The following is a 228,417-nucleotide window of genomic DNA, read 5'->3' as shown; positions in this document are numbered from 1 at the left end:
GAGCACGCGCCGGGGCTGTAGAAAAGCTTCACTGATATCTCCTTGTTGCTGCTGCTGGGTCTGCGATGGGTTTCGGACGTGCCGACCGTTCGGTGCGTCCGGCCGGGGCCGCTCGGCCTTTGCCCGGCGGCAACAGCATAGGGGAGATTGGCGCGGCGTGCAGGCCCGGTGCAACCGGGCCTGCACCGCACGACGGGTTCAGGGCTGGCGGAGGCGCTGCAGGTCTTCTGCGGCCGTTGCGGGCGATTCGATCCGGTCCGCAGGGCTGGACGTGGCCGAGGCCGGTGCACGGGCCTTGTTGAGGCTGACGATGAGGATGCCGCCCACGATGCACAGCCCGCCGGCGACCAGCGAAACACTCAAGGTCTCGCCCAGAAAGGCCGTGGCTGCCAGCAGCCCGATCAGCGGCACGCCCAGCATCGCCGTGGACATGCGGGTGGCCGACAGCGCCATGCTGGCCGCGTTGACGGCACAGAAACAGAAGGCCGTCGCCAGCGGGCCGACGAAGAGCACGGTTTCCCACAGGGCCATGCTGCCGTCGCCGGTGTAGGGGCCTTCGACCATGCGGGCAAGCAGCAGCAGGGGCAGGGTGGCGACCAGCATCTGCCAGGGTGCGAGTTGGTAGGCCGTCGAGTCGCCCCGGTGGTAGCGCAGATGCAGGATCGTCATGCCCCACAGGAACGAGGCGGCCATCAGCATGAGATTGGCCTGGACCAGCGCGCTGTCCTGCCAGTCGATGGCCAGCGGATTGAAGAGCACCGCGAGTCCCGCCACGCCGAGCAGCAGGCCGGCCCCTTGCCAGCGCGAAATGCGCTCGCCGAACAGGAACACGGCGATGGGGGCCACCCACAGCGGCGTGGTGTACGCCAGCACGGCCGAACGGCCCGCCGGGATCTGGGTCATGGCGATCGCGCCCAGCGCGGTGAACGCCATCATCTGCAACAGCCCCACGCTGGCCAGCAGGGGCAGATCGCGCCGGGTGGGCAGGCGCAGGGTGCCGGTGAGCAACTGGATGGCGAACAGGCACAGACCGCCGGTGGCAAAACGCAGGGCCGAGAACCAGATGGGGCTGACATGTTGCAGCCCGGTCTTCATCACCGGCCAGTTGCAGCCCCAGATCACGATGGCCAGCAGCAGCAGCGCCATGCCGCGGGTGCGGGCCGAGAGCGGCCAGCCCCGTAGGCGCAGGCCCGTCGGCAGGGAGAGGGAAGGCGTGGAATGCGGCGCGTGACTGGACATCGTGCAGGTCCGTAGAAGGGCGGGGAAAACCCTTGATGCTAGAGAGACGTGCCGAGTTTTTGCTTCTGTTATTCTGCTTTTAGTGGTGCATACAAGATAAAAAATCTCTTATATATCGATTTGAAGGATTTTCTTTCCATGAAGAAACTGGATCGCATCGACATCGGCATCCTGAACCGCTTGCAGGAGGATGCAACGGTCACGAATGCAGAGCTGGCGCGCGCGGTGCACCTGTCGCCCACGCCGTGTTTCAACCGGGTCAAGGCGATGGAAGAACTGGGCTTGATCCGCCAGCAGGTGACGCTGCTCGATTCGGACATGCTGGGCCTGCATGTCAACGTCTTCATCCACGTCAGTCTGGAGAAACAGGTCGAAGGCGTGCTGCAGCATTTCGAGGCCACCATCGCCGAGCGGCCCGAGGTCATGGAGTGTTACCTGATGACGGGCGACGCGGATTACCTGCTGCGGGTGCTGGTCCCGGACATCAAGGCGCTGGAAGGTTTCATCCTGAACCACCTGACCAAGACGCCGGGTGTCTCGCGCATCCGGTCGAGTTTTGCACTCAAGCAGGTGCGCTACAAGACCGCGCTGCCCTTGCCCGAAGGGGGATTGACGCTGCGCAGGGATTGAGCCGATACCGATCCGGGTGTGGTTTTGCCGCGGTGCCCGGCCGGGGACCAAGGCGGGGGCCGAATAAAAGCGAGCTTAAAAATAAGGCAGGCGGTAAAATAGAGGGTTTTCCACCGGGTCGTCGGCTGGCCTGTGGTGCGCCGTTCGGATCGGACGATTTCCAGTGAGCGTTCGTTCGTTCGTTGGTTCGACGCGCGAGGTGCGAGGTGCGAGGTGCGAGGTGCGTGAGGCTCGTTTGGATCGTCGATGTGGATCGACGAGGCAAGTGGGTCGATGAGCGTTTGTGGTTGTGGTTGTGGTTGTGGTTGTGGTCGCGGTCGCCGGTGGATGGCACGGTGGTGGCGCAGAGTGGCGCACGGGTGTCGCGGTCGGCAGAGCCGTTGGCACCAGCGCCTGGCTGCGGCCGGCTTCGGATGGATGAGTCCCGATGCTGCAGCACACGGCGTTCGTGCCTGTCTGTGGATCGGCTTTCGCGTTTCGGTGCGGCTTGGCCCGACGGAAGAGGCGGTTCACGGTGTCTGTCTGCGACCGGTTTGAAATGGCCGGAATGGCCGTGACCGGTCGATGGTTTGTATGTTGGTTCGGGTCCCGACGATTTGATCCGTGGCATGAGAGGTGCCCCTATGCTTTATCCCCAGATTTTTGATGTGATCGTGGTCGGTGGCGGCCACGCCGGTACCGAGGCTGCGCTGGCGGCCGCCCGCATGGGCAGCAAGACCTTGCTGTTGACGCACAACATCGAGACCTTGGGTCAGATGAGTTGCAACCCGTCGATCGGCGGCATTGGCAAAGGCCATCTGGTCAAGGAAGTCGATGCCCTGGGAGGCGCCATGGCGCTGGCCACCGATGAAGGTGGCATCCAGTTTCGTATCCTCAACGGCTCGAAGGGGCCTGCCGTGCGTGCCACCCGGGCGCAGGCCGATCGGGTGCTCTACAAGGCTGCGATTCGCCGCATGCTCGAGAACCAGCCCAATCTGTGGCTGTTCCAGCAGGCCGTGGACGATCTGATGGTCGAAGGCGATCGGGTCGTGGGCGCGGTCACGCAGGTCGGCATCCGGTTCCGCAGCCGCACGGTGGTGCTCACTGCGGGCACCTTCCTCGACGGCAAGATCCATGTCGGCCTGAACAACTACTCGGGTGGCCGGGCCGGCGATCCGCCCGCCGTGACGCTGTCGTCCCGGCTCAAGGAACTCAAGCTGCCCCAGGGCCGCCTGAAGACCGGCACGCCGCCGCGCATCGACGGCCGGAGCATCGACTTCTCGAAGTGTGCCGAGCAGCCGGGCGACGGCATGCCGGGCGGGGCCACCGAGACCCTGCCGGTGTTCAGCTTCATGGGCCGCGCCGACATGCATCCGCGCCAGATGCCCTGCTGGGTCACGCAGACCAATGCGCGGACACACGAGATCATTCGTTCGGGCTTCGACCGCAGCCCGATGTTCACCGGCAAGATCGACGGGATCGGGCCGCGTTACTGCCCCAGCGTGGAAGACAAGATCAACCGGTTTGCCGACAAGGAGAGTCACCAGATCTTCCTGGAACCGGAAGGCCTGACCACCCACGAGTTCTATCCCAACGGCATCTCGACCAGCCTGCCTTTCGATGTGCAGTACGAGCTGGTGCGTTCGATGGCCGGACTCGAGAACGCCCACATCCTGCGGCCAGGCTACGCCATCGAATACGATTATTTCGATCCCCGGGCACTCAAGAGCAGCTTCGAGACGCGGGCGATCGGCGGCCTGTTCTTTGCCGGCCAGATCAATGGAACGACGGGTTACGAAGAGGCCGCCGCCCAGGGGCTCTTTGCAGGCATCAACGCCGCCTTGCAGTGCCGGGACGAAGCGGCCTGGCTGCCGGGCCGGGACGAGGCTTATCTGGGGGTGCTGGTGGACGACCTGATCACCAAGGGCGTGACCGAGCCGTACCGCATGTTCACCAGCCGCGCCGAATTCCGGCTGCAGCTGCGCGAGGACAACGCCGACATGCGCCTGACCGAGGCCGGTCGTCGCATGGGGCTGGTCGACGACGCCCGCTGGGATGCCTTCAACCGCAAACGCGATGCTGTTTCACGTGAAACAGAACGCCTGAAGTCGACATGGGTGAACCCGCGCAGCCTGCCGGAAGACGAGTCGATCCGGGTCCTGGGCAAGGCCATCGAACGCGAGTACAACCTCGGCGATCTGCTGCGGCGGCCCGATGTGAGTTATGCCGCCCTCATGTCGCTCGATGGCGGCAAGTACCGCAGTGCCGACGTGACCGAGGCCTTGCTGGGCGACTTGCGCGATGTGGTGGTGGAACAGATCGAGATCGCGGCCAAGTATTCGGGCTACATCGATCGGCAAAAGGACGAGGTGCAGCGGGCTGCGCATTTCGAGAACCTGCCCTTGCCGGACGAGCTGGACTACAGCAAGGTGACGGCGCTGTCGTTCGAGGTGCGGCAGAAACTGCTCAAGCATCGCCCGCAGACGCTGGGTCAGGCCTCCCGCATTTCCGGTGTGACCCCGGCGGCGATTTCATTGCTCCTCATTCATCTGAAGCGAGGCGGCTTCAAGGCGTTTGCGCAGGAAGCGAAGACCGTCGCCGCAACCGCGACCGAGGGTGGCGTGGAAGGGCAGGCGGCATGATGGCGGTTGTACAAGGAGATCGTTCGACGCTCGAATCGGGTCTGCGCAACGGATTGAGGCAACTGTCGCTGTCGCTCGACGACGTGAAGGTGAATGCCTTGCTGGATTACCTGGCGCTGGTCGGCAAATGGACACAGGTCTACAACCTCACGGCCGTCCGCGATCCGCAGGACATGTTGACGCACCACCTGCTGGATTGCCTTGCCTTGGTGCCTGCGCTGCAGCGGCATCTCGACACGGCCGATGCACAGCAGCAGGGGCTGGACGTGCTGGACGTGGGAGCGGGAGCCGGTCTGCCGGGGGTGGTGATTGCGATCTGCTTTCCGCAACTGCGCGTGTCCTGCGTGGACACCGTCGCCAAAAAAGCCGCGTTTGTCCAGCAAGTCGCCGTGACGCTGCGGTTGCCCAACCTCAAGGGCGTGCACGCCCGGGTCGAGAAGCTGACGCAACGCTACGACCTCGTCACGTCGCGTGCCTTCGCCTCGCTGGCGGATTTCACCCAATGGTCGCGGGGCTGTCTGGCCGAAACCGGTGTCTGGCTGGCCATGAAGGGCAAACACCCCGATCAGGAACTGGCCCAATTGGCCTCGGACATCGATGTGTTTCACGTGGAACAGATCGACGTCCCCGGCCTGGACGCCGATCGCTGCCTGTTGTGGATGCGTCTTCGGAGCTGATCGCCACGCGCCGGTATCCTGTCGAAAAAGAGCCTTGAGGGGCTCTTTTTTTGGTCGATACACCACAGCGTGAGGATCTTGTTTGGGCTTGAGGTCATCGTCGCGGCATGCTGCTGGCGTAAACTCCATGCTTTCATTCCCGTCCCTGCAAGGCTCGACAAGCATGTTTGGCATCGCCGACTACGGCGCCTATGTGGTGGCCGTGATTGCATTTCTGCTGATTCCCGGACCGGGTAATCTGGCCATCATCACGTCGACCGGCAAAGGCGGCATCGCGGGCGGCCTGGCCGCCACGGTCGGAATCGTCGCCGGCGATCAGGTGTTGATCTGGCTGGCGGTGGCGGGCGTCGCAGCCTTGCTTCAGGCGAATCCGGCTGCTTTTGCCGCCACGCAGTGGCTGGGCGCGGCTTACCTGGCTTGGTTGGGTGTGCGCATGCTGCGGGCCCGGCCCGGTGCGGTCGCGCTCATCGATATCCCGACGGGGCAGTATTTCCGGCAATCCCTGCTGATCACGGTGCTCAATCCCAAGTCCATCGTGTTCTACATGGCGTTCTTTCCGCTGTTCGTGGACCCCGCGCGCCATCAGGGCTGGAAGACGTTTGCTGCGCTGGCCGGAACGGCGGCGGCTTTGGCCTTGGCCTACGGCGTGGTGGCCACGCTGCTGGCCCATGTGCTGGCATCGCGGCTCAAGGCCAATCCGCGCATAGGCCAGTGGCTTCAACGCGTGGCCGGGGGTCTGCTGCTGGCGTTCGGCATCAAGCTGGCGCTGGGCAAGTGAGGCGGGCTTTTGCAGTAACGGATGCTTTTCAGCCGGGGTGCGCCGCAGGCGGCGGCCGGGAATGACGACAGTGACGACGATAGGTTATCGGTAGGAATACGAACACAATGGCCAAGATTTTTTGTATCGCCAATCAAAAGGGCGGCGTGGGCAAGACCACGACTGCGGTCAACCTGGCTGCCGGCCTGGCCAAGCTGGGCCAGCGCGTGCTGCTGGTCGACCTCGATCCGCAGGGCAATGCGACCATGGGCTCGGGTGTGGACAAGCGCACGCTGGCGCACACGGTCTACGACGTGCTGCTGCTCACGGTCGGCATCGCCGAAGCCCGGGTGACCAGCGAACGCTGCGGGTACGACGTACTGGGGGCCAATCGGGAATTGTCGGGCGCCGAAGTCGAACTAGTGGCTCTCGAGGAACGCGAGACCCGCTTGAAGCAGGCGCTGGCCGATGTCGATGGCGACTACGACTTTGTGCTCATCGATTGCCCGCCCTCGTTGTCGATGCTGACCCTGAACGGACTGTGCAGTGCCCACGGCGTGGTCGTGCCCATGCAGTGCGAGTACTTCGCGCTCGAGGGACTGTCCGACCTCGTCAACACCATCAAACAGGTCCATGCCAATCTGAACCGGCAACTGCAGGTGATCGGTTTGCTGCGCATCATGTTCGATCCGCGCATCACGCTGCAGAACCAGGTGAGCGATCAGCTGCAGGCGCACTTCGGCGACAAGGTTTTCAATACCGTGATTCCACGCAACGTGCGCTTGGCCGAAGCGCCCAGCTACGGCTTGCCGGGCGTGATCTTCGACCCGTCGTCCCGCGGTGCCAAGGCCTTCGTGGCGTTCGCGCAGGAAATGATCGCCCGGATCCAGAAGTTCTGAGGCCGGCATGGCAACCCCCTGCAGCCGGGCCGGCACGGGTCCGGTTGCCGATCGAGGCCGCTGGCCGAGACGATTTCCCCAGACCCCAGCCCATGAATGGATACGCGCATGCAGGCCCATAACGTCTTGATCGTGCCCGGTTGGTACAACAGCGGTCCCGACCACTGGCAGAGCCTGTGGCAGGCCGAATCGGGATACACCCGCGTGGAGCAGCACGACTGGGAACGCCCATTGCGCGGCGACTGGATGTCGCAACTCGAGGAAGCGGTGCTGGCCACTACCGAGCCGGCGGTGCTGGTGGCGCACAGCCTGGGTTGCCTGCTGGTGGCGGCGTGGGCCGCCCACAGCCAGAACGTCCATCGGGTCAAGGCGGTGCTGCTGGTCGCGCCCGGCGACGCCGAACGCGACGAACTGCAGGGCGTGCTGCGCAGCTGGTCTCCGATCGAGCGGCGGGCGCTGCCGTTCGGGCCTGAGCGGGCCCTGCTGATCGGCAGCAGCGACGATCCGTACTGCTCGCTCGAACGGGCGCAGCAGATGGCCGCCGACTGGCAGGCCAGGTGGGTACTGGCCGGGGCGCTGGGCCACATCAACGCCGAAAGCGGTGTGGGCGCTTGGCCGCAAGGCCGCGAATGGCTGGCGCGACTGATGAACGATTGACGACGACCCCACGCCGCGCCAGGCGGTCCGCGGTAACCCTGCTCCCTCTGCAGGGTCTGCCGGCAGCCCCGGGAAGGGGCCTGGACGGGTTTCAGGCGCATTTTTTCGGGATTGTGACACCCTGGGGTGGGTCGGTGGTAAAAACGCCGTGTAGCCGTTCAGGCATGGCGGTGTTTCACGTGAAACGCAAGGACAGGATTTTCGACATGGCAACGACCAAAAAACCAAAAGGCCTGGGCCGCGGGCTGGAAGCCCTGCTGGGCCCCAAGATCACCGACATGGAGTCCGACCGCAAGCCGGGGCCTGTCGAGGGGGCCCCCAGCGTGTTGCCGCTGGAACAGATGGTCCCGGGGGTCTACCAGCCTCGCACCCGCATGGACGAGGGCGCGCTGTACGAGCTCGCCGAGAGCATCAAGGCCCAGGGCATCATGCAACCGATCCTGGTGCGCAAGCTGACCCAGGGCGACAACGCCGGCCGCTACGAGATCATCGCGGGTGAACGGCGTTTCCGCGCGGCACGCCTGGCGGGGCTGAAGGACGTCCCGGTCTTGGTTCGCGAAGTGGCCGACGAGGCTGCGGCGGCCATGGCGCTGATCGAGAACATTCAGCGCGAGGATCTGAATCCGCTGGAAGAGGCTCAGGGCATCCACCGCCTGGTCAAGGAATTCGGTCTCACGCACGAACAGGCGGCGCAGGCCGTCGGCCGCTCGCGCAGCGCAGCCTCCAACCTGCTGCGGCTGCTGAACCTGGCCGAACCGGTGCAGACCATGCTGATGGCCGGCGATATCGACATGGGCCATGCACGGGCCCTGTTGGCACTCACACGGGCCCAGCAGATCACGGCCGGCAATCAGATCATCGGTAAAAAACTGTCGGTGCGCGAAACCGAGAATCTGGTGAAGCGCATCGGCCAGGAAGACGGCGGCAAGTCCACGCCCAAGGCCAAGGCCGGCAAGACACGCGACGTGCTGCGGGTGGAAGAAGAACTCGCCGATCTGCTGACGGCCGAAGTCGACATCCGGGTGAAGAAGCGGGTCAAGCGCCACGGGCAGATGATGGATATCGGCGAAATCGCCATCGCCTTCAGCTCGATGGAAGAGTTGAATGCACTGATCGAAAGACTGCGCGGCGAGGAATGAGCATGGCGAGGGTTCGAGTCCTCCCCAAGGTGCAGGGGACTCGGGCTGTGCGCCGGCCAGCCGTTTCACGTGAAACACCAGGAGAGTGGCCTTGACCATCGAACTGTCCAAGTCGGCGCGGCAACAGGCCGTCGCCTCGATCGAACGTTATGTCGAGGAGAACTTCGACGAGCGCATGGGCAACATCGCCGCCAGCGCATTGCTGGGGTTTTTCCTCGAAGAGATCGGTCCGAGCATCTACAACCAGGCGGTGGCCGATGCCCAGGAGCGGTTGCTGGCCCGGGTGCAGGAACTCGATATCGAGTTGCACGAGGACGAGTTCGACTACTGGCGCAAGCAAGGCGGGGCAGCGAAGAAGCGCTGAAACCCGGGGGGCGCGGGCCCCCAAGAGACCGTCGCACCCGTGCACGAGGGCGTCGCCGTTGCAGGAGGGAATGCGCGAGCTGCCGGTTTTTTGCCGCAGGGCACCAGACAGGAATCTCCTGGTCGTTGTGCTGGAAGGCGGGGTAACGACAGGCCCTCAGAGGCTTTCCATCGAATTCGACAAGGTGTCTGAAAACGAGGGATAAGGATATTTATGCTTTAGCCCAATCTTTGATTTCGCGATTGAAATTGCCATGAACAACGCGAAGACAACGGACCGCAAGCCAGTCGCGAAAGCCTCGTCCGTGCTGCCCGCGACCGCGTGATGTGGAGCCTCCGCGGCACCGCTCGACGCTCTGTCGAGGCATGAGGCGGGTCTGCGTGGACCGGCCGCAAGCGGCTGGGGCCGGCGAGGACATGCAACCGTTCGACTGCGGTCGGCTATGGGTTTTGTGCGCACGAGACGGTGACGGGGTCTTCCGCCACGGCCCGCCGGTAAAAGCCGAGCGATTTGCTGGGGTCGCGGCTCTGTCATGGTTTCGTCACGATGCGCCGCGAGCATTCGCCATCGGTTGCAACACGACCGTGGCCTCGCAAAACCAAAGACAACACATGGGGCATGAATTTCATACCGATTCCTCGAAGGATGCCCCACATGAACCCGAAAAACCTGTCGCAGGCCGAACAAGACCTGGACGATATTCCTGCCAATCGTTCGCAGGCCCTGCATTTCAACGGCGTCGTCGCCAAGGCCCTGTCCCGCCGCGGTTTCCTGCGCGCAGGCGTGGGTGCCGGTGCCGTCGGTTTCCTGGGCGCCGGGCTGAGCGCCTGCGGCGGCAGCGACAACCATGACGACAACCCCGGCTCCGGTGGCGACAACGGCGGCGGCACGACGCCGCCGGTCGAACCGACACCCGTCACGCTGAGCTTCGAAGCGGTCGGCATCAGCACCGCCGACACCATCGTGGTTCCGGCCGGCTACACCTATGCCGTCATCAACCGCTGGGGCGACAAGCTGCATGCCAACGCACCCGCCTGGAAGGGCGATGCCTCGGACAATGCCGCCGCTCAGCTGCAGCAGACGGGCTACAACCACGACGGCATGCATTTTTTCCCCATCGACGGCGTGCACACCCAGGGCAGCAACAGCGTCGAAGGCCTGCTGGTCTGCAACCACGAATACATCACCTCGGAGTACTTCTTTCCCCAGGGCGTCGTGCCTGCCAACCCGCAGTGGAACCTGGACTGGGTGCGCAAGTCGCAGTATGCGCAGGGCGCTTCGGTCAAGCACATCCGCCTGGCCAACGGCGTCTGGGAAACCGTGCTGGATTCGCGTTACAACCGCAGCGTCAACGGCACCACGGCCATGCAACTGGTCGGCCCGGCCGCCGGCACGCGCCTGGTCCGCACGTCCGCCGATCCCTACGGCCAGACGGCCTTCGGCACGTTCGGCAACTGCGGCAACGGCCACACGCTGTGGAACACCTACCTGACGTGTGAAGAGAACTTCACCGACTACTTCGGCATCGGCAGCCAGACCGCGGCCAACGTGCCGTATCCTTCGGCCGAATACCAGGCGCACATGGAGCGCTACAAGGGTTCGGGCAAGACGGCGAGCGGCAGCTACCGCTGGGACACGCACGACACCCGTTTCGACTGGTCGCAGGAGCCCAACGAGTACAACCGTTTCGGCTGGATCGTGGAAATCGACCCGTTCGCACCGAACACGCCGCCCAAGAAGCTGACGGCACTGGGCCGTTTCAAGCACGAGAACGCCGCGCAGACGCTGGCGGCCGACAACCGCGTGGTCGTCTACATGGGCGACGACCAGGTCAGCGAGTACATCTACAAGTTCGTTTCCGACGGCGTGTACGATGCCGCGCAGCCCCAGCGCAACCGTGAACTGCTGCACACCGGAACCCTGTACGTGGCACGTTTCGATGCCGGCGAGACGACCGGCGACAACATGGGCACCGGTGTCTGGATCCCGCTGAAGCTCGACACCTTTACCCTGGACGGCCGCCGTCTGGGCGATCTGTTCAACAACGACCTGGGCGAGCTGCTGGTCAAGACCCGCCAGGCCGCCGACGCGGTGGGCGCCACGCCGATGGACCGCCCCGAGTGGGTCGCGGTGCACCCGACCACCCGCGAAGCCTACGTGACACTGACCAACAACAGCTCGCGCGGCAGCGGCTCGGCCCGTTATCCCGGCGGTCCGGCCCATCCCGGCGCCGACGAAGCCAACCCGCGCACCGCCAACCGCTATGGCCAGATCGTGCGTTGGCGCGATGGCCTGGCCAACGGCGTGAGCGACCCGGGCTCGCTGACGTTCGAGTGGGACATCTTTGTGCTGGCCGGCAATCCCAACGTCTACCCCGACCGCAGCGATCTGCGCAGCGGTTCGGCCAACATCACGGCCGAAAACACCTTCAACAGCCCCGACGGCCTGGCTTTCGATCCGCGCGGACTGCTGTGGATCCAGACCGACGGCAGCTACGCGAACACCGGCGATTACGAAGGACAGGGCAACAACCAGATGCTGCTGGCCGATCCGGTCACGCAGGAGATCCGCCGTTTCATGGTGGGTCCGGTGGGCTGTGAAGTCACCGGCATCACCTGGACCCCGGACCAGAAGTATGTGTTCATCAACATCCAGCATCCGGGCGAAGGTCCTTCGGTGACCGAGGCTCAGGCCGATCCGACCCGCGCCTCGCGCTGGCCCGACATGGAGACCGCCACGCGTCCCCGTCCGGCCACCGTGGTGATCTGGCGTGAAGACGGCGGTGTGGTCGGGACCTGATCGTTCCGATCGGTGCGGGGGGCCGGCGGTCCCCTGCACACCGACCTTGCCAAGGCGCGCAGGCATCACGCAGGCGCGCTTTTTCTTTGGACACGCCGCGGCGTGTGAGGCGGCTCAGGAGCCTGCGCTGGCGCCGATGGGGATGAACTGCAGGAAAGGTCCCGCAACCAAACCCTGCAGGTAGTCGAGCAGGCTGCGCCTGACCTTTTCGTCGTTGACTGCGGCCAGTGTGTCGAGGCGGCCGATGATCTTGCCGAACTCGCGCGCAAAGGAGAGGTTGCGTTCCTCGGGCGTGATGTCGTCGGCCAGCAGCAGCAGACGGCCCTGCTCGTCGCGGCGGCTGGCCAGCAGCCAGGCCGCCACGGTGACGTTGTGGGCGGCATTGGCGATCTTCTGGGCGTTGAGGCCGTTGAACAGCGTGAGGTGAAGCCGGCCGTCGTAGGCCTCCACCAGCATCGTGCCCAGTCCGTAGACCATCAGGCCGGCCCGGTCGCCGCTGTACACCGGCGCAAAGGCGACGCGGATGGCATCGACGCCGCGCTGGGGCACCTGCCCGCCCGGCCAGGCGCCGCCGCTGCGGATGGCGAACATGACGGCTTCGCGCGCGGCATCCCGGCTGGCCAGGCCCGAGGCACGCCACATGGCTGGATTGCGCTGGTAGAGCTTGTCGAGCAGCACCTCCAGGCTGTCGAGGTTGTCGCGCATGGTGAGGTTGGCAAACCGGTTCATGCCGCTTTGGAGGGCCTGCGATTCGTTGAAAGGGTCGCCCCTGACGTTGCGTTGCGGCGAGACACTGCCTGCGCAGCCTGTCAACAGGACACAGGCGGCGAGGCCGGCCGCGAGGCCCGAGAGGACACGGGCCCGGGGCATGCACGGGCGGGGCAGGGCCGGCGGCGAGGGGACTTGGAGCGGGGCGGCGAGCATGCGCCATCATGCCAAATCGCGGCAGGCGATCCGTGGAGCCGGCGACGGCGGTCCGGCCGGGCGGTTCGAAGACGTGCGCCGGCGGCGTGCACGGCGTGCATGGCGTGAACGGCGGTTACTTTGTTTGCGCATAAAAAACCGCAGATTTATTCGTGGCCGCAAGGCCGGCACTGTCCGACAGTCGGAGTCCGATCTCTGCCGAGAAAGACCGTTGCCGTGCCATCCCGTTCCTCGTCGCCTGCCCACGAAACGCCAGACGTGCCCGAACCGCCCGAGCTTTACGCGCCCGAGCCGGGTGACGTCCATGCCCGGCGTGCGGCCGCTCTGCGTGAAGTGCTGCATGCCGATGCCGTCGCGCGCGACGAAGCCGGCGGCCAGCCGCTCGATGCCGTGCGGGCCCTGAAGGCCAGCGGGCTCAACGCGGCGTGGATCGGGCGCGCCTACGGCGGCGAGGGGGCCTCGTGGACCAGCATCCTGCGGGTCGTGCGCGAGTTCGCGCGCACCGACGGTTCGATCGCCCACCTGTACGGCTATCAGCATCTGCCGCTGCACATCACCGCAGCCCGTGCGACGCCGGCCCAGCTGGCGAACTGGTTTCCCGCTTCGGTGCGCGAGAACTGGCTGTGGAGCAACTCCGGCAATGTGATGTCCAGGACCTCGACCGCACGGCGCGTGGGCACCCATTGGGTGCTCGATGGCCATCGGCCGTTTTCTTCCGGCACGCATGTGGCCGATGTGATCCAGGTCTCGTGGGACGGCGACGGCGGACGCTACACCGCCGTGATTCCGGCCGACCGCGACGGCGTGGGCATCGCCCATGACTGGGACGGCATCGGCCAGCGCCAGACCGGCAGCGGCACGGTCCTTTTCCAGGGCGTCCGGATCGCCGACGAAGAGCTGCTGGGCCGTCCGGGCGACGAGGTCACGCCCTTCGTGTCGCTGAACTCGCTGCTGCAGCAACTGGTCCTGGCCCAGGTGTTCATCGGCAGTGCGCAGGGCGCGCTGGCAGAAGGGCGCGACTACACCGTGCGCGAATCGCGGCCCTGGATCCATTCGGGCGTGGAGCGGCACACCGACGATCCCTGGGTGCAACGCCGCTATGGCGGCCTGCACATCCGGGTGCAGGCTGCGCAGGCGCTGGCCGAGCAGGCCGCTGCACAGCTCGACGAGCTCTACCCCCAAGGCCATGGCTTGACGGCTCATGCACGCGGCTCGCTGGCCATCAGCGCCGCGGCGGCCAATGTGGTGGCGGGCGAAGTGGGCCTGGCCGTGGCGGAGGAGGTGTTCGAGGTCATGGGTGCACGCTCGGCCACGCGGGCGCGGGGCTACGACCGTTTCTGGCGCAATGTGCGCACCCACACCCTGCACAACCCGGCCGAATACAAAAAACGCACGCTGGGTCAATGGCTGCTCGACGGCAGCCATCCCCAGCCTGCACCTTATCGCTGAGCGGGCCGTCCGGCACCGCCTTTCAATCAAAACCGACAGGACCACCATTCATGAGCAAGGACACCTTACTGCTGCTCGAGCCCGGTTTCACCGATCCCGCCTATCCCGGCGAACGTTTCATCTGCCCCGATTGCAATCCCATCGAAGGGCTGCTGGCGGCCGACCCGTCCCGGGCCGAACGGCTGGAGATCAAGCGGCTGCCTTTCCCGCGGCCGCGGCAGGCGGTCATCGATGCACTCGACGACCAGCATCAGGGCCTGCCCGTGCTGATCTTCGGCGACGAACAGGCCGTGCCGGAAGATGCGCAGACCACCTCGGGTCGCCACTTCGTGAGCGACAGCCGCCGGATCCTGGAGCTGCTGGCCCAACGCCACGGCTTTCCGCGCCTGCATTGAACGATCCCGTCACCGTCCTCCGGAGGCCTCGCGCATGAGCAGCCATCTTCTGATCGACCCGCCGAGCCTGGCGGTCACGCCGTCCGCGATCCCGGTCCCGGCGCCTGCGTCCCGCGAGCCGGCGAGCGGGAAACCGCAGGCGGACTCGCTCGACGAGCGTTTTGCCATCGACACCGGTACATCCCACGGCGCCCGTGCCGCGGCACTGCGCGAAAGGCTGGCCGTCGATGCGGTGGCCCGCGACCAGGCCGGCGGGCGGCCGAGCCAGCAGATCCAGTGGCTCAAGGACAGCGGCCTGCTGGCCTTGCTCATTCCCACGGCACTGGGCGGGGAAGGGCAGCCGTGGTCGAGCGCCTTGCGGGTGGTGCGTGCGTTTGCACAGGTCGACGGCTCGCTCGCGCACATCTATGGCTACCACTGCGCCACGCTGCTGGGCCTGCGTTTTCGGGACGAGGCCGTCAAGACCGACGAACTCTGGCGCCAAACCGCCGACAAACGATGGTTCTGGGGCAATACCGGCAACAGCTTCTCGAAAAGCCTGTTCGGACGGCGTGAAGGCGAGTACTTCGTGCTCGACGGATTCCGGCCCTTCACCTCGGGGTCACACGTCGCCGACATGCTGTCGGTGGCCTGGGAAGACGAAGAAGGTCTGGAAAGGCGGTTTGCAGCGATTCCAGCCGATCGGTCAGGAATCGTCATCGAGGACGACTGGGATGGAATAGGACAGCGCCAGACCGGCAGCGGCCGTGTTTCCTACCACCGGGTCAGGGTGCACGAGAGCGAGGTTCTGGGTGCGGCCGCGCGTTTCGATCCCACCGCCGCAGCCCCGGTGCCGTCGCGGTCTCTGACGGCCTTGCAACAGCAGAGCGTGCTGCTCAACGTGTTCATCGGCAGCGCCCAGGGCGCCTTGCTGGCTGCGCGCGACTACACGCTCGAGCAGTCGCGACCCTGGCTGTATTCGGGCGTCGACCGGCATCAGGACGATCCATGGATCCAGCGCCAGTACGGCGATCTGCTGGCCCGGACGCTGGCGGCCACGGCCCTGGCCGACCGGGCGCTCGAGGCCCTGGACGATGCCTGGGCGCAGGGCGATGCGCTCGGTGCCGGACAGCGTGGCGAGGCCGCGCTGGCCATCGCCTCGGCCAATGTGCTGGCCGGCGAGACCGCCTTGCGCGTGACCCGCGAGATCTTCGAAGTCATGGGGGCCCGCTCCGCGACGCGGGCCTACGGCTTCGATCGTTTCTGGCGCAACGTGCGCATCCACACCTTGCACAACCCGGCCGAGTACAAGGCACGCAACGTCGGCCGCTGGGTACTGGGCGACGGCTATCCCGTGCCGGGGACTTTCCAATGACCGCTGTCCTGACCGGCGCCGCGCCCGCGCGGCAACTGCACCTCAACATCAACATCCTGCATTCGGGTTTTGTGCCCTCGGCCTGGCGCCTGCCCGAGGCCGATCCCTATGCCTTTGCCGACGTTCGCCACTATGTGCGTGTGGCCCGGATCGCCGAGGCCGCCAAGCTCGATGCGGTGTTCCTGGCCGACAACGCCTCGATTGCCGACCAGATCGATTTCCGGCCCATCACGGCACTGGAGCCGACCGTGCTGCTGGCCAGCATCGCGGCGGCCACCACACACATCGGAGTGATCGGCACGGCGTCGACCAGCTACAACGAGCCCTACAACATCGCGCGCCGTTTTGCCACGCTCGACCACGTCAGTGCAGGCCGTGCCGGCTGGAACATCGTGACCACGGCCGATGCTGGCTCGGCCCAGAACTTCGGCCTCGACGCGGTGCCCGACCATGGCCGGCGTTATGCCCGCGCCAGCGAGTTCGCCGATGTCGTGAAAGCGCTGTGGGACAGCTGGGCCGACGATGCGTTTGTGGGCGACAAGGCGAGCGGCGTGTTTGCCGATGTCTCGCGGATCCAGCCCATTGCGCATCGCGGCGAGTTCTTCCAGGTCCAGGGGCCCCTGAATCTGCCGCGCACGCCGCAGGGGCGGCCGGTGCTGATCCAGGCCGGCGCTTCGGCCGATGGCCGCGAGCTGGCGGCACGCCATGCGGAAGCGGTCTTCTCGGCGTCGCAGAGCTTCGAGGAGTCGCTGGCCTACGGGCGCGAGCTCAAGAGCCGTGCAGCGGCGCTGGGGCGCGGGCCCGACGCGGTCAAGGTCCTGGCAGGACTGACCACGGTGATTGCAGGCACCGAAGCCGAGGCGCTGCGCCGGCGAGACGAACTGGTGGCGCTGATTCCCTGGCGCTACAGCCTCAAGCGCCTGGCGGGCACGCTGGGCATCTCGGCCGACCGGCTGCAGCTCGATCGGCGGCTGCCCGACGATCTGCCGTTGCCGGCGCAAGGCCAAGGCAACCACACCTTTTTCCTGGCGACGCTGGCGCATGCCCGCCGGCATGGCTCGACGGTGCGGCAGCTGATCCACGAACTCGCCGGAGGCGGTGGCCATCGCGTGATCGTGGGCACGCCCGAACAGGTCGCCGACGATATCGAGCGCTGGTTTCGCGGCGGCGCCGCCGATGGCTTCAACCTGATGCCGGATGCGTTGCCGGACGGCCTGGAAGCCTTCACCGAAGGGGTGGTGCCGATTCTCCAGCGGCGAGGCCTGTTTCGCACCGAGTACCAGGGCACGACCCTGCGCGACCACCTGGGGCTGGCCCGGCCGGCGGCGGCCGCGGGGCTGAAAGCGGCTTGAACCGGGCGGCTTCGCGGACTTCCCGGCAACGTCCCGATGCCCTCGACAGGCCGTCATCCGCCATGGAATCGAAGGCAGAACCCCGTCTGATCAGACGCTCAACCTTGAACACGGAGCCAATACAATGGCCAGAAGAAAAGGACAGCTCAAGCTGGGTGCTTTTTTATACCCGACGGGCCACCACGTGGCGGCCTGGCGGCATCCCGAGGCACAGGCCGATGCAGGGGCCAATTTCAGCCATTACGTGCAACTGGCGCAGGCGGCCGAGGCGGCCAAGTTCGACCTGATCTTCATGGCCGACGGCGTGGGAACACGCAGCGACAACCATCGCTACCTGAGCCGGACGGCACACAGCTATGTGGCGCAGTTCGAACCGATCACACTGCTGTCGGCCCTGGCGGCGGTGACGCAGCGCATCGGTTTCGTGGCGACGGCCTCGACCAGTTTCAACGAGCCTTTTCACATCGCGCGCAAGTTTGCCTCGCTCGACAACATCAGCGGCGGACGGGCAGGATGGAATCTGGTGACGTCGTCGAGCGAGCACGAAGCGCTCAACTTCAACCGCGAGCGGCACTTCGATCACGCCGAGCGCTACCAGCGGGCCGCCGAGTTCGCGCAGGTGGTGACCGGCCTGTGGGACAGCTGGGAGGATGGCGCGCTGCAGCGCGACAAGGCCAGCGGGCTGTACTTCGATCCGGCCCGGCGCCATGTGCTCAACCACAAGGGGCGTTTTTTTCAGGTCAAGGGCCCGCTCAATGTGCCGCGTTCGCCGCAAGGCCATCCGGTGATCGTGCAGGCCGGTTCGTCCCCGGCCGGCAAGGCGCTGGCAGCCGAGACTGCCGAAGTCATCTTCACGGCCCAGCAGACGCTCGACGATGCCGTGGCGTTCTACGCCGACGTGAAAGGCCGGCTCGCACAGCATGGACGGCAGCCGGATGATCTCAAGATCATGCCCGGAGTGTTTCCGGTGGTGGGGCGTAGTGAAAGCGAGGCGCAGGAGAAGTTCGAACAGTTGCAGTCGCTGATCCATCCGGAGGTGGGCCTGGCGCTGATCTCCGGGTTGACGGGCGGGGTGGATCTGTCGGCCTATCCGCTCGACGGTCCGATCCCCGAATTGCCCGAGACCAACGCCAGCAAGAGCCGTCAGCAACTGACGCTGGAGCTGGCGCGCCGTGAAAAGCTCAGCCTACGCGAGCTCTACCTGCGCGTGGCCGGCGCCCGCGGGCACTGGCAACTGGTCGGCACGGCCAGCCAGATTGCCGACCAGCTCGAAGAGCGCTTCGTGAACCATGGGGCCGACGGTTACAACATCATGCCGCCGGTGCTGCCCACGGGTCTGACGGATTTCATCGAGTTGGTGTTGCCGGAACTGCGCCGCCGGGGCCTGTTCCGCACCGAGTACGAAGGCCGCACGCTGCGCGAGAACCTGGGGCTGCACCGCCCGCGCAACCGGTATCAGTCGCCCGAGACGGCGGCACTGGCCACGCTGGCCGCCTGATCGGGGGCGTCAGGGGCGTCAGGGGCGGCGGAGGCCGAGCTGCAGGGCGATGCGATAGCCGACGCCGTAGTTGGCACGTTGCACGCCACGGACCACGGCGCTGACCGTGTCGTAGGCATAGCCGTTGCTGGCGGCCCACTGCTTGAGGGTGAGGCCGCGCTGGCGCAGCAGGGCCTTGGCCTCGCTGCCGCTGAGGGGCCGCGAAGCCGCCTGCAGCCAGAGGCCGGCGCCCAGGCCGGGGGACGACGGTTCAGCCTGCTGCTTCGTCCTTTGCGTGGAGTCGATGGGGGGCGGGTTTCGGTGCATGGCGTCTTTCTCTCGAAGCAGTTTCGGGCGAATCACCGCATCATTTGCCCATGCGCCCCGTCGATGGCGCGCGCCGGTAAACTCGCTGTCAATGGTTCACACTTATGACGACGTGAACGACCGGGCCGGCAGCGACTGCACGGAGGTGTTCAGCACGCTCCGCCGCTTCGTGTGGCAGGCCCCATGCCTGCGTGAAACATGAAAACATTCCCTCGCCTTTTTGTCTTTGCCGATCGTTCCGGCGGGCCGCGCCGCTGCTTCGAGGCCTGTGCGCAGAGGCCGCCGTGTGACTTTCGCTGCGGGATTGCGGCATGACCCGGCTGGCCGTCGTCAGCGCCATGCATCAGGAACTGTCGGCCGTGCTCGAGACGGTCGATGCCGGTTGGCGTCCGGTCGAGCGGGCGGGCCGCACGTTCTGGCTGGGCCTCTATCAGGGGCACGAGGTGGTGGCGGTGCTCTCGCGCATCGGCAAGGTGGCGGCTGCCGCCACGGCCGTCACGCTGATCGAGCATTTCCAGGCCGGGCGCATCGTCTTCACCGGTGTGGCGGGCGGTCTGGGCGATGGCGTGCAGGTCGGCGACATGGTGGTGGCCGATGCCTTTGTGCAGCACGACATGGATGCCTCGCCGCTGTTCCCGCGCCATGAGGTGCCGCTGTATGGCCGCAGCCGGTTCGAGACCGACGAGGCATTGCGGGCCGAGGTGCTGGCTGCGGCCATGGCGATCGCCGACAGGCCGCAGGCGGCGATCGATGTCGGCGCCCTGTCCGCGCTGGGGGTGCATGCGCCGCGCGTGCACAGCGGTCTGGTCGCCAGCGGGGACCGGTTCGTCAGCACCGCAGCCGAAAGCGGGTTGCTGCGGCAGACCCTGCCGACGGCCCTGGCCGTCGAGATGGAGGGGGCGGCTTTTGCGCAGGTCTGCAGCGATTACGGTGTGCCGTTTGCCGCCATGCGCACGATTTCCGACCGTGCCGACGATTCGGCGCATGTCGATTTCATGCGTTTCATCGAGTCGGTGGCCAGCCACTACTCGGCGGCGCTGGTCGTTCACCTGCTGCGGGCCTTGCCGCCCACCTGACCGGGCGGCGGTCCGCGCAGGCCGCCGGGCCCGGGGCCTGCGTGCCGCGTGTCAGCCGAAGACGCAGCGCCACAGCGCCAGGATGGCATCGCGCTCGTGCGCGACCAGCGCGGGGTCGAGCTGGGTCGGCGCTTCGTCGAGCCGGGCCTTGTGCTGCAGGCGGCGCAGGGTGCGGTAGGCCGAGGCGGCGTGGTGACCCACGCCTTCGGGCAGCAGGCCGGCCGCTTCGGCGCGCTGGAGCAGGGCGATGTTGCCGAGGTTGGGCACCAGGCCGGGATGCTCGGCGGCGTCGGCCAGCACCAGGAACTGCACCACGAACTCGGCGTCGATCATGCCGCCGGGGCTGTGCTTGAGGTCGAACTTGCCGCCGCGCACGGGGATCGCCGCACGAAGCTTCTCGCGCATGGCCAGGATCTCGCCGCGCAGCGATTCGCGGTCGCGCGCGGCGGTGATCACGGCTTCGCGCACGGCATCGAAGCGCGGCCGCAGCGTGGTGTGGTCGTCGAGGATCATGCGCGCACGGGTGATGGCCTGGTGTTCCCAGGTCCAGGCGGTGTTGCTGCCGCGGCGCTGCTGGTAGTTGGCATAGGCCTCGAAGCTGGTCGCCAGCAGGCCCGAGTTGCCGTTGGGGCGCAGGGCCGTGTCGATCTCGAAGAGGTCGCCTTCGGCGGTCTTGACGGTGAGCCAGTTGATGAGCTTGCGCACGAAGTTGGCGTAGACCTCGGGTGCGTCCTCGTGGTCGTCCTCGTAGACAAAGACGATGTCGAGGTCGCTGCCGTAGCCCAGTTCCTTGCCGCCGAGCTTGCCGTAGGCGATGACGGCGAAGTGCGGTTCCTGGCGGTGGCGCCGGCGCAGGAAGGTCCAGGACCAGCGCAGCGTGACGTCGAGTACGGTCTCCGCCAGTGCGCTGAGGTCGTCCGAGACCTGTTCGGTGGTCAGGCGGCCCTCGACGTCGCGGGCCAGCGTGCGGAAGGTCTCGGCATGGTGGGCGCGGCGCAGCAGGTTGAGCAGGGTTTCCTCGTCGTCCTCGCCGGTGGAGCGCAGCGCGGCGCGGCGGGTCTCGAGCTCGCGGTCGAAGGCGGCGCGGTCGAAACGTTCGTCGAGCACCGATTCGCTGGCCAGTTCGTCGATCACGCCGGGATGCTGCATGAGGTAGCGCGCCGGCCACTTGGCTGCGCCCAGGATGCGCAGCAATCGTTCGTGCACGGTGGGGCGTTCGAGCAGCAGGGCCAGGTAGCTGTCGCGCCGCAGCAGGGTCTCGAGCCAGTTGCCGAAGCGCAGGGCCGCGTCCTCGGTGACATCGCCCTGCTTGAGCCACAGCGCCGTGCGCTGGATCAGACGGCGCAGCCGCAGGCGGACCTCGTCGCGCAGCGACTGGATGCGGGGATCGGCACGCCAGGCCTCGAGCTGGGTGCGGAAGCGCTCGGGCAATTGGGGCAGCAGGTCGTCGAGCTCGGGGCCTTCGGGCTTGCCCTTCTTGCAGGCGCCGCCTTTGCACAGCCCGTTGGCCTTGGGGCCGCCGAGCAGCTTGTCGAATTCCTCGGCCACCTGTTCGCGGTAGGCGAAGAACTGGTCCAGCATCTCGCTGGTGCTGGCGTGGCCGAGCGTGCGCGCGATCCAGGCCAGGTCGTCGTCGCTGGTGGGCAGGGTGTGGGTCTGCTGGTCGTCGAGGTACTGGATGCGGTGTTCGAGCTGGCGCAGGAAGACATAGGCCTGCGCCAGGGTCTGGGCGCTCTCGAGCGGCATGAGGCCGGCCTGCGCCAGCCGGGGCAGGGCGTCGAGGGTGGAGCGGGTCCGCAGTTCGGGGAACTGGCCGCCGCGCACCACCTGCAGCAGTTGCACGGTGAATTCGATCTCGCGGATGCCGCCGCGCGAGAGCTTGACGTCGTTGGCGCGTTCGGGGTGGCCGGCGCAGCGGCGCAGGGCCTGCTCGCGGATCTGGCGGTGCAGGTCGCGCAACGCGTCGAAGACACGGTAGTCGAGGTAGCGCCGGAAGACGAAAGGCAGCACCACGCCGCGCAGCGCCAGAACCGAGCCGTCGACCTTGTTGCACTGCGGGGCGACGACGCGGCTCTTGAGCCAGGCGAAACGCTCCCACTCGCGTCCCTGCACGAGGAAGTACTCCTCGAGTGCATCGAGCGACACGGCGGGCGGGCCCGAATTGCCGTTGGGGCGCAGCGCCAGATCGACGCGGAAGACAAAACCGTGTTCGGTGACGTCGCCGATGAGGCTGTAGATGGCCTTGACGGCCTTGCCGAACAGTTCGTGGTTGCTGATGCGCTGGGCGCCGCGTGCGTCGCCGCGGGTCTCGCCGTCCTGGTCGTAGATGTAGATCAGGTCGATGTCGCTGGAGACGTTGAGCTCGCGTGCGCCGAGCTTGCCCATGCCGACGATCCACAGGCGGGCGGCCTGGCCGTCGGCGCCCAGGGGCTCGCCGTGGCGGGCCGACAGTTCCTGCATGACATGGTCGTGGGCGATGTCGAGCGCGACTTCGGCCAGCTCGGTCATGGCGTCGGTGACGGTCTCGAGCGGGGCTTGGCGTTCGCAGTCGAGCACGACCAGCCGTTCGATGACGAGCTGGCGCACGATGCGCAAGGCACTGCCGCAGTCGTGTCCCGCCTCGCGCAGCGCCGCATAGGTCTGGCGCATGGCGGTCCGGGACGGAGCCCCTGGCGGCAGCAGGGGCAACTCGGCGGCATAGCGGCGGCGCAGGCGCTGCACGAGGCGCGAATGGGCCGCCTCCTGGGCGCCCGGCGGGCCCGAAGCGAGGCTTTCATCGCCCGCAGCCTGCGGAGCGACGGCCTGCTGTCGGTCAACAAAATCGTCTCTGGTCATGTTCTGATGGTGTCGATGGCATCGGTAGCCGACTCTGGGCCGCCTGCCGATGTCCGCCCGGCGCCTGTCGATCTGTTCCGAATCGGGGAGATCAGGGCGATGGCGCCGTTGCGATGTTTTACATTAACTCACGCTTGTGGACTGCTTCATGCCTGTACGGTTCGCTCTTGTACGCTATGTTTTTGGGAATTTCTGGTGTTGGCACTTTTGAGGTGCACGCCAGTCATAATCCCTCTGAACGTTCATGTCCGTCAGTCCTTCCCAGCCCACCAGGCGCCTGCGCGGCGCCTCTTTTCTGGCCAGCACCGCCTGGTGGCTGGCCGTGGCGGCATGGCTGTTCCTGGTCGTGACCTGGGTGGCTTTGCATGGGGTGATTGTGCCCCGTATCGAAAAACTGCGCCCGTGGGTGGAAGAGCAGGCCAGCGAGCGGTTGGGACTGCCGGTGCGCATCGGCCAACTGTCAGCCCGCGCCGACAGCTGGCGTCACCTGCCGACCATCGAGATGGGCGACATCCGCATCCGAGATGCCGAGGGCCGAGAGACCCTGAGCGTGTCGCGGGTGCAGGCGACGCTGTCGCCGCGTTCCTTGTGGCGGCTGGGCTTCGAGCAACTCGTCGTCGACCGGCTTCGGCTCGACGCGGTGCGGCGTGCAGACGGGCGCTTCGAGATCGCGGGCGTCCTGCTCGACCGCTCGGACGATGGCGGCAGCCTGGGCCGCGACTGGTTTTTCTCGCAGCGCGACGTGATCGTGCGCGACGGCGCCGTGAACTGGCGCGACGAGCGGCCGCCGGCCACCGGCGGGCAGCCGCGCGCGCCGGCCACCGTCGAGGGGATCGCGCTGGTGGTGCGCAACCATGGCTTGCGGCACGACGTCCGGCTCGATGCGCGCCTGCCCGAAGGCTGGGGCGGCCGACTGCATGCCGCCGCACAGATGCGCCAGCCGCTGCTGAGCCTGCATCGCGGACGCTGGGAGGACTGGCAGGGCGAGCTGTTTGCGGAGGTCGACCGGGTCGACTTCGGCCAGTTGGCGCCTTATCTGGCCGATTGGCCGGGTCCGATGCGGCTCGACGCCGGCACGGGTCGCGTGCGGATGTGGTCCCGGCTGGACCATGCGGCGCTCGACAACGCCACGCTGGATGTGGATTTGCGCGATGTGGTGGCGCGGCGAGTGCCGGGCGGCGCGGTCGTCGCTTCCGCGCCCGAGGCGGCCGCGCTGCCGCTGGCATTGGCCGAACTGAGCGGACGGCTGTCGTGGCGTGACCTGCCGCGCGGTTTTGCCGTGGAAACGCAGGATCTGGCTTTCCGGCTGGCCGACGGCCCGCGCTGGCCGGGTGGCAATGCCAGCGTGCGCTACCAGGCGGCCGGAAGCCTGGCACCCGAACAAGGCCGTGTCACGGGCCGGCAACTGGATCTGGCTGCGCTGGCACAGGTGGCCGAGCGCCTGCCGCTGGACGAGGCCGTGCGCCAGCGCATCGCCGCGCTGGCGCCGCAAGGGCTGGTGCGGGAACTCGAGGCGCAATGGAGCGGCAGGCTGGGGCCGTCTTCGCGGGATGGGTCGCAGGAGCAGGTTCTTCGGCGCAACGCTGCGCCCGCGGCGACCGGCGAATCCCCATGGGAGCAGATGAATTGGCAACTGCATGCGGCGGTCGAGGGTCTGGCCCTGGCTCCCGGGCAACCGCGGCCGCGCAGCCAGGCCCCGGTGCGGACCGGAGGGACCGGCGCCGGTTCGGTCGATTCGTCGGGCAAGCGGGCGATCGAGCGGCCCCTGCCGGGCCGTCCCGGGATCCGGGGCGCGGATGCGGTGCTGGATCTGAACCAGGACGGCGGCACGGCCCGTGTGGCCGTGCGCCAGGGGGAACTGGTGTTCCCCGGGGTCTTCGAGCAGCCGGCGATGCCGATGGACACATTGGACGCACAGGTGCGTTGGCGGCGGGTCGGTGCGGAGCACAGCGTGGAGGTGTCGGACCTGCAGTTTGCGAATGCCGATGCGGCGGGTTTTGCCACGGGAACCTGGCGAACCGGAGGGACGGCCGACGACCGGCTGCCCGGCCACCTGACGCTCAAGGGTGAACTGATGCGGGCCAACGGCACGCGGGTGCACCGCTATCTGCCGGTGGCCATCCCCGAGCTGACGCGGCACTATGTGCGGGATGCCGTGCGGGGCGGCCGTGCGACCCGGACCACGTTTGCCGTGGACAGCGGGCTGGATCATTTCCCGCCGCGCAATGCGCAGGAGGGGGTGTTTCGCATCGTGGCCGATCTGGACGACGTCGATTTCGACTATGTCCCCGAGTCGGTGGCCGAGCGGACCCACCAGCCGGTGCGCTGGCCGGCGTTGGCCGGTCTCGATGCCCAGCTCGTCTTCGACCGCATCGACATGGACGTGCGCGGCGCCCGCGGCCGCTTTGCCGACTTCCCGCAACTGAAGGTCGCCGAGACCTCGGCCCGCATCGCCGGCCTGGGGCAGGCCGAGCCGGTGCTCGAGATCAACGGACGGGTCGGCGGACCGATGGCCCAGGCGCTGGGCTATGTGCAGCATTCCCCGCTGGATGCGCTGGCGGGTGGTGCCTTTGCCCGCAGCCAGGCCACCGGCGATGCAGCGATCCAGCTGGCGCTGCGCATTCCGCTGCACGACGCGAGCGCGACCACGGTGGTGGGCACGACACAGATACAGCAGGCCGATCTGCGGCTGACGCCGGAAGCCCCGGTGCTGGCTCAGACGCAGGCCCGCGTGGACTTCACCGAGCATGGATTCAAGGTCAGCAATGCCCGTACACGCCTGCTGGGCGGCGAACTGCAGTTCAGTGGACAGGGCGAGCAGGAGGGGCGGCCCGAGGCCGGTGCGGGTGCCGGTGACATCGCCGCCGGGCGTGCGCCGGGGCAGGCGGCCGATCCCGCGCCGTCGGCACCGCGCCGGCGTCTGGCCGTGCAGTTCGAAGGCCAGGGCACGGTGACCGCCGACGGCCTGGTGCATGCACACGAGCTGCCCTTGCTGGCCCAGATCGGCAGCCAGCTCGAAGGCCAGACGCGCTACAGCGCACGGTTGACTTCTGCAGGCGGGCAGTTGCAGGCACGGTTCGATTCGGACCTGCAGGGCCTGGCGTCGAGCTTGCCGGCGCCGTTTGCCAAGACGGCCGAAACGGCCCTGCCGGTGCGTTTCGAAGCGAGCCCGACCGGGACGCAGCAAGATCGCGTGGCGTTCCAGCTCGGCGAGCGGATCAAGGCCGTTTTCGAACGGGATCTGTCGGCCAGCTATCCGAGGGTGCGGCGGGGCGCGATCCAGATCGACGAGCATCAGGCCCCCGAGGCCGTGCTGCCGGTCTCGGGCGTCGATCTGGGGCTCAAGCTCGACACGGTGGATGTCAGCGCCTGGCAGGCCCTGCTGACGGCGCCCGGAGCGGACGACGATGCGTCGCCCGGCGCCTTGCCCAGCACGGCGGCCGGCATGGCGAGTGCCGCTCTGCGTGCCCATGCGGCGGCCGGGCCTGCCGACGGTGAGGGTCGTGGGCGGTCCGAGGCTCAGGACGGCAACCCGCAGTCTGCCCATGCCGCGGCGCTGGCCAGTTTCCTGCCGACGCGGATCGACGTGCAGGCACGCGAACTGCGATTTGCGAACCGCTCGATTCACAACCTGCGTGCGAGCGGCACGCACCGGCAGGGCACGTGGTCGGCGGATGTGTCGGCCGACGAGGTCCAAGGACAGTTGCGCTACAGCCAGGGTGCCGGCGACCAGCCGGGCCAGTTGTTCGCTCGGCTGGACCGGCTGGTGCTCGACCGTGCGGCCCGTCCGCCGGCGCGGGGGACGGGCCGTTCGGCCGATGCGCTCGACGAGCTGCTGGACCGCGAGACCCGCGTGTTGCCCGGACTCGACATCGAGGTGGGTGCGCTGCGCCTGTCCGGCCTGGATCTGGGCCGTCTGCGGGTGCGGGCGAGCAACCTCGACCCCGGCGAGGCCGCCGGCACCGGCAGCCGGACGCGGGTCTGGCGGCTCGATACGCTGACGCTGTCGGTGCCCGAGGCCACGCTCAGCGCCACCGGCCAGTGGCGATTGACGGATGGTCGCGAGGCCGCCGGCGACGCTGCGGGCGAGGACGCGGTGCGGCAGACACGCCTCGATTTCCACCTCGAAACGCACGATGCCGGCCAGCTGCTGGGCCGCTTCGGTTATGCCGACCTGTTCCGGCATGGCGAAGGCAGCCTCAGGGGACATGTCGACTGGAAGGGGTCGCCGCTGGCGCTCGACCTGGCCAGCCTCGATGGCGCACTGGCGCTGGACATGCGCCGCGGCCAGTTTCTCAAGGCCGATCCGGGACCCGCCCGCCTGCTGGGCGTGCTGAGCCTGCAGGCGCTGCCGCGGCGGCTGGTGCTGGATTTCCGGGATGCGTTCTCGGAGGGTTTTGCATTCGATTTTCTGCGGGGCGACGTGCGCATCGACCAGGGCAAGGCCGTGACCAACAACCTGCAGATGAAGGGGGTCAGCGCCGCCGTGCTGATGGAGGGACAGGCCGACCTGGTGCGTGAGACTCAGGATCTGAGGGTGGTGGTGGTGCCGGAGCTCAATACGACCTCGATGGCATTGATCGCCACGGCCATCAATCCGGTCGTCGGGCTGGGCACCTTCATTGCGCAACTGGTGCTCAGGCGTCCGCTGCTGCAGTCGGTGACGCGCACCTTCCACATCCATGGCAGCTGGACCGATCCGCAGATCGAGGCGGTGCAAAATGCACCCGGTACGCCTTCTGCCGAACCGCGTTCCCAGCCGGCCCCGCCGGCGGACGATGCGACCCGGTTTCCCGAACCCGAGATTCAACGATGAAATGCGCAGCCATCCAGATGGTGAGCAGCCCGGATGTGGCTGAGAACGTGCAGACTGCGGCCCGGCTGGTGCGGGACGCCGCCGCCCAGGGCGTGGAGCTGGCGGTGCTGCCCGAGTACTTCTGCCTGCTGGGGCGCAAGGACACCGACAAGCTGGACATCCAGGAAAACCCGGGCCATGGGCCCATCCAGGAGGCGCTGGCCGCCATGGCCCGCGACAACGGACTGTGGCTGGTCGGCGGCACGCTGCCCCTGTCCACGGGCGTGGATGACCGGGTCTACAACAGCACGCTGGTGTTCGATCCGCAGGGCCGCTGCACGGCCCGCTACGACAAGATGCATCTGTTCCGTTTTGCCCGCGGCGACGAGAGCTACGACGAGAGCCGGGTCTTGCGGCGCGGCGAGCAGCCGGTGGTGGCCCCGGTCACCGACCGGACGGGCCGTGTCTGGCGGCTGGGGCTGAGCATCTGTTACGACGTTCGTTTCCCCGAGCTGTACCGCTCGGCCGAGGCCGACATCTGGGTGGTGCCCAGCGCCTTCACGGTCACCACCGGCCAGGCGCATTGGGCGTTGCTGCTGCGTGCGCGCGCGGTCGAGAACCTGGCCTGGGTGATTGCAGCCGCGCAAGGCGGCCTGCATGGCAATGGCCGCCAGACCTGGGGCCACAGCATGGTGGTCGATCCGTGGGGTGCCATCGTGGCCGAACGGGACAGCGGCGAGGCCGTGGTGGCGGCCGAGCTGGATGCCGAGCGGCAGGCGCAACTGCGGCTGCAGCTGCCGGCGCTGACCCACCGGGTGCTGCGGCCGTGAAACCGGATGCGGTGGCCGCGGTGGCGCGCGGGGCAGCGGGTTTCCTGACCACCGATGTGCGCAAGTGGCTGTGGCCCATCCTGCTGTGTCTGGTGGGCGCGGTGCTGGGCACGCTGATCTGGCTGGCCAGCATCTACGAGACCTCGCAGGTGCAGGATCAGGTCGAACGCAACACGGCCGTGGCGGGGCTGGACATCCGGCAGGGGCTCAATCGCAACGTGCAGAGCCTGCAGGCGCTGCAGGCCGGGCCCATGGACGAGTCGACCTGGTCCTTTCTGGCGGCGACCCTGCTCTACGAGCGCCGCGAGCTGCTGCGGGTGCGCTGGCTCGATGCCGATTTCCGGCTGCATGCCCAGGCCCTGTCGCCGTACGAGGCCGTGCCGGGCGATCCGATGGCCGTCCCGGGGCGTGACCTGCAGATCAGGCTGGCCTGCTCGCTGGCCGCCCAGACCGGGGTGGCGACCTACTCGGGCAGTTATTTCCAGACCGGTACCACCGGCTCGGGCATCGGGCAGGAACTGGTGGACGTCTGTCAGGCCGTGCGGCATGGCGCGCAGCTGGCGGGTTTCCAGGTCGGAACCTACAGCCTCAAGGGCCTGCTGGCCGAGCTCGTGGCCAAGCCGGTGCAGCGCACGCACGAGCTCTCGTTCACCGATGCCGACGGCGCGCGGCTGGCCGTGCTCAATGCGCCGCTGAGGCGCAGCAGCCGGGCGTTCTCGTCCATGCAGGTGATCGATCTGCCGGGCACCAGCCTGACGCTCAAGCTGATGTTCTGGCATGCCGCACCCGGCGTGTTTCCCAATGTGCTGACGGCGCTGGTGACCTTCATGACGATCGCCCTCGTGACCGTCATGATCCTGCTGGCCAAGGACATGCGGCGGCGCCAGCGCGCGGAGCAGGAAGTGGCCGATGCGCTGGCGTTCCGCAATGCGATGGAGAGTTCGCTGGTGACCGGGCTGCGCGCCCGTGATCTGGGTGGGCGCATCTCGTATGTCAACCCGGCCTTCTGCGAGATGGTGGATTTTTCTGCCGAGGAACTGCTGGGCACCTCGATGCCCGCGCCGTACTGGCCGCCCGAAAGCATCGAACAGTACCTGCAGCGGCAGGCCTTGCTGCACGGCGCCGACCGGCTGCCGCCGCGCACGGGTTACGAGTCGGTCTTCATGCGGCGCGACGGCACGCGCTTTCCCGTGCTGATTTTCGAAGCCCCGCTGGTCGACGCCGTGGGCAAGCAGACCGGCTGGATGAGCGCGGTCATCGACGTCAGCGAACAGCGGCGCGTGGAGGAAATGTCGCGCGCCAGCCTCGAACGGCTGCAGGCCAGCGCGCGGCTGGCGACGGTGGGCGAGATGGCATCGCTGATCAGCCACGAGGTCAACCAGCCGCTGGCGGCGATCGCCAGCTATGCATCGGGCTCGCTCAATCTGCTGGCCCAGGAAGACGGGGCACGGACGAACGCCTCGCCCGCCACGGTCCTGCTGCGCAGTGCCGTGCAGCAGATCGCCGCGCAGGCCGAACGGGCGGGCAAGGTGATCACCTCGGTCCGCGACTTCGTGCAGCGCCGCCACCAGGCGCACGAGTGGGTGCCGCCTCAGCAGTTCCAGCCGGCGATCGAGCCGCTGCTGTCGCTGCAGGCGCGCAAGGTGGGGGTCTCGCTGGTCTGGCAGATCGAGCCCGGGCTGCCGCCGGTGCTGTGCGATCGCATCATGATCGAGCAGGTGCTGCTCAACCTGGCACGCAACGGCATCCAGTCGATGGAGCATTCGCCGCGGCACGATCGGCGGCTGGTGATCCGCGTGGCGCGCCAGTCGCCGGCCGGCGCGGCAACGGCCCACGGCGAGGGTGCACCGGCCGTTCTGCGGTCGGCGCCCGCCAAGGCGCACGGCATCGGGGGCGGGCAGAGCCGTGCTCCGTCGGCTCCGCGTGCGAACCGGCTGGTGTTCTCGGTGATCGATCGCGGCAGCGGTATCCCGGCCGAGCTGCACGATCGCCTGTTCACGCATTTCTTCTCGACCAAACGCGAAGGCATGGGCCTGGGTCTGAGTCTGTGCCGTACCGTGGTCGAGCAGCACGGAGGAGAATTGAGCTTCGAGCCCAACGGCCCATGCGGTACCATTTTCCGCTTCACGCTGCCGCTGGTGCCGCAGGCCGTGCCTCCGGCCGAAACGCCGCGAGACGACGCCACCGCCCCGGCCCGTGCCCAGCCTATCGAATCGAGTTCCGTGCCATGAGTTTCTCCCGAATTGCAGCCGTCCATATCGTCGACGACGACGCCAGCGTGCGCGACGCGCTGGGCTGGCTGCTGAACACCCGCCACCTGCTGGCCGAAGGTTATGCCTGTGCCGAAGACTTCCTGCGGGTGGTCGACGGCGAGCCCGCCGACTTCCTGCCGGCCGTGCCCTGCTGCCTGCTGCTGGATGTGCGCATGCCGCCGGGCATGAGCGGCCTGGCCCTGTTCGAGATCCTGCGCGAGCGTTCGCTGCTGCAGGTCATGCCGGTGATTTTCCTGAGCGGGCATGCCGATGTGTCGATGGCGGTCGATGCCGTCAAGCGCGGCGCCTTCGATTTCTGCGAAAAGCCGTTTTCCGACAACGCACTGGTCGATCGCATCGAGCTCGCGCTGCGGCAAAGCGAGCTGGCGCTGCAGCAGCTGCGCCAGGCACAGGACATCCGCACGCTGATCAACAACGAACTGACGGAGCGCGAGCGCAGCGTCATGCACCTGGTGGTGCAGGGCCTGTCGAACAAACAGGTCGCCGATCAGCTCGACATCAGCGTGCGCACGGTGGAAGTGCATCGCTCGCGGGTGTTCGAGAAGATGAGCGTGAAGTCGGCGGTGGAGCTCGCCAACCTGCTGCACCAGCACAGCCCGCAGCCGGCCGCCTGAAGGCGGGCCGGGCTGCGTCCCCCGGATCAGGCCGCGGGAGCGGTCGCCGGAAAGGCCGCGATCACCTGCGCCACGGCTGCCGTCAGCTTCTTGGCGTAGGGCACGTGCAGGAACTCGTTGGGGCCATGGGCATTGCTCTTGGGGCCGAGCACGCCGCACACCATCATCTGGGCCGTCGGGAAGCCTTGCGACAGCAGGTTCATGAGCGGAATGGTGCCGCCTTGGCCGATGTAGCCGCAGGGCGAGCCGAAATGGGCGAGCGAGGCGGTGTCGAGGGCCTGCCGGAACCAGTCGGCGGTGTCGGGCGCGTTCCAGCCGGTGGCGGCGCCGCCGGGCTGGAAGGTCACGCGGGCCTGGTAGGGGGCGTTGTCCTCGAGCAGGGTCTTGAGCTCCTGCACGGCCTGGGCCGCGTCGACCAGGGGCGGCAGGCGCAGCGAGAGCTTGAAGGCGGTGTAGGGCCGCAGAACGTTGCCGGCGTTGTTGAATTCCGGAAATCCATCGGCACCGGTCACGCTCAGGGTCGGCACCCAGGTGCGGCGCAGCAGCGCCTCGACGGGGTCGGTGGTGGTCGGCAGGGCGACGGTGGTCGAGCCGCCGCAGTCGTAGTGGGCCCAGGGGAAACGTTTGTAGAGCTCTTCGCCCAGGATGCCGGCGGTGATCTGGGCTTGCGCCAGGCGTTCGGCCGGCACTTCGCAATGGAAGTTGGGCGGCAGCAGGCGGCCGGTGGCGCTGTCTTCCAGGCGGTCGAGCACATGGCGCAGGATACGGAACGACGAGGGCACCAGGCCGGAGGCGTCGCCCGAGTGCACGCCTTCGGTCAGCACTTCGACCTTGAGCGTGCCGCTGGCCATGCCGCGCAGGCTGGTGGTCAGCCACAGCTGGTCGTAGTTGCCGGCACCCGAATCCAGACAGATCACCAGGCCGACGTCGCCCAGGCGCGTGCGCAGGGCGTCGACGTAGGGGAGCAGGTCGTAGGAGCCGCTTTCCTCGCAGGTCTCGATCAGGCCCACGATGCGCGGATGGGGCACGTTCTGGCTCTTGAGGGCCTGCACGGCGGCGATGCTGGCGTAGACGGCATAACCGTCGTCGGCGCCGCCCCGGCCGTAGAGGCGGCCGTCCTCGTATTTGGGGGTCCAGGGGCCGAGGTCGCTGCGCCAGCCGGTGAATTCGGGCTGCTTGTCGAGGTGTCCGTACATCAGCACGGTCTGGCTGCCGGCGGCGACGGACTGGGTGGCCGCCACTTCGAAGAACAGCACGGGCGTACGGCCGGGCAGGCGCACGATCTCGAACTGCAGCCCCGGCACCTTCTGGGCCGCGATCCAGTCGGCGGCGTTGCGCACCACGGTGTCGAGCAGGCCCTTGGCCTGCCAGTCGGCCTCGAAACCCGGCGACTTGGCGGGGATGGCGATGTAGTCGGTGACCTGGCGGACGATGTCGCGGTCCCATTGCGCGCTGACTTGCTGCAGCGCGAGCGTGTTGTCTAGAACGGGAGTGGGGATACGGGCATTCATGGGGGCGCTCCTGGCTGAACCCGTATTGTGCCCCTGCAGGCGGGGCCTTGCAGCGCCTCTCGCGCCCCCATGGACGGGGGCCGGCGCGGGCGGCCGGCGGTCGGTTTGGCCGGGCGATGAAAAATATTTTCCGCGGCGTGCATCCAGATGCGCCTCTGGTGGGTAGTACCTGTGCAGGACTTGTGTTTCCTGCCACCGCGAGCGTCGTCGTCTGTCCCATCCCAAGGGATGGCCGGTGCGACGCCCGATCCATCCAGCCCCTGCGTAGGAGAATGATCATGACCCGTACCCGCCTTTCCGTATCGAGCCGTCCCGCCCTGCTGGGCTCCGTCGTCCTGGGCTCGCTGGCCCTGGCTGCGTGCACCAGCACGCCCCTGGGCAGCAACCAGGGCTCGGCCGCCACCCAGAACGCCACGCCCATGGTGACGGCCGAGCAGCCGCTCAACCCGTACGCCAAGACCGTGGTCGAGAGCGAAGCCAAGGCCAGGGGCGGCCAGCCCATGGCGATGTTCTCGCAGGCCAGCCTGCCGGCCGCCATCCAGGTGCCCGCGGGCAATCGCGTGGCCTGGGAAACCGTGGGCGTCGGCGAAATCACCTACGAATGCCGCGACAAGGCCAACATGCCCGGCCAGACCGAGTGGTTCTTTGTCGGCCCCAAGGCCACGCTCAACGATCGCATGGGTAAGGCCGTGGGCCGCTACTGGGGTCCTCCCGCCACCTGGGCCGCCCTCGACGGCTCGCAGGTGACGGCCACCCAGCTCGCCACCGCACCGGCCGGCGCAGGCAACCTGCCCTATCAGCTGGTCCAGGCCAACCCGGCCATGGGCGCGGGCGCGATGACCGGCGTGACCTACATCCAGCGTGTGGCGCTCAAGGGCGGCGTGGCACCCGCCACGGCGTGTACGGCGGCCAACAAGGGCGCGCGCCAGATCGTGCCTTACCAAGCCGACTACATCTTCTGGAAGGCCGCCTGATCCAGCGCCTGGCAGGCTTCGCCGGTTCGGGCGAGGGCGGGGCCCGAACCGGGGATCCGCCTGTGCCCGAGCCTGGAAACTCTGCGGTAACATGGCCGCACTCCAGGCTGTCCCAGGCGGCCCCGGAGGACCGACGGCCCGCGTGCCGCCCTTCCACCCGAACCTCGCCGCCCATGCAGTCCTTGCCTCCCGAGCCCGCGTTCGATGCTGCCGCCGATACCGATGTACCCGACTACGAAGCCTTGCTTGCCGCCTGCGCGCGAGGCGACCATGCGGCGCTGAAACGGCTGTACGAGCTCGAGAGCCCCCGGCTGCTCGGCATGGTGCGCCGCATCGTGCGGGACAACGGCCTGGCCGAGGATCTGCTGCACGATGCGTTCGTGAAGATCTGGACGGGTGCCGCGAGCTTCGATGCCGGCCGCGGGTCGGCGCGGGGCTGGATGTACAGCCTCACCCGCCACCTGGCGCTGAATGCCGTGCGCGACCGCGATGCGCACGAGCAGCCGCTGGCCGACGAGGGCGCAGCCGAAGCCGTGGATGGCCAGGCCGCGCTCGAAGCCTGGCGCGACACGCAGGACAATTTCGCCTGGCAGGACAGTGGCGGCCGCGTCGTGCATTGCCTGGAACAACTCGAACCCGTGCGCCGCAACTGTGTGCTGCACGCCTATGTGGACGGACTCAGCCACGCGCAGATCGCCATCCGGCTGGGTGCGCCGCTGGGCACCGTCAAAGCCTGGATCAAACGCAGCCTGCTGGCCCTTCGGGAGTGCATGGCATGAACCCGACCATGAATAGCCCCCATCGCCCCGACGACGAACTGGCCCTGCTGGCCGGTGAATACGTGCTGGGCACCCTGTCGGCGGCGCAGCGCCGCGCCGTCGAGCAGCGCCTGACGCACGACACCGCCTTGAGCCAGGCCGTCGCGCAGTGGGAAGAACGCCTGTTGCCGCTGCAGGCACTGAACGCCCCCCATGCACCGCACCGGCAGGTGTGGCCACGCATCGAGGCCACGCTGGGCCTGCAGGAGGCCCCTGCTGCCGCTGCGCCGGCCGTTGCCCGTCCACGCCCAAAAGCGGTGTCGCCACGCGGCGCGTGGTGGGACAGCCTGAGGCTGTGGCGTGGCCTGTCGGCCGGCGGTTTTGCCGCGGCGGCCGTGCTGGCGGCGGTGCTGGTGACACGCCCCGTGCCGGACGCGGCCGAACCGAAATTCCTGGTGGTGCTGGTGGCGCCCCAGGACAAGGCGCCGGGCTGGGTGGTGCAGGCCTCGACGCGCGAGACCCACCGGCCGCAGCAGGTCACGCTGATTCCCCTGGCTGCCGCCGTGGTGCCGCAGGACAAGAGCCTGCAGTTCTGGACCAAGGCCGACGGCTGGAGTGCACCGGTCTCGCTGGGCCTGGTGCAGCCGGGTCAGCGCCTGCAGATCCCGCTCGAGAGCCTGCCGCCGCTGCAGCCCAACCAGTTGTTCGAACTCACGCTCGAACCGGCTGCCGGCTCGCCGACGGGCCTGCCCACCGGGCCGATCCAGGCGATCGGCCGTGCAGTCGAGGTGTTGTAGGGATCAGGCGAGGACGCCGGCAGAAGACCGGCCGCCCCGAGGGGCCGAGCCGTTCAGTCCAGTTCGGGCACTTCGTCGAGTGCCAGGGCCTGTTCCACGATGGTGCGGGTGAGCGGCGGCGCAAACGACGTGATGAAGTCGTAGACGTAGCCACGCAGGAAGGCACCCCGGCGCACGGCCAGGCGCGTCAGGTTGATGCCGAAGAGCTGGCCGGCTTCGATCGCACGCAGGTTGAGGTCGCGTTCCGCTTCGTAGGCGATCGAGGCCACGATGCCCACGCCCAGCCCCAGTTCCACATAGGTCTTGATCACGTCGGCATCCATGGCCGACAGCACGATGTTGGGCTCCAGCCCATGCTGGCGGAAGGCTTCGTCGATGTGCGAGCGGCCGGTGAAGCCGTTGTCGTAGGTGATCAGCGGATGGGCGGCCAGCGCCTCGATCGTCAGCGGCTGGGACAGCAGCGGGTGACCGGCCGGCACCACCACCGAGTGGGTCCAGCGGTAGCAGGGCAGTGCCAGCAGCTCGCTGTACTGGGCCAGGGCCTCGGTGGCGATGCCGACGTCGGCTTCGCCGTCGATCAGCATCTGCGCGATCTGTTTGGGAGAGCCCTGGTGCAGCTGCAGCGTGACCTGCGGGTACTGCAGGCGGAACTCCTGCACGGCGGTCGGCAATGCGTAGCGGGCCTGCGAGTGGGTGGCGGCGATGGACAGGCTGCCCATCTCCTGCGCCACGAACTCCTGGCCGGCCTTGCGCAGGTTGTGGCTGTCCAGCAGGATGCGTTCGATGATGGGCAGCACCTGTGTGCCGGGCGCGGTCAGCCCGGTCAGGCGTTTGCCGGCGCGCACGAAGAGCTCGATGCCGAGCTCGTCCTCGAGCTCGCGGATCTGACGGCTGACGCCGGGCTGCGACGTATGCAGCGCTTGCGCCACATCCGTGAGGTTGAAGTGGCAGCGGACGGCTTCTCGGACGGAGCGGAGTTGTTGGAAATTCATGACCAAATCCTGTGCGGGGCCGCCCGGCGACGGGCATCGCGGGCCGGGCTGGACGCAGGGTGGTGATTCTGTCCAACAATCGTTATTTCAAAAACGACTTATTATTAATTTCTATATATAGCTTAATTATAAATAAGCTCAGGCGGCCTTGGCCGGCCGGGGCGGCAGCACCGCCATGGTGATGCGAGACACACACACCAGCTCGCCGCCTTCGCCCACGATCTCGATGCTCCAGACCTGTGTGGTGCGGCCGATGTGCACCGGGCGGGTGGTGCCCGTGACCCAGCCGGTCCGGGCCGAGCGCACATGGTTGGCGTTGATGTCCAGGCCCACCACATGATGGCCGGGCGCCGCGGCACCCATGGCCCCGCACGAGCCCAGCGTCTCCGCCAGCAGCACCGAGGCGCCGCCATGCAGCAGGCCCATGGGCTGGTGGGTGCGAGCGTCCACAGGCATGCGCGCACTGATGAAGTCAGCGCCCACTTCTGTGAATTCAATGCCCAGATGGGCAATGGCAGTGTTGGCGGCCAGCGCGTTGAGCGCCTCGACCGTGACGGGTTTTTGCCAGAGGGACATGGATGGACCTGTTGTTGCGGGCTTGCGGATGACCATTATGCGAAGGCCGGCCGGACGGGCTGTCTCCGATCCGACGCAGGGGGCAGGGTACCCGCCGCGTTCGCGGCGACCGCCTGCCCGGCGGGATGCCCCGTCTCTGGCGGCGGCCTCAGCGCTTGTTGCGGCCGAGCAGCGCGTACAGGAAGATGGCGCCGAAGGTCGCGGTCCCGATGCCGCCGAGCGCGAAGTCGCCGAAGCGCAGCGTGAACTCGCCCGTGCCCAGGATCAGCGTGATGGCGGCGACCAGCAGGTTGCGGTTGTCCGAGAAGTCGACCCGGTTGTCGACCCAGATCTTGGCGCCGGCGACGGCGATCAGGCCGAACACCACGATCGAGACCCCGCCCATCACCGGCAGCGGGATGGCCTGGATGACGGCGCCGAACTTGGGCGAGAAGCCCAGCAGTACGGCGATCACCGCGGCCACCACAAAGATCGCGGTCGAGTAGATGCGGGTGGCCGCCATGACGCCGATGTTTTCGGCATAGGTGGTCACGCCCGTGCCGCCGGCGCTGCCGCTGACCACGGTGGCGATGCCGTCGCCGATGAAGGCGCGGCCCATGTACTGGTCGAGGTTGCGGCCGGTCATGGCGGTCACGGCCTTGATGTGGCCCAGGTTCTCGGCCACCAGGATGATGACCACCGGCACGATGAGCAGCGCCGCATGGGCGGTGAAGACCGGCGTCTGGAAGGTCGGCAGGCCCAGCCAGGGCGCGGCCAGGATGCCGCTGGCATCGATGGGTTTGCCCAGTCCCAGGCCGTTGGTCAGCACGGCGTAGATCAGGCTGGCTGCGATCAGGCCGATCAGGATCAGCAGACGCTGCAGCATGCCGCGCGTGAACACCGCCACCATGGCCACGCTGACGAAGGTGACGACCTGCATCCAGGCGTCGAAGTTGTTGGCGGCCATGTTCTTGATCGGAATGCCCGCCAGATTCAGGCCGATCACCGCGACCACCGCCCCGGTGACCACCGGCGGCATGAAGCGTTCGATCCAGCCGGTGCCCACCACCTGCACCACCAGGCCGATGGCGATGTAGGCCAGGCCGCACAGCACGATGCCGCCCAGCGCGATGGCGATGTTGGCATTGGGGCCCGGTCCGGCATAGGCGGTCGCGCCGATCACCACGCCGATGAAGGCGAAGCTGGAGCCCAGGTAGCTGGGCACCTTGCCGCCGGTGACCAGGAAAAAGATCAGCGTGCCGATGCCGCTCATCAGCACCGCGATGTTGGGATCGAAGCCCATGAGGATGGGCGCGAGGATGGTCGAGCCGAACATCGCGATCACATGTTGCACGCCCATGGCCGTGGTTTGGCCCCACGGCAGCCGCTCGTCCGGTGCAATCACCGAGCCGTCGGCGGACTTCTCCGTCCAGTTGAACATCCCCATTGTCAGCACTCCAGAAATTTAAGTGGCGCAATGCTAAGGGGTGCACCAGGGTGGGGCAAGGTTGGCGCACGGGCAGGACTGCCGGCCGGCCTGCGGGCGTTGCGCGGGCGGTACAGCAGACGAGCCACGGGCGATCGGCGATGCGGCTCGCTGGGCAGGAAAAGCCCGCACGGCCGCAGGCGCCACCCGGGCACCGTCGCGTCGGCGGCGGTGCGGCCGTGCGGCCGATCCGATCCGTCCGTCTTGAGGAAAGGGAATATCTGGGTGCGCAAGCATCGTTTGCTTCACGAGGGCCATGGGCCTAGCATGCGGACCAGACTTCGATTCTTTTTACCCGAACATCCGACGGAGACCTCTGCCATGGCACGCCAAGCCCGCTTCGACTGGGCCGATCCCTTTTTGCTGGAAAGCCAGCTCGACGCCGACGAACGCCAGATCCGCGACGCGGCCGCGGCCTATTGCCAGGACCGCCTGGCCCCTCGTGTGCTCGAGGCCTTTCGCCATGAACGCATGGACACCGGCATCTTTCGCGAGATGGGCGAGATCGGTCTGCTGGGTCCGACCATTCCGGAACAGTATGGCGGCCCCGGACTGAGCTACGTGGCCTACGGCCTGATCGCGCGCGAGATCGAACGGGTGGACTCGGGCTACCGCTCGATGGCCAGCGTGCAGAGTTCGCTGGTGATGGTGCCGATCCACGCGTTCGGCACCGAGGCGCAGAAACAGAAGTACCTGCCGCGGCTGGCCAGCGGCGAATGGATCGGTTGTTTCGGCCTGACCGAACCCGACCACGGCTCCGATCCCGGCAGCATGGCCACGCGGGCCTACAAGGTGGACGGCGGCTACCGGCTCAAGGGCAGCAAGATGTGGATCACCAACAGCCCGGTGGCCGACGTGTTCGTGGTCTGGGCCAAGGAGGTCAGCGCAGGCGGGGCGGTCGGACCGATCCGCGGCTTCGTGCTCGACAAGGGCATGAAGGGGCTGAGCGCCCCGGCCATCCACGGCAAGGTGGGACTGCGGGCATCCGTGACGGGCGAGATCGTGCTCGACGATGTGTGGGTGCCCGAGGAGCAGGCCTTTCCCGAGGTGCAGGGCCTCAAGGGACCGTTCACCTGCCTCAACAGCGCGCGCTACGGCATCGCCTGGGGAGCGCTGGGCGCGGCCGAGTTCTGCTGGCACACGGCACGCCAGTACACGCTCGACCGCCAGCAGTTCGGCCGTCCGCTGGCCGCCAACCAGCTGGTGCAGAAAAAGCTCGCCGACATGCAGACCGAGATCGCGCTGGGCCTGCAGGGCTGCCTGCGGCTGGGCCGCATGAAGGACGAGGGCACGGCGGCGGTGGAGATCACCTCGCTGCTCAAGCGCAACTCCTGCGGCAAGGCGCTCGACGTCGCGCGGCTGGCGCGCGACATGATGGGCGGCAACGGCATCAGCGACGAGTTCGGCGTGGCGCGGCATCTGGTCAACCTCGAAGTGGTCAACACCTACGAGGGCACCCACGACGTGCATGCGCTGATCCTCGGCCGTGCGCAGACCGGCATCGCGGCCTTTGCGAACTGACCGGCCGGCAGGCAAGGGCATGGACACCGCATCGTTCGGGGGGACCGCCGGCAGCGGCGGTCCGTCGTCGCCGACTGCCGCAGGCGCGCTGTCGCACATCCGGGTGCTGGACTTGTCGCGCATCCTGGCCGGCCCGTGGTGCACGCAGATCCTGGCCGATCTGGGCGCCGACGTGATCAAGGTCGAGCGGCCCGGACAGGGCGACGACACCCGGACCTGGGGCCCGCCCTTCGTGCAGGATGCGCAGGGCGCCGATTCGGCGCAATCCAGCTACTACACGGCCTGCAACCGCAACAAGCGCGCCGTGGCCATCGACATCGCACAGCCCGAGGGGCAGGCGCTGGTGCGGCAACTGGCCGCGCGCAGCGATGTGGTGGTCGAGAACTTCAAGGTCGGCGGCCTGCAGCGCTACGGACTGGACTACGACAGCCTGTCCGCGCTGAACCCGGGCCTGGTCTATTGCTCGATCACGGGTTTCGGGCAGACCGGACCCTATGCCGCACGCGCGGGCTACGACCTCATGATCCAGGCCATGAGCGGCATGATGAGCATCACCGGCCGCGCCGATCGGGAGGCGGGCGGCGGACCGCTCAAGGTGGGGGTGGCGGTGATCGATCTGTTCACGGGGACCTATGCCTCGAGTGCCATCCTGGCCGCGCTCGAGGCGCGCCGGGCGAGCGGCCGGGGCCAGCACATCGACATGGCGCTGCTCGACGTGGGCATGGCGGTGCTCGCCAACCAGGCGGCGGCTTTCCTCAACACCGGCGAGACCCCGCAGCGCATGGGCAACGTGCACCCCAGCCTGGCCCCTTACGAGGACTTTCCCACGGCCGATGGCGCCATGCTGCTGGCCATCGGCAACGACGGCCAGTTCGCCCGGTTCTGCATGGCGGCCGACCGGCCCGGACTGGCCGCCGATGCGCGTTTCCTGACCAACACGCTGCGGGTGCGCCACCGCGCGGTTCTGCTGCCGCTGCTGCAGGCCGTGACGCGCGAGCGCACCACGGCCGACTGGATCGCGCTGCTGGAGACCTGCGCCGTGCCGTGCGGCCCCATCAACGACATCGGCCAGGCCTTTGCCGATGCGCAGGTCCAGGCCCGCGAACTGGCCGTGACGCAGACCCGCGCGGACGGACTGGCCATCCGCAGCGTGGCCAGTCCGATTCGGCTGTCGGCCACGCCGCCGGTGCTGCGCCACGCCCCGCCCGCGCTGGGCGAACACACCGCGCAGGTGCTGGACGAGCTGGGTGTGGACGGTGCCGCACAGGCCGCCTGGCGGGCGCGCGGCGTGATTGCCTGAAACGGCAAGACGCACCCCGCTAACGCGTCGGTACTTGCCGGCTGATGCGCCGTGGCGACAGGCCGGCGGGCGTTGGCCGGATTCGGCATGTCGGCCGACAGGCGGCGATTTGCGGCTCGCGCACCATGGCATCGTCGGCCGTCCTCTGGGACGACAGCCCCGACCGGCGCAGAGCGGTTGCCCATGATGGCGTCTGCTGCATCGCACCATGCACAAGTTGCATGGGCCCAGCCGTGCCGATCCGGGGCTTTCGCGCACATGATGGCGACCGTCGAAAGCGACGATCCCCGTCCTTCGTTTTCCTTCGGTACACCATGCCCGCCAAGACCCCCGCCTCCAAACCCCTGTCTTTTGCCAGCACCGACGCCCACAGCGCCTGGGCCATCTACCTCGCACAGATCGACCGTGTCGTGCCCTACCTCGGCCACCTGGCCAAGTGGGTGGATTCGCTCAAGCGGCCGAAGCGTTCGCTGATCGTCGACGTGCCCGTCGAGATGGACGACGGCAGCATCCGGCATTTCGAGGGGTTCCGTGTCCAGCACAACCTCTCGCGCGGTCCGGGCAAGGGCGGCATTCGTTTCCATCCCGATGTCAGCCTCGACGAAGTCATGGCACTGTCGGCCTGGATGACCATCAAGACTGCGGCCGTGGGCCTGCCGTTCGGCGGCGCCAAAGGCGGTGTCCGGGTCGATCCGTCCGAACTGTCGACCAAGGAACTCGAGCGGCTGACGCGCCGCTACACCAGCGAGATCGGCATCATCATCGGCCCGCAGCGCGACATTCCCGCGCCCGACGTCAACACCAACGGCCAGATCATGGCCTGGATGATGGACACCTATTCGATGAACACCGGCCACACCTCCACCGGCGTGGTCACCGGCAAGCCCGTGCATCTGGGCGGCTCGCTCGGACGCGTCAAGGCCACGGGCCGCGGCGTGTACGTGACCGGCTGCGAAGCGGCCAAGCGCATCGGCCTCGAGCTCAAGGGCGCACGCGTGGCGGTTCAGGGCCTGGGCAATGTGGGCGGCACCGCCGCCGAGCTGTTCGCGAGTGCGGGCAGCCTGGTGGTGGCCGTGCAGGACCACACAGGCACCGTGGTGGCGCCCGAGGGCTTCGACATCGTCGAGGCGCTGGCCATCGTCAAGCGCGAAGGCGGCATCGCCTCATACGCCAAGAAGAAGGGCGCCCAACTGATCGACAACGAGAAGTTCTGGGACGTCGAGACCGACATCCTCATCCCGGCCGCGCTGGAAGGCCAGATCAATGCCGAGCGCGCCAAGCGCATCAAGGCCAAGCTGGTGCTCGAAGGCGCCAACGGCCCGACGCTGCCCGAGGCCGACGACGTGTTCGAGAAACGCGACATCCTGGTCGTGCCCGACGTGATCTGCAATGCCGGCGGCGTGACGGTGAGCTACTTCGAGTGGGTGCAGGATTTCAACAGCTTCTACTGGACCGAAGACGAGATCAACGTGCGGCTCGACAAGATCATGCGCGATGCGCTCGAGCACATCTGGACCACCGCCAGCCAGCACAAGATCGGCCTGCGCACGGCGACCTTCGCTGTGGCGTGCGAACGCATCCTGATGGCCCGCGCGGAACGGGGCATCTACCCCTGATCCCCTGCGGCATGCGGCTGGGCCCGGCGCGTCGGCCGGTCAGGCCGCGCCCAGCTTGCGCGAGAGTTCGGCGGCCTGCCGCTTGAGTTCACGCGCGATGCCGCCGTCCCAGCCGGCATCGAAGGTGCCGATGGGGCCGACGGCCGTGATGCCCAGCACGATGGCGCCGGTGGCATCGAACACCGGCACCGCCATGGCGTTGATGCCGCTGACCAGGCCCTCGGCCGAGCGGCTGATGCCTTGCGTACAGACTTCGTCGAGCTGCCGCTCGAAGCCGGCCCATGACGGCGCGCGCGCGCGCACCGGTGCCCCCGGCTCCTTCAATGCCGCGCGGCCACGTTCGGCGGCGCGTTCTTCCTCGAACAGTTCCTTGACCCGCTTGCGCTCGAGATAGGCCGCGAACAGCCGGCCTGTCGCCGTGGCCGTGAGCGAAAACACCGTGCCGTGCCGCATGCTGGCGAACAGCACCGCCGGCGACTCCTCCACACGCACGATGGTGGGGCCGCGGCCGCTCCAGACCGACAGCGCCGTGGTCTGCCCGAGCCGCAGCGCCAAGGGCGCCAGTGCGGGCGTGGCCACGTGCACGGGGCTGGCCTGCTGCAGGCTGATGAGCCCCATCTGCAGCGCCAGCGGCCCCAAGCGGTAGCGACCGCTGACCGCCTCCTGCTCCACCAGCCCCATGCGGCCATAGCTCACCAGATAGGGATGGGCCTTGGCAGCCGCCATGCGGGCTTCCTGCGCCAGTTCCTTGAGCGCCATCGGGCGGCCATGCTCGGCCAGCGCACGCAGCAGCTGTCCGCCGACCTCCACGCTCTGGATGCCGCGGCGCTCGTCCGTTGGCGTGCGGCCCTTGCGGGCCTGACGCGCCGCCGGCGCGTCGTCGTCGGCTCCGGTGGACCGGACCTCGTTGTCGTTCATGGTTTACCCGCGATTGCAAGGAAAAGCGGGCTGTCCCTCGTGGACAGCCGCGAATCCGAATACTAATATGCGCATCATTCGTCATTGACTAATCGATTAGTCCAAAACAAATTCCGAATCGAACAGGACCGCGCCGTGAACACCAAGACATTCGCTTCCCATGCCGATCTGGCGGACAAGAAGACCCGTTTCGAGCAACTCAGCGCCCATGCCTGGGCCTACACCGCCGAAGGCGATCCCAACACCGGTGTGTTCATCGGCGACGATGCCGTGATGGTGGTCGACACCCTGGCCACGCCCGCCATGGCGCAGGATCTGATCCGCCACATCCGCGGCGTGACCGACAAGCCCATCAAGTACGTGCTGCTGTCGCATTACCACGCCGTGCGGGTGCTGGGTGCCTCGGCCTATGTGCAGGAGGGCGCGCAGCAGATCATTGCCAGCCGCGACACCTACGACCTGATCGTCGAGCGCGGCGAGCAGGACAAGGCCAGCGAGATCGGGCGTTTTCCGCGGCTGTTCCGGGCCGTCGAGTCGGTGCCGGATGGCCTGACCTGGCCCACGCTGACTTTCGAGGGCCGCATGAGCCTGTGGCTGGGCAGTGTGGAGGTGACCGTCGCGCAGATCGGCCGTGGCCACACCAAGGGCGACACCATCGCCTACATCGAGGACGAAAAAGTCTGCTTTGCCGGCGACCTGGTCGAGTTCGAGAGCACGGCGTATGCCGGCGACTGCTATTTCCGGGATTGGCCGGCCACGCTCGACCGTCTGGCGGCCCTCGCATTTCACAAGCTCGTGCCCGGCCGCGGCGACGCCTTGCAGACGCCCGAGACGGTGTCGCAGGCGATCGCCGGCACGCGGGCCTTCGTCAGCGATGTCTACACCCTGGTCAACAACGGCGTGGCACGTGGACTGGACCTCAAGGCCATCTACCAGGAGACCTATGCCGCGCTCAAGCCGCGTTACGGCCACTGGGTGATCTTCGACCATTGCATGCCCTTCGATGTGACCCGGGCCTATGACGAGGCGACGGGACACGAGCACCCGCGCATCTGGACGGCCGAGCGCGACCGGCAGATGTGGCAGGCGCTCGAGGGCTGAAGGCCCCGTGCCGACCGCACGCGAACCGCGCACCCAACAACGACAAGACAACCGCAGGAGACTTTGCCATGCATGTGCGTGACCTGAGCGAGCTGGGCCCGGAGGCCGACTTCCAGGGCGTGACGTTCGACCCGCAGCCGGCGGCCGATCACGGCCTCGAGCCGCCCGCCTGCCACGACGTGGTGGTGGTGGGCGCGGGGCCGGTCGGACTGTCGCTGGCCATCGACCTGGCGCAGCAGGGGCTGCACGTGGTGGTGCTGGACGACGACAACCGGCTGTCGTCGGGCTCGCGTGCCATCTGTTTTGCCAAGCGCACGCTGGAGGTGTTCGACCGGCTGGGCTGCGCCGAGCCCATGGTGGCCAAGGGCGTGTCGTGGCAGACGGGCCGTGTCTTTCTGGGCGACGCGCCGCTCTACCAGTTCGACCTGCTGCCCGAATCCGGCCACGAGCGTCCGGCCTTCATCAATCTGCAGCAGTACCACGTCGAGGGGCAGCTCGCCGCGCGTGCCGGGCAGTTGCCGCAGATCGACATCCGCTGGCGCAACCGGGTGTGCGGCATCGAACAGGATGCGGACGGCGTGCTGCTCTCCATCGAGACGCCCGATGGGCCCTATCGCCTGCGTGCCGGCTACGTGGCGGCCTGCGACGGCTCGCGCTCGGCCGTGCGCGAACTGATGGGGCTGGAGAGCAAGGGGCAGGTGTTCCGCGACCGCTTCCTCATCGCCGACGTGCGCATGGAAGCGGACTTTCCCGCCGAGCGCTGGTTCTGGTTCGACCCGCCTTTCCATCCGGGGCAGAGCGTGCTGCTCCACAAGCAGGCCGACCACGTCTGGCGCATCGATTTCCAGCTGGGCTGGGATGCCGATCCCGAGCGCGAGAAACAGCCCGAGCACATCCTGCCGCGGGTTCAGGCGTTGCTGGGCCGCGATGCACGTTTTGAACTGGTCTGGGCCAGCGTCTACACCTTCGGCTGCCGCCGCATGGCGGGTTTCCGGCAGGGACGTGTGCTGTTCGCGGGAGATGCGGCGCACGGGGTGTCGCCCTTCGGTGCGCGGGGTGCGAACTCGGGCGTGCAGGACGCGGACAACCTGGGCTGGAAGCTGGCCGCCGTGCTGCGCGGCGAGGCGCCCGATGCGCTGCTCGACAGCTATGGGGAAGAGCGCGAGCGCGCGGCCGACGAGAACATCCTGCACTCGACGCGGGCCACCGATTTCATCACGCCCAAGAGCGCCGTGAGCCGCCTGTTCCGCGATGCCGTGCTGCATCTGGCACGCGACCACGGTTTTGCGCGCGAGCTGGTCAACAGCGGGCGGCTGTCGCGGCCCACCTCGCTGTCGGGCTGCGCGCTGCTGACCGAAGATGCCCCTCGGGCGGGGCAGCCCGATTTCGCCGGTGCGGCGCTGCGTCCCGGCGATCCCGCGCTGGATGCCCCATTGGCGCAGGCCCCGGGCTGGTTGCTGCGCAGCCTTTCGCGCACCGGATTCACGGCGCTGGTCTTTGCGGGCGATGCGCAGGCCGACCCGGTGGGCCACCGGGCCGTCGAGCAGGTCCTGCAGGCGGCGGGCCTGCTGCAGGCCGCAGGCGGTCTCGCGGTGGTGCGCATCGATGCCCAGGCGGCCCACGCGCTGGCCTGGCGGCGTTACGACGCGCGGCCCGGCACCGTCTACCTGCTGCGGCCCGACCAGCATGTGTGCGCCCGCTGGCGTGCCGCCACCGCGGCCGATGTGCTCGCCGCACAGGCCCGTGCCCTGGCACGCGTGCCCCACGGCCTGCATGCCGCCGGCGTCGCGCCCGATGCGGACGGCGACACCGCCGCCCCGGTCGCCGCCCGGCCCGGTGTGGCCGCAGCCGCCTAGGTGCGCGCGGGCCTTTTCCAGTTTGCCGCCCTGCGCCTTTCCCGACCTGCCGATCCGGAACCTCCATGACCCACGACTGCGCCGATCTCATCACCGAACCCCACCTCGATGCACCCGATGCCTTCTACGAGAGCCTGATCCAGGCGCATCAGGCCCTCACCGAAGTCCAGAGCCATGCCTACAACGCGCGGCTGGTGCTGCTGCTGGCCAACCATATCGGGGCACTGCCGGTGCTGCAGCAGGCCTTGCTGGCGGCCCATGCGCAGGACGCGTCGGCCGAGGCCGAAGAAGCCCGCGCCGGCCGCGATTGAACACGACACGATTTTCACAACGACGACAACGGAGACAAGACATGTTCGATTCCATTTCCCGACGCCTCGCCCTGACACGGGGGTTCTGCATTGCCGCCCTGGCTGCGGGCGGCCTGGCTGTGCAGCCGGCCCACGCACAGACCGATACCCGGCCCATCGAATGGGTGGTGGGTTACGCCGCCGGCGGCGGCTCGGATGCCGTGGCCCGCGCCACGGCCGAGACGCTGTCCAAGATCCTCGGCCAGCCCATCGTCATCAACAACAAGCCGGGCGCGGCCACCAACATCGCCGCCGAGTACGCCGCCCGCGCACGGGCCGACGGCCATGTCATGCTGACGGCGGACTTCGCCACGCTGGCGGCCAACCCCTTCCTGTTCTCGCGCCTGCCCTACGACGCCGAAAAGGACTTTGCGCCCGTCGGCATGCTGGCGCGGTTCCCCCTGGTTCTGGTGGTCGGCCCCAAGGTGCCGGCGCGCACCTGGGCCGAATTCGTCACCTGGGCGAAAGCGCAGCCGGGCGGTGTGCACTACGCCTCGGCCGGCACCGGCAGCCCCCATCACCTGGCCACCGAGCTGCTGCGCGAACGCACCGGATTGACGCTCACGCATGTGCCCTACAAGGGCGCCGCACCCGCGCTGCAGGACATCCTGGGCGGCAACGTGGCGTTCATGCTGGTCGACACGGCCAGCGGCAACCCCTTCGTCAAGAGCGGCAAGCTGCATGCGCTGGGGGTGGCCAGCGCCCAGCGGGTGCCCTCGTTGCCCGATGTGCCGACGCTGATCGAGCAGGGGGTCACCGGCTACGAGGCCTATGCCTGGCAAGGTCTGGCCGTGCCGGCCGCCACGCCGCCGCAGACCCTGGCACGCCTCAGCCAGGGTCTCACCGAGGCCCTGCAGTCCGATGCCGTCAAGGCGCGCTTCGAGGCCCTGGGCGTCGACGGCCTGTCGGGCACGCCGGACGACATGGCGCGTTACGTCAAGGCCGAACGCGAGCGCTGGGGCAAACTGATTCGCGACAACAACATCCGCATCGACTGACCGAGCGACCGGGGCGCACCGGCTTGCGGGCGGGGAAACATGCGCCAATCTAATAATGCATATCGCCTCGATTGCATTGGCGTATGGATGGGCGCGGTGAATACTCGGTCCTGAGACAACACACGAGACGCCCGGTGCTGCGCATGGCACGGCACCGGGCCGCGTGTGCCCCCGTCGCCGGCGGCTGCCGACGACCCTCCGAGCCGATTTCACATGACACACACCATCCCCCCTGCAGCCGCACCGTCTGTCGGCCAGCGTCCCACCGTCCGCGAGGCGGTTCTGCAATTGCTGCGTCACCATGGCATGACCACGCTGTTCGGCAATCCCGGTTCGACCGAGCTGCCGATGTTCCGTGATTTCCCCGAAGACTTCCGCTACATCCTGGGCCTGCAGGAGTCGGTCGTGGTGGGCATGGCCGACGGCTATGCCCAGGCCACGCGCAATGCGGCGGTGGTCAACCTGCACTCGGCGGCCGGCGTGGGCAATGCGATGGGCACGATCTTCACGGCCTTCAAGAACCAGACGCCGCTGATCCTCACGGCCGGCCAGCAGGCCCGGTCCATCCTGCCCTTCGATCCTTTCCTGTATTCGGCCCAGGCCACCGAACTGGCCAAGCCCTATGTGAAGTGGAGCTGCGAGCCCGCCCGGGCCGAAGATGTGCCGCTGGCCATGGCCCGCGCGTATCACGTGGCCATGACGCCGCCGTGCGGCCCGGTGCTGGTCTCGATCCCGGCCGACGACTGGGACCGCGAGACCGACTGGGTCGAACCGCGCGAAGTCAGCACCCGGCTGGCGCCCGAGCCCCGCCTGCTCGAGGCCGTCGGCCGCGAACTCGCGGCCAGCCGCAGTCCGGCGTTCGTCGTGGGCGGGGGCGTGGAGCGCGACGGCGCGTGGGACGCCGTGATCGCCCTGGCCGAGCAGCATCGCGCCCGTGTCTGGACGGCCCCCATGTGCCCGCGCAACGGTTTTCCCGAAGGCCACCCGCTGTTCGGCGGTTTCCTGCCGGCGATGCGCGACAAGATCGTGGCGCGGCTGACGGGCCACGACTTCGTGCTGGTGCTGGGCGCTCCGGCCTTCTCTTATCACGTCGAAGGCGAGGGCCCGCACGTGCCGCCCGGCACCCGCCTGGCCCAGATCGTCGACGACCCGCAGCAGGCGGCTTGGGCCCCCGTCGGTACGGCCGTGGTCGCCAGCGTCGATCTGGCCGCGCAGGCGCTGCTGGCCTATGCGCCGCAGTGCGCGCGTGAACATCCCGCGCCGCGCGCCGCGGTTGCGCCGGCGCAGGCCGGGGTGCCCATGAGCACGGCGTTTGCCCTGCAGACGCTCGACGCCGTGCGGGCCGCCGACACCATCGTGGTGGAAGAGGCACCCGGCGCCCGCGGCATCATGCAGCAGTACCTGCGTTTCGAGACCAGCGAGAGTTTCTACACCATGGCCAGCGGCGGCCTGGGCCACGGCATGCCGGCGGCGGTGGGCGTGGCATTGGCGCGGCCGGGGCGCCGCGTGATTTCGCTGGTGGGCGACGGCTCGGCCATGTATTCGCCGCAGGCCATCTGGACCGCGCACCACCTGCAACTGCCCATCACTTTCGTTATCCTCAACAACCGGCGCTACGCGGCGCTGCAGGATTTCGCGCCGGTCTTCGGTTTCGCACCGGGCGAGAAGCCCGCCGGCACCGATCTGCCCGATCTCGACTTCGTGGCGCTGGCACAGGGCATGGGCTGCGCGGGCGTGCGTGTGGCAGAAGCCGACGAACTGGCGGCCGCGTTGCGCCGTGCGCTCGAATCCGAGGGACCGGTGCTGATCGAGCTCATGGTGGACTGAGGCGCGCAGCCGGGCTTATTCTTTCGACAGACAAGACACAGGAGACACATCGAATGCAGACCATCCAATTGCTCATCCAGGGCCAGAACCGCAACGCGCAGGGCGACGCCTGGTTCGAGCGCAAGAATCCGCTCGACGGCGAGGTCGCCACGCGTGCACCCGCCGCCACGCCGGCCGATGCCGTGGCCGCCGTCGAGGCCGCCAGCGCGGCTTTCCCGGCCTGGTCGGCCACCGGTCCGGGCAAGCGCCGCGCGCTGCTGCTCAAGGCCGCCGATGCGCTCGAAGCCAAGCTGCCGGCATTCGTCGCCGCCATGGCCGGCGAAACGGGTGCCACGGCCATGTGGGCCGGGTTCAACGTTCACCTGGCGGCCGACGGCCTGCGCGAGGCCGCGGCGCTGACGACGCAGATCACCGGCGACGTGATCCCCTCGGACGTGCCCGGCAGCCTGGCGCTGGCGGTGCGCCAGCCGGCCGGCGTGGTGCTGGGCATCGCGCCCTGGAATGCGCCCGTCATCCTGGGCGTGCGTGCCGTGGCGGCGCCGCTGGCCTGCGGCAACACCGTGGTGCTCAAGGGCTCCGAGCAGTGCCCCAACACCCACCGCCTCATCATCGAGGCGCTGCAGGAAGCCGGACTGCCCGACGGTGTCGTCAACTACATCACCAACGCACCGCAGGACGCGGGCGCCGTGGTCGAGGCGATCGTGGCCCACCCGGCGGTGCGGCGTGTCAACTTCACCGGCTCGACCCATGTGGGCCGCATCATCGCGCGCTTGTGCGCCGAACACCTCAAGCCGGCGGTGCTCGAGCTCGGCGGCAAGGCCCCGCTGGTGGTGCTCGACGACGCCGACATCGGCGCGGCGGTCGACGGGGCCATCTTCGGCTCTTTTGCCAACTCGGGCCAGATCTGCATGTCGACCGAACGCATCATCGTGGACGAGAGCGTGGCCGATGCCTTCGTCGAGCGGCTGGCCGCGCGGGCCCGTGACCTGCCGGTGGGCGATCCCCGCCTGGGCCCGGTGGTGCTGGGTTCGGTGGTCGACCTGTCCGCGGTCGAACGCTGCAATCGCCTGATCGACGATGCCCTGGCCAAGGGCGCGGTGCTGCTGTGCGGCGGCAAGGCCGAGACCACGCTGATGCCGGCCACGCTGCTCGACCGCGTCACGCCCGACATGCTGATCTACCAGGAAGAGTCCTTCGGTCCGGTCAAGGGCATCGTGCGTGTCGGTGGCGTGGAAGAGGCGATCGCCTGTGCCAACGACAACGAATACGGCTTGTCTGCAGCGGTTTTCGGACGCGACACCGCGCGGGCCTGGCAAGTGGCCCAGCGCATCCAGTCGGGCATCTGCCACGTCAACGGACCGACCGTGCACGACGAGGCGCAGATGCCGTTCGGCGGCGTCAAGGCCAGCGGGCTGGGACGCTTCGGCGGCCAGGCGGGTGTGCACGAGTTCACCGATCTGCGCTGGATCACGCTGCAGACCACCCCCCGCCACTACCCTTTCTGATCCCGGCTCGGCCGCCAGCGGCCGGTGGGTTTCCGGTGGCCCTGCACAGGGCCGCCGGGCAGCGCCGTGCCCGTTTTCCGCAGGACATCTTTCCATGAACATCGTTTTACTGGGCGCCGGGGCCATGGGCTCGCTGTTCGGCGCCCGCCTGGCGCAGGCCGGCCATGCCGTGACGCTGGTCGACATCGCCAGGGCCCATCTCGACGCCATCGCCGCCCATGGCCTGCGCCTCGACAGCGATGCCGGTTCGGCGCAGGTGCCGGGCCTTGCCGTGTTCGAGCCCAAGGACTGGGTCGGCCGCGTGCAGGCACCGGGCGGACGGGCACCCGAGCTGCTCATCGTCTTCACCAAGACGCTGCATACCGAAGCCGCGCTGCGCGGCGTGGCCGGCGCCATCGGGCCGCAGACCCAGGTGCTCAGCCTGCAGAACGGGCTGGGCAATGTCGAGAAGCTGGCGGCGGTGGTGGACCCGGCCCGCATCCTCGTCGGCGTCACGACCTGGCCCGCCGATCTGATCGGTCCGGGCCACGTGGCTTCGCACGGCGCAGGGAGCATCCGTCTGATGCAGGCCGATGGCCGGCGCAGCGCAGCGCTCGAGCAGGCCGCATCCGCACTGCAATCGGCCGGACTGAACTGCGAGATCGACGAACGGGTCTGGCATGCCGTCTGGGAGAAGGTCGCCTTCAACGCGGCCCTCAACACGCTGTGCACGGTCACGGGCTGCACCGTCGACCAGCTCGCCTTGGCGGAGGACGGGCCCGAGCTGGCATTGGAGATCGTGCAGGAGGTGGTCGCAGTGGCCCGTGCCAGCGGTTTCGATGTCGCGCCGGGACCCGTCTGCGACAAGGTGCTGCACGCCATCGCCGCGCATGCGGGACACCATCCCTCGATGGCCCAGGACATGCAGGCCGGCCGCCCGACCGAGATCGACAGCATCAACGGCGCAGTCGTCGCCCGCGCCGAGGCCCTCGGCGTGGCGGTGCCTGCGACACGGACCCTCATGCGCCTGGTGCGGCTGATGCAGGCACGGGCCGCCCTGCCGGCGCCGGGTTGACCCCGATGCGCTTCGGGCCTGTGCAGCGCGCCCCGTGCGGGTGAGCGGTCCGGGTCCGACGGCGTTCCGCGGCTTTGCCGCATTTTTTGGCCGGCGTGCCTTCGCGTGTTCTGCGCGGGTGCCGGCCACGGAGACGAAAACCATGCATAACAACATCGAGTCCCCCAGACGAATCGCGATCAGCGGAGCAACCGGCAGGCCGGTACAAAGGCCCGCGCCGGCCTTCAGGCCCCGTGCCGACGGCATCTCGCATGCCGCCATCGCAGCCCCTGCCGCGGCCGTGCCGGCGCATCCCGGGGAGGCTGCATGAGCGCCGCCCTCTCCACCCGACCCCAGATCGACATCGGTCGCACGCTCGACGAGGGCGTCTTTTCCACGTTCCAGAAAATCATCGTGATCCTGGCGGCTCTGTCCATCGTGCTCGATGGATTCGACGGCCAGATGATCGGTTTCGCCATTCCCGTCATCATGAAGGAGTGGGGCGTCTCGCGCAGCGAGTTCGCGCCAGCGGTGGCGGCCGGCCTCATCGGCATGGGCCTGGGCAGTGCCTTTGCGGGCGTGCTGGCCGATCGCTTCGGACGCCGCTGGGCCATCATCTGCAGCGTGCTGGTCTTCGGTGTCGGCACCTGCCTCATCGGCCTGGCCGAAAGCACGTTCCAGATCGCCGCGCTGCGCTTCATCGCCGGGCTCGGTGTGGGCGGTGCGCTGCCGAGCTCGACCACGCTGACGGCCGAGTTCACGCCGGCACGCCATCGCACCATGGCGATCACCGCCACGATCGTCTGTGTGCCGCTGGGCGGCATGCTGGCGGGTTTTTTTGCCAGCCACGTGCTGCCCGCCTACGGCTGGCGCTGGCTGTTCTTTGCGGCCGGAGCCCTGCCGGTCGCCTTTGGGCTGCTGCTGATCTGGGCCCTGCCCGAGTCGCCGCGCTACCTGTCGCGGCGGCCCGAGCGCTGGGCTGAACTCAGCCGGCTGCTGGGCCGCATGTCGCGCCCCGTGGCCCTCGATGCGCAGTTCCGCGACCCGGCCGAGCAGGCCCATGAAAAGCAGGCCGGCATCAAGGCGCTGTTCAGCGCCGGCTTCGGACGCGACACCGTGGCCCTGTGGGGTGCCTTCTTCATGTGCCTGCTGGCGGTCTACAGCGCGTTCAGCTGGCTGCCGACGCTGCTGTCTTCGCAGGGCCTGAGCGTGGCCACGGCCGCTTCGGGCCTGACCGCCTACAACCTGGGTGGCGTGATCGGTGCGCTGGGCTGCGCCGTGGCGATCAGCAAGTTCGGTTCGCGCTGGCCCCTGGTGATCTGCTGCGCAGGCGGTGCGGCCAGTGCGTTCTGGCTCAAGGGCGTGGATCTGCAGAACGACACGGCGCTGCTGATCTATGGCATCGGCCTGCACGGGTTGTTCGTCAACGCCGTGCAATCGACCGTCTATGCGGTCTGTGCGTACATCTATCCCACCAACGTGCGGGCCACCGGAACCGCTTCGGCGCTGGCCTTTGGCCGGCTGGGCGCGATCCTGAGTGCCTTCGCCGGCGCGCTGGTGATCGATCTCGACGGTGCATCCTCGTACTTCACGCTGCTGGGCGGCGCCATGGTCGTGGTGCTCGTGGCCCTGGCGCTGGTGCGCAACCATATTCCGTCGGGCTGGAAACGCTGAACGGTCTTTGCCGCTTGACGGGCGGCTTGCGGTGCAGGGAGGGGCAGGGCGCGGGTTGTCTTGACAATTGGTTCATGTTTGGAAAAAATATCCAAATGACAAGAACCCGCCGCTCATCGCCGAAGCCCGCCCGCAGTGCCGAGCAACAGCTCCTGCTGACGCAGGTCAGGCACATCGCCCAGGGCCTGGGCCAGACGCTTGCGCCCTTCTGCGAGATCGTGGTCCACGATCTGCTCGACCCCGACCATGCGGTGCTCGAGATCCACAACAATCTGTCGGGCCGTGCGGCCGGGGATGCGGCCACCGAGCTGGGACTGGCGCGCCTGGCCGATCCGGACTTTGCCCCGGTGGTCGCCAACTACCCGAATCGTTTTGCCGATGGCCGGCCGGCCAAGAGCACATCCATCGGCATCCAGGACAGCAGCGGGCGCTACATCGCGGCTTTGTGCCTGAATGTCGATCTCACGCTTTTCAACGGACTGCACAGCGCCATGTCGCAGTTCATGGCGGTCCAGGACGGGGTGGTGCCGCGCGAGTCGCTCGACTCGTCCGGCGCCGACGCCATCCGTGCCCGGATCGACCGGTTCGCGGCCAGTCGCGCCTCCACCCCGCGTGCGCTCAAGGCCGGCGAGCGCCGTGCGCTGATGGCCGAGCTCAAGACCACCGGCCTGCTCGACGTGCGGCGTGCCATGGAAACGGTTGCGGCCCATCTGGGCGTTTCGCGGGCGGCGGTGTACCTCTATGCCAAGTGATGCCCGTTTGCTGGTGCTCGACGCCACCGCGGTCGCGCAGTTGCTCGATCCGGCCGCCGTACGCGATGCGGTACGCGCAGCCTTTCTGCTGCACAGCGCAGGCCAGGGCCGGTTGTTTCCGGTGGTGCGCGAAGCGCTGCCGGGCGGCGGCATCTTCGGCATCAAGTCCGGCGACGTGCCGGCCGAGAGCCTGCTGGGTTTCAAGGCTGCCGGTTTCTGGCCTGCCAATCGGGCCCGGGGGGGCGAACCCCACCAGGCGACCATCCTGCTGATCGACCCGGCCACCGGACGCCCCGAAGGCCTGATCGACGGCAACGCCATCACCACGGCGCGCACCGCCGCGGCCGGCGGCATCGGCCTGGCGGCGCTGGCCCGCACCGGCAGCCGCACCGTCTGCGTGTTCGGTACGGGCGTGCAGGCGAGGGCCCAACTCGCCGAGGCGCTGCGTGCACTGCCGTCGCTCGACGTGGTCCGGTATGTGAGCCGAAGCGGAAAAGCCGATCGGTCTTTCGAATCCAGTTTCGAGGCTTCGTGTGAAATAAGACATGCGACGAATGCCGACAGGGCCGTCGCCGAAAGCGATGTGATCATCACGGCGACGCCGGGCGGAGGACCGCTGTTCGATGCCGCGGCCGTGAGCCCCGGAACCCACATCAATTGCGTGGGAACCGACACACGCGGCAAACGCGAACTGCCGGCCGGCCTGCCCGAACGCGCGCGCTGGGTGGTCGACGACAGCGCGCAGTCGCGCAGCATCGGCGAACGGCAGTGGGCACCCGAAACGCCCAGTGTGGAAATCGGCCGCTTGCTGGCCGGCCAGTCGGCGTTCTCGCGGTCGGACACCGACATCACCGCCTTCGACCTCACCGGCCTGGCGCTGCAGGACCTCACCGTGGCACGGGCGCTGCTGGACCAGGCCCGCGAACGCGGCCTGGGCACGGCGCTGCCCTGGCCCTGGTAGCAGCCGTCCGTGCAGAATGCACCGATTCCGCAGGCCGCTCGACCCCTTCGTTTTCCTCCCGTTCCTGTTCCTTCCGAACTTGTCTTCCGAACCTTGCAGACACCCATGACCGCTACCGAACTCCCCACCTATGCCGATGTCACCGCCGCCGCGCAACGCCTGGCCGGTCATGCCCATCGCACCCCCGTCATCACATCGCGCACGGTCGACGAGGACCTGGGCGCGCAGGTCTTCTTCAAGTGCGAGAACCTGCAGCGCATGGGGGCCTTCAAGTTCCGCGGCGCTTTCAATGCGCTCTCGCGGTTCACGCCCGAGCAGCGCGCGGCCGGCGTGGTGGCGTTTTCTTCCGGCAACCATGCGCAGGCCGTGGCCCTGTCGGCGCGGCTGCTGGGCATTCCCGCCACCATCGTCATGCCCAAGGATGCGCCGGCCGCCAAGGTCGCCGCGACCCAGGGTTATGGGGGTCAGGTCGTGTTTTACGACCGCTACACCGAGGACCGCGAGCAGATCGGGCGCGATCTCGCGCAGCGCCACGGCCTGACGCTGATCCCGCCTTACGACCACCCCGACGTGATCGCCGGGCAGGGGACGGCCGTCAAGGAACTGCTGGAGGAAACCGGCCCGCTCGATGCGCTGTTTGTCCCGCTGGGCGGCGGCGGACTGCTCTCGGGGTCGGCGCTGGCGGCGCGGGCGCTGGCGCCCGACTGCAAGGTCTACGGTGTCGAGCCCGAGGCCGGCAACGACGGCCAGCAATCCCTGCGCCGTGGCGAGATCGTGCGCATCGACACACCCAAGACCATTGCCGACGGGGCGCAGACCCAGTACCTCGGCCAGCACACCTTTGCCATCATCCGGCGCGATGTCGACGACATCCTCACCGCCAGCGACGCCGAGCTCGTCGAGTGCATGGGTTTCATGGCCTCGCGCATGAAGCTGGTGGTCGAGCCCACCGGCTGCCTGGGTTACGCTGCGGCCCGTGCGCAGCGCGAGTCCCTGCGCGGTCTGCGCGTGGGCATCGTGGTGAGCGGCGGCAACGTGGATCTGCCGCGCTTCTGCGAGCTCCTGGGCGGCTGAGGCCTCCCGTGTACCCCCCGCCTCCCGGCGCAGGAGGCGGCGAGGGCTGGCATGGTTGCTGCAGGTAAGGCCAGCTCTCTTCCAGATGACCCGAGACAACATCCCCCACCATGCCCTTGCCCGTCCTCGCGCATTGCCTGCGCGCCGCGTTTCCGCACCGCTTTCGATCACTTTTTCCGCATGCCGGTGCACTGCTGGCCTGCGCGCTGCTCGGGCCGCCGGCCCAGGCCCAGGCGCCCGATACCCTGCAGCGCATTGCGCAGACCGGCGTCGTCAACATCGCGTACCGCGAGTCGTCGGTGCCTTTTTCCTACTACGACAGTCACCACCGCGTGGTGGGCTATTCCTATGAGCTCGCGCTCAAGGCCGTCGAGGAATTGCGCCGCGAGCTCAAGCTGCCGTCGCTGACCATCCGGCAGGTCCCCGTGACCTCGCAGAACCGCATCCCCATGCTGCAGAACGGCAGCGTCGACATCGAATGCGGTTCGACCACGCACAATCGCGAACGGGCCAAGCAGGCCGCCTTCTCGGTCTCGATCTTTGTCATCAGCACACGCCTGATGGTGCACAAGAACTCCGACATCCGCGATTTCGCAGACCTTGCCGGCAAACGGGTGGTCGTCACGGCCGGCACCACCTCGGAGCGCCTGCTGCGCACCTATGCCGAGGCGCAGGGCGTGCGCATGCAGATCCAGGCGGTGCGCGACCACGGCGTCTCGTTCGAACTGCTCGAGCGCGGCGAGGCCGATGCGTTCATGATGGACGACGCGCTGCTCTACGGCGAACGCGCCAAGGCCCGCCGCCCCGACGACTGGATCCTGGTGGGGCAGCCCATGTCGTCCGAGGTCTATGCCTGCATGATGCGGCGCGAGGACCATGCGCTGCGCGAGATCGTCGACCGCGCCTTGGTGCGCTACATGAAGTCCGGCGAGATCATGGCACTGTACGAACGCTGGTTCCAGCGGCCCATTCCGCCCAGCAATCTCAACCTCGATTGGCCGCCCACGCCGGCCCTGCGCGAGCTCTACCGATCCCCGCAGTCGAAGTCGCTGGATTGACAGTCCGGCATGGTTTTTGCATATATATTGGTTCATTTATATACAAAGCTTGAGCCGATATAAGCACCGCATGGCGGAGCGGCAATCGCCATGATCCGCCTGATGTTTCCCGTGGTCTCTCCCTTGTTGCGCCGCGCCGTGGTGGCCGGCCTGGCTGCGGCTGCGCTGGCGGGCAGCGCGTGGCTGAGTTTCTCGATGGCCGAGCAGCGGGCGCTGGTCGAGCTGCGCGAGGCTTCGAACCACAGGCTGGACCTGTTCGCGATGGCGGTCGAGGGCGTGATCCGGCGCCTGGAGAGCATTCCGCCCACCGTGCAGCTCAACCCCACCGTGCTGGCCCTGCTGCGTGTACCCCACGATCCGGGTGCGGCCGCGCGCACGGCCAGCCACTTCCTCGAACGCCTCAACGCCCATCTGGGCAGCATGGCCGTCTTTGTGGCCAACCCGAAAGGCGTGGTGCTGGCCTCGAGCAACAGCCGGCAGGCCGACGACAGCCGGCGCGGGGCCGACATCTCGTTTCGGCCCTACTTTCTCGAAGCCCTGGCCGGCCGTGTCGGCCGTCACTTTGCACTCGGCATCGATGGCGGCGAACCGGGCTACTTCGTGGCTTTTCCCATTCACGACGGGGCCGAGGTGGTGGGCGTGGCCACCGTCAAGATCGATCTCTCGCCCATCAACGAGGCCTGGGCGCTGCTGGGCGTGCCGGCGCTGCTGGCCGATCTCAACCAGGTCGTCATGCTGTCGTCCAACCCCGACTGGCGCTACAGCGCGCTGGTGCCCCTGACGCTCGAACGCCGGGTCGACCTGCAGCTCACCCGGCTCTACGACGAGCATCGCATCAAGCCGTTCCCGCTCGAAGTCAACCTCTCGGTCGATCAGGACAGCCAGGTCATCGAGGGCCAGTTGCCGATGGCGCAGCAGGCGGGCCTCGACAGCAACGGCGGCATGCTGGTGCTGGGCCGCACGCTCAACGGCATGGACTGGCGGCTCATCACCTTTTCGAGCCTCGACGGCGTGCGTGCGGTGGCGTTGCAGAGCGCCGCGGTGTCGACGCTGGCCTGCGCGCTGCTCGTGCTGGGCCTGCTCTATCTGGCGCAGCGCCGCCGCATCCAGCGCCAGCGCCGCGAGTCGCAGAATCTGCTCGAACAGGTCAATGCCGAGCTCGAACGCAAGGTGCAGTCGCGGACCCAGGATCTCACGCGGGCCAACCTGCAGCTCACGCACGAGATCGGCGAACGCGAGCTGGCCGAACGCGACCTGCGCGCCGCCCAGAGCGAACTGGTGCATGCGGCCAAGATGGCGCTGCTTGGGCAACTGGCCACCAGCATCACCCACGAGCTCACGCAGCCCCTGGTGGCCATGGAGACGCTGTCGAACAATTCGGTCGAGTTCCTGCGCCGCGGCGACCACCTGACGCTCGAAAGCAACCTGGGCATCCTGGCGCGCCTGGCCCAGAAGATGGGCAGCATCATCACGCCGCTCAAGAGCTTTGCGCGCAAGTCCCAGCCCCAGTGCTCGCCGGTCGATGCGGCCATGGCGTTGTCCAACAGCGTTTTCCTCTACGGCACGCGGCTGCGGCAAGAGGCCATCGAGATCCACAACAGCGTCGCGCCGGGTGCCTGCACGCTCTGGTGCGATCCCAACCGCCTCGAGCAGGTGCTGACCAACCTCATCGGCAATGCCATCGACGCCATGGCGGGCAGCCCGGTGCGGCGGCTCGAACTCAGTGCAGGCCTGGGCCACGGCCTTGACCGGGGGCCGGGGCCGGACCTGCCGGCGGCGGACCCCGAAGGCCGGGCCTGGATTGCCGTCTGCGACACCGGACCCGGCCTGGGGCCCGACCCGGGACGGGTCTTCGAGCCTTTCCACACCACCAAGCCCAGCGGCGCCGGATTGGGGCTGGGGCTCACCATTTCGCGCGACATCGTGCATGCCTTCGGCGGCGAGATCCACGCCTTCGACCGGCCTGGCGGTGGCGCCTGTTTTGTCATCGATCTGCCGGCCTTCGCGCCGGCGCGGAGTGTTTCATGAACATGCCTCATCCGCTTTTTGTCCCGCAGTCCGACGACACCGAGCGAGACGCCCCGATCAACGGCTGCGAGGGCCTGCAGGTCCTGCTGGTCGAGGACGATCCGCTGGTCCAGCTCGGCTGCCAGCAGGCGTTGCAGCTCGCCGGCATGTCGGTGCGTGCCGTCGACAGCGCCGAGGCCGCCGTGCGGCTGGTGGCTCCAGGCTTTGCCGGGGTCATCGTCACCGACATGCGGCTGCCCGGTGCCGATGGCCTGTCGCTGGTCGCCCACTGCCACCGGATCGACGCCAGCATTCCCGTCATCATGATCACCGGTCACGGCGACGTGGGCCTGGCCGTCGAGGCCATGCGCGCCGGGGCCTACGACTTCATCCCCAAGCCGTTCTCGTCCGAGCGCCTGGTCGAGGTCGTGCGCCGCGCCCTCGAAAAGCGCGCGCTGACGCTGGAGGTGGTGACGCTGCGCCGCACCCTGGGCCAGCGCGAAGGCATCGCCTCGCGGCTCATCGGCCGCTCGCCGCAGATGGAGCGCGTGCGCCAGCTCATCGCGCAGGTCTGCGAGTCGCCCGTCGATGTGCTGGTTCACGGCGAAACGGGCACCGGCAAGGAACTGGTGGCCAAGGCCCTGCACGAACTGTCCTCGCGCCGGACGGGGCCGCTGGTGGCCCTCAATTGCGGCGGCATGCCCGACAACCTGCTCGACAGCGAACTCTTCGGCCATGAGCCCGGCGCGTTCACCGGCGCACAGAAGCGCCGCATCGGCAAGATCGAGCACGCCCATGGCGGCACGCTGTTCCTCGACGAGGTCGAGACCATGCCCATGGCCATGCAGATCAAGCTGCTGCGGGTGCTGCAGGAGCGCACCATCGAGCGCATCGGCGCCAACCGCTCGGTCGATGTCGACGTGCGTGTGGTGGCCGCGACCAAGGAAGAGCTTTCGCGCCAGGGGCCGGATGCACGCCTGCCGTTTCGCTCCGACCTGTATTACCGCCTCAACGTGGTGACGATCAAGCTGCCGCCGCTGCGCGAGCGGCGCGAGGACATTCCGCTGCTGCTCGAACACTTCATGCTGCTGGCCGCCGGCCGCTACAAACGGCCGGTGCCCGAGCTGGCGCCCGAGCAGTTGCGCCAGCTCATGGTCTACGACTGGCCCGGCAATGTGCGCGAGCTGCGCAACGTCGCCGACTGCCTGGTGCTGGGCCTGTCGCAGAACCTGCCCGGCGCCCGGCCCGAGGGCTGCGAAGACGGGGAGGGCGGCGCGGCCATGCTTTCGCTGGGCGATGCCGTCGACCACTTCGAGCGCAGCCTGATCGGCGATGCCCTGCGCCGCCATGGCGGCAACATCGCCGCCACCGCGCGGGCCCTGCATGTGGCGAAGACCACGCTCAACGACAAGATCCGCAAGCACGGCCTGCACGGCAACTGACGGATGGGGGCCGGACGCCAGGGGCGGATGGACGGATTTCCGTCGCCCCAGCCGCCGGATCGTCGGTCTACCGTCTTCCTTGTCGGAGCGGTCCGACAAATTCCTTTTCGAATCAGTGACTTGCGCGGTCTGTAAAGATTCGTGCAAGTGGCATGGAAGCTGCAATTGTCAAGAGAGCAGCCGTATCTCGTCGAGTGCGGCGCGCCCCCTCCCGCAACCCTCGATAGACACAAAGGTTCATCATGAAAAAACATGTCCTGGCAATCGCCGCCGTCTTGTTGGCCACAGGTGCCGTCCACGCGCAAAGCAGCGACACACTGGCCAAGATCAAGTCTTCGGGCAGCATCACGCAAGGCGTGCGCGAGTCTTCGGGCGCGCTGGCCTACACGCTGGGCAACGGCGTGTACACCGGCTTTCACTACGATGTCTGCACCAACGTCATCCGCGACGTGCAGAAGAAGCTGGGCCTGTCGCAGCTCGAGACCAAGTACCAGCCCGTGACCTCGGGCAACCGCATTCCGCTGGTCAAGAACGGCACGGTCGACATCGAGTGCGGCTCGACCACCAACGACGAGAACCGCCAGAAGGAAGTGGCTTTCGCCACCACGCTGTACGTCGAGGAAGTGCGCATCGCCGTCAAGGCCGACTCGCCGATCAAGTCGGTGGCCGACCTCAACGACAAGACCGTCGTGACCACCACCGGCACCACCTCCGTGCAACTGCTGCGTCAGAACAAGCGCGCCCAGAACATCAACTTCCGCGAAGTCAGCGGCAAGGACCACTCCGACAGCTTCCTGCTGCTGGAATCGGGCCGTGCCGACGCGTTCGTGATGGACGGCCAGATCCTGGCCGGCAACATCGCCAAGGCCAAGTCGCCCCAGGACTTCAAGATCGTGGGCGAGCCCCTGTCGGTCGAACCCATCGCCATCATGATCCGCAAGGACGATGCCGAGTTCAAGAAGGCCGTCGACGACAGCATCGCCCGCCAGATCAAGGACGGCACGGTCGCCAAGCTGTACGACAAGTGGTTCGTGCAACCCATCCCCCCGACCAACACGGCTCTGAACATGCCCGCCTCGGCTGCCACCAAGGCCGCCTGGGCCAACCCCAACGACAAGCCCAAGGAAGCCTACAAGGTCGACTGACCCGGGCCCTGGCCTTTGTTCTCATGCAATGAATCCTGACGAAAAATCAATATGACAATCAAAAAGAAAAGCCTCTGGGTGTTGACGCCCATCATGCTGACACTGGTGCTGGCCGGATGCTTCGGCGACGGCTCCAGCAACGACGACACCACGGCCGACGGCGGCACCACCACGCCGCCCGTCACCACGCCCGGGAACGACCTGGCCGTCGACACCAATGCCAACAGCTGTTCCTTCGTCTCGAGCGATGGAACGACCCTGGTCGTCGGCTCCGGCGACAAGGGTGATCCGGCCGCACCGGAGGCAGCGTCGGGTTATCGCCTGGGCTACAAGGCCAAGTACTCGGACAAATACATGGTCGTGGCCAACACGCCGCTGGCCAGCAAGGCCGGTTGCGAAGTGCTCAAGGCCGGCGGCACCGCCATCGATGCGGCCGTGGCCGTGCAGGCCGTGCTGGGCCTGGTCGAACCGCAGTCCAGCACCATCGCCGGCAGCGCATTCCTGATGTACTACGACGCCGCCACCAAAAAAGTGACGGCTTACGACGGTCGCGAAACCGCACCGGCGGCGGCAACGAACTTTTACCTCACACGTGCCGACCAGAGTGCGGCCACATCGTCCGCCAACGCGGTCTTGCCGAACGCTCGTCGCAGCGGCCGCTCGATCGGCGTGCCCGGCGTGCTGCGCATGCTCGACATGGCGCACAAGGAACACGGCAAGCTGGGCTGGGACAAGCTGTTCGACAACGGCATCGACCTCGCCGACAACGGCTTCACCGTGCCGGCCCGTCTGGCCAGTGCGATCTCGAGCAATGCCGCCAACCTGGCGCTCGATGCCAATGCCGTGGCGACCTACTTCAATGCGGACGGCACGCCCATCGCCGTCGGCTCGACGATGTTCAACAAGCCCTATGCCAAGACGCTGCGGGCCATTGCCAGCCAGGGCGCCGAAGCGATGTACTCGGGTGAAATCGCCCGCAACATCGTCGCCAAGGCCGGTCAATCGGTGGGCGACGATGCAGCCAAGACCCCCATCACGCCCAGCCTGATGACGCTGGCCGATCTGAGCGGTTACCAGGCGAAGAAACGCGAGCCGGTCTGCACGACCTACCGCAGCGCCTACTACGTCTGCTCGATGTCGCCGCCGTCTTCGGGCGGGATCGCGATTGCCCAGGCCTTCGGCATCCTGGAAAACTTCGAGTTGAAGGATCACGGCCCGACGCAGGCCGAGAACGAAGGCGGCGTGCCCAGCGTGATGGGTGTGCACCTGGTCTCCGAAGCCGAGCGTCTGGCCTATGCCGACCGCGACAAGTACGTGGCCGACACCGACTTCGTGCCGTTGCCGGGCAAGGGCGTGTCGAGCATGCTCGACAAGAACTACCTGAAGTCGCGTGCGAATCTGATCAGCAAAGACAAGAGCATGGGCGTTGCCACCGCCGGCACGTTCGACACCGTGGCTTCGGCTCGCGGCATCGACACCACCGTCGAACATGGCACCACCCACTTCTCCATCATCGATGCCTACGGCAACGTGGTGTCCATGACCTCTACCGTAGAAGCGAGCATGGGCTCGTTCCACATGGTCGACGGCTTCCTGCTGACCAACCAGCTGACCGACTTCTCGGCGTCCCCGACGGACGCCGATGGCAACCTGGTCTCCAACCGTGTGGAAGGCAACAAGCGTCCCCGCAGCACCATGGCGCCCACGCTGGTCTTCAACGGCACCGAGCCCGGCGAGATCCTGATGGCCACCGGCTCGCCCGGCGGCGGCACCATCATCCAGTACGTGGTCAAGACCGTGGTCGGCGCCCTGGACTGGAATCTGGATGCGCAGCAGGCCACCTCGCTGGTCGACTTCGGCGCCAGCAACAGCCGGACCACCAGCGTGGACGGTTCCAACTACAAGACGACGGCCAACCCCAACGGCACACTCGACCTGTCGGGTCTGGTGACGGGCCTGCAGGCCCTGGGCCACACCGTGTCGACGGGTGCTCAGTCCAGCGGCATCTCGACCATCATGCGGGTGACCAAGGACGGCGCGACGAAGCTTGAAGGCGGCGTCGATCCCCGCCGCGAAGGCATCGTGCTGGGCGACGGCGCACTCTAAGCCGTCGAGAGACCCGGCTCACCGCCGGGCCTGAAACGACAATGCCCCGCCATCGCAAGATGGCGGGGCATTGTCTTTGGGGATGGGAGCCGGACCGGCGCGTGCCGGCCCGTTCCAGGCCTCAGCCGGCCGCGCGTTTTTCCAGGATCTCGAAAGCCGGCAGGGTCTTGCCTTCGAGCACCTCGAGGAAGGCGCCGCCGCCCGTCGAGATGTAGCTGACCTTGTCCTCGATGCCGTACTTGGCGATCGCGGCCAGCGTGTCGCCGCCGCCCGCAATCGAGAACGCCGGGCTCTCGGCAATCGCCTGGGCGATCACGCGGGTGCCGTTGGCGAAGGCATCGAACTCGAACACACCCACGGGGCCGTTCCAGACGATGGTGCCGGCGGCCTTGAGCTGCTGGGCCAGCAGTTCGGCGGTCTTGGGGCCGATGTCGAGGATGAGGTCGTCTTCGGCCACTTCGCTGGCGGCTTTCACCGTGGCAGGCGCATCGGCGGCGAAGGTCTTGGCGGTCACCACGTCGACCGGGATCGGCACGGCCGCACCGCGCTTTTCCAGTGCGGCGATCACGGCCTTGGCGGCGCCGATCAGGTCGGGTTCGGCCAGGGATTTGCCGATGGGCAGGCCAGCGGCCAGCAGGAAGGTGTTGGCGATGCCGCCGCCCACGATGAGCTGATCGACCTTGCCCGCCAGCGCTTCGAGGATGGTGAGCTTGGTGCTGACCTTGGAGCCGGCCACGATGGCCACCAGCGGGCGCTTGGGTGCGGCCAGGGCCTGGGTCAGGGCGTCGATCTCGGCGGCCAGCAGGGGTCCGGCGCAGGCGATCTTCGCGTACTGGGCGATGCCGTAGGTCGAGGCCTCGGCACGGTGCGCGGTGCCGAAGGCGTCGTGCACGAAGATGTCGGTCAGCGCGGCGAGCTTGCGGGCCAGGGTCTCGTCGTTCTTCTTTTCGCCCTTGTTCAGGCGGGCGTTTTCCAGCAGCACGACCTGGCCGGGCTGGACATCGACGCCGTCGGTCCAGTTCGAGACCAGCGGCACTTCGCGGCCGAGCAGTTCGGACAGGCGATCGGCCACCGGTTTCAGCGTATCGGCCGGCTTGAATTCGCCTTCGGTGGGACGGCCCAGATGCGAGGTGACCATCACGGCGGCGCCCGCATCGAGGGCCAGCTGGATGGCCGGCAGCGAGGCGCGGACACGGGTGTCTTCGGTGATGCGGCCCGTGCTGTCCTGCGGGACGTTGAGGTCGGCGCGGATGAAGACGCGCTGGCCCTGGACTTTGCCCTGGGCAACGAGGTCGGTGAAGCGGATGACGTTCATGGATGGGAAGCGAGGGAGTTGGGAACCGGACGGGGCCTTGCGCCCCAGTTGTCCGTCATTCTAAGGGGCGGCGGAAAGTTGGTAACCGCCTTGTAACCGCCGCCGTCCGGCAGCGGGCGTCGGCCGCATGCCCGGCCGTCACCAGCCCAGGCCGATATGCAGCGGCAGGTAGACCGCCATGCCGCAGATGATCGTCGCCAGCATGCTGCGCCGCCAGAAATAGCTGGCCACGCCGGCGATGACCGCGTAGATGCGCGCGTCGGTCAGCGGATTGACCAGGTAGCCGTGCAGCGTGAGGATTTCGGGTGCGACCACGGCGGCCAGCGCGGCGGCCGGTGCATAGGCCAGGCCGCGATGCGCCCACTGCGGCAGGTGCCAGGGCCGGTCGAACAGGAAAAAGAAGGCCCGGGTGACCACCGTCATGGCCGCCATGCCCAGGATGATGACCAGCGTCCATCCGTCGAGGTTCATGGTGCGCTCCTGTCGTCCGGGGCCGGTGTGGTGTCGAGCGGCCTGCGTTCGAGCGACAGGCAGACGATCACGGCCGCCGCGATGGCCACCAGGATGTTGAGCTTGAGCGGCAGGCCGAGCGTCAGCACCGCGGCGGCGCCGGCGATGAGGGCCGAGACCCGCTGCAGCGGGGTCTGCACCAGCGAACAGAGAATGCCCACCAGCGCCAGGATGCCGGCGAAACCCAGGCCCCATTCCACGGGCAGCACATTGGCCAGCAGCACGCCGATCAGGCTGAAGGCCATCCAGTTGACCCATCCCACCATGGCATTGCCGGCCAGATAGGCGCTGCGGGCCAGGCGTCCCTCGGCGTCGTCGCTCGGGTGCGGATGGCGCTTGATGAACATCACGTACGACATGTCGGTCGTCAGGTAGGCCGTGATCAGCCGCGGCACCTTGGGCAGATAGAGCAGGTAGAGGCGAAGATGGGCGCTGAAGACCACGAAGCGCAGGTTCACGCAGAAGGCGGTGGCCATGATCACCCACAGCGGTGCACCGGCCGCCAGCAGCGGCAGCGAAGCCAGCTGCGAGCTGCCGGCATAGACCGTCAGCGTCATGATGGCGGCTTCGAGCGGGCTCAGGCCCGACTTCACCATGGCCACGCCGCTCATCAGGCCCCAGGCACCCAGGCCGGGCGCCACGGGCAGCATGTCGCGGATGCCGGCCTTGAATTCCGGATGTCGGTTCAGTTCACGTCGCCAGAACATCATGTCTCCCGAGAAGTCGATGAACCCAGGACGCCGCCCACCGGCAGCGCGTGGCCCCGCAGGAAGTCGCCCGCCGCCAGGCGTTTGCCGCCCGCGCGCTGAAGCACCTGCAGGCGCAGCGTCTGCAGCCCCTCGGGGCCGCAGGCCACCAGGATGCCGTCGGGCGTGGCCTCCAGCACTTCGCCGGCCTGCGCGGCAGCCCGTGCCTGTGCATCGGTCGTCTCGGCCTGCCAGACCTTGATGGATTCGTCCCCGCTCTGCGTCGTCGCGCCGGGGAAAGGGTCGAATGCGCGAATGCGGCGTTCGATCTGCGCGGCCGGCAGATGCCAGTCGATGGCGGCCTCGCGCTTGTCGATCTTGTGGGCATAGGTCACCCCGGCCTCGGGCTGCGGCGTGGCGTGGAGCGGTCCCTGCGCGGCCTGGGCCAGCGCCTGCACGATCAGGCGCCCGCCCAGTGCCGCCAGGCGGTCGTGCAGCGTGGCCGTGGTGTCGTGCGCGGTGACCGGTTCGTCTTCGACCAGCAGCATGTCGCCCGTGTCCAGGCCCGCGTCCATCTGCATGATGGTGATGCCGGTCTGCGTGTCGCCGGCTTCGATCGCGCGGTGGATGGGGGCCGCGCCGCGCCAGCGCGGCAGCAGGCTGGCGTGGATGTTGAGGCAGCCCCGGCGCGGCGCGTCCAGCGTCCATTGCGGCAGGATCAGGCCGTAGGCGGCCACCACCATGACATCGGCGCCCGTGGCCGCGATGGCCTGCCGGGCCGCTTCGGCCTCGTCGGGGTACTTGCCGTCGAGCCGCAGGCTGTGGGGCTGCGCGACCGCAATGCCGTGGCGCAGCGCCACCTGCTTGACCGCCGAGGGCTGCAGCTTCATGCCGCGGCCGGCCGGGCGGTCGGGCTGCGTCAGCACCAGGGCGATGTCGTGGCCGGCGGCGATCAGCGCGTCCAGCGCCACGGCGGCGAATTCGGGGGTTCCGGCAAAGATGATGTTCATGAGGCGGTGTCGGCACGCGGCGAGCGAAGGCGGTCGGGGGCGCAAGGGACCGGGCGTGCAAGAGCGAGCGTGTCGGGGCGGGCTTGTTTGGAAATTGTGGCTCCGATGGTAACAATCCCGAACGGATGGCGCGGCTTTTATTGGTGCCCGGCTGCACCGGGGCCTGTTCCGCATTTGTGCATGGCACCCAAAGGTTACAGGGGAGAACCCGGAGAGCGGCCGCACCACCTTGGGGAGCCATTAGCAGGGCTTATGGAGGGTACGCAAAAAGCGATCCATGCCGCCGTCCGCTGCGCATAGGATGGGCTCTCCCGCCCTTGAGATTCAACCGAAACCGAATTGAGGAGAAACCCCGTGCGTGCCGATCTGAACCCCAACCTGCCTGCCGTCCCCCGCCTGCTGCCCGCCACCCGTCTGGCTGCAGCCGCCTCGCTCGCCCTCGGCGCCTTGTTCGCCGCCACGGCGCCTGCGCATGCACAAGTGGCCGGCGACACCATCGCCAAGGTCAAGCAATCCGGCACCTTCACCATCGCCTACCGCGAGTCGTCCATCCCCTTCTCCTACCTCGACGGCACGGCCAAGCCCACCGGCATGGGCTGGGAGATCTGCAACATGATTGCGGACAAGCTCAAGACCCTCACGGGCCGCAGCGACCTCAAGGTGGTCGGCCAGAGCGTCACCTCCGCCAACCGTGTGCCGCTGGTGCAGAACGGCACCGTCGATATCGAGTGCGGCTCCACCACCAACAACAGCGAACGCGGCAAGCAGGTGCAGTTCGCCACCAACTACTTCTACACCGGCACCCGTTTCCTGGTGAAGGCCGATTCGGGCATCAAGGGCCTGGCCGATCTCAAGGGCAAGAACGTCGTGATCACGGCCGGCACCACCAACATGCTGGTGATGCGCCGCGTCAACCAGGAGCAGGACCTGGGCATCAACATCACCAGCGCCAAGGACCATGCCGAAGCCGCGCTGCTGGTGCAATCGGGCCGCGCCGATGCCTTCGCCATGGACGACATCCTGCTCTACGGACTCAAGGCCTCGGCCCGCAATCCCGCCGAGCTGGCCGTGGTCGGCGATGCCATCCAGGTCGAGCCCTATGCCTTCATGCTGCGCCGCGACGACCCGGCTTTCAAGAAGCTGGTGGACGACACGCTGGCCGAACTCGCCAAGAGCGGGCAGTTCGAGAAGCTCTACACCAAGTGGTTCCTGTCGCCCATCCCGCCCAACAACATGAACCTCAACGCCCCCATGAGCGACGAGCTCAAGAAGAACCTGACCGAGCTGTCGGACAAGCCGGCCACCTGAAGGGCCGCGGCCCCGAGGTGATCCGCATGCCCCGCAGCCGCGGGGCTTTTGCATGGCGAGCAAGCGGGGCGTGCGCGCAGCTCGCCCGGCCGGCTGCCCGCCGATCCCTCGAATGACGACAACCGGAAAAAGAAGTGGTGAAAACATGAGCAGCGGCAAGCACGTCTGTGTCATCGGTGCCGGCATCGTCGGCGCTTCCTCGGCGTATGCACTGGCCCGGCAGGGCTGGCGCGTGACGCTGGTCGACGCCCATTCGGTGCCGGGCGAAGGCGTCAGCAAGGCCAACGGCGCGCAACTCAGCTACAGCTATGTCGAACCGCTGGCCACCCCCACGGCGCTGCGTTCGCTGCCGGCCTGGCTGCTGTCGGCCGACAGTCCGCTGCGCTGGCGTCCGCGGGCCGAGATCGACCATGGCCGCTGGCTCATGTCGTTTGTGCAGGCGTGCAACTGGCCGCGTGTGCAGCAGACCACGGCGGCCCTGCTGAGCCTGTCTTCCCTCAGCCGCGACACGCTGCATGGCTGGCTCGATGCGCTGCCCGCTGAGCAGCGACGGGCGCTGCACCATGAGCGGCCGGGCAAGCTGGTGGTCTACCGCAAGCCGCCGGCGCGGGAACAGGTCGCCCGGCAATTGCAGTGGCAGGCCGAACTCGGCTGCGTGCAGCGGCTGGTCGAGGCCGACGAATGCCGGACGCTCGAGCCCGCGCTCGCGGTCACGGGCGGCGGGCCGATCAGCTTCGGGGTCTGGACCGACAGCGAGGAAGTCATCGATGCCGCAGGCCTCACGCGTGCGCTGGCACAGGCCAGCGGCGCACAGATGGTGCTGGGGCGCCGGGTGGCGAGTCTCGATACACGCCCCGGGCAGGGCGTCGTCGCGGCCGTTCTGGAAGACGGCAACCGGGTCGAGGCCGATCATTTCGTCATCGCGGCGGGCCCGCAGGCGGGCGACCTGCTGCGCCCGCTGGGTGTGCGTCTGCCCATCGAGCCCATCAAAGGCTACAGCGTGACGCTGCCGGTGGTCGATGCGGCCGCGGCGCCGCGTGTGAGCATCACCGACACCGGCCGCAAGCTGGTCCATGCGCGCCTGGGTGCACAGCTGCGGGTGGCGGGATTCGCCGAGCTGTGCGGCAGCGACACCCGCATCGATCCGCGTCGCATCGAGGCTCTGTGTCGGGCCGTCGAACAGACTTTCCCGGGCGCCTGCGATCTGACCGCACCCAGCCCCTGGGCCGGTCTGCGGCCCGCCACGCCCAGCGGCAGGCCCTTGATCGGGGCCACGCCGCAGCGCAACCTGTGGCTCAACGTCGGCCACGGTGCGCTGGGCCTGACCCTGGCTGCGGGCAGCGCCATGCTGCTCGGCGAGGCCATGCAGCACGGCGCACCGTCCCTGCAGGCCCAACCTTTCTGTTATGTGTGAGACCCGGGCGGTTTATCGCGCGGTGGCCAGTGCCCACAATCCCGAGCGGGCCGGGGTACCGTCTTCGGCGAGATCGACCTGCACGGCCGTGCCGATGCGCGGGGCGGCCTGGTAGGCCCGGCGTGCGCCCGTGGCTGCCGCTTCCTGCGCCAGGCCGGCGTTGAGGGCCGAGACATCCGGGTGTGCCGCGGTGTCGGGCCGCACGAAGTGCAGCCAGCCCGACCAGGCCAGCATCTGCAGTGCCTGGTTGATGAAACCCGGTTGCCGGGCATAGGCCGGCAGCGACGCCAGCTGCGCATAACTGCAGGGCCCCGCCTGCAAGGCCTGCAGCAGGGGCACCACCGCAGCCATGGGCGTGCGCACCGGACCGATCCGGGTGTCGAACACCAGCTCGCCCGCCAGGCGGGAGCCGGCCGCGGGCGCTTCCGGCAGCAGGGCCACGCGCTGCGCCAGCAAGGCGGCCCGGTGGGCGTCGGCGTCCATCGTCGCGGGCGTGCCGTCGCCGGCTGGCCGTTGATAGATGTCGCGCCGCTGGTTCTGGTTGCGCGCGATGTCCTTGGCGGTTTCGAGCTGCGCGGCATCGGCGCCGTTCTGGCGCATCTCTGCCACGATCGCCGCCATGCCGCCGGGCAGCGACACCGCATCGATGTTGTCCAGCGGCACCGCGCTGCCCGCATAGTCGCAGCCGCAGGCCGCGAGCTCGGCCATCACGTCGGCCACGTGCATCGACTGCCACACGTCGTTGAGGAATTCGTGCGCCAGATAGTTGGCGTCGGCCTGGTCCACGCGCTGCATCTCGCGCAGCGCGGCCGGGTGTTCGACAAAGTAGCCGGCCCCCGCCTGCGCCATGCGCTGGACCAGGGCCAGGCCGGCACGGGCGCGCTCGGCGCTGCTGCCCGCCACATGGCGCGTGGCCATGCGCATCAGGCGCTGTGCCGCGCTGAACGAGACCGCGCCGGGGTGGCTCATGTAAGCCACGTAGAACAGCCCGCCCGGACGCAGGTGCCGGGCCACGAGGCCGCGCATCGCCTGCCGCGTGGTCTCGTCCACCCACGAGTACACGCCGTGGGCGACGATGAAATCGCAGGGCGGCAGAACGGCGCCGCCCGCAAGCGCCTGGGCAAAGTCCAGGCAATGGAATTCGAGATTGCGCAGGCCTGCTGCCTGCGCGCGCCGGCGGGCCAGCGCGATCTGTTCGGCATTCGCATCGATGCCGATGAAGCGGCCCAGCGGATTGCCGGCCGCGGCCAGCATCGCGTTGAAACCGCTGCCGCAGCCCAGTTCCAGCCAGGTGTAGGGCCGGGTCAGGTCGGGCCCCCGCCGGCCCAGGCCCGCCAGTACGGACACCAGCCACAGGGGCTGCGTCTCGCGTTGGAACTGATCCGGGTACATCACGTCGGTGATGTACCCGGCCACAGCCGCCTCGGGTCGTGGGGTCGCGGTCATGCCGGTCCTTAGAACGAACCCGTGAAGGTCACGTAGTACGCACGGCCCGGCTCGTTGTACGTGAGCGCACCGTCGCCGCCGGCCACGTCCGCACGGAACAGGCGTTTGTCGAACAGGTTGTTCACGCCGAAGCCGGCGCGGTAGTTCTTGTTGAATTCGTAGTTCAAGCCCACGCCGTACACCGCGTACGAACCGCGCACGTTGGTTTGCGTGCCGGTGCTCGTGGCGCCGGCGACGGTCAGCGAACGCGGTTTCTGGCGGCCGTAGAACGTCGCCGTGGCCTGGGCCGACAGCTTCTCGGTGGCGCGCCAGTCCAGCGTGCTGTTGATGGTGTAGCGCGGAATGATGGACAGCGGCTGATCGGTGGTCTTGTTCTTGTTCTCGATCATGTAGGTGAAGTTGTTGAGCAGCTTGAGCCGGCTGCCCGATTCACCCAGGATCGGAACGTTGAAGTTGCCCTCGAAACCCTGCACCACGGCCTTGGCCGCGTTCACCCAGCGGAAGACCTGCGAAGCGCCGCCCAGCGTCGGGGTGCCCTGATCGAACATGTCCGCATGGATCTTGTTCTTGTAGTCGTTGCGGAAATAGGTGATGCCCGCATCCCAGCCGCGGCTGCTGTAGGCAATGCCGATTTCCTTGTTGACGCTGGTCTCGGCCTGGAGATCGGAGTTGCCCTGGATGTAGCAGCCTGCTCCGCCAACTGGGTTCGGCGAGGTGACCGGGCAGCCGTTGCCCATGGTGTAGTACAGGTAGTTGGGGTTGGCCTGGTACAGGTTGGGCGCCTTGAAGGCCCGTGCGATGCCGCCCTTCAGCGTGATCTCGGGCGTCAGCGTGTACGAGGCGTTCAGGCTCGGGCTCCAGTTGTTGCCGAACTGGTCATGGTGATCGAAACGCACGCCCGGCGTCAGGATGAAGGGCGTGGTGATCTCGATGTTGTCTTCCAGGAAGAACGCAAAGGTCGTGGCGTCGGACTGGCCCGAGCGTGTACCGGTCCCCAGGCCGGGCACGAAGCCGCCTGTGCCGTTCGTGTTGGACGCGGCCAGCGACATGGCTCCCGGGTCGTCGAGCTTTTCGTAGCGGGCCTCGAAGCCCGAGGTCAGCACCTGATCCAGGCCGCCGAGCTTGAGCGGTGTGTTGAGCTCGCCGTTGAGGAAGTAGTTTTCCAGGTTCGACGTGATCATCGAACCCGTCTCGGTGATGCTGCCTTCCGAGCTGCCGCCGGTGCCCACCGGATAGTTGGAGCGGCGTGTCTTTTCGTACTGGAACAGCAGGCGCGAATCGCCGATGTCCCATTTGCCGCGATGGGCCAGCGAAGCCGTCTGGCGTTGCGTGATGTTGGTCTCGGCGCCCACCAGGCTGGAGATCAGGGCCGAGCCCGTGGCCGAGATCGGTCGCTCGCCCGCATAGATGTTGCCCTGGCGGCTGTGGCCCATCTCGAACTCCAGCACCTGGCGGGGCGTGAGGTCCCAGCGCAGCAGGGCGTTGACGTCGCGGTTGCGCACGCCTTCGCGGCCGGCCGGCGGCACGGTGGTGGCGGTCGAGTTCACGCCCGAAGCCGCTGCGTTCAGCGAGGCGGAATCGGCATCCGTGCGGGCCACGTTGCCGTACAGGCGGAACGAGAGCAGCTCGGAGAGGGGACCCGTGAAATTGAAGCCCAGGCGCTGCGTGTCGCCTTCTTCGCTGTGTTCGGGCAGGCCGAAGTAAGTGGTCACCGAGCCCGAGATCCTGTCGGTGGGCTTCTTGGTGATGATGTTGATCACGCCGCCGGCCGAGCCCGAGCCGTAGCGTGCGGCCGCCGGGCCGCGGATCACTTCGATGCGTTCGATGGAGTCGGCCGGCACCCAGTTGGTGTCGCCGCGCGTGTCGCGTTCGCCGTTGCGGCCCATCTTCACGGCGTTGCGCGATTGCACCGGCTTGCCGTCGACCAGGATCAGCGTGTTCTCGGGGCCCATGCCGCGCAGGTCGATCTGGCGGTTGTTGCCGAAGGCGCCCGACGAGCTGGCGCCCGTCAGGTTCACGCCGGGCTGCGTGCGGATCAGGTCGGCGATGTCGTTGGCCGGCGGGCGGCGCTGGATGTCTTCCTGCGTGATGACGGACACGCCGGGGGCCTGGCGCAGTTCCTCGACGGCGGTGCCGAGCACCCGGACTTCGGACAGCGTGGCCTCGGCGGGCGCTGCGTTCGTGGTCGTGTCCTGTGCAAATGCCGGCGTCACGACGGCCAGAGCGGCGGCAAGCGCCAAAGGCTTGAGCGCGAATGTTGTGCTTCGCATCGAAATGTATCCCTCGGTAAGTGATGAAGTACCACGGCATCAGGCCGTGTGTGCCTCGGCTTCGTCACTGTTGGAGTGGTTTTTCAACGAGCAGCATGGCGGATGAGAATCGTATCGATTTGAGGTTTCAATTCGAGAAAGAGAGGTATTTCTTAAGGTCAATCGGCGAAAGTACACATAACTTTACAAAGAAATGTTGCCCTTCGGCGACAGCTGGCCTAACGCTCGTTAGTCAGTCCGCGGTCTTCGACAAGGGCCGCGAGGCGGTGGCGGGGCCTGCGGCCGGCGATCGTCGGGCCGGCGGTTCGCCGGGCTCGCTGGCCTCGGCGTTCCCGGCCGCTCGCACATCCGGCGGTGCCTTCGGCATCGCCACCACGGCCGCATCGAACACCGCCCAGACCGCCTTGATGCGGCGCTCGTACTTGAGCGGGCCGCCGTGCACCAGTTCGCTTTGCAGGCTGTCGATGAGGCTCATGCAGGTCCGGGCCAGGACGGGGGCGCTGAGCCCGTGCCGGTTGGGCAGCAGTTCGGACTGCTCGATGGCCGTGCGCAGAATGCCTTCGAGGTCGTCCATGAACCCGTGTAGAGGCTCCAGCACCTGCTGGTAGATGTGCAGCGGTGGTCCGGCCAGCGTGCGCATCCAGAATTTCACGCGATACGACTCGTCGAAACGCAGCTTGATGCTGCGCAGGTACTGCCGGATGCGTCCCCGCACGGCGCCGCGGCCTTTCAGCAGCGAGTCGCGTGCGTAGGCCAGTTCGGCCTGGATCAGCAGCGGGATCAGGCTGAGGTACAGCGCGTCCTTGCTGCGGAAATGTGCATAGATCGACGGCGCCTTGATGCCCACGTCCGAGGCGATCTCGACCAACGACGTGCCGTCGAAACCCTGCGCGGCAAACCGGGCCATGGCGGCATCCTGGATACGGGCGGCGGTCGGGTTGGTCATGACAGCTAGAAAGGAATGTGATGGCTGGGCATTATGGCGGCAGCGTCGAAGCGGCCATGGGCCTGCCGCGATCAGGGCCTATGGTTTTGATTGTTGTCTAATTGTGTCTAGAATGATTTGCATTTATTTTATTGGACCGCAAGATGTTCGATGCTTTGCCGACACCGCGACCTGCCGACCCTGGGAAGAGCGAGCCGGGCCTGGCTGCCGCAACCGATCCAGGGACGACCCGGGCCGGTCGCACGCCGCTCGACCGCTACACGTCGGCAGACAGTCTGTTCCTGTCGCCCGCCGGCCGTCTGCTGGGGCAGGGCGTGGCGCTGGAACTGAACGCCGGCCCCCGTCCTGCCGACCGGAACACCGCGGCGCGTGCCCTGGCGGACGGCGCCCGCGCTTTGCTCGAACAAGCCGCCCGCACCCCGGCTCTGGGAGGGCGGTCCGTGCTGATGGGTGCCGTGCCCTTCGACATCCGCGAGCCCGCGCGCCTGGTGGTGCCGCAACGGGTCTGGCACGAGCCCGCCTCGTCCGAGCCGGTCCGTGGACCGGGCCGCGCCCAGGCCGCACGACGCAATGGAGACGGCATCGATGGCCCGACCGAAGGCGCACCGCGCCAGGAACCGCTGCCCGAGGTCTTCGAACAATCCGTGCGGCGCGCGCTGCAGCTCTTCGAATCCGGCGAGCTCGACAAGGTCGTGCTCTCCCGCACCCTGGCCGTGCAACTGCGCCGGCGGCCCGATCTGCCCGCCTTGCTGAGCCGTCTGGCAGACCGCAACACGCGTGGCTACACCTATGCCGTGCCGTTGGTGCAGGGCGGCGTCTTCGTGGGCGCGACGCCCGAATTGCTGGTGCGCCGGATCGGCAACCGGGTCGTCGTCAATCCGCTGGCCGGATCGGCGGCCCGCAGTGCCGACCCCGCACGCGACCGCACGATAGCCCAGACCCTCATGGCATCGGACAAGGACCGGCGTGAACACGCCGTCGTCATCGACGAGGTCGCTCGTGCGCTGCGCCCCCTCTGCCGCACGCTGGACGTGCCGCCCGCACCCGAGGTGGTCGCCACCGATGCGCTCTGGCACCTGTCGACCACGCTGGTCGGCGAACTGGCCGATGCCAGGACCACCTCGCTCGACCTGGCCCTGGCCCTGCACCCCACGCCGGCCGTCTGCGGGTATCCCACGGCACGGGCCCACGAGGCCATCGGCGAGCTCGAACCCTTTGCGCGCGGCTACTTCGCCGGCTTCGTCGGCTGGTGCAATGTGCAAGGCGACGGCGAGTGGGCCGTGGCTCTGCGCTGTGCCGAGATCCACGATACCGCGGTGCGGCTGTATGCGGGTGCGGGCGTCGTGCCCGGGTCGGTCCCGGCCAGCGAAACGGCCGAGACCGCCACCAAGTTCCGCACCATGCTCAGCGCACTGGGCCTGGGCTCCTCCGTCGACTGAAGCGCCCCCGAATCCCCGGCATCGAACGCCGGCGCGCCCGGTGCCGCCCCCGCCGACACTCCCTCCATCGTCTTGACGCGACCCCATGTCCATTCCCACCCTTGCTCCTTACGAACTGCCCGTCCTGCCCGTGGACAACCGTGTCGGCTGGCGGCCCGATCCGCGCCGAGCGGCCCTGCTGGTGCATGACATGCAGGCCTATTTCCTCAACAAGTTCGATACGGCGCAAGCTCCCGTGCCGCAGCTCATCGCCAACACCCGGCGCCTGCGCGACGTCTGCGACGCGGCCGGCGTGCCGGTCTTCTACACGGCACAACCCGTGAACCAGCCGGCGGGTGACCGGGCGCTGCTCAACGACTTCTGGGGGCCGGGCCTGACCCAGCCGCAACACCACGCCGAACAGCCCGTGATCGAACCGCTGGCGCCGCGTCCGCAGGACACCGTGCTCGTCAAATGGCGGTACAGCGCTTTCCAGCGCAGCGACCTGCGCGAGCAACTGCGCGCCCGTGGCCGCGACCAGCTCATCGTCTGCGGCATCTACGCCCACATCGGTTGCATGGCGACGGCGCTCGAGGCCTTCATGCAGGACGTGCAGCCCTTTCTGGTCCTCGATGCCGTGGCGGACTTCTCGCTGGCCGAACACCGCATGGCCGTCGATTACGTGTCGCGTCGCTGCGGCGTCAGCCTGACGCTGGCGCAGGTGGCCGAGTCGCTGGCCCGGACGGATGGAGGGCAGCCGGCATGAACGATCTGCATCCCCTCGGCGCCATGCCCTCGGCGGCGGCCGACTTTGCCGGCCAGCATGTGCTGGTCACCGGCGCGGCCAGCGGCATCGGGCAGGCGCTGGCCCTTGCGTTGCTCGCGCACGGTGCGCGCGTCACCGCGCTCGATGCCGATGCCGCCGGCCTGCAGGCGCTGCACGCCCATGCGGTCTCTGCCGACCAGCTCTGCACCCGCACCGTCGACGTCTCGGATTCCGGCGCCGTCGACGCCGCCGTCTTCGACGGCGAGGCCACGCTGGGCGCCATCGACCGGCTGGCCTGCGTGGCCGGCGTGCTGCAGATGGGGCGCATCGTCGATCTGACGGACGCCCAATGGAGCCGGACTTTCGGCGTCAACACCGCAGGCGTCTTCAACGTCTGCCGTGCGGTCGCGCGGCGCATGATCCCGCGTGCACGCGGAGCCATCGTCAACGTCAGCTCGAACGCGGCCACGACGCCGCGCGCGGGAATGGGCGCCTATGCCGCCTCCAAGGCGGCGGTCACGCAGCTCAGCCGCTGCCTGGCCCTCGAGCTGGCCGAGCACGGCATCCGCTGCAACGTGGTCTCGCCCGGTTCCACCGACACCGAGATGCAGCGTGCCATGTGGCGCCAGGGCTCCTCGCGCGAAGCGGTCATCGAGGGCCATGCGGCCAGTTTCCGTCTCGGCATCCCCTTGCGCAAGATCGCCGATCCGGCCGATATCGTCGAAGCCATCCTGTTCTTGCTCTCCGACCGAGCCGGCCACATCACGCTGCATGACCTGCGGGTGGACGGCGGCGCCACGCTCGATCAGTAAGCGCCGGACCGCAGCCGCGCGCGGCCGGGTCCCGGCCCGTTTCGCGAACATTCCCGGGCCAGGGGGGGGATCAACCCGCCACCGCCTCCCACCCGGCGCGCCGCATCAGCCAGCCGGCCGCCCAGCACAAGGCGCAGATGGCCACGACCAGCAGCGCGGCCAGGACCACCGCCGCCGCGAAGGGCAGGGCGGCAGGGGGCGTGGCCAGCACCGTCTGCTGCAGGGCCCAGACACACAGCGGATTCAGGCAGAACACCACCAGCGAATGGCGGCCCAGGCCGGCCAGGGGCTGGGCCCAGCGGGCCTGCGACCGGCCGTCCAGCGCGCGCGGATGCAGCACGAACACGGCGGCCGAGACCGCCACCACGCCCGGCAGCAGATAGGGCCCTGTGGGCCAGTCGGGATCGTAGGTGAACGACAGCCACAGCGGACACGCCAGCCAGGCGGCCAGTGCCAACCCCCGCGGCATGCGCGCCAGCAGCGCCAGCCAGCGCTCGCGGTTCTGGCGCAGATAGATGCCCAGCAAGGCGTAGGGCAGCCAGTACACCACCAGCCTGTCGCTGGCGGCGGTCAAGGCCGGGCTGGCCTGCCAGGCAGCAGGCAGCAGCGCGAGCAGCACGACCAGGCCCGCCAGGGACAGCGCCACGGCGGCCAGCGGGATGCGCCGGCCGGCCAGCCAGGGCAGCAGCACGACGAGCTGGAACAGGATGAGGAAAAAATACTGGCCGGCCCAGCCGTCTCCACGCAGGTAGCGCCACAAGGTCGCCAGCGGATCGGGTGCCCGTGCATCGCCCAGCACCACGGCATACAGCACGCTGTAGAACAGAAACGGCCACAGCAGCCGTGCATACCGTCCGGCGATGACGGCGGCCGTCTGGCCCGGCGCGGGCGGACGGGCCGCGAAGTAGGCATAGGCGCAGATGAAGACCGGCACCGCCCAGCGGAAGTAATACGCCGCGCTGAAATAAGCCTGCGCCGGCAGGATCAGTCCGCAGGCATGGATGACGACGACGCCGATGATCGCCCAGCCCCGCAGCACGTCGATGGCCGCATCGCGAGTCGGTGGGGCGGGCGTGCCGTTCTCGGCGGCGGTCGGCCGGGCCATGCGGCGGCAGGCCCTCAGGGCGCGCTGCGCGCTGCTGCCGTGGCGGCCAATGCCCAGCCTGCCATGGCCGTGGCAAAGGTGCCCCAGACCACGTCGACCAGGGCCACGCGCACGCTGAAGCCCTTGAGCACGGCCAGATTGGTGGCGTCGTAAGTGCCGTAGGCCATGAAGCCCAGCACCGCTGCCTGCAGGACGGCCTGGCCGATGCTGGCGGGTGTGCCATGCCACAGCAGCAGCAGCGTCAGGGCCGCCGGGTACAGCAGATAGAACAGGGCCGCCGGCACGATGCGCGGCGACTCGTTCATCAGCGCCCCCATCTCGGTGGCATAGAAACTCTTGGCCACCCAGCCCAGCCACAGGCCGTCGAGCACGGTCAGGGCGGCCAGCGCGGCCAGGTAGGCGAGCACGGCGGTGCCGAAGGTCACGGAGGTTTGCATAAGTGGACGGTGGGCGGTGGGCATGACCGTATCACACCCGCGCGGCAGCCCCCGGGCAAGCCGACGGCAGCCCGTGGCCGGGTAGGCGGGCGTGCCGGCTGCCGGGCAGGCCCGCCGTGGGCCGCCTGCACCCGGGCTCAGTAGCTGGTCAGCTTGTCGATGATCGATTGACGGATGTTGTCGATGTGGCGCGCGGTCTCCGCAGCCGCGGCCTGTGCGTCGCCGCGTTCGAGTGCCGCGATCATGGCCATGTGCTCGAAACACACCGGAGCCATGCGGTTGTCGAGCCGCTTGAGCGAGAACATGCGGGTCTTGCGCCGCAGCTCGGCGATCATGTCCGCCAGCAACTGGTTGTCGCAGTACTCCGAGATCACCCCGTGCAGTTCGGCATCGAGCCGCTGGTGTTCGGGATGGGCCGGATCGCCCAACGCCATCAGCGTCTCGATGCGCGTGCGCAGGGCCTGCAGGCGGTCGCCGGGCACCTTGCCGGCCGAGCGCGCCGCCGCTTCCGATTCGAGCAGCCGGCGCACATGGAGTGTCTCCATGATTTCCTGCAGCGTCACCAGACGCACGAACAGCCGGTTGTTCGACTTGCGCTCCAGGATGCGTTCGCCTTCCAGCCGGTGCATGGCCTCGCGCAGCGGCGTGCGCGAAATGCCCAGCCGGGTCGCCAGCGCACGCTCCTGGATCTGGTCGCCCTGCTTGAGCTCACGCGAAAAGATCAGGTCCAGCAAGGCCTCGTAGGCCTGGCTGCCCAGGCCTACGGCCGCGGCGGCTTCGGCCGGGTCGGTGTCGGCGCGCGGCGCCTCGAGTTCATCGTCCACGGGTACGGTGATCACAGTCATAGGATCTCTATTGTGCCTTGATACCAGCGAAATCTGGCATGAGTATTGCGTGCGTACAAGTGGTATACCAATCGTACTCTCCGTGAATTTTACTGAGATACAGGCTTGAACGGCGACTCGCCGGCAGGTCTTGGTCCATGTTCCAACCGCTACGCCCCATGTCTACAGCCTTACGCCCAAACCCGGCCGCCATGGCCTTCCCCCTCTCTGCGGAGACGGCCTCGTCGCCTGCGGTGGATACGACCCTGGCGCGGCGCCTGCAGGCCGCACGGCCCTCGGCCACCGGCGCCATGTCCCAGGCCGCGCGCCGCCTGGCTGCAGAAGGCCGCGACATCATCAGCCTCAGCGAAGGCGAGCTCGATTTCGACACGCCCGTGCACATCCAGCATGCAGCCATGCGCGGCATCATCGAAGGGCAGACGCGTTATACCGACGTGGGCGGAACGCCCCAATTGAGGGCATCCATCGTGCGCAAATTCGTGCGCGACAACAATCTGCACTACAAAGAGGCGGAAGTCATTGCCTCGACCGGTGCCAAGCAGATCCTCTTCAACGCCTTGCTGGCCACGTTGGATGCCGGCGACGAAGCCGTGGTGGTCGCACCCTACTGGGTGTCGTATTCCGAAATGATCCGGATTGCCGGCGGCGAGCCCGTGGTGGTGACGCCGCAGGCCGACAACGGCTTCAAGCTCACGCCCGAACGGCTGGCCGAGGCCCTGACGCCGCGTACCCGCTGGCTGATCCTGAACGCACCCTGCAACCCTTCGGGTGCGCTCTATACCGCGGACGAGCTGCGTGCGCTGGCCGACGTGGTGCGGGCCCATCCGCGGCTGCTCGTGATGTCCGACGACATCTACGAAGAGATCGTGTTCGAGGGCGCGTTCGTGTCCTTCGCGCAGGCCAGCCCCGACATGCAGGCGCGCACGCTCACCATCAACGGCGTGTCCAAGGCCTATGCCATGACCGGCTGGCGCCTGGGTTATGCCGGTGGACCGCGCTGGCTGATCCAGGCGCTGGAGCTGCTGCAGTCGCAGAGCACCAGCAACCCCAGCTCGGTCAGCCAGGCCGCAGCCCTGGCCGCGCTCGACGGGCCGCAGGATTTCCTCGACGGCTGGCGCAGCCGCCTGCGCGGCCGCCGCGACCTGGCCCTGTCCATCCTGTCGCAGGCCGCGCCGCTGCTGCGCATGGCCTGCCCGCCGGCGGCGTTTTACCTGTATGCCGATTGCTCGGCCGCACTGGGACGGATCACACCCGCCGGCCAGCGGCTGGAAACGGACATGGACCTCGCCCGCTACCTGCTCGAAGAGGCCGGCGTCGCGGTGGTGCCCGGAACGGCCTTCGGGCTCGCGCCCTACCTGCGGCTGGCCTACGCGCTCTCGGACGAGCGCCTGGCTCTGGCCTGCGAGCGCATCGTGTCGGCCTGCGCCCGCCTGCAGCCCCTGTCGGCGGCACCTTCCGCCTGAGGCCATGGTCGTGAAGACGCTGCGTACCCCACCTTCCCTGCTCAGCCTGGACTGGCAGATCGAGCCGGTCGGCGAACGCTGCCTGCTCATCCGCCTGGGCCAGCGCGTCGACCCCGCCACCAGCCGCGTGGTGCATGCCGTGACGGCCCACCTCATGGACCACCGGCCGCCCGGCGTGGTCGACGTGGTGCCGTCCTTCACCACGGTGGCGGTGCACTTCCATCCGGCCGCCTACGCGCGCCGGCGTGGCTTGCCCAGCATCCAGCTCACGCGGCAGATCGAGCGCATCCTCGGACGCGGCGTGCCCGCGCTGCCGGCCACGGGCCGTGTGGTCGAGATCCCGGCCTGCTACGGCGGAGAATTCGGGCCCGACCTGGACGACGTGGCCCGGCAGTGCCGGCTCGCGCCCGACGAGGTGATCGCACTGCACGTGCAGCAGCCGCTCACGCTCTATGCCTTCTTTTTCTCGCCCGGCAACCCTTTTGCCGGACCGCTGGACAACCGGTTGCACGTGCCGCGCCGCAGCACGCCGCGCACCCGCGTGGAAGCGGGCTCGGTGGCCATCGCCAACGGCATTTCCTCCATCTATCAAACCGCGTCGCCCGGGGGCTGGAACGTGATCGCGCGTACGCCGTGGAACCTCTTCGACGTGCGCCGGCAGCCGCCTACCCGCCTGCAGATGGGCGACCTCATTCAGTTCCGCGCGATTTCGGCGGAAGAGTTCCACGACACGCTGGAGGCCCGGTCATGAACGCCATGATTGTCTTGCGCCCCGGCATGCACACGCTGCTGCAGGATGGCGGCCGCACCGGCTACCAGCACTACGGCGTGCCGGTCAACGGTCCCATGGACGAATGGTCCCACCGCGTGGCCAATGCGCTGGTGGGCAACGGGGACGACGCCGCGGTCTTCGAATGCACGCTCACCGGCCCCACGGTCCAGTTCACCCAGGACACGCTGATTGCCCTGACGGGTGCCCGGATGAAGGTCACGGTCGATGGCAACACCGTGCCGTTCGGCCGCGCCGTGCTGGTGCGCCGGGGTCTCGAGATGACGTTCGGCGAACGCCTGCACGGTGCCCGTTGTTACCTGGCCGTGCGCGGCGGCTTCGCCACCGAGCCGGTGATGGGCAGCCGCAGCACCTACGTGCGGGGTGGCTTCGGCGGCGTGCAGGGGCGTGCCCTGCTGCGCGGCGATCGCGTGGCCATCGCCGGTCTGCCGCGCGAATGGCCCGCCCTGCGCCTCGAGCACCGGCTCACGCAAAGCGGACTGCCGCTGGTCAGCGGTCCGGCTGTCGACATCGCCCTGCCCGCTCCTGCTGCGGACGTGCCGCCAGGGACGCTGCGTTTCATTCCCGGCCCGCAGTGGCGGGCCTTCACCGCCGAGGCACAGAAACGCATCGCCGGCCAGCCCTACACCGTCACGCCGCAGTCCGACCGCATGGGCTACCGCCTGGCCGGTCCCGCGCTGGCCCTGCGCAAACCGCTCGAGATGATCTCCGAGGCCGTGAGCTTCGGCACGATCCAGGTGCCTCCCGACGGCCAGCCCATCGTGCTCATGGCAGACCGCCAGAGCGCCGGGGGCTATCCCAAGATCGGCTACGTCGCGACCTGCGATCTGCCCCTGCTCGCCCAGGCCATTCCGGGCGAGACCGTGCGTTTCCAGGCCATTGCGCAGGAAGACGCCGAAACCCTGCTGCAGCGCATGGACGAACACCTGCAGCGCGTGCGCGAGGCCGCCGCGCTGGCGCTGGCCTGACCCCCTAGACCCGATGAGGACCCCGATGCCAACCATCGACATCAACTGCGACATGGGCGAGAGCTTCGGCTCCTGGACCATGGGCCAGGATCTCGAGATCCTGCCGCACATCACCTCGGCCAACATCGCCTGCGGTTTCCATGCCGGCGACCCCGAGGTCATGCTCAAGACCGTGCAGGCCGCCATCGCCACCAACGTGGCCCTGGGGGCCCACCCCGGCCTGCCCGATCTGCAGGGCTTCGGCCGGCGAGCCATGGCGCTGTCGGCAGCCGAGGTCTATTCGCTCGTCGTCTACCAGGTCGGCGCGCTGCAGGCCTTCGCGCAGACGCAGGGCACGATGCTGCATCACGTCAAGACCCACGGCGCGCTCTACAACATGACGGCGCGCGACGTCGCCCTGGCCCGCGCCGTGGTGCAGGCCGTCCACGACGTCGACCGCGGCCTGCTGGTCTACGTCGCCAACGAGAACATGGCCCGTGCCGCGCAGGACATCGGCCTGTCCGTGGCCTTCGAGGTCTATGCCGACCGCACCTACCAGGACGACGGCACGCTCACGCCGCGTTCCCAGCCGCACGCCATGATCGAAGACGTCGACCAGGCCATCGCCCAGGTCAAGCGCATGGTGCGGGAGGGCGTCGTGCGTGCGCTCTCCGGCCGCGACGTGCCGATCGCAGCCGACACGCTGTGCATCCACGGCGACCAGCCGGGCGCCGTGCACTTCGCGCAGCGCATCCGCGCCGCGCTCGAGGCCGACGGCATCGCCGTGAGAGCCGTCTGACGAATCGTCCACGCCCTTGCGACTGCCGTTTCCCGCTTTTTTCCCCTCCCTTCCGACCAAGGTTGATTCCATGTTCCCCACCTCTATCGAACGCGCCGCGCCCCGTGCGGCCAAGGGCCTGGCCCTTACCCTGATGCTGGCCTTCGGCGCCCTGACGGCTGCCGGCGTTCAGGCGCAGACGCGCGGCGGCACGCTGCGCACCATCGTCCAGCCCGAACCGCCCATGCTCATGCTGGGTCTCAACCAGCAGTCGCCGACCCAGCTCGTGGCCGGCAAGATCTACGAGAGCCTGCTGACCTGGAGCCCCGACATGCAGCCCCGTCCGGGCCTGGCCAAGGCCTGGAACGTATCGGCCGACGGCAAGGTCTACACCTTCGAGCTGCAGCCGGGCGTGAAATGGCACGACGGCAAGCCCTTCGGCGCCGACGACGTCGTTTTCTCGGTCGACAAGTTCCTGCGCTCCGAGCACCCCCGTGCCCGCGTGATGATCAACCAGTTCGTCGAGTCGGTGAAGGCCCTGTCGCCCAGCAAGGTCGAGATCCGCCTGAAGGAGCCCTTTGCGCCTTTCCTCAAGGCCTTCGTCAGCGACAACATGCCCATGGTGCCCAAGCACATCTACGAGGGCACGGACTTCAAGAGCAACCCGGCCAACCAGACGCCCGTCGGCACCGGCCCCTTCAAGTTCAAGGAATGGAAGAAGGGCTCGCACATCCTGCTGACGCGCAACGCCGACTACTGGCAGGCCGGCAAGCCCTACCTCGACGAAATCGTCTTCCACGTCATTCCCGATGCCGCTTCGCGCGCCGTGGCCTTCGAGCGCGGCGACGTGCAGGTCGTCAGTGCCAACGACATCGACAGCGTCGACGTGGCACGCCTCAAGAAGGTGCCCGGCGCGCAGTTCACTACCCAGGGCTGGGAAATGTTCTCCAAGCTCGCCTACGTGCAGATGAACTACGCCCGCCCGCCCTTCGACAACGTCAAGGTGCGCCAGGCCGTCATGATGGCGATCAACCGCAAGTTCGTGGTCGACAACATCTTCTTCGGCATGGGCAAGATCGCCACCGGTCCGGTTTCCTCGACCACGCCGTTCTACGACGGCAACGTGCCGGCCTACCCCTTCGACATCAAGAAGGCCCGTGCGCTGGTCAAGGAGTCGGGCGTCGACTTGGCCAAGACCCCCGTGAAGATCCTGTCCTACCCCTACGGCTCGGCCTGGGATCGCCTGGGCGAATACACCCGCCAGAGCCTCGAACAGCTCGGATTCAAGGTGGAAATCGAATCCGCCGATGCCGGCACCTGGGCCAAGCGCGTCTCGGACTTCGATTTCGACCTGACCTTCAGCTACACCTCGCAGTACGGCGATCCGGCACTGGGCGTCTCGCGCCTCTACCTGACGCGCAACATCGTCAAGGGTTCGGCATTCGTCAACAACCAGGGCTACCGCAACGCCGAAATGGACACGCTGTGGGACCAGGCCGCCTCGTCGACCTCTGCCGAAGAGCGCCAGAAGCTCTACAGCACCATCCAGAAACAGCTGGTGCATGACGTCGCCAACGGCTACCTGTTCGAGATGGAAATCCCCACGCTCTACAACGGCAAGGTGCACAACCTGATCCAGAGCGCGATCGGCCTCAACGACACCTTCGCCGACGTCTACATCGACAAGTAACCCTCGTATCCGGCCTTTTCCCGGCCCGCCGGATGCGTCCGGCGGGTGCCGGCGGGCCGTTCTTCCTTCTTCCCTGACTTCTTTGGAATCGACTGCATGAAGACCCTGTCTTTCCTGGTCTCCCGCCTGGGCAAGGCGGTCCTCGTCGTGCTCGGCGTGGTGATCGTCAACTTCATGTTGATCCGCATGGCGCCCGGCGATCCGGCCGCCGTTCTCGCGGGCGAATCGGGTTCGTCCGATCCGGCCTACGTCGAGCAGCTGCGCCAGCAGTTCGGACTCGACCAGCCCGTCTACGTCCAGCTTGCCACCTATCTCAAGGGCATCGTGCAGCTCGACCTGGGCTACTCGTACCGCGAGCGCCTGCCCGTGCTCGACCTCATCCTCGATCGCCTGCCGGCCACGCTGCTGCTGATGGCCTGCGCCTTCGTGTTCGCGATCACGCTGGGCGTGCTGTTCGGCATCGTCGCCTCGCGCAGCCGCTACCAGGGCAAGCGGCCGTGGCTCGACAGCGTGCTCATGAGCGGCGCGCTGCTGATCTACGCCACGCCGCAGTTCTGGCTGGCGCTGCTCGCCATCATCTATTTCTCGCTCCATCTCGGCTGGCTGCCGCCCTTCGGCATGGAGACCGTGGCGGCCGGCTTCACCGGCTGGGCCCGGGTGAAGGACATCGCCGCTCACCTGGTGCTGCCGACCCTGTCGCTGGGCTGCTTCTTCATGGCCGTCTACGCCCGGCTCACCCGGGCCTCCATGCTGGAGGTGCTCGGCATGGACTTCATCAAGACCGCCCGAGCCAAGGGCGTGCCGGTGGGCGAGATCATCCGGCACCACGCGCTGCGCAACGCCCTGTTGCCGGTGGTCACCTTCGCCGGCATCCAGCTCGGCCAGATGGCCGGCGGCGCCGTGCTGACCGAAACCGTGTTCGGCTGGCCCGGCATCGGCCGGCTCATGTTCGATGCCCTGATCCAGCGCGACTACCAGCTGCTGCTCGGCGTCTTCCTGGTGACCTCGACCATGGTGGTGGTGTTCAACCTGCTCACCGATCTGGTCTACCGCTTCATCGATCCGCGTATTCAGGACGCCTGAGGAGTATTGCGATGAAAAAATTCATGCTTCGTTTTCTGGCCAACCGCGGCGCCGCTGCGGGTCTGGTGCTGCTGCTGCTGGTCATCCTGACCGGCGTGCTGGCTTCCGTCTTCTACGAGGACTCGCCCTGGATGATGGTGGCCCAGCCCCTGCTGGCCCCCTTTGCCGATCCGGCCTATCCGCTGGGCACCGACATGCTGGGCCGCGACATCGCCGCCGGCCTGGCCCACGGCGCCCGCGTGTCCCTGATGATCGGCATCATCTCCACCCTGGTGGCGGTGATCGTCGGTGTCGTGGTGGGCGCGCTGTCGGGCTACTACGGCGGCCGCGTGGACGATGTGCTGATGCGCGGCACCGAGTTCTTCCAGACCATTCCCCAGCTCGCCATGGCCATGGTGCTGGTGGCCATCTTCAAGCCCTCGCTCTACTCCATCGTCGGCGCCATTTCCATGGTCTCGTGGCCTCCGGTGGCCCGCCTGGTGCGCTCCGAGTTCATGACGCTCAAGCAGCGCGAGTTCGTGCAGGCCGCCATCGTCATCGGGCAGGCACCGGGACGCATCATCCTCACGCAGATCCTGCCCAATGCGGCGTCACCCATCATCGTCACCGCCTCGCTGATGACGGCCACGGCCATCCTCACCGAATCCGCGCTGTCCTTCCTGGGCCTGGGCGACCGCAACCTCATGAGCTGGGGTTTCATGATCGGCGCCTCCCGCACCATGCTGCGCGAGGCCCCCTGGATGAGCCTCTGGCCCGGCCTGGCCATCATGCTGACGGTCCTGGCCATCAATCTCATCGGCGAAGGTCTCAACGATGCCCTCAATCCACAGCTGCGCAAACGTGGCTCTTGAAGTGGGGAAACGCATAAAATGACACAACACACTTTTCGGGATGCGGATGGACAGGCGGAGAAGACCCCTCTGCTGTCCATCCGGAACCTCAGCATCGCCTTGCCGCGCGGCGGCGACCGGGCCTATGCCGTGCAGGATGTCTCGTACGACATCCGGGCCGGCGAGATTCTCTGCATCGTCGGCGAATCCGGATCGGGCAAGTCCATGAGCGCCAACGCCATCATGGGGCTGCTGCCCGACTACCTGCAGCCCCAGCGCGGTCGGATCATGCTCGACGGCCTCGATCTGCTGGCACAGGACGAGGCCACGCTGCGCCACATGCGCGGACGCGACATGGCCATGATCTTCCAGGAGCCGCTGTCGGCCCTGAACCCGCTGCTCACGGTGGGCGAGCAGATTTCCGAAGTCATGCGTGTCCACGATGCCTATCCCGGCGAGGCACGCGAGCGCCGCGTGCTGGAGCTGCTCGAGTTCGTGGGCCTGCCCGATCCGGCCGGCATCCGTCACGCCTGGCCGTTCCGTCTCTCGGGCGGGCAGCGCCAGCGGGTGATGATCGCCATGGCACTGGCACTCGAGCCCAAGCTGCTGATCGCCGACGAGCCGACCACCGCTCTCGACGTCACCACGCAGGCCCAGATCCTGGCGCTCATCGCACGCATCCAGCGTGAAAAAGGCATGGGCGTGATGTTCGTCACCCACGATTTCGGGGTGGTCGCGGAAATCGCCGACCGTGTCGCCGTGATGGAAAAAGGCGTGCTGGTGGAGCAGGGCACCGCCGAGCAGGTGCTCAATCGGCCGCAGCATGCCTACACCCGGCGCCTCATCGGTGCCGTGCCCCGCCACCGCGCGGCCGTCCGCGAGCCGCTGTCCGGCGCGCCGGCCCCGGTGCTGCAGGTCGACCGGCTCAACAAGATCTACGCCAGTGCCGGCGGCTGGTTCGCCAGGAAACGGGTGGTGCATGCCGTCAACGACGTCAGCTTTTCCGTCAGCCGGGGCCAGACCCTGGGCATCGTGGGCGAATCGGGATCGGGCAAGTCGACCATCGGCAAGTGCCTGCTCAAGCTCACCGACATCGACAGCGGTCGCATGCTGTTCGACGGGCACGACATCGCTCCGCTCAGCGAAGGCCAGTTCCGCCCCATGCGGCAAAGCATCCAGATGATCTTCCAGGATCCGTTCGCGTCGCTCAATCCGCGCCACACGGTAGGGCGCATCCTGTGCGACGGCCCCATGGCCAACGGCGTCTCGCGGCGCCAGGCCGAGTCGCGGGCGCGCGAGCTGCTCCAGCTCGTCGAACTCGACCCCTCGGCTTTCGACCGCTACCCCAGCGAGTTCTCGGGCGGCCAGCGCCAGCGCATCGGCATCGCCCGCGCACTGGCCATGGAGCCGCAGCTCATCGTCGCCGACGAATCGGTGTCTGCCCTCGACGTGTCGGTCCAGGCCCAGGTGCTCAAGCTGCTGCGCGACGTGCAGCAACGCCTGCAGATCGCCCTCATCTTCATCACCCACGACCTGCGCGTGGCCGCCCAGATCTGCGATCACCTGCTGGTCATGCACCGCGGCCGCGTCGTCGAGCAGGGCCCGCCGGGCCAGATCTTCGACGCTCCGCAAGACCCCTACACCCGGGCCCTCATCGCGGCGATGCCTGGCCGCGACTGGGATCCCGCAGCCGCCGTGCTGGCCTGAACGACATGCAAGCAGTGAACCCACCGACATCCCTCCCTCCCGCGAGCACATGGGCGCCCCGGCCCGACCTGGCACTGGCCGAACGTCTTTTCGAGGTTCTCCGCCAGACCGGACACGACGGCGTCGGCATCACCCGCGACACCTACGGACCGGGCGAGCAGCGGGCCCACGCGCTGGCGACCGAGACGGCCCGGGCGCTGGACCTCGAGGTCCGCACCGATGCCGCCCTCAACCTCTATCTCACGCTGCCGGGACGCAACCGGAACGCACCTGCGGTGTTCACCGGCTCCCACCTCGATTCGGTGCCGCGCGGCGGCAACTACGACGGCGCGGCCGGTGTGGTCGCCGGGCTGGCGGTGCTGGCAGGCTGGCGCCAGGCCGGCGCGATTCCGGATTGCGACGTCACCGTCATGGGGGTGCGCGCCGAAGAAAGCGCGTGGTTCCCCGTCTCCTATATCGGCAGCAAGGCGGCCTTCGGCCTGTTGCCCGCCGAGGCCCTGCAGGCCCGCCGCTTCGATACCCAGCGCACGCTGGCCGATCACATCCAGTCCTGCGGCGGCCAGCCCGATCGCATCGTCCAGGGGCCGGCCGCATTGGATGCCAGCCGTATCGCGGCTTTTTTCGAACTGCACATCGAGCAGGGCCCCGTGCTGCTCGACGGCGGTTTCGAGGTCGGTGTGGTCAGCGGCATCTGCGGCAGCCTGCGCTACCGCCAGGCCCGCGTGCTGGGCGAGTATGCCCATTCCGGCGCCACGCCTCGCAGCCACCGGCACGATGCGGTCGTCGCGGCGGCCGAGCTGGTCTGCACGCTGCAGCGCGAGTGGGCCGACATGGAGCGCCAGGGCCACGAGCTCACGTTGACGTTCGGCCAGTTCGGCACCGACGGCCAGCAGGCCGACTTCAGCAAAGTCAGCGGCCAGGTCGACTTCTGCATCGACATCCGCTCGCGCAGCCTCGACAGCCTGCACGACATGGACCTCCGTGTGCAGCGCACGGCCGAGGCCATCGGCCAGCGGCTGGGTGTTCGCTTCGATCTCGGTCCTTCCAGCGGCAGCCAGCCGGCCGCCATGGACGACACGCTGCGCGATCGCCTGCGCCACGCGGCACGCCAGAGCGGAGCCGCCGTGCGCGACATGCCCAGCGGCGCAGGCCATGATTCGGCCCTGTTCGCCAACCAGGGCGTACCCAGCGCCATGCTGTTCGTGCGCAACGCCCACGGCAGCCACAATCCGCACGAAGCCATGGCCGCAGCCGATTTCGCTGCAGCCACCCGTGTGCTGGGCCAGGCCATGGCCGAGACCGCCGGCCTGCAACGTGCGGCCGGCCTGGAGACCCAGCCATGAGCCGCCGTCCTGTCTGTGTCATCGCTCAGCCTATCCACCCCATCGGCGCCGAGCGCCTGGCGGCCGCCGGCATCGAGGTCCGCCAGGCCGCCAGCCCGGCACTCGACGACCTGCGTGCGGCCATCGGCGAGGCCGATGCCGTCATCGTGCGCGACCGCCTGCCGGCCGAGCTCATCGATCGCGCGCCGCACCTGGCCGTGATCGCCAACCATGGCACGGGCACCGACAAGATCGATGTCGCCCATGCCCACGCCCACGGCATTCCCGTGGTCTACACGCCCGATGCCAACGTCCGGGCCGTGGCCGAGCATGCGCTCATGCTGATGCTGGCCGCCGCCCATCAGGCGGTCGCTGCCGACGCCGCCACGCGTCAGGGCGACTGGGGTTTCAAGTACCGCCAGCCGATGCTGTCGCTGCACGGCAAGACACTCGGCATCGTCGGTTTCGGCCGCACCGGCCGGCTGGTCTGCGACATGGCCACGCGCGGCCTCGGCATGCAGGCGCTGGTCTGGTCGCCCAGCGCGCAGCCGGCCCAGATCGGGGCCGCAGGCGCGCGGCAGGTCGGCACGCTCGCCGAACTGCTGCAGCGCGCCGATGTCGTCTCGCTGCACCGGCCGCTGCGCAACGACACCTTCCACACGCTGGATGCGGCCTCGCTGCGGCACATGAAGCCGACCGGCATCGTCGTCAACACCTCGCGCGGCGGGCTGATCGACGAAACCGCTCTGGCCGACGCCCTGCGCGGCGGCCGCCTGTTCGCGGCCGGGCTCGACGTGTTCGAACACGAGCCCCTGCCTGCCGGCTCCGCGCTGGCGAGCCTGCCCAACGTGGTGCTCACACCGCACGTCGCCGGATCCTCGCAGGAGGCCCTGCGGGCCACCGCCAGCCAATGCGCCGGGCAGATCATCGACGTCCTGGCCGGCCGCTGCCCGGACCACCTGGTGAGCCCCCCGGTCTGGCCGAACCGCCGCCATGCCACCCCCATCCTTCAGGACAAGACGCCATGAATCCACCCGTCCATACCCTGCACCAGGGCACGCTGCCTCTGCTGATTTCCATTCCCCACGGCGGCGAGATCCTGCCCGAGGCCTACGCGCGCCGCATGACGCACGCGGCCCAGGCCGTGGCCGACACCGACTGGCACCTGCCGCGCCTGTACGCGTTTGCCCGGGCCATGGGGGTCTCCGTGCTGCAGGCCAACTACTCGCGCTACGTGATCGACCTCAACCGCCCCAGCACCGGCGAGAGCCTCTATCCGGGGCAGACCACGACGGGCCTGTGCCCGCTCGAGACCTTCCGCGGCGAGCCGCTGTACACCGACGGCCGCGGACCCGATGCGCAGGAAACCGCCGATCGCGTAGCCACCTACTGGCAGCCCTACCACCAGGCCTTGCGCCAGGAGCTCGATCGCCTGCGCGCTCGGCATGGCAAGGTGCTGCTGTGGGAGGCCCATTCCATCGCCAGCCAGCTGCCCCGCCTGTTCGACGGCGAACTGCCCGGCCTCAACCTCGGCACCTTCGACGGCGCCGCCAGCGACCCTGCGCTGGCCGCCGCGGCCGTGGCGGCCGCGCAGGCCGGTCCGCACAGCTGGGTGCTCAACGGCCGCTTCAAGGGCGGCTACATCACCCGTCACTACGGCCAGCCCGGCCAGGGCGTCCATGCCGTGCAGCTCGAGATGGCGCAATGCCTGTACATGGACGAATCCGCCCCTTACGCTTACCGCGAGGACCGGGCCGCCCAGGTTCTGCCTACACTCGAGGCCATGGTCCGCGCCACGCTGGGCGCCCTCTGAGGCATGCCGGCTTCTGCCGGCCGTCCGCCGTCCGCCCTCGCTCTTCATCCCTTGCGTTCCGATCCGCCGATCGCCTGTTCACCATGATCCAACTGCCCTCCATCTTCCACTTCGCCTTCAACGTCACCGACCTGGATGTCGCCCGCGGCTTCTACGGCCGGATCCTGGGCTGCCGGGAAGGCCGCAGCACCGACACCTGGGTGGATTTCGATTTCTTCGGCCACCAGATCTCGCTGCACCTCGGCGAGCCCTTCAAGACCGCCCGCACCGGCCACGTCGGAGACAAACTCGTGCCCATGCCTCACTTCGGCCTGATCATGGCGTTGCCCGACTGGAAAGCCCTGGCCGAGCGCCTGGCCGCGGCCGGCACGGCCTTCGTGCTCGAGCCGCAAGTGCGTTTCGAAGGCCAGCCGGGCGAGCAGTGGACCATGTTCTTCATGGATCCCTTCGGCAATCCCATCGAAGTGAAGGCCTTCAAGTCCGTCGCCGACATCTACGCGGCCTGAACGCACCGGCGGCACGGTCCCGGCCGGGTTCCGGTGGGCGGCGGCCATCGTCTATCCTTGCGGGCATGAATGCCGCCGTGCGTACCGCCGCCTTGCCCATCGAGCCTTTCCTTGTTCCGACCCCTCTGCGTGAACCCGAGATGCGGTCCCGGCCTGCCGGGCGCTGGCTCACGGCCGTCGCCCTGGCTGTGCTGCTCGCCGGTTGCGCCGGCGGGCCCAAGTCCGGTGGCGGTGGCGGCAGCGGTCGTGGCGGCGGTTTCTACCAGCAGGACGGTCCGGGCGATGCCGATCGCCTGCGCCAGGCCGACCTCGCCGATGCCGTCCCGCGCATCGAACCGCTGATGTCCGGTCCCAACCGGCCCTATACGGTGCTGGGGCGCAGCTACACGCCGGACACCCGCGAACGCCCCTTTGTGCAGGACGGTGTCGCCAGCTGGTACGGCAAACAGTTCCATGGCCGCCAGACCTCGAGCGGCGAGCGCTACGACATGTACGCCATGACCGCGGCCCACCCCACCTTGCCCATCCCCAGCTATGCGCGCGTCACCAGCCGCGCCACCGGGCAGAGCGTGGTCGTGCGGGTCAACGACCGGGGGCCCTTCCTCGCCAGCCGCGTGATCGACCTGAGTTATGCCGCCGCCTACAAACTCGGTTACCTGAACCAGGGCTCCACGGCCGTCACGGTCGAGCGCATCCTGCCGGCCGAGATCCGCGCCGGCACCTGGCAGCGCGGCACGACCCAGGTCGCGGCCGCACCGCAGCCGGCGCCCTTGCCCCCGCCGACGCCCGCGCCGCCTGTGGCCGTCGCCGTCGCCGTGCAGCCGGCCGTTGCAGACAGCTCGGCCGACCCGATTGCCGCCTTCGCCTCGTCCGGCCCGCGCGAAGTCGCCCCCGCAACCGACGCGGTCCGCGATCTGCCTCCGTTGGCGGTTGCGGCGCCTGCCGCGGCCCAGCCTTCGGCCGTCACGGCCCCGTTGCCCGGTGAATCCGGCGAGCCCTTGCCCGTGGTCAGCGCGCCCGGCGTGTATCTGCAGCTCGGTGCTTTCCGTGCCGCCGACGGTGCCGAATCTCTGGCACGTCACCTGGGCAGCGAAATCGACTGGCTCGCACGCCTGCTGGGCGTGGACAACAGCGGAGGCTGGTACCGCCTGCAGGCCGGCCCCTACGCCACCCGGGGCGAGGCCTATACCGCGGCCTACCGCGTGCGCGATGCACTGGGCATGAGCCCGGTCATCGTCGAGCGGCGCTGAGCCCCCGGCTGCCGGCCGCGCTCGTCAGACCGCATGCCGGCCCGCGCATTCAGGCCAGCGGATCGGTCACCGCAGGCGCCAGCGGCAGCTCGGTGTAGAACTGCCCGCCGTGGAACAGCAGCGGCGGGGTGTCGGGCGTGTGGCTGCAGGCCAGCACCTCGCCGATGAAGATCACATGGTCGCCCGCCTCGTGCACCGCCCGATGGGCGCATTCGAAGACCGCGGCCGAGCCCGGCAGCACCGGTGCGCCGCCCGCGCCTGCCTCGTGAGCCACACCCGCCCAGCGGTCGATGCCGCGGGTGGCGAAACGTTGGGCCAGCTGCAACTGATCGGCGGCCAGCACGTTGATCGTGTAATGGGTGGCCTGCGCAAAGGCCTCGTAGCTGGACGAGGTGCGTGCCAGGCTCCACAGGATGAGCGCAGGCGACAGCGACACCGAGTTGAACGAATTGGCCGTCAGACCGCGCAGCGTGCCGTCGCCCGAGCGTGTGGTGATGATGGTCACACCGGTCCCGAACATGCCGAGGGCAGCGCGCAGGGACTGGGGGGTGACGGCATGGCGGGGCAGCGCGGGAGCGCCGGTCGAGGTCGCGGGGAGGGGAGCAGAGGTCGGCACTGAAGAAGTCACGTCGGTCTGGTACTTGTTGTGCAGGGCCGGGCGGCATCGCGCCGGGCCCGGGGACAGCGGCGCTGCGCCCTGGATGACACATTATGGCAACGCCCGCGGCAAGGCGGGCGCGACGGGGAATCGGGCCCTTCGGGCGCCGGGCCTTACTTGTGCGCCGGCAGGAAGAAATCGGTCGAGGCCAGGTCGTTCTCGGGCTTGAGCCGTTCGAGCAGCGCATCCGCCTTTTCGCGCGAATACAGGCCTTCGGCCCGCGCCAGCACATGCCCTTCGCGGTTGATCACCACCGCATACACGTGTTTTTGCGTCGGCAAGCCCAGCGATCTGGCGAACGCGTCGCGGTCGGTGAAGAGCGGCACCACGCTGGCCCGCGCGTCCGGGGTGGTGTAGGTCGCCTGGAGCTTGCTCTCGATGTCGTCGCGATTGCGGTTCGAGGCCGTGTCGAAGACGCGCAGCCGCATCCAGGCCACCGCCGAGCTTTCCTTGAGCCCCATGCCTTCGACCCAGTGGTCGACGTCCACGTTCTGGCCGCGCATGAAGGTCACGAACACCAGGGTGCGATCGGCCGCCAGGTCTTCGGGAAAGGCCAGTTGGCGCTTGTTCAGATCCGAGGCCGCGACCCGTGGCAGGTGGCCGAGCACCGACAGACCGGTGGGCGCAAGCAGGGTCAGGCCGATGGCGGCGCCCACCGTCAGCATCCACGCAAACGAATCGGTCCAGATGGTTCTCATGACGTGTCCCTCCAGTCAGGAACAAAGAACACTACAGGAAAACGAAGCGTAGCGTATCGATGCCTGCGAAGCAAATGATGTAGGAATTATGAAGCTGCGTCCGGTCGGGTCGGACGCATGGGCTTGCCAAATGATAGCGTGAATGCCGATTTTCGTTGCGGCGCAGCATCGCTGCCGACACGCGCGTGCGGTCTTCTCCGACAAACACCGCCCCGGACGCGGGGTGGCTGTCGCGGACCGGCATCGGTCGCTGCCGTGCCCGTGCCGCTTTCAGTCGGCCACGGCTGCACTCGGCCCCGGCCGTGCCGCGGCCGCCAGCCCGGCGCGCAGATCGTTGCCGCTGGGGCTCTGGTAGAGCCGGAGGCCGAACTCCGGCAACACCGCCATCAGGTGGTCGAAGATGTCGCCCTGAATGCCTTCGTAGGGCACCCACGAGGTGGTGGCGGTGAAGCAGTAGATCTCCATCGGCACCCCTTCGGCGGTGGATTCCATGGTGCGAACCATCAGCAACATGTTCGGGTGCACGCCGGGGTGCGCGCGCAGATAGGCCTGGGTGTAGGCCCGGAAGGTGCCGATGTTGGTCAGACGGCGCAGGTTGGCCGGCACCTGGGCCGCGGTGCCGAGGGTCGACTGCATCTGTTCGTTGGTCTGCCGCACGGCCTGGTGCTTGTCGGCCATGTAGTCGTGCAGCAGCGCGATCGACGAGAGATAGCGGATCTGTTCTTCGTTGAGGAACTGCACCGACGTCGCATCGATGCGCAGCGTGCGCTTGATGCGCCGGCCACCCGATTCGGCCATGCCGCGCCAGTTGATGAAGCTCTCCGACATCAGCCGCCAGGTGGGCACGGTGGTGAAGGTGTTGTCCCAGTTCTGCACCTTGACGGTGTGCAGCGCGATGTCGGTGACGGCTCCGTTGGCGCCCACCTGCGGCATCTCGATCCAGTCGCCCACGCGCAGCATGTCGTTGGCCGACAGCTGGACCCCTGCCGTGAACGACAGGATGGTGTCCTTGAAGACCAGCATCAGCACCGCCGACATGGCCCCCAGACCCGACAGCAGGATCAACGGCGACCGGTCGATCAGCGCCGCCACCATCACCACCGTGCCCATGAGCGCCAGCAGCAGCTTGCCCAACTGCACATAGCTCTTGATGGAGCTCGACTGCGTGGCCTGCGTGTTGCCGTGGATGGTGTGGTTCTCGAGGATCGCATCGAGCAGCGCCATCAGCGCGCGCACCACGTACATCACGGTCAGCGCGACCGCGAGATTGCTCAGGATCACCGCCGTGACGGGCATCAGGTGAGGCACGGCCGGCAGGCCGATCTGGATGACCAGCGGCGGCACGATCTGCGTCACCCGCTTGAGCACCTGCGGGTGCAGCAGCACATGGGCCCAGCGGGCCTGCGGACCGATGTGCGTGCGCAGGCGTGCAAACACCCGCGACAGCAGCACCTGCACCACGGTGCGCACCAGATAGGCGGCGGCCAGCAGCACGGCCAGGCCCAGGCTGGCCTGCAGCCAGGGTTCGAGTTCTTCGACGAACGCCAGATCCACGGAAATCACTCCCTCTTGTCTACATGTCTATGTTGTTGCCGCCCCGGTGCGGCATGGTTCAGCCGGGGCATGACCCGGCCCCGCGCGCTGGAGGCGCGCGAGACGTTTTCGGGTCGGTTGCAGCGTCGGCTGCGGCCCTCAGGCCAGATCCTGGGCGGCGAAACCCGCCGCCTTGAGCGCTTCGAGCACCTGCGTCAGATGGGCCCGGCCCCGGGTCTGCAGCACCAGCTCGATCTCGACGTTCTGCGCCGCCAGCGGCGTGAAGGCCCGCTGGTGATGCACCTCGTCGATGTTCGCGCCCGCCTGCGCCACCACCTGGGTGATCTGCGCCAGCACACCCGGCACGTCGCGTGCGCTCACCCGGATGCGCGCCAGCCGGCCGGCCCTCACCATGCCGCGCTCGATGATGGCCGACAGCAGCAGCGGATCGATGTTGCCGCCGCTGAGCACCAGCCCGACCTTGCGTCCCCGGAAACGCTGAGGATACTTGAGCATCGCCGCCAGGCCGACGGCGCCCGCGCCTTCGACCAGCGTTTTTTCGATTTCCAGCAGCATCACGATGGCCTGCTCGATATCGCCCTCGTCGACCAGTGCCAGCGCATCCACGCGCTGCTGGATGATGGCCTGGGTGATCTGTCCCGGCGTGCCCACGGCGATGCCCTCGGCGATGGTGCCGCTGTGCGGTGCGCTCGGGTGCTGCGTGCCCTGAACGGCATTGACCATCATCGGAAACCGTGCACTCTGCACACCGGTGATGCGCAGGTCGGGGCGCAGGGCCTTGGCGGCCGTGGCCATGCCGGCAATCAGCCCGCCGCCGCCGATGGCCACCACCAGATCGTCGAGGTCGGGCACCTCCTGCAGCATCTCCAGGGCGATCGTGCCTTGCCCAGCGGCAATCTGCGCATCGTCGTAAGGGTGCACAAAGACCAGGCCCTGCTCCTGCGCCAGGTGGTAGGCGTGGGCGCGGGCCTCGTCCAGCGTGTGGCCGTGCAGCACCACTTCGGCGCCGAAGCCCCGGGTGCGCTCCACTTTCACGCCCGGCGTGAAGCCGGGCATGACGATGACGGCACGGATGCCCAGGCGCTGCGCGTGATAGGCCACGCCCTGTGCATGGTTGCCGGCCGACATGGCGATCACGCCCTGGGCGCGTTCCTCCGGGGTGAGCTGGGTCAGCTTGTTGAGCGCGCCGCGCTCCTTGAACGAGGCCGTGAACTGCAGATTCTCGAACTTGAGATAGACCTGGGCGCCCGTGATGCGCGACAGGGTTTGCGAGGCCACGAAGGGTGTGCGCAGCACGTGGCCTTGCAGGCGTTGTGCGGCTGATTCGATGTCTGTTAAGGCAAGCATGTGATATCGGAACTCCGTTGCGTAAGTGTTGCATACACCGCAAAAGTTGCCTCCTGTTGCCGAATGTTGCGTCTCGGGCACAGTCCATACCCTGACGGGCCATGAAGAAGACAGCCGGTTTCACCCCAACGCCCACCGGTTTGCTGTACAACACGGGCATGCCGCTCATACATGGTTTTTGGCCGCAGCGCCAGTGCTTGGCTTGCGGAACTCAGCTGGAGGCATCATGGCCAAGCGTCTGACCGAATCGCAAGTACTTGTCTCTCCGGGGCTGATCGATGCACCGGTGATGGACATGATGTGCTCGCAGTTCGTGCTCACGCTGGCCGCCCGCCAGGGCGCCAAGTTCAACGTGCGCCGCGACATCAACGGATTGCTGTCTCTCACAGGGCGCCACCTGGTGTGGCCGCTGTCGGTGATGCGCCGTCTGCGCGAGTTCCTGCAGCGCCGCTGCCAGGACAACGAGCTCTGGCGTGGCCAGGAGCAGCTCGGCGACAAGGCGTTCCTGGCCCAGTACGGTGTCTGGCGAGGACCCTACGAGGAAGGAACGCTGTTCTTCTACCTGGACGACTACGTCAAGGACGCCCCGAAGGACGTGCTCTCCGTGCTCGCCGCCACGGGCGAATGGCTGGGCCAGGCCCTGCGCAAGCAGTCCACGCTGGTCGAGAAGAACATCGACTCGCTGGCCGACCTGCTGCAGCTCAACCGGGCCGAGCGGGCCCTGCTGCTCTACGGCACGCTCGCCCGCTACCAGCGCGACCTGCGCAGCCTGCTGGTCGAGTTCAAGGTCAGCAACGCGCCCGAAGCCTATGCCGCAATCGCCGAAGTCGCCGGCGTCAAGGCCGAGGAAGTGGGCGAGGCCCTGCGTGCCGGCTCGCGTCTCGAGCGCATCGGCATGGTCGACAACCTGATCTCCGAGCACAACATCACCGATCTGGCCGATCTCATGAAGGTCAGCGAGAAGCTGCCGCCGGTGCTCATGCGCGAGTACCGCAGCCACGCCGAGCTCATGGCCGTCTTTACCCGGCCTTGCACCTCCAGCGCGCTGGGCACGGCCGACTTCGCATTCGTCGAGCAGGATGTGCAGGTGCTGGTGGCCCTGCTGCGGCGCGCGGTCGCCACGCACACCGTCGGCATCAACGTGCTGCTCTACGGCCCGCCCGGCACCGGCAAGACCGAACTGGCCCGTGTGCTGGCGCAGGCCGCGGGGCTGGACCTCTACGAAGTCGAATACGCCGACCGCGATGGCCACTCGCTGTCGGGCCGCGACCGCTATCGTTCGCTGCAGATCGCCCAGGTCTTTCTCAAGGGCAGCAGCCATGCCGCGCTGCTGTTCGACGAGGTCGAGGACGTCTTCCCGCCCATCTCGAGCGAAGCCGCGCAGCTCATGGCCCGCGCCGAACAGGTGGCGCCCCAGGGGCGGGCGGGCGTGGGCGGCAAGGCGTGGGTGAACCAGATCCTCGAATCCAACCCCGTGCCCACGCTGTGGGTCACCAATCGCATCGAGCAGATCGATCCGGCTTTCCGCCGCCGCTTCGCCTATCACCTCGAACTCAAGTCGCCACCGCCCGGTGCGCGCGAGCAACTGGTGCGCAAGACGCTGGGGCCGTCGACCGTCTCCGACGCCTTCGTGGCGCGCCTGACCGAGCGGCGGGGCCTGACGCCGGCGCAGATCGGCACCGCCGTGCGTTTTGCCGAGCTCGCCCGCGCCGACGCCACGGACAGTGCCGAGGTCGACCAGAAGGCCTTCGAGGCCCTGATCGAACGCCAGTTGCTGCATGCCGACGAAGCGCTGGGCAACCGCACGGGCGATTCGGGCATGCGCACCACCGTCACCACGTACGACCTGGGCATGCTCAACGTCGAAAGCCGCTTCGAGCTGCCGCGAATCATCGAGGCGCTCAAGGTGCGGGGCCATGGTGCCCTGTGTTTCTACGGCCCGCCGGGGACCGGCAAGACCGCACTGGCCGAACACCTGGCCCAGGCCGTCGGCCGCAGCCTGATGGTGCGCCAGGCCAGCGACCTCATGAGCAAGTACGTGGGCGAGACCGAAAGCAACATGGCGGCGATGTTCGCCGAGGCCAGCCGAGAAAAATCGGTGCTGCTGCTCGACGAGGCCGACAGTTTCCTGCAGGACAGGCGTGGTGCGCAGCGCAGCTACGAGGTCACCGAAGTCAACGAGATGCTGCAGGGCATGGAGCGTTTCGACGGCATCTTCATCTGCACCACCAATCTGCTCGACCGGATCGACCAGGCCGCGCTGCGGCGGTTCGCCTTCAAGATCCAGTTTCGTCCCCTGACCTTGCAGCAGCGCGAACACATGTTCGTCACCGAGGCCCTGGGCGGAGACGCCGGGGCCCTGACCGATGCGCTGCGGCAGCGCCTGCGGCCGCTCGATCAGCTGTGCCCGGGGGATTTTGCAGCCGTCAAGCGGCAGACGCTGATCCTGGCGGCGCAATACGGCCCCGAGGAGTTTCTCGAGCAGCTCGAGACCGAACACAAGCTCAAGCCGGAAGTCCGCGAGTCGCGGGCCGTCGGATTCCTGTAGCGGAGAGGCATCCCTCCCATCCCGGCCGGCACCGGCCGCCCCGAGCCGTTCGGGCGGCGGGCATGAAAAAAGCCACCCTGGCGCGCTGCAGGCCGTTGGCCGAAGCTCAACGGTCCACGAAGGCGCGTTCGATCACGTAGTCGCCAGCCTGGCCAATGCCGGGCGAGACCTTGAAGCCCAGCTTGTCGAGCTCGGCCGCCACGTCGCGCAGCATGTGCGGGCTGCCGCAGAGCATGGCACGGTCGGTTTCGGGGTTGATCGGGGGCAGGCCGGTCCGTGCGGCGATCTGCTGCTCCGAAATCGCCTTGGTGATGCGGCCTTCGTTGATGAAGGGCTCACGCGTGACGGTCGGGTAGTACACCAGCTTCTCGGCGATTTCCTCGCCCAGTCCTTCGATCTTCAGCAGGTCTTCGGCGATGTAATCGCGGTAGGCCAGTTCGCTGATGAAACGCACGCCGTGCACCAGGATGACCTTCTCGAAACGTTCGTAGGTTTCGGGGTCGCGGATGACGCTCATGAAGGGCGCCAGGCCCGTGCCCGAGCCGAACAGGTACAGGTTCTTGGCCGGCAGCAGATCGGAGATCACCAGCGTGCCCGTGGGCTTGCGGCCGACCAGCAGTTCGTCGCCGACCTTCAGGTTCTGCAGGCGCGAAGTGAGCGGGCCGTCGGGCACCTTGATCGAGAGGAATTCGAGATTCTCTTCCCAGGCCGGGCTGGCGATGCTGTACGCACGCAGCAGCGGCTTGCCGTTGACCTGCAGGCCGATCATCACGAAGTGGCCGCTTTCGAACCGCAGGCTCTGCCCACGCGTGGTCGTGAAGGAGAAAAGGGTGTCATTCCAGTGGTGAACACTGAGGACGCGTTCGGGTTCAAAGGCTGCCATGCTGAGACAAAGACGGTGTAGGTTGGACGGAAAGGCCGCCATCATACCCTTCGGGGGCATGAAGGATCAATTCTTCATATTCGATACGTTCTAAGAAAAGGGTCTTCTGGTGCCGACCCTGACAGAACGGTCGGTTCAAGCCGAAGCGCTCACCCGCAGCACCTCGTCGCCGTAGGCCGCGAGTTTTTTCTCGCCCATGCCGGGGATGCTGGCCAGGGCGTCGAGATCGCGCGGATCGTCCTGCGCCACTGCGGCCAGCGTGGCGTTCTGGAAGATGACGTAGGCCGGCAGGTTGTGCTCGCGTGCCACCTCGGCGCGCCAGGCCTTGAGTGCCTGATAGCGGCGCAGGCCGTCGGCATCGAGACCGGCCTCGTGGTCGGCCTTGCGGGCGGTGCCGCTGCCCGTGCCGCCCGTGCTGCGCCGCGTGCGGCCGCCGGCCGGCGCCTTCTCGCTCACGCGCATGAACAGCGTTTCCTCGCCCTTGAGGATGGCGCGCGCGGGCCCCGCCAGCCGCAGCGTGTTGAAGGCCTCGGCATCGATCTCGAGTGCGCCCAGGGCGATGAGCTGGCGCAGCACGCCGCGCCACTGGACTTCGCCGAGGTCGGCGCCGATGCCGAACGTCGACAGGTTTTCATGGCCGAACTGCGTGACCTTGTCGGTCGTCTTGCCGCGCAGGATGTCGAGGATGTGGCCGGCGCCGAAGCTGATGCCGCTGTGCTGCTGCACGCGGTAGACGCAGCTCAGCACCTTGCGCGCGGCGTCGGTGGCATCCCAGGTGGCCGGCGGCTGCAGGCAGTTGTCGCAATTGCCGCAGGGGCCGGCCTGCTCGCCGAAGTAGGCCAGCAGCCGCACCCGGCGGCAATCGGCCGCTTCGGCCAGCGTGAGCAGCGCGTCGAGCTTGCCGCGCATGACCTGCTTGTACTCGTCTGCGGCCGGACTCTCGTCGATCATGCGGCGCTGATTGACCACGTCGGACAGGCCGTAGGCCATCCAGGCGTCGGCGGCGCCGCCGTCGCGCCCGGCCCGGCCGGTCTCCTGGTAATAGCCTTCGATGTTCTTGGGCAGGTCGAGATGGGCCACGAAACGCACGTCGGGCTTGTCGATGCCCATGCCGAAGGCGATGGTGGCGGTCATGACCAGTCCTTCCTCGCGCAGGAAGCGGTCCTGGTGCTGCTGGCGCTGGGCCGCCGGCATGCCCGCGTGGTAGGGCAGGGCCGGGATGTCCTGGGCACTGAGCCATTCGGCCAGTTCCTCGACCTTCTTGCGGCTCTGGCAGTAGACGATGCCCGCCTCGCCCTCGTGCTCGTCCTGGATGAAACGCAGCAGCTGTTTCTTGGCATCGGTCTTCTCGACCAGCCGGTAGCGGATGTTGGGACGGTCGAAGCTGCTGATGAACTGGCGCGCCTCCTGCAGCTTCAGGCGCTCGATGATGTCCTCGCGCGTGAGCGCGTCGGCCGTTGCCGTCAGGGCGATGCGCGGCACATTGCCGTAGCGCTCGTGCAGCATGGCCAGGGCCCGGTACTCGGGCCGGAAATCATGGCCCCACTGGCTCACGCAGTGGGCTTCGTCGATGGCGAACAGGGCCAGCTTGCCGCGCGCGTTGAGGCGATCGAGCTGCTCGAGGAAGCGGGGCGTGTTGATGCGCTCGGGCGCTGCGTACAGGCAGGTCAGCTCGCCTCGCCAGAGCTTGTTCTCGACTTCTCGCGCTTCGTCGAGCGTCTGCGAGGAGTTGAGGAAGGCCGCCTCCACGCCCAGCTCGTGCAGGGCACCGACCTGGTCGTGCATCAGTGCGATCAGCGGCGAGACCACCAGCGTCACCCCCATGCCCCGGCGCTGGCGGGCAATGGCCGGGATCTGGTAGCACAGCGACTTGCCGCCGCCCGTGGGCATGAGCACCAGAGCGTCGCCGCCGCCGCTGACATGGTCGACGATCTCCTGCTGCAGCCCACGGAACTGGGGGTAGCCGAAGACGTCTTGCAGGATGGAGAAAGGGGAGTCGGAGGTGTCGGACAAGATGGGCGTATGCGAAAACTGAGAGCGATCTGCCTGTGTCAGGAAAGGAAACACCGCCAATTTCATGGATCAGGAGAGCGAGCCGTGTGGGCCGCGCAGCCGCCATTGTCGCCGACGGAAGGCGCCGGTCGGGGTGGCGCGGCCGCCTGGGGGCATTGTCGACGATGCGCTGCGGGGGCCTGCGGGGTTTTTACAATGGCGGCATGAACATTCCCGCCTACACCCGCGCCCAGTCCCTGCCGGGCATCCTGCAGCAGCGCATCGCCATCCTCGACGGCGCCATGGGCACGATGATCCAGCGCTTCAAGCTCACCGAGGCGCAGTACCGTGGCGAGGGCTACAGCGGACCGGGCAGCGCGGGGGATCGCTTCAAGGACTTCCACAAGGACATCAAGGGCAACAACGAACTGCTCAGCCTGACCCGGCCCGACGTGATCCAGGACATCCACGAAGCTTATCTGGCCGCCGGGGCCGATCTGATCGAGACCAACACCTTCGGGGCCACGACCATCGCGCAGGACGACTACGACATGGGCGAACTGGCGCGCGAGATGAACCGGGTGTCGGCCCGCCTGGCGCGTGCGGCCTGCGACAAGTACAGCACGCCCGACAAGCCGCGGTTCGTCGCCGGCGCCCTGGGCCCCACGCCCAAGACCGCCAGCATCAGCCCCGACGTCAACGATCCCGGCGCCCGCAACGTCAGTTTCGAGCAACTGCGCCAGGCCTACTACGAGCAGACCGAGGCACTGGTCGAAGGCGGTGCCGACGTGCTGCTGATCGAGACCATCTTCGACACGCTCAATGCAAAAGCCGCCCTGTTCGCCGTCGACGAGTTCTTCGAGAACAGCGGCGAGCGCCTGCCGCTCATCATCAGCGGCACCGTCACCGACGCCTCGGGCCGCATCCTCAGCGGCCAGACCGTGACGGCGTTCTGGTACAGCATCCGCCATGCACAGCCGCTGGCCGTGGGCCTGAACTGCGCGCTGGGTGCAGCGCTGATGCGGCCTTACATCCAGGAACTCAACCGCGTGGCGGGCGACACCTTCATCAGTTGTTATCCGAATGCCGGCTTGCCCAACCCCATGAGCGAGACCGGGTTCGACGAAAGCCCCGCCGATACCTCGCGCCTGCTGCACGAGTTCGCGGCCGAAGGGCTGGTCAACATCGTCGGCGGCTGCTGCGGCACCACGCCCGAACACATCGCCGCCATCGGGCAGGCGGTGATCCAGTTGCCGCGGCGTGCCCTCACGAGCGGGCCTTTCTACCGCGAGGCCGACGAATCGGCCGTGTAGGCGCCCCGGTCGGCGCGATGCCGGGAGCGAGCCGCAGGCAAGGCATCCGGCCGGACGACGATCTCGCGACTCGACCGTCTGTGCTTCCGTGCACAGGCATTTCCTTAAAATGGGCGCCCATATGACCTTCTTCGAACAACTGCAAGACGCCGCACAGCGCAATGCCTCCGCACTGTGCGTGGGCCTGGATCCCGAACCCGCCAAGTTTCCCGGCGCCCTGCGCGGCGACGCCGGCCGCATCTTCGACTTCTGCGCGGCCATCGTCGAGGCCACGGCCGACCAGGTCATCGCCTTCAAGCCGCAGATCGCCTACTTTGCGGCCCATCGTGCCGAAGATCAGCTCGAACGGCTGATCGCGCACATCCGGAACGTGGCGCCTCATGTGCCGGTGATCCTCGATGCCAAGCGCGGCGACATCGGCAGTACCGCCGAACAGTACGCCATCGAGGCGTTCGAGCGTTTCAAGGCCGATGCCGTCACGCTGTCGCCGTTCATGGGTTTCGACTCGGTGCAGCCCTATCTGCGTTATCCCGGCAAGGGCGCCTTCCTGCTCTGCCGGACTTCCAACCCCGGTGGCGACGACCTGCAGAACCGGCGCCTGGCCGATGTCGAAGGCCAGCCGCGCGTGTTCGAACACCTGGCCCGCCTGGCGCAGGGCCCGTGGAACCTGAATGGCCAGCTGGGTCTGGTGGTCGGCGCCACCTATCCGGCAGAGATCGAACAGGTGCGTGCACTGGCCCCCACCGTGCCCCTGCTGATTCCCGGTGTCGGCGCCCAGGGCGGCGACGCCGCAGCCACCGTCAAGGCGGGCTGGCGTGCCGATGCACCCATCGTCGTGAGTTCGTCGCGGGCCGTGCTGTATGCGTCGTCGGGCGACGACTACGCCGATGCTGCGCGCCGCGTGGCCGAGGACACCCGGCGCGCGCTCGAAGCGGCCAAGGCCTGAGTTCGAGGCCAACGTGCGCACGCGGCGCACGGAGTCCGGCCGGACGTTCCCGACGGGCTGGCCACGACGCGAGGGCGCCGCGGACGGCGGCGTGTCTTCAGCTCGGCGTCGGCGTGGGCAACTGACGCGAGGCGTCGAGCTGGGCGCGCACGCTCTTGGCCAGCGCCTGGGCTTCGGGCGTGGCCGGCGCGTAGGGCTGGATCGGCGTCGGACGGCCATGCGAGTCGACCGAGACGAACACGATCACGCACTCGGTCGTGGTCTGCAGCTTGCCGCTTTTCATGTCGCCGCTGCGCACGTCCACCACGATGTTCATGCTGGTGCCGCCCGTGTAGGCCAAGCGGGCTTCCACCTCGACCAGGTCGCCGATCATGATGGGGTGGTGGAAACGGATGCCGCCCACGTACACCGTCACGCAGTAGCGCTGGGCCCACTTCGTGGCGCAGGCGTAGCCGGCTTCGTCGATCCACTTCATGACGGTGCCGCCGTGCACTTTGCCGCCGAAATTGACGGTGCTGGGCTCAGCCAGGAAACGCAGGGTGATGGACGGATCGAGCTTGGGGTCGGACATGGTCTGGTCGTGGTGTGTTGTCTGTCTTGTTCTCCGGACGTGCCCGCCGATGGCCGATACGTCCCCAACGCCACGGCTGCCGCGGCGCGGGGATCGATTATCAGGGCAAACCCTGGGGATCCAGGGGGCCTGTTGCAGACACGCACCAGCGAGAGGATCAGGCCTGCAGGCTCTTCATCTCGGCTCCCACGCGGTCGTGACGCGCCAGCATGGCGGCCGAGGGCCGGCGGCCGGCGCGGCTGACCACCCCAATGGCCAGGGCGCCCAGGACGAAGCCGGGAACGATCTCGTACAGGCCGAGCCAGCCCGCCTGTTTCCAGAGCACGACCGTCACTGCACCGACCACGATGCCCGCCAGCGCGCCGTTGCGGGTCATGCCGCGCCAAAACAGCGACAGAATGATGACCGGGCCGAATGCCGCACCGAAGCCGGCCCAGGCGTAGCTCACCATCGACAGCACACGGCTGTCCGGATTGCGGGCGATCAGGATGGCGACGACCGCGATCGCAAACACCATGGCACGGCCGACCCAGACCAGCTCGCGCTGGCTGGCGTTCTTGCGCAGGAAAATGCGGTACACGTCTTCGGTCAGGGCGCTGGAGCAGACCAGCAACTGGCAGGACAGCGTGCTCATCACCGCCGCCAGAATGGCCGCCAGCAGCAGGCCCGCCACCCAGGGATTGAACAGCTGCTTCGCGATTTCGATGAACACCGTTTCCGCGTTGGCCTGTACGCCGGCGGCCAGACCGGGGTTGAGCATGAAGTAGGGAATGCCCACCAGGCCGACCGCCACGGCACCGCCCAGGCACAGCACCATCCACGTCATGCCGATGCGGCGCGCGCGGGGAATGCTGGCCACCGAGTCGGCCGCCATGAAACGCACCAGGATGTGCGGCTGGCCGAAATAGCCCAGACCCCAGGCCAGCAGCGAGATCACGCCGATCGTGCTGGCGTTGTGCATCCAGTCGAATTTCTCGGCACCGATCATCTCGGCGATCGATTGCGTGGGCTGCAACTGGCCCGTGACGGCGAAGTAGGCCACGGCAGGCGCCACCAGAAGTGCCGTGATCATCAGCGAAGCCTGGATCGTGTCGGTCCAGCTCACGGCCAGGAACCCGCCGATGAACACATAGGCGATGGTGCAGGCCGCTCCCACCCACAGCGCGACCGAGTACGGCATGCCGAACATGCTCTCGAACAGGCGGGCGCCCGCCACCACGCCCGAGGCGCAGTAGACGGTGAAGAACACCAGGATCACCAGGGTGGTGACGACCCGCAGCACATTGGAGGTGTCTTCGAAGCGTCCGGCCAGATAGTCCGGCAGGGTGAGCGCGTTGTCGGTGCGCTCGGTGTACAGGCGCAGCCGGCCGGCGACCAGCCGCCAGTTCAGGTAAGCCCCGATCGTCAGACCGACGGCGATCCAGGCTTCGTGCACCCCGCTCAGATAGATGGCTCCGGGCAGGCCCATCAGCAGCCAGCCGCTCATGTCCGATGCGCCGGCGGACAGCGCCGTGACGAAGCTGCCCAGGCTGCGTCCGCCGAGGATGTAGTCGGAGAGGTTGGTGGTGGCCCGGTAGCCGGCCCAGCCGATGCCCAGCATGGCGAGCAGGTAGATGCCGAAGGTGATGACGGTCGGGTCGGTCGGATTCATGTTGGATGGCGGACGACCTTGCGGCGGCCCGAATGTCTGTAGGTTGAAAGATCACCGAACCCCGCGCCTGAAACCGCAATTTCCGGCAACCGCAATTTCCGGTTTCAGGCGTCGAATTCTGAATGTGCGCGATGATTCCAAAAGTCCGACCCAATCGGGTGCGGTTATTGGGGGCTCCGCTAGAGGATTGCTCAGTTCGAGGCGCGGGTTTCCCGCCGAGTCGATGGATGGGTTCAGGGTTACTACTTATTTTGCACCAAGTGGGTGCACATCGACGGAATCGGAGGCGCCGAGACAGGCATGCGTTGTCGTACTCCGGATGGGCGCCGCCCCGGACATCGCGCGCCCCGCTCCGGCTTGGATCCGTGGCGTGACCCGCTGGTTTTGACGCATCATCACGGGTCGGATGACCTGCATCGAGTCGTCCCCCACACTGGAAAACACGATCATGCGCAAGATCCAAGTGGCCGTCATCGGCGTCGGTATGGCTGCGGCCCCTCATCTGGCGAGTCTGGAGAGCCTGTCCGATCAGGTCGAGGTGACCTGGATGGCCGCCCATACGCCGCAGCGCCTGGCACCCGCGCTGGCCCGGTTTCCGGGCGCACGCGGCACGACGCAGCTGGACGACCTGCTGGCCGATGCCGCGCTCGACGCCGCACTGGTGCTCACGCCGCCCAGCACGCACCACGACATCGGCCGTCGCCTGGCCGATGCCGGCAAACACATCCTGATGGAAAAGCCGCTGGCGCTCGATGCCGGTCTGGCGCTGGATCTGGTCAGCCACTGCGAATCGGCCGGCGTGGCCTTGGCCGTCATGCTGCAGCATCGGCTGCGGCCCGCCGCACAGGCGCTGCGCCAACTGCTGGCAGACGGCGAACTGGGCGAACTGGTGTCGGCTTCGGTCGACGTCCGCTGGTGGCGGCCCCAGTCGTACTACGACGAGCCCGGGCGCGGAACGCTCGCGCGGGACGGCGGAGGGGTGCTCATGACCCAGGCCATCCATGTGCTCGATCTCTACCTGTCCCTGGTCGGCCTGCCCGAAGAAGTCATCGGACTGGCCCGCACGTCGGTGGCCCACACGCTGGAATGCGAAGACCTGGCCTGTGGACTGCTGCGCCATGGCCCGCGCACGCTGGCGACATTGCAGGCCACGACGGCCGCTTATCCCGGCTATGCCGAATCCATCGCCCTCAACGGCACGCGCGGCTCCGCGACCCTGAGCGCCGGGCGATTGCATGCCCGTCTGGCGGATGGCCGAGAAATCGACCGGGGCGAATTGCTGGCCGTCGGTGCGGGCGCCGATCCCATGGCTTTTTCGCACGATGCGCATCTGGCGGTGATCTCGGACTTTGTCGACGCCGTCCGCCAGGGGCGGCCGCCGGCCGTCGGCGGCCGCAGCGCGCTCGCCGTGCAGCAATTGATCGAAGCGCTGCTGGCGTCTTCCTCGCGCGGCGGCCAGCCGGTCAGGCTGTAGCGCGAGCCTCGCATCCGCTCACGGTGTCCTTCGTCGCGAGCCCCGCCGGTCCGGCCACCTCCGGCGCCGCCGAAGCCGCGTTGCAAGACGCGCCGTGGCGCCCCGCTTGCCTGTCCGCGTGTCCCGTCGCTCAGCGCGACAGCAGGCGCTTGAGGTAACGGCCGGTGTGGCTGGCGGGGTTCTCCGCCAGCTCTTCGGGGGTACCGACGCCGACCACCGTGCCGCCGCCGGCGCCCCCTTCGGGGCCCATGTCGATCAGCCAGTCCGCCGTCTTGATGACGTCGAGGTTGTGTTCGATGATCACGATCGTGTTGCCGGCTTCGCGCAACTGGTCGAGCACCTTCAGCAGCAGGTCGATGTCGGCGAAATGCAGGCCCGTGGTCGGCTCGTCGAGCACGTAAAGCGTGCGTCCGGTGTCGCGTTTGCTCAGCTCGAGAGCCAGCTTCACCCGCTGCGCCTCGCCGCCCGACAGCGTGGTCGCGCTCTGGCCCAGCGTGATGTACGACAGGCCCACGTCCAGCAAGGTCTGCAGCTTGCGGGCGATTGTCGGCACCGCCGAGAAAAAGCCGTGCGCGGCCTCGACCGTCATGTCCAGCACCTGCGAGATGTTCCTGCCCTTGTAGAGCACCTCCAGCGTCTCGCGGTTGTAGCGCTGCCCGTGGCAGACGTCGCACGGCACGTACACGTCGGGCAGGAAGTGCATTTCCACCTTGACCACGCCGTCGCCCTGGCAGGCCTCGCAGCGGCCGCCCGCGACGTTGAACGAGAACCGCCCGGGGCCATACCCGCGCTCGCGTGCCGTCGGCATCTCGGCCATCAGTTCGCGGATGGGCGTGAACAGCCCTGTGTAGGTGGCCGGATTGCTGCGCGGCGTGCGGCCGATGGGCGACTGGTCGACATTGATGACCTTGTCGAACTGGTCCAGCCCCTCGATCTCGAGATAGGGTGCCGGCTCGGCCGTGGCCCGGTTGATGGCGCGTGCCGCCGCCGTGTACAGCGTGTCGTTGATCAGCGTGGACTTGCCCGAACCCGATACGCCCGTCACGCAGGTCATCAGGCCCACCGGGATATGCGCCTGCACATGCCGCAGATTGTTGCCGTGTGCGCCGATGACCGACAGCCATCCGGTGCCCGGACCCGGTTCGCGCGGCGGACGCCGGCGCTGCGAGGGCAGGGCGATGCTGCGGCGTCCGCTCATGTACTGACCGGTCAGCGAGGCCGGATGGGCCTCGATCTGCGCCGCCGTACCCTGTGCCACGACCCGGCCGCCATGCACGCCGGCGCCCGGTCCCATGTCGATGACGTAGTCGGCCACGCGGATCATGTCCTCGTCGTGCTCGACCACCAGCACGCTGTTGCCCAGATCGCGCAGGTGCTGCAGCGTGCCGATCAAGCGGTCGTTGTCGCGCTGATGCAGGCCGATGCTCGGCTCGTCGAGCACATACATCACGCCAGTCAGGCCCGAGCCGATCTGGCTGGCCAGCCGGATGCGCTGCGCCTCGCCGCCCGACAGCGTGTCGGCACTGCGGTCCAGGCTCAGGTAGTTCAGCCCGACATCGTTGAGAAACTGCAACCGGTTGCCGATCTCGCGGACCACCTTCTCGGCGATCTCGGCCTTGGCTCCCTGCAACTGCAGGCCGCGAAAGTAGGCATAGGCCTCGCGCAGCGTGGCCCGGCTGATCTCGTGGATGGTGCGGCGTTGTTCGCCCGTGCCCAGCATCACGTTGCGGGCCTCGCGCCGAAGGCGGCTGCCGCCGCAGTCCGGGCAGGGCTTGGTGCTGCGCAGAGTCGACAGCTCCTCGCGCACGGCGACCGAATCCGTCTCGCGAAAACGCCGCTGAAGATTGGGGATGATGCCTTCGAACGGGTGTTTCTTGCTCATGCGCCGGCCGGCCGAGGCCCCGCTTTCCAGCACGTAGGTGAACTTGATCTCCTCGTCGCCGGAGCCTTGCAGGATCACATGGCGTGCCTGTTCGGGCAACTGATCGAACGGGGTGTCGGTGCTGAAGCCCAGATGCTTGGCAACGGCCTCGAGCATGCCGAAATAATAGGCATTGCGCCGATCCCAGCCCTTGATGGCCCCCGAGGCCAGCGACAGCGTCGGGAAAGCCACGACACGGGCCGGGTCGAACACTTCGCTGTGGCCCAGGCCGTCGCAGGTCGGGCAGGCACCCACGGGTGAATTGAACGAGAACAGGCGCGGTTCGAGCTCGCTGATCGAATAACCGCACACCGGGCAGGCGAACTTGGCGTTGAACAGGTGTTCCTGCCCATTGTCCATCTCCAGCGCAATGGCGCGGCCGTCGGCCAGACGCAGCGCGGCTTCGAAGCTCTCGGCCAGCCGCTGCTGTGCATCGGGCTTGGCCCGGAGCCGGTCGATCACCACGTCGATGTCGTGTTTTTCCGTTTTCTTGAGCGCAGGCAGGTCGATGGCCTCGACCGTCTGGCCGTTCACGCGGAAACGCACATACCCCTGCGCCTGCAGATCCTCGAACAGCTTGCCGAACTCGCCCTTGCGTTCGCGCGCCACCGGCGCCAGCACCATCACCTTGGCGTCGTGCGGCAGCGCCAGCACGGCGTCCACCATCTGGCTGACCGTCTGGGCCTGCAGCGGCAAATGGTGGTCGGGGCAATGCGGCGTGCCCGCGCGCGCAAACAGCAGGCGCAGGTAGTCATGGATCTCGGTAACCGTGCCCACGGTCGAGCGCGGGTTGTGGCTGGTGGCCTTCTGCTCGATCGATATCGCCGGCGACAGACCTTCGATCAGGTCCATGTCGGGCTTGTCCATGAGCTGCAGGAACTGTCGGGCATAGGCCGACAGGCTTTCGACATAGCGCCGCTGCCCTTCGGCATACAGCGTATCGAAGGCCAGGGATGATTTTCCCGACCCGGACAGGCCGGTGATCACCACCAGCGCGTGCTTGGGGATGTCGAGATCGATGTTCTTGAGATTGTGCGTGCGCCCGCCCCGCAGACGGATGTAGCGTCCCTCGGAACTGGCGTCTGATGGCTTGCGGATATCGTCGTCGGTCATGGAGGCAACTGGCGGCCTGCGGGCGGATGCGCCCGCGCAAAGGCCAACTGGGCATCATACAAAGAAGATGCCTGCCGCGCAGAACCGCCCTCGGCGACAGGGCAGGTTCTTGCCCCGCCAACGAACCGGCCGAGCGCTCAGGCGGCCTGCATCTCGTCCGCGAGCGACTCGAGCCGGTAGCCCTGTCCGTAGACCGCGACCAGCCTGTAGCCGTTGCTGGGGCGCAGGTTGAGCACGCACCGGATGCGCGAGACATGGGTGTCGAGCGAGCGCGACAGCAGTTCGACCTCGGGCGGATGGGTCAGCGTCCAGACCGATTCCATGAGGTATTTGCGCGACATCAGCCGCCCCATGTTGCGGAAGAACAGCAGCGCCAGCTCGAACTCCTTCTGGGTCAGGTGCACCCGTTCGCCATTGATGCTGACGGCATGCAGCTTGGGTTTGAACACGTAGTCGCCCCAGGTATAGACCGCAGCGGGCGACATGTAGGTTCGGCGCAGCAGGGCCTGCACCCGGGCTGCGAGCTCGCCGGCGCGGACGGGCAGACGCATGAAGTCGTCCACGCCGCTGCAGGCCAGGCTGCCCAGTGCGTCCTCTTCCTCGCGCGGATGCGCCAGGAGAAGAATGGGGATGGACGGGGTCGGTCCGTTGCGGACCCACTTGATCAGGTCCTTGCCGCTGGCGGCATGCCAGTCGATGACCAGCAGATCGAATGTTTCGTACCGCAGGTCGCGGATGAAGTCCATTCCGTCCGTATAAGGGTGGCAGGTGTGTCCGCCGGCTTCCAGTGCGTTTTTGACCGTGATGAGTGTTTGATTGTCTTGGTCGATGGCCGCGATTCGCATAATGTTCCGAGCTCCGCTTGACCGAGGTAAGCGGGCTATTCTCCTTCGTCGTGATTCAAGATTCCATGTGGTTTATTTTCTCTTCTTTTTGAATTTGCATGGTGAAAAATTGTCAGGCAACCCCAGAATTCAGGGAGACGACAGGATTTGTGATTATATTGACGCTCCGATTTTTGAGTCTCACATCGCGATGAATCCTGTGGGTTCTTTGCATTTTTAATGGATCGTCAGGCCCGCTATTATGTCTGAACCAATGAAAATAAAAGCACCACTATCAAATACGATGTGAAAGTGGCTCCTGTGATGTCATGAAAATGGCTCCTGTTATGCATGAGGGTACGGAAAGTTTTGACAAAATTTCCAAAATGACACTTTGGATAAAACTAAGTCATCAAAAAGATTGATATTCACTGATACTCCATGGCGTCGGTCCAAAACCAGGTGTCCTCATTCCAAAAGGGGCAGGCGGCGGCGGCCGGCATTCGGCTGCAGCGATCCGGGCGGTCGGGTGTCTCGCCGCGGGCGACCGGCCGCCGGTGGGATCGGGTAATGTGGCGGTCTGTAGCCGGCGGTTCATGCCGGTTCGGGAGACGCCATGAACCCTATTTTCGACATCGTCCATACCACCACCTACCGCTACCGCAAGCCGGTCGCATTCGGGACCCATCGGGTGATGTTCCGGCCGCGCGCCAGCCATGACCTGCGGGTGCTGGCCACCGACCTCCAGGTCAGTGTGCCGGCCGACATCCACATGGTTCAGGACGTGTTCTCGAACTCCATGGCTCTGGTCACGCCCAGCGAAGAGGCCAGCACGCTGAGCATCACCTGCTCGTTCACCATCGAGCATGCGGGCTCGTTCAACCTCGAACTGCCGATGGACCGCTCGGCGACCGCCTACCCGTTCGCCTACCGGGTCGAGGACCGGCTCGATCTCGAGCACTACCTGCGGCCTCAGTACGCCGACCCCGACGGCGTGCTGCAGGACTGGGCGCGGCAGTTCCTGCGCGATCCACAGGTGTCGATTGCCGACGGACAGGGCGATCACCGCCTGGGCAGCCGCGAGATCCTCATCGCCATGACACACCATATCCAACGCACGCTCGAGTACGCGGCACGCGACGAGGAGGGCACGCAGTCGCCGGTCGAGACCCTGGCGCTGGGGACCGGGTCCTGCCGCGACTTCGCGCTGCTCATGATGGAGGCGGCCCGGCGCCTGGGCTATGCGTCCCGTTTCGTCTCGGGTTATCTCTACGACCCCGCGCTCGATCAGGATGCCGAATCGGGGATCACCGTCGTCGGTTCGGGCTCGACCCATGCCTGGGTCCAGGTCTTTCTGCCTGGGCCGGGCTGGGTGGCTTTCGACCCCACCAACGCCCTGTTCGGAGGCACCCATCTCATCCGGGTCGCCACGGCGCGCGATCCCAGCCAAGCCTCGCCGGTGTCGGGCATCTGGATGGGCGAGCCGGAAGACTTCATGGGCATGGAGGTCGACGTCCAGGTCACCCGGCGCTAGCGGTCGGTCCGGTGCACGGACTTGGGGCGAACGCTGAGACGTTTTAGCTTTTTTCCATCGCGATTTGATCCCTGATTTGGTGCCTCTATGGCCGAATCGGTATCATCACGCCCCATCTTGGGGACGATGGGTCCGGGCCTTGCCGTTGGCGCCGAAGCCGTCGATCGTTCAAGTCATGAGGACACAGGCCCGCCGCAACTCTGGTTTGCGGCGGGCCTGTGTTCATCCCGATGCTTCGCGCCGATTGTTCTCCGTCATGTCCAGTTCCGTTTCTGTGCAGCCTGCACGCAAGAAGGGGCCGTTTACGGCCTACATCATGATCGCCCTGGTGCTGGGTATCCTGGTTGGATACCTCTGCAACACCCAGTTGGCGGACCATGCCGCCGCCGTCACGGTGGCCGGTTATGTCTCCCTGATCGCCGACATCTTCCTGCGCCTGATCAAGATGATCATCGCGCCGCTGGTGTTCTCGACCCTGGTCGTCGGCGTGGCCCACATGGGCGACACCGGTGCGGTGGGCCGCGTGGGCGCCAAGGCGCTCGGCTGGTTCGTGATCTTTTCCGTCGTCTCGCTGTCGCTGGGACTGGTGCTGGCCAATGTGCTGCAGCCCGGTCACAACACCGGGCTGCCCTTGCCCGACGCAGCGGCCGTCTCCGGCGTGCAGACGGGCGGTCTGACCGCCAAGCAGTTCGTGCTGCACCTGGTGCCGTCCTCGGTGGTCCAGGCCATGGCCAACAACGAGATCCTGCAGATCGTGGTGTTCTCGTTGTTCCTGGGCACCGCGCTGGCCGCGCTGGGCGACCGCGCCCGTCACCTGGTCACGGTCATCGAGGAGCTCTCGCACGCCATCCTGCGTGTGACGCATGCGGTGATGAAGCTGGCGCCGCTGGCCGTTTTCGCGGCCATCACCTCCGTCATCGCCACGCAGGGCATCGGCATCCTGTGGACGTTCGCCAAGTTCATGGGCGGCTTCTACCTGGGCCTGGCCGTGCTGTGGTGCGTGCTGCTGCTGGCCGGCTGGGCGATGCTGGGCGGCCGTATCGTCACGCTGATCAAGCTGCTGCGCGAACCCTTCCTGGTGTCGTTCTCGACCGCCAGTTCCGAGGCCGCCTACCCGAAGATGCTCGACGCCCTCGATCGGTTCGGCGTGCGCCGCCGCATTTCCAGCTTCGTGCTGCCCATGGGCTACTCGTTCAACCTCGACGGCTCGATGATGTACTGCGCGTTTGCCACCCTGTTCATTGCGCAGGTGTACGACATCCAGTTGCCGGTGGCCACGCAGATCGCCATGATGGGCCTGCTCATGCTGACGTCCAAGGGCATCGCCGGCGTGCCGCGTGCCTCGCTGGTGGTGGTCGCCGCCACCCTGGGGCCGTTCGACCTGCCCGAGGCCGGCCTGCTGCTCATCATGGGCGTGGATCAGTTCCTCGACATGGGCCGCTCGGCCACCAACGCCGTCGGCAACGGCATCGCCGCCGCGGTCGTGGCCAAGTGGGAGGGCGACCTGCTGCCCGAAGGCCAGGTCGATGGCGATGCCGCCGAAGATGTCGGCGCGCGGCCGCCAGAGCCCGTGCTGCCGTCGTCCGTGGTCTGACCGGGCGGCTTCAGGGCGCCGGCGGCGGCGCCTGAGGCGGGCGAGTCGGTTCGGGCGCGGGCGGGTGGAAAGGCGCCAGCATGTGCTGGGCCAGTACCGCATACAGCGGCCGGCTGATCATGCGCGACACCAGGCTGGCCAGCATGGCGGCCGCCATCAGGCTGAGCACCATGGCGTGCCCGTCGACCATCTCCATCACGATGATGAACGAGGTCAACGGGGCCTGGGTGACCGCCGCCAGGAATCCGGCCATGCCCATGGCGATCAATGCCGGGCTGATCCCGCCGGCGCCGTTCATGCCCAGCAGTGCGGCGATATCGTGCCCGATGCCCGCGCCGATCGACAGCGAAGGCGCAAAGATGCCGCCCGGCACGCCCGTCCAGGCCGTCAGCCACGTGGCCATGAACTTGAGCATCACGTACAGCGTCGGTACGTCGGCATGGCCGGCCAGCATGTGCTGGACCGTCTCGGAGCCCGAGCCGAAGGTGGTGCCGTCGCTGACCAGCCCGATCACGGCCACGGCCAGGCCGCCCGCTGCCGCGAAGCGCACCGGAAAACGCTTGCGCCAGGCGGTGAAGCGATCGGGCGACAAGCCGGTGAGCGAGGCCGTGAGCAGGCGGGCGAACAGGCCGCCCAGCAGGCCGCTCACGAGGATGACCAGCAGCCCCGGCGCCAGCGCGCCCCAGCTCAGCGTGGGCACCCGGATGACGCCGAAGTAGCTCAGATTGCCGAAGGCCGAGACGCCCATCAACCCCGCCAGCACGATGGCCGCGATGATCAGGCCGCTGTTGCGCGATTCCAGGCGGCGCGAGAGCTCCTCGATGGCGAACACCACGCCGGCCAGCGGCGCATTGAAGGCGGCCGCGATGCCGGCGGCGCCGCCGGCGACCAGCAGCGCATGCTCGCTGATGCCGGAGTTGGGCCGCAGCCACATGCGCGCGTTCTGCATGATGCCCGCCGCGACCTGCACCGACGGGCCTTCGCGGCCGATCGACAGGCCGGCCAGCAGGCCCGCGCTCGACAGCCCGATCTTGGCCAGCGAGATGCGGATGGAGGTGAAGGCATGGCGGCGGGCCGGGGGCAATGCCGGATCGAGTGCCGCCATCACTTGCGGAATGCCCGAGCCGCCGGCCGTCGGCACCCAGCGGCGCGTGAACCACACGATGGCCGCCGTCCAGGCCGGGATCCAGATCAGCACCAGCCACTGCCGCTCTTCGTGCAGGGACTCGAACTGCGAGAAGGCCCATTCGCTGGCCACCGTGAACCCCACCACGCACAGGCCGGCCACGACGGCGTACGCCAGCACGATCCCGCGGTCCAGCCACATGCGGCCGTTCGACAGTTCCTCGTGGATGTGGGAGAAGAAATCCGGATCGCGCGGTGCATCGTGCACCGGGCCTGCGGCATCGGGCTGTGCGGGCGGGTTCTTGGGGCTTTCAGGCTGCATGGCGCTCCATTTTTGCACTGCAGGCCCGGCCTGCACAGTGTCGTTTACCGGGATGCAGGGACTCTGGTTGCCGGTCGTTCGTCAAATGGCCGGTGCGGTGACTGCATGATGCGGCAAAATGGGGGGTCGAACGCGGCATGCGCCGCCCATTCCAGAGAGAGCACAGAGAACACACATGGCATCGGTCAACAAAGTCATCATCGTCGGCAACCTGGGCCGAGATCCCGAAATGCGTTACCTGCCCAGCGGTGACGCCGTTGCCAACGTCACGATCGCCACGACCGACCGCTACCGCGACAAGCAGAGCGGCGAAAACAAGGAGATCACCGAATGGCACCGCGTGAACTTCTTCGGCAAGCTCGCCGAAATCGTGGGCCAGTACCTGCGCAAGGGCAGTCAAGTCTATATCGAGGGTAGCCTGCGTACACGCAAGTGGACGGATCAGGCGGGCGTCGAGAAGTACAGCACCGAGATCCGTGCCGACACCATGCAGATGCTGGGCAGCCGCCAAGGCGGCGGTGGCGCCGGTCCGGCCGGTGGCGGCTACGGCGGCGGCAATGACGGTTATGGCGACGACGGCTACGGCGCCCCGGCAGCCGCGCCTGCGCCGGCCGCACGCCGCCCGGCGCCTCCCGCTGCCGCACGTCCGGCCCCTGCGCCCGCACCCGCTCAGCGTCCGCAGCAGGCGGCCAGCGGCTTCGACGACATGGACGACGACATCCCGTTCTAAGCCGGGTCAAGCGCGTCGAGCAGTGAGCGTGCCCCACGGGGCACACGTCGCATGCACAACATCGTGTGCATGCTTCCCGGGCAGGGTTCAGACGGGCCGGCATGCAGCCGGCCTGTTGCGTCGTCCCTGCCTGTTGCGCGGGGCGGGCCTCAGCCCAGGCGACCGAACGAAACCGCTTCGGACATCACCGTGCCTTCGATCTGATCGATCAGCCGCATCAACGGCTTGAGTTCGATGTAGCGGTTGGTGGTGTGGCGGATGTAGGCCAGGAAACGGGGCGTGTCGGCCAGGTATCTGTCCTTGCCGTCCCGCAGTGTCAGCCGGGCAAAGATGCCGGCCACCTTGAAATGGCGCTGCAGGCCCATCCATTCCACGTTTCGATAGAACGCACCGAAATCGCTGTGCCAGTCTTGGTGATCCAGCAGCCCGGCCTTGCGCGCTTTTTCCCAGTAGCGAATCGTGATGTCGATCACCACCTCCTCGTCCCAACTGAGGAAAGCGTCGCGCATGAGGCTGGCGATGTCGTAGGTCACCGGGCCGTAGACGGCATCCTGGAAATCGAGCACGCCGACGGAGAGACCGGGGCGCGGCGGCACCATGAGGTTGCGCGGCATGAAGTCCCGGTGCACATAGACCTGCGGCGCAGCCAGGTTGTGGGCCGTGATCATCGCAAAACCCTGGTTGAGCACGGCCTGCTGGCCCGCATCGAGCGTGACGCCCCGGTGGCGCTGGATGTACCACTCGGGGAAAAGGGCCAGCTCGCGCTGCAGCAGGGCCTCGTCGTAGACCGGCAGCACGCCGGGGCGCGAGGCCAGTTGCCACGCCACCAGCGCATCCAGCGACTGCACCAGCAGGTCGTGGATCTCGGCGGTGGGCGTGCCGAGCGGCATCAGGTCGAGCGGGCGCTCCTGGCGCTGGGCGATCAGCTCCAGCAGGGTCTGGCCGCCCAGGTCCTCCAGCAGCATGAATCCGTGCGCCTGATCCCATTCCAGAATGCGGGGCACACGCAGGCCCGCTTCGGCCATGAGTTCGGCGACCTGCACAAACGGGTGGCTGTTCTCGAGCGCCGGCGGGGCGTCCATGACGATGCAACTGCCGGTGCCGTGCAAAGTTGCGGGCGATGCGGGAACTGCCGGGGCTGTGCCGGGCTCGATAGAGGCGGCATCGATACGCAGGTACCGGCGGAAGCTGGCATCTGCCGAGGCCAGCCGGACGCTGGCCGGGTTGAGTGCGTGGCGAGGCGCCACGGCACTCAGCCAGTTCTCGAAGGCATGCTGACGCGTCGCGTCGGACCAGGTCACGGGGGCAGTGTTCATGAAGAGGAGGCCCGGGTGCAGGGCCGATGAAAACAGGACAGAGGAAAGGAAATGGATCGGGATGAGAGCCGCGCAGCGTGATTATCGTGCCATGGGCACCGGCCGCCCGCGCATGGCCGGGGTTCTGCGATACGGCGGCGCGGCGGGTGTCATGGATAATCCAGCGTACGAATCGGCGGCAGGCTGCCGGCACCGGTGGCAGTGGGCCGCCGGGCCGGTCGGCGCGCCGCGAAATGTTTCATGAATTTGGTGACCCGTGTCCAGCCCTCCATGCGCCGTACCCGCTGTTTCAGCCTGAACCCCCTCCTGTTGCCGGTGTTGCTGGCCTGGACTCTGCCCGCCTGGCTGCCAGCCGCGCACGCGCAGACCTTGCTGACCCAGCCGACCGAGTCGCCCCGCCCGCTGTCTCTGCGCCCGAGCAGTGCGCTGCAAGACCGTCCGGTCGTCGACGAGTCCCTGCTGCCGCTGTTCGTGACCGGCGATCGCCTGACCGGCCAGACCGAGGGCGAGATGACCGTCGAGGGCAATGCCATGCTGCGCCGCGGCACGGGCATGATCCGGGGCGACCGGCTGAGCTACGACTCCCGTACCGAGCGCGCCCGCGCCCAGGGCAACGTGCTCATCAACCGCGACGGCAACACCTTCGAGGGCCCCGAGGTCGACGTCAACGTCAACACCTACGAGGGCTACTTCAACCAGCCGAGCTACCACCTGGCGATCAACGGCGGCAACGGCGATGCCAGCCGCGTGGATTTCATCAACCGCTCCGAGGCCGTGGCCCACGACGCCACGTTCAGCACCTGCGCCCGCGAACCGGGCCAGACCTGGTCGCCCGACTGGGTGCTGCAGGCCAGCCGGATCGACTTCGACCAGGAGAACGATGTCGGTTTTGCCCGCAACGTGGTGTTGCGTTTCAAGGATGTGCCCATCCTGGCCGCTCCGGCCATGAGCTTTCCGCTCAGCGACAAACGCAAGACCGGATTGCTGCCTCCCACCATGGGCATCGACAGCACCAGCGGCGTGGTCTACAGCCAGCCGTTCTATTGGAACATCGCGCCGCAGTACGACGCCACCATTTCGCCGACGCTGATGGCCAAGCGCGGCCTGGACATGCGCACCCAGTTCCGTTACCTGGGGGAAGACTACACCGGGCAGATCCGCTACAACTACCTGGGCAACGACCGTGTCCGCGACGAGGACCGTTGGGGCCTGCGCTGGCAGCACGACGCGCTCTACCGCACCGAACTGCCCGGTCTGTCGCGCATCGGCCTGCACCTGAACTACAACCAGGTCAGCGACAGCAACTACTGGCGCGACTTCAGCGAATTCAATCAGAACGACTGGATGCAGCGCCTGTTGCCGCGCGACTTCAAGATCGACTGGCGCGACGGCGGCTACTCGGGCCTGTTGCGCGTGACCAAGTGGCAGACCCTGCAGGATGACGACTCCATCATCCTGCCGCCCTACGACCGCACGCAACTGGCCATGGGCTACAACAAGCGCAACTGGGGCAGCAGCGGCCTGGACGTCAGTGTCGGCGGTGATGTGAGCCATTTCATGGGTGAGCGCTCGATTACAGGGCAGCCCAATGCCGACCGGGCCGTTCTCAAGGCGCAGGTCAGCTATCCCTGGCGGACGCCCGGGGCCTACGTGATCCCGAGCGTGAAGATCCAGGGCATGAGCTACGACTTCGACCAGCCGCTGGCGGCCAACGGCCGGCGCAGCGCCAGCGTGGCCGTGCCCAGCTTCAGCGTCGACAGCGGACTGGTCTTCGAGCGCGATGCATCGGTCTTCGGCCGTGCCTATACGCAGACGCTGGAGCCCCGTGCGTATTACGTCTACACGCCCTACCGCGACCAGAGTTTCCTGCCTGTCTACGACACGGCCGCCAACGACTTCAACTTCGCATCCATCTATGCGGATACGCCCTATTCGGGCAACGACCGCATCGTCGACAACAACCTGCTGACCATCGGCGCCACCTCGCGTTTCATCGACCCGGCCTCGGGCGGCGAAGTCATGCGTTTTGCCCTGGCCCAGCGCCTGCGGTTCGACACCCAGCGCGTGACCCTGCCGGGCGAGGATCCCAATTCAGACAAGCTCAGCGACCTGCTGGGCGGTGCCAACGTGACCTGGAACGCGCACTGGAGCAGCGATGCCACGGTGCAGTACAACTACGACGACAAGCGTTCGGTGCGCACGGCGCTGGGTGCCACCTATTCGCCCGGAAACTATCGGCGCGTTTCGGCGTCTTACCGCCTGCAGCGCGGATCGAGCGAACAGATCGACGTGAGCTGGCAGTGGCCGCTGGACGACCTCTGGCGTCGCGGGCAGGAGGACGCCTTCAGCATCGCCGGGGGCGGACTGGGCGGCGGGCGCATCCACACCGTCGGCCGGCTCAACTACAGCTTGCAAGACAGCCGCCTCATCAACACGCTTGTGGGCTTCGAGTACGACGGGTGCTGCTACATTGCACGCGTCGGCCTGGAGCGCCGGCAGACGGGGCAGACCACCTCGAACAAGCGCATCCTGTTCCAGCTCGAGTTCGTCGGTTTTGCCCGCGTCGGCTCGGGCGCCCTGAGTTCTTTTGTCGACAACGTTTCCGGCTACCAGACACTGCGCGACGGCAACACCGTGGCCCCCAGCCGCTACAGCAACTATGACTAAACCCTTTTCTTTTGCCACCCTGGCCGTGTGCACGGCGCTGGCCGTCTCGTTCGTGGGGTCTGCCACTGCGCAAGGCCTGCGCTCGGGGGGCTCGGGCTCCAGCAGCTTTTCCCTGCCCTCCCTGTCGGGCATGACCGCGCAGGCCAACGTCACGCGCGAGGCCGATTACATCGTGGCGCTGGTCAATTCCGAGCCGATCACACGCAACCAGCTCGAGCAGGCCGTCGCCCGGGTGCGCCAGCAGGCCGCCGGTCAGCAACTGCCGCCCGCTGCCCAGCTCTATCCCCAGGTGCTCGACCAGCTCATCAACACGCGTGTCGAGCTGCAATCGGCCAAGGAGATGGGCGTCAACATCAGCGAGCCCATGGTCGATCAGGTGGCGCTCAACATCGCCCAGCAGAACCAGATCGGCGACCTGGCCGAGCTGCGCCGTCGTGTCGAGGCCGATGGCCTGACTTGGAATGGTTTCCGCTCGAATCTGCGCGAGCAGCTCACCCTCAGCCGGGTTCGCGAGCAGGCTCAGAACAGCCGGACCCAGATCAGCGAGCGCGAGATCGACGACTACCTGCTGGAGCATGGCCAGGGCGGAGCCCAGCAGGCCGCCAGCGCCTCGGTCAACCTGGGGCACATCCTGATCGAGTTGCCCGAGAACGCCACGGCCGACGTCGTGGCCCGCCAGCAAGCCAAGGCGCAGAGCCTCGCGGATCAGGCCCGGCAGCCCAACGCCGACTTCGCCGCACTGGCCAAGGCCAATTCGAACAGCAGCGCCGAACGCGACCAGGGCGGTGCCATGGGCCTGCGACCCGCCGACCGTTATCCCGAACTGTTTATCCAGAGCACACAATCGTTGCCGGTGGGCGGCATCGCCGGGCCCATCCGCTCGGGTGCGGGTTTCCACATCCTGAAGGTGCTCGAACGCCCGTCGGCCGGCAACGGCGGCGGTGTGCAGGTGACCCAGACCCATGCACGGCATATCCTGCTGCGTCCCGACGCGCAGCTCAGCGAGGCCGCAGCGGTCGAGCGCCTGGGGCAGATGCGCCGGGACATCGTCAGTGGCAAAGCCGATTTCGCCACGCTGGCTCGCCAGCAGTCCGAGGACGGCTCTGCCGAGCAGGGCGGCGATCTGGGCTGGGCCAATCCGGGCATGTTCGTGCCCGAGTTCGAACAGGCGCTCAACCGCCTTCAGCCCGGACAGGTTTCCGAGCCGCTGGTCTCGCGTTTCGGTGTTCACCTGATCGAGGTGCTGGAGCGCCGCCAGGGAACCGTCAGCGAACGCGAACAGCGTGATTCCGTCCGCGCCATCCTGCGCGAGCAGAAGTCCGAAGAATCGTACGCCGAATGGATGCGCGAGATCCGTGCACGCGCCTTCGTCGAATACCGCAACACGCCGCAATGAGCCGGGAGCAGCAACGACGTCCCGCGCCTGCGGGGGCCCGCCAGTCCACGTCCAAGGGACATGTCGCACGCAAGCGTTTTGGCCAGCATTTCCTGTCCGATGCCGGCATCATCGATGGCATCCTGCGCGAGATCGATCCGCGTCCCGGCCAGCCCGTGGTCGAGATCGGCCCTGGCCTGGCGGCCATCACCCAGCCGCTGGTCGAGCGGCTGGGCCGTCTGACGGTCGTCGAGCTCGATCGCGACCTTGCCGCCCGCCTGCGCCAGCATCCGCAGCTCGACGTGATCGAGTCCGACGTGCTCAAGGTCGATTTCACGGAAGTGGCAGCCCGCCTGGGCGTGCCGCGGGTGCGTGTGGTGGGCAATCTGCCCTACAACATCTCGTCGCCCATCCTCTTTCACCTGCTGGCGTTCGTGGACGTCATCGAGGACCAGCATTTCATGCTGCAAAAGGAAGTGATCGACCGAATGGTGGCCCGGCCCGCCACCAGCGACTACGGCCGCCTGTCGGTCATGCTGCAGTGGCGCTACGACATGGAGAACGTGCTGTTCGTGCCGCCCGAGAGCTTCGATCCGCCGCCGCGCGTCGACAGCGCCGTGGTGCGCATGGTGCCTCTGGCGCAGCCGCCCGTGCTGAACGAGGCCGTGCTGTCCGAGCTGGTGCAGGTCGCCTTCAGCCAACGGCGCAAGATCCTGCGCCACACCTTGGGCAAGTGGCTGGAGGAACACGGCTACGGCGGCGAGTTCGACAGCCAGCGGCGCGCCGAGGAAGTCCCCGTGGCCGAGTATGTCGCGTTGGCGCAGGCCGTGAACAAACCGGTCGCGCCCCAGCGCCCGCTGGACACCGACGCGAGCTAGGTCTTTTCTCTGCCCGCAAAAAAGCCCTTGGTGCCGCAGGCACGCAAGGGCTTTCGATTTTTGCGGCAGGCGCGAGCGCCGTTCCGGTCGCCGCCGGCCGCCGATGCGATGCCGCAGGCCGTGTCCGGGTCACCGGAGCCGCGCGGCGCGTCGGTCAGGCCACGGCGCGCCAGTAGCTGGCGTTGAACGGGCTGCTCATGCACAGCGCCTGGGGCGTCACGTCGACCAGCGTTTCGGTGAACACCTTGCTGACGACGTTGGCTTTCCTGGGGACCTCGATCGCCCGTTCCGCTTGGCCTTCGTGTGCGGAACGGGCTACAGAAAAGAATAGAAACAGCGGAATGGAATCTTGCGCTCGGCCCAGTAATCGGCCGCGTCGCGGAAGATGTCGAGCAATTGCTCCCGGGCTTCGGCGTCGAACTTGCCGAACGCCGGAATCTGCTCGAGCACCACCACGAAGCCTGGCTGGGGGCCGGACTTGTGCAGGGGGTCGGTCATGCAATCGTAGAGCGCGTCGAAGTTCTTGCCGAAATGCGGCGGAAAAGTGAACTGCCGGGCGATCGCTTCGAGCACTTCGGGCTTGGACTGCGCGTGCGCCAGATTGGCATACAGGAAGTGAAAGCCGAGACGCACGGCCGTGGCCTGCAGATCCTGGGCACGGAAGGCGCGAATCGACTGAACGATGTTGGTCCGTACGCCGCGCAGCAGATGGTGGTCGGCAGCCACGGCCGAACTGGCCTCGGCAGGTTCGCTGGCCTGCGGCGCGGCAGGGTTATGGACGGTACCGGTGCTAGAGCGCAATTTTTCGATAGCTAGCATAGTGGTCACTGGTGTAGTAGCAGGCATCTGGTGTACGAGGTCGCCCCCCGCAGACAATTCTTCTGGCGCCCCGGGTGCGGACACCGGGCGTACGGACCGTGTACTCACGGTAGTACCCACGCGGATGTATCGGGAGGAGGCGTTCACGATTGCCAAACACGCTGCCGTCCTTGTCATGAGGAAACGGCCCCCCGGCCAGGATCAGCGCGAATGTGTCACGCGCCGGGCGGGGCAAATCGGCGAGCGGGGTCGCACGTTCGCTGGCCGCCGGTCGGTCGGGGAGGGGTTCTCGCGCATGCCCTGAAATGGGGCATGTCATCAGAAGCACCATCAATAAGCCAGTGAGTCCTAACTTATTGACAAACGCTTGCAGCATGGTGTCTTTCGCCTAGCACAGTCTCGGGTTAACCCGCAATTCAAGGGCGTAAGTGTGCGCGATATCTGCACAAAAAGCAAGCGACTGCTTAATGTTTAAGCAGTCGCTTGCTGAAGTGTGTCATGAAGACGCCGCATACGGGCGTTTCCCGCGGTCGAATGCACCTGGATGGTGCGCCCTCGACCGGGTCGGGCTCATTTCTGAACCGTGTTGGCCTCGGCAACGGTCAGGGCCGTCATGTTGACCAGGCGGCGCACCGTCGCGCTGGGCGTGAGGATGTGCACCGGCTTGCCGGCACCCAGCAGCACCGGGCCGATGGCGATGTTGCCGCCGGCTGCCGTCTTGAGCAGGTTGTAGGCGATGTTGGCGGCGTCGATGTTGGGCAGAACCAGCAGGTTGGCACTGCCCGTGAGCGTCGATTCGGGCATCAGGCGATTGCGCGCCGGGGCATCGAGAGCCATGTCGCCGTGCATCTCGCCGTCGACTTCCAGCCACGGGGCCTGGGCCTGCAGCAAGGCCAGGGTTTCGCGCATCTTGATGGCGCTCGGCTGGTTGCTGCTGCCGAAGTTCGAATGCGACAGCAGTGCGGCCTTGGGCTTGATGCCGAAACGCATCATTTCCTGGGCGGCCATGATGGTGATCTCGGTCAACTGCTCTGCCGTCGGGTCGTAGTTGACATGCGTGTCGACCAGGAAGATCTGGCGCTCGGGCAGCATCAGCCCGTTCATGCAGGCATAGGTCTTGGCGCCGGGCGCGTGGCCGATGACCTGATCGACGTAGGTCAGGTGCATGTTGGTCACGCCCCAGGTGCCGCAGATCATGCCGTCCACATGGCCCTTCTGCAGCAGCATCGAGGCGATCAGCGACAGGCGACGGCGCATCTCGATCTTGGCCATGGGCGCCGTGATGCCCTTGCGCATGGTCATGGCGTGGTACGAGTGCCAGAAGTCGTGATAACGCTCGTCGTAGTCGGTGTTCACGACGTCGTAGTCCTTGCCTTCCGACAGGCGCAGGCCGAACTGGGCGATGCGCTTGGCGATGATGGCGGGGCGGCCGATCAGGGTCGGGCGGGCGATGCCTTCGTCGACCACGATCTGGGCCGCGCGCAGCACACGTTCCTCTTCGCCCTCGGCATAGGCCACGCGTTTGTTGGTCGCGCTCTTGGCCGCCGTGAAGATGGGCTTCATCATCGTGCCCGAGGCGTAGACGAAGGATTCCAGCTTCTCGCGATAGGCGTCCATGTCGGTGATGGGGCGCTGGGCCACGCCGCCGTCGATGGCCGCCTGGGCCACGGCCGGTGCGATCTTCATCATCAGGCGCGGATCGAACGGCTTGGGGATGATGTATTCGGGACCGAAAACCAGCGGTTCGCCCACGTAGGCCGCCGCCACCACTTCACTCTGCTCGGCTTCGGCGAGTTCGGCGATGGCGTAGACGGTCGCGACCTCCATCTCGTCGGTGATGGTGGTCGCCCCCGAATCCAGCGCACCGCGGAAGATGTACGGGAAACACAGGACGTTGTTGACCTGGTTGGGGTAGTCCGAACGGCCGGTGGCGATCACGGCGTCGTCCCGGACGGCCTTGACGTCCTCGGGATTGATCTCGGGATAGGGGTTGGCCAGTGCCAGGATCACCGGCTTGGCGGCCATGACCTTCACCATCTCGGGCTTGAGCACGCCGCCGGCCGACAGGCCCAGGAAGACATCGGCGCCGTCGATCACCTGCGCCAGCTTGCGCAGTTCGGTGGGCTGGGCAAAACCCTGCTTGTCCGGGTCCATCAGCTCGGTGCGGCCTTCGTAGACCACGCCGGCCAGGTCGGTCACCCAGATGTTCTCGCGCGGCAGGCCGAGCTTGAGCAGCAGCTTCAGGCAGGCGAGCGCAGCGGCGCCGGCGCCCGAGGTCACGAGCTTGACCGTGCGGATGTCCTTGCCCACGACCTTGAGGCCGTTGATGATGGCTGCGCAGACGACGATGGCGGTGCCGTGCTGGTCGTCGTGGAAGACCGGAATCTTCATGCGCTCGCGCAGCTTGCGCTCGACATAGAAGCAGTCGGGGGCCTTGATGTCCTCGAGGTTGATGCCGCCGAAGGTGGGCTCGAGCGCCGCGATCACGTCGACCAGGCGGTCGAGGTCGTGTTTTTCATCGACTTCGATGTCGAAACAGTCCAGGCCGGCGAACTTCTTGAACAGGACGCCCTTGCCTTCCATCACCGGCTTGGAGGCCAGCGGACCGATGTCGCCCAGGCCCAGCACGGCGGTGCCGTTGCTGATCACGGCCACCAGGTTGCCGCGGTTGGTGTAGCGGTAGGCGTTGACGGGGTCCTTGACGATTTCTTCGCAGGGAGCGGCCACGCCGGGAGAGTAGGCCAGAGCCAGATCGTGCTGGTTGGTCAGTTGTTTGGTCGCATTGGTTGCGATCTTGCCGGGACGCGGAAACTCGTGGTATTCGAGTGCGGCGCGGCGGAGTTCGGCGCGTTTGTCTTCACTGCTGACAGTCATGGGGTCACGTTCTCCACAAGCAGGGCGATCGGCGAGATATCGTTGCGCCCGGGTAAGTAAGATTCTGTTGGGAAAAGCATTGTAGGCCGCGCGACAGTGCTTCCAGATTTGCTGCGATGCAGCAAAATGCATGCAGATGATGGAAAATTCTGTAAACATCACGATACGACCGATGGCCGAGGCCGATCTGGGCGAGGTCTCGCGCATCCAGGCGCTGGCCTACGGCGCGGATTTCCTCGAGGCCGACGCCGTCATTCGCCAGCGCTGGCAGGTCTCGCCGCATACCGCGTGGGTGGCCTGCACCGAAGGGCGGGCCGAGGGTTACCTGGTGGCCTACCGCAGCGCATGGGGGTGCATCACGTCTCTGCACGGGGCCTTCGAGCCCGAGCCGGCCGGAGACTGCCTGTATGTGCACGACCTGGCCCTGGCGCCCGCACTGGCGGGGCACGGCGTGGGCCGGCGGCTGGTGGCGCGTGCCTGGCAGGCGGGTGTGGAGGCCGGTTGCCGCCTGACGGCGCTGGTGTGTGTCCAGCAGGCGGGGGCGTTCTGGCGGCGGCTGGGATACGAGACGGCCGTGCCGGCCGATGGGGCCATGCAGCGCCTGTTGCAAGGGTATGGCGATGGCGCCTGCTACATGCACCGCAGGTTGCCGCAGGAGCACGCGGGAAGCCCCGGCGTTGCCGGCAACGGGGCCCCTGTGCAGCCTGTCGGGGATCGTTGATACGCGGGTAGCCTGAACAGGGTGGGGCAGCGCAGAGCCTTCGCCGGTGTCGATGGCCATGTCGTGCAAGGCAGGGCCTCTCGCTCGCGGCGGCCCGCCGCTCTCAGGCCTGGCCGGTGGCTGCCGGCCGGGCGGACGAGGCGGGCAGCACGACCACGAAGCTGGCGCCGCCACCCGGGCGGTCTTCGCAGGCGACCTGGCCGCCATGCCGCTCGGCGATGGACTTGACGAGCGACAGCCCCAGGCCGACGCCGCCATGGCGCTCGCTGGCACCGGGCAGGCGATAGAACGGTTCGAAGATCCGGGTCTTCTGGTCGTCGGGTACGCCCGGTCCCTGGTCATTGACCCGGAACTCGATGCGTCCATCCGGCAGCCGGTGCAGCGACGCCGAGACCGGCAGGCGTTCGCCGTCGCCTTCCTCGCCCAGATGGGATTGTTTGGATTGGCCGTAGCGCAGGGCGTTTTCCAGCAGGTTGCGCATCAGCCGGCGCAGCAGCTTGGGGATGCCGTCGACCTCGGCCGCATCGGCCACCAGATCGATCTGCAGGCGTGCACACTCTTCGGCAGCCAGCGCCGTGAGATCGAGCGGCACGGGCGTGCCCAGATCGGCCACCTGTCCGCCGAGGCGGCTGGCGAGCAGGATTTCGTCGATCAACTGGTCGAGCTCCTGGATGGAGCGCGAGAGTTCTTCGCGCAGGCCCTCGTTGGCGCTGTCGTCCATGAGGGCCAGCCCCATGCGGATGCGCGTCAGCGGTGAACGCAGTTCGTGCGACGCATTGGCGAGCAGGGATTTATGGGAGGTCACGAGTGCCTCGATTCGTTCTGCGGAATGGTTGAAGCGGCGTGCCAGGAACGCGATTTCGTCGCCGCCACGGACCTGTACACGGGCGCTGAGGTCGCCTTCACCCCATTTCTCGACACCCCGCTGCAGCGTTTCGAGACGCCGCGTGAGGTGGCGCACGATGGGGTAGGTGGCCAATGCCACGGCAATGGCCACCAGCGTCAGGGTCCACGTGAAGCCGAAGGGCGGCTGGCGCCAGAAGCCGCCGCCGCGCGGCGGGCGGGGCAACTGCACCATCACGGTCTGCCCGTTGCTCAACTGCGCCGGGATCTCCAGACCGTGGAAGCCCGGGCGGGGACCCATCGCACCCGGGCGGGGCGGCCCGGGCGGCCCTCCGCCGCCCATTTCTTCTTCTTCGGCCGGCGGCGGCGGACGCACCCCGCGTCCGATGAGCATGCCCGATGTGTCGCGCAGGATCACCTCGCGCACCGGCGGCTCGGAGGCCAGTTGCCAGGCCCAGCCGACCAGCAGGGAGAGCACGGCCACGGCCAGCACGACGGCCAGCCAGAGGCGCAGGTAGAGTTTCTGGGTGAGTTGCCGCAGGGGGCGGGTGGCGAAAGCGTCCATCGATGAGGGTAGGGGCCGGTCGTGTCAGGGATCAGGTTTGCTGGCGGGCGAAGACGTAACCCACGCCGCGGACCGTGAGGATGCGCTTGGGGTTTTTCGGATCCTCTTCGATCGCGGCGCGGATGCGGCCCATGTGCACGTCGATCGAGCGGTCGAAGGCCTCGAGTTCGCGGCCCCTCACGGCCTCCATGATCTGGTCGCGGGTGAGCACGCGTCCCGCGCGCTCGGCCAGGGTGACCAGCAGATCGAACTGGTAGGAGGTCAGCTCGCAGGGCTTGCCGGCCACCGTCACCGTGCGGGCGTCGCGGTCGATCTCCAGCGAGCCGAAGGCCAGCAGGGTCGTGGTGGGCGCCGTGGGTTCGCTGCGGCGGCGCAGCACGGCCCGGATGCGGGCCAGCAGTTCACGTGGCTCGAAGGGCTTGGGCAGGTAGTCGTCGGCCCCGATCTCCAGGCCGATGATGCGGTCCATGGGGTCGCCCTTGGCCGTCAGCATGAGCACGGGGGTGCGGGCGAGTTCGCCGGGCAGGCTGCGGATCTGGCGGCAGGTCTCCAGCCCGTCGATGTCGGGCAGCATGAGGTCGAGAATCACCAGATCGGCCCGGCTGTCCTGCAATTGGGCGAGGCCGGCGGTGGCCGTATCGGTGTGGGTAAAGCCGAAGCCCGACTTCCGCAGGTATTCACCGACCATCTGGGCCAGGCGGGAGTCGTCTTCGATCATCAGCAACTGTTGAGTCATGCGCATGATGCTGGGCGAGGCGCGGAAAGTCCGGTTGTCGCATCCGTAAAGTTAAGTAAACCCGGTCGTGTCATGGCGTATCGGCGGCCCGTCTGGCGTCCTGGCGGGCTGCCAGCCAGACCAGCAGCAGCACCGGCAGGCCCAGCAGCGCCGTGCTGTTGAAGAAGGCTGCGTAGCCGTGGGCATCCACATAGACCCCGGAGAAGCCGGCCAGCCACTTGGGCACCAGCATCATCATGGAGGAAAACAGGGCGTACTGGGTGGCCGAGTACTGGATATTGGTCAGGCTCGAAAGATAGGCGATGAAGGCGGCCGAGGCGATGCCGCCCGAGAGGTTGTCCGCCGAGACCACCCACACGAGGGCATGCACGTCGTGCCCGCGGCCGGCCAGCCAGGCGAACATCACATTCGTGCCGGCCGACAGCACGGCCCCCAGCATCAGCACCCGCATGACCCCCAGCCGCATGGCCAGCGCGCCGCCCACGAAAGCGCCGACCAGCGTCATGACGATGCCGTAGACCTTGGTGACGGTGGCGACCTCGCCTTCGGTGTACCCCATGTCCACATAGAACGGGTTGGCCATGATGCCCATGACCACGTCGCTGATGCGATAGGTGGCGATCAGCGCCAGGATGAGCGCGGCATGCCAGCGGTAGCGCCGGATGAAGTCGGCGAAGGGCTGGACCAGGGCGCCGTCGAGCCACTCGGCCACGCTGTGGGCCGGCGGGTGCGGCTTGGCGGGCGGCTCGGGCGAGAGCAGCGTGGTGGCAATGCCCAGCAGCATGGACCCGGCCATCACCGCATAGGCCTTGGACCACGCCGAGGCCTGGTAGGCCCCGGCACCGCTGTCGGCACCCAGGGACTGGGAGACCAGCCACAGTGCACCGGCGCCCGCCCAGATCATGCCCAGCCGGTAACCGGTCTGGTAGGTGGCGGCCAGCGCGGCTTGCTTGCGGGCCTCGGCCGATTCGATGCGGTAGGCGTCGAGCGCGATGTCTTGCGTGGCCGAGGCCAGGGCCACCAGGAGCGCGCACCAGACCAGCGGGGCCAGTGCGTGTTCGGGCGGGTTGCTCGCCATGCCCAGCAGGCCGGCTGCGACACCGCATTGCGCCAGCAGCAGCCAGCTGCGGCGCCGGCCCAGCCAGCGGGTGAGCCAGGGGATGGGCAGCCGGTCGACCAGCGGCGCCCAGCACCACTTGAACGCATAGACCAGCCCGACCCAGGACAGAAATCCGATGGTGGCCCGGTCGATGCCGGCCTTGCGCAGCCAGAACGACAGCGTGCCCAGCACCAGCAGCAGCGGCAGGCCGGCCGAGAAGCCCAGCAGCACCATGCGCAGGCTGGCCGGCTCGCGGTAGATCTTCAGGCTGGCCAGCCAGCCGCGCAGTCCGCCGGCGGTGCTTTGCAGCGGCGGCGCCACAGGGGGCTCGGTCGTCGGGCTCGGCGTGTCGGAGCGGGGCAGGGGCCGGGAGGATTGGGGCATGGGCGTCAGGAGGCGAGAAGCCGCAGGGCGAAGGCAGGACCGCTCATCAAGAAACGCAGGAGCTTCTGCGCAAAACGCATAAACAAATGATCAATCTGTCGTTTGTTGAATAAGAAGCTGGATCTAGCATACCTGCAGTCATAAGCGATGGTCCAGATTGACCGTCGCATCCCCACAGTTTCTCTCATCCGGAGCATATCCATGTCACTGCGTCGTTTGATTCTGGCCACCGTGGCCGGCCTGGCCCTCAGCACCCAGCTTCATGCTGTCGAGATCATCAATGTGTCGTACGACCCGACGCGCGAGCTGTACGACCAGTACAACAAGTCGTTTGCTCAGTACTGGAAGCAAAAGTCCGGTCAGGACCTGACGATCAAGAACACCCATGGTGGATCGACCAAGCAGGCCCGTTCGGTCATCGACGGCGTCAATGCGGATGTGGTCACCCTGGGTCTGGCCCCCGACGTCGATGCACTCGTCACCCATGGCGGTCTGGTGCAGGCCGACTGGCAGAAACGCCTGCCCCTGAACTCGGCGCCCTACACCTCGACCATCGTGTTCCTGGTCAAGAAGGGCAATCCCAAGGGCATCAAGGACTGGGGCGACCTGTCCAAGTCCGGTGTGGCCGTGATCACGCCCAATCCCAAGACCTCGGCCGGCGCCAAGTGGAACTACCTGGCGGCCTGGGAATATGGCCGCCGCCACTTCAACGGCGATGCCGGCGCCAAGGAATTCGTCACCAAGGTCTACGGCAATGTGCCGGTTCTGGACTCTGGCGCACGCGGCTCCACCATCACGTTCACGCAACGCGGCGTGGGCGACGTGCTGCTGGCCTGGGAAAACGAAGCTTTCCTGGCGCTCAAGGAGTTCGGCAGCGACAAGTTCGAGATCGTGGTGCCCAGCGTGAGCATCAAGACCGAACCGACGGTCGCCGTGGTCGACAAGAATGTCGACCGCAATGGCACCCGTGAAGTCGCCACCGAATACCTCAAGCATCTGTATTCCGACGAAGCGCAGGACCTGATCGGCAAGAACTTCTACCGCCCGACCGGCGAGAAGGCCGTCGCCAAGTACGCGGCCCAGTTCCCCAAGCTTGAGCTGGTGACCATCGACGGCGCCTTCGGCGGCTGGCCCAAGGCCGACAAGACCCATTTCGTGGATGGCGGCACGTTCGACCAGATCTACCTGAAGAAGTGATGCTGCGCCGCGCTGCCAGTCGCTGACCATGAGTTTGCCTCCCTCTTCGTTTGCCGCGGCTTCGGCCGCGGCCTCTCCGTTGCACGGCGGGCCGCAAGGCCGTGTCGTGCTCAAGCGCCGGCGTGTCCTGCCTGGTTTCGGCCTGACGCTGGGCTTCTCGCTCCTCTACCTCGGCTTGCTGGTGTTCATCCCGCTGGCCGCGCTGTTCTTCAAGGCCTCGGGCCTGAGCTGGGGCGAGTTCGTCACCGCGGCGTTTTCGCCGCGCGTGATGGCCTCGTACCGAGTCACCTTCGGCAGCTCGCTGTTTGCCGCGGTGATCAACCTGTTCTTTGGCCTGCTGGTGGCCTGGGTGCTGGTGCGTTACCAGTTTCCGGGCAAGAAGATCGTCGATGCGCTGGTCGACCTGCCGTTCGCACTGCCCACGGCCGTCGCCGGCATCGCCCTGACGGCCTTGCTGGCTGGCAATGGCTGGATCGGCCAGTACCTGGAGCCTCTGGGCATCCAGTTGGCCTACAAGCCCGCCGGCATCGTGGTCGCACTGATCTTCATCGGCTTGCCTTTTGTCGTGAGAACGGTGCAACCCGTGCTCGAGGATGCCGAAAAAGAGCTCGAGGAAGCCGCAGCGAGCCTGGGCGCGACCCGGCTGCAGATCTTCGTCAAGGTGCTGCTGCCGACCATCGCACCGGCCCTGCTGACCGGTTTTGCCATGGCGTTTGCGCGCTCGGTGGGTGAATACGGCTCGGTGGTCTTCATCGCGGGCAACATGCCCATGGTGTCGGAAATCACGCCGCTGCTGATCCTGGTCAAGCTCGAACAGTTCGACTATGCCGGCGCCTCCGCAGTGGCCGTGGTGCTGCTGATCGTGTCCTTCATCCTGCTGCTGATCATCAACGGCCTGCAGGCCTGGCAGCGTCGCCTAACCGGGGGGAGTACCCAATGAGCGGCATCGTTTCTTCGGCCATCACGGCGCCGCGCAACGGCCAGCGTGTCACGGCGGCCTCGGCCACCGAGTCGCCCTGGGTGCGGCGTACGCTGATCGGCCTGGCGCTGGTTTTCCTCACGCTGTTCCTGGTCCTGCCCTTGCTGACGGTCTTTGCCGAAGCGCTGCGCAAGGGCTACGAAGCGTATTTCCGGGCGCTCGACGAACCCGACGCGTGGGCAGCCATCCGCCTGACGCTGGTGACCGCACTGGTCAGCGTGGTCGTCAACCTGGTCTTCGGCGTGGCTGCGGCCTGGGCCATCGCCAAGTTCGAATTCCGCGGCAAGGCTCTGCTGACGACGCTGATCGACCTGCCGTTCTCCGTCTCGCCCATCGTGGTCGGCCTGGCCTTCGTGCTGGTTTTCGGCGCACAGGGCTGGCTCGGCCCCTGGCTGCTGGAGCACAACATCAAGATCATCTTCGCCGTGCCGGGCATCATCATCGCCACGGCTTTCGTGACCCTGCCGCTGATCGCGCGTGAACTCATTCCGCTGATGCAGGCCCAGGGCAACGACGAGGAGCAGGCGGCCATCGTGCTGGGTGCCAGCGGCTGGCAGACCTTCTGGCGCGTGACGCTGCCCAACATCAAGTGGGGCCTGCTCTACGGCGTGATTCTCTGCAATGCCCGCGCCATGGGAGAATTCGGCGCCGTCTCGGTGGTTTCGGGCCATCTGCGCGGCGAGACCAACACGATTCCGCTGCACGTCGAGATCCTGTACAACGAGTTTCAGATCCAGGCCGGTTTTGCAGTCGCCTCGCTGCTGGCCCTGCTGGCCCTGCTGACGCTGGTGATCAAATCCGTCGTGGAGTGGCGGCATGAACGCGAGCGCGCCGCGCTGGCCCATCTGCCCCCCGAGAACCCGAATCCCTGAGCCCGACCGGCCCGCCCCGAACTTCTACGCTGAATCATCATGAGCATCGAAATCCAGCACATCGACAAGCATTTCGGCAGCTTTCACGCGCTGCGCGATGTCAATCTGCACATCAACACGGGCGAGCTGATCGCGCTGCTCGGCCCGTCCGGTTGCGGCAAGACCACGCTGCTGCGCATCATCGCGGGGCTGGAGACGCCGGACACGGGCAGCATCCTGTTCTCGGGCGAAGACACCACCGACGTGCATGTGCGCGAGCGCAACGTGGGTTTCGTGTTCCAGCACTACGCGCTGTTCCGCCACCTCACGGTGTTCGAGAACGTGGCCTTCGGCCTGCGCGTCAAGCCGCGCGGCCAGCGGCCCAGCGAGGCGGTGATCCGCGACAAGGTGCACCGTCTGCTCGACCTGGTCCAGCTCGACTGGCTCGCCGACCGTTATCCGGCCCAGTTGTCGGGCGGCCAGCGCCAGCGCATCGCCCTGGCGCGTGCACTGGCCGTGGAACCCAAGGTGCTGCTGCTCGACGAGCCCTTCGGTGCGCTCGACGCCAAGGTGCGCAAGGAACTGCGCCGCTGGCTGGCCCGTCTGCACGACGAGGTGCATCTGACCTCGGTCTTCGTCACCCACGACCAGGAAGAAGCGCTCGAAGTGGCGGACCGCGTGGTGATCATCAACAAGGGCGTGATCGAGCAGGTCGGCACGCCGGCCGAACTGCTGGCCAAGCCGGCCAGCCCGTTCGTCTACCACTTCCTGGGCGACTCCAATCGCCTGCGCCAGGAGGGCGATCACGAGATCCTGTTCCGTCCGCACGACGTGCAGCTCTCGCGCCAGCCGCAGGACGGATTCCGGACCAGCGAAGTGCGCGACATCCGCCCGCTGGGCGCGATCACGCGGGTCTCGCTGCGTGTCGACGGGCAGGACGAGCTGCTCGAGGCCGAAGTGCCCCACGACGACCAGAGCCTGAGCGAACTGGGCCGCGGACAGGTGCTGTATTTCAGGCCCAAGGCCTGGCAGCCGGCCGAACCCCGCTGATCCGGTCATCGGAATACGGGATCGCCCCGGCTTGACAAGTCGAGACGGGGCGGTGCATGATGGCTTCCGCATGACCCACCGTACGCCCACCGCCCAAGTCCATGCCGCCCTGCGCGTGCAGGATGCGTTGCGTACGCGCCGCATGGTGCAGCTGTCTGCTGCCCTGCTATCGCTGTCCCTACTAGCCCTAGGTCTAGTTCAGTTGGCGGCGCGCGTCTAGTTTCCGGTTCATCCCTCTTCCCAGCAGCGTGTCGCACCCTTCGTGCCACACGCTTTTTTGTTTTCCGTCCGCCTTTCGACAACCACCCGTCCGATCATGAAGAATTCTCAGCAGCTCTCGGCCCACGTCCTGTGCCCCCGGCGACTATCGACCGGTCGCCTGGCCCTGACCGGTGGTTGCCAGGTGGCTGTCTTCGAGAGTGCGCACCGATGTGCGGCTCCCGGCCACGCCCGCTGACTTCTTTTTCCGATTTGCCTTTCGAGTTCCCATCATGACCATGCTCCAGAACCCTTCTACCAAGTACCGCGCCTTCGCCCCCATCCAGTTGACGGATCGCCAGTGGCCTTCGCGCGTGATCGACAAGGCGCCCATCTGGATGAGCACCGACCTTCGCGACGGCAACCAGTCGCTGTTCGAGCCCATGAACCGCGATCGCAAGATGCAGTTCTACAAGATGCTGGTGTCGATCGGCTTCAAGGAGATCGAGGTCGGTTTTCCTTCGGCCTCGCAGACCGATTTCGATTTCGTGCGTGAACTCATCGAGGACGGCCACATCCCGGACGACGTGGCCATCGAGGTGCTGACGCAGGCCCGCGAGGACCTGATCGAGCGCACCATCGAATCGTGCCGTGGCGCCAAGCGCGTCATCCTCCACGTCTACAACGCCGTGGCGCCCAATTTCCGCCGCATCGTGTTCAACACCGACGTGGCAGGCGTCAAGAAGATCGCCGTCGACGCCGCCACCCACATCAAGAAGGTGACGGCGCAGTATCCCGAGACCGAATGGGTCTACCAGTACAGCCCCGAGGTGTTCTCGACCTCCGAGCTGGAAGTGGTGAAGGAAGTCAGCGAAGCCGTGATCGACGTGTTCCAGCCCACGCCCGAGCACAAGATGATCCTCAACCTGCCGGCGACCGTGGAGTGCGCCACGCCCAACGTCTACGCCGACCAGATCGAATGGATGTGCCGCAACCTCAAGAACCGCGAGAGCGTGATCATCAGCGTGCACCCGCACAATGACCGCGGAACGGGTGTCGCCGCGGCCGAGCTGGCCGTGATGGCCGGTGCCGACCGCGTCGAAGGCTGCCTGTTCGGCAACGGCGAGCGCACCGGCAACGTCGATATCGTGACGCTGGCACTCAATCTCTACACCCAGGGTGTGCACCCCGGTCTCGATTTCTCGCGCATCAACGACATCGCCCGCACGGTGGAGGACTGCAACCAGTTGCCCATCCACCCGCGCCATCCCTACGTCGGCGATCTGGTGTTCACCGCGTTTTCCGGCAGCCACCAGGATGCCATCAAGAAGGGTTTTGCCGCCCAGAAGCCCGATGCCAGCTGGGATGTGCCCTACATGCCCATCGATCCGGCCGACCTGGGCCGTACCTACGATTCGGTGATCCGGGTCAACAGCCAGTCCGGCAAGGGCGGTATCGCCTATCTGCTCGAGTCGGTCTACGGTCTGGTGATGCCGCGCCGCCTTCAGGTGGAGTTCAGCGGTGCCGTGCAGCAGGTCACCGATGAAACCGGCCAGGAGGTCACGGCGCAGCAGCTCTGGGGCCTGTTCCAGAGCGAGTATGTGCAGGCCAAGGCCCCGTTCGCCTACAAGAGCCATGCGCTGAGCGACCGTGGCGACGAGCAGCACATCGTCGTCCACGCCACCCTGCACGGGCAGGACGTGCGTTTCGAAGGCGTGGGCAACGGCCCGCTCGATGCGTTGGTCCATGCGATCGGCCTGCCCGTCACGCTGCATCACTACGAGGAACGTGCCATGGGGCAGGGTGCCAATGCCACGGCCGTCGCCTATGCCGAAGTCGCGCGCACCGACACGGTCGGCAGCACGTTCGGCGTGGGCATGCATGCCAACATCCTGACGGCCTCCATTCAGGCGGTGGTCAGCGGCGTGAACCGGCTGTACGCACGCAGCGATGCGGCCGATCAGGCGCGTTTCTTCGACGCCCGACCCACCGAAGTGCAGGCGGCCTGAAGACCGCGGCAGGCCGAGCCGTCCGACCGATGGGGCCGGGCCGCCCGGGCTGTGCGGCCTGTCAGGCCAGCGAGCGGCCCAACTGGCGCAGGAAGTTCTCGCAGGCCTCGAGCTGGGCGATCTCGACGAACTCGTCGGGCTTGTGGGCCTGCTCGATGTGGCCGGGTCCGCACACCAGGGCCGGCACGCCCGCATTCTGGAACAGACCGGCCTCGGTGCCGTAGGCCACCTTGCGGGTCTGCTCGTCCCGCGTCAGGGCGCGCACCAGCCGAGTGATGGCTTCCTGCTCAGAGGCCTCGAGCGCCGGGGCACGGGCTCCACGCTGGATCTCGATCGAGGCGTCGGCGTGTTCGCGCCGCATGCGGGGCAGCAGTTCGTCCTTCACGTACTGTTCGATCTGCTGCTGGATGGTGTCGACCGGCATGCCCGGCAGATTGCGGAACTCGTAGCCGAACTCACACAGGTCGGGGATGGTGTTGACCGCGATGCCGCCGTGGATCTGGTTGGTCGTCAGGGTCGTGTAGGGCACGTCGTAGAAGGTGTCGAACGGTCCTTGCGACTGGTAGTGGTCCGCGATGTCGCGGATGCGGCAGATCAGCCGGGCCGCATGCTCGATCGCGTTGCAGCCGCGCGGCGTGAGCGAGGAGTGGGCAGCCTTGCCATGGACGCGGCAGCGGAACAGATTGACCCCCTTGTGGGCCACCACCACCTGCATGCCGGTGGGCTCGCCCACCACGCAGCCATCGGCACGAATGCCGCGCCGCTGGAGCTCGGCCAGCATCACCGGTGCGCCGACGCAGCCGATCTCCTCGTCGTACGACAGGGCCAGGTGGAGGGGTTTGCTGCGCGGCATCGCCAGGAACTCGGGCACCAGGGCCAGCGCGGTGGCGATGAAACCCTTCATGTCGGCCGCGCCGCGGCCATAGAGCCGGCCGTCGCGTTCGGCGAGCGCGAAGGGGTCGCTGGTCCAGGCCTGTCCGTCGACCGGCACCACATCGGTATGGCCCGACAGGACGATGCCGCCCTGGGTCGCGCCGTCTTGCGCAGGCAGCGTCACGAAGAGATTGGCTTTGTCGCCCGAAGGCGCATGCACGAGCTGGGGTGCCAGACCTTGAGCGGCGAGGGCGTCGCGCACGGTTTCGATCAGGGCCAGGTTGGAGTTGCGGCTGGTGGTGTCGAACGACACCAGTCTTTCAAGCCAGGCACGGGTATTCATGGAACGGCAGGGTCGGTCAAAACGGACAGTCTACGCGTCTGCCGGTCCGCGTGCTGGCGGCATGACGGCTCGCCACAGGCCCCCCGGGTGCCCCTTTTGTGGATGGACCGCCTGGGCTAGACTGAAAGGTCACAGAAGACCGACTTTCCAGGATGGACGCCATGAGACTCACCAGCACCAGTTTTGCCAACGACGCCACGCTGCCCGTCGAGTTCGCTTTCGGCAAAGTCGCGAGCGAGGGACATGTCGCGCTTTCGTCCAACCGCAATCCCCATCTGGCCTGGTCCGACGTGCCCGACGGCACCCTGTCGTTCGTGGTCGTCTGCCACGACCCCGACGTGCCCAGCCGGGGCGACGACGTCAATCGGGAAGACCGTGAAGTCCCCCACGACCTGCCCCGCGTCGATTTTTTCCACTGGGTGCTGATCAACCTGCCGGCCGACGCGCGCGAGATTGTCGCAGGCACGCACAGTCATGGCGTCACGCCGCGCGGCAAGAAAGGCCCCCGTCCCGATCTGCCGGTAGCCGATGGCGTGCGCCACGGTCTCAACGATTACACCGGCTGGTTCGCCGGCGATGCGGACATGAAGGGCGACTACTACGGTTACGACGGGGCCTGTCCGCCATGGAACGACAGCATCGTCCACCGCTACGTGTTCACCGTGTATGCGGTGGATGTGCCGCGGCTCGAGATCCCCGAGCATCATGCGCTGACCGGCGCCCAGGTGCTGGCGGCGCTGCAGGGCCATGTCCTGGCCGAAGCGGCTGTCACGGCCACCTACAGCCTCAATCCGCGTCTGGCCGGTTGAAGGCCGGTGTACCTGTGGCCCGCATCGATGCCGGCGCGGCAACACGAGGTCTCGAACCCCGCCGTATCGCCCGTTCAGAGGCGATCAGGCCGAACGGGTGAGAAAACGCACGGTCAGGCTGGCTCCCGGGCGGGCGGGATGGGCGCGTGTATCCTGGATGTCGACGCTGGCGCCATGCTGGCGTGCGATCTCGTCGACGATGGCCAGTCCCAGGCCCGACCCGTCGGCGTCGGTGCCCAGCGAGCGATAGAACGGTTGAAAGACCAATGCGCGCTCGGCGCGGCTGATGCCCGGTCCGTTGTCTTCCACGCGCAGCAGCAGCACGCCGCTGTAGGGGTCGGCCAGGACCCGTACGGTGACTACGCCGGGCTCTGAGCCGGATTCGGCTGCCGCACGCGAACCCCCCTGGGCCACCGGCGCCGTGTAGTTGATGGCGTTGTCGACCAGATTGCGCACGAGCTCCTGCAGCAGCGTCGGCTGTCCGATCAACTGGCCGCCTTCATCGCCGGGCCGAAGACCTTCGTAGCCGAGGTCGATGCGGCGCTCGAGTGCATGCGGAACCGAATCCTGGACGACTTCCATCGTCAGCTGTGCCAGGTCGATGGGCTGGCGCGAGACGCCGCGGCCGCTGCCCTCGGCGCGGGCAAGCGAGAGCAGCTGATTGACGGTGTGCGTCGCCCGGATGCTCGAGCGCCCGATCTGCTTGAGCGAGAGCTTGAGGTCCTCGGCGCTGGCATCGGCGCGCAGCGCCAGATCGGCCTGCATGCGCAGACCGGCCAATGGCGTCTTCAGCTGATGGGCCGCATCGGCCAGGAAACGTTTCTGGGTTTCGATGGAGCGGTTCAGCCTCAGCAGCAGGTCGTTGACTGCGCCCACCAGCGGCGCCACCTCCAGCGGGGCGATGGCATCGTCGATCGGGCTCATGTCGTCGGGTTTGCGGCTGCGGATGCGCTGTTCCAGCTCGTGCAGCGGACGGATGCCCCGCGCCAGCGCCAGCCAGACCAGCAGCACGGCCAGCGGCAGGATCACGAACTGGGGCAGCATGACGCCCTTGATGATCTCGCTGGCCAGGGCGGCACGTTTTTCGAGGGTCTCGGCCACCTGGACCAGGACCAGCCGGTCCGAGAAGGTGTCGGGCTTGAACCAGGCATAGGCGATGCGGACATCGGCCCCGTGCATCACCCCGTCGCGCAGCTGGATGGCGCCCGGTGCGGCGAGCTCGTCGGGGGTCGGGGCCGGGAACTGGCGGTCGCCGCTCACCCAGGTGCCGCGTGTGTCCTGGACCTGGTAGAAGACCTGATCGACGTTGTCCACGCGCAGCAGGGCCGATTCGGGCGCCAGTGTCAGGCGGAGCTGGTCGTCCTGAAGCCGCACCTGCCGGCCCAGATCGCGTACGTTGTGTTCGAGCGCGCGGTCGAACGGGCGTGCGGCGATGTTCTGTGCGACCAGCCAGGTCAGGGCCAGGCTGGCCGGCCAGAGGACCAGCAACGGCGTCAGCATCCAGTCGAGGATCTCGCCGAACAGCGAACGTTGCTCGCGCTTGAAGAACTTCATGGTGCGGATGACCGGGCGGGTGAGGGCGAATTCGACCGCCGAGGCGGCCGGAGCGCGTTCGCCAGCATACCTTGCGGCATGCCGTTGCGGCTCAAGCCGGCGCGGTTTCGATCTTTTCCAGGCAGTAGCCCAGGCCTCGCACGGTGGCGATGCGCACGGGACCGCGCTCGATCTTCTTGCGCAGCCGGTGGATGTAGACCTCGATGGCGTTGTTGCTGACTTCCTCGCCCCATTCGCAGAGGCGATCGACCAGTTGCTCCTTGCTCACCAGGCGGCCGGTGCGCTGCAGCAGGACCTCCAGCAGGCCGAGCTCGCGGGCCGAAAGCTCGACCATGCGGCCGTCCATGGTCGCCACCCGGCCGGCCTGATCGTAGGTGAGAGGACCATGCCGGATCACGCTGCTGGCGCCGCCCATGCCGCGCCGCGTGAGTGCCCGCACGCGCGCCTCGAGCTCTTGCAGCGAAAACGGCTTGGCCATGTAGTCGTCGGCTCCGTAGTCCAGGCCCTTGACGCGCTCGTCGACGCTGTCGGCGGCGGTCAGGATGAGCACCGGCAGGGTGCTGCCGCGGGTGCGCAGTCGCTTGAGCACTTCCAGTCCGTGCAGGCGGGGCAAGCCCAGATCGAGGATGAGCAGGTCGAATGCCGCATGGGTCATGAGGGCCGTGTCGGCATCAATCCCGTTCGGGACGTGATCGACGGCCGCACCGGAACTGCGCAGGCTGCGCAGCAGGCCGTCGGCCAGAACCTGGTCATCTTCCGCTATCAGGATACGCATCGTCGAAGTTTCCCTGGCCGCCATGGGGCCGCGACCTCAAGTCGCATCGTACCCCGTGGCGTACGCTTCCAGACCTAGGGCCACTACCGTGGCCACATCCGCGCCCACCTCTGCCTTGAACTCCTGTTCGGCCTGGGCCACGGCGCGCCTGAAACCGGCCAGCCATTGCAGACCGATATCGGTGAAGAGCACCTGCCTGGCGCGGGCGTCGCGCGGATCCGGTCGGCGCTGCACGAGGCCCCAGGCTTCGCACTGAGAGACCAGGTCGCCCATGGCCTGCTTGCTCATGCCGGCGCCGGCCGCCAGTTCGGTGAGCCGGGCGCCCGCAGGCGGCAGATGACGGGTGATGTGCACATGGGCTGCGCTGATCTGGGCGCGCGCGGCGAGGTTGGAGAGCGCCAGCGGCACCTCGTCGTCATGGGCCATGAGCGCCAGCACACGGGCATCGAAGCGGCGCATCGCATGACCCAGCCAGCGTCCCAGGTGAGTGGCTTGCCAGCCATCGTTGTCCGTATGCAGAGGAGAAGATGTGGGCATGCTCAATGATAAGGCAAACTGACTAAAAAAACGATTTACAGCAAGGTATGAATCCCTGAAACTACTGATCAAGCATCCAGACTGTATGCAGAACCATGTGAGACATGGCGTGGATGCAAGCCCCCTCTTTTCCCGACATCCAGCAAGGACACACCATGGACGCACCCGTCAACACCAGCGAAAAAGCCAAGGCTCTGCAAGCCGCTCTGGCCCAGATCGAACGCCAGTTCGGCAAGGGCACCATCATGCGGCTCGGCGAGGGCGAAGTGATCGAGGACATCCAGGTCGTCTCCACCGGCTCGCTGGGTCTGGACGTGGCCCTGGGCGTCGGCGGCCTGCCGCGTGGCCGGGTGGTCGAAATCTACGGTCCCGAGTCCTCGGGCAAGACCACGCTGACCCTGCAGGTCATCGCCGAAATGCAGGCCCAGGGCGGCCAATGCGCTTTCGTCGATGCCGAACACGCACTCGACATCCAGTACGCCCAGAAACTGGGCGTCAACCTGCAGGACCTGCTCATCTCGCAGCCCGACACCGGTGAACAGGCACTCGAGATCGTCGATTCGCTGGTGCGCTCCGGGGCCGTCGACCTCATCGTGGTCGACTCGGTCGCGGCGCTGACGCCCAAGGCCGAAATCGAGGGCGAGATGGGCGACAGCCTGCCGGGCCTGCAGGCCCGCCTCATGAGCCAGGCCCTGCGCAAGCTGACGGGTACCATCAAGAAGACCAACTGCATGGTCATCTTCATCAACCAGATCCGCATGAAGATCGGCGTGATGTTCGGTTCCCCGGAAACGACCACCGGCGGAAACGCGCTCAAGTTCTACGCCTCCGTGCGCCTGGATATCCGCCGCACCGGCACCATCAAGAAGGGCGACGAGTCCATCGGCAACGAGACCAAGGTCAAGATCGTCAAGAACAAGGTGTCGCCTCCCTTCAAGACCGCGGAGTTCGACATCCTGTTCGGCGAGGGCATCAGCCGCGAGGGCGAGATCATCGACATGGGTGTCAACGCCAAGATCATCGACAAGGCGGGCGCCTGGTATGCCTACCAGGGCGAAAAGATCGGTCAAGGCCGTGACAACGCGCGCGAATTCCTGCGTGAGAACCCCGTGCTGGCGCACGAGATCGAGAACAAGGTTCGCGATTCGCTGGGCATCCGGCCGCTGCCGGCACTGAGCCCGACAGCCGGCGAGGCCGGAGCACCTGCAGGCAAGGGCCGCAAGGCACCTGCCGCCGCTGCCGTCAAGGAAGAATAAGTCGAGACGCGCCGCCCCTCCATCCCTCTCACCCAGCGACAGGTTGTCTCGACACCATGGGCTTTGAACAGATTTCCCTCAAGGGCCGGGCGCTGCGTTACCTGGCGGGCCGCGAGCATTCGCGGCTCGAGCTGACCCGCAAGCTGGCGCCGCACGAGGCGCATCCGGGCGAGATCGAGGCCGTGCTCGATGAGCTGCAGGCCAAGGGCTACATCAGTGAAGCGCGTGTGGCGGCTTCGGTCGTGCATCGGCGTGCGCCCAAGCTGGGTACCGCGCGAGTCCGCCAGGAACTGCAGTCCAAGGGTTTGCCCCCCGAGCTGGTCGCGCAGACCGTGGCCGAACTGCGCCAGAGCGAACAGGCCCGTGCACAAGACGTGTGGCGCCGAAAATTCGATGCGCCGCCGCAGAACCCCCAGGAGACGGTCAAGCAGATGCGTTTCCTGATCTCGCGCGGATTCGCCCCCGATGTCGTGCGCCGGGTCGTCGCCGCGGCAGGGCAGACGGACGACTGACGTCGTCCGTTCCGCCAGCGGCCGCATCAGTCTTCGGCCAGACCCAGCATCAGCTTCAGGTTCTGAACGGCCGCGCCCGAGGCGCCTTTGCCCAGATTGTCCAGCCGAGCCACGGCCACGGCCTGGCGGTGTTCCTCGTTGCCGAACACGCGGACCTCGAGCTGGTTGGTGTCGTTGAGCGCCAACGCATCGAGCTTGCCCGAAGCCGGGGCGTCTTCCACCGTCACGTAGCGGGCGCCTGCATAGTGCTTGCGGTAGATGTCCAGCAACTGCGCCACCGTGGGGCGGCCCGGCAGCAGGTCGAGGTGCAGCGGCAATTCGACCAGCATGCCCTGGCGGAAGTTGCCCACGGCCGGCGTGAAGATGGGGCGGCGGCTCAGGCCGCTGTAGGCCAGGATTTCCGGGATGTGTTTGTGGGTCAGGCCGAACGCATAGGCCTCGTACAGCGGCGCTTCGTTCGCCTCGTACGCTTCGATCATGGTGCGTCCGCCGCCCGAGTAGCCGCTGACCGATGGCAGCGCCACCGGGAAGTCGGCCGGCAGCACGCCGGCCTGGATCAGCGGGTTGAGCAGCGCGATGGCGCCGGTGGCGTAGCAGCCCGGGTTGGCGACCCGATCCGCCTGAACGACGGCCTCGCGCTGGGCCGGCGAGAGCTCCGGGAAACCGTAGACCCAGCCCGGCGCGACGCGGTGAGCCGTCGAGGCGTCGATGATCTTGGGCTTGGCGCCCGGCAGCGCGTCGATCATGGCGACGGTCTCGCGAGCGGCATCGTCGTGCAGGCACAGCACCACCAGATCGACCGTGGCCACGATCTCGCGCTTGGCTTCGGGGTCCTTGCGGCGCGCGGGATCGATGCTCACGACTTCGAGTTCGGGCATCGATTGCAGTCGTTCGCGGATTTGCAGGCCGGTCGTGCCGGCTTCGCCGTCTATGAATATCTTGGGCATCGTTTCAGTCCTGTTGATGTCTGGCCGGGACGCCGGGCGTCACGGGTCCGGGCCGTCGCGTGGAACGGGCGCCGACACGCGTAAGCCGACGCGGCTGCGCCGGATTGTCGCTCTCTATTGTGACGGGCGATGGGTGGGTGTCGCTGCGGGCCGCAAAGTTCACCAATCCCGGGTACGCGTTTCCTCTCGCGCCGCAGCATGATACAGTTCGCAGTTGCCATGTCCATGAAGCGCGGCAAGCCCGTGAATACATGTGTTGGCGCTGGCCTCCCCGGAGGTCTTTCAGCCGTCAGCTGGGCAGCAGTCAGTGCCTGGCGCCCCCAAATAGAACTTCAACGAGAGACTTCATGAAGATTCACGAGTACCAAGGCAAGGAAATCTTGCGTCAGTTCGGGGTGCCTGTACCCCGTGGTATCCCTGCCTTCACCGTGCAGGAGGCCGTCGAGGCCGCCCAGAAACTGGGTGGACCCGTCTGGGTCATCAAGGCTCAGATCCACGCCGGCGGACGCGGCAAGGGCGGCGGCGTCAAGCTCGCCCGCTCGATCGACGACGTCAAGGCGCTGGCCACCGAGATCCTGGGCATGCAGCTGGTCACGCACCAGACCGGCCCCGAGGGTCAGAAGGTTCGCCGCCTCTACATCGAAGACGGCGCCGACATTCAAAAGGAATACTACGTCTCGGTCGTGACCGACCGCGCGACGCAGAAGGTGGCCTTCATCGCTTCCAGCGAAGGCGGCATGGACATCGAGGAAGTGGCTCACTCCACGCCCGAGAAGATCATCACCGAGTTCATCGACCCCGCCGCCGGCCTGGGTGACGAGCAAGCCAAGAAGATCGCCGACGCGATCGGCCTGCCCGCAGACTCCACCGCGCAAGCCGTCGACGTGTTCCAGAAGCTCTTCAAGTGCTACATGGACACCGACGCCTCCCTGGTCGAGATCAACCCGCTGAACCGCGACGGCAAGGGCAACATCATCGCCCTCGACGCCAAGTTCAACTTCGACCCGAACGCCCTGTTCCGTCACCCCGAGATCGTGGCTTACCGCGATCTGGACGAAGAAGATGCGGCTGAAGTCGAAGCTTCCAAGTTCGACCTGGCCTACATCAGCCTCGATGGCAACATCGGCTGCCTGGTCAACGGCGCCGGCCTGGCCATGGCCACCATGGACACCATCAAGCTGTTCGGCGGCGAGCCGGCCAACTTCCTCGACGTCGGCGGCGGCGCCACGGCCGAGAAGGTGACCGAAGCCTTCAAGATCATGCTCAAGAATCCCAACGTCAAGGGCATTCTGGTCAACATCTTCGGCGGCATCATGAAGTGCGACACCATCGCCACCGGCGTGATCGCAGCCTGCAAGGCCGTCAACCTCGGCGTGCCGCTGGTCGTGCGCATGAAGGGCACGAACGAAGAACTCGGCAAGAAGCTGCTGGCCGAGTCCGGCCTGCCCATCATCTCGGCCGACACCATGGCCGAAGCTGCGACAAAAATCGTCGCAGCCGTCAAGTAAGCACGCCGGAGACGCAAGACATGTCGATTTACATCAATAAAGACACCAAGGTCATCACCCAAGGCATCACGGGCAAGACAGGCCAGTTCCACACTGAAAAGTGCCAGGAATACGCGAACGGCAAGAATGCCTTCGTGGCCGGCGTCAACCCCAAGAAGGCCGGCGAGTCGATCTTCAACATCCCGATCTACGGCACCGTCAAGGAAGCCGCTCAGCAAACCGGCGCCACGGTCTCCGTGATCTACGTGCCGCCCGCTGGTGCTGCAGCCGCGATCTGGGAAGCCGTGGAAGCCGATCTGGACCTGGCCATCTGCATCACCGAAGGCATTCCCGTCAAGGACATGCTCGAAGTGCGCAACAAGATGAAGGCCAAGGAAGCCGCGGGCGGCAAGCGCACGCTGCTGCTGGGCCCGAACTGCCCCGGCCTGATCACCCCCGACGAGATCAAGATCGGCATCATGCCCGGTCACATCCACCGCAAGGGCCGCATCGGCGTGGTTTCCCGCTCCGGTACGCTGACCTATGAAGCCGTGGCCATGCTGACGGAAGTCGGCCTGGGCCAGTCCACAGCCGTGGGCATCGGTGGCGACCCGATCAACGGTCTCAAGCACATCGACGTGCTCCAGGCCTTCAACGACGATCCCGACACCGATGCCGTGATCATGATCGGTGAAATCGGCGGTCCGGACGAAGCCGAAGCCGCTCGCTGGGCCAAGGACAACTTCAAGAAGCCGATCGTCGGCTTCATCGCCGGCGTGACTGCGCCTCCCGGCAAGCGCATGGGCCATGCCGGTGCGCTGATCTCGGGCGGTGCCGATACGGCCGATGCCAAGCTGGCCATCATGGAAGAGTCGGGTTTCGTGATCACACGCAACCCCTCCGAACTGGGCAAGCTGCTCAAAGCTCAGCTCAAGTAAGGCGCCAGTCGCCCACAACGGGCTTGTCCTCCTCGGGCAAGCCCGTTTTTTCTCTGCCCACACAAGAAACCGAGCGCTCCGTCCTGGCGATGGCTGCGCTCTTCAACATATAGCAGTGGTTGAGGACATATGGAATTCATCAACGACCCCAATTTCTGGATCGGTCTGCTTCAGATCGTCTGGATCAACATCATCCTGTCCGGCGACAACGCCGTCGTCATCGCGCTCGCGGCGCGTTCGCTGCCTCCTGCGCAGCAACGCAAGGCCGTGCTGTTCGGCTCCGGCGCCGCCGTGGTCCTGCGCATCGTTCTCACGATCGTGGCCGTCAAGCTGATGGCCCTGCCTTTCCTGCAGATCGTCGGTGGCGTGCTGCTGCTGTGGATCGGTCTGCAGCTGTTCGGCGGCGACGACGACGAGGGTGCCCATGGCAAGACCCAGGGCGGCCTGATGATCGCCGTGCGCACCATCCTGGTTGCCGATCTGGTGATGAGCCTGGACAACGTGATCGCAGTCGCCGCCGCGGCGCAGGGCAGCATGCTGTTGCTGATCCTGGGCCTGGCCATCAGCATCCCGCTGGTGGTGTTCGGCAGCACGCTGATGATCAAGCTGATGGAGCGCTACCCCGTCATCGTGACGCTGGGTGCGGCACTGATCGGCTGGGTGGGGGGTGAAACCATTGTTCACGATGCCGTGCTCAGTGACGTCGTCACTGTGAATCCCTGGCTGATCCATGCTGCCGCTGTGGCCGGCGCTGCTTTTGTTCTGGTCGTGGGCCGCTGGTTGGCCCGCCGCGCCCAGACCGCGAGCTGAGCCTGCGAAAGCCCGGCTGGAGGGGCCGAGTCTGACCGCGCGATTCGACGCGGAGCAACACCGGCAGCCAGGGCATTTCGCGCACAGAGGTCGGCATGGCAACGGCACCCGCCAGCGCGGGGCGCCGATGCGTTCATGCACCACGAGGCATGGCACACTGGGTGGCCGGCCACGCTTTGCCGTGGCCGAGCCCGCCGGTTGCAGACCTCACCTCTAGATCGAGAACAACATGGAAGAATTCCTCACCGCGCAGTTCTGGCTCGCTGTCGGCCAGATCATCATGATCGACATTCTGCTGGGCGGCGACAACGCGGTCGTGATCGCGCTGGCCTGCCGCAAGCTGCCTCCGCAGCAGCGCTTCAAGGGCATCATCTGGGGCACTGCAGGCGCCATCATCCTGCGTGTCGTGCTGATTTTCTTTGCACTGCAGTTGCTGCAGATCCCGTTCCTCAAGATCATCGGCGCCCTGCTGCTGGTCTGGATCGGCATCAAGCTGCTCATCCCCGAAAACGACGACCATGACAACATCGCTGCCAGCGACAAGCTGTGGGCTGCGATCAAGACCATCATCGTCGCCGACTTCGTGATGAGTCTGGACAACGTGATCGCCATTGCCGGTGCTGCCCAGGGCGCTGCCGCCGAGCACCATCTGGCGCTGGTCGTGTTTGGACTGGTCATCAGCATCCCCATCATCGTCTGGGGCAGCCAACTGGTGATCAAGCTGATGGATCGTTTCCCCGTCATCATCACGCTGGGCGCCATGCTGCTGGGCTGGATTGCCGGCACCATGCTGATTGCCGATCAGTTCCTCACGGCCAACGTGCTGCAGGACAGCTGGCTGGATCGTTCGGGCGCCCATGTCGAAGTCGTCGGCGCGATCAAGTACGGCTGTGGCATCGCAGGCGCACTGCTGGTGTTGATCGTCGGCAAGGTGCTGGCGGGCCGCCGTCCCAAGGCCTTGCAGGACTGATGGCCTGAACGCCGCCGCCGGTGCCGCCTGTTTCCGTTCAAGGGCAGGCCGCACCGGCAGGCTTTTGGCCTCGGGCCGCGTGCGACCCGAGGCCGACTAGAGGCGCGTGACCTCCACCGGCGGCTGGGTGCCGGTGACCAGCACGAATCCCTCCGAATACACGTTCTTGATGAAGAACGGTTCTCCCTGCAGTTGCCGGAGTTTCTGTCGGACGCGGTAGACCAGGGTATCGATGCGGTGCGACGTGTCGACGAGCCTCGGCGACTCGCCCAATGCCTGCATGAGCTGTGTGTGGGTGACCGGAAAACGCAGGCTCTGGAGCAGGGCGCCGAAGACGATGCTCTCGCGGGCCGTGAAATTCAGCGTCTGGCCCTGAGGGCCGGTGAGCCTGCCGGCATGCCCTTGGAAGCTCCAGTGCTGAGGCGTCTCTCGGGGCTCCTGTGCGATCCGGTGTGCGGATGTACTCATCCTTCGGCTCAGGGCCGCCAGGGTGGCGGTGAGCGTGGGCAGCTTGATCGGCTTGATCAGGTAATAGTCCGCGCCATCGCCCATGCCGCGTGCCTGGTCCTCGAGCAGCGTGCGTCCGGTCAGGACCACGATGCCGAGCGAGGGCAGGCGTTGCCGGATCGACGAGATGTCCATCAGCAGATCGCCGTCGGCCAATCGCGCGTCGGCCAGCAGAATATCCGGTGGCTGGCGTGCCAGGATGTCCAGGGTCTGCGCCCTGCTCGTGCAGCACTGCACGGTATAGCTCAGTGAGCTGACGTGGGCCGACAGGATCTCGCACCAATCGGATTGGTCCTCGACGATCAATACCTTCATTTGTATCCCTCTCCTCCTGGAGGTGATGACCCTTGCGGCCCCGGTCGCCGTGGGCGCACCTCGGCAGTACGAAGCCGGCGGGACAAGCCGTTGACCGGGCCATGGGCCCTTGTGTCGCTCCCGGGATACGACGGCGAAGGCGCCGAGATCCTGGCCAAATGCGAACGATCTTAATGACCGGAAAAATCCATGGGATGGCTCCCATCGATTCCAGATTCTCTCGCCTTGGCTTTGACTGGGAGTTTTGAAAGCATTTTGTCGGGAACGCTTGCGGAAGGTCGGCTTTAATGGTCAAGAATTGTTTTTCATTGTTATGCAATGAAATACAAAGGATGACGGTGCCTAGACTGCACATAGTGTCCTATGGGATAGCGTGCGGTATGCCGATCGATGCCTTCCCTGTATTTCCGGGTGAATCAAAGGGTGGTTTTGGCTGGTATTGGAAAGCGGAATGCACGGGTATGCCTGCATTCCGGTGGGCTGGACTTGGCGGGGGGCTGGCGGGCCAAGCTGGGCATCGCGCTGCTGCTGTGGCTGTACGGTCTGGCATGGCCCGCCCAAGCACGGCCGGATACCCTTCCCGCGTTTCAGCTCTACCGCCTCATCGATCCCGTCGCAGACTGGAGATCCGCGCAACACGCGGTCGAGGCGGGTCGTATCGTCCCCGTTCCTCCCGAGTGGGCCGCGGGCTACGGGCCCTCGCTGTGGCTCGTGATGGATATCGCACCCCAACCGCCGGATGCACCCCGGCTCTGGGCGAAGGTCAGTCCCGCCTATCTCAATGCCGTGACCGCCTACATTCCAGCGGCACAGGGCGTGCAGGCGTTGCAGGCCGGCAGCATGGTCCCGCGCAACCCGCAAGACGTGTCGAACCGTTTTGCGATCTTTGCGCTGCCGCCGGCCGATGGCGCAAGCCGGCGCATCTATTTCAGGATCGAAACCGAAACCCCGCGTTCATTCTTTATCCGGCTGGAAACGCACGAGATGCTGCTGGCGGGGCTGGCTTCGGAGAACCTGGCCATGGGCCTTTTCTTCGGGGGGCTGGCCTTTACCCTCGTCTGGGCCTTGTTGTATGGTTTCTGGTTGAGGAACCGTTTCTACCTCTTCTATGCGGTCTATATTGCCGTGCTGAGCGCGACGGCAGCTTGTGTCACGGGCCTTGCAACTTTATGGATGCCCGAGGGCTGGTTCAACATCGTCTTGACGCTCGGTATGGTTGTGCTCCTGCCGCTGGGAGCCGAAACCCTGGGTATTCTGCAGCCGGGCCGGAATTTCTCGCACATGTGCGCGGCCTGTCGCGGCGCCCTGTGGCTGCTCGCGCTGCTGCAGACGGGGCGGCTCCTGTGCGGCGGGCATGAATTGGCAGCCTTTGGCGCGGGGATGGCTTATCCGTTGCAGTTGGGCGTTGCCGTGTTGCTGTGCCTGGCCTTGGGCCGCGCGAGTCGGGGCGCTGCGGCCTGGCTGGCGGTCCTGTACGGATGCGAACTGCTGTTTGCTGTGCTGGCCCTGTTGCACAGTGTGGGCTATCTGTCGAGCCACTGGCTGACGCGCAATCTGTACATCGTCTTTGCGTATCTGCATGTGGTGCTCTTCAACCTGGCCGCGATCATCCGCATTCATGCGCTGCAACGCGAAAGCATGGAGGCCCGGCGTGCGTTGGCCGATCACTGCGTCGACAGCGAACGCAGACTGGACCAGTGCGTCCAGGCCAGGACCACCGATCTGCTGCTGGAGCTGCGGCAGAGACAGGCGACGGAAGAGGGCCTGAAACGGGCCAACCTGGATGTGATCAACGCCCTGGCCGCGGCGCGGCATGCGCAGGAGAGCCAACGGCAGTTCTTCATGATGGTGTCGCACGATTTCCGCACGCCGCTCGGGGTGCTCGATGCCACGCTGGAGTATGGCGATCTGACTGCGCGAACGGTCCGCCAGCGCATGCGTCGGGCCCTCGACGATCTGCTGGCACTGGTCGACAAGGCCTTGAGCCCCGCCATGATGGCCGAGGCCGCGCCGGCGGGGCAATGTGCGGTCGTGGATGTGGTTGCGGCCCTGCGCAAGGTGATCAGGCGCTCGGCCTATCTGGCGCGCGACCACCGGGTGCACGTGTCGGCCAGCCTGCATCGGCTGTTCGTCTGGGCCAACGGGCAGGCCATCGAAATGCTGCTGTCCAACCTGCTCAACAACGCCATCGTCCACACCCCTTCCGGTTCATCGATCACGCTGGCGGCCCGGCGCGAGGGCGACGAGATCGTGTTGACCGTCGAAGACGACGGGCCGGGCGTATCGGCCGAAGAAATCGGGCAATTGTTCTGCAAGTACGGCCGAGGCTCGCAGGCTTCCTGCGCAGGGACGGGCCTGGGCCTTTATCTGGTCGCCCGCATTGCGGCTCTGCATGGCGGGCATGCCACGGCGGTGAATCTGCCCGAGGCGGGGCTGAGGGTCATGGTGCGTTTGCCGGCCTGGAATGCGCCCCAGGCGGCTGGCATGCCGTCCCTGCAAGCGGGACCGGCGGACGGTTCGTCATGGGCCTAGAGGCCGATAGGCGGGCCGGCGAGGGCGGCGGCCGCGCCGCCATCGGGCTGCGCAAGATGCCGGGACCCGCGTGGTCTTCAGTGCCCTTCGTCCGAGCGGGCAATGTGCAGCAGGCGCTCGACTTCTTCGGGGTGATTGCGCAGGTTGCGGCGGTGCATTGCGCGGATGAAGAACATGGCGATCATGACCACCAGGCCAAATGCCGTGATCGCACCGAAAGCCGTCAGGCCGAGGCCGGTGGACAGGCTGTAGAAGGCACCCAGGCCCAGAATGCAGGCCTGTTCGTTGAAGTTCTGCACTGCAATCGATCGGCCGGCACCCATGAGGTTGTGGCCACGATGCTGGAGCAGGGCGTTCATGGGCACCACCAGATAGCCGCCCAGGCCGCCCAGCAGGATCAGGAACGGCGCAGCCACCCAGACGTTGTTGATGACGTTCATCAGGATCACCAGCGCACCCATGGCGATGCCCAGGGGGATGACGCTGGGGGCCTGGTCCAGCCGCACGCGTGCCGAGGCGATGATGGCGCCGGCAGCCGTGCCGATGGCGACCACGCCCACGAGCGACGAGGCCTGCGTGGTGCTGTAGCCCAGCGCCGCGGCGGCCCAGGCGAGCACGATGTAACGCAGGTTGCCGCTCACGCCCCAGAACAGCGTGGTGGTGGCCAGCGACATCTGGCCCAGCTTGTCGGCCCACAGCCGGTTGTTGCAGCTCCAGAAATCGGGCAGCAGCTCGATGGTCCGCTTGGGCATCGGGCGCATGGTCACGCCGGTGTGGGGGATGCGGGTGTTGATCGCCGCTGCCAGGGCGTAGATGAAGACGAGGATGAAGATGGCCGTCTGCGCGGCACCGTGGATGCCGATGGCATCGAGCGCGGGGATGGAGTGAAGCAGCGCGATGGCCTGCGACGAAACCAGCAGGCCGCCGGCGAGCACGCCCAGGATGATGGAGCCGATGGTCAGGCCCTCGATCCAGCCGTTGGCCTTGACCAGTTGGGACGGCGGCAGCAACTCGGTGAGGATGCCGTATTTGGCTGGGGAGTAGGCTGCGGCACCCAGGCCGACCACGGCATAGGCCACCAGCGGATGGGAGCCGTAGAGCATCATCAGGCAGCCGATCACCTTGATCGCATTGCTGATGAACATGACCTTGCCCTTGGGCAGGGCGTCGGCAAAGGCGCCCACGAAGGGCGCGAGCACCACGTAGAACAGCGCGAACATGGGCACCAGGGCTGCCCGTTGCCATTCAGGGGCGCCGTTGGCGCGCAGCAATTCGACAGCCACCACAAACAGGGCGTTGTCGGCCAGCGAAGAAAAGAACTGCGCCGACATGATGGTGAAGAAACCGCGCTTCATCGATGGGTGTGCTCTGTTCTGTGTAACCGTGGCATGGCTCGGGGGCAGGATGGCAGTGTCCAGTCAACGACGCAAAGGCCCTGGGGCCCGCTGTGCGCCGACATGTGCAATCAGTTTAAATGGGGCGGGAAGCCTGGCGCCGGTACGAACCCGACCGGGTTGACCTGTTATGACGTGCCTGGTTGCAGCCGGCAAAGCCGCTGCATGACCGACCGCCGCGCACGCCGCTACCCACGGACGTCCGGCAGTTTTCCCCCTGAGGCACTTGCTGTTGTGTTTATCGAGACGCAAATCAATCTTCCCTGCAGGAGGGCGGGCTGGATGAGAACAGTCCGAACGCACCTGCGGCCCACGTTATAGCATGCAGGTGTGGCAGGGTCGCCTGTGGAAAGCCTGAGTCTGCGGCAGTGGTCGCGTTGCAACACCTGAACGGGTGACCGGCGGGCGGTCCTCGATTCGTGTGGACGACCTTGTTTGCCCTGTCTGACGAGTTCACTTTCATGAGCGCGCAAGCAAAAGCCCGGGGACGGGGCGCATACTGCAGTCCAGCCTCTGCCGTGCCCTTCCGTCGGCCGGCAGCGGCCCTTGCATACATCCAAGCAGCTGAGTCCTCGCCATGCCTCGTCCGATATCCGCCACCGTTCATACCGATGCCTTGCGCCACAATCTCGCGCGCGTCAAATCCGCTGTACCCGACGCGCGCGTGGCCGCCGTCGTCAAGGCCAATGCCTACGGGCACGGAATCGAACGGGTCTTCGACGCCCTGCGTGCAGCCGATGCCTTTGCCTTGCTCGACCTGGCCGAGGCGCAACGGGTTCGTGCACTCGGCTGGCGGGGTCCGATCCTGCTGCTCGAGGGCGTGTTCGAACCCCGTGATCTGGAGCTCTGCTCGCGGTTGGGTCTCTGGCATGCGGTCCATTGCGACGAGCAGATCGATTGGCTGGCGGCACACAAGACGCAGGAGCCGCACCACGTCTTCCTCAAGATGAATGGCGGAATGAACCGGCTGGGCTTCACGCCCGTGCGCTACCGCTCGGCCTGGGCACGCCTCAACGCCTTGCCCCAGGTCGGCGAGATTTCATTGATGATGCATTTTTCGGATGCCGATGGCATGCGGCAGGGCGTCGATGGCATTCAGCATCAGATCCAGGCCTTCGAGAGTGCCACCCAGGACCTGCCCGGGGAGCGGTGCCTGTCCAACAGTGCCGCCATCCTGCGTTACGGACAGGGCTTGCCGATGCGCAACGACTGGGTGCGAAGCGGCATCGTGATGTACGGCAGCTCGCCCGATTTCCCCGAGCATGACATTGCGCATTGGGGGCTGCTGCCCACCATGACGCTGTCGAGCCGGCTGATTGCCACCCAGGATCTGCAGCCGGGCGATACCGTGGGCTACGGCTCGGCCTTCGTCGCCGAGCAGGCCATGCGCATCGGCATCGTGGCCTGCGGGTATGCCGATGGCTATCAGCGGCTGAGCCCGACCGGAACGCCCATCCTGGTCGATGGCGTTCGCACACGAATCGTCGGACGCGTGAGCATGGACATGCTCACGGTGGATCTCACGCCGGTGCCGGCTGCGGCGATCGGCAGCGAGGTCACGTTGTGGGGCCGGGCACGCAATGGCCGCATCCTCCCGATCGACGAAGTGGCCCGGGCCTCGGGCACGGTCGGGTACGAATTGATGTGTGCGGTGGCGGCACGGGTCGCCCTGCAGGTCGACTGACGAGAGAAGCCGTCTCCCGCCATGGCCCCGGTGCTGTCGATCCCCCTCGTGCCAGGCGTGACCTTGATCGGAGCGCCGAGCGAGGCCGGGGGTGCCGGTCCCGGTGCGGCCCTGGGGCCGGATGCCTTGCGTGCGGCGCGATTGGTTCCGGCCTTGCAGCGTCTGGGTCTGGACGTGCTCGACGAGGGCAATCTGTCGGTGCCTGGCGATCCGGATCCGGCGAGCGTCGGGGGGGTACGTCGTCTGGCTGCCTGCGTGGCCTGGAGTCACGCGGTGTTCCGGGCCGTGAGCCGGCAGCTCGAGGCCGGGCGCCTGCCCGTGCTGCTGGGCGGCGATCACCACGTGGCGGTGGGTTCGATCAGTGCGGTGGCCAGGCATTGCCGCGACCGGGACTTGACCCTGCGGGTGATCTGGCTGGATGCCCATGCCGACTGCAATACACCGGCCTCGTCGGCCAGCGGCAATGCGCACGGCATGCCGGTGGCGACGCTGTGGGGGCTGGGGCCACCGGCGCTGAGTCGTCTGGCCGGCTTTGAGCCGGCCCTGTCGCCGGGTTCGACCTGCCAGATCGGTCTGCGCAGCGTGGACGAGCCGGAGAAACAACTGCTGCAGGCCCTGGGTGTCGAGGTCTACGACATGCGTGCCGTCGGTGCCTTGGGCATGGACGAGGTGATGAACCGGGCTATGCGGGGCATCCAAGGGCGGGGGGTCCATCTGCATGTCAGTCTCGATGTCGATGTGCTCGACCCCTCGGTTGCCCCCGGCACAGGCACGCCGGTCCCGGGAGGTCTGACTGAAAACGAGGCCCTGTTGTGCATGTCGCGGCTGGCGGGGACCGGTTGCCTGGGGTCCCTGGATGTGGTGGAAATCAACCCTTCGCGCGATACCGGCAACCGGACAGCCCGTCGTACGGTCGGGCTGATGCAGCGTCTGCTCGACCCGCGCACCGGCTGGAATGCGGCCGGATAGGCCCGATCAGGCGCCGGCGACGGCTTCCGTCGACGCGGGCGTCGAGGTGGATGTGGGCTCCGCATCGCAGAGCGTGCCGGCGTGGCGTTTGTCGACCGTGGTGCTGCAGCTCCAGGCCCCGGTACCGTCGTCTCGCAGCAGCATGACTTTCTTGTGCTTGATGTCCAGGTTGCCGCTGGTGAACTCGAGCGCGATACCGGGCTTCGTGCCGTTCTGCGAGTGGACGAAGCTGATGGTGCCGAAGCGGGGCGAGACGATGCCGAGGTCTGCCAGCGTCTGGCCGGTGGTATGGGCGGTGCTGGCGGCCGTGCCGTTGGGAAAAGTGCCGTTTGCCAGGATATGGCTCTCGATGTTCGGCCGGATGGCCGACAGGGTGGCGATCGCGCTGGTGAGGCTGGCCCGGGTGGCATGGTCCTTGTAAAGCGGGATGCCGACCGCCGCCAGTACGCCGATGATGGCCACGACGGTCATGAGCTCGATCAGGGTGAGGCCGGCCTGGCCACGGCGAGGAGGGGGAGCGCGAAGGGGAGAGGTCGTCATGCAGATGCCTTGGAGAAAACGACGCGGCGCGTCGAGCCTCCATGCGTTGCAAACGCAGTGCCGCTTCGGCGTGGGAAAGGTCAAGGATTGGGGGATGCCGTCACCGTCACCGGGGACGAATGATCCCGTACCCATAAAAAAGCCTCCGGGCACGGAGGCTGGCAAGGGCGGGTCGGTGGTGACAGCCTAGGGCTTGCGGTTTCGAATGGGGGCCGGGATCGCGTGTCTGTTTATTTGTATTGCGGGAAGAACATGGCCGCCACCATGCCGATGACCACGATCACGATCATCAGTTCGATCCACTCGACGCCCGGGACCTTCTTTTTCATGCGTGCATTCCTCCGGGTGGCTGGAAAAAAGCCGCGCAGCGGAACTGCGCGGCTTTTTTTCTTATTTGCTCCGCTCTTCGGCGGGTCGGTTTCCCTGACTACTCTCTGTGTGACGATCGACAGGTATGTCGCAAGCGATGTGCCTGCATTGGATATTCCTGCGAATTTTTCGCTGAAAAGGAAAATTCCGATGTGAATCAGTGGCTTGCGGGATCCGGGGTGAGGGCCGCCGGGATCTTCGTTTTTCAAGAGTTGACGGTTTTCGTCAGTTCTTGGGCGGATGAGGTGACAAAAATGTCAGGTCTGCCGAGTCGACTGACAAATGTGTATCCCGGCGCGGCGGCCGCACGAGGCGCGACCTTGGCGCGGCCGGGCCAGCGTGCGTCCGTTACGTCTTGCTTCGATATAGCTGTGTTTCAGTCCCGAGACAGGGAGAACGCACTGTTAAGATGCGTCGATTCGCGCCTGGCGCACTCTTGTTCGCCTCCGCTGTGTAGAGATGGCCCCAAAGGCTCAGGATCAGGACAATGACTGTCGCCCTCGCAGGCCGCGCGCCCGCTACGTTCGAAATCAAAAGTGCCAATTTGCCGTTGCTGGCGATGCTGCTCAAGTCGTCCGACCTGAAGCTGCTGGCCGCCGAAATGACGGCCAAGTTCGGCACGCAGAACGATTTTTTCGACGGCGAGCCCATGGTCGTCGATTTTTCCCAGTATCCCGATGACACGCCGGCGCTGACCGCGCTCGATTTCTCGGCATTGATCAAGCTGCTGCGCAGCTATCGGATCGCGCCGATTGCCGTCAAGGCGCGGCGCGAAGACTTGCTGGAGGCGGCCAAGGCCGCCGGTCTGGTCCCCGCCGAAGACAGCTTCCTCGGCACGGCCGTCAGCCAGCCTGCGCGCGTCGAGCGTGTGGTCGAGACCGTGGTGCAGGAAGTGGTGCGCGAGGTGCCGACACCCGTTGCCGGTCCGGGGACGATGGTGGTCGACAAGCCGTTGCGCTCGGGCCAGCGTGTCTATGCCCGGGGCTGCGATCTGATCGTGATGGCCATGGTCAACGTCGGTGCCGAAGTCATCGCCGATGGCCACATTCATGCCTACGCCCCGCTCAGAGGCCGCGTGATGGCCGGTGCGCGTGGCAACACCGAAGCCCGCATCTTTGCCCTGAACCTCGAAGCCGAACTGATTTCGATCGCCGGCATCTACCGCACCGGCGAGGTGGCGTTGCCCGACGAAGTTCGTGGCAAGCCCGCGCAGGTGCGGCTCGATGGCGAAAAGCTGCTGATCCAGCCGCTCAAGGCGTGAGCCCCGGAGCGCTTGGTTGAGACTCACCCCACTTTTGTATAAATTGCATTGAATGCCACGTTCGATCAAGCGACGCCAGCAGCAGAAAAACCAGAGCCGTTCCACTCGGCTCGCTCCCGTCGCGGATCGGCAGGACCGACCCATACCTAACAAAGGACTTGAGACCAACATGACCAAAATCGTCGTCGTGACTTCCGGCAAGGGGGGCGTGGGCAAGACCACGACCAGCGCCAGCTTTTCCACGGGATTGGCTCTGCGGGGCTACAAGACCGTGGTGATCGACTTCGACGTCGGCCTGCGCAACCTCGACCTGATCATGGGCTGCGAGCGGCGTGTGGTGTACGACTTCGTCAACGTCATCCATGGCGAGGCCAATCTCAGCCAGGCGCTGATCAAGGACAAGCAGGTCGAGAACCTGTACGTGCTGGCCGCTTCGCAGACGCGTGACAAGGATGCCCTCACCAAGGACGGCGTCGAGAAGGTCATCAAGGACCTGTCTGCCCAGGGCTTCGACTACATCGTCTGCGATTCGCCCGCCGGGATCGAGCAAGGCGCGCTGATGGCCATGCACTTCGCCGACGAGGCGCTGGTGGTGACGAACCCGGAAGTCTCGTCGGTCCGCGACTCGGACCGCATCCTGGGCATGCTGAGCTCCAAGACCAAACGCGCGATCGAAGGCAAGGAATCCATCAAGGAACACCTGCTGATCACGCGCTACAACCCCAGCCGCGTGCAGGAAGGGCAGATGCTGTCGCTGGAGGATATCCAGGACATCCTGCGCATTCCGCTGATCGGTGTGATTCCCGAGTCGGAGTCGGTGCTGCAGGCGTCCAACCAAGGGACGCCGGCCGTGCATCTCGACGGCACCGATGTGTCGGAAGCCTACAAGGACGTGGTTTCGCGTTTCCTGGGCGAAGAGAAGCCGTTGCGCTTCGTCGACGCACAGAAGCCCGGTCTGCTCAAGCGCCTGTTCGGAGGGAGGTAAATCATGTCCCTGCTGTCATTCCTCCTGGGCGAAAAGAAAAAATCCGCCAGTGTGGCCAAGGAACGCCTGCAGATCATCCTTGCACACGAACGCACGGGCCGCAATGCTTTCGCGCCCGACTACCTCCCTGCGTTGCAGCGCGAGCTGGTGGCGGTGATCTCCAAGTACGTCAACATCAACCCGGACGACATCAAGCTCAACCTCGAGCGCCAGGACGATCTGGAAGTGCTCGAAGTCAAGATCGAGCTCCCCGAGACGGCCAGCAAGTAAGCCTGCCGTTGCAGGCGGGGCCTGCGCCGCATGCGCCGAGGCCGCCGGACCGTCATCAGTCCGACACGGTAGGGTCGTAATTTGCATGCATGTTGAATCATGCATACGAGGATGCGCCGCGCCGGCATCCCGGCGGGGGCGCAAGCTGCCCCGTCCTGCCCCAGGCTCCCCTGTCGTTCGGATTGGAGAGCCCTGCGGGCGGCTCGCCGGTTCGTGTGCAGTTGATGTATTTCAACGCCGGCGGCGGGCATCGGGCGTCGTCGCTGGCGCTCGAAGCGGCGATCGGCCGGGCCGGACTGGGCTGGCTGGTGGAGCGGGTGAATCTGCTCGAACGGGTGGACGTGCATGACGTCTTCCGCCGCTGGACCGGCATGGCCCCCGAAGGCATCTACAACAAACGCCTGGCCATGGGCTGGACGGCCGGACTGGCGCAGGAGCTCAGGCTGCTGCAGGCAGGCATCCGCATGGGCCACCCTTTCCTGATGAAACGACTGCGGCAGCACTGGCTGCTGAGCCGGCCCGACCTGGTGGTCTCGCTGGTGCCGAACTTCAATCGGGCCATGTTCCTGAGCCTGCAGCAGGCGCTGCCCGGCACGCCCTATGCCACGGTGATGACGGACCTAGCGGATCTGCCGCCGCGGTTCTGGATCGAAAAGGGCCTGCCCATCCACATCGTGTGCGGCACGCCGCGTGCCGTGGCCCAGGCCCATGCTGCGGGATGCGCGCCCAGCCATGTGCACAGTGTCTCGGGCATGCTGCTGCGCCACGATTTTTACGCGCCGCGCCTGGGCGGGTCGGATCGGCTGGTGCGCCGGCGCGAGCTGGGCTTGCCGCTGGACCGCCCGGTCGGGCTGGTTCTGTTCGGCGGCGAGGGTTCGCGCCAGATGCTGACCATCGCTCGCCAGTTGCCCGACGTGCCGCTGATCCTGCTGTGCGGCAACAACGAGGCCCTGGCCCGCGCATTGCGTGAGTTGCCCGCCCGCGCCCCGCGCGCGATCGTCGGCTACACCGGCGACATTCCCCAATACATGCAGCTGGCGGATTTCTTCATCGGCAAACCGGGACCGGGCAGCCTGAGCGAGGCCATCCAGATGGGTCTGCCTTGCATCGTGGCCTCGAATGCCTCGACGCTGCCGCAGGAGCGCTACAACACGCACTGGCTGCGGGAGCAGGAGCTGGGGTTGACGATCGGCGGCTACGACGAGATCGCCTGGGCGGTGGCACGCCTGCTGGCCGACCTGCCGCGTTTCCAGGCGGCTGCCCGGCGGGTGCGCAACCATGCGAGCGACGAGTTGCCCGGCGTGCTGGCCGGGATCGTGGCACAGGTCCCGACACGGGCCGCCGCTGTTCTCGCAGCCGGCGCGGTCATGCGCATGAGTTGAAGCCCTGGGTCGATGCCTGCCGCCATGAAGGAAGCCGTGCAGTCTGCCGGCTGGAAGCGCTGGCGGCCCGGAGCGGCCCGCGTATGGCGCCGGTGTTCAGCGCAGAGGCGTGACCGGCAGCTCGAGGTCGTCGAGCAGATGCAGGGGATCTTCCTGAACCGCCGGCTGGCGTTTGCCGCGCGGCGCATGGCTCATGGGCCAGCGGACGATCTCGAGTCGGCCGTCGGCATGCTCGACCAGCGCGCTCAGGCTCTCGACCCAGTCGCCGTCGTTGGCATAGAGGATGCCCTGGATGTCGCGCATCTCGGCGTGGTGAATGTGGCCGCAGACCACGCCGTCCATGCCGCGCTGGCGCGCTTCGCGGGCGACGGCGTTCTCGAAGTCGCCCACGTAGCTCACGGCACGCTTGACCTTGAGCTTGAAGTATTGCGATATCGACCAGTAGGGCAGGCCCAGCCACGCACGGCAGATGTTGAGGTGGCGATTGAGCTTGAGCGAGAACTCGTAGAGCACGTCGCCGACATGGGCCAGCCACTTGGCGCATTGGATGACGCCGTCGAACTGGTCGCCGTGGAGGATCCACAGGCGTTTGCCGTCGGCCGTGGTGTGCACGGCCTCGTCGGCGACTTCGATGCCTCCCAGGGTGACGCCCAGGAAACGGCGGGCGAACTCGTCGTGGTTGCCGGCGATGAACGTCATGCGGGTGCCCTTGCGGACCTTGCGCAGCAGCTTCTGGATCACGTCGCTGTGGGCCTGAGGCCAGTGCCAGCTGCGCTTGAGCTGCCAGCCGTCGATGATGTCGCCCACCAGGTACATCTGCTGGCACTCGACGTGGCGCAGGAAATCCAGCAGGGCGTGGGCCTGGCAACCCGGTGTGCCCAGGTGCACATCCGAGATCCAGACCGTACGGACATTCATCGACCGGCGCGCCGGCACGTTGTCGGCGGCTCCGAAGGGCTCGGGCGGCTGTCGTTGCCCGTCCGCGGGCGAGGTGGCGCGATGGGTGAGGGACGGATGTCGCATGCCGCCATGGTGGCGCGGCTTGATGACGGCGGCGTGGCGGTTGTGTGTCAATCGTGTGAGCGCATGCCGGCCGCTTCGGACCGCGGCTGGCGGGACCGGGCACCGTCCTAGAATGTCGGATACCGTCACTGATACCGGGGTCGGATCGCACGGTCTCGCCCCCGCTGCTTGCCATGTCCTACGATTCGAACAACATTTTTGCCAAGATTCTGCGGGGCGAAGCGCCCTGCGTGCCGGTCTACGAGGATGCGACGACGCTGGCCTTCATGGACCTCATGCCGCAGGCCGAGGGCCATGTGCTGGTGCTGCCGCGCGAGGCGGCGGCGACCCTGCCCGAGCTGTCCGATGCAGCCGCCCGCGACTGCATCGCCGTGGTGACGAGGCTGGCCACGGCGATCCAGGCGGCGACGCAGGCCGATGGGGTGTTCGTGGGCCAGTTCAATGGCGCCGCGGCCGGTCAGACGGTACCCCATGTGCATTTCCACATCGTGCCGCGCCATGCGGGCCGTGGGCTGCGCGAGCACGGCGCGGTGCGGGCCGAAACCGCCGACCTTCAGGCCGTGGCGCAACGCATCAAGGCCCGTCTTGCGGTTTGACGGCCGGCTGCTGGCCGCCGGAGCCCGCCGACAGGGTCACGCGTGGGCGTGTCGGCCACGGGCCGGCGTGGCGCGCTGTGCACCGGCATAGCGGTCCAGCGCCAGGCCTTCGGTGCTGATCTCGGTCTTGTGGCCGCACAGCATGTCGCTGATGAGCTTGCCCGAGCCGCACGCCATCGTCCATCCCAGCGTGCCGTGGCCGGTATTGAGGTAGAGATTGCGGTAACGCGTCGCTCCCACGATGGGGGTGCTGTCCGGGGTCATGGGGCGCAGGCCGGTCCAGAACGTGGCGGCAGGAATGTCGCCGCCCGGGAAGAGGTCGCGAACCACCCGTTCGAGTGTGGCGCGGCGCTTGGGGTTGAGGCGCAGGTCGAAGCCGCCGAGTTCGGCCATGCCGCCGACGCGGATGCGTTTGTCGAAACGGGTCACGGCGATCTTGTAGGTCTCGTCCAGAACGGTCGACTGCGGCGCCATGCTCTCGTCCGTCAGGGGGACGGTGAGGGAGTAACCCTTGACGGGGTAGACCGGCACATCGAGGCCCAGGGGCGAGATGAAATCGCGGGTGTAGCTGCCGAAGGCCAGCACGTAACGATCGGCGGTCAGGACCCGTCCATTGACTTTCACGCCCTGGATGGCGTCGCCGGCCCAGACCAGCGATTCGACCTGCTGGTCGAATCGGAAATCCACGCCGAGGCCGGTGGCCAGCTTGGCAAGGGCCTGGGTGAACAGGTGGCAGTCGCCTGTTTCGTCGTTGGGCAGGCGCAGTCCGCCGGTGAGCCGGTCCTTGGCATGGGCGAGCGCGGGTTCGACGCTCGCCAGTTGATCGGGCGTGAGCAGTTCGTGCGGAACGCCGCATTCGCGCAGCACGGCGATGTCGCGCTCCACCGCATCGAGCTGCGCGGCGGAGCGGAACAGCTGAAGGGTGCCGCCCGAGCGGTTTTCGTACGAGATGCCGGTGTCGGCGCGCAACTGGCGCAGGCAGTCCCGGCTGTACTCGGCCACCCGCGTCATGCGTTCCTTGTTGACGGCGTAGCTTTGCGCGTTGCAGTTGCGCAGCATCTGCGCCATCCAGCGCAACTGCCACAGGCTGCCGTCGAGGCGGATGGCCAGGGGGGCATGCTCCTGGAACATCCACTTGATCGCCTTGAGCGGAATGCCGGGCGCAGCCCACGGCGTGGAATAACCCGGAGAGATCTGGCCGGCATTGGCAAAACTGGTTTCCTGCGCCACGCTGGGCTGGCGCTCGAGAACCGTGACCTGTGCGCCGGCCCGTGCGAGGTAGTACGCGGTGGTGGTGCCGATCACGCCGCCGCCCAGGACGATGACTTTCATGGAAATGCTCCGGGATACTCAGGAATCAAAGTGGATATTCAGACTTTAGGGCTTTGAGTGCAGTGGATTTCACTGAAATTTCGGTGCATGGCATGGGTATTTGCTGATTAAATGGTGCTCCTCCAAGGGAATCAGTGAAATGCACGAACTCGACCGCATCGACCGCAAAATCCTCGACATCCTGCAGCGTGAAGGCCGCCTGTCCATGACCGATCTGGCCGAGCGGGTCGGGCTGTCGGCGTCGCCGTGCACCGAGCGCGTCAGACGCATGGAGCGTGCCGGCGTGATCACCGGTTATCACGCCCGGGTGTCGCCGGCGGCACTGGGCAAGACGCTGCTGGTCTTCGTGGAGATCAAGCTGGTGTCGAAATCCGGCGATGTGTTCGACAAGGTGCGCAAGGAACTGCTGCATGTGCCCGAGGTGCTGGAGTGCCACCTGGTCTCCGGCAGTTTCGACTACCTGGTCAAGGCCCGGCTGCGGGGCATGGACGAGTACCGGCATCTGCTCGGGGACATCCTCAAGAAACTGCCCGTGGCAGCGGAAAGCCACAGCTATGTGGTGATGGAGGAGGTCAAGGAAACGCTGGTGCTGCCGGTCGACCGCTGATCGGCGCACACACCGGCAGACGACGAAAAAAGCCCCGCAAGGCGCTGGGCCGTGCGGGGCGGGAGCCCTATTCGGCGAGAGCCCGACAGGTCGGGTGGCGCGGGCCTGGCTTTTCTTCTCGAGCCGATCAGGCCGTTTCGGCCAGTGCGTCGCTCAGGGCGTTGATCAGGCGATCGATCTCGGCTTTTTCGCTGATGAAGGGCGGGGCCAGCTGGATGGTGTCGGCACCGTACCGGACATAGAAGCCCTTTTTCCAGCACGCCATGGCGATCTCGAAGGGGCGGCGCGCGGGTTCGCCGGGCAGGGCATCGATGGTGATGCCGGCAGCCAGGCCGAAATTGCGGATGTCGGTGACGTGCTTCACGCCCTTGAGGCTGTGCACGGCCTGTTCGAAATACGGTGCCAGGGCCTGCACGCGGCCCACGCCGTCTTCCTTGATCAGCAGGTCGAGCGCGGCGATGCCGGCTGCACAGGCCACCGGGTGGGCCGAGTAGGTGTAGCCGTGCGGGAACTCGACCAGGTAGTCCGGGCCGCCTGCCGCCATGAAGGTGTCGTAGATTTCTTTCTGCACCACCACGCCGCCCAGCGGCTGGGTGCCGTTGGTGACCTGCTTGGCGAAGTTCATGATGTCGGGCACCACACCGAACGCGTCGGCGCCGGTGTAGCTGCCGCAGCGGCCGAAGCCGGTGATGACCTCGTCGAAAATCAGCAGGATGTTGTGGGCCGTGCAGATGTCGCGCAGGCGCTTGAGGTAACCGATGGGCGGGATCACCACACCGGCCGATCCCGAGAAGGGCTCGACGATGACGGCGGCGATGTTGGAGGCGTCGTGCAGCGTGATGAGGTCGAGCAGACGATCGGCCAGATCGGCACCGTTCTCGGCCTGGCCCTTGGTGAACTTGTTGGCCGCGATCTGGGTGTGGGGCAGGTGGTCGGCGGCGATGCCTTCACCGAAGGTCTTGCGGTTGCCGCCGATGCCGCCGACGGAGATGCCGCCGAAGTTCACGCCGTGATAGCCCTTTTCGCGGCCGATCAGGCGAGTCTTGCTGGCCTGGCCCTTGGCGCGCCAGTAGGCACGGGCCAGCTTGAGCGAGGTGTCGGCTGCTTCCGAGCCCGAACCCGCAAAAAACACGTAGTCGAGGCCTGCGGGCGTCAGGTCCTTGATCTTGTTGGCCAGCTCGAACGCGGTGGGGTGGCCGAACTGGAACGCCGGTGCGTAGTCGAGCTTGGCGATCTGTTTGCTGACGGCTTCGACGATCTCGGTGCGGCCATGGCCCAGGCCCGTGCACCACAGGCCCGAGAGGCCGTCGAAGATCTTGCGGCCATCGGCGTCGGTGAAGTAGGCCCCCTTGCCCTCGACGATGATGCGCGGATCGGCCTTGAACTGGCGGTTGCCGGTGAACGGCATCCAGTGGGCTTCCAGCCAGGCGGCATCGGTGCGGACGGCGGGCGGTGTGGCGGGCGCGGGAATGGTGGCAAGGGTCATGGCGGTCAGGCGGCGAAGCCCGCTCCGTTCAATTGAAGAAAATGAACAACAGAGCCATTGTTGGGCCGGGCGATAGTGGTGAAAATAGGTCGATATCAATGTTCACTTGATGATTCATGCAAGTAAGACCGACGACGCCCTCTCCAGAGCCCCTGCCGGCCACGGCTTTGCCCGCCAAGGCGAAGAGCCGGGCGGTGCTGGGCCAGCTCAGCGACATGGACCTGCGTCTGCTGCGGGTGTTCAAGAGCGTGGTCGAGTGCGGCGGCATGGCTGCGGCCGAACTCGAGCTCAACATCGGCACCTCGACCGTGAGCCGGCACGTCAAGGATCTCGAGACCCGGCTGGGTCTGGTGCTGTGCAGGCGGGGCAGGGCCGGTTTTGCGCTGACTCCCGAAGGCCAGAGGGTGTACGAGGAAACGCTGCGACTGCTGGCTTCGGTCGACGGCTTTCGCAGCGGCATCGACGACATCCACCGGCGCATGGGCGGGCAGCTCGAGATCGCGGTCTTCGACAAGACCGCCAGCAATCCGCAGGCCCGCATCGCCGAGGCGATCGCCCGGTTCGCCCGGCACGCGCCCGAGGTCGCCCTGAGCGTGCATGTCGCCTCCATCAGCGCCATCGAGCGCGGCATCATCGACGGCCGGTTCCATGTGGGCGTGATTCCCACGCACCGGAACTCGCAAAGCCTGGCCTACGCCGATCTGTTCGGCGAGACCATGCTGCTGTATTGCGGCCGCCAGCACGCGCTCTTCGGCCAACCGCACGACGCCCTGAGCTGGGAGCGTTTGCGGGACTACCCGTTCGCCGGGCTGGCACATCATTCGCCCAACATGGAGCTCAGCCACCGGGCCAACCTCACCCGCAAGGCCACAGGGTCGGACGAGGAGGCCATCGCGTTGCTGATCCTGTCAGGGCAGTTCCTGGGTTTCCTGCCCGACCACTATGCCAGCCGCTTCGAGCAGCAAGGGCAGATGCAGGCCATCGCGCCCGAGCGCTTTCACTACACCTGCCGTTTCGTGAGCGTGCTGCGCAAGTCGCCGCAACCCACACGGGCCACACAGCTGTTCCAGGATTGCCTGATGGCGGTGCATCCGGACGCGATCCGCTAGCTCGCCACCGGCACGGGTCTTCCGTCGCCGGGCCCGGGCTAGTGGATAACCGGGATGGGTCGTCGGCCGTTCCGGATGCTCCAATGGGGACTGCGTCCCCTGGCGGGCGTGGCGGCGGCGATCGGGCCTGGCCGTCTCTTTTTACTCGGATCGTGTGGATCTTCCGTACTGGAGAGCGTCATGAGAGTTCAACCCTATCTGTTCTTCGAAGGCCGATGCGAGGAGGCCATCGCGTTCTACCGGGAGGCGCTGGGGGCGCAGGTGGTCGCCCTCATGCGCTATGGCGAAGGGCCGCAGCCGTCGATGTGTGCCGGGGCGCAGGCGCACCATGTGATGCATGCCAGCGTGCGCATCGGCGATGTGGAACTGCTGATGTCCGACGGGCAATGCAGCGGACAGCCGGCGGTGTTCCAGGGCTTTTCTCTGACGCTGAACGTCGCCGGCACGTCGCAAGCTGAGCGGACGGTGGCTGCGTTGAGCGACGGCGGAACCCTCACCGTGCCGTTGATGGCGACGTTCTTCTCGCCGGCTTTCGGTGTGGTGCAGGACCGCTTCGGCTTGCCCTGGATGGTGGTAGCCGAGCAGCCCGCCGCGGCCTGAGTCCCGATTCAGAAGGAGACGACATGATGGATGAACAACAACCGGGCCATGTCTGGCTGTCCCGGCTCCAGGGTGAGTGGACCTCCGAGTCCCATGCGGACATGGGCCCCGACCAGGCGCCGTGCGTCACCCGGGGGCGCGAGCGGGTGATCGGCCTGGGCGGGCTCTGGGTGGTGTGCGAGGGCGATGCCCAGACGCCGGACGGATCTCCCATGCAATCGCGCATGACGCTGGGCTACGACCCCGAACAGCAGTGTTTTGTGGGGACCTGGGTGTGTTCGGTGATGTCTCGGATCTGGTCGTACACGGGTTATCTGGACGGATCGGAGCGCGAGCTGGTGCTGGACTGCGAAGGCCCGAGCTTCAAGGGCGACGGCACGACGGCTCGTTACCAGGATGTCATCGCATGGGTCTCCGACGCAGAGCGAACCTTGACTTCGCGGGTGCTGCAGGACGACGGCAGCTGGCAGGTCTTCATGACCGCCACCTATCGGCGGGCGGCCTGAGGCCAGGCGGGCCGCTTTTCAGCGCACGGTCTTGCGGTGCCAGTGCCAGGGGCCGCGCAGCGGCCATTCCATGTTCGGCGCCAGCACACGCGGTGCCCAGAAGCGGGCGCAGGCGATGGCCAGCAGGGCGGCGACGATGACATCGGTCAGGAAGTGTTCCAGCGTCAGCACGCGGCACAGGCCCACGACCGTGGCGAGGGCCATCAGCGGCCAGCGCCAGCGGGGCAGCAGGTGGGCGAGCACGGCCGCTACGGCAAATGCCGTGAGGGTATGGCTGGACGGGAACGAGTTGTAGGGCGAGCCCGAGAAAGGCGTGGCCAGACCGTAGAAGGCATTCTCGAGGAAGACCGAAGGCCGCGCACGCGCGACCAGGTGTTTCAGGACAAGGGTGAGGATGCCGCCCGAAGCCATGGTGAGCAGCATGAAGAGACCGCCACGCACCAGCCGTTCGGCAACCGGCGCCCAGCGGCGCACCGCATGCCGGGGCAAAGCCCAGAGTCCGATGCCGTAGGCTCCCAGTGCCATCAGGGCATAGGTTTCCGCATCCGCCACGCCGCTGAGGTCGTCGAAGAACTCGTCGAGGGCCGGTGTCAGGTTCGCGGCGACCAGTTGGGTCAGCGGCAGATCGATCCACAACGCAGCTGCGCCCAGCGCAAGCGTGCAGGCGAGAAAGAGGAAGGATTGTTGTTTCATGACCTGGGAGTTGGGCGCAGGACGAAGAGAGGGCAGCGAGGAGGGGCGCAGCAGCTTTTGCGGAATAGACCCGTCCAGCTGCATTGCCCAACGCCGGACATCATAGCGTTCGGCGTCCGTTGTCGTCGTTTTTTTGGTGTCTGCGGGCGGGCGGCTGTCCGCCGTGCCCTCATTTCCGAGGCAGTGCTTTTGCGCGATGCACCCGCACCGGATTCCCAAGTGCGCATCCAAAAAAGAAGCCGCCGTGCATCGTTGGAGATGCACGGCGGCTTGGCGGTGCGCGGCGAAGGCCGCGTGGCAGACAGGGTCTTGTCAGACCCGGCGTTGCCGAGGGCTTTTAGACGGGCACGCGGTCTTCGGCACGGGCGGGCAGTTGAGCCTGCTTGTTTTCCCAGGCATTGAGTTCGGCCTGGACTTGAGCGCGCGAGACGGACGGGGCGTTGTCCTGGGCAACGAAACGGGGGTTCTCTGCACGGGCCGGAGCGCTGGCCAGTTGTTGTTGGTACTGGGCCAGTTCGGCCTGCACCTGAGCGCGCGAAACCGGAGCGCCCTGGGTCACGGGGAAGGCGGGGTTGTCGAGGTTTTCGGCGAAGCTGGCAACCGAGGTCAGGCTGGCGGCGGCGAGGATGGCGGCGGCGATGGTCTTGTTCATGATGGTTCCTTTGGGTCTGTCGTTTCACGACATTTTTATGATGCCCATGTCGTTCAAGGCATGACTGAAGTTTGAACCTGCAGCGGCGACCTGTCCGTGCGATTTATCACATCCCGCCGCAAGTCGTGGAGGTGTCGAAGGATTGATTCCGCCCAAAGAAAAACCCCCGGCAGCGTGGAGGCTGGAGGGGGCGGGGCGGGGCGGGGTTGGGCGGGCGCGGACTCCGCGCCAGACCTCACGCGTCGATGTTCGACGCCCGCAAGGCATTGCTTTCGATGAAGTGGCGGCGCGGCTCGACGTCGTCGCCCATCAGCGTGGTGAAGACCTTGTCGGCCTCGATCGCATCGGCGATCTGCACCTGCAGCAGGCGGCGCACATTGGGGTCCATGGTGGTTTCCCAAAGCTGCGCGGGGTTCATTTCACCCAAACCCTTGTAGCGCTGGCGGCCTACGCTGCTTTCGGCCTGCGACAGCAGCCATTGCATGGCTTCGCGGAACTCGCTCACCTTGTGCTGCTTCTGTTTGTCGCCGGTACCGCGGCGGACCACCGCGCCTTCGCCGATGAGGCCGTCGAAGGTCTCGGCGGCACGGCGCAGGGCGGCGTAATCGCCGCCGGCCACGAAGTCGGCGCTCAGCGTGCTGACCTTGTCGTTGCCGAAGATGCGGCGCGTGATGGCCAGTTGGGGCCGATCGTTGCGCGGGTCGATCAGGGCAGTGACCTTGGCGTCGTGCAGCGCGGCCTGCAGGGCAGCGGCCGAGACCTCGGCTTCCTCGAGGGTGGCGAGCTTGAGTTCGACCCCCTGCACGATGGCCATCAGGGCCTCGGCGTCCAGCCAGTTCGACAGCCGGTGCACCACCTGGTAGGCCAACTGGTACTGGCTGGCAATGCTGTCGAGCGCTTCGCCTTCGATGACGGGGCGGTCGGCGCCGGGCACCAGTTGCGCTTCCTGCAGTGCGATCTGCAGCAGGTAGGCATCGAGCGCCGGCGTGTCCTTGATGTATTGCTCTTGTTTGCCGTGCTTGACCTTGTAGAGCGGCGGCTGCGCGATGTAGATGTGGCCGCGCTCGACCAGCTCGGGCATCTGCCGGTAGAAGAAGGTCAGCAGCAGGGTGCGGATGTGAGCGCCGTCGACGTCGGCGTCGGTCATGATGATGATGCGGTGGTAACGCAGCTTGTCGATGTTGAAGTCGTCCACGCCCGCGGTGCCGCCGATGCCCGTCGCCTTGCCGATGCCGGTACCCAGCGCCGTGATCAGCACGACGATTTCATTGCTGGTGAGCAGCTTTTCGTAGCGCGCCTTCTCGACGTTCAGGATCTTGCCGCGCAAGGGCAGGATGGCCTGGAACTTGCGGTCGCGGCCTTGCTTGGCCGAGCCGCCGGCGGAGTCGCCCTCGACGATGTAGATTTCGCACAGCGAGGGGTCTTTTTCCTGGCAGTCGGCCAGCTTGCCGGGCAGGCCCAGGCCGTCGAGCACGCCCTTGCGGCGGGTCATTTCACGCGCCTTGCGTGCCGCTTCGCGGGCCCGGGCGGCCTCGACGATCTTGCCGCAGATGATCTTGGCGTCGTTGGGCCGTTCCTGCAGGTAGTCGGTGAGCGTGCGGGCCACGATGTCTTCGACCGGTGCGCGCACTTCGCTGGAAACCAGCTTGTCCTTGGTCTGGCTGCTGAACTTGGGCTCGGGCACTTTCACGCTGAGCACGCAGCACAGGCCTTCGCGCATGTCGTCGCCCGTGACCTCGACCTTGGCTTTCTTGGCCAGTTCGTTCTCTTCGATGTACTTGTTGATGACCCGTGTCATCGCTGCCCGCAGGCCGGTGAGGTGGGTGCCGCCGTCGCGTTGCGGGATGTTGTTGGTGAAACACAGCACCTGTTCGCCGTAGCTGCTGTTCCACTGCATCGACACTTCGACGCCGATGTGGGTGCCCGGGATGCCGCCGTAGCTCTCGGCCGGGCGCTCGCCCATGGCGTGGAAGATCGTGGGATGCAGGACCTGCTTGCCTTCGTTGATGAACTGCACGAAACCCTGCACGCCGCCGGCGCCCGAGAAGTCGTCTTCCTTGCCGCTGCGTTCGTCCTTCAGGCGGATGCGAACGCCGTTGTTCAGGAAACTCAGTTCACGCAGGCGCTTGGCCAGGATCTCGTAACGGAACTCGTGGTTTTCCTTGAAGATCTCGACGTCGGGCAGGAAGTGCACGGTGGTGCCGCGCTGGCTGGTCTCGCCCACGATTTTCATCGGGGAGGTCTCGACGCCGTCGACGATGGCGATCTGCCGGTCTTGCACAAAACCGCGCGAGAAATCGATCGCGTGGATCTTGCCGTCGCGGCGGACTTCGAGGTGGAGGCTGATCGACAGCGCGTTCACGCAGGACACGCCGACGCCGTGCAGGCCGCCCGAAACCTTGTAGCTGTTCTGGTTGAACTTGCCGCCCGCGTGCAGTTCGGTGAGCGCGATTTCCGCCGCCGAGCGCTTGGGCTCGTGCTTGTCGTCCATCTTCACGCCGGTGGGAATGCCGCGGCCGTTGTCGCTGACCGACAGCGACTGGTCGGCGTGGATGGTGATGACGATGTCGTCGCAGTAGCCGGCCAGGGCTTCGTCGATGGAGTTGTCCACGACCTCGAAGACGAGGTGGTGCAGTCCGGTGCCGTCGGAGGTGTCGCCGATGTACATGCCGGGGCGCTTGCGGACCGCTTCCAGTCCTTCGAGGATCTGGATGGAGCTGGCGCCGTAGTCACTGGCCCCGGCCGCCGGTGCAGGTGTGCCCGGCTGCGTTTGATCTGATTCCGGGGTGGTGTTGTCTTCGCTCATGTGTCAGTCGGTCAACAAAAAAGTGGCTTGCTAAAAACGTTGAAGGCCCCGGGACGTTCGTCCCTGGGGCCTGGGCGCCTGGCCGGATGGCCTAGATACGCATGGGCATGACCACGTACTTGAAGCTGGGGTTCTCGGGGATGGTCAGCAAGGCCGAGCTGTTGGCATCGGCCAGTTCGAGCTTGACCATATCGTGCTGGATGTTCGAGAGCGCGTCGATGAGGTAGGTGACATTGAAGCCCATCTCGATGGTGTCGCCACCGTAGTCGATGTCGAGCTCGTCGACGGCCTCTTCCTGTTCGGCATTGCTGGAGGCGATGCGCAGCACACCCGGCTCGACGCTCAGGCGCACGCCCTTGAACTTGTCGGAGGTGAGGATGGCGGTGCGCTGCAGCGCGGCCAGCAGCGGTGCGCGGCCCAGGGTGACGTTGTTCTTGTGGTTCTTGGGGATGACCCGGTTGTAATCCGGGAACTTGCCCTCGACCAGCTTGGTCACGAACTCCATGCCGCCGAAGCTGAACTTCGCCTGGTTGTTGGCGAACTGCAGTTCGATCGCGCCTTCGTCGTTGCTGAGCAGGCGCTGGAGTTCGAGCACGGTCTTGCGCGGCAGGATGACTTCCTGCTTGGGCACCTCGACGTCGAGCGTGGCGTTGGCAAAGGCCAGGCGGTGGCCGTCGGTGGAGACGAGTGCCAGCTGCTTGCCTTCGGCCACGAACAGGATGCCGTTGAGGTAGTAGCGGATGTCGTGCACCGCCATGGCAAAGGAGACCTGGTTGAGCAGGTCCTTGAGCGTCTTCTGGGGCACGCTGAAGGCCGGGCCGAAGTTGGCGGCTTCCTGCACCAGCGGGAAGTCGTCGGCCGGCAGCGTCTGCAGCGTGAAACGGCTCTTGCCGCCCTGCAGGACGATCTTGTTCTGCTGCGCGTTCAGCGACACCGTCTGGTCGTTGGGCATGGAGCGCAGGATGTCGATCAGCTTGCGTGCGCCGATGGTGGTGGTGAAATCGGTGGCATCGCCGTCGAATTCGACGGTACGGCGGATCTGGATTTCTAGATCGCTGGTCGTGAACTGGATCTGGCTGCCGTGCTTGCGCAACAGGACATTGGCCAGAATCGGCAGTGTGTGCCGCCGCTCCACGATACCGGAGACAGATTGCAGGACAGCCAAAACTTTGTCCTGTGTTGCCTTCAAAACGATCATCTCTACCTCTTCTTACTGTCGTGTTCGTTGCGCAGGGGCCGGGAGGAAGGCCTCACCAGGCTGCCATCAAGCCCGCCTTGGCCTGGGCAAAACTGTTTCATTCTCGCTGATTGCCGGGCATTTCAGGCAAAAGTCGCGCGTTCATCTCCGGAAATTCTGGAGAAAACGACCGTGTGCCAGCAGCAATCGACGACATCGCTTCCATAAAGATAGCGATCATCGGCGCTGCCCGTGCACACGCCCGCGGGTCGCATCAGCCCTTGAGCGTCTGTTCCAGCACATGCAGTTGCTGATTCAGTTCGGTCAGTTGCTGGCGTTCGCCGGAAATCTTGCGCACGGCGTGCAGGACCGTGGTGTGGTCGCGGCCGCCGAACAGTTCGCCGATCTCGGGCAGGCTCTTCTGCGTCAGTTCCTTGGCCAGGTACATGGCGATCTGGCGCGGCCGCGCGATGCTGGCCGGGCGTTTCTTCGAGTACATGTCGGCGACCTTGATCTTGTAGTAGTCGGCCACGGTCTTCTGGATGTTCTCGACGCTGATCTGGCGGTTCTGGATGGAGAGCAGGTCGCGCAGGGCCTCGCGGGCGAGCTGGATGGACACGTCCTTCTGGTTGAACCGCGAGTAGGCCAGGATCTTGCGCAGCGCGCCTTCGAGCTCGCGCACGTTGGAGCGCACGTTCTTGGCCACGAAGAAGGCGACTTCCTCGGGCATGTCGGCGTTCTCGGCCTTGGCCTTGCTGATCAGGATGGCCACGCGCATCTCGAGCTCGGGCGGCTCGATGGCCACGGTGAGCCCGGCGTCGAAACGCGAGACCAGGCGCTCGGAAATGTCGGCCAGCCCCTTGGGATAGGTGTCGCTGGTCATCACGATGTGCGATTTCTTGGCCAGCAGGGCCTCGAAGGCGTTGAAGAACTCCTCCTGGGTGCGGTCCTTGTTGGCGAAGAACTGGACATCGTCGATCAGCAGCAGATCGAGCGAGTGGTAACGCGCCTTGAATTCATCGAATGTCTTGCGCTGGTAAGCCTTGACCACATCGCTGACGAACTGCTCGGCGTGGATGTAGAGAACTTTGGCGTCGAGCTTGTCGGCGAGCAACTGGTTGCCCACGGCGTGCATCAAGTGGGTCTTGCCCAGGCCGACGCCGCCGTAGATGAACAGCGGGTTGTAGAGCTGGCCCGGATTGTTGGCCACGTGCATGGCCGCGGCGCGCGCCATGCGGTTGGCCGAACCCTCGACCAGGGTGTCGAAGGTCAGTGCCGGGTTGAGCCGGGTCTTGTTGGGCAGGGTCGGCGGTTCTTCGGCCAGTGCCGGCGGGGCCGCAGGGGCCAGGGCTTCGACTACGGCAGGCTTGAATGCAGGTTTGGCGGGCACTTCGCGCTGAGCGAGCGCTAACTCAAGGACGACGGGCTGGCCATAGGTCTCGGCCAGCAGATCGGCGATGCGGGAGGCGTACTGGGCGCGGATCCAATCCATCTTGAAGCGGTTGGCGACGTAGACGGTGACCTTGCTGAAGTCGGATGCGACCGTGGCCGAGAGCGGCTTGATCCAGGTGTTGAATTGCTGCTCCGGCATCTCCTGGGCCAGTTGATCCATGCAGGCCTGCCAAAGCGTCAAACTGTCTTGGGGCGTCATGAAAGGCGGGATTTCCTGGGCAAAATGGGATGGGTGTTCTTGTGGATAGCTTATGCCCAAAGGCCAGGACGATTGTAGTCAGCCGGGGAGTTATCCACAAGTCGCGCCGACGGTGCTCGGGCACGGCGTATCGCGACAAGGGCGCGTATTTGACCATAAAACGGGCACCTCTGCTGCCTCTGTCGACCCGATGATCTGTCCGGATATCGCCCGCAGAGGCGTTCCGATTGCTCAACAAGTTGGCAGGCGGTCCGGTGGACGGCCTGCGATCGCATTCTTCTTTTGATAGCTGTGAGCGTGCCGGGGCGCGGCTGTCGGACCGATTGTGTGGTTTTCGGTTGCCGCATACCTCGCCTGGCTTGTCGCTGGCTGGGAAGTTTGCGATAATCGCAGGTTCCCCCGACTGGTAGGAGTTTGCGTCGCCGTGGGTTTTCGATTCATCGAGAGCCGGCTGCACGTGGGCTTTGCGCCGCGGATCAGAGCAGTCTCTCTTCACACACGGCAGCTGCCACGCGACAAAAGGCGTGTGGCTGTCTGGTGGCGGTTTGCAAAGATCGTTCGGTGGTCAATTTTGGATGGCGCCCGCCGGCAATGCCGGCAACCAGGCGCCATGCCGCACCTATACAAGACCGACCTCAGGATTCATCATGAAACGTACTTACCAGCCTTCCAAGACCCGTCGCGCCCGCACCCACGGTTTCCTGGTTCGCATGAAGACCCGCGGCGGCCGTGCCGTGATCAACGCACGCCGCGCCAAGGGCCGCAAGCGTCTGGCCGTCTAAGTCTTTTTTCGCCTGCATGGCCGATATCGGTGATGCGCGTTGCGCGCAGACACCCGGTTCGGCCACGCGTGCGGATCCAGCCTTGCCTCGCCTCAAGACCCGGGCCCAGTTCCAGTCGGTGCTGTCGCACGCCACGCGCGCGCGAACGGCTCATTTCGCCTTGCACATGCTGCCGCTGTCCGGCAGCAGCCAGCCGCAGGGCGATGCGCAGCCGCTGGAGGCTCTGTTTCCAGCCGGCGGCGTCTGGCTCGGGGCCATGACGCCCAAACGCTGGGCTCGCCGTGCGGTGACGCGCAACGCCATCCGCCGTCAGATCTATGCCTTGGCGCTGGCCGAAGGCCCGCCTCCTGCCGCCCAAGCCGATGTGGCCTGGGTGGTGCGCCTGCGTGCGGAATTCGATCGCAAGACGTTCGTCAGCGCCAGTTCCGATTCGCTCAAGCAGGCGGTTCGCGCCGAGCTTCAGCGGCTGTGGGCGCGTGCCGCATCATGACGGACCGGGCCCGCTTCCAGCCGGGCCTGTGGCCGCGTCGCGGCCTGATGGCCCTGGTGCGCGGCTATCGTTTGCTGCTGAGCCCCTGGCTGGGTGCAAGCTGCCGGTTCGAGCCCACGTGTTCCCAGTACGCCCTGCAGGTTCTCGAACGGCATGGCGCCGTCGCCGGCAGCGCTTTGACCCTCTATCGCTTGGCGCGTTGCCAGCCTTGGTGTCAGGGCGGCTATGATGCGGCGCCCGAGCATCTGCCGCGTGGGCTGGGAATGTTCACGCGGCTGCTCAGTCCCTCCTCGCCGCCGGCACCCACTCCGGCTGACCCCATCACGTCATCAAAGAAGCCGTCATGAATGACATCCGACGTACCCTCCTGTGGGTGATCTTCTGTTTTTCGCTGATCCTGCTTTGGGATCAGTGGCAGATCCACAATGGACGCCCCGCCACGTTCTTCCCGCGTGCCGAGCAGACCACCGCCACCGCCAATGACCCGGCCGCACCGGCCAATGCGAATTCGACGGTGCCTCCGACGTCCAGCAATGCGGCTGCGGCCGGCCCGGGCGCCGTGCCGGGCGAGCAGGCTCCCGCCGCCGAAGTCCGGAGCGAGCAGGTCGACATCAGCACCGACGTGCTGCGCCTGACCTTCAACACCGAGGGCGGATCGCTGGTCCGCACCGCGCTGCTGCAGTACTCCGACCAACTCGGCGGCAGCGAGCCTGTTCTGCTGCTCGACGAAAACGCCAACCGGGTCTACCAGGCCCAGACCGGCCTGATCGGCGGCGCCTTCCCGACCCACAAGACACCCATGGCCCTGGTCGAGGGCCCGCGTGCGCTCTCCGAAGGCCAGAACGAACTCCAGGTGGTGTTCGAATCGCAAGACCTGGGTGGCCTGAAGCTGCGCAAGACCTATACCCTGCGCCGCGGCGACTACGCCATCGGCGTTCGCCACGAGGTGGTCAACACCGGCTCGGTTGCCGTGTCGCCGCAGCTCTATCTGCAGATCGTGCGCGACGGCAACGCCCTGCCCAGCAGCACGCCCTTCGGATTCGCGGCCACCTTCACCGGTCCGGCCGTCTACGATGCGCAGAACAAGTTCAAGAAGATCGACTTCAAGACCATCGAGGAAAACAAGGCCGAGATGCCGGCCCCCTCGGACAACGGCTTCGTGGCGATGGTGCAGCACTATTTCGCCAGCGCCTGGATCCTGGGCGACAACGTGCGCCGTGACTTCTTCACCCGCAAGGTGGGCAACAACCTGTATGCCGTGGGCATGATCGCGCCGCTCGACGCCCTGCAGCCCGGCCAGACCCGCACCATCGATGCGACGTTCTACGCCGGCCCTCAGCTCGAGAAGCGCCTGGAAGCGCTGACCCCGGGCCTGGAACTGGTCAAGGACTATGGCTGGCTGACGATTCTGGCCAAGCCGCTGTACTGGCTGGTCGACCGCCTGCACAGCCTGCTGGGCAACTGGGGCTGGTCGATCGTGGCACTGGTGGTGCTGCTCAAGGCCGCCTTCTTCTGGCTGAACGCCAAGGCTTACTCGAGCATGGCCAAGATGAAGGCGATCAACCCGCGCATTCAGGAAATGCGCGAGCGCCTCAAGGAAAAGCCGCAGCAGATGCAGCAGGAGATGATGCGCATCTACAAGGAGGAGAAGGTCAATCCGCTGGGCGGCTGCCTGCCCATCCTGATCCAGATCCCGGTGTTCATTGCGCTGTACTGGGTGTTGCTGTCGTCGGTCGAGTTCCGCCAGGCGCCCTGGATTCTGTGGATCCACGATCTGTCGGCACCCGATCCGTTCTACATCCTGCCGCTGCTGATGACCGCCTCGACCATGCTGCAGACCTGGCTGAACCCGACGCCTCCGGATCCGATGCAGGCTCGCCTGATGTGGATCATGCCGCTGGTGTTCTCGGTGATGTTCTTCTTCTTCCCGGCCGGCCTGGTGCTGTACTGGCTGACGAACAACATCCTGTCGATCGCGCAGCAGTGGGTGATCAACCGCCGCCTGGGTGTCAACGGCGGCAAGAAAAAACCCGCCTGACGACGGCCTGCGGGCCGACCCCCCGGTGCGCCTGCGGTGCACCGGGTCCCAACAGAGCCGCACCTGCGGCTCTTTGTGTTTCTTCTGTTTGAATGACGGCAGGCCACTGCGGCCACGTCCCACGGTCGGGGCGTGGCGTGGCGGTTGCCAGGAGGCTGCGGACATGCTCCATCACACGGTTCCCATCATTGCGATCGCCACCGCGCCCGGGCGTGGTGCGGTCGGTATCGTGCGCCTATCGGGCCGCGGTCTGGCGGCCATGGCCGAGCGCCTGTGCGGGCAGGTTCTGGCGCCGCGCGTGGCCACGTACCTGCCGCTGCGCGACCTGCAGGGGCAGGTGATCGACCGCGGACTGGCGCTGTTTTTCCCGGGGCCGCATTCGTACACGGGCGAGGATGTGCTGGAACTGCAGGTGCACGGCGGGCCCGTGGTGCTGCAACTGCTGCTCGCGCATGCCCTGGCCCTGGCCGCCCAGCGCGACGCGGCGACCGGCCGGCCCCTGCTGGCGGACTTGCGCATGGCACGGCCGGGCGAGTTCACCGAACGCGCGTTCCTCAACGGCAAGCTGGATCTGGCCCAGGCCGAGGCCGTGGCCGATCTCATCGATGCAAGTACCGAGGCTGCTGCGCGCAGTGCCAGCCGGTCGTTGTCCGGTGTCTTCAGCCAGGAAGTGCAGGCCTTGCGCGAGGGACTGGTCAATCTGCGCATGCTGGTCGAGGCGACGCTGGATTTCCCCGAAGAAGAGATCGACTTTCTGACGCAGGCGGATGCCGCGGGCAAGCTGGCCCGTCTGCGCGATGCCCTGGCAACGCTGCAGCGGCGCACCCGGCAGGGTTCGCTGTTGCGCGAGGGCATCAAGGTGGTCATCGCCGGCCAGCCCAATGCCGGCAAGAGCTCCCTGCTCAATGCCCTGGCCGGTGCCGAGCTGGCGATCGTCACGCCCATTGCGGGCACCACCCGCGACAAGGTCAGCCAGACGATACAGATCGAGGGCGTGCCCTTGCACATCGTCGATACGGCGGGCCTGCGCGAATCCGACGATACCGTCGAGCGCATCGGCATTGCCCGCGCCTGGGACGAGATTGCCAGCGCCGACGTGGTGCTGTTCCTGCACGACCTGACACGCCGGGGCGAGGCCGCCTACCAGGCCGAGGACGAGCGCATCGCACAGCGCCTGCCCGGTGCCGTGCCCCGCATGGATGTGTGGAACAAGGAAGATGCAGTGGCCGCGGAGCGGAACGCGGCGTTCGGCGAGGCCGGGGCGCATCCCTCGCTGCGCCTGTCGGCCCGTACCGGCGAAGGCCTGGAGGCGCTTCGCCGCTGGCTGCTGCAGGCCGTGGGCTGGCAGAGCGCCGACGAGGGCATCTTCATGGCCCGCGAGCGCCATGTGCAGGCCCTGGCGGCCGTGCAGGCGCATCTGGAACTGGCGGCGGAGCATCTCACGGCGCAGGCCCAGTCGCTGGACCTGCTGGCCGAGGAGCTCCGGCTGGCCCAGCACGCGCTCAATGAAATCACGGGGGAGTTCACCAGCGACGACTTGCTGGGGGAGATCTTCTCGAGGTTCTGCATCGGGAAGTGAGCCGACGCCACGCGCCGCTTTCCCTGTGTCGGTCCGCTATCCGCTGACGGCCGGGAATCCATGGCGCCTGGCGGCCCAGACGGCGATCAGCGATGCCGCCACCAGCACCAGCAGGGCCGGGGCGAACGCAGCGGCGCCCAGCCTGTCGAGCAGAATGCCGCCGATGAGGCCGCCGCCGGCAATGGCCATGTTCCAGGCGGTCACCAGCATGGACTGCGCGACGTCGGCGGCCTCGTCTCCGGCCGTCTTGGCCAGGGCGGTCTGGAACAGGGTCGGGGCGCCGCCGAAGGCCACTCCCCAGATGCCGATGGCGATGTAGACGAGGGCCGGCGCCTCGCCGGCCACCGCCAGCACGGATGCGGCAAGACCGAACAGCAGCGTGCTGGCCAGCGCCAGCGTTCGCAGGTGGCGGTCGATCAGCACCCCGACGATCCAGATGCCCAGCAGCGAGGCGACACCAAACACCAGCAGCACCAGATCGGTTCGATCGCCGAGACCTGCCACCGCCAGAAAAGGCGCGATGTAGGTGTAGAGAATGTTGTGCGCCAGCACGAAGGCCAGGACCACGAACAGGACGGAACGGACGCCGGGCAGCTTGAAGACCTGGCTCAGCGCCAGTTGCCTGCCCTTGGCCTGCCCGCCGAAATCCGGGAGCCGCAAGCGGACCCAGACCATCAGGATCAGCGCGAGCACACTCATGCTGCCGAAGCAGGCGCGCCAGTCCATCAGCGTGCCCAGGAACGTGCCTGCCGGTACGCCCAGCGACAGCGCCAGCGGCGTGCCGACCATGGCGACGGCAATGGCCCGCCCTTTCTGGTGTTCGGGCACCATGCGGGCGGCATAACCCGCCACCAGCGCCCACAGCAGTCCGGCGGAGACTCCGGCCAGGAAACGCGCCACCATGGTCAGCCCATAGCTGGCCGAAAACGCCGTGACCGTGTTGGCGACGACAAAACCCGCGATGGCGGCCAGCAGCAGGGGCCGGCGCCTGACGCCCTGCGCCGCGGCAGTCAGGGGGATGGCGGCGATCAGGGAGCCGATGGCGTAGACGGTGATCGTCTGGCCCACCCAGGCTTCCGAGACGCCCAGGCCCGCCGCCATCTGCGGCAGCAGTCCGGCCGGCAGCGCCTCGGTCAGCACGGTGACGAACGCGGCCATGGCCAGCGCGAGCAGAGAGGCCAGCGGCAGACGTTCCCGGCCGGCCGCCGGCGTGCCGCCAGGGGTGAGGGCAGGGGGGGGCGGCGTGATCGCGCTCATTCGTTCACCCCCGGCACGCCGTAGACCGCATCCCGCAGTTCGTTGACGAACGGGCCCGACATGCCTTCGTACAGGGTGTTGGTGAGGGCGACGACGCTGAGCCCCTGGGTCCGGTCGACGAACCACGAGTGGCCGTAGGCACCGCCCCAGCGCCAGGTGCCGTCGGACTCGGGCGATGCGGCCAGACCGCGGTCGCGCAGGACCGAGAATCCCAGTCCAAAGCCGAGGCCGGGCGCATCGGGCAAGTCGCGGCCCGCAGTCTGGTCCCGTCCCATGTCGGCGACGATTTCGCTGGGCAGCAGGTCGCCGCCGCCTTGGCGCAGGGTGTCCAGCAGGCGAAGCACATCGCCGGCGGTACCGGCCATGCCCGCCCCGGCGGACGGGAAGGCGTGGCGATCGAAGATGCGGGCAGGGCTGTAATCGATGCCGACGGCACCGTCGAAGGCCGAGACACGCTCGCCTTCCTGCAGGCGGTGCGGCTGCGGGTGGTCGTTCACGTAGGCCGTGGCCACGCGCTGTGCGTCGTGGGCCACGAAGCCGGTGTCGCCCATGCCCAGCGGCCCGGTCACCGATCGGCGTAGGGCGGCGTCCAGCGAGGTGCCCTGGATGCGTTCGATCAGGGCGCCCAGCACGTCGGTCGCCAGCGAGTAGCCCCAGGCCGTCCCGGGTTCGTACAGCAGCGGCACGCCGGCGAGGCGCCGCAGGTTCTCGCTCAGGCCGATGCCGGACGCGTCCATGCCGTCCGATACGCCTGCGCGCGCATAGGGTCCGTCCGCGTCGGCCTCGAAGAAACGATAACCGAGACCGGCCGTGTGGCTCAGCAACTGGCGTGCGGTGATGCGGGCGGCGCGGCCATCGGGCAGGCGCGGCCGGAATTCGGGGAGCCAGCGTTCGATGCCATCGTCGAGATCGAGCCGGCCCTGCGACACCAGCACCATCGCCGCGGCGGACACGATGGGCTTGCTGACCGATGCCAGGCGGAAGATCGTGTCGACCGTCATCGGGCGTGCGCTTTCGCGATCGGCCCATCCGCTGGCCTGCGCATGGATCAGGTCGCCATCGCGGGCGACCAGCACCACGGCGCCGACCAGCCGTCGTGTGTCCAGGGCCCGCTGGACGGCGGCCTGGACGCGTGCGGGCAGATGCGCGGGGGGCACGCCCATGCGCCATGTGGGCAGAGGTGAAGACAAACCGATTCCTTGTTCAATACATGAACCGTCACCATAGAAGCTCTGCCATTGAAGAAAAAGCAGGATACAGTTCCTGGTTATGCGGACTTGCATGTCCGTAATCGAGGATACGAATGGACAGCCTGAGTGGCTTTGCGGTTTTTGTTCAGGTGGCCGAGACCCGGAGTTTTGTCGCGGCCGGCAGGCTGCTGGGTGTCTCGGCATCGGCCGTGGGCAAGAGCGTGGCGCGGCTCGAAGAGAGGCTGGGCGTACGCCTGTTCCATCGCAGCACGCGCAGCGTCACGCTGACCGCCGAAGGCATTTTGTTCCTGGAGCGCAGCCGCCGCATCCTGGCCGAGATCGAAGCGGCGGAGCGCGAGCTGTCGCAGGCGACGGTCGCGCCCCGGGGCCGCCTGCGCATCAGCCTGCCGCTGGTCAGTTCCCTGGTGCTGCCGGTGCTCGGCGAGTTCATGCAGGCTTATCCGGACATCGAACTCGACCTCGATTTCAGCGACCGGCTGGTCGATGTCATCGAGGAGGGGTTCGACGCCGTGGTCCGCAGCGGTGAACCCGCCGACTCGCGCCTGTCGGCCCGCCGTCTGGGGGCGTTCGAGCTGATGCTGGTGGCGTCGCCGGATTACCTGGCGCGGCGGGGCACCCCCCAGGTGCCTGCCGACCTGCTTGAACACGCCTGCCTGCATTACCGGTTTCCGAACAGCGGCAAGCTGGAGACCTGGCCGTTGATCCGCAGCGCCGGCGAGCCCGAGCTTCAGTTGCCGACCTCGATGATCTGCAACAACATCGAGACGCGGCTGTGTTTTGCGCTGCAGGGCCGCGGCATCGCCTGCCTGCCGGACTTCTCGGCCCGGCGCCTGGTGGCGGAAGGTGTGCTGCGGCAGGTGCTGCCCGATCATGTGAAACGCACAGGCGTTTTTTATGTGCTGTGGCCCGCCAGCAGGCACCCCTCGCCGAAAGTCAGGGCGCTGGTCGATTTTCTGTGCGCACGGGTGTTCCCGGCGGCTGGGCGTCAACCCGCTTCCAGGTCTTGCAGAGGCGGGACTGGGGGATAGTCCAAGGCGCGGGCACGAAACGATGGTTCACTTGTTTGCCCTGGCGCAAGATTCGTGAAGAAGATGCAGGAACCCACCTTTACAGCCAGGCGATCTGGCCCTGGCAGGGCTCCGTGGCGTTCTAGAATCCAGGATTCCCGTTTGACGATTTCTGATTCAAGGACGCCATGGCCGCGCGCATCGCTTTGTTTGTTTATCCCGGATTCCAGCCGATGGACCTGGGCGTCCTGCAGGCCTTTGCCTGTGCCAACGAGGTGCTGGGCTCTGCGCACTACGTGACCGAGCTGGTGTCTTGCGACGGCGGGACGGTGGCCACGGGCCTCGGCGTGACGGTGGAGAGCCAGGCCCTGGGCCGCAAGCGGTACGACACGATTCTGGCCGCCGGCGGTGTGCAGGCGAACGCGCGGGCCGCCGGCCCCTGGGTCGACGGTCTGGTGCGGGTGGCACCCCGCGCGCGGCGCATGGGCGCCATGGGCAGCGGCGTCTGGCTGTTGGCACAGGGCGGCCTGCTCGAGGGCAGCCGTGCCACCGTGCCGGGTGCGCTGGCGCGCGAGTTCCGGCAGGCATTTGCGGGGGTGTTGCTGGAGGAAGACCGCTTTGTCGTGCACGACGGCGACTGGTGGACGGCGGCCGGCATGTCGGCCGGCCTGGACCTCGCTCTGGCCCTGATCGAAGACGACTGGGGGGCCGATGCGGCGCGCGACGTGGCGCGCAGGTTGCTGGTGGCGTATCCGCGTACCGGCGGACAGTCGCAGTTCGCGACCTGGTCCGAGCTGGCGCAGGAGCCCGATTCCGATCGCATCCGCCGAGCCCTGGATTTTGTGCGGGACAACCTGCGGGCGCCGCTGAACGTCGAGCAACTGGCCGACCAGGTGCAGTGGAGCGCACGGCATTTCAGCCGGGCCTTTGTGCGCGAGACGGGCATGACGCCCGCCAAGGCCGTCGAACGCCTGCGGCTGGAGGCCGCCAAGGCCCTGATCGAACAGGGGCAGGTGGCGATCGCCCATGTCGCCGCGCGCACGGGATTCGGCGACGAGGAACGCATGCGCCGCGCTTTCCTGCGGACCATCGGACAGCCGCCGCAGGCCTTGCTGCGGCAGGCTCGCGCGCAGGCGGCGCAGTTGCACGACAGCCTCGACACCGAGGTGTGACGAGGGCCCGGTGCGGCTTGCGCGTGCGCGCGTCGCTACCGCGATTTCACTGTGCGGCGGCCAGCCCTGCTGCCTTCACCACTTGCGCGTTGGCCGTGATGTCTTCGCGGATGTAGGCGTCGAACTTGTCGGGGGCCAGCGTCCAGGCTTCGGCCCCGAGCTTGCGGAAACGATCCTGCACTTCGGGGGCGGCCAGGGCTTTGGCGATTTCCTGGTTCAGGCGGTCGATGATGGGACGGGGGGTCTTGGCGGGAGCCAGCATGCCGATCCAGAAATTGAACTCCGAGCCGGGCACACCGGCCTCGGCTGTCGTCGGCACATCGGGCAACACGCTGGCACGCCGTGGCGAACCGACGGCCAGCGCCACCAACTGGCCTTCCTTGATCTGGCCGATGACCGGGGCAATGGGCGAGAAGTAGTAGTCCACGCGGCCCGACATGACTTCGGTGACGGCTTCGGCAGAGCCCTTGAAGGGAATGTTGGTGGCGTCGATCTGGGCCGCGTGCTTGAATTTCTCGGCGTTGAGGTGGGTGGCGCTGCCCTGGCCGGCCGACGCGAAGTTCAGGCTGCCGGGCTTGGCCCGTGCGGCTGCCAGCAGGTCGTCGAGCCGGCGGAACTGCTTGCTCGGTGCCACCACCAGCACGTTGGGCAGGGTCGCAATGGGCGAGATGCCCGCAAAGTCGGCCACCGTGTCGAACGGCAGCTTGGCGAAGGTCGAAGGGCTGACGGTGTGCGAAGACGAGTGCAGGAGCAGGGTGTAGCCGTCGGCCGGGCTGGTGGCGACCGCCTGCTGCCCGATGGTGCCGCTGGCGCCGGCGCGATTGTCGATGATCAGCGGTTGGCCCAGACTGCTTCCCACCTTGTCGCTGATCGCCCGGGCAATGATGTCGGTGGTGCTGCCCGCCGCAAACGGCACGATGACCCGGATGGGTTTGTTCGGATAGTTGTCTTGCGCCAAGGCCGCCGGTGCGTGCAGCAGGGCGCTGGCGGCTGCCAGCAGGACCAGGGGGGCGTAGCGGCTCAAAGGCATGGTGGTTGTCTCCTGTTGTGATTGGCGCCGCTGCGCGGTCGTGCGGCGAGAGGAATCGGCCGTCAATTCACCATTCAGTGAATTTGTGATTCATTATGGAATCGGCGGAGAGCGAGCGTCAATGCACGGAGAGCGGGTCCGGGATCGGGATATACCCGGGGTGGATAGGGTGACCTTGGACACGCTCTGCGACACGAAGGGCGGGGCCGGTTTGTCGGCGCGTGCGGAAGGCGAGCCGCCCACTGGCCTGTTTTTATTAACTGTATTGTTAATAAAAATACCAAGGCGTGTCCAAAAAAAAGCACCCGAAGGTGCTTGCCGCCGGGTGCGGTGCCGGCGGCGATGCGACCGATGCGCGCGTGGTGCGGCGCGAGGTCTCATTCGCGGGCGGGCACCGGGGTCGGAGGGCCCCGGTGCCGTGGTGGTGCGGCTCAGTTGAGCTGGATGCGAACCACGCTGTCGGGGCCGACGGTCGAATAGTCCTTGTTGAAGCCGACCTTGACCGTGACGTACAGAATCTGGCCGGTGGGGTCGAGCAGCAGGCTGTTGGGGTTGGGCGGCAGGTCGTACGATTTCTTGACCGCGTAGCTGGTGGAATCGAGCACCAGCAGCTTGCCGCTTTCGCGCTGCGTGATGTAGAGCTCGTTGCGCACGGGGTTGAGCTTGATGCCCAGCGAGTCGCCCACGGGCAGGCGCTGCGTGACCCGGCCGGTGCGGTCGTCGAAGACCAGGGTGGTCTTGGCCTTGGAGTTGTCGGTGACGAACAGGCGATGCGTCTTGGGATCGTGGGCGAAGTTCAGCAGCAGGTACTCCTGGCCATCGCCCGGCGTCCAGCGTTGCTGGATGCGGTAGCTGCGGGTGTCGATCACCAGCACTTCGCCGCCGCCGTTGGCCGCGTACAGGCGGCGCGTCGCCGGGTCGATCAGCAGGCCGGTCACCCACTTGCCGGCGTTCTGGATACGGGCCTTGAGCTTGAGCGTGAGGGCATCCACGACCCAGATCACGCCGGGGTCGCCCACGCCGCCGACAAACAGCGTGTGGGTGGCCTCGTCGTACGCCATCTGGCGCGGGCCCAGAGGTTTTTTGTCCGGACCGAGATCGTCGAACTTCAGGCGGGACTTGACTTCGCCGGTCTTGAGGTCGATCGCGCTGATGCCGCTGGAGACGCTGTTGGTGACATACAGCGTGTCGCCGGCCGGATTGACGGTGGCGCCGAAGTTGCGCAGATCGGTGTAGGTCTGCCCGGTCGTGGCCAGGGTGGTGGGATCGAGCTTGTAGATGACACCGCCCTTGACGCCGGTGATGGACTGGGCGGTCGAGGCGTAGACCGACTGGGTGACCGGGCTGTAGACCAGTTCGTAGACCCCGTGTGCGAGCTCGCGGCGCAGGACTTTGGGGTCGGCGGCCGGGGCGGTGGCCACGGGCGCGGGTGCCGGGGCCGGCGCGGGTGTGGCGGCGGCTGTCGTTGCGGAGGCGGTCGTGGCAGCCGGCTGCTGTGCGCAGGCGGCCAGGCCCAGGGCCAGGGCGACGGCCAGGCCGGTGGTGGTCAGGCTGCGGGGGATTGCGGGGCGCATGTCTCAACTCCTCAGGATATGCGGGACGGTAAAAACCGGGGGGGCAGCCAGCGGTGGCCGCGGCCCGGCGCGGATCATGTGCGGATTCTAGAAATCCACGGTGGCCGTGAGGGCGAAGGTCCGGGGAGCCCCGAGCACCAGGTAGCCGTTGTCGGGGTAGCCGCCGGCAGACGCCCAATAGTTGCGGTTGGCGATGTTGTTGACGCGTGCGCGCAAGGTCAGCAGCTTGTTCTGGAACTCGGTCACGTAACGGGCTCCGAGATCGAAACGCGTCCAGCTCGGCACGCTCAGCGTGTTGGCGTTGTCGGCGTAGACGCGGCCGGTGAACACCGCGCGGACGTCCAGCGTCAGGCCGCGGGCATAGGGGACATCCCATTCGACGCCGACGTTGGCCTGGCGGCTGGGGACGCCGATGACGCGTTTGCCTTCCAGGTCTTCGCTGGTCTTTTCCTTCTGCTTGGCATCCATGAACGTGACCCCGCCCAGCACACGCACGCCCCGCGCGATCTCGCCGTAGGTCGTCAGCTCGATGCCTTTGTGTTCGTCTTCGCCGTTGGCCGTGATGGTCTGCGAGCCGTCGGCGTTGGTTTCGGTCTTCTTGCCCGGCTTGGCCGTCGAGAACAGGGCGATGCCGCCACCGAGTTTGCCGCTGTCGTACTTGACGCCGACTTCCTTCTGCTTGGAGACGAAGGGGGCCAGCGTCTGCCCCGTGTTGGTGTAGTTGCCGGTGATCGACTCGCCTTTCGACAGGCCCTCGATGTAGTTGGCGTACAGCGAGACATCCCGGCGCAGCTTGTAGACCGCGCCCAGCACCGGGCTGGTCCGGCTCTTGGCGTAAACCTCGCCGTTCAGGCTGCTGATGTAGTCGTAACTGGTGTTCGAGAGCCGCTGGTAACGCAGGCCGCCCGTGAGCAGCAGTTTGCCGTCGAGCATCGAGGCCGTGTCGCCCAGCGCCATGCTGGTCATGCGTACCGTCGACAGCGGGCCCGGATTGGCGAGGTCGCCGCCGGTGAACGCCGTGCCGCTGATGGCCGGAAGGGCCACATCGACCGGGTTGTAGATGTTGGTCGGGAAGGTGTTGAAGAAGTCCATCGCATACGCGTTCCTTTCCTTGAGCTCGTAGTAGCTGGCGGAAGCGGTCAGGGTATGGCTGACGGGACCGGTGTCGAACTTGCTGCGCAGGCCGGCTTCGCCGGTCTTGATCACGTCCTCGCGGCGGTTGTCGAAACGGTAGGCCGTGGCGTCACCGGTGGCGGGGTTGGTGACGGTCACGCCCGCGAGGCGGTTGTCCTCGTGGCCCTTGCGGCTGCCGACGGCGGCCCATGCCGTGACCTGGTCGGTCAGGTCGTATTCGCCGCGCGCCGTGGCGTAGATGTCGCGTTCGTCGGAATGCGTCCACGGTTGCGCATAGTTGGTCGAGGCGGACGGCGCAGCCGGAACCGCGCTCAGGCCGGCGACGGTGACGTTGGGACGGGTGCCTTCGAGCTTGTTGTTCTGGAAACCGACATCGGCCGACAGGCGCGCGCGCGCACTGCGCCAATCGAGCCCCAGCGACAGCACGTCGAGCCGGGAGGCCTCGTCGTCGACGCCCGAGCCGTCGCGGCGATGGGCGGCGTTGATGCGGATGCCGGTGCTGTTGTCGGGGCCGAAGCGCCGCGCCAGATCCGTGGCCGCATACAGCTGGCTGTCGCTGCCGGCGCCCAGGGTGACTTGCGAGAGCGGTTCGTTGGGCGCGCGCTTGGGCAGCAGATTCACGGTGCCCCCGATGCCGCTTCCAGTGGGCGTGGCGCCGGTCAGGAAGGCGCTGGCGCCGCGCAGAACTTCGACGCGCTCGAACAGCTCGGCCGACGTGTACTGCCGGGGCATCAGGCCGTAAAGGCCGTTGTACGCGATATCGTCGGAACCGAGGATGAAGCCGCGGATGAAGTACGACTCCTGGAAGTTGCCATAACCTCGGGCAATGCGCACCGAGGGATCGTTCTGAAGCACGTCGGCGACGCTGCGAGCCTGCTGGTTCTGAATCAGCTCGTTGGTGTAGCTGGTGATCGAGAAGGGCGTCTCCATGTTGTCCTGCGTGCCCAGGATGCCCACACGTCCTCCGCGTGCCACCTGGCCGCCGGCGTACGCCGGCGACAGGCCTGCTGCCGACGCGTCGGCGCTCGCCGTCACCGTGACGGCCGACAAGGTGGCCTCGCCGCGGGTGGCGGTGGCCGGTGTCACCACCACCGCAGACCCCTGGACCCCGCCGCGCAGGCCGCTGCCGGCCAGCAACCGGTCGAGGGCCTGACCCGCAGTCAGGCGACCGCTGACGGCGGGCGCGGTCTTGCCGGCCACGGCCTGGGGCTGAACGGCGAGTTCCAGGCCGGTCTGCCGGGCCAGCTCGTTGAGTGCCGAGCCCAGCGGCTGGGCCGCGATGTCGACGGCTACCGGGGTCGTGCCGGCCGTGACCGACTGCGCATGGGCCAGCGGCAGCCCCAGTGCCAGGGCGATGGCCAGGACCAGGGGCGCCGGCTGCAGGCGAGTGTGTTGCATGGGATGTGTTCCTCCGCGATATGCGATTTGAAATCAGAATACTTCTTATGTAGACGCACATCTCCCCTAAAACCCTAGTCGCATCGCCGTTGTTGTTTCTTATCGAATATCGAGTGGCGATAGTTTTTTTGATTTCAAGGCGTCGAATGGCCCTGGGCCCGGGCCATGGCGGACGGCGATGGCGTTGCGCAAGGCCCGGTCTGCCGCAGGTTTTCCAGGGAAGGGTGCCGAGATTCGCGGCGAGGCCGGCGTCGCGCCGGGCGGCCGCTTCAGCTGTGGGGCGCGATGTCGATCCAGCCGTCGGCTCTGGCCAGCAAGCGCACGGGCAGCACTTGGGGCAAGGTCTGGCGGAAGTTGGTCAGATCCTGCGCATTGAAGGTGCCGGTGATGCGCAACGCCGCAATGTCGTCAGACACGATGCGCAAGCGGGTATCGCCGTAGCGTTCGAATTCGGCAATGGCCTGGGCCAGCGTGACGTCGTTGAAGCTGACGCGCTGGCGCCGCCAGGCTGCCACTTCTTCGGGGTCGATGCCCGCGACGGCCATCAATCGCCCCAGGCCGTCGCTGCTGACCTGCTGTCCAGCCACCAGATCGACCGCGGTCTCATCGGTTGCCGGATGCGAAACCGCACGGTGGGTTGCAGGGCCGCGGTCGGCCGAGACCTGGACGTGGACCTGGCCTTCGGAAACGGCCACCTGCACACCGGCGCGCTCCTGGATCTCCGGCGTGTGGCGGACGGAAAAGCGTGTGCCGACCACGGTGACCCGGGCGTCGCCTGCCCACACCTGGAAGGGGCGGGCGATATCGGACGTCACCTGGAACGCGGCTTGCCCACCCAGCAGATGCACCTCGCGCCGCTTGCGGAAAAACACCACCTCGAGCCGGGTCTGGGTGTCGATCTGCACCCGGCTGCCGTCGGGCAGCTCGAGGGACAGCAACTGGCCGCGCCGGCTGGCGAAGGACTGCTGCCAGGTCGGCCGCTGCACGTGCTGCCAGGTCAGCAGGCCCAGGGCCGAGACGCCCAGCGTGGTTCCGGCCAGGGCCAGGGCATGGCGGCGCTTGATGCCGACGGTCTCGCCGCCCAAGGTCAGCAAGCCCGCGCGCCGGGCCTGCAAATGCTTGTCGCGTTGCAGATTCTGGCGGATCTGCGACAGGCTGGTGGAGGGGAGCCTGTCGAACCCCGTCCAGTCCTGGCGCCAGCGTTCGAGGGCCGCCGCGTGGTCGGGGTGGCTGCCCAGCCACGCATCGCGCGCCGCCCGCTCCTGGCTCGACAGGCCGCGCAGCTCGCGCACGAACCACGCCAGCGCCGCACGGTCGACGTCGCTGTGTTCGGGGGCTGGCGGAAAGGGCGGCGGAACGGGCATGCGGGCTGACGGAGGGCGGGGGACAGGCGGTGGGTGGCGGGAGGCGAACGGGATTGAACGCCAGGCATTTGGGGCGGGCCGTCAGCCCGACAGAGTATTTTTTGCGGGCGAAGGGGGGTCGGGCGGCCGCTCGCGGACCTGCCGGCAGGCCTGCATGGCATTGCGGATGTGCTGTTCCACCGCCTTGAGCGAAATGCCCATGTGCTGTGCCACCTGCACCTGCGTCAGGCCGTCGAACTTGTGCAGGATGAAGGCCTCGCGGCAACGCAGCGGCAGGCGGTCGATGATCCGCAGCACCGATTGCATGGCCTGCGCCGCAGCCAGGCTGGCTTCGGGATCGACCACGACGTCGTGCAGCACCAGATGGCCGGCCAGCGCATCGCCGGCATCGTCGTGCAGGCTCACGTGTTCGCCGTGCGCCGTGCTGCGGCGGTGCTGGTCGATCAGGATGTTGCGTGCGGTGCGGTAGAGCAGCGCCCTCGGCTCGGCGATGGCGCTGCCCGACTGCTGCACGGCAATCACGCGCGAGTACGCTTCCTGCACGATGTCGGCCGCATTCTCGGCACTGCGGGTGCGGCGCGAGAAGTGGCTGAGCAATTCGCGGTAGTAACGCTCGATCATGATGGCCGGCCGGACGCGCGAATGTCGGGTGCGAAAGCGGGCTCAGCCCAGCTTGGCGCGCAGCACATCGTTGACCTGGGCCGGATTGGCCTTGCCGCGGCTGGCCTTCATCACCTGGCCGACGAGTGCATTGAAGGCCTTGTCCTTGCCCGCGCGGAACTCTTCCACCGACTTGGGATTGGCCGCCAGCACGTCGTCGACGATCTTCTCGAGTGCGCCGCTGTCGTTCATCTGCTTGAGACCCTTGGCCTCGATGATGGCGTCGACATCGGCGTTCTCGCTGTTCCACAGCGCTTCGAACACCTGCTTGCCGGCGTTGTTGGAAATGGTGCCGTCGCCGATGCGGCCGATCAACTGGGCCAACTGGCCCGAAGTGATGGGCAGTGCATCGAAGCCGAGATCGAGCGCGTTGGCGCGGCGCGAGACCTCGCCCATGATCCAGTTGCTGGCCAGCTTGGCGTTGCCGCAGACCCGCGCCGTGGCTTCGAAGAACGCGGCCATGGTCTTGCTCTGCGTGAGCGTGGTCGCGTCGTACTCGGGCAGGCCGTAGTCGGCGACGAAGCGGGCGGCCATCAGGCGCGGCAGCTCGGGCATGCCGGCGCGCACGCGCTCGATCCAGTCGGCCGAGATCACCAGCGGAGGCAGATCGGGGTCGGGGAAATAGCGGTAGTCGGCCGCGTCTTCCTTGGTGCGCATCGCACGGGTTTCGCCGGTGTCGGGGTCGAACAGCACCGTGGCCTGCTCGATCGCATGACCGTCCTCGATCTGCTCGATCTGCCAGCGGATCTCGAAGTCGATCGCCTGCTGCATGAACTTGAAGCTGTTGAGGTTCTTGATCTCCCGGCGGATACCTAGCGGCGCACCGGGCTTGCGCACCGACACGTTGGCGTCGCAGCGGAAAGAGCCCTCTTGCATGTTGCCGTCGCAGATGCCGATCCAGGTCACGATCTTGTGCAGTTCCTTGGCGTAGGCCACGGCTTCCTCGGTCGAACGCATGTCGGGTTCGGTCACGATCTCGAGCAGCGGCGTGCCGGCGCGGTTGAGGTCGATGCCGGACTGACCGATGAAGCCCTCGTGCACGGATTTGCCGGCGTCTTCTTCCAGGTGGGCCCGCACCAGGCGGACGGTTCGTTTCTCTTCGCCGAGCAGGAAACCGACTTCGCCGCCCTGCACCACGGGGATCTCGAACTGGCTGATCTGGTAGCCCTTGGGCAGGTCGGGGTAGAAGTAGTTCTTGCGCGCGAAGATGCTGGTCGGCGCGATGGTCGAGCCCAGCGCCAGGCCGAGCTGGATGGCCCGTTCGACGGCACCCCGGTTCATCACCGGCAGGGTGCCCGGCAGTGCCAGGTCGACGGCGCAGGCCTGGGTGTTGGGCTCGGCGCCGAAGGCGGTCGAGGCCCGGCTGAAAATCTTCGAGGCGGTGGAGAGCTGGGCGTGTGTCTCGAAGCCGATGACGACTTCGTAGCCCTGGATCAGTTTGGCGTGGCTCATGGTCTCAGATGCCTTCGGGTGCGCGGGCGTGGAAATCGGTGGCTTGCTGGAAGCGGTGGGCGGCGTTGAGCAGACGGGCTTCGTCGAAATAGTTGCCCAGCAGCTGCAGGCCGACCGGCAGCCCGCCTTCGCCGAAGCCCACCGGCAGGCTCATGCCCGGCAGGCCCGCCAGCGAGGCCGGCAAGGTGTAGATGTCGGCCAGGTAGTTGGCCAGCGGGTCGCTCTTGGCCCCCAGCTTCCAGGCCACCGTGGGCGCCACCGGTCCGGCGATCACGTCGCACTGGGTGTAGGCCTGCTGGAAATCGTCGGCGATCATGCGGCGGATCTTCTGCGCCTGCAGGTAGTAGGCATCGTAGTAACCGTGCGAGAGCACATACGCACCGATCATGATGCGGCGCTTGACTTCGTCGCCGAAGCCCTCGGCGCGCGTCGCTTTGTACATGGACTCGAGGTCGCTGTAGTCGGCGGCGCGGTGGCCGAACTTCACGCCGTCGAAGCGGCTGAGATTGGAGGACGCCTCGGCCGGCGCGATGATGTAGTAGACCGGGATGGACAGCTCGGTGCGCGGCAGGCTGATCTCGACGAGCTTGGCGCCCAGCGATTCGTAGGTCTTGAGGGCCTCGTCGATGGCCGCGCGCACGTCGGCGGCCAGGCCGTCGCCGAAGAACTCCTTGGGCAGGCCGATGCGCAGGCCCTCGATGGAGGCGCCCAGGTCGCGGCTGTAGTCCTGTGCGGGGTGGTCGAGCGAGGTCGAGTCGCGGTCGGCGTCCGGGCCGCAGATGGGCGAGAGCAGCAGCGCGCAGTCCTCGGCCGTGCGGGCCATGGGGCCGGCCTGGTCGAGGCTGGAGGCAAACGCCACCATGCCGTAGCGCGAGGCCCGGCCGTAGGTCGGCTTGATGCCGGTGATGCCGCAGAACGCGGCCGGCTGGCGGATCGAGCCACCGGTGTCGGTGCCGGTCACGCCGGGCGCCAGGCGGGCGGCCACGGCCACCGCGCTGCCGCCCGAAGACCCGCCCGGCACGCGGCTGCGGTCCCAGGGGTTGAGCGCCGGCTGGTAGGCGGAATTCTCGTTGGCCGAGCCCATGGCGAACTCATCGCAGTTGAGCTTGCCGAGGGTGACCGCACCGGCCTCGGCCAGTTGGCGAACGACCGTGGCGTCGAAGGGCGAACGGTAGCCCTCGAGCATCCGGGAGCCTGCCGTGGTCGGGAAGTCGCGCGTGACGAAAATGTCCTTGTGGGCGATCGGCACGCCCTCCAGGCGGGCCGCGCTGCCTGCGGCCAGGCGGGCGTCGGCGGCACGGGCCTGGGCCAGGGTCGCTTCGGGGTCGGTGGCGAGAAAGGCGCCGAGTTCGGGCGCGGCGGCGATGCGGTCCAGGAAATGCTGGGCGGTTTCGGTGGCCGAAACCTGCTTGTTCCGGAGCGCGGTGGCCAGTTCGGCCACCGTCAGGTGATGCAATTCACTCATGCTGTGCGATGTTGGAGACGGTAGGGCGCGGACGCCGGATTACTCGATGACCTTGGGGACGAGGAAAAAACCGTCCTCGACCGCCGGCGCGCTGCGCTGGTTGGCCTCGCGGTCGTCGGGCTCGCTGGCGACGTCCGCGCGCAGCCGCAGGGCCACGTCCTCGATCACGCTGGTCGGGTGGGCCAGGGGCACCACGCCCCGGGTGTCGACCGCTTGCATGCGTTCGACGATGGAAAAGAAATCGTTGAGCTGGCCGAGCATGCGTTCGCTCTCGGCCGGCTGCAGCCCCAACCTCGCCAGGTGGGCGATGCGGGAGATGTCTTGCGCGGTCAGTGACATAGGGGAACCAAATCCAGAAAGATTGTTCGAAGAGCCGCCCGACGCCGCCAACAGCGATGGCGCGGGCCAAAAGATCGCGATTCTCGTCAAATGACGGCCTTTAAGGGCTGAAATCGCGGCAGTTATACACAGGCTATGGAGTATTATCCCGCCTTCGGCGTGGACGCCGGAGCACCGGGCCTGGTTTGCCGTGCAACCGGGCGTTGCCCGATGCCAGCCAGCCCCCTGTCGCCACGAATTCATGGGCGGCGCTGCAGGCCCAGCCGCAGTGCGCCCTTATCCAGGAAATTACAGTTCTTATGTTTGGTTCCATCCGCCGGTATTTCTCCACCGACCTTGCTATTGATTTAGGTACCGCGAACACTCTCATCTACGCACGGGGCAAGGGCATCGTGCTCGACGAGCCGTCGGTCGTCGCCATTCGCCACGAAGGCGGCCCCCACGGCAAGAAGGTCATTCAGGCCGTCGGCGCCGAGGCCAAGGCCATGCTGGGCAAGGTGCCCGGCAACATCGAGGCGATCCGGCCCATGAAGGACGGCGTGATCGCCGATTTCGTGATCACCGAGCAGATGATCAAGCAGTTCATCAAGATGGTGCATCCGCGCACGCTGTTCTCGCCCAGCCCGCGCATCATCATCTGTGTGCCCTGCGGCTCCACCCAGGTCGAGCGCCGCGCCATCAAGGATGCGGCCGAAGCCGCCGGCGCCACCTCGGTCTACCTGATCGAGGAACCCATGGCAGCCGCCATCGGCGCGGGCCTGCCGGTCTCCGAGGCCTCGGGCTCCATGGTGGTCGACATCGGCGGCGGCACCACCGAAGTCGGCGTGATCTCGCTGGGCGGCATGGTCTACAAGGGCAGCGTGCGGGTGGGCGGCGACAAGTTCGACGAAGCCATCATCAACTACATCCGCCGCAACTACGGCATGCTGATCGGCGAGCCGACCGCCGAGCTCATCAAGAAGAGCATCGGCTCGGCCTTCCCCGGCAGCGAGGTCAAGGAGCTCGAAGTCAAGGGACGCAACCTCAGCGAAGGCGTGCCGCGCAGCTTCACCATCTCGAGCAACGAGGTGCTCGAGGCGCTGACCGACCCGATCAACCAGATCGTCTCGGCCGTGAAGAACGCACTGGAACAGACGCCTCCCGAACTGGGTGCCGACATCGCCGAGCGCGGCATGATGCTCACCGGCGGCGGCGCCCTGCTGCGCGATCTCGACCGCCTGCTGGCCGAAGAAACCGGCCTGCCCGTGCTGGTCGCCGAAGACCCGCTGCTGTGCGTGGTCAAGGGATGCGGCATGGCGCTCGAGCGTGTCGACCGCCTGGGCAGCATCTTCACATCGGATTGAAGAAAACGGCGGCGGCAGTCTGAAACAGATGGCCGCCGGGATTTTTCGTCGCGCGGCCGTCTGTGCGCGACCCTGGGCGCAGGCTGCTGGCAGCTGCGCCCTTGTCGTTGAGCGCTGTCGTTGGATCCGGCAGCCATCGCCGGTTTTGAAGGGCATGACATGCCGCTAGGCACGCTGGACCGCCGTCCGCCATCCTTTTTCAAGCAGGAAACACCCGCCTTCGTCCGGTTGCTGGTGTGCTTTGCGCTGGCTGTCTTCCTGATGGTGGCCGATACGCGGTTCCAGGTGACGCAGCCCCTGCGCGCCGTGGTCGCTGCCGCGCTCTATCCCTTGCAGGAAAGCGTGCTCAAGCCGGTTCGTGCCGTGCAGAGCAGCACGGCCTACGTCCGCTCGCTCGAGGACGCGCACGCCGCCCAGGCCCAGGCCGAGCAGCGCCTGATGGCCCAGACCCTGCGCGCCGCACAGGCCGAGGCGCTGCTCGACGAGAACACCCGCCTGCGCGAACTGCTGGGCCTGCGCGCCCGGCTGACGACGACGACGCAGGCTGCCGAGGTGCTCCACGACACCGCCGACCCCTATACCCGCCGGGTCACCATCGACAAGGGCAGCCTGCAGGGCATCTCCGCCGGCTCGCCCGTCATGGACGCCCATGGCGTGCTGGGACAGGTCACGCGGGCCTACCCCTTCACCAGCGAGGTTTCGCTGGTGATCGACCAGGACATGGTGATTCCGGTGATGAATCTGCGCACCGGCTCGCGTGCCATCGCCTATGGCAACCCGGCCCTGCTGGCCGACGGTGCGCTGGAGCTGCGTTTTGTGCAGAACGATGCCGACGTGCAGGTGGGCGACATGCTCACCACCAACGGCATCGACGGCATCTACCCGCCGGGCCTGCCGGTGGCCGAGGTGATCCAGGTCGAACGGCGTTCGGATTCGGCTTTCCTGCGCATCCATGCCCGTCCCCAGGCCCATCTGCGCGGCCTGCGCCATGTGATGGTGCTGGCGCCGCTGACGCGGCCCGACGAGCCTGTCGGGCAGGCGCCCGCACCCCAGGATGCCGCTTCGGGGAACCCTGTTCCGCCGGCCGGGTCGACCCAGGCTGGAAACGGCACGCCGCCGCCCGCCGCCACAGCGCGGACCGCGCCCGCCGCGGCGGCGGCACGCACCGCCCCCGCTGCTCCTGCCGGCGCCCGCTGACACCCGGAACCCGATGCCCATGTACACCTCCCGCAACAAACAGACCCTGCTGCTGCCGGTGCGCGCCTGGTTCATCTGGCTGAGCCTTGCGCTGGCGCTGCTGCTGGCCATGCTGCCGCTCGGCCGCCTCGTGTGGATGCCCGACATCATGGCCGTGGTGCTGATGTTCTGGGCCGTGCACCAGCCCGGCCGCATGGGCATGGCCGGGGCTTTTGCGCTCGGGCTGGTGATGGACATCCACCAGGGCTCCATCCTGGGCCAGCATGCCCTGGCCTACGCATTGCTGGCCTTTCTGGCGGCCGTGCTCAGCCGCCGTATCCTGTGGTACGGCGTGATCCAGCAGGCGCTGCATGTGTTTCCGCTGTTTCTGGCGGCGCATCTGGTGATGCTGGCGGCCGGACTGGTGGCCACGGGCCTGTTTCCGGGCTGGGACGTGATGCTGGCCCCCGTGGCCGAGGCGGTGCTGTGGCCCATGGTCTCGTGGGTCCTGCTGGCGCCGCAGCGGCGTGCGCCCGACCAGGACGACAACCGCCCGCTGTAACCGCCCGCACACGACCGCCATGGCAGAACTCAAGAACGTCGAAGCCGACCTGACGCGATTCCGGCGCCGGGTGTGGGTGGCCGCGCTGGTCGTGATCCTGGGTTTTTCCCTGCTGGTCGGCCGCCTGGTGGTGCTGCAGGTCTCGCGGCACGACGCGCTGGATGCGCGCGCCGAGCGCAACCGCACCAGCCTGCTGCCCATCGTGCCCAACCGCGGCCGCATCCTCGACCGCAACGGCGTGGTGCTGGCGTCGAGCTATTCGGCCTATGCGCTCGAGGTGACGCCTTCCAATGTGCCCAACCTCGACGAGACGCTGTCGGAGCTCGGCAAGCTGGTGGCCCTCACGCCGCGCGATCTCCGCCGTTTCCGGCAACTGCGCGCGGAGTCGCGCAGCTTCGCTTCGCTGCCGCTCAAGACCCGCCTGACGGACGAGGAAGTGGCACGCGTGGCCGCCCAGAACTACCGTTTCCCGGGTGTCGAGATCAAGGCGCGGTTGTTCCGCACCTACCCCTACGGCGAACTCGGCGGGCACGTGATCGGCTACATCGGCCGCATCAACGAGGCCGAAAAAGAGCGGATCGAGGATTCCGACGACGCCGGCAATTACCGCGGCACCGAATCCATCGGCAAGCTGGGCATCGAGCAGAGCTACGAGCGCCAGTTGCATGGCACGACCGGCATCGAGCAGGTCGAGACCTCGGCTTCGGGGCGTGCGGTGCGGACCCTCTCGACCACGCCGGCGGTCTCGGGCGACGACGTCATGCTGTCGCTCGATATCCGCCTGCAGAAGCTGGTCGAGGACCTGTTCGGCGACCGGCGCGGCGCGCTGGTGGCCATCGACCCCCGCACCGGCGAAGTGCTGGCCATGGTGAGCAAGCCCAGCTTCGACCCCAACCTCTTCGTCGACGGCATCGACGTCGAGAGCTGGAAGGAACTCAACGAGTCGGTCGACCGTCCCCTGCTCAACCGGGCTCTGCGCGGCACCTATCCGCCGGGCTCGACCTACAAGCCCTTCATGGCGCTGGCCGCGCTCGAAACCGGCAAGCGCGGGGCCAGCATGGTCGTCAACGACACCGGCTCGTGGACTTTCGGCGGCCACACCTTCCGCAGCCACGAGGCGGCAGGCTCGGTCGACATGCGGCGCGCCATCCAGCGTTCGAGCAATGTCTACTTCTACTCGCTGGCCAACGACATGGGCGTGGACACCATCCACGATTTCATGAAACCGCTGGGCTTCGGCCAGATCACCGGGCTGGACCTGGGCGGCGAGGTGCGCGGCGTGTTGCCCAGCACCGAATGGAAACGCAACACCTATCGCCGGCCCGAGCAGAAACGCTGGTACGCGGGCGAGACCATCTCGCTGGGCATCGGCCAGGGCTACAACAACTTCACCATGCTGCAACTGGCCAACGCCATGGCCGCGGTCGCCAATCACGGACTGCAGAACAAGCCGCACCTGGTCAAGGCCGTCCGGGGTCCCCATGCCCAGGCGCCCGAGGCCGTGGTGCTCGAAACGCCGGTCAATCTGGGCTACAAGCAGCAGAACATCCAGGTCGTGCTCGACGGCATGGTCAGCGTGGTGACGGACGGCACGGGCCGCGGCGTGTTCGCCGGCGCCGGCTACACCTCCGGCGGCAAGACCGGCACGGCACAGGCCGTGACCATCGGCCAGAAGGACCGCTACGACGCCAAGCGTCTGGCCGAGCGGCAGCGCGACCACGGCCTGTATCTGGCCTTCGCGCCGGCGCAGAATCCGCAACTGGTGGTGGCCGCCATCGTCGAGAACGCCGGCTGGGGCGCGCAGGTCGCGGCGCCCATCGTGCGGCGCGTGTTCGACTATGCGCTGCTGGGCCAGTACCCTTCCGAGCAGGATATCGCCGCCGTCCGGCAGGGACGCGGCGGTCCGCCGCTCGGCACGCCGCGCGCCGCAGCCGACATTCCCCTGGTGCCGATCGCCTCGGGCGATTGAGCCGGCGGCCCGGCTGCGGCCGCGTCAGCCCGCTGCCACCCGCCCCGCTTCGACCGCCATCGAGGCCGGAGAGGGGGCCGATGCGGGGATGGGGGCGCAGTGGACCTCGATCACGACATCGCTGTCCACCATCTGAAGCCCGCAGGCTTTGGCCGATCGAACCAGCCGGGCCATCAGGGCCGGATCGTGGACGACGTGGCGTTCGCGTGTCTCGCGGCAGACGATCTGGATGCCCTGTGGGCCTTTCGAATCGGGCTTGAGGCTGTACAGACCGTTGCCGTCGGTGTCCCACTCGCGTTGCACGAGACCATGCCGTGCCAGTTCGCCGACGGCGCGGTACAGCGTTCCCAGCGAGCAGCTGTAGCCGGCCTCGAACAGCCTGATGTACAGCGTCTGCACGGAGACGGGAAGATCGGGATGCTGGAGCAGCGCATCGAGCGCGCACAGCCGGGCCAGGGTGGGACGCAGCCTGGCGCTGGCCAAGTGGCGGCGTGCCGTCTGCAGGCGGGCTTGGCGACCGAGGTCGTCGGCGGTGCCGGCGTCCTGGCGCTCGGCTGGGCGCTGGCCCCAATCCATGGTCAGGCGGGCAGCAGGGGCCGGGTGGGCGGCTTGGCCCGCGAGGGGCGAGTATCGTTTAACCATGGCCCCATGATCGGGGGCTTGTGTATCGCGCATGTGGCCGGGGGGCCACGTCGTGTGATCCTGCGGTCAAGAGGCGGCAAAGTCTCGGTAAAGTTGACGAAAAACAGAAACAGGCACTGTCGTCGGCGGTGGCCGCCGGGCCCGATCGGCGCAGGGACCGGCCAATAAAAAAGCACCAGGGCGTAGCGCCGTGGTGCCTGGAGGGGAGGGCGCCTGTTGGCGGCGCTTGTCAGTAGCTTGTTCTGGTTTCGCTGATGTCTCCTCTAACCCTCGCTTTGCGGGTCTGGGCACATGACATTCAGTGATGTGCTTATGACCCGATCGAGTGTCAAGGATTCTAATTGCCACGCACAGGGGTGGTGCCTAGGGCTAACCCTGATGTGAATGGCATTCCCGTTTTTGGTGCGTGATGGGCGGATCCGGCTTGGCATGAGTTGTGCAAACAGGCCGGACAACGCCTGTATGACACCGTCCGCCCCGCCGCCCGCCCAGCCCTCTTCTGCCGTTTCAGATGCAGATCGACTGGCCATCGCCGCTCGCCTGCACGTGTCGATGCGCCGGATCACAGGCCGCGTCACGGATACGGAGTGGATGGCCGAGAACGAAGAGTATGCGCTCGAGATCATGCGTGTGGCGCGCGAGCATGCGCGGCGATTCGGCCATCCCGAACTCGCCCTGTATGCCGACGAACTGGCCTACGCGATGGCCCACCGCGAGGTCGAGGCCCCCCAGACCCTGTTCGAGCGGGTGGCTTTGGCGATCCGCCAGAAGAACGGCCCGGCCGACCGCGCAGACTGAGTCTGCCGGCTTGTGCCGCGGCGGCCGGCTCAGGGGCCCGATCCCGGGCCGCTGCGGATGCCCGTGTCCGCGAGGGCGATCCAGCCCCCCGGCGCGTGGCGCGCGCAGTACGCGGCACACACCTGCTGGACGATCTCGGCCGTGCACAGCGTGGCCGGGCTGGCATTGAGGGCGTGCCACTGCGCAATCGTCAACGGCTGCGGCGTCGGCAGCGGCAACTGCACCAGCTCGCCGCGGTCGAGCTGTTCCTTCACCAGCAGGCCCGGCACGACGGCCACGCCCAGGCCTTCGCGCGCCAGGGCCACCAGCGCGGCGAGCGAGGGTGAACTGGAGATGCGCAGACGCGTGGCGGGCACGCCCTGGTCGGCCGCCAGCTTCTGGATCACGCTGACCGCGGCGTTGTAGGGGGCGGTGTTGCTCATCTGGGTCATGATCTGGTGCCTGAAGACCTGACGCAGCGCATCCTGCGCGTCGACGAGGTCCTTGCGCGCGATCCAGTGGATGGAGAGGTTCAGCAGGTTCTCGGCCAGCACATAGGGGCTGCGCGGCTCCTGGCCCACGCACAGGATGAGATCGAGCTCGCCGCGCATCAGGTTCTCGATCAGGTTGACCGTGAGATCGACCGACAGGTCCAGCTCGACGCCCGGCAGTTGCTCGCCCATGGCCTTCACGAAATCGGGCAGCAGCGTGTGCACCACCGTCTCCATCATCCCGACACGCACCCGGCCGGTCACGGCGTCGCGGGGCTGTGCCGCCTGCCGCAGTTCCTCGACGGCCTTGAGCACCGCCTGCGCGTACGGCTGCAGCCGCCGGCCCGCGTCGGTCAGGGCCAGCGATTTCTGCTCGGCCGTGAACAGCGCGACGCCCAGTTCCTGCTCCAGGCTGCGGATGCGCATCGACAGTGCACCGGGCGTTGCATGCATGCGTTCGGCGACGCGCCGGAGGTGGGGCGTACGGGCCAGGGCGATGAAGGTTTCGAGAAATCTGCTGTTCATGGTGCGTCGAGTCTGGCGTGCTTCACCGTGGTGCGGCGAACGGGTGGTCGTGGTGCCTGCGCTGTTCACTTTTCTTGAACATGCGCTGGCAATATTTCTGGATGGACGGTGTGGGGGCCGGTTTCTAAAGTCTGGGGCATTCCTCCTCGACGACCGATACCTTTGAACATGACTGCTCCCTCCATCTGGCCGATACCGGCGGATCTGCGCCGGGCCATCCGCCGGCAGGACTTCCACTCGCACACAGCGGGCCAGGCCCCCGGCCATGCCCAGGGCAACCTGGCGATCCTGCCGCGCGACTATGCCGACGAGTTCCTGCGTTTCTGCCGGCTCAACCCGAAATCGTGCCCCGTCATCGGCATGACGGAGCCGGGCGATCCCAGCGTGCCCGAGCTCGGAGCCGGCATCGATCTCCGGCACGACGTGCCGGCGTACTGCGTGTTCCGCGACGGCGAGTTCAGCGGCGAGGTCGCCGACCTGGGCGAACTGTGGCGCGACGACCTGGTGGGTTTCGTCATCGGCTGCTCGCTGTCGTTCGAGGCCGCGCTGATCGATGCGCTGGTGCCCGTGCGTCACATCGAGAACGATCACCCGGTACCGATGTACAACACCAGCATCCGCAACACGCCGGCCGGCCGCTTCGGCGGCAACATGGTGGTGAGCATGCGCCCCATGACGCCGGCCCAGGCGATCCGCGCCATCCAGGTCACCTCGCGGTTTCCGGCCGTGCACGGCGCACCGGTGCACCTGGGCGATCCCGCAAGAATCGGCATCGCCGATCTGAGCCGCCCCGACTACGGGCAGCCCGCCGACATGCGCGAGGGCGAAATCCCGGTGTTCTGGGCCTGCGGCGTCACGCCGCAGCAGGCGATCCGTTCGGCCAGGCCGCCGCTGGCCATCACGCACAAGCCGGGCTACATGCTGGTCGCCGACATCCGCAACAGCCAACTGGCCGCCCTCTAGCCCAAGCCGGCCCGCACGCCCGTCCTCATTCGACTTCTCCTCTTGCCTGTCCGATCGCCATGATTTCTCTCCTCACGCCACCCATGCCCGCGCCGGCCCTGCTGCACGAACTCGGGGCGCCGACGCTGGCGGCCATCGAAGCGGCGGCCGAGCGCATCCGCAGCCACGCCGTGCGCACGCCCTTGCTCGAGAGCCCTGCCATCAACGCGCTGACCGGTGCCCGTGTGCTGTTCAAGGCCGAGGTGCTGCAGCAGGCCGCCTCTTTCAAGTTCCGCGGCGCCTGCAACCGGCTGCTGCAGCTCACGCCGGCGCAGCGTGCCGGCGGTGTCGTCGCCTGGTCGTCGGGCAACCATGCGCTGGCGATCTCGGCCGTGGCGCGGCTGCTGGACATGCCCGCCACCATCCTCATGCCCTCGGACGCGCCGTCGACCAAGATCGACGGTGCGCGCCGCAACGGCGCCACCGTGCGGCTGTACGACCGACTGCATGAAAGCCGCGAGACCCTGGGGGCGGAAATCGCCGCACGGACCGGCGCCACCATCGTGCCGCCCTACGACGACCCGTACATCATGACCGGGCAGGCCACCGTCGGCCTCGAGATCGTGCAGCAGAGCCAGGCCCTCGGGCGGGTGCCCGACGCCGTGCTGGCCGCCTGCAGCGGCGGTGGGCTGGTGGCCGGCGTCGCCGCGGCCGTGCGCGCGCTGAGCCCGGCAACCGCTGTCTATGCGGTCGAGCCGCAGGGCTTCGACGAACTGGCCCGTTCGCTGCAGTCCGGGCAGCGCGAGCGCAACGCACCCGGTGCGGTGTCGATGTGCGATGCGTTGCAGGTCGCCATTCCCGGCGAGCTCACCTTCCCGGTCAACCGGGCCCTGCTGTCGGGCAGTCTGGTGGTCACCGACGACGAAGTGGCCGCAGCCATGCGCATGGCCTACGCCGAGCTCAAGCTGGTGGTCGAACCGGGCGGTGCCGTCGGTCTGGCCGCGCTGCTGGCCGGCCGCCTCGATGTGCGCGGAAAAACCGTGGCCGTCGTGCTCAGCGGCGGCAATGTCGACGCCGATACCTATGCCCGCATCCTGCAGCCCGAGGCCTGAGGACCCGCCCCGGCCACCGTGAGATGTCTCACCCGCTCAACCGATAACCCGCGAACACCATGCTGACTCCCGACTCTCCACGCTACGCACGCGTGGCACGCACCATCGACGATTTCATGACCCTGGACTACACCGGGGTCGGTCTGATCGGCAAGCTCTACGACGCGCTGCAATCCCGGCAGCCCGGCCCCTGCTGCATGGGGGCTGCCGAGCGGCTGGTGCACGCCGCGCGCGAGCGGCCGGACGCGCCCGTGCTCATCGCCACCGGTTTCCCCGAAGGCGGTGGCGTGCCCGAAACCGATGGCCCGGTCGGAGCCGCATTGCTGGCCCGGGCCCTGTTTCTGGGGCTGGGCGTGATCTCGGTCATCGTCGTCGACGAAGACTGGGAAGCCATGATGCACGCGACCTGCAGGGGCGCCGGCCTGGCGCCGCGTGCCCTGCCGGCATCCGGCCGCGCCGAGCCGATCGAGTTCCTGCGGCCGGTCTACATCCAGACCGTGCCCAAGGACACCACCGGCTGCCGCGCCGTCACGCAGTCCCTGCTGCAGCACACGCAGCCGTCGTTGCTGCTGGCCATCGAGCGGCCGGGCTGCAACGCACGCGGCCTGTATCACGGCCTGGGCGGCCGGCCGCTCGACGGCATGGTGGCCGATCTCGATCAACTGTTCATCGAAGCCCGCGGTCTGGGCCTGCCCACGATCGGCATCGGCGACGGCGGCAACGAACTCGGCATGGGCGTGATCGCCGAAGACCTGCCGCGCTTCTCTCCCAAGGCCGTGGATTGCGGCATTCCCGGCCGCGGCGGCGTGGGGGCCGCCACGGCCGTCGACTGGCTGGTGGTGAGCAATGTCTCCAACTGGGGGGCGACCGGCATCGTGGCCGCGCTCTCCGCCTTGCTCGACAACCCGACGGTGTTTCACGACCCGGAACTCGAGACCCGCAGCACCACGCTGTGCGTGGCGCATGGCGGAGTGGACGGCATGTTCATGGCGCCCGAACCGGCGGTCGACGGCATCGATGCGCGCGAGTGGGAAGGCATGGTGCGAACCTTGCGAGGCAGTGTCATGCGTGCGATGGGGCACGCCGTGAACTGGAAAGGCGACCGCGGCGATTGGAGGCAACTGAAATGAACAGCGCGACGACACCGGCCAGCGGAGGCGGCGATGCCGCGCTGGCGCGCCTGGCCGCGCTCGGCCTCGAACTTCCAGCGCCCAGCGTGCCGCGCGGCAGCTACGTGCCCTATGTGCTGTCCGGTCCTTACCTCGCGGTGGCCGGGCAGGGCCCCCGGCTCGACGGCCGCTTGCGCTACGCCGGGCAGGTGGGCATCGCTCTCGATCTGGAGCAGGCACGGCTGGCTGCACGCCTGTGCGCGCTCAACCTGCTGGCGCAGGTCCATGCGGCCTGCGGCGGCCGGCTCGACCGGGTGCTGCGTGTGGTGCGGCTGGCCGGCGTGGTCAATGCACCGGTCGGGTTCACCGAGCACGCCAAGGTGCTCGACGGTGCATCCGATCTGCTGCATGCCGTGTTTGGCGAACGGGGGCTGCATGCCCGCATCGCCACCGGGGCCTCGTCGTTGCCCTCCGACATGGCGGTCGAGGTCGAGGCCCTTTTCGAGATCGAACCGCAGGACTGACCGCCATTGCCTTTTCCCCCCTTTTATGACCGCCTCAACTCAATCAGGACTTTCGTGATGAACAAGACCCTCATGCGCATTCTGGCCGGCAGCGCGCTGGCGACCCTCCTGTGTGCCAACGCCGCGCAGGCCCAGGATTTGCCCCGGACCGAACTCAAGATCGTCGGCAGCCTGAGCAATGTCACGTCCTACAAGGACTTCGAATATCCCTTCTGGAGTCAGACCATTCCCAAGGAATCCCAGGGCGCCGTCACGGCCCAGGTCAAGGGATTCAATGAAATGGGACTCAAGGGACCTGAACTCATGCGACTGGTCTCGCAGGGCGTGGTCGAGTACGGCACCGCCACCATGTCGTACTTCTCGGGCGACAACCCCATCAACGAAGCCATCGATCTCACCGGCCTGGCGCCCGACGCCCCGACCGCTCGCGCGATCACCAAGGCCTTCGAGCCCGTCATCTCCCAGTTCTATGCCGGCACCGGCCGCGTCAAGGTCATGGGCCTGTCGACCAACTCCGCACAGGTTCTGTTCTGCAATGCACCCATCACGGGCCTGCAGGACATCAAGGGCAAAAAAGTACGCGTGGGCAGCCGCAACATGACGGAATTCATCGAGGCTCTGGGTGGCGCCGGCGTCACCATGCCTTTCGGCGAGGTCGTGCCTGCGATGCAGAACAAGGTCGTCGATTGCGCGATCACCGGCGCAATCTCGGGCTACAACGCCAAGTGGTACGAGGTCTCGACCCATCTGTATGCCCTGCCGATCAACTGGAACCAGCAGATCCACGCCTTCAATCTGGCGGCCTGGAACAAGCTGGATCCCAAGGTGCAGGCTTTCCTGCAGGTGCAGCACGACAAGCTGGTCGCCGACATCTGGGACGCCGCCATCGCGCAGACCCAGGAAGGCTACGACTGCAACACCGGTGCCGAAGCCTGCCCCTATCCCGTCAAGGGCAAGATGAAGCTCGTCATGCCCAGCGATGCCGACCGTGCCCTGCTCAAGAAGGTGCTGGGCGATTCGGTGCTGCCCAAGTGGGCCGCCCGCTGCTCGAACGATTGCGTCAAGAGCTGGAACGCAACCGTCGGCCAGGTTCTGGGCCTGCAGGCCGTCAAGTGACATTCGCCACGCGGGATACCACCATGACTTCTGCACCCTCTTCCTCGATGCTGGCCCGGCTGCTCGGCCTGGCCAACCGGCTGTCGCATGTCGCCGTCTGGGCCGGCGGCGCGCTCACGCTGGCCAGCGTGCTGCTCATCACCTTCGACGTGCTGGCGCGCAAGTTCTTCGGCTTCACATCGGGCGGCGCCGACGAGCTGTCGAGTTATGCCTTCGCCATCAGCACCTCGTGGGCACTGGCCTTCGCCACCCTGTCGCGTGCCAACGTGCGGGTCGATGTGGTCTACCAGTACCTGCCGGTGCGCGTGGCCGCATCGGTCGACTGGCTGGCGCTCGTGGGGCTCGGCGTGTTCATGGTCTGTCTCACGTGGTACGGATTCGACGTGGTGGCCATGTCGTGGGCCCAATCGTCGACGGCCAACTCCACGCTGGCGACGCCGCTGTGGATTCCGCAAGGGCTGTGGTTCCTCGGCTTGCTGTGGATGTGCGTGGTGCTGACACTCATGCTGCTGCGTGCGGCCTTCGCGCTGGTCAGCGGAGACTATGCGGCGGTCCAGGCCCTGTGCGGCGTGCGCTCGAGCATCGAGGAAGCCGAAGAAGAAGCCGCGGCCGGCGAACGCCTGGTCGCCTCTGAACAGTCCCACCCCCTGGTATCGCAAGGAGCACGCGCATGATCGCCAACGCCATGATCCTCCTGCTGGCGCTCATCGGCATCAGCATTCCCGTGGGTGCCGCGCTGGGCTTGCTCGGCCTGGTGCTCGATCCGCTGTATTCCATGCTGCCGCTGTCGAACGCCATGGGCGAGATCGCATGGAGCGCCAACAACGAGTTCCTGCTGGTGGCGATCCCGCTGTTCATCATGCTGGGCGAAGTGCTGCTGCGCTCCGGTTTTGCCGAACGCATGTACAGCGCCATGAGCCTGTGGCTGTCGTGGCTGCCGGGCGGACTCATGCACGCGAACATCGGCGCCTCGACCCTGTTCTCCGCCACCTCGGGTTCGAGCGTGGCGACAGCCGCCACGGTGGGCACGGTCGCCATCCCGCAGATCCGACGGCACGGCTACAACGAATCGCTGTTCCTGGGCAGCATTGCCGCCGGCGGCACGCTGGGCATCCTGATCCCGCCCTCGATCAACCTCGTCATCTACGGCGTGCTGACCAACTCCTCGGTTCCCAAGCTCTATCTCGCGGGCATCATTCCGGGGCTGGTCATGGCCGGGCTGTTCATGGTCACCATTCTGGTGGCCTGCCTGATCCGGCCGGCCTGGGGCGGCCGGTCGCTCAAGGGCAGCTGGTCGCAGCGCTGGGCCAGCCTGGTCCACCTGTTGCCGCCCATGGGCATCTTCCTGCTGGTGGTGGGCTCCATCTACGCCGGTCTGGCCACGCCGACCGAAGCCGCGGCGCTGGGGGTGGTGGGGGCCCTGGTGCTGGCAGCCTCGGCCGGCCGGCTCAATGCCGCCATGCTGCGCGAGGTGCTCGAGAACACCATGAAGGCCACCGCGATGATCATGCTGATCATCCTGGGCGCGAGTTTCCTGAACTTCGTGATGTCGGCCACCGGCCTGACCCAGTCCCTGACCGACGCCATCCGCAACCTCGACCTGCCCGGCGGCTGGATGCTGCTCATCGTGGTGGTGTTCTATCTCATCCTCGGGTGCTTCATGGAAACGCTGTCGATGATGATCACCACCATCCCGATCATCGCGCCGATCATGATCGCCCTGGGCTACGACCCGGTCTGGCTGGGCATCCTGATCATCGTCCTGGTCGAGGCCGCACTGATCACGCCGCCCGTGGGACTCAACCTGTTCGTTGTGCACAGCGTGCGCAAGAGCGGCTCCATGAACGCCGTCATCATCGGCTCGCTGCCGTTCGTGGCCGCCATGTTCGTGATGGTCGCGCTGCTGGTCGCCTTCCCCTCGCTGGCCCTGTGGCTGCCCAACGCCTTCGGTTGACGACGGGCCGCCGCGTGGGCTTCAATCGCCGCGGATGATCCAGCCCGCAGCCTTCTCGGCAATCATCAGCGTGGGGCTGTTGGTGTTGCCGCTGGTGATGGTGGGCATGACGCTGGCGTCGGCCACGCGCAGGCCGTGGATGCGGCCTCCGCGTCCGTCGAGGACCCGCAGCCGTGAATCCACCACCGCCCCGGCCTCGCCGGCGCGGCCCATGCGGCAGGTGCCGACCGGATGGAAGATGGTCGTGGCGATGTCGCCCGCCAGCCGGGCCAGGTCCTCGTCGCTCTGGTAGGCCTCTCCGGGTTTCCATTCGCGCGGCCGATAGGCGGCGAGGGCGGGCTGGCCGACGATGCGGCGCGTCACGCGCAGGCTCTCTGCCGCCACCTGGCGATCCTCCTCGGTGCTGAGGTAACGCGGGGCGATGGCCGGCGCATCCTCGAAACGCGGGCTCTTGATGTGCACGGTGCCGCGGCTGGTCGGGTTGAGATTGCACACGCTGGCAGTGAACGCCGGCACGGTGTGCAGCGGGTCGCCGAACGCGTCCAGGCTCAGCGGCTGCACATGGAACTCGAGGTTGGCGTGCGGCCGGTCGGGCGACGAACGCGTGAACGCGCCCAACTGCGACGGGGCCATGCTCATCGGTCCGGTGCGCCGCAGCGCGTACTCGAGCCCGATCAGCCCCTTGCCCCACCAACTGCTGGCCAGGGTGTTGAGCGTCTTGACGCCGCTGACCTGGTAGACCGAGCGGATCTGGAGGTGGTCCTGCAGGTTGGCGCCCACTCCGGGCAGATCGGCCTGCACCGCAATGCCCTGGGACTGCAGCAGTTCGCCCGGCCCGATGCCCGAGAGCTGCAGGATCTGCGGCGAGCCGATGCTGCCGGCGCACAGCACCACTTCGGCATCCGCCTGGGCCGTGATCATCCGCTCTCCGTTCCAGACCTCGACGCCGGTGCAGCGCTGCTGGCCGTCGGCTTCGTGCTGCAGCAGCAGGCGCGAGACCTGCGCCCCGGTCCACAGCTCGAAATTCGGGCGGCCGTAGCAGGCCGGGCGCAGGAAGGCCTTGGCGGTGTTCCAGCGCCATCCCTTGCGCTGGTTGACCTCGAAATACGCCACGCCGTCGTTGTCGCCCCGGTTGAAATCCTCGGTGGCCGGGATGCCGGCCTGCTGAGCGGCCTGCGCAAAGGCATCCAGCACATCCCAGCGCAGGCGTTGTTTCTCCACCCGCCATTCGCCGCCCGTGGTGCGCTGGCCGCGCCGTCCGTTGGGGCCCTGGTGCGTGGTCGCGCTGCCGTGGAAGCGGGCCCATTCCTGCTGGTCTGCGCTGCGTGGAGCGGGGTGCTTCGCCGGGTCGAGGCGGTAGTGGTCCTCGTGGGCCATGAAGGCGGGCAGCACCTGCTCCCAGCGCCACGCGTCGTCGCCGGTCAGTGCGGCCCACTGGTCGTAGTCGCGCGCCTGGCCACGCATGTAGATCATGCCGTTGATGCTCGAACTGCCGCCCAGCACCTTGCCGCGCGGATACCGCAGCGAGCGGCCGTTCAGACCGGGCTCGGGTTCGGTGCTGAACTGCCAGTCCGTTCGGGCATTGCCGATGCAGTAGAGATAGCCCACCGGGATGTGGATCCAGTGGTAGTCGTCCTTGCGGCCGGCCTCGATCAGCAGCACCCGTTTGGTCGGATCGGCACTGAGCCGGTTGGCCATCAATGCGCCGGCCGAACCGGCTCCGACCACGATGTAGTCGAAACGGTTGCGCTCGTCGCCCGATGCTTCTGGTGTCGCACGCATGTCGGGTTGTCTCCTGGTGTTCTTGTCCGCGGCCCCGGGTGGGCCGTGCGGAACCTGCCGGCCGCCATGAAAAAAGCAGCCCGGAGGCTGCTTTCATTCTGACACCAGATCGCCAGCTGACGCCGGGCTTACTGGCTGGTCGGCATGGCGAACTCGGCACCCTTGGCCGTGGCCTGCGGCCAGCGCTGCATGATGCTCTTCTGGCGGGTGTAGAAACGCACGCCTTCTTCGCCGTAGGCGTGCATGTCGCCGAACAGGCTCTTCTTCCAGCCGCCGAAGCCATGCCAGGCCATCGGCACGGGGATGGGCACGTTGATGCCCACCATGCCGACCTGGATGCGGCGGCCGAACTCGCGTGCCACGTGGCCGTCCCGGGTGTAGCAGCTCACGCCGTTGCCGAACTCGTGGTCGTTGATGATCTGCACCGCTTCGGCGAAATCCTTCACGCGCACGCAGGCCAGCACCGGGCCGAAGATCTCTTCCTTGTAGATGCGCATGTCGGTGGTCACGTGGTCGAACAGCGTGCCGCCCAGCCAGAAGCCTTCCGCGCAGCCTTCGCCGGCCATCTCGCCCTTGAATCCGCGGCCGTCGATCAGCAGTTGTGCGCCTTCCTTCACGCCTTGCGCGATGTAGCCGGTGATGCGGTCGTGCGCGGCCTGCGTCACGATCGGGCCCATCTCGGCGTCCAGGTTGTTGCCGTCGAGCACCTTCAGCGCCCGGGTGCGTTCGATGAGTTTGGGCAGCACCTTGTCCGCCGTCTCGTCGCCCACGAAAACCGCCACGCTGATGGCCATGCAGCGCTCGCCGGCCGAACCGTAGGCCGCACCGATCAGGGCATCGACCACCTGGTCCATGTCCGCGTCGGGCATCACCACCAGATGGTTCTTGGCGCCGCCCAGAGCCTGCACGCGCTTGCCGTGACGTGCGCCCGTTTCGTAGATGTGGTTGGCGATGGGCGTGGAGCCGACGAACGAGACGGCCTGCACGTCGGGGTGCTCGAGCAGCGCGTTGACCGCATCCTTGTCGCCCTGAACCACGTTGAAGACGCCGTCCGGCAGACCGGCCTGCTTGAGCAGGCGGGCCATGAACAGGCTGGCGCTCGGATCGATGGGGCTGGGCTTGAGCACAAAGGTGTTGCCCGTGGCCAGGGCCATGGGGAACATCCACATCGGCACCATTACCGGAAAATTGAAAGGCGTGATGCCGGCGACCACGCCCAGCGCCTGGCGCAGCGTCCAGTTGTCGATGTTGGTGCTGACCTGGTCGGTGAAATCGGACTTCAGCAACTGCGGCGCGCCGCAGGCGAACTCGACGATCTCGATGCCGCGTGTCACTTCGCCCTGGGCGTCGGTGAAGACCTTGCCGTGCTCGGCGGTGATCAGGCGGGCGAGCTCGTCGCGGTGCGTGTTGAGCAGCTCCAGGAACTTGAACAGAATGCGCGAGCGGCGCAGCGGCGGCAGGTTGCTCCAGGCCGGAAAGGCGGCCTTGGCCGAGGCCACGGCCGCATCCACGTCGGCATGGCTGGCCAATTGGACCTGGCCTGTCACGGCACCGGTAGCCGGGTTGTAGACGGGCAACTGCTGGCCGCTGGTGGCGTCGGCCGGTGCGCCGGAAATCCAATGGGCGATGGAGGGGGTCATGAAAGGCGTTCCGATTCGGTGGGCGGGAGGAAGGGCAGTGGCCGGATCGCAGCGAACGCCGCACCGGCCATGCTTGCAGTCTAGGCGCCGCCCGGGATTTTGAGAAGGCAGAAAAGCCGATTACATTGTTTGATGAATCGAACAATCAATCGGGTCAACACCTATGGAATCGTCTTCACGGCGCAGCCGCGTCGGCTCGGCATCGGCCCCCGCAGCCGAACCCACGGCCTCACCGGCCTCGGCCCGGGCGGTGCGTTCCGGTGCGGCCACCGTGCCGCAGGCTCCGCCGCAACCGCTGTTTGCCGACCTGCATGTGCTGACCGTCATCGGCCAGACCCGCAGCTACACCCAGGCCGCGCGCCGGCTCGGTGTCTCGAAGGCCACCGTGAGTCTGCGCATCAACGAGCTCGAGCGGGCGGCCGGCATTCCGCTGGTGCAGCGGTCGACCCGCTCCGTCGCCTTGACTGCGGCCGGCCAGCAACTGGCCGACGAGACGGGACCGGCGTTCACCCGCATCGAGCTGAGTTTTGCCGCCGTGCGCGATCTGGCCAGCACGCCGCGCGGGCTGGTGCGCCTGACGGCCCCGGTCGCCCTCGGACGCCAGCACGTGGTGCCGGTGCTGAGCGAGTTCCTCGGCCGTTATCCCGAGATCCGCATCGAGCTCGATCTCAACGACAAGCTCGTCAACCTGGTCCAGGAAGGCTACGACCTCGCCATCCGCCACATCCACGCACCGCCCGAGTCCCATGTCGCCTGGACCTTGTGCGAGAGCCGTTCGGTGCTGGTCGCCAGCCCCGCCTACCTGGCGCGCCGGGGCGTGCCGCAGACGCCGCAAGACCTCGCCGCCCACGACTGCCTGATGTACCTGCGCGGTGCCGCCGGGCAGAGCTGGACGCTGGCGCGGCAGACGGGGCGCCGCCGTGCACCGCCCGAGCAGGTCACGGTGGCGGTCGGCGGTCCCTTCAAGGCCAACAACAGCGAAGCCCTGCGCGATGCGGCGCTTGCCGGGCTGGGCATCGCTCTGCTGCCCGACTTCAGCGCGTCCGGCGCGCACGGCGACCGGGCCGAGCCGCCGGCACTGGTCCCGGTCTTGCCCGACTGGCAGGCCCAGGGGTTTTTCGGCGGCCGGCTCTATGCGGTGCGCCCCTGGGCCCCGCAGGTGCCGCGCGCGGTGCAATGCCTGGTCGATCATCTGCGCGAGCGTTTCAGCGGCGGGTTCTGAATCGGCGCATACCCCTGGGGCAGTGTCGGACAGAAGCCGATTCGGCGAGCGGGCGCCGCCATCATCGGGTAAAACACCGGCGACCGGCCTGCACGATGCGCAGGCCTTTTCTTCCGGCCTCGACCCTGCCGTTCTTGCGGTCGAAGCGCCACCCAACGCGATCAAGGAACACCACGCCATGGCTCAATTCATCCCGCTCACCTCGAACGACGGTTTTGTCCTTCCCGCCTACGTGGCCGAACCCGAAGGCCAGCCGCGCGGCGCCATGGTCGTGATCCAGGAGATCTTCGGCGTCAACAGCCACATCCGCGACATCGCCGAACGCTACGCGCGAGCCGGTTACCTGTCGGTGGCTCCGGCCATCTTCGAGCGCACCGAGCGCGGCGTCGATCTGTCGTACACCCCCGACGACATGAAAAAAGGCGTGGCGCTCAAGGCCGCCCTGGAAAAGAACCCCGCCCTGGTGCTGGCCGACATCCAGGCCGCCATCGACTACGCGGCCGAAAAATCCGGCGGCAAGGTCGGCATCGTCGGCTACTGCTACGGCGGCCTGCTGGCCTGGCGCGCGGCCGCCGAGCTGTCGGGGCTCAGTGCCGCCGTGCCTTATTACGGCGGCGGCATGACCGCACCGGACGAAGCCGCGCGCGATCCCAAGGTGCCGGTCGTCGCCCATTTCGGCGAACGCGACAGCCACATTCCGGTGGCCGAAGTCGAAGCGTTCCGCGAACGCCACAGCCAGGATGGCGTGAAGGTCTACCTCTACCCGGCCGACCACGGCTTCAACTGCGACCAGCGCGGGGCCTACGCCGCCTCGTCGGCCGAGCTGGCCCGCGAACGCACCCTGGCCTTCCTGGCCAACCATGTGGCCGCCCCGGCTGCCTGAGCGATCAATTGTCGGCGTCTTGCCGATTCAGATAACGCCGGCGCCAGAACCAGGCCGTCAGTCCCAGCGCTGCGGCCAGCATCGTGCCCATCGCCAGCCAGAAGCCGTTGGTGCGGTGCACCAGCGGCAGGAAGTCGAAGTTCATGCCGAAGATGCCCGCGATCAGATTGAGCGGCAGGAAGATCGCCGTCAGCACCGTCAGCGTGCGCATGATGTCGTTGGCCCGGTTGCTCTGCAGCGAGAAATGGATCTGCACCGCCGTCTCGGCGTTCTGCTCCATGCGCCGGACGTGATGGACCACCCGCTCGATGTGCTCGAGCACGTCGCGTGACCGCACCTTGAGCAGCTCGCGCTCGCGCTTCTGTTCGGCCGTTCCGGTATCCGGCCAGGCCTCCAGCGCATCGAGCCAGTCCTGCAGCGCGGCGCGCTGGTCCTCGCAGATCTCGTCGAGCTGATGCAGCGACATGCGCGAGGCCAGCAACGAGCGCCAGTCCGAGAAGTTGCTGCCTGGGTTGAGCAGCGCCAGTTGCCAGTTGTCGATCTGCTGCGAAAGATCGCGGCGCAGTTCGAGGAAGCCGTCGATGATGCTGCTGATCATGCGCAGCATGAGGTCCGCCGGGCTGGCCGGCAGCAGCCGCTGGTGCACACGGTGGTCCGGGCCCCCGTTGGCGCTGCCCGAACCATTCCCGTTCCCGCCGGCAGGGCCATGGGCATGTCCGTTGCCGCCCGCCACGCCGTGTCCGCCCTGCACCTGCAATCCGGATGCGGCCTGCAGCAGCCGCGCCGCGTAGGCGTCTCGGACCAGGCAGTCCGACGGATGGACGGTCAGGACCACCCGGTCGTAGACGGCAAAACCCACGGCGCTGGTGTCGACCTGAGCCAGCAGGGGCGAGGAGGCGCCCGCCTTGCCGGTCCCGAACAGACGCACGGGCGCCGGAGCCGAAGTCGGCGAAGGAACGGCCGCAGACGGGGCCTGGACCGTGCGCGACGTGCTGCCCGGACCGGCGGCGCTCGCCAGCCGGCGGAACACCACGATGTCGTACTCCGAGGTGTAGTCGTAATGGGAGGGCAACTGCCGGTTGAGCAGATCGCTCACGTGCAGGTCGAACAGGGCCTGGCCGGCCAGGTTCTGCAAGGTGCCCTGCACCGCGGCCAGCTGTGCTTCGAACTCCGTGCGGGTGCAGGATATCCACAGGAAGCCGTCGGACGGCAACGCCGTGGGCAGGGTGTCCGACTCGCGCACGGGCGCCGTGCCGTGGCCGGGGTGCAGGGTGAAGACGCGCATGGCGGCGGATGCGGGAGGCGGGCAGGCCATGGCGCCCGCTCAGCCGCCCTGCTGGCGCAAGAGGCGCGCGGCATCCCGCGCAAAATACGTCAGCACGCCGTCGGCTCCGGCTCGCTTGAAGGCCAGCAGGCTCTCCATCATGACGGCGTCGTGGTCCAGCCAGCCGTTCTGCGCGGCCGCCTTGAGCATGGCGTACTCGCCGCTGACCTGGTAGGCGAAGGTCGGCATCTGGAACGTGTCCTTGACCCGCCGCACCACGTCCAGATACGGCATGCCGGGCTTGACCATCACGTAGTCGGCGCCTTCCGCGATGTCCTGGGCCACCTCGCGCAACGCTTCGTCGCTGTTGGCCGGATCCATCTGGTAGGTCTTCTTGTTGCTCTTGCCCAGGTTGGCCGCCGACCCCACCGCATCGCGGAACGGACCGTAGAACGCGCTGGCGTACTTGGCGCTGTAGGCCATGATCTGGGTGTGGATGTGTCCCTGCGCGTCGAGCGCACCGCGGATCGCGCCGACGCGGCCGTCCATCATGTCCGAGGGCGCGACGATGTCCACGCCTGCCTCGGCATGGGTGAGCACCTGCCGCAGCAGCAGGGCGATGGTCTCGTCGTTGAGCAGCTGGCCCTCGCTGTCGATCACGCCGTCCTGCCCGTGGCTGGTGTACGGATCGAGTGCGACATCGGTCAGCACGCCCAGATCGGGGAATTCCTTCTTGAGCGCCCGCACCGCCTGCGGGATCACGCCGTCCGGGTTGAAGGCCTCGCGGCCCTCGGGGTCCTTGAGCGATGCGTCGATATACGGGAACAGCGCCAGCACCGGGATGCCGAGCTTCACGCAGTCTTCGGCCACCGGCAACAGCCGATCGACGCTCAGGCGGTCGACGCCCGGCATCGAAGCCACCGCTTCGGTGCGTCCCTGGCCATCCAGCACAAACACCGGAAAGATGAAATCGTGGGGGGTCAGCGCATTTTCGCGAACCAGGTCGCGGGCGTAGGCGTAACGGCGCAGCCGGCGCGGCCGGTAGGTGGGAAAGGCGGCTTGGGGCAGGGCGGGATGTGTCATGCGGAAAATTGTGCCCGACTTGTCGTCCCGACGGTCACGGTCGGTCATGCAGGCGTTCCTGTCCGGGCATGGCCATGCAGGCCATCCTCGAAAAAAGGCAGGTCCTGTTTCCCGTCCGTGCACCGCGTGGAGCGATGAATCGTTTGTTGTAAATTGGAGACGTATGGCCCGATCCATCCGTGCACCGGGCTCGCCCTTCACCCCGTTGGGGCATTAATTGTCAAATAAGTCAACTTAATGATTTTGTTTATCTTGAAAAGTCCGGGCGACCCGATCAGAATCCCGCGTGGGTGGTTCGCCACTCCCCGCTTTTCCTCCCTGAGCGGGAGCCTTTCTTGTGTGACAACAAATAGGCTTTCAAGCCCGACTCCTTTGAGTCGGGTTTTTTTTGGGTGAACGGTTGCGATCGATAAACTGGAAGCGCATGAGCGCGCCTGCCACTTCCTCCTCCGATCTGTCAGCGGCCTGGCGCAGCGCCTCCGCGCCCCTGACGCTGGCCTACACCGTGCTGGTGGTCTATGCCAGCCTCTACCCGTTCGAGGGCTGGGTCGATCTGGGCGTGCCGATCTTCGACTTCGTGCTGCAGCCCTGGCCCAGGTACTGGATCGCCTCCGATCTGATCTTCAATGTGATCGGTTATCTCCCGCTGGGATTCCTGGCCGTGATGGCCCTGCAGCGCCACCGGCCTGCGGCCTCGCGCTACACCCGGCATGCGCTGGCCTGGGTCGTTGCCGGCGCCTGCCTGCTGTCGCTGTCCATGGAGACCCTGCAGAATTTCCTGCCGCAGCGCGTGTCGTCCAATGTCGATTGGGGGCTCAACACGCTGGGCACGCTGCTGGGCGGCGCTCTGGCCGACGGCCTGCGCCGCGCAGGGCTGATCGAGCGCTGGAACGGCCTGCGCCGCCGCTGGTTCGACGCCGATGCCCGTGGCGTGCTGGTGCTCATGGTCCTGTGGCCTGCGGCGCTGCTCTTCCCGGCCGCCGTGCCTCTGGGCGTCGGCCAGGTCGCCGAACGCCTGAGCCTCACGCTCGCCGACTGGGTCGAGGGCACGGCCTACGCCGACTGGATCTCCCTGGCCCGCATGGATCTCGAGCCGCTCACCCGCCTCACGCAGGCCATCGGCGTCGGTCTGGGGCTGCTGCTGCCCATCCTGCTCGGTTACGCCATCGTTCGGCCCTGGCGTCAGCGCCTGGCCCTGATGCCGCTGGTGTTCATCATGGCCCTGGCCGTGCTGGGCCTGTCCTCGGCCATGAGCTACGGCCCCGGCCATGCCTGGGTCTGGCTCAGCGACTCGACCCAGGTCGGCCTGGCCATGGGGTTGATCGGTGCCGTGGCCGCCGCATTCCTGCCTCGGCGGGTCTGCCTGCTGCTTCTGGTGCTGGCCATCGGCTTGCATGTGGCCATCGTCAACCAGGCGCCCACCAGCCCCTACCTGGCCGAAACCCTGCAGGTCTGGGAGCGGGGGCAGTTCATCCATTTCAACGGATTGGCCCAGTGGATGGGCTGGCTCTGGCCGTTCGCTGTCCTGGGATATGCCCTGCATCGCCTGGGGCGCCGGCCGGGCTAGCCGCCCGGACCGGGTCGGTCGGCCTAGAATCGGTGCCATCCGGTACTTCTCCTGTGCCGGAACTTTCGATAGCGTCAGGCCTCAGACTTGCGCTGCACCGGCAGGTCACCTGCCGGCAGCCTCGTGCGAGGTGCCTGGCGCCGCATCCAGACTGTCCGTCCTCCTCATCCATGAACGCTCAAACACAGAGCCTGACGCTGCAAGGCGGCGCCGGCGCCATCGAAGCCCTGATCGACGAACCCCAGGGCGAAGTGCAGGGCGTGGCCGTTCTGGCCCATCCGCACCCGCTGTTCGGCGGCGCGATGACCAACAAGGTCGTCCAGACCCTGGCGCGCGCCTGCGTGCAGGCCGGCTGGCGCGCCGTGCGCTTCAATTTCCGGGGTGTCGGAGCCAGCGCCGGCGTGTATGACGAAGGCCGGGCCGAAACCGAAGACCTGCTGGCCGTCGTCGAGCAGGTCGCGCCGCAGGGTCCGCTGGTGCTGGGGGGCTTTTCCTTCGGCTCCTACGTGACCAGCCATGCCATCGCCAGGCTGCACGCCTCGCGCGACCTGCAGTCGCTGCTGCTGATCGGCACCGCCGCTTCGCGTTTCCAGGTCGCTTCCATCCCGGCCGATCTGCACGCCCGGACCCTGGTCGTGCACGGCGAGCAGGACGACACCGTGCCGCTCGCCGACGTGCTCGACTGGGCCCGTCCGCAGTCGCTGCCCGTGACCGTGGTGCCCGGCGTCGAACATTTTTTCCATGGGCAATTGCCCCTGCTCAAGTCCCTGGTGCTGCGACACCTGGGAGCCTCCGTCCCCAGCCTCTCCTAGATCCTCAAGAAGCCATTGCTGATGAAACGCCTGCTTGCCTTAGTCTTTTCGCTCACCTTTTCGCTGGCTGCGCTCGCGCAGGTCCCGCAGCCACCCGAGGTCGCCGCGCGCTCGTACCTGCTGCTCGACGTCACGAGCAACCAGATCCTGGCCGCCAAGGACATCGACAGCCCCGTCGAGCCGGCATCCATCACCAAGCTCATGACCGCCTATCTGGTGTTCGATGCCCTGCGCGCCAAGAAGCTCAGCCTGACCCAGACCCTGCCCGTGAGCGAGCGGGCCTGGAAGACGCCGGGCTCGCGCATGTTCATCGACCCCTCCATGCAAGTGCCGGTCGAGGACCTCGTCAAAGGCATGATCGTGCAGTCCGGCAACGACGCCACCGTGGCACTGGCCGAGGCCGTGGGCGGGACCTACGAACGTTTCGTCGAGCTGATGAACCAGCAGGCCAAGGCCCTGGGCATGACCCACACCGGCTACAAGAACCCGGAAGGCCTGACCGAGCCCGGCCATACCACCACGGCGCGCGACCTGGGCATCCTGGCCACCCGCCTGCTGCACGATTTTCCCGAGTACACCCACTATTACTCGATCAAGAAATACCGTTACCCCGGCACCCCGGCGGCCAACGACACCAACCGCAACATGCTGCTGTTCCGCGACCCCACGGTCGACGGCCTGAAGACCGGCCACACCAATGCCGCCGGCTACTGCCTGGTCGCGACCGCCCAGCGTGATGTGCCCAATGTCGGCAAGCGCCGTCTGCTGTCCATCGTGCTGGGTGCATCCAGCGAGGTGTCGCGCGCCAACGAAAGCCAGAAGCTGCTGAACTGGGGTTATGTTGCCTTCGACGCCGTCAAGCTGTTCGATGCCAACCAGGCCGTGGTCTCGCCGCGCATCTGGAAGGGCGCCGTCAACGAGGCCCGCCTGGGCACCAGCCAGCCCATCGTGGTGTCCGTGCCCAGCGGCAGCTCCGGCCGCATCAAGACCGATGTGGCCCGCCCCGATCCCCTGGTGGCACCCATTGCCAAGAACCAGCAACTGGGCACGCTGAAGGTCCGGCTGGGCGACCAGCAGATCGCCGAAGTGCCGCTCTACGCACTCGACGCGGTGCCGGAAGCGGGCCTGTTCGGCCGTGCCTGGGACTCGCTGCGCCTCTGGATCCAGTGATCTCCACGCCACGCCCGGCCGCCTGACCGGCGCCGGGCATTTGGCGAAATCCAGCTCTCTGGCTATACTGTTGGGCTTTCCCGTTTTGGGCGGGAGAGATGTTTTTTGTTTTTTTCAAACGTTTAGGGACGTTTTTCAATGCCAACCATCAATCAATTGGTGCGTCAGGGGCGCGAGGTCGAAACGATCAAGTCCAAGAGCCCTGCGATGCAAAACTCGCCGCAACGTCGCGGTGTTTGCACCCGTGTCTACACCACGACACCTAAGAAGCCTAACTCCGCTCTGCGTAAGGTCGCCAAGGTGCGCCTGACCAACGGCTTCGAAGTCATCTCCTACATCGGCGGTGAAGGCCACAACCTGCAAGAACACAGCGTGGTTCTGGTGCGCGGCGGCCGGGTCAAGGATTTGCCCGGTGTGCGTTACCACATCGTGCGCGGTTCGCTCGATTTGCAAGGCGTCAAGGATCGCAAGCAATCGCGCTCCAAGTACGGTGCCAAGCGTCCCAAGAAGGCCTGATCGGTCTTTCGAGGTTCGTTTCCGAGCCGGGCGTCATGCCAGGTTCAAAAATCGGTGCTTGAATCGCTGGCTGCGATTGCAAGCGAAGTGACCCAAAACACAAGTCGTGTGGGTCGAGTAAGTGGGGGTCCTGATGACTCTCGCGGTGTCCGATGAGGATGCCAACTGAAGCAAATTTTGAGGTGAGAAATGCCACGTCGTCGCGAAGTCCCTAAACGTGAAATTCTGCCGGATCCCAAGTTCGGCAATGTTGAACTCTCGAAGTTCATGAATGTGATCATGGAAGGCGGCAAGAAGGCCGTCGCCGAGCGCATCATCTACGGTGCGCTCGACCTGATCGAGAAGAAGAATCCTGGCAAGGATCCCCTGGAAGCTTTCGTCGTTGCCATCAACAACGTCAAGCCCCTGGTTGAAGTCAAGTCCCGCCGGGTCGGCGGCGCCAACTACCAAGTTCCGGTGGAAGTGCGTCCCGTCCGTCGTCTGGCCCTGTCCATGCGCTGGATCAAGGAAGCCGCCCGCAAGCGTGGCGAAAAGTCCATGGCCCAACGCCTGGCCAACGAACTGCTCGAGGCCACCGAAGGCCGCGGCGGTGCCATGAAGAAGCGTGACGAAGTTCACCGCATGGCAGAAGCCAACAAGGCATTCAGCCACTTCCGCTTCTAAGCCGGACAAGGCGTTTCGGCGCCTTGTCTCCTGGAAGCCAGGCCGCGGATCGTGCACATTGCGCGGCCTGCGGCTTTGTCAGATCAGGCCCTGCCCGTCTCGAGTCCGCCAGTCTGGCCTTTCGGCCAATGGACGGACTCCCAAACAACGATCAATTAAGGATCAAACATGGCTCGCAAGACCCCCATCGAGCGCTACCGCAATATCGGTATCTCGGCTCACATCGATGCTGGCAAGACCACCACGACCGAGCGTATTCTGTTTTACACCGGTGTGAACCACAAGATCGGTGAAGTGCATGACGGCGCCGCCACCATGGATTGGATGGAGCAAGAGCAAGAGCGTGGCATCACGATCACGTCCGCTGCGACGACCTGCTTCTGGAAGGGCATGGACATGTCCTACCCCGAGCACCGCTTCAACATCATCGACACCCCCGGCCACGTGGACTTCACCATCGAGGTGGAGCGTTCCATGCGCGTGCTGGACGGTGCCTGCATGGTGTACTGTGCCGTGGGTGGCGTGCAGCCCCAGTCGGAAACCGTCTGGCGCCAAGCCAACAAGTACAAGGTGCCCCGTCTCGCGTTCGTCAACAAGATGGACCGTACCGGCGCGAACTTCTTCAAGGTCTATGACCAGATGCGTCTGCGCCTGAAGGCCAACCCCGTGCCCGTGGTGATCCCCATCGGCGCCGAAGACAACTTCACCGGCGTGGTCGATCTGCTCAAGATGAAGGCCATCATCTGGGACGAAGCGTCGCAAGGCATGAAGTTCACCTTCGAAGACATCCCCGCTAACCTGGCTGCATCCGCCAAGGAATGGCGCGAGAAGATGGTCGAAGCGGCAGCTGAAGCGTCCGAAGAGCTGATGAACAAGTACCTGGAAGAGGGCGACCTCACCGAGGAAGAGATCAAGCTCGGCCTGCGCACGCGCACGATCGCAACCGAAATCCAGCCGATGCTGTGCGGCACCGCGTTCAAGAACAAGGGTGTGCAGCGCATGCTGGACGCCGTGATCGACTACCTGCCGGCGCCTACGGACATCGAAGACGTGAAGGGCACCGACGAAGACGAACAGCCCGTCACCCGCAAGGCGGATGACACCGAGAAGTTCTCGGCACTGGCCTTCAAGCTGATGACCGACCCGTTCGTCGGTCAACTGACCTTCGTGCGTGTGTACTCGGGCGTGCTCTCCAAGGGCGACACCGTGTACAACCCGATCAAGGGCAAGAAGGAACGTATCGGCCGTATCGTGCAGATGCACGCCAACGAACGTATCGAAGTCGAAGAAATCCGTGCAGGCGACATCGCTGCCTGCGTGGGCCTGAAGGACGTGACGACCGGCGAAACGCTGAGCGACATCGACTCCCAGATCATTCTGGAGCGCATGGTGTTCCCTGAGCCCGTGATCACGCAGGCTGTCGAACCCAAGACGAAGACCGACCAGGAAAAGATGGGCATCGCCCTGCAACGCCTGGCCGCAGAAGATCCTTCGTTCCGCGTGAAGACCGACGAAGAGTCCGGTCAGACCCTGATTGCCGGGATGGGCGAGCTCCACCTGGAAATCATTGTCGACCGCATGAAGCGTGAATTCGGCGTGGAAGCCAACGTGGGCAAGCCCCAAGTGGCCTACCGTGAAACCATCCGCAAGACGGTGGAAGAAGCCGAAGGCAAGTTCGTGCGCCAGTCCGGCGGTAAGGGCCAGTACGGCCACGTCGTGCTCAAGATCGAGCCGAACGAAGCCGGCAAGGGCAACGAATTCGTCGACGCCATCAAGGGCGGTGTGGTTCCTCGCGAATTCATCCCCGCCGTGGAGAAGGGCTTCAACGAAGCCGTGACCCAAGGCGTGCTGGCCGGTTACCCCGTGGTCGACGTCAAGGTCACGCTGCACTTCGGTTCGTACCACGATGTGGACTCGAACGAACTGGCGTTCAAGATGGCCGCCATCTTCGGTTTCAAGGAAGGTTGCCGCAAGGCCAACCCCGTGATCCTGGAGCCCATGATGGCCGTGGAAGTGGAAACGCCCGAAGACTACGCCGGTACCGTGATGGGCGATCTGTCCTCGCGCCGCGGCATGGTGCAAGGCATGGACGACATGGTCGGCGGCGGCAAGGCCATCAAGGCCGAAGTGCCCCTGTCGGAAATGTTCGGCTACTCGACCTCGCTGCGCTCCGCCACGCAAGGCCGTGCGACCTACACGATGGAATTCAAGCACTACAGCGAAGCACCTCGCAACGTGTCCGAAGCCATCATGGCCGCTCGCGCCAAGTAAGAAACACTGTCCGGACAAGTGTCCGGACAGCGGGTCTGCGATCCGGTGCCGCCCTGTTCCCGTGCGGGGCGATCAAGCAACCGGATGCAGACCTTAAACCATCACACGGGTATTTGCTCTTTGGAGATTGAAATGGCAAAAGGAAAATTCGAACGTACCAAGCCGCACGTGAACGTGGGCACGATTGGTCACGTTGACCACGGCAAGACCACGCTGACGGCAGCGATCGCGACCGTGCTGTCGAAGAAGTTCGGCGGAGAAGCCAAGGCTTACGATCAGATCGACGCAGCGCCCGAAGAAAAGGCCCGCGGCATCACGATCAACACGGCCCACGTGGAATACGAGACGGCCAACCGCCACTACGCACACGTTGACTGCCCCGGCCACGCCGACTACGTCAAGAACATGATCACCGGTGCCGCCCAGATGGACGGCGCCATTCTGGTGTGCTCGGCCGCTGACGGCCC

The 228,417-nt window shown here is 67.0% G+C and carries 193 protein-coding genes (1 of these 193 only partly in view); 123 read left to right on the top strand and 70 right to left on the bottom strand.

Annotated elements, in window-relative coordinates; translation table 11 throughout:
• On the bottom strand, positions 1-32 hold the start of the coding sequence (gstA, locus tag EC845_RS13625; RefSeq protein WP_123298649.1) for a glutathione transferase GstA. 577 nt of this gene lie to the left of the window's left edge; 32 of the gene's 609 nt are visible here — the first part of the coding sequence; it begins with the start codon at positions 30-32; its stop codon lies off the left edge, out of view.
• Between the two features lie 166 nt (positions 33-198).
• Complete coding sequence (locus EC845_RS13620; protein WP_123298648.1) at positions 199-1,239, bottom strand: DMT family transporter; 1,041 nt, start codon at positions 1,237-1,239, stop codon at positions 199-201.
• Positions 1,240-1,377: 138 nt separating this feature from the next.
• On the opposite strand from EC845_RS13620, the gene EC845_RS13615 reads away from it, so the two are divergent.
• The 9 genes from EC845_RS13615 (at position 1,378) to EC845_RS13575 (ending at position 11,782) form a co-directional block, all read left to right on the top strand.
• On the top strand, positions 1,378-1,869 hold the full coding sequence (locus EC845_RS13615) for an Lrp/AsnC family transcriptional regulator (RefSeq protein WP_123298647.1): 492 nt from the start codon (positions 1,378-1,380) through the stop codon (positions 1,867-1,869).
• Between the two features lie 623 nt (positions 1,870-2,492).
• The gene (gene mnmG, locus EC845_RS13610) at positions 2,493-4,490 is read left to right on the top strand and encodes a tRNA uridine-5-carboxymethylaminomethyl(34) synthesis enzyme MnmG (RefSeq protein ID WP_123298646.1); all 1,998 of its coding nucleotides are present in this window, start codon (positions 2,493-2,495) and stop codon (positions 4,488-4,490) included.
• Entirely contained in the window at positions 4,490-5,167 is a 678-nt protein-coding gene (gene rsmG / locus EC845_RS13605; protein ID WP_123298842.1) for a 16S rRNA (guanine(527)-N(7))-methyltransferase RsmG, read from the top strand. Before mnmG ends, rsmG begins: the two co-directional genes overlap by 1 nt.
• A 163-nt stretch (positions 5,168-5,330) precedes the next feature.
• Positions 5,331-5,945: a LysE family transporter gene (locus EC845_RS13600; protein ID WP_123298645.1), complete on the top strand. Its 615-nt coding sequence runs from the start codon at positions 5,331-5,333 to the stop codon at positions 5,943-5,945.
• Between the two features lie 107 nt (positions 5,946-6,052).
• Positions 6,053-6,823 (top strand): ParA family protein, encoded by a 771-nt coding sequence (locus tag EC845_RS13595; RefSeq protein WP_123298644.1) that lies wholly within the window; start codon positions 6,053-6,055, stop codon positions 6,821-6,823.
• Positions 6,824-6,931: 108 nt separating this feature from the next.
• Positions 6,932-7,480: an alpha/beta hydrolase gene (locus tag EC845_RS13590; RefSeq protein WP_123298643.1), complete on the top strand. Its 549-nt coding sequence runs from the start codon at positions 6,932-6,934 to the stop codon at positions 7,478-7,480.
• Positions 7,481-7,686: 206 nt separating this feature from the next.
• Entirely contained in the window at positions 7,687-8,619 is a 933-nt protein-coding gene (locus EC845_RS13585; protein WP_123298841.1) for a ParB/RepB/Spo0J family partition protein, read from the top strand.
• Between the two features lie 91 nt (positions 8,620-8,710).
• Positions 8,711-8,983: a DUF2164 domain-containing protein gene (locus EC845_RS13580; protein ID WP_123298642.1), complete on the top strand. Its 273-nt coding sequence runs from the start codon at positions 8,711-8,713 to the stop codon at positions 8,981-8,983.
• Between the two features lie 654 nt (positions 8,984-9,637).
• Positions 9,638-11,782 (top strand): PhoX family phosphatase, encoded by a 2,145-nt coding sequence (locus EC845_RS13575; RefSeq protein WP_123298641.1) that lies wholly within the window; start codon positions 9,638-9,640, stop codon positions 11,780-11,782.
• Positions 11,783-11,896: 114 nt separating this feature from the next.
• Here EC845_RS13575 and EC845_RS13570 read toward each other — a convergent pair whose 3' ends face one another.
• Positions 11,897-12,511 carry a hypothetical protein gene (locus EC845_RS13570; protein ID WP_199739800.1) on the bottom strand — a complete coding sequence of 205 codons (615 nt, stop codon included), beginning with the start codon at positions 12,509-12,511 and terminating at the stop codon, positions 11,897-11,899.
• Positions 12,512-12,922: 411 nt separating this feature from the next.
• On the opposite strand from EC845_RS13570, the gene EC845_RS13565 reads away from it, so the two are divergent.
• The 5 genes from EC845_RS13565 (at position 12,923) to EC845_RS13545 (ending at position 18,754) form a co-directional block, all read left to right on the top strand.
• Entirely contained in the window at positions 12,923-14,155 is a 1,233-nt protein-coding gene (locus EC845_RS13565) for an acyl-CoA dehydrogenase family protein (RefSeq protein WP_233598062.1), read from the top strand.
• Positions 14,156-14,205: 50 nt separating this feature from the next.
• The gene (locus EC845_RS13560) at positions 14,206-14,550 is read left to right on the top strand and encodes a DUF3088 domain-containing protein (RefSeq protein WP_123298639.1); all 345 of its coding nucleotides are present in this window, start codon (positions 14,206-14,208) and stop codon (positions 14,548-14,550) included.
• A gap of 34 nt (positions 14,551-14,584) precedes the next feature.
• Entirely contained in the window at positions 14,585-15,904 is a 1,320-nt protein-coding gene (locus tag EC845_RS13555; RefSeq protein ID WP_123298638.1) for an acyl-CoA dehydrogenase family protein, read from the top strand.
• Entirely contained in the window at positions 15,901-17,256 is a 1,356-nt protein-coding gene (locus tag EC845_RS13550) for an LLM class flavin-dependent oxidoreductase (protein ID WP_123298637.1), read from the top strand. Before EC845_RS13555 ends, EC845_RS13550 begins: the two co-directional genes overlap by 4 nt.
• Positions 17,257-17,380: 124 nt before the next feature.
• Positions 17,381-18,754 carry an LLM class flavin-dependent oxidoreductase gene (locus EC845_RS13545; protein ID WP_123298636.1) on the top strand — a complete coding sequence of 458 codons (1,374 nt, stop codon included), beginning with the start codon at positions 17,381-17,383 and terminating at the stop codon, positions 18,752-18,754.
• A gap of 18 nt (positions 18,755-18,772) precedes the next feature.
• Here the strand turns inward: EC845_RS13545 and EC845_RS13540 are convergent, their stop codons facing one another.
• A complete protein-coding gene (locus tag EC845_RS13540) occupies positions 18,773-19,060 on the bottom strand; it encodes a hypothetical protein (protein ID WP_123298635.1) in 288 nt (95 codons plus the stop codon).
• A gap of 311 nt (positions 19,061-19,371) precedes the next feature.
• On the opposite strand from EC845_RS13540, the gene EC845_RS13535 reads away from it, so the two are divergent.
• Entirely contained in the window at positions 19,372-20,136 is a 765-nt protein-coding gene (locus EC845_RS13535; protein ID WP_123298634.1) for a 5'-methylthioadenosine/adenosylhomocysteine nucleosidase, read from the top strand.
• Between the two features lie 51 nt (positions 20,137-20,187).
• Here the strand turns inward: EC845_RS13535 and glnE are convergent, their stop codons facing one another.
• Positions 20,188-22,971 (bottom strand): bifunctional [glutamate--ammonia ligase]-adenylyl-L-tyrosine phosphorylase/[glutamate--ammonia-ligase] adenylyltransferase, encoded by a 2,784-nt coding sequence (gene glnE / locus EC845_RS13530; RefSeq protein ID WP_123298633.1) that lies wholly within the window; start codon positions 22,969-22,971, stop codon positions 20,188-20,190.
• Positions 22,972-23,215: 244 nt separating this feature from the next.
• Here glnE and EC845_RS13525 point away from each other — a divergent pair, with 244 nt between their 5' ends.
• Genes EC845_RS13525 through EC845_RS13510 form a run of 4 tightly spaced genes read left to right on the top strand, consistent with a single transcriptional unit; the run spans position 23,216 to position 31,483 of the window.
• Positions 23,216-27,787, top strand: coding sequence for a YhdP family protein (locus tag EC845_RS13525; protein WP_123298632.1), 4,572 nt, complete (start codon positions 23,216-23,218; stop codon positions 27,785-27,787).
• Positions 27,784-28,596 (top strand): carbon-nitrogen hydrolase family protein, encoded by an 813-nt coding sequence (locus tag EC845_RS13520; RefSeq protein ID WP_123298631.1) that lies wholly within the window; start codon positions 27,784-27,786, stop codon positions 28,594-28,596. The genes EC845_RS13525 and EC845_RS13520 overlap by 4 nt, the downstream gene beginning before the upstream one ends.
• Positions 28,593-30,827, top strand: a complete 2,235-nt coding sequence (locus EC845_RS13515; RefSeq protein WP_233598061.1) for a nitrogen regulation protein NR(II) — start codon at positions 28,593-28,595, stop codon at positions 30,825-30,827. The genes EC845_RS13520 and EC845_RS13515 overlap by 4 nt, the downstream gene beginning before the upstream one ends.
• Positions 30,824-31,483: a response regulator transcription factor gene (locus tag EC845_RS13510; RefSeq protein WP_123298630.1), complete on the top strand. Its 660-nt coding sequence runs from the start codon at positions 30,824-30,826 to the stop codon at positions 31,481-31,483. The genes EC845_RS13515 and EC845_RS13510 overlap by 4 nt, the downstream gene beginning before the upstream one ends.
• 26 nt (positions 31,484-31,509) lie before the next feature.
• On the opposite strand, the gene EC845_RS13505 is transcribed toward EC845_RS13510, so the two are convergent.
• A complete protein-coding gene (locus tag EC845_RS13505) occupies positions 31,510-32,994 on the bottom strand; it encodes a M20 family metallopeptidase (RefSeq protein ID WP_123298629.1) in 1,485 nt (494 codons plus the stop codon).
• A 278-nt stretch (positions 32,995-33,272) separates the two neighbouring features.
• Here EC845_RS13505 and EC845_RS13500 point away from each other — a divergent pair, with 278 nt between their 5' ends.
• From EC845_RS13500 to EC845_RS13490, 3 genes are all read left to right on the top strand, one after another.
• On the top strand, positions 33,273-33,968 hold the full coding sequence (locus tag EC845_RS13500; RefSeq protein ID WP_233598060.1) for a DUF3455 domain-containing protein: 696 nt from the start codon (positions 33,273-33,275) through the stop codon (positions 33,966-33,968).
• Positions 33,969-34,141: 173 nt separating this feature from the next.
• On the top strand, positions 34,142-34,747 hold the full coding sequence (locus EC845_RS13495; RefSeq protein WP_123298628.1) for a sigma-70 family RNA polymerase sigma factor: 606 nt from the start codon (positions 34,142-34,144) through the stop codon (positions 34,745-34,747).
• Positions 34,748-34,755: 8 nt separating this feature from the next.
• Positions 34,756-35,523: an anti-sigma factor domain-containing protein gene (locus EC845_RS13490; protein ID WP_123298627.1), complete on the top strand. Its 768-nt coding sequence runs from the start codon at positions 34,756-34,758 to the stop codon at positions 35,521-35,523.
• 53 nt (positions 35,524-35,576) lie between these two features.
• Here the strand turns inward: EC845_RS13490 and EC845_RS13485 are convergent, their stop codons facing one another.
• The 3 genes from EC845_RS13485 to EC845_RS13475 all read right to left on the bottom strand — a co-directional run bounded on the left by EC845_RS13485 (position 35,577) and on the right by EC845_RS13475 (position 38,517).
• Entirely contained in the window at positions 35,577-36,515 is a 939-nt protein-coding gene (locus tag EC845_RS13485; protein ID WP_123298626.1) for a CysB family HTH-type transcriptional regulator, read from the bottom strand.
• 138 nt (positions 36,516-36,653) lie between these two features.
• Entirely contained in the window at positions 36,654-37,091 is a 438-nt protein-coding gene (locus EC845_RS13480; protein WP_123298625.1) for a hotdog fold thioesterase, read from the bottom strand.
• Positions 37,092-37,239: 148 nt separating this feature from the next.
• Positions 37,240-38,517: a solute carrier family 23 protein gene (locus EC845_RS13475; RefSeq protein WP_123298624.1), complete on the bottom strand. Its 1,278-nt coding sequence runs from the start codon at positions 38,515-38,517 to the stop codon at positions 37,240-37,242.
• Positions 38,518-38,877: 360 nt separating this feature from the next.
• On the opposite strand from EC845_RS13475, the gene EC845_RS13470 reads away from it, so the two are divergent.
• The 3 genes from EC845_RS13470 to EC845_RS13460 all read left to right on the top strand — a co-directional run bounded on the left by EC845_RS13470 (position 38,878) and on the right by EC845_RS13460 (position 42,993).
• The gene (locus EC845_RS13470) at positions 38,878-40,077 is read left to right on the top strand and encodes an acyl-CoA dehydrogenase (protein ID WP_123298623.1); all 1,200 of its coding nucleotides are present in this window, start codon (positions 38,878-38,880) and stop codon (positions 40,075-40,077) included.
• 19 nt (positions 40,078-40,096) lie between these two features.
• Entirely contained in the window at positions 40,097-41,377 is a 1,281-nt protein-coding gene (locus EC845_RS13465; RefSeq protein WP_123298622.1) for a CaiB/BaiF CoA-transferase family protein, read from the top strand.
• Between the two features lie 314 nt (positions 41,378-41,691).
• Positions 41,692-42,993, top strand: coding sequence for a Glu/Leu/Phe/Val dehydrogenase (locus tag EC845_RS13460; RefSeq protein ID WP_123298621.1), 1,302 nt, complete (start codon positions 41,692-41,694; stop codon positions 42,991-42,993).
• 39 nt (positions 42,994-43,032) lie between these two features.
• Here the strand turns inward: EC845_RS13460 and EC845_RS13455 are convergent, their stop codons facing one another.
• A complete protein-coding gene (locus EC845_RS13455; protein ID WP_123298620.1) occupies positions 43,033-43,911 on the bottom strand; it encodes an IclR family transcriptional regulator in 879 nt (292 codons plus the stop codon).
• Between the two features lie 135 nt (positions 43,912-44,046).
• Between EC845_RS13455 and EC845_RS13450 the strand changes: the two genes are divergently transcribed.
• The 16 genes from EC845_RS13450 (at position 44,047) to EC845_RS13375 (ending at position 64,800) form a co-directional block, all read left to right on the top strand.
• Positions 44,047-45,012 carry an MBL fold metallo-hydrolase gene (locus EC845_RS13450; RefSeq protein ID WP_123298619.1) on the top strand — a complete coding sequence of 322 codons (966 nt, stop codon included), beginning with the start codon at positions 44,047-44,049 and terminating at the stop codon, positions 45,010-45,012.
• A gap of 68 nt (positions 45,013-45,080) precedes the next feature.
• The gene (locus tag EC845_RS13445) at positions 45,081-46,868 is read left to right on the top strand and encodes an FAD-dependent oxidoreductase (protein ID WP_123298618.1); all 1,788 of its coding nucleotides are present in this window, start codon (positions 45,081-45,083) and stop codon (positions 46,866-46,868) included.
• Positions 46,869-46,933: 65 nt separating this feature from the next.
• The gene (locus EC845_RS13440) at positions 46,934-47,179 is read left to right on the top strand and encodes a DUF2783 domain-containing protein (RefSeq protein ID WP_123298617.1); all 246 of its coding nucleotides are present in this window, start codon (positions 46,934-46,936) and stop codon (positions 47,177-47,179) included.
• 41 nt (positions 47,180-47,220) lie between these two features.
• On the top strand, positions 47,221-48,216 hold the full coding sequence (locus EC845_RS13435) for a tripartite tricarboxylate transporter substrate binding protein (protein ID WP_123298616.1): 996 nt from the start codon (positions 47,221-47,223) through the stop codon (positions 48,214-48,216).
• Between the two features lie 213 nt (positions 48,217-48,429).
• Positions 48,430-50,043 carry a benzoylformate decarboxylase gene (gene mdlC / locus EC845_RS13430; protein ID WP_123298615.1) on the top strand — a complete coding sequence of 538 codons (1,614 nt, stop codon included), beginning with the start codon at positions 48,430-48,432 and terminating at the stop codon, positions 50,041-50,043.
• Positions 50,044-50,096: 53 nt separating this feature from the next.
• On the top strand, positions 50,097-51,548 hold the full coding sequence (locus tag EC845_RS13425) for an aldehyde dehydrogenase (protein WP_123298614.1): 1,452 nt from the start codon (positions 50,097-50,099) through the stop codon (positions 51,546-51,548).
• Positions 51,549-51,642: 94 nt separating this feature from the next.
• Positions 51,643-52,602 (top strand): ketopantoate reductase family protein, encoded by a 960-nt coding sequence (locus EC845_RS13420; protein WP_123298613.1) that lies wholly within the window; start codon positions 51,643-51,645, stop codon positions 52,600-52,602.
• Between the two features lie 306 nt (positions 52,603-52,908).
• On the top strand, positions 52,909-54,255 hold the full coding sequence (locus EC845_RS13415; RefSeq protein WP_123298612.1) for an MFS transporter: 1,347 nt from the start codon (positions 52,909-52,911) through the stop codon (positions 54,253-54,255).
• 95 nt (positions 54,256-54,350) lie between these two features.
• Entirely contained in the window at positions 54,351-55,007 is a 657-nt protein-coding gene (locus tag EC845_RS13410) for a transcriptional regulator (protein WP_123298611.1), read from the top strand.
• Positions 54,997-55,968, top strand: a complete 972-nt coding sequence (locus tag EC845_RS13405) for an ornithine cyclodeaminase family protein (RefSeq protein WP_123298610.1) — start codon at positions 54,997-54,999, stop codon at positions 55,966-55,968. Before EC845_RS13410 ends, EC845_RS13405 begins: the two co-directional genes overlap by 11 nt.
• 105 nt (positions 55,969-56,073) lie before the next feature.
• Positions 56,074-57,042 (top strand): threo-3-hydroxy-L-aspartate ammonia-lyase, encoded by a 969-nt coding sequence (locus EC845_RS13400; protein ID WP_123298609.1) that lies wholly within the window; start codon positions 56,074-56,076, stop codon positions 57,040-57,042.
• A 110-nt stretch (positions 57,043-57,152) separates the two neighbouring features.
• Positions 57,153-58,100 (top strand): transporter substrate-binding domain-containing protein, encoded by a 948-nt coding sequence (locus EC845_RS13395; RefSeq protein WP_123298608.1) that lies wholly within the window; start codon positions 57,153-57,155, stop codon positions 58,098-58,100.
• Between the two features lie 90 nt (positions 58,101-58,190).
• Positions 58,191-60,128 (top strand): ATP-binding protein, encoded by a 1,938-nt coding sequence (locus EC845_RS13390; protein WP_123298607.1) that lies wholly within the window; start codon positions 58,191-58,193, stop codon positions 60,126-60,128.
• Entirely contained in the window at positions 60,125-61,549 is a 1,425-nt protein-coding gene (locus EC845_RS13385; protein ID WP_233598059.1) for a sigma-54 dependent transcriptional regulator, read from the top strand. Before EC845_RS13390 ends, EC845_RS13385 begins: the two co-directional genes overlap by 4 nt.
• A gap of 242 nt (positions 61,550-61,791) precedes the next feature.
• Entirely contained in the window at positions 61,792-62,694 is a 903-nt protein-coding gene (locus EC845_RS13380; protein ID WP_123298606.1) for a transporter substrate-binding domain-containing protein, read from the top strand.
• Between the two features lie 51 nt (positions 62,695-62,745).
• Positions 62,746-64,800, top strand: coding sequence for a gamma-glutamyltransferase family protein (locus tag EC845_RS13375; protein WP_123298605.1), 2,055 nt, complete (start codon positions 62,746-62,748; stop codon positions 64,798-64,800).
• Positions 64,801-64,921: 121 nt separating this feature from the next.
• On the opposite strand, the gene EC845_RS13370 is transcribed toward EC845_RS13375, so the two are convergent.
• The 4 genes from EC845_RS13370 to fmt form a co-directional block, all read right to left on the bottom strand.
• Positions 64,922-66,115 (bottom strand): phosphoglycerate kinase, encoded by a 1,194-nt coding sequence (locus EC845_RS13370; protein ID WP_123298604.1) that lies wholly within the window; start codon positions 66,113-66,115, stop codon positions 64,922-64,924.
• A 138-nt stretch (positions 66,116-66,253) separates the two neighbouring features.
• A complete protein-coding gene (locus EC845_RS13365; protein ID WP_123298603.1) occupies positions 66,254-66,586 on the bottom strand; it encodes an AzlD domain-containing protein in 333 nt (110 codons plus the stop codon).
• The gene (locus EC845_RS13360; protein ID WP_123298836.1) at positions 66,583-67,332 is read right to left on the bottom strand and encodes an AzlC family ABC transporter permease; all 750 of its coding nucleotides are present in this window, start codon (positions 67,330-67,332) and stop codon (positions 66,583-66,585) included. The genes EC845_RS13365 and EC845_RS13360 overlap by 4 nt, the downstream gene beginning before the upstream one ends.
• Positions 67,332-68,321 carry a methionyl-tRNA formyltransferase gene (gene fmt / locus EC845_RS13355; RefSeq protein WP_123298602.1) on the bottom strand — a complete coding sequence of 330 codons (990 nt, stop codon included), beginning with the start codon at positions 68,319-68,321 and terminating at the stop codon, positions 67,332-67,334. Before fmt ends, EC845_RS13360 begins: the two co-directional genes overlap by 1 nt.
• 396 nt (positions 68,322-68,717) lie before the next feature.
• Here fmt and EC845_RS13350 point away from each other — a divergent pair, with 396 nt between their 5' ends.
• Positions 68,718-69,629 carry an amino acid ABC transporter substrate-binding protein gene (locus tag EC845_RS13350; RefSeq protein WP_123298835.1) on the top strand — a complete coding sequence of 304 codons (912 nt, stop codon included), beginning with the start codon at positions 68,718-68,720 and terminating at the stop codon, positions 69,627-69,629.
• Between the two features lie 145 nt (positions 69,630-69,774).
• Positions 69,775-71,043, top strand: coding sequence for an FAD-dependent oxidoreductase (locus EC845_RS13345; protein ID WP_158615696.1), 1,269 nt, complete (start codon positions 69,775-69,777; stop codon positions 71,041-71,043).
• Between the two features lie 12 nt (positions 71,044-71,055).
• Here EC845_RS13345 and EC845_RS13340 read toward each other — a convergent pair whose 3' ends face one another.
• The 3 genes from EC845_RS13340 to EC845_RS13330 form a co-directional block, all read right to left on the bottom strand.
• The gene (locus tag EC845_RS13340; RefSeq protein ID WP_123298600.1) at positions 71,056-72,489 is read right to left on the bottom strand and encodes a class I SAM-dependent methyltransferase; all 1,434 of its coding nucleotides are present in this window, start codon (positions 72,487-72,489) and stop codon (positions 71,056-71,058) included.
• A gap of 8 nt (positions 72,490-72,497) precedes the next feature.
• Positions 72,498-74,759 (bottom strand): FepA family TonB-dependent siderophore receptor, encoded by a 2,262-nt coding sequence (locus EC845_RS13335; RefSeq protein ID WP_123298599.1) that lies wholly within the window; start codon positions 74,757-74,759, stop codon positions 72,498-72,500.
• A 232-nt stretch (positions 74,760-74,991) separates the two neighbouring features.
• A complete protein-coding gene (locus EC845_RS13330; protein WP_123298598.1) occupies positions 74,992-75,705 on the bottom strand; it encodes a TetR/AcrR family transcriptional regulator in 714 nt (237 codons plus the stop codon).
• Between the two features lie 143 nt (positions 75,706-75,848).
• On the opposite strand from EC845_RS13330, the gene EC845_RS13325 reads away from it, so the two are divergent.
• The 3 genes from EC845_RS13325 to EC845_RS13315 all read left to right on the top strand — a co-directional run bounded on the left by EC845_RS13325 (position 75,849) and on the right by EC845_RS13315 (position 78,701).
• Positions 75,849-77,144, top strand: coding sequence for an isochorismate synthase (locus tag EC845_RS13325; RefSeq protein WP_123298834.1), 1,296 nt, complete (start codon positions 75,849-75,851; stop codon positions 77,142-77,144).
• An 85-nt stretch (positions 77,145-77,229) separates the two neighbouring features.
• Positions 77,230-77,889, top strand: a complete 660-nt coding sequence (locus tag EC845_RS13320; protein WP_123298597.1) for an isochorismatase family protein — start codon at positions 77,230-77,232, stop codon at positions 77,887-77,889.
• The gene (locus tag EC845_RS13315; RefSeq protein WP_233598058.1) at positions 77,886-78,701 is read left to right on the top strand and encodes a 2,3-dihydro-2,3-dihydroxybenzoate dehydrogenase; all 816 of its coding nucleotides are present in this window, start codon (positions 77,886-77,888) and stop codon (positions 78,699-78,701) included. Before EC845_RS13320 ends, EC845_RS13315 begins: the two co-directional genes overlap by 4 nt.
• Positions 78,702-78,771: 70 nt before the next feature.
• On the opposite strand, the gene EC845_RS13310 is transcribed toward EC845_RS13315, so the two are convergent.
• The 3 genes from EC845_RS13310 to EC845_RS13300 form a co-directional block, all read right to left on the bottom strand.
• On the bottom strand, positions 78,772-79,806 hold the full coding sequence (locus tag EC845_RS13310; RefSeq protein WP_123298596.1) for an acyltransferase: 1,035 nt from the start codon (positions 79,804-79,806) through the stop codon (positions 78,772-78,774).
• A 14-nt stretch (positions 79,807-79,820) separates the two neighbouring features.
• A complete protein-coding gene (locus tag EC845_RS13305; protein ID WP_158615695.1) occupies positions 79,821-80,243 on the bottom strand; it encodes a DUF2177 family protein in 423 nt (140 codons plus the stop codon).
• A gap of 137 nt (positions 80,244-80,380) precedes the next feature.
• Positions 80,381-81,088 (bottom strand): GntR family transcriptional regulator, encoded by a 708-nt coding sequence (locus EC845_RS13300; protein WP_123298594.1) that lies wholly within the window; start codon positions 81,086-81,088, stop codon positions 80,381-80,383.
• A 191-nt stretch (positions 81,089-81,279) separates the two neighbouring features.
• On the opposite strand from EC845_RS13300, the gene EC845_RS13295 reads away from it, so the two are divergent.
• The 13 genes from EC845_RS13295 (at position 81,280) to EC845_RS13235 (ending at position 95,267) form a co-directional block, all read left to right on the top strand.
• On the top strand, positions 81,280-82,551 hold the full coding sequence (locus EC845_RS13295) for a pyridoxal phosphate-dependent aminotransferase (RefSeq protein ID WP_123298593.1): 1,272 nt from the start codon (positions 81,280-81,282) through the stop codon (positions 82,549-82,551).
• 4 nt (positions 82,552-82,555) lie between these two features.
• Positions 82,556-83,302: a 5-oxoprolinase subunit PxpB gene (pxpB, locus tag EC845_RS13290; protein WP_123298592.1), complete on the top strand. Its 747-nt coding sequence runs from the start codon at positions 82,556-82,558 to the stop codon at positions 83,300-83,302.
• A complete protein-coding gene (locus tag EC845_RS13285; protein WP_123298591.1) occupies positions 83,299-84,309 on the top strand; it encodes a biotin-dependent carboxyltransferase family protein in 1,011 nt (336 codons plus the stop codon). Before pxpB ends, EC845_RS13285 begins: the two co-directional genes overlap by 4 nt.
• Before the next feature lie 25 nt (positions 84,310-84,334).
• Positions 84,335-85,087 carry a LamB/YcsF family protein gene (locus tag EC845_RS13280; RefSeq protein ID WP_123298590.1) on the top strand — a complete coding sequence of 251 codons (753 nt, stop codon included), beginning with the start codon at positions 84,335-84,337 and terminating at the stop codon, positions 85,085-85,087.
• Between the two features lie 70 nt (positions 85,088-85,157).
• Complete coding sequence (locus EC845_RS13275; RefSeq protein WP_123298589.1) at positions 85,158-86,756, top strand: ABC transporter substrate-binding protein; 1,599 nt, start codon at positions 85,158-85,160, stop codon at positions 86,754-86,756.
• 96 nt (positions 86,757-86,852) lie between these two features.
• Positions 86,853-87,839 (top strand): ABC transporter permease, encoded by a 987-nt coding sequence (locus EC845_RS13270; protein ID WP_123298588.1) that lies wholly within the window; start codon positions 86,853-86,855, stop codon positions 87,837-87,839.
• An 11-nt stretch (positions 87,840-87,850) separates the two neighbouring features.
• Positions 87,851-88,690, top strand: coding sequence for an ABC transporter permease (locus EC845_RS13265; RefSeq protein WP_123298587.1), 840 nt, complete (start codon positions 87,851-87,853; stop codon positions 88,688-88,690).
• 18 nt (positions 88,691-88,708) lie between these two features.
• Positions 88,709-90,376 (top strand): ABC transporter ATP-binding protein, encoded by a 1,668-nt coding sequence (locus EC845_RS13260; RefSeq protein ID WP_123298586.1) that lies wholly within the window; start codon positions 88,709-88,711, stop codon positions 90,374-90,376.
• A 5-nt stretch (positions 90,377-90,381) separates the two neighbouring features.
• Complete coding sequence (locus EC845_RS13255; protein ID WP_123298585.1) at positions 90,382-91,719, top strand: Zn-dependent hydrolase; 1,338 nt, start codon at positions 90,382-90,384, stop codon at positions 91,717-91,719.
• Positions 91,716-92,726, top strand: coding sequence for a hydroxyacid dehydrogenase (locus EC845_RS13250; protein ID WP_123298584.1), 1,011 nt, complete (start codon positions 91,716-91,718; stop codon positions 92,724-92,726). The genes EC845_RS13255 and EC845_RS13250 overlap by 4 nt, the downstream gene beginning before the upstream one ends.
• The gene (gene hutG / locus EC845_RS13245) at positions 92,723-93,511 is read left to right on the top strand and encodes an N-formylglutamate deformylase (protein ID WP_123298583.1); all 789 of its coding nucleotides are present in this window, start codon (positions 92,723-92,725) and stop codon (positions 93,509-93,511) included. The genes EC845_RS13250 and hutG overlap by 4 nt, the downstream gene beginning before the upstream one ends.
• A 92-nt stretch (positions 93,512-93,603) precedes the next feature.
• Positions 93,604-94,017 carry a VOC family protein gene (locus EC845_RS13240; protein ID WP_123298832.1) on the top strand — a complete coding sequence of 138 codons (414 nt, stop codon included), beginning with the start codon at positions 93,604-93,606 and terminating at the stop codon, positions 94,015-94,017.
• A 65-nt stretch (positions 94,018-94,082) separates the two neighbouring features.
• On the top strand, positions 94,083-95,267 hold the full coding sequence (locus tag EC845_RS13235) for a septal ring lytic transglycosylase RlpA family protein (RefSeq protein WP_370451310.1): 1,185 nt from the start codon (positions 94,083-94,085) through the stop codon (positions 95,265-95,267).
• A gap of 49 nt (positions 95,268-95,316) precedes the next feature.
• Here the strand turns inward: EC845_RS13235 and EC845_RS13230 are convergent, their stop codons facing one another.
• From EC845_RS13230 to EC845_RS13215, 4 genes are all read right to left on the bottom strand, one after another.
• Entirely contained in the window at positions 95,317-95,895 is a 579-nt protein-coding gene (locus tag EC845_RS13230) for a flavin reductase family protein (protein WP_370451309.1), read from the bottom strand.
• Positions 95,896-96,038: 143 nt separating this feature from the next.
• Complete coding sequence (locus EC845_RS13225; RefSeq protein ID WP_123298581.1) at positions 96,039-96,623, bottom strand: hypothetical protein; 585 nt, start codon at positions 96,621-96,623, stop codon at positions 96,039-96,041.
• Between the two features lie 270 nt (positions 96,624-96,893).
• The gene (locus EC845_RS13220; RefSeq protein WP_199739799.1) at positions 96,894-98,186 is read right to left on the bottom strand and encodes a mechanosensitive ion channel family protein; all 1,293 of its coding nucleotides are present in this window, start codon (positions 98,184-98,186) and stop codon (positions 96,894-96,896) included.
• Positions 98,187-98,315: 129 nt separating this feature from the next.
• Positions 98,316-99,524 carry a threonine ammonia-lyase gene (locus tag EC845_RS13215; protein WP_123298580.1) on the bottom strand — a complete coding sequence of 403 codons (1,209 nt, stop codon included), beginning with the start codon at positions 99,522-99,524 and terminating at the stop codon, positions 98,316-98,318.
• Between the two features lie 226 nt (positions 99,525-99,750).
• Between EC845_RS13215 and EC845_RS13210 the strand changes: the two genes are divergently transcribed.
• A complete protein-coding gene (locus EC845_RS13210; protein ID WP_123298579.1) occupies positions 99,751-102,072 on the top strand; it encodes an ATP-binding protein in 2,322 nt (773 codons plus the stop codon).
• A gap of 106 nt (positions 102,073-102,178) precedes the next feature.
• Here the strand turns inward: EC845_RS13210 and EC845_RS13205 are convergent, their stop codons facing one another.
• Together EC845_RS13205 and recQ are read right to left on the bottom strand one after the other, a co-directional pair.
• Complete coding sequence (locus EC845_RS13205) at positions 102,179-102,955, bottom strand: ferredoxin--NADP reductase (RefSeq protein WP_123298578.1); 777 nt, start codon at positions 102,953-102,955, stop codon at positions 102,179-102,181.
• A 135-nt stretch (positions 102,956-103,090) separates the two neighbouring features.
• Entirely contained in the window at positions 103,091-104,968 is a 1,878-nt protein-coding gene (gene recQ, locus EC845_RS13200) for a DNA helicase RecQ (RefSeq protein WP_370451308.1), read from the bottom strand.
• Positions 104,969-105,171: 203 nt separating this feature from the next.
• On the opposite strand from recQ, the gene EC845_RS13195 reads away from it, so the two are divergent.
• Entirely contained in the window at positions 105,172-106,260 is a 1,089-nt protein-coding gene (locus EC845_RS13195) for a homocysteine S-methyltransferase family protein (RefSeq protein ID WP_123298829.1), read from the top strand.
• Positions 106,261-106,381: 121 nt separating this feature from the next.
• On the top strand, positions 106,382-107,206 hold the full coding sequence (gene pyrF / locus EC845_RS13190; RefSeq protein WP_123298828.1) for an orotidine-5'-phosphate decarboxylase: 825 nt from the start codon (positions 106,382-106,384) through the stop codon (positions 107,204-107,206).
• A 97-nt stretch (positions 107,207-107,303) separates the two neighbouring features.
• Here pyrF and EC845_RS13185 read toward each other — a convergent pair whose 3' ends face one another.
• Positions 107,304-107,777: an acyl-CoA thioesterase gene (locus EC845_RS13185; protein ID WP_123298576.1), complete on the bottom strand. Its 474-nt coding sequence runs from the start codon at positions 107,775-107,777 to the stop codon at positions 107,304-107,306.
• A 157-nt stretch (positions 107,778-107,934) separates the two neighbouring features.
• Positions 107,935-109,428 (bottom strand): sodium/proline symporter PutP, encoded by a 1,494-nt coding sequence (gene putP, locus EC845_RS13180; RefSeq protein WP_123298575.1) that lies wholly within the window; start codon positions 109,426-109,428, stop codon positions 107,935-107,937.
• Positions 109,429-109,876: 448 nt separating this feature from the next.
• Between putP and EC845_RS13175 the strand changes: the two genes are divergently transcribed.
• Positions 109,877-110,902: a Gfo/Idh/MocA family protein gene (locus EC845_RS13175; protein ID WP_123298827.1), complete on the top strand. Its 1,026-nt coding sequence runs from the start codon at positions 109,877-109,879 to the stop codon at positions 110,900-110,902.
• Between the two features lie 130 nt (positions 110,903-111,032).
• On the opposite strand, the gene uvrA is transcribed toward EC845_RS13175, so the two are convergent.
• Both uvrA and EC845_RS13165 read right to left on the bottom strand, forming a co-directional pair.
• A complete protein-coding gene (uvrA, locus tag EC845_RS13170) occupies positions 111,033-113,936 on the bottom strand; it encodes an excinuclease ABC subunit UvrA (protein WP_123298574.1) in 2,904 nt (967 codons plus the stop codon).
• 137 nt (positions 113,937-114,073) lie between these two features.
• On the bottom strand, positions 114,074-114,682 hold the full coding sequence (locus EC845_RS13165) for a response regulator transcription factor (protein WP_233598056.1): 609 nt from the start codon (positions 114,680-114,682) through the stop codon (positions 114,074-114,076).
• A 694-nt stretch (positions 114,683-115,376) separates the two neighbouring features.
• Between EC845_RS13165 and EC845_RS13160 the strand changes: the two genes are divergently transcribed.
• Complete coding sequence (locus tag EC845_RS13160) at positions 115,377-116,294, top strand: transglutaminase family protein (RefSeq protein WP_123298572.1); 918 nt, start codon at positions 115,377-115,379, stop codon at positions 116,292-116,294.
• A gap of 256 nt (positions 116,295-116,550) precedes the next feature.
• Positions 116,551-117,888, top strand: a complete 1,338-nt coding sequence (locus EC845_RS13155) for a dicarboxylate/amino acid:cation symporter (RefSeq protein ID WP_123298826.1) — start codon at positions 116,551-116,553, stop codon at positions 117,886-117,888.
• A 10-nt stretch (positions 117,889-117,898) separates the two neighbouring features.
• Here EC845_RS13155 and EC845_RS13150 read toward each other — a convergent pair whose 3' ends face one another.
• Positions 117,899-119,215: a chloride channel protein gene (locus EC845_RS13150; protein ID WP_233598081.1), complete on the bottom strand. Its 1,317-nt coding sequence runs from the start codon at positions 119,213-119,215 to the stop codon at positions 117,899-117,901.
• A gap of 295 nt (positions 119,216-119,510) precedes the next feature.
• Here EC845_RS13150 and ssb point away from each other — a divergent pair, with 295 nt between their 5' ends.
• The gene (ssb, locus tag EC845_RS13145) at positions 119,511-120,065 is read left to right on the top strand and encodes a single-stranded DNA-binding protein (protein WP_123298570.1); all 555 of its coding nucleotides are present in this window, start codon (positions 119,511-119,513) and stop codon (positions 120,063-120,065) included.
• Positions 120,066-120,214: 149 nt separating this feature from the next.
• Here ssb and EC845_RS13140 read toward each other — a convergent pair whose 3' ends face one another.
• Entirely contained in the window at positions 120,215-121,381 is a 1,167-nt protein-coding gene (locus EC845_RS13140) for an aminoglycoside phosphotransferase family protein (RefSeq protein WP_123298569.1), read from the bottom strand.
• A 240-nt stretch (positions 121,382-121,621) separates the two neighbouring features.
• Here EC845_RS13140 and EC845_RS13135 point away from each other — a divergent pair, with 240 nt between their 5' ends.
• The 3 genes from EC845_RS13135 to rsmA are packed head-to-tail and all read left to right on the top strand — an operon-like array spanning position 121,622 to position 126,301.
• On the top strand, positions 121,622-124,048 hold the full coding sequence (locus EC845_RS13135) for an LPS-assembly protein LptD (protein ID WP_233598055.1): 2,427 nt from the start codon (positions 121,622-121,624) through the stop codon (positions 124,046-124,048).
• Positions 124,041-125,444 carry a peptidylprolyl isomerase gene (locus tag EC845_RS13130; RefSeq protein WP_123298567.1) on the top strand — a complete coding sequence of 468 codons (1,404 nt, stop codon included), beginning with the start codon at positions 124,041-124,043 and terminating at the stop codon, positions 125,442-125,444. The genes EC845_RS13135 and EC845_RS13130 overlap by 8 nt, the downstream gene beginning before the upstream one ends.
• On the top strand, positions 125,441-126,301 hold the full coding sequence (gene rsmA / locus EC845_RS13125; protein ID WP_123298566.1) for a 16S rRNA (adenine(1518)-N(6)/adenine(1519)-N(6))-dimethyltransferase RsmA: 861 nt from the start codon (positions 125,441-125,443) through the stop codon (positions 126,299-126,301). The genes EC845_RS13130 and rsmA overlap by 4 nt, the downstream gene beginning before the upstream one ends.
• A gap of 315 nt (positions 126,302-126,616) precedes the next feature.
• Here rsmA and EC845_RS13115 read toward each other — a convergent pair whose 3' ends face one another.
• The 3 genes from EC845_RS13115 to EC845_RS13105 form a co-directional block, all read right to left on the bottom strand.
• Complete coding sequence (locus EC845_RS13115) at positions 126,617-127,120, bottom strand: barstar family protein (RefSeq protein ID WP_123298564.1); 504 nt, start codon at positions 127,118-127,120, stop codon at positions 126,617-126,619.
• Positions 127,092-127,496 (bottom strand): ribonuclease domain-containing protein, encoded by a 405-nt coding sequence (locus tag EC845_RS13110; RefSeq protein WP_123298563.1) that lies wholly within the window; start codon positions 127,494-127,496, stop codon positions 127,092-127,094. The genes EC845_RS13115 and EC845_RS13110 overlap by 29 nt, the downstream gene beginning before the upstream one ends.
• Before the next feature lie 194 nt (positions 127,497-127,690).
• Positions 127,691-129,994, bottom strand: coding sequence for an NADP-dependent malic enzyme (locus tag EC845_RS13105; protein WP_123298562.1), 2,304 nt, complete (start codon positions 129,992-129,994; stop codon positions 127,691-127,693).
• A 172-nt stretch (positions 129,995-130,166) separates the two neighbouring features.
• Here EC845_RS13105 and EC845_RS13100 point away from each other — a divergent pair, with 172 nt between their 5' ends.
• Positions 130,167-130,715, top strand: a complete 549-nt coding sequence (locus EC845_RS13100) for a GNAT family N-acetyltransferase (protein ID WP_158615694.1) — start codon at positions 130,167-130,169, stop codon at positions 130,713-130,715.
• 103 nt (positions 130,716-130,818) lie between these two features.
• Here EC845_RS13100 and EC845_RS13095 read toward each other — a convergent pair whose 3' ends face one another.
• The 3 genes from EC845_RS13095 to EC845_RS13085 all read right to left on the bottom strand — a co-directional run bounded on the left by EC845_RS13095 (position 130,819) and on the right by EC845_RS13085 (position 134,342).
• Positions 130,819-132,123, bottom strand: a complete 1,305-nt coding sequence (locus EC845_RS13095; protein WP_123298560.1) for a HAMP domain-containing sensor histidine kinase — start codon at positions 132,121-132,123, stop codon at positions 130,819-130,821.
• A 31-nt stretch (positions 132,124-132,154) separates the two neighbouring features.
• Positions 132,155-132,859, bottom strand: a complete 705-nt coding sequence (locus EC845_RS13090; protein ID WP_123298825.1) for a response regulator transcription factor — start codon at positions 132,857-132,859, stop codon at positions 132,155-132,157.
• A 70-nt stretch (positions 132,860-132,929) separates the two neighbouring features.
• A complete protein-coding gene (locus EC845_RS13085) occupies positions 132,930-134,342 on the bottom strand; it encodes an MFS transporter (RefSeq protein WP_123298559.1) in 1,413 nt (470 codons plus the stop codon).
• 201 nt (positions 134,343-134,543) lie between these two features.
• On the opposite strand from EC845_RS13085, the gene EC845_RS13075 reads away from it, so the two are divergent.
• The 5 genes from EC845_RS13075 (at position 134,544) to leuA (ending at position 140,626) form a co-directional block, all read left to right on the top strand.
• Complete coding sequence (locus tag EC845_RS13075) at positions 134,544-135,539, top strand: sulfate ABC transporter substrate-binding protein (protein WP_123298557.1); 996 nt, start codon at positions 134,544-134,546, stop codon at positions 135,537-135,539.
• A 28-nt stretch (positions 135,540-135,567) separates the two neighbouring features.
• Positions 135,568-136,479, top strand: coding sequence for a sulfate ABC transporter permease subunit CysT (gene cysT, locus EC845_RS13070; protein ID WP_123298556.1), 912 nt, complete (start codon positions 135,568-135,570; stop codon positions 136,477-136,479).
• Positions 136,476-137,390, top strand: coding sequence for a sulfate ABC transporter permease subunit CysW (cysW, locus tag EC845_RS13065; protein WP_123298555.1), 915 nt, complete (start codon positions 136,476-136,478; stop codon positions 137,388-137,390). Before cysT ends, cysW begins: the two co-directional genes overlap by 4 nt.
• A gap of 39 nt (positions 137,391-137,429) precedes the next feature.
• The gene (locus EC845_RS13060; protein WP_123298554.1) at positions 137,430-138,419 is read left to right on the top strand and encodes a sulfate/molybdate ABC transporter ATP-binding protein; all 990 of its coding nucleotides are present in this window, start codon (positions 137,430-137,432) and stop codon (positions 138,417-138,419) included.
• A 497-nt stretch (positions 138,420-138,916) separates the two neighbouring features.
• Positions 138,917-140,626, top strand: a complete 1,710-nt coding sequence (gene leuA, locus EC845_RS13055) for a 2-isopropylmalate synthase (protein ID WP_123298824.1) — start codon at positions 138,917-138,919, stop codon at positions 140,624-140,626.
• 61 nt (positions 140,627-140,687) lie between these two features.
• Here leuA and argE read toward each other — a convergent pair whose 3' ends face one another.
• Complete coding sequence (gene argE, locus EC845_RS13050) at positions 140,688-141,842, bottom strand: acetylornithine deacetylase (protein ID WP_123298553.1); 1,155 nt, start codon at positions 141,840-141,842, stop codon at positions 140,688-140,690.
• Between the two features lie 161 nt (positions 141,843-142,003).
• Between argE and EC845_RS13045 the strand changes: the two genes are divergently transcribed.
• Positions 142,004-142,651: a YbhB/YbcL family Raf kinase inhibitor-like protein gene (locus EC845_RS13045; protein WP_123298823.1), complete on the top strand. Its 648-nt coding sequence runs from the start codon at positions 142,004-142,006 to the stop codon at positions 142,649-142,651.
• A gap of 84 nt (positions 142,652-142,735) precedes the next feature.
• Here EC845_RS13045 and EC845_RS13040 read toward each other — a convergent pair whose 3' ends face one another.
• The 3 genes from EC845_RS13040 to EC845_RS13030 form a co-directional block, all read right to left on the bottom strand.
• Positions 142,736-144,205 (bottom strand): sensor histidine kinase, encoded by a 1,470-nt coding sequence (locus EC845_RS13040; RefSeq protein ID WP_123298552.1) that lies wholly within the window; start codon positions 144,203-144,205, stop codon positions 142,736-142,738.
• A 91-nt stretch (positions 144,206-144,296) separates the two neighbouring features.
• The gene (locus tag EC845_RS13035; protein WP_123298822.1) at positions 144,297-144,980 is read right to left on the bottom strand and encodes a response regulator transcription factor; all 684 of its coding nucleotides are present in this window, start codon (positions 144,978-144,980) and stop codon (positions 144,297-144,299) included.
• A 36-nt stretch (positions 144,981-145,016) separates the two neighbouring features.
• Positions 145,017-145,517 carry a MarR family winged helix-turn-helix transcriptional regulator gene (locus EC845_RS13030; protein ID WP_123298551.1) on the bottom strand — a complete coding sequence of 167 codons (501 nt, stop codon included), beginning with the start codon at positions 145,515-145,517 and terminating at the stop codon, positions 145,017-145,019.
• A 155-nt stretch (positions 145,518-145,672) separates the two neighbouring features.
• Here EC845_RS13030 and recA point away from each other — a divergent pair, with 155 nt between their 5' ends.
• Together recA and recX are read left to right on the top strand one after the other, a co-directional pair.
• Positions 145,673-146,773 carry a recombinase RecA gene (recA, locus tag EC845_RS13025; protein ID WP_123298550.1) on the top strand — a complete coding sequence of 367 codons (1,101 nt, stop codon included), beginning with the start codon at positions 145,673-145,675 and terminating at the stop codon, positions 146,771-146,773.
• Between the two features lie 56 nt (positions 146,774-146,829).
• Entirely contained in the window at positions 146,830-147,285 is a 456-nt protein-coding gene (gene recX, locus EC845_RS13020; RefSeq protein WP_123298549.1) for a recombination regulator RecX, read from the top strand.
• Between the two features lie 26 nt (positions 147,286-147,311).
• Here recX and argC read toward each other — a convergent pair whose 3' ends face one another.
• Positions 147,312-148,232, bottom strand: a complete 921-nt coding sequence (gene argC / locus EC845_RS13015; RefSeq protein ID WP_123298548.1) for an N-acetyl-gamma-glutamyl-phosphate reductase — start codon at positions 148,230-148,232, stop codon at positions 147,312-147,314.
• A 347-nt stretch (positions 148,233-148,579) separates the two neighbouring features.
• Between argC and sucC the strand changes: the two genes are divergently transcribed.
• From sucC to EC845_RS12995, 4 genes are all read left to right on the top strand, one after another.
• The gene (sucC, locus tag EC845_RS13010) at positions 148,580-149,740 is read left to right on the top strand and encodes an ADP-forming succinate--CoA ligase subunit beta (protein WP_123298547.1); all 1,161 of its coding nucleotides are present in this window, start codon (positions 148,580-148,582) and stop codon (positions 149,738-149,740) included.
• A gap of 20 nt (positions 149,741-149,760) precedes the next feature.
• Positions 149,761-150,657, top strand: a complete 897-nt coding sequence (gene sucD / locus EC845_RS13005; protein WP_123298546.1) for a succinate--CoA ligase subunit alpha — start codon at positions 149,761-149,763, stop codon at positions 150,655-150,657.
• Between the two features lie 129 nt (positions 150,658-150,786).
• Positions 150,787-151,467 (top strand): TerC family protein, encoded by a 681-nt coding sequence (locus EC845_RS13000; protein WP_123298545.1) that lies wholly within the window; start codon positions 150,787-150,789, stop codon positions 151,465-151,467.
• A gap of 229 nt (positions 151,468-151,696) precedes the next feature.
• Positions 151,697-152,437, top strand: coding sequence for a TerC family protein (locus tag EC845_RS12995; RefSeq protein ID WP_123298544.1), 741 nt, complete (start codon positions 151,697-151,699; stop codon positions 152,435-152,437).
• A gap of 96 nt (positions 152,438-152,533) precedes the next feature.
• On the opposite strand, the gene EC845_RS12990 is transcribed toward EC845_RS12995, so the two are convergent.
• Positions 152,534-153,259, bottom strand: coding sequence for a response regulator transcription factor (locus tag EC845_RS12990; RefSeq protein ID WP_123298543.1), 726 nt, complete (start codon positions 153,257-153,259; stop codon positions 152,534-152,536).
• A 486-nt stretch (positions 153,260-153,745) separates the two neighbouring features.
• Here EC845_RS12990 and EC845_RS12985 point away from each other — a divergent pair, with 486 nt between their 5' ends.
• Complete coding sequence (locus tag EC845_RS12985) at positions 153,746-155,791, top strand: sensor histidine kinase (RefSeq protein WP_158615693.1); 2,046 nt, start codon at positions 153,746-153,748, stop codon at positions 155,789-155,791.
• Positions 155,792-155,868: 77 nt separating this feature from the next.
• Here the strand turns inward: EC845_RS12985 and lplT are convergent, their stop codons facing one another.
• Positions 155,869-157,146, bottom strand: a complete 1,278-nt coding sequence (gene lplT / locus EC845_RS12980) for a lysophospholipid transporter LplT (protein WP_123298541.1) — start codon at positions 157,144-157,146, stop codon at positions 155,869-155,871.
• Positions 157,147-157,762: 616 nt separating this feature from the next.
• Here lplT and alr point away from each other — a divergent pair.
• Both alr and rocF read left to right on the top strand, forming a co-directional pair.
• Complete coding sequence (gene alr, locus EC845_RS12975) at positions 157,763-158,869, top strand: alanine racemase (protein ID WP_123298540.1); 1,107 nt, start codon at positions 157,763-157,765, stop codon at positions 158,867-158,869.
• Positions 158,870-158,890: 21 nt separating this feature from the next.
• Positions 158,891-159,838, top strand: coding sequence for an arginase (gene rocF / locus EC845_RS12970; protein ID WP_123298539.1), 948 nt, complete (start codon positions 158,891-158,893; stop codon positions 159,836-159,838).
• A 6-nt stretch (positions 159,839-159,844) separates the two neighbouring features.
• Here the strand turns inward: rocF and EC845_RS12965 are convergent, their stop codons facing one another.
• Entirely contained in the window at positions 159,845-160,378 is a 534-nt protein-coding gene (locus tag EC845_RS12965; RefSeq protein WP_158615692.1) for a pilin, read from the bottom strand.
• Positions 160,379-160,705: 327 nt separating this feature from the next.
• On the opposite strand from EC845_RS12965, the gene EC845_RS22165 reads away from it, so the two are divergent.
• From EC845_RS22165 to EC845_RS12945, 5 genes are all read left to right on the top strand, one after another.
• Positions 160,706-160,903, top strand: a complete 198-nt coding sequence (locus EC845_RS22165; protein WP_148077308.1) for a hypothetical protein — start codon at positions 160,706-160,708, stop codon at positions 160,901-160,903.
• A gap of 331 nt (positions 160,904-161,234) precedes the next feature.
• On the top strand, positions 161,235-162,008 hold the full coding sequence (gene minC, locus EC845_RS12960) for a septum site-determining protein MinC (protein ID WP_123298537.1): 774 nt from the start codon (positions 161,235-161,237) through the stop codon (positions 162,006-162,008).
• Between the two features lie 169 nt (positions 162,009-162,177).
• Positions 162,178-162,993 (top strand): septum site-determining protein MinD, encoded by an 816-nt coding sequence (gene minD / locus EC845_RS12955; RefSeq protein WP_123298536.1) that lies wholly within the window; start codon positions 162,178-162,180, stop codon positions 162,991-162,993.
• 3 nt (positions 162,994-162,996) lie between these two features.
• Positions 162,997-163,263 (top strand): cell division topological specificity factor MinE, encoded by a 267-nt coding sequence (minE, locus tag EC845_RS12950; protein ID WP_123298535.1) that lies wholly within the window; start codon positions 162,997-162,999, stop codon positions 163,261-163,263.
• 89 nt (positions 163,264-163,352) lie between these two features.
• Complete coding sequence (locus tag EC845_RS12945; protein WP_233598054.1) at positions 163,353-164,645, top strand: galactosyldiacylglycerol synthase; 1,293 nt, start codon at positions 163,353-163,355, stop codon at positions 164,643-164,645.
• Between the two features lie 96 nt (positions 164,646-164,741).
• Here EC845_RS12945 and EC845_RS12940 read toward each other — a convergent pair whose 3' ends face one another.
• Positions 164,742-165,668, bottom strand: a complete 927-nt coding sequence (locus EC845_RS12940) for a UDP-2,3-diacylglucosamine diphosphatase (RefSeq protein WP_370451322.1) — start codon at positions 165,666-165,668, stop codon at positions 164,742-164,744.
• A 173-nt stretch (positions 165,669-165,841) separates the two neighbouring features.
• Between EC845_RS12940 and EC845_RS12935 the strand changes: the two genes are divergently transcribed.
• A complete protein-coding gene (locus EC845_RS12935; protein WP_123298534.1) occupies positions 165,842-166,264 on the top strand; it encodes an HIT family protein in 423 nt (140 codons plus the stop codon).
• Between the two features lie 36 nt (positions 166,265-166,300).
• Here the strand turns inward: EC845_RS12935 and EC845_RS12930 are convergent, their stop codons facing one another.
• On the bottom strand, positions 166,301-167,596 hold the full coding sequence (locus tag EC845_RS12930) for a D-amino acid dehydrogenase (RefSeq protein ID WP_123298533.1): 1,296 nt from the start codon (positions 167,594-167,596) through the stop codon (positions 166,301-166,303).
• Between the two features lie 139 nt (positions 167,597-167,735).
• Here EC845_RS12930 and EC845_RS12925 point away from each other — a divergent pair, with 139 nt between their 5' ends.
• Entirely contained in the window at positions 167,736-168,203 is a 468-nt protein-coding gene (locus tag EC845_RS12925) for a winged helix-turn-helix transcriptional regulator (RefSeq protein ID WP_123298532.1), read from the top strand.
• Between the two features lie 127 nt (positions 168,204-168,330).
• Here EC845_RS12925 and EC845_RS12920 read toward each other — a convergent pair whose 3' ends face one another.
• Positions 168,331-169,689 carry an aspartate aminotransferase family protein gene (locus EC845_RS12920; protein ID WP_123298531.1) on the bottom strand — a complete coding sequence of 453 codons (1,359 nt, stop codon included), beginning with the start codon at positions 169,687-169,689 and terminating at the stop codon, positions 168,331-168,333.
• Positions 169,690-169,904: 215 nt separating this feature from the next.
• On the opposite strand from EC845_RS12920, the gene EC845_RS12915 reads away from it, so the two are divergent.
• The 3 genes from EC845_RS12915 (at position 169,905) to EC845_RS12905 (ending at position 171,904) form a co-directional block, all read left to right on the top strand.
• Positions 169,905-170,798: a LysR family transcriptional regulator gene (locus tag EC845_RS12915; protein WP_233598077.1), complete on the top strand. Its 894-nt coding sequence runs from the start codon at positions 169,905-169,907 to the stop codon at positions 170,796-170,798.
• A gap of 180 nt (positions 170,799-170,978) precedes the next feature.
• Positions 170,979-171,398 (top strand): VOC family protein, encoded by a 420-nt coding sequence (locus EC845_RS12910; protein ID WP_123298529.1) that lies wholly within the window; start codon positions 170,979-170,981, stop codon positions 171,396-171,398.
• A 23-nt stretch (positions 171,399-171,421) separates the two neighbouring features.
• Complete coding sequence (locus EC845_RS12905; RefSeq protein ID WP_123298528.1) at positions 171,422-171,904, top strand: DUF1579 domain-containing protein; 483 nt, start codon at positions 171,422-171,424, stop codon at positions 171,902-171,904.
• 18 nt (positions 171,905-171,922) lie between these two features.
• Here the strand turns inward: EC845_RS12905 and EC845_RS12900 are convergent, their stop codons facing one another.
• The 5 genes from EC845_RS12900 to dnaA form a co-directional block, all read right to left on the bottom strand.
• Entirely contained in the window at positions 171,923-172,597 is a 675-nt protein-coding gene (locus tag EC845_RS12900) for a phosphatase PAP2 family protein (RefSeq protein ID WP_158615691.1), read from the bottom strand.
• 337 nt (positions 172,598-172,934) lie between these two features.
• Positions 172,935-173,249 (bottom strand): DUF4148 domain-containing protein, encoded by a 315-nt coding sequence (locus EC845_RS12895; protein ID WP_123298526.1) that lies wholly within the window; start codon positions 173,247-173,249, stop codon positions 172,935-172,937.
• 235 nt (positions 173,250-173,484) lie between these two features.
• Positions 173,485-176,055, bottom strand: coding sequence for a DNA topoisomerase (ATP-hydrolyzing) subunit B (gyrB, locus tag EC845_RS12890; RefSeq protein ID WP_123298525.1), 2,571 nt, complete (start codon positions 176,053-176,055; stop codon positions 173,485-173,487).
• A 91-nt stretch (positions 176,056-176,146) separates the two neighbouring features.
• Positions 176,147-177,253: a DNA polymerase III subunit beta gene (gene dnaN / locus EC845_RS12885; RefSeq protein ID WP_123298524.1), complete on the bottom strand. Its 1,107-nt coding sequence runs from the start codon at positions 177,251-177,253 to the stop codon at positions 176,147-176,149.
• Positions 177,254-177,506: 253 nt separating this feature from the next.
• On the bottom strand, positions 177,507-178,883 hold the full coding sequence (dnaA, locus tag EC845_RS12880; RefSeq protein ID WP_123298523.1) for a chromosomal replication initiator protein DnaA: 1,377 nt from the start codon (positions 178,881-178,883) through the stop codon (positions 177,507-177,509).
• A 647-nt stretch (positions 178,884-179,530) separates the two neighbouring features.
• On the opposite strand from dnaA, the gene rpmH reads away from it, so the two are divergent.
• The 5 genes from rpmH to mnmE all read left to right on the top strand — a co-directional run bounded on the left by rpmH (position 179,531) and on the right by mnmE (position 183,772).
• On the top strand, positions 179,531-179,665 hold the full coding sequence (rpmH, locus tag EC845_RS12875) for a 50S ribosomal protein L34 (RefSeq protein WP_005798102.1): 135 nt from the start codon (positions 179,531-179,533) through the stop codon (positions 179,663-179,665).
• 82 nt (positions 179,666-179,747) lie between these two features.
• Positions 179,748-180,155: a ribonuclease P protein component gene (locus tag EC845_RS12870; protein ID WP_123298819.1), complete on the top strand. Its 408-nt coding sequence runs from the start codon at positions 179,748-179,750 to the stop codon at positions 180,153-180,155.
• Complete coding sequence (yidD, locus tag EC845_RS12865) at positions 180,152-180,502, top strand: membrane protein insertion efficiency factor YidD (RefSeq protein WP_123298522.1); 351 nt, start codon at positions 180,152-180,154, stop codon at positions 180,500-180,502. Before EC845_RS12870 ends, yidD begins: the two co-directional genes overlap by 4 nt.
• The gene (gene yidC, locus EC845_RS12860; protein ID WP_123298521.1) at positions 180,499-182,193 is read left to right on the top strand and encodes a membrane protein insertase YidC; all 1,695 of its coding nucleotides are present in this window, start codon (positions 180,499-180,501) and stop codon (positions 182,191-182,193) included. Before yidD ends, yidC begins: the two co-directional genes overlap by 4 nt.
• Positions 182,194-182,356: 163 nt before the next feature.
• Positions 182,357-183,772 (top strand): tRNA uridine-5-carboxymethylaminomethyl(34) synthesis GTPase MnmE, encoded by a 1,416-nt coding sequence (gene mnmE / locus EC845_RS12855; protein ID WP_123298520.1) that lies wholly within the window; start codon positions 182,357-182,359, stop codon positions 183,770-183,772.
• 36 nt (positions 183,773-183,808) lie between these two features.
• Here the strand turns inward: mnmE and EC845_RS22650 are convergent, their stop codons facing one another.
• Both EC845_RS22650 and EC845_RS22645 read right to left on the bottom strand, forming a co-directional pair.
• Complete coding sequence (locus tag EC845_RS22650) at positions 183,809-185,029, bottom strand: MFS transporter (RefSeq protein ID WP_123298519.1); 1,221 nt, start codon at positions 185,027-185,029, stop codon at positions 183,809-183,811.
• Positions 185,026-186,192 (bottom strand): serine hydrolase, encoded by a 1,167-nt coding sequence (locus EC845_RS22645; protein ID WP_233598076.1) that lies wholly within the window; start codon positions 186,190-186,192, stop codon positions 185,026-185,028. The genes EC845_RS22650 and EC845_RS22645 overlap by 4 nt, the downstream gene beginning before the upstream one ends.
• Positions 186,193-186,332: 140 nt before the next feature.
• Here EC845_RS22645 and EC845_RS12840 point away from each other — a divergent pair, with 140 nt between their 5' ends.
• Both EC845_RS12840 and EC845_RS12835 read left to right on the top strand, forming a co-directional pair.
• Entirely contained in the window at positions 186,333-187,268 is a 936-nt protein-coding gene (locus EC845_RS12840) for a LysR family transcriptional regulator (RefSeq protein WP_123298517.1), read from the top strand.
• Between the two features lie 167 nt (positions 187,269-187,435).
• Positions 187,436-188,419 carry a GlxA family transcriptional regulator gene (locus EC845_RS12835; protein WP_123298516.1) on the top strand — a complete coding sequence of 328 codons (984 nt, stop codon included), beginning with the start codon at positions 187,436-187,438 and terminating at the stop codon, positions 188,417-188,419.
• Positions 188,420-188,465: 46 nt separating this feature from the next.
• Here EC845_RS12835 and EC845_RS12830 read toward each other — a convergent pair whose 3' ends face one another.
• The 8 genes from EC845_RS12830 to gatC all read right to left on the bottom strand — a co-directional run bounded on the left by EC845_RS12830 (position 188,466) and on the right by gatC (position 198,835).
• Positions 188,466-189,449 carry a tripartite tricarboxylate transporter substrate binding protein gene (locus EC845_RS12830; RefSeq protein WP_123298515.1) on the bottom strand — a complete coding sequence of 328 codons (984 nt, stop codon included), beginning with the start codon at positions 189,447-189,449 and terminating at the stop codon, positions 188,466-188,468.
• Between the two features lie 431 nt (positions 189,450-189,880).
• Complete coding sequence (locus EC845_RS12825; protein WP_123298514.1) at positions 189,881-191,023, bottom strand: YncE family protein; 1,143 nt, start codon at positions 191,021-191,023, stop codon at positions 189,881-189,883.
• A gap of 87 nt (positions 191,024-191,110) precedes the next feature.
• Positions 191,111-193,555 (bottom strand): TonB-dependent receptor, encoded by a 2,445-nt coding sequence (locus tag EC845_RS12820; RefSeq protein WP_123298513.1) that lies wholly within the window; start codon positions 193,553-193,555, stop codon positions 191,111-191,113.
• 269 nt (positions 193,556-193,824) lie between these two features.
• A complete protein-coding gene (locus tag EC845_RS12815; RefSeq protein WP_123298512.1) occupies positions 193,825-194,919 on the bottom strand; it encodes a FecR domain-containing protein in 1,095 nt (364 codons plus the stop codon).
• An 81-nt stretch (positions 194,920-195,000) separates the two neighbouring features.
• On the bottom strand, positions 195,001-195,540 hold the full coding sequence (locus tag EC845_RS12810; protein ID WP_123298511.1) for an RNA polymerase sigma factor: 540 nt from the start codon (positions 195,538-195,540) through the stop codon (positions 195,001-195,003).
• 42 nt (positions 195,541-195,582) lie between these two features.
• Entirely contained in the window at positions 195,583-197,031 is a 1,449-nt protein-coding gene (gene gatB, locus EC845_RS12805; RefSeq protein ID WP_123298510.1) for an Asp-tRNA(Asn)/Glu-tRNA(Gln) amidotransferase subunit GatB, read from the bottom strand.
• Positions 197,032-197,035: 4 nt separating this feature from the next.
• The gene (gatA, locus tag EC845_RS12800; RefSeq protein WP_123298509.1) at positions 197,036-198,496 is read right to left on the bottom strand and encodes an Asp-tRNA(Asn)/Glu-tRNA(Gln) amidotransferase subunit GatA; all 1,461 of its coding nucleotides are present in this window, start codon (positions 198,494-198,496) and stop codon (positions 197,036-197,038) included.
• Positions 198,497-198,535: 39 nt separating this feature from the next.
• Entirely contained in the window at positions 198,536-198,835 is a 300-nt protein-coding gene (gene gatC / locus EC845_RS12795; RefSeq protein ID WP_123298508.1) for an Asp-tRNA(Asn)/Glu-tRNA(Gln) amidotransferase subunit GatC, read from the bottom strand.
• A 299-nt stretch (positions 198,836-199,134) separates the two neighbouring features.
• On the opposite strand from gatC, the gene EC845_RS12790 reads away from it, so the two are divergent.
• The 4 genes from EC845_RS12790 to mrdA all read left to right on the top strand — a co-directional run bounded on the left by EC845_RS12790 (position 199,135) and on the right by mrdA (position 203,885).
• Positions 199,135-200,178: a rod shape-determining protein gene (locus EC845_RS12790; protein WP_123298507.1), complete on the top strand. Its 1,044-nt coding sequence runs from the start codon at positions 199,135-199,137 to the stop codon at positions 200,176-200,178.
• Positions 200,179-200,337: 159 nt separating this feature from the next.
• On the top strand, positions 200,338-201,375 hold the full coding sequence (mreC, locus tag EC845_RS12785) for a rod shape-determining protein MreC (protein ID WP_123298818.1): 1,038 nt from the start codon (positions 200,338-200,340) through the stop codon (positions 201,373-201,375).
• Positions 201,376-201,394: 19 nt separating this feature from the next.
• Complete coding sequence (mreD, locus tag EC845_RS12780) at positions 201,395-201,916, top strand: rod shape-determining protein MreD (RefSeq protein WP_123298506.1); 522 nt, start codon at positions 201,395-201,397, stop codon at positions 201,914-201,916.
• Between the two features lie 19 nt (positions 201,917-201,935).
• Positions 201,936-203,885 (top strand): penicillin-binding protein 2, encoded by a 1,950-nt coding sequence (gene mrdA, locus EC845_RS12775; RefSeq protein WP_123298505.1) that lies wholly within the window; start codon positions 201,936-201,938, stop codon positions 203,883-203,885.
• Between the two features lie 24 nt (positions 203,886-203,909).
• Here mrdA and EC845_RS12770 read toward each other — a convergent pair whose 3' ends face one another.
• Complete coding sequence (locus EC845_RS12770) at positions 203,910-204,527, bottom strand: Fur family transcriptional regulator (protein WP_158615690.1); 618 nt, start codon at positions 204,525-204,527, stop codon at positions 203,910-203,912.
• 462 nt (positions 204,528-204,989) lie between these two features.
• On the opposite strand from EC845_RS12770, the gene EC845_RS12765 reads away from it, so the two are divergent.
• The gene (locus tag EC845_RS12765) at positions 204,990-205,325 is read left to right on the top strand and encodes a hypothetical protein (RefSeq protein ID WP_123298503.1); all 336 of its coding nucleotides are present in this window, start codon (positions 204,990-204,992) and stop codon (positions 205,323-205,325) included.
• Positions 205,326-205,354: 29 nt separating this feature from the next.
• On the opposite strand, the gene EC845_RS12760 is transcribed toward EC845_RS12765, so the two are convergent.
• On the bottom strand, positions 205,355-206,320 hold the full coding sequence (locus EC845_RS12760; protein WP_123298817.1) for a LysR family transcriptional regulator: 966 nt from the start codon (positions 206,318-206,320) through the stop codon (positions 205,355-205,357).
• Positions 206,321-206,488: 168 nt separating this feature from the next.
• Between EC845_RS12760 and EC845_RS12755 the strand changes: the two genes are divergently transcribed.
• The 7 genes from EC845_RS12755 (at position 206,489) to EC845_RS12725 (ending at position 213,077) form a co-directional block, all read left to right on the top strand.
• Positions 206,489-207,283 (top strand): putative hydro-lyase, encoded by a 795-nt coding sequence (locus EC845_RS12755; RefSeq protein ID WP_123298502.1) that lies wholly within the window; start codon positions 206,489-206,491, stop codon positions 207,281-207,283.
• Positions 207,284-207,342: 59 nt separating this feature from the next.
• Positions 207,343-208,374, top strand: a complete 1,032-nt coding sequence (locus EC845_RS12750) for a threonine/serine dehydratase (RefSeq protein ID WP_233598052.1) — start codon at positions 207,343-207,345, stop codon at positions 208,372-208,374.
• Between the two features lie 59 nt (positions 208,375-208,433).
• A complete protein-coding gene (locus tag EC845_RS12745; RefSeq protein ID WP_123298500.1) occupies positions 208,434-209,504 on the top strand; it encodes a DUF4392 domain-containing protein in 1,071 nt (356 codons plus the stop codon).
• The gene (locus EC845_RS12740; RefSeq protein ID WP_123298499.1) at positions 209,501-210,007 is read left to right on the top strand and encodes a RidA family protein; all 507 of its coding nucleotides are present in this window, start codon (positions 209,501-209,503) and stop codon (positions 210,005-210,007) included. The genes EC845_RS12745 and EC845_RS12740 overlap by 4 nt, the downstream gene beginning before the upstream one ends.
• A gap of 72 nt (positions 210,008-210,079) precedes the next feature.
• Positions 210,080-211,123, top strand: a complete 1,044-nt coding sequence (locus EC845_RS12735) for a TRAP transporter substrate-binding protein (protein WP_233598075.1) — start codon at positions 210,080-210,082, stop codon at positions 211,121-211,123.
• Between the two features lie 23 nt (positions 211,124-211,146).
• On the top strand, positions 211,147-211,797 hold the full coding sequence (locus EC845_RS12730) for a TRAP transporter small permease (RefSeq protein ID WP_123298816.1): 651 nt from the start codon (positions 211,147-211,149) through the stop codon (positions 211,795-211,797).
• Positions 211,794-213,077, top strand: a complete 1,284-nt coding sequence (locus tag EC845_RS12725; RefSeq protein ID WP_123298497.1) for a TRAP transporter large permease — start codon at positions 211,794-211,796, stop codon at positions 213,075-213,077. Before EC845_RS12730 ends, EC845_RS12725 begins: the two co-directional genes overlap by 4 nt.
• Positions 213,078-213,098: 21 nt before the next feature.
• Here the strand turns inward: EC845_RS12725 and EC845_RS12720 are convergent, their stop codons facing one another.
• Both EC845_RS12720 and EC845_RS12715 read right to left on the bottom strand, forming a co-directional pair.
• A complete protein-coding gene (locus tag EC845_RS12720; RefSeq protein ID WP_123298496.1) occupies positions 213,099-214,859 on the bottom strand; it encodes a GMC family oxidoreductase in 1,761 nt (586 codons plus the stop codon).
• 128 nt (positions 214,860-214,987) lie between these two features.
• Positions 214,988-216,499, bottom strand: coding sequence for a CoA-acylating methylmalonate-semialdehyde dehydrogenase (locus EC845_RS12715; protein ID WP_123298495.1), 1,512 nt, complete (start codon positions 216,497-216,499; stop codon positions 214,988-214,990).
• Between the two features lie 163 nt (positions 216,500-216,662).
• Here EC845_RS12715 and EC845_RS12710 point away from each other — a divergent pair, with 163 nt between their 5' ends.
• Together EC845_RS12710 and EC845_RS12705 are read left to right on the top strand one after the other, a co-directional pair.
• Positions 216,663-217,721 (top strand): LysR family transcriptional regulator, encoded by a 1,059-nt coding sequence (locus tag EC845_RS12710; protein WP_123298494.1) that lies wholly within the window; start codon positions 216,663-216,665, stop codon positions 217,719-217,721.
• 178 nt (positions 217,722-217,899) lie between these two features.
• Positions 217,900-218,604 (top strand): dienelactone hydrolase family protein, encoded by a 705-nt coding sequence (locus EC845_RS12705; RefSeq protein WP_123298493.1) that lies wholly within the window; start codon positions 217,900-217,902, stop codon positions 218,602-218,604.
• A gap of 4 nt (positions 218,605-218,608) precedes the next feature.
• Here the strand turns inward: EC845_RS12705 and EC845_RS12700 are convergent, their stop codons facing one another.
• Together EC845_RS12700 and hemB are read right to left on the bottom strand one after the other, a co-directional pair.
• The gene (locus EC845_RS12700; protein ID WP_123298815.1) at positions 218,609-219,889 is read right to left on the bottom strand and encodes a magnesium transporter CorA family protein; all 1,281 of its coding nucleotides are present in this window, start codon (positions 219,887-219,889) and stop codon (positions 218,609-218,611) included.
• Positions 219,890-219,928: 39 nt separating this feature from the next.
• Positions 219,929-220,951: a porphobilinogen synthase gene (hemB, locus tag EC845_RS12695; RefSeq protein WP_123298814.1), complete on the bottom strand. Its 1,023-nt coding sequence runs from the start codon at positions 220,949-220,951 to the stop codon at positions 219,929-219,931.
• A gap of 424 nt (positions 220,952-221,375) precedes the next feature.
• Here hemB and EC845_RS12690 point away from each other — a divergent pair, with 424 nt between their 5' ends.
• The 7 genes from EC845_RS12690 to EC845_RS12660 all read left to right on the top strand — a co-directional run.
• The gene (locus EC845_RS12690) at positions 221,376-222,518 is read left to right on the top strand and encodes a VanZ family protein (RefSeq protein ID WP_123298492.1); all 1,143 of its coding nucleotides are present in this window, start codon (positions 221,376-221,378) and stop codon (positions 222,516-222,518) included.
• A 170-nt stretch (positions 222,519-222,688) separates the two neighbouring features.
• On the top strand, positions 222,689-223,330 hold the full coding sequence (locus tag EC845_RS12685; protein ID WP_123298491.1) for an alpha/beta hydrolase: 642 nt from the start codon (positions 222,689-222,691) through the stop codon (positions 223,328-223,330).
• A 21-nt stretch (positions 223,331-223,351) separates the two neighbouring features.
• The gene (locus EC845_RS12680; protein WP_123298490.1) at positions 223,352-224,500 is read left to right on the top strand and encodes a D-alanyl-D-alanine carboxypeptidase family protein; all 1,149 of its coding nucleotides are present in this window, start codon (positions 223,352-223,354) and stop codon (positions 224,498-224,500) included.
• Positions 224,501-224,638: 138 nt separating this feature from the next.
• Positions 224,639-225,016: a 30S ribosomal protein S12 gene (gene rpsL, locus EC845_RS12675; protein ID WP_057674148.1), complete on the top strand. Its 378-nt coding sequence runs from the start codon at positions 224,639-224,641 to the stop codon at positions 225,014-225,016.
• Between the two features lie 189 nt (positions 225,017-225,205).
• Entirely contained in the window at positions 225,206-225,679 is a 474-nt protein-coding gene (gene rpsG, locus EC845_RS12670; protein WP_123298489.1) for a 30S ribosomal protein S7, read from the top strand.
• Positions 225,680-225,847: 168 nt separating this feature from the next.
• Complete coding sequence (gene fusA / locus EC845_RS12665; protein WP_123298488.1) at positions 225,848-227,950, top strand: elongation factor G; 2,103 nt, start codon at positions 225,848-225,850, stop codon at positions 227,948-227,950.
• A gap of 132 nt (positions 227,951-228,082) precedes the next feature.
• A partial coding sequence (locus EC845_RS12660; RefSeq protein WP_233598051.1) for a GTP-binding protein occupies positions 228,083-228,417 on the top strand: 335 nt, incomplete at its 3' end.

Source organism: Comamonas sp. BIGb0124 (assembly GCF_003752175.1).
Classification (GTDB): Bacteria; Pseudomonadota; Gammaproteobacteria; order Burkholderiales; family Burkholderiaceae_C; genus Comamonas_F.
The sequence above is the reverse complement of the archived record's forward strand: the minus strand, read 5'-3'. Positions and strand labels throughout refer to the sequence as shown.

Excerpts from the sequence above, each read along its gene's own strand:
- uvrA (WP_123298574.1), bottom strand. The coding sequence starts at position 113,936 with ATGACCGACGACGATATCCGCAAGCCATCAGACGCCAGTTCCGAGGGA.
- EC845_RS13550 (WP_123298637.1), top strand. The coding sequence starts at position 15,901 with ATGACCGCTGTCCTGACCGGCGCCGCGCCCGCGCGGCAACTGCACCTC.
- EC845_RS13590 (WP_123298643.1), top strand. The coding sequence starts at position 6,932 with ATGCAGGCCCATAACGTCTTGATCGTGCCCGGTTGGTACAACAGCGGT.
- EC845_RS12895 (WP_123298526.1), bottom strand. The coding sequence starts at position 173,249 with ATGAACAAGACCATCGCCGCCGCCATCCTCGCCGCCGCCAGCCTGACC.
- rpsL (WP_057674148.1), top strand. The coding sequence starts at position 224,639 with ATGCCAACCATCAATCAATTGGTGCGTCAGGGGCGCGAGGTCGAAACG.
- EC845_RS12835 (WP_123298516.1), top strand. The coding sequence starts at position 187,436 with ATGGCCGCGCGCATCGCTTTGTTTGTTTATCCCGGATTCCAGCCGATG.
- EC845_RS13390 (WP_123298607.1), top strand. The coding sequence starts at position 58,191 with ATGATCCGCCTGATGTTTCCCGTGGTCTCTCCCTTGTTGCGCCGCGCC.
- EC845_RS13560 (WP_123298639.1), top strand. The coding sequence starts at position 14,206 with ATGAGCAAGGACACCTTACTGCTGCTCGAGCCCGGTTTCACCGATCCC.
- EC845_RS22645 (WP_233598076.1), bottom strand. The coding sequence starts at position 186,192 with ATGGGCGTGCCCCCCGCGCATCTGCCCGCACGCGTCCAGGCCGCCGTC.
- EC845_RS13595 (WP_123298644.1), top strand. The coding sequence starts at position 6,053 with ATGGCCAAGATTTTTTGTATCGCCAATCAAAAGGGCGGCGTGGGCAAG.
- EC845_RS12750 (WP_233598052.1), top strand. The coding sequence starts at position 207,343 with ATGATTTCTCTCCTCACGCCACCCATGCCCGCGCCGGCCCTGCTGCAC.
- dnaN (WP_123298524.1), bottom strand. The coding sequence starts at position 177,253 with ATGATCGTTTTGAAGGCAACACAGGACAAAGTTTTGGCTGTCCTGCAA.
- yidD (WP_123298522.1), top strand. The coding sequence starts at position 180,152 with ATGACGGACCGGGCCCGCTTCCAGCCGGGCCTGTGGCCGCGTCGCGGC.
- EC845_RS13420 (WP_123298613.1), top strand. The coding sequence starts at position 51,643 with ATGAACATCGTTTTACTGGGCGCCGGGGCCATGGGCTCGCTGTTCGGC.
- fusA (WP_123298488.1), top strand. The coding sequence starts at position 225,848 with ATGGCTCGCAAGACCCCCATCGAGCGCTACCGCAATATCGGTATCTCG.
- EC845_RS13340 (WP_123298600.1), bottom strand. The coding sequence starts at position 72,489 with ATGACCGCGACCCCACGACCCGAGGCGGCTGTGGCCGGGTACATCACC.
- EC845_RS13075 (WP_123298557.1), top strand. The coding sequence starts at position 134,544 with ATGTCACTGCGTCGTTTGATTCTGGCCACCGTGGCCGGCCTGGCCCTC.
- EC845_RS13520 (WP_123298631.1), top strand. The coding sequence starts at position 27,784 with ATGAAATGCGCAGCCATCCAGATGGTGAGCAGCCCGGATGTGGCTGAG.
- EC845_RS13270 (WP_123298588.1), top strand. The coding sequence starts at position 86,853 with ATGAAGACCCTGTCTTTCCTGGTCTCCCGCCTGGGCAAGGCGGTCCTC.
- EC845_RS13525 (WP_123298632.1), top strand. The coding sequence starts at position 23,216 with ATGTCCGTCAGTCCTTCCCAGCCCACCAGGCGCCTGCGCGGCGCCTCT.
- EC845_RS13090 (WP_123298825.1), bottom strand. The coding sequence starts at position 132,859 with ATGACTCAACAGTTGCTGATGATCGAAGACGACTCCCGCCTGGCCCAG.
- EC845_RS12920 (WP_123298531.1), bottom strand. The coding sequence starts at position 169,689 with ATGACCCTTGCCACCATTCCCGCGCCCGCCACACCGCCCGCCGTCCGC.
- fmt (WP_123298602.1), bottom strand. The coding sequence starts at position 68,321 with ATGAACATCATCTTTGCCGGAACCCCCGAATTCGCCGCCGTGGCGCTG.
- EC845_RS12705 (WP_123298493.1), top strand. The coding sequence starts at position 217,900 with ATGGCTCAATTCATCCCGCTCACCTCGAACGACGGTTTTGTCCTTCCC.
- EC845_RS13615 (WP_123298647.1), top strand. The coding sequence starts at position 1,378 with ATGAAGAAACTGGATCGCATCGACATCGGCATCCTGAACCGCTTGCAG.
- EC845_RS12765 (WP_123298503.1), top strand. The coding sequence starts at position 204,990 with ATGACACCGTCCGCCCCGCCGCCCGCCCAGCCCTCTTCTGCCGTTTCA.
- EC845_RS13235 (WP_370451310.1), top strand. The coding sequence starts at position 94,083 with ATGAATGCCGCCGTGCGTACCGCCGCCTTGCCCATCGAGCCTTTCCTT.
- alr (WP_123298540.1), top strand. The coding sequence starts at position 157,763 with ATGCCTCGTCCGATATCCGCCACCGTTCATACCGATGCCTTGCGCCAC.
- EC845_RS13115 (WP_123298564.1), bottom strand. The coding sequence starts at position 127,120 with ATGCTAGCTATCGAAAAATTGCGCTCTAGCACCGGTACCGTCCATAAC.
- EC845_RS13105 (WP_123298562.1), bottom strand. The coding sequence starts at position 129,994 with ATGACTGTCAGCAGTGAAGACAAACGCGCCGAACTCCGCCGCGCCGCA.
- EC845_RS13320 (WP_123298597.1), top strand. The coding sequence starts at position 77,230 with ATGTCCATTCCCACCCTTGCTCCTTACGAACTGCCCGTCCTGCCCGTG.
- EC845_RS13035 (WP_123298822.1), bottom strand. The coding sequence starts at position 144,980 with ATGCGTATCCTGATAGCGGAAGATGACCAGGTTCTGGCCGACGGCCTG.
- EC845_RS13195 (WP_123298829.1), top strand. The coding sequence starts at position 105,172 with ATGAACATTCCCGCCTACACCCGCGCCCAGTCCCTGCCGGGCATCCTG.
- EC845_RS13535 (WP_123298634.1), top strand. The coding sequence starts at position 19,372 with ATGACCCGGCTGGCCGTCGTCAGCGCCATGCATCAGGAACTGTCGGCC.
- EC845_RS13175 (WP_123298827.1), top strand. The coding sequence starts at position 109,877 with ATGCGCAAGATCCAAGTGGCCGTCATCGGCGTCGGTATGGCTGCGGCC.
- EC845_RS12840 (WP_123298517.1), top strand. The coding sequence starts at position 186,333 with ATGGACAGCCTGAGTGGCTTTGCGGTTTTTGTTCAGGTGGCCGAGACC.
- EC845_RS12910 (WP_123298529.1), top strand. The coding sequence starts at position 170,979 with ATGAGAGTTCAACCCTATCTGTTCTTCGAAGGCCGATGCGAGGAGGCC.
- EC845_RS13570 (WP_199739800.1), bottom strand. The coding sequence starts at position 12,511 with ATGAACCGGTTTGCCAACCTCACCATGCGCGACAACCTCGACAGCCTG.
- EC845_RS13425 (WP_123298614.1), top strand. The coding sequence starts at position 50,097 with ATGCAGACCATCCAATTGCTCATCCAGGGCCAGAACCGCAACGCGCAG.
- hemB (WP_123298814.1), bottom strand. The coding sequence starts at position 220,951 with ATGACACATCCCGCCCTGCCCCAAGCCGCCTTTCCCACCTACCGGCCG.
- hutG (WP_123298583.1), top strand. The coding sequence starts at position 92,723 with ATGAATCCACCCGTCCATACCCTGCACCAGGGCACGCTGCCTCTGCTG.
- EC845_RS13060 (WP_123298554.1), top strand. The coding sequence starts at position 137,430 with ATGAGCATCGAAATCCAGCACATCGACAAGCATTTCGGCAGCTTTCAC.
- EC845_RS12710 (WP_123298494.1), top strand. The coding sequence starts at position 216,663 with ATGGAATCGTCTTCACGGCGCAGCCGCGTCGGCTCGGCATCGGCCCCC.
- EC845_RS12995 (WP_123298544.1), top strand. The coding sequence starts at position 151,697 with ATGGAAGAATTCCTCACCGCGCAGTTCTGGCTCGCTGTCGGCCAGATC.
- EC845_RS13380 (WP_123298606.1), top strand. The coding sequence starts at position 61,792 with ATGAAAAAACATGTCCTGGCAATCGCCGCCGTCTTGTTGGCCACAGGT.
- EC845_RS12700 (WP_123298815.1), bottom strand. The coding sequence starts at position 219,889 with ATGCGCGTCTTCACCCTGCACCCCGGCCACGGCACGGCGCCCGTGCGC.
- EC845_RS13370 (WP_123298604.1), bottom strand. The coding sequence starts at position 66,115 with ATGAACGTCATCCGCTTCACCGACCTCGTTGCCCAGGGCAAAGTCCAG.
- EC845_RS13500 (WP_233598060.1), top strand. The coding sequence starts at position 33,273 with ATGACCCGTACCCGCCTTTCCGTATCGAGCCGTCCCGCCCTGCTGGGC.
- EC845_RS13325 (WP_123298834.1), top strand. The coding sequence starts at position 75,849 with ATGTTCGATGCTTTGCCGACACCGCGACCTGCCGACCCTGGGAAGAGC.
- lplT (WP_123298541.1), bottom strand. The coding sequence starts at position 157,146 with ATGAAGCGCGGTTTCTTCACCATCATGTCGGCGCAGTTCTTTTCTTCG.
- EC845_RS13030 (WP_123298551.1), bottom strand. The coding sequence starts at position 145,517 with ATGCCCACATCTTCTCCTCTGCATACGGACAACGATGGCTGGCAAGCC.
- EC845_RS12965 (WP_158615692.1), bottom strand. The coding sequence starts at position 160,378 with ATGACGACCTCTCCCCTTCGCGCTCCCCCTCCTCGCCGTGGCCAGGCC.
- rsmG (WP_123298842.1), top strand. The coding sequence starts at position 4,490 with ATGGCGGTTGTACAAGGAGATCGTTCGACGCTCGAATCGGGTCTGCGC.
- EC845_RS12935 (WP_123298534.1), top strand. The coding sequence starts at position 165,842 with ATGTCCTACGATTCGAACAACATTTTTGCCAAGATTCTGCGGGGCGAA.
- EC845_RS13455 (WP_123298620.1), bottom strand. The coding sequence starts at position 43,911 with ATGAACGACAACGAGGTCCGGTCCACCGGAGCCGACGACGACGCGCCG.
- yidC (WP_123298521.1), top strand. The coding sequence starts at position 180,499 with ATGAATGACATCCGACGTACCCTCCTGTGGGTGATCTTCTGTTTTTCG.
- EC845_RS13165 (WP_233598056.1), bottom strand. The coding sequence starts at position 114,682 with ATGGACTTCATCCGCGACCTGCGGTACGAAACATTCGATCTGCTGGTC.
- EC845_RS13555 (WP_123298638.1), top strand. The coding sequence starts at position 14,585 with ATGAGCAGCCATCTTCTGATCGACCCGCCGAGCCTGGCGGTCACGCCG.
- sucC (WP_123298547.1), top strand. The coding sequence starts at position 148,580 with ATGAAGATTCACGAGTACCAAGGCAAGGAAATCTTGCGTCAGTTCGGG.
- EC845_RS12760 (WP_123298817.1), bottom strand. The coding sequence starts at position 206,320 with ATGAACAGCAGATTTCTCGAAACCTTCATCGCCCTGGCCCGTACGCCC.
- EC845_RS12830 (WP_123298515.1), bottom strand. The coding sequence starts at position 189,449 with ATGCCTTTGAGCCGCTACGCCCCCCTGGTCCTGCTGGCAGCCGCCAGC.
- EC845_RS13510 (WP_123298630.1), top strand. The coding sequence starts at position 30,824 with ATGAGTTTCTCCCGAATTGCAGCCGTCCATATCGTCGACGACGACGCC.
- cysW (WP_123298555.1), top strand. The coding sequence starts at position 136,476 with ATGAGCGGCATCGTTTCTTCGGCCATCACGGCGCCGCGCAACGGCCAG.
- EC845_RS13310 (WP_123298596.1), bottom strand. The coding sequence starts at position 79,806 with ATGGCCCGGCCGACCGCCGCCGAGAACGGCACGCCCGCCCCACCGACT.
- EC845_RS12730 (WP_123298816.1), top strand. The coding sequence starts at position 211,147 with ATGACTTCTGCACCCTCTTCCTCGATGCTGGCCCGGCTGCTCGGCCTG.
- EC845_RS13000 (WP_123298545.1), top strand. The coding sequence starts at position 150,787 with ATGGAATTCATCAACGACCCCAATTTCTGGATCGGTCTGCTTCAGATC.
- EC845_RS12790 (WP_123298507.1), top strand. The coding sequence starts at position 199,135 with ATGTTTGGTTCCATCCGCCGGTATTTCTCCACCGACCTTGCTATTGAT.
- EC845_RS13140 (WP_123298569.1), bottom strand. The coding sequence starts at position 121,381 with ATGAACACTGCCCCCGTGACCTGGTCCGACGCGACGCGTCAGCATGCC.
- EC845_RS13160 (WP_123298572.1), top strand. The coding sequence starts at position 115,377 with ATGAACCCTATTTTCGACATCGTCCATACCACCACCTACCGCTACCGC.
- EC845_RS13545 (WP_123298636.1), top strand. The coding sequence starts at position 17,381 with ATGGCCAGAAGAAAAGGACAGCTCAAGCTGGGTGCTTTTTTATACCCG.
- gatB (WP_123298510.1), bottom strand. The coding sequence starts at position 197,031 with ATGAGCCACGCCAAACTGATCCAGGGCTACGAAGTCGTCATCGGCTTC.
- EC845_RS12745 (WP_123298500.1), top strand. The coding sequence starts at position 208,434 with ATGCTGACTCCCGACTCTCCACGCTACGCACGCGTGGCACGCACCATC.
- EC845_RS13475 (WP_123298624.1), bottom strand. The coding sequence starts at position 38,517 with ATGGGGATGTTCAACTGGACGGAGAAGTCCGCCGACGGCTCGGTGATT.
- EC845_RS12930 (WP_123298533.1), bottom strand. The coding sequence starts at position 167,596 with ATGAAAGTCATCGTCCTGGGCGGCGGCGTGATCGGCACCACCACCGCG.
- EC845_RS12815 (WP_123298512.1), bottom strand. The coding sequence starts at position 194,919 with ATGCCCGTTCCGCCGCCCTTTCCGCCAGCCCCCGAACACAGCGACGTC.
- sucD (WP_123298546.1), top strand. The coding sequence starts at position 149,761 with ATGTCGATTTACATCAATAAAGACACCAAGGTCATCACCCAAGGCATC.
- EC845_RS13095 (WP_123298560.1), bottom strand. The coding sequence starts at position 132,123 with ATGGACGCTTTCGCCACCCGCCCCCTGCGGCAACTCACCCAGAAACTC.
- EC845_RS12715 (WP_123298495.1), bottom strand. The coding sequence starts at position 216,499 with ATGACCCCCTCCATCGCCCATTGGATTTCCGGCGCACCGGCCGACGCC.
- EC845_RS13280 (WP_123298590.1), top strand. The coding sequence starts at position 84,335 with ATGCCAACCATCGACATCAACTGCGACATGGGCGAGAGCTTCGGCTCC.
- EC845_RS13360 (WP_123298836.1), bottom strand. The coding sequence starts at position 67,332 with ATGTTCTGGCGACGTGAACTGAACCGACATCCGGAATTCAAGGCCGGC.
- EC845_RS13375 (WP_123298605.1), top strand. The coding sequence starts at position 62,746 with ATGACAATCAAAAAGAAAAGCCTCTGGGTGTTGACGCCCATCATGCTG.
- EC845_RS13495 (WP_123298628.1), top strand. The coding sequence starts at position 34,142 with ATGCAGTCCTTGCCTCCCGAGCCCGCGTTCGATGCTGCCGCCGATACC.
- EC845_RS13460 (WP_123298621.1), top strand. The coding sequence starts at position 41,692 with ATGCCCGCCAAGACCCCCGCCTCCAAACCCCTGTCTTTTGCCAGCACC.
- EC845_RS13225 (WP_123298581.1), bottom strand. The coding sequence starts at position 96,623 with ATGAGAACCATCTGGACCGATTCGTTTGCGTGGATGCTGACGGTGGGC.
- EC845_RS13505 (WP_123298629.1), bottom strand. The coding sequence starts at position 32,994 with ATGAATGCCCGTATCCCCACTCCCGTTCTAGACAACACGCTCGCGCTG.
- EC845_RS12905 (WP_123298528.1), top strand. The coding sequence starts at position 171,422 with ATGATGGATGAACAACAACCGGGCCATGTCTGGCTGTCCCGGCTCCAG.
- rsmA (WP_123298566.1), top strand. The coding sequence starts at position 125,441 with ATGAGCCGGGAGCAGCAACGACGTCCCGCGCCTGCGGGGGCCCGCCAG.
- EC845_RS13300 (WP_123298594.1), bottom strand. The coding sequence starts at position 81,088 with ATGACTGTGATCACCGTACCCGTGGACGATGAACTCGAGGCGCCGCGC.
- ssb (WP_123298570.1), top strand. The coding sequence starts at position 119,511 with ATGGCATCGGTCAACAAAGTCATCATCGTCGGCAACCTGGGCCGAGAT.
- EC845_RS13250 (WP_123298584.1), top strand. The coding sequence starts at position 91,716 with ATGAGCCGCCGTCCTGTCTGTGTCATCGCTCAGCCTATCCACCCCATC.
- EC845_RS12685 (WP_123298491.1), top strand. The coding sequence starts at position 222,689 with ATGAACGCTCAAACACAGAGCCTGACGCTGCAAGGCGGCGCCGGCGCC.
- EC845_RS13480 (WP_123298625.1), bottom strand. The coding sequence starts at position 37,091 with ATGTCCCTCTGGCAAAAACCCGTCACGGTCGAGGCGCTCAACGCGCTG.
- EC845_RS12820 (WP_123298513.1), bottom strand. The coding sequence starts at position 193,555 with ATGCAACACACTCGCCTGCAGCCGGCGCCCCTGGTCCTGGCCATCGCC.
- EC845_RS13575 (WP_123298641.1), top strand. The coding sequence starts at position 9,638 with ATGAACCCGAAAAACCTGTCGCAGGCCGAACAAGACCTGGACGATATT.
- pxpB (WP_123298592.1), top strand. The coding sequence starts at position 82,556 with ATGGTCGTGAAGACGCTGCGTACCCCACCTTCCCTGCTCAGCCTGGAC.
- EC845_RS22650 (WP_123298519.1), bottom strand. The coding sequence starts at position 185,029 with ATGAGCGCGATCACGCCGCCCCCCCCTGCCCTCACCCCTGGCGGCACG.
- EC845_RS12690 (WP_123298492.1), top strand. The coding sequence starts at position 221,376 with ATGAGCGCGCCTGCCACTTCCTCCTCCGATCTGTCAGCGGCCTGGCGC.
- EC845_RS13100 (WP_158615694.1), top strand. The coding sequence starts at position 130,167 with ATGGCCGAGGCCGATCTGGGCGAGGTCTCGCGCATCCAGGCGCTGGCC.
- argE (WP_123298553.1), bottom strand. The coding sequence starts at position 141,842 with ATGAATACCCGTGCCTGGCTTGAAAGACTGGTGTCGTTCGACACCACC.
- EC845_RS13205 (WP_123298578.1), bottom strand. The coding sequence starts at position 102,955 with ATGGCAGCCTTTGAACCCGAACGCGTCCTCAGTGTTCACCACTGGAAT.
- EC845_RS13385 (WP_233598059.1), top strand. The coding sequence starts at position 60,125 with ATGAACATGCCTCATCCGCTTTTTGTCCCGCAGTCCGACGACACCGAG.
- EC845_RS13085 (WP_123298559.1), bottom strand. The coding sequence starts at position 134,342 with ATGCCCCAATCCTCCCGGCCCCTGCCCCGCTCCGACACGCCGAGCCCG.
- EC845_RS13255 (WP_123298585.1), top strand. The coding sequence starts at position 90,382 with ATGCAAGCAGTGAACCCACCGACATCCCTCCCTCCCGCGAGCACATGG.
- EC845_RS12740 (WP_123298499.1), top strand. The coding sequence starts at position 209,501 with ATGAACAGCGCGACGACACCGGCCAGCGGAGGCGGCGATGCCGCGCTG.
- EC845_RS12810 (WP_123298511.1), bottom strand. The coding sequence starts at position 195,540 with ATGATCGAGCGTTACTACCGCGAATTGCTCAGCCACTTCTCGCGCCGC.
- EC845_RS13110 (WP_123298563.1), bottom strand. The coding sequence starts at position 127,496 with ATGCTGCAAGCGTTTGTCAATAAGTTAGGACTCACTGGCTTATTGATG.
- EC845_RS13490 (WP_123298627.1), top strand. The coding sequence starts at position 34,756 with ATGAATAGCCCCCATCGCCCCGACGACGAACTGGCCCTGCTGGCCGGT.
- EC845_RS12680 (WP_123298490.1), top strand. The coding sequence starts at position 223,352 with ATGAAACGCCTGCTTGCCTTAGTCTTTTCGCTCACCTTTTCGCTGGCT.
- pyrF (WP_123298828.1), top strand. The coding sequence starts at position 106,382 with ATGACCTTCTTCGAACAACTGCAAGACGCCGCACAGCGCAATGCCTCC.
- minD (WP_123298536.1), top strand. The coding sequence starts at position 162,178 with ATGACCAAAATCGTCGTCGTGACTTCCGGCAAGGGGGGCGTGGGCAAG.
- EC845_RS13620 (WP_123298648.1), bottom strand. The coding sequence starts at position 1,239 with ATGTCCAGTCACGCGCCGCATTCCACGCCTTCCCTCTCCCTGCCGACG.
- EC845_RS12900 (WP_158615691.1), bottom strand. The coding sequence starts at position 172,597 with ATGAAACAACAATCCTTCCTCTTTCTCGCCTGCACGCTTGCGCTGGGC.
- EC845_RS13275 (WP_123298589.1), top strand. The coding sequence starts at position 85,158 with ATGTTCCCCACCTCTATCGAACGCGCCGCGCCCCGTGCGGCCAAGGGC.
- EC845_RS12925 (WP_123298532.1), top strand. The coding sequence starts at position 167,736 with ATGCACGAACTCGACCGCATCGACCGCAAAATCCTCGACATCCTGCAG.
- EC845_RS13440 (WP_123298617.1), top strand. The coding sequence starts at position 46,934 with ATGACCCACGACTGCGCCGATCTCATCACCGAACCCCACCTCGATGCA.
- leuA (WP_123298824.1), top strand. The coding sequence starts at position 138,917 with ATGCTCCAGAACCCTTCTACCAAGTACCGCGCCTTCGCCCCCATCCAG.
- gyrB (WP_123298525.1), bottom strand. The coding sequence starts at position 176,055 with ATGAGCGAAGACAACACCACCCCGGAATCAGATCAAACGCAGCCGGGC.
- EC845_RS12735 (WP_233598075.1), top strand. The coding sequence starts at position 210,080 with ATGCGCATTCTGGCCGGCAGCGCGCTGGCGACCCTCCTGTGTGCCAAC.
- mrdA (WP_123298505.1), top strand. The coding sequence starts at position 201,936 with ATGGCAGAACTCAAGAACGTCGAAGCCGACCTGACGCGATTCCGGCGC.
- EC845_RS13410 (WP_123298611.1), top strand. The coding sequence starts at position 54,351 with ATGACAAGAACCCGCCGCTCATCGCCGAAGCCCGCCCGCAGTGCCGAG.
- EC845_RS13470 (WP_123298623.1), top strand. The coding sequence starts at position 38,878 with ATGGCACGCCAAGCCCGCTTCGACTGGGCCGATCCCTTTTTGCTGGAA.
- EC845_RS12770 (WP_158615690.1), bottom strand. The coding sequence starts at position 204,527 with ATGGTTAAACGATACTCGCCCCTCGCGGGCCAAGCCGCCCACCCGGCC.
- EC845_RS13130 (WP_123298567.1), top strand. The coding sequence starts at position 124,041 with ATGACTAAACCCTTTTCTTTTGCCACCCTGGCCGTGTGCACGGCGCTG.
- EC845_RS13210 (WP_123298579.1), top strand. The coding sequence starts at position 99,751 with ATGGCCAAGCGTCTGACCGAATCGCAAGTACTTGTCTCTCCGGGGCTG.
- putP (WP_123298575.1), bottom strand. The coding sequence starts at position 109,428 with ATGAATCCGACCGACCCGACCGTCATCACCTTCGGCATCTACCTGCTC.
- EC845_RS12945 (WP_233598054.1), top strand. The coding sequence starts at position 163,353 with ATGTTGAATCATGCATACGAGGATGCGCCGCGCCGGCATCCCGGCGGG.
- recX (WP_123298549.1), top strand. The coding sequence starts at position 146,830 with ATGGGCTTTGAACAGATTTCCCTCAAGGGCCGGGCGCTGCGTTACCTG.
- EC845_RS13435 (WP_123298616.1), top strand. The coding sequence starts at position 47,221 with ATGTTCGATTCCATTTCCCGACGCCTCGCCCTGACACGGGGGTTCTGC.
- EC845_RS13265 (WP_123298587.1), top strand. The coding sequence starts at position 87,851 with ATGAAAAAATTCATGCTTCGTTTTCTGGCCAACCGCGGCGCCGCTGCG.
- mnmG (WP_123298646.1), top strand. The coding sequence starts at position 2,493 with ATGCTTTATCCCCAGATTTTTGATGTGATCGTGGTCGGTGGCGGCCAC.
- EC845_RS13465 (WP_123298622.1), top strand. The coding sequence starts at position 40,097 with ATGGACACCGCATCGTTCGGGGGGACCGCCGGCAGCGGCGGTCCGTCG.
- rpsG (WP_123298489.1), top strand. The coding sequence starts at position 225,206 with ATGCCACGTCGTCGCGAAGTCCCTAAACGTGAAATTCTGCCGGATCCC.
- EC845_RS13040 (WP_123298552.1), bottom strand. The coding sequence starts at position 144,205 with ATGAAGTTCTTCAAGCGCGAGCAACGTTCGCTGTTCGGCGAGATCCTC.
- mdlC (WP_123298615.1), top strand. The coding sequence starts at position 48,430 with ATGACACACACCATCCCCCCTGCAGCCGCACCGTCTGTCGGCCAGCGT.
- EC845_RS12825 (WP_123298514.1), bottom strand. The coding sequence starts at position 191,023 with ATGCGCCCCGCAATCCCCCGCAGCCTGACCACCACCGGCCTGGCCGTC.
- EC845_RS12725 (WP_123298497.1), top strand. The coding sequence starts at position 211,794 with ATGATCGCCAACGCCATGATCCTCCTGCTGGCGCTCATCGGCATCAGC.
- EC845_RS12990 (WP_123298543.1), bottom strand. The coding sequence starts at position 153,259 with ATGAAGGTATTGATCGTCGAGGACCAATCCGATTGGTGCGAGATCCTG.
- EC845_RS13295 (WP_123298593.1), top strand. The coding sequence starts at position 81,280 with ATGGCCTTCCCCCTCTCTGCGGAGACGGCCTCGTCGCCTGCGGTGGAT.
- EC845_RS13400 (WP_123298609.1), top strand. The coding sequence starts at position 56,074 with ATGACCGCTACCGAACTCCCCACCTATGCCGATGTCACCGCCGCCGCG.
- mreD (WP_123298506.1), top strand. The coding sequence starts at position 201,395 with ATGTACACCTCCCGCAACAAACAGACCCTGCTGCTGCCGGTGCGCGCC.
- EC845_RS13395 (WP_123298608.1), top strand. The coding sequence starts at position 57,153 with ATGCCCTTGCCCGTCCTCGCGCATTGCCTGCGCGCCGCGTTTCCGCAC.
- EC845_RS12915 (WP_233598077.1), top strand. The coding sequence starts at position 169,905 with ATGGACCTGCGTCTGCTGCGGGTGTTCAAGAGCGTGGTCGAGTGCGGC.
- EC845_RS13585 (WP_123298841.1), top strand. The coding sequence starts at position 7,687 with ATGGCAACGACCAAAAAACCAAAAGGCCTGGGCCGCGGGCTGGAAGCC.
- EC845_RS13345 (WP_158615696.1), top strand. The coding sequence starts at position 69,775 with ATGAGCAGCGGCAAGCACGTCTGTGTCATCGGTGCCGGCATCGTCGGC.
- EC845_RS13305 (WP_158615695.1), bottom strand. The coding sequence starts at position 80,243 with ATGCAAACCTCCGTGACCTTCGGCACCGCCGTGCTCGCCTACCTGGCC.
- EC845_RS13415 (WP_123298612.1), top strand. The coding sequence starts at position 52,909 with ATGAGCGCCGCCCTCTCCACCCGACCCCAGATCGACATCGGTCGCACG.
- EC845_RS13185 (WP_123298576.1), bottom strand. The coding sequence starts at position 107,777 with ATGTCCGACCCCAAGCTCGATCCGTCCATCACCCTGCGTTTCCTGGCT.
- EC845_RS13315 (WP_233598058.1), top strand. The coding sequence starts at position 77,886 with ATGAACGATCTGCATCCCCTCGGCGCCATGCCCTCGGCGGCGGCCGAC.
- EC845_RS13215 (WP_123298580.1), bottom strand. The coding sequence starts at position 99,524 with ATGCTTGCCTTAACAGACATCGAATCAGCCGCACAACGCCTGCAAGGC.
- cysT (WP_123298556.1), top strand. The coding sequence starts at position 135,568 with ATGAGTTTGCCTCCCTCTTCGTTTGCCGCGGCTTCGGCCGCGGCCTCT.
- EC845_RS13330 (WP_123298598.1), bottom strand. The coding sequence starts at position 75,705 with ATGACCAACCCGACCGCCGCCCGTATCCAGGATGCCGCCATGGCCCGG.
- EC845_RS22165 (WP_148077308.1), top strand. The coding sequence starts at position 160,706 with ATGCGTGCATTCCTCCGGGTGGCTGGAAAAAAGCCGCGCAGCGGAACT.
- mnmE (WP_123298520.1), top strand. The coding sequence starts at position 182,357 with ATGCTCCATCACACGGTTCCCATCATTGCGATCGCCACCGCGCCCGGG.
- recA (WP_123298550.1), top strand. The coding sequence starts at position 145,673 with ATGGACGCACCCGTCAACACCAGCGAAAAAGCCAAGGCTCTGCAAGCC.
- EC845_RS13135 (WP_233598055.1), top strand. The coding sequence starts at position 121,622 with ATGAATTTGGTGACCCGTGTCCAGCCCTCCATGCGCCGTACCCGCTGT.
- gatA (WP_123298509.1), bottom strand. The coding sequence starts at position 198,496 with ATGAGTGAATTGCATCACCTGACGGTGGCCGAACTGGCCACCGCGCTC.
- minE (WP_123298535.1), top strand. The coding sequence starts at position 162,997 with ATGTCCCTGCTGTCATTCCTCCTGGGCGAAAAGAAAAAATCCGCCAGT.
- EC845_RS12720 (WP_123298496.1), bottom strand. The coding sequence starts at position 214,859 with ATGCGTGCGACACCAGAAGCATCGGGCGACGAGCGCAACCGTTTCGAC.
- EC845_RS12755 (WP_123298502.1), top strand. The coding sequence starts at position 206,489 with ATGACTGCTCCCTCCATCTGGCCGATACCGGCGGATCTGCGCCGGGCC.
- EC845_RS13150 (WP_233598081.1), bottom strand. The coding sequence starts at position 119,215 with ATGTGGCTGGACCGCGGGATCGTGCTGGCGTACGCCGTCGTGGCCGGC.
- EC845_RS13540 (WP_123298635.1), bottom strand. The coding sequence starts at position 19,060 with ATGCACCGAAACCCGCCCCCCATCGACTCCACGCAAAGGACGAAGCAG.
- argC (WP_123298548.1), bottom strand. The coding sequence starts at position 148,232 with ATGCCCAAGATATTCATAGACGGCGAAGCCGGCACGACCGGCCTGCAA.
- EC845_RS13155 (WP_123298826.1), top strand. The coding sequence starts at position 116,551 with ATGTCCAGTTCCGTTTCTGTGCAGCCTGCACGCAAGAAGGGGCCGTTT.
- EC845_RS13445 (WP_123298618.1), top strand. The coding sequence starts at position 45,081 with ATGCATGTGCGTGACCTGAGCGAGCTGGGCCCGGAGGCCGACTTCCAG.
- minC (WP_123298537.1), top strand. The coding sequence starts at position 161,235 with ATGACTGTCGCCCTCGCAGGCCGCGCGCCCGCTACGTTCGAAATCAAA.
- EC845_RS13365 (WP_123298603.1), bottom strand. The coding sequence starts at position 66,586 with ATGAACCTCGACGGATGGACGCTGGTCATCATCCTGGGCATGGCGGCC.
- rocF (WP_123298539.1), top strand. The coding sequence starts at position 158,891 with ATGGCCCCGGTGCTGTCGATCCCCCTCGTGCCAGGCGTGACCTTGATC.
- EC845_RS13260 (WP_123298586.1), top strand. The coding sequence starts at position 88,709 with ATGACACAACACACTTTTCGGGATGCGGATGGACAGGCGGAGAAGACC.
- mreC (WP_123298818.1), top strand. The coding sequence starts at position 200,338 with ATGCCGCTAGGCACGCTGGACCGCCGTCCGCCATCCTTTTTCAAGCAG.
- EC845_RS13405 (WP_123298610.1), top strand. The coding sequence starts at position 54,997 with ATGCCAAGTGATGCCCGTTTGCTGGTGCTCGACGCCACCGCGGTCGCG.
- gatC (WP_123298508.1), bottom strand. The coding sequence starts at position 198,835 with ATGTCACTGACCGCGCAAGACATCTCCCGCATCGCCCACCTGGCGAGG.
- glnE (WP_123298633.1), bottom strand. The coding sequence starts at position 22,971 with ATGACCAGAGACGATTTTGTTGACCGACAGCAGGCCGTCGCTCCGCAG.
- dnaA (WP_123298523.1), bottom strand. The coding sequence starts at position 178,883 with ATGACGCCCCAAGACAGTTTGACGCTTTGGCAGGCCTGCATGGATCAA.
- EC845_RS13285 (WP_123298591.1), top strand. The coding sequence starts at position 83,299 with ATGAACGCCATGATTGTCTTGCGCCCCGGCATGCACACGCTGCTGCAG.
- EC845_RS12940 (WP_370451322.1), bottom strand. The coding sequence starts at position 165,668 with ATGCGACATCCGTCCCTCACCCATCGCGCCACCTCGCCCGCGGACGGG.
- EC845_RS13485 (WP_123298626.1), bottom strand. The coding sequence starts at position 36,515 with ATGAATTTCCAACAACTCCGCTCCGTCCGAGAAGCCGTCCGCTGCCAC.
- EC845_RS13335 (WP_123298599.1), bottom strand. The coding sequence starts at position 74,759 with ATGCGAAGCACAACATTCGCGCTCAAGCCTTTGGCGCTTGCCGCCGCT.
- EC845_RS13600 (WP_123298645.1), top strand. The coding sequence starts at position 5,331 with ATGTTTGGCATCGCCGACTACGGCGCCTATGTGGTGGCCGTGATTGCA.
- EC845_RS13045 (WP_123298823.1), top strand. The coding sequence starts at position 142,004 with ATGAGACTCACCAGCACCAGTTTTGCCAACGACGCCACGCTGCCCGTC.
- rpmH (WP_005798102.1), top strand. The coding sequence starts at position 179,531 with ATGAAACGTACTTACCAGCCTTCCAAGACCCGTCGCGCCCGCACCCAC.